Here is a 181,471-nt window from a genome sequence, read left to right on the forward strand (position 1 = left end):
TGGTAAAGGTACCACCTGTATAGTCATCTTCTGTTAATTCATTGCTTCTAGCTTTTTCAGCTAGTTCTTTTACTTCCGTTGATATCTCTTTTAACCCTTTACTATCAGCAAGCTTTACAACTGGTACCACAAGGCCTTCCTCCAGTGCAACCGCTACCCCAACATTGGCATAATTCCTTAGTATTATTTCATCATTTTCGATAGAGCTATTGAGATATGGAAATTCTATTAAAGCCCTTGCCACAATTTTTACTAATAAATCTGTGTAAGTAACCTTTTGCTCATTTGACAATTGCTCTTTAAGCTCTTTTAAGTTAGTTACATCTGCCTTGAGATTATAAGTAACTGCTGGTGCCGTAGTCCAGCTTTGATGCATTCTATTGGCAATAACTTTTCTCATTTGATTCATAGCCACTCTTTTTTCTTCCTGTTTGCCAAAGGCTATGGTGCTTTGTTCTTTTACAAAGTTATAAACATCTGCCTTCATAATTCTTGTGTCTTTATGGATTTCTGTTAAGTCTACTTGCAATTCTTCCGCAGTTTTAACAGCCATTGGAGATGCCTTTACTTTTTTTGTTGAAGCTTCCATATGGGCTAAAACATCTCTTTCTACGATTCTACCTTTAGGACCAGTTCCAGTTATGATGGATAAGTCTAAACCGTTGTCTCTAGCTATTTTTTTTGCCAAAGGAGATGCTTTTATATCACCTGTGCTTACAACTGCAGTGCTTTTTTCTACAACTGCCTCATTTTTAGTATTTTCTTCATTGTCCTCTATGTCTTCTCCTAGATAATTGCTGATATCCTCGTTTTCTTCCCCGATAATAGCTACATTTTTTTTCACTTCACAGACTTGACCTTCTTGCACGAAAATCTTTCTTAAAACTCCACCAACAGTACTATTTACTTCATTGCTGATTTTGTCTGTAGAAACCTCGAAAAGTGCTTCGCCCTTCTCTACATAATCTCCTTCCTTTTTTAACCAATTAGTAATAGTTCCCTCTACCATAGTTAATCCTAACTTAGGCATTTGTATTAAAGTAGCCATATGATCCCTCCTTTTTCATACATGCTTAGTGATTCCCTTTTTCTTAGCTGCTGACCATTATTCTACATACCTAATAATGATGGTAGGAAGGTTGATATGAATGGTATGTAAGTAATTAAAAGCAAAGCTATTATGGAAACAACAACAAATGGAATCACCGCCCTGGATATTCTGCTTAAGCTAATTTTTGCAATGCCACAGGCGACATACAGGTTAACACCTACTGGAGGAGTAAATTGCCCTATGGCTAAGTTCACTGTCATAATGATGCCGAAATGAAGTAAATCTACTCCTATTACATTAAGGATTGGTATAAATATTGGTAATAAAATATAGTAGGCGCTAATTGCGTCAATAAAGCAGCCGGCTATTAATAAAATGATGTTCATGATAATCAAAATGATAAATTTGTTTGTAGTCATAGCCATCATCGACTGAGCAATTCCAGTAGCAATCCCTTGGGTTGTAACAATCCATGCGAAAACAGAGGCAGAGGATACGATTAACATAACTACCGCTGAACTGATGGATGCGTCCACCATTAGTTTGCCTAAATCCCTTATCTTTAGTTCCTTGTATATAAAAATCCCAACGAATAAGCCATAAAATACTGCTACACCTGCAGCTTCTGTAGGAGTAAAGATGCCTCCATAGATTCCACCTAGTATGATGACTGGTGTCATAATTCCCCATAGGGCTTCTCTAAATGACTTCCATAGCTCCGCTGGTGTGGCAACCTTAACATTCTTAAACTCATAATTTTTAGAAACAATTAGGCTTGCAACAATCAAAGATAAACCAAACAACAAGCCAGGAACAATTCCCGCAATAAATAGCTTTCCTATTGATACTTCAGCAACAACTCCATAGACAACAAATGCAATACTAGGAGGAATAATAATACCAATCGCCCCAGCTGAGGCTACCAATGCTGAAGCCATTCCTTTTTCATAGCCCGCATCATCCATTGCTGGAATCAAAATAGAGCCTAATGCCGCAACTGTTGCTGGTCCTGAACCTGAAATAGCCGCAAAAAAACAGGATGTGATAACGGATACAATTGCTAACCCACCCCTTAGATGACCTACAGCCTTATTTGCAAAGTCTATAAGTCTCTTGGAAATACCAGCTCGCTCCATAATCATCCCCGCCAGAATAAAAAACGGAATAGCCAATAGCGTAAACTTTGCTGTAGCTGAATACATGGTAAAGGAGTATATTGACAATGGTACATCAAATACAATTAAACTAATAATAGAAGATAAACCAAGTGCTACAGCAATGGGGATATTCATCAATAATAGTACAAAAAAGGACCCAAATAATGTTAACACTGAAAAACCCATTTATTCATCCCCCTTTTGCTTAAATGCTTCTATGCCGCCTACTAAAAAACCCAGCATACATAATGCCGCACCTATTGGGATAGCAGATCCAAAGATCCATTGTGGTAAGCCCAATGCAGGTGACATTTGTCCATATCGCGCCTGTGATTTTGTCATCAGATAGCCATAATATGCTAATAATCCAAATAATCCTGATGATATAATTCCTGTTAATAGACTCAATATTCTTTGGTTTGCTTCTGAAAGTCTATCAAATATAATCGTTAGCCCTAGATGTCCCCCTTTTCTTGCAGCTAAAGCAGCAGCAATAAATGTGTTAAATACAAAGAGGCCAATGGTTAATTCCTCAGTAAATGAAAAGGAAGCTTTAAAAACATTTCTGGATAGTACATTACCAAAATTGATGGTTGCCATTACTATTAAACTAGAAATCAATAGCCATTTGGCAATTTTCTCAATCCAATCATAAATCCTAATCATTTTGCTCACCACCTTTATTACAGTGACCTGCTATGCAGGCCACTGTGTGTTTTGTAATAAATCTTATCTAAACATATCCATTAATTCTTTACCAATAATCTCTTCATGTGCTTCATAAACAGGTATTACTTTTTGTCTAAATGCTTCGATTTGTTCATCTGTAAGCTCAGTTACTGTCATTCCTTGATCAATTAAGAATTGAAGGTTTGCAGCTTCTGCTTCTCTGTTTAATTGTACTTGGTATGCACTAGCTTCTTCAGCAGCTTCTGAAAAAATCGTTTGCAATTCTGGGCTCATTGAATCAAACTTAGCTTTGTTCATACCTAAAATCAATGCATCATAGGAATAGTTCCATAAAGATATTTGATCTTGTACTTCATACAGGTTACTGGAAACAATAATCGCTAAAGGATTTTCTTGTCCATCAATGGCTCCTTGTTGTAATGCAGTAAATACCTCTGCAAAGTTCATTACTGTAGGATCGGCTCCTAATGCTCTATATAGGTCTGTATACATTTGCATTGCAGGAATTCTGATTTTCATTCCCGCCATATCTTCTGGAGAGGCAATAGCTCTTCTACTATTGGTTACTTGTCTAAAACCGTTTTCTCCAAAAGCTAAAGGCTCAATTCCTTTTTCTCTAGTCAAATCTTTTATTGCTTGACCAGGTGCACCATTTAGAGCTGCGTCTACCATTTCGTTGTTTGGTAGAATCCAAGGCATTGAGATAACTGAATACTTAGGATCTAAAACAGAATAAATAATTGTGGAGTGATAGGATAAATCGGTTACACCATTTTGTAACTGCTCAATCCCTCCTGGTTGATTACCATTAGATAGTTGCTCATTTGGAAAAATATTAATGGTAACTTGACCGTCAGTTCTTTCACTTACTAACTCTGCAAATCTTTCAGCACCCTTGTACCAAGGTGATGTGTCAGCAGTGGTTACACTCATTCTTAAGGTCATTGCATCAAATTGACTACCTTGCTCTGCTGGCGCCTCTCCTGCATCTCCCCCCGCTGGAGCCTCTGGACTACTGGAACATCCTGCCATCAGTGAAACTACTAACATACAAACTAGTAATAACGTGATTCTCTTTTTCATACATTCTCCTCCTCTTAAATTGAATTTAAAGTTACCTTGATTTAAGCATAGGTTAACTTTATTAAAAGAAATTATAACATTTCTTTTATACCTTTGACAATTTCTTCTGTTTTAGGCCGATAAGCCTCTTCCAATGTTGGACTAAATGGTACAGGGGTATACTTGGCCCCTACCCTCACAATAGGTGCATCTAAATAATCTAGTCCCTCTTCAGCAACAATAGCAGCTATTTCTGCTCCAACTCCTCCGATTTTTACTGCTTCATGAGCAATCAATAATCTCTTTGTTTTTGCAACAGAATTTAAGATTGTCTCTTTATCGATAGGAGATATCGTCCTCAGGTCGATAATTTCTGCGTTGATTCCTTCTTTGGCTAATTCATCAGCTGCTTCAAAAGCATTTTGCATCATAATGGAATAGGATACAATGGTTACATCCTTACCTTCCTTCGCTACTTTGGCCTTACCTATTGGCACTAGTATTTCCTCATCCTCAGGTACTTCTCCTTCTTGTCTAAACAGATCCTTATTTTCAAAATAAATAATAGGATTATCATCTCTGATAGCTGCTTTTAATAACCCTTTTGCATCATAAGCATTAGACGGCGCTACCACTTTTATGCCAGGAATGTGTAAAAACCAAGCTTCTATACTTTGTGAGTGTTGGGCTGCTGCCGACCGCACTAATCCGTCTGGTGCCCTTATAACCATAGGTACAGTGGCCTGGCCTCCAAACATATATCTAATTTTAGCCATCTGATTAAATATTTCATCCATACATACACCCATAAAATCTGCAAAATGCATATCCGCAACAGGACGCATGCCTGCTAATGCAGCTCCTATAGCTGCCCCTATAATTGCTGTTTCCGAAATAGGAGTGTCTCTTACTCTATCAAAACCAAATTCTTGAGGTAAGCCTTTGAATTGTCCAAAGATTCCTCCCTGTCTAGCAATATCTTCCCCTAAAATAAAAACATTTTCATCCCTTCTCATTTCTTCCTGCATCGCTTCTAAAGTTGCTTGTGAAAATGTAATTTTTCTCATCCTACTCACCCCCTAAACGTATAAATCAGTGTATAGTTCTTCAACACCAGGAAACGGACTGTTTTTAGCAAAGTCAATAGCTTTCTCAATCTCAAATTTTATTTCTTCTCTTATTTCTTCAAGATCACTTTCCGTCATATCTCCAGAGGATAAAACCTTATCCTCAAATCGTTTAATTGGATCATTGCTGTCAAATCGTTCTTTAACCTCTTCCTTTGTTCTATACATTTCTGGGTCTCCCACAAAATGCCCTTTGATTCGATAGGTTTTTGCCTCAAGCAATGTAGGTCCTTCACCCCTTCTAGCCCTTTCTACTGCTGTTTTAGCAGCTTCATACACTTCAAAAACATCATTTCCGTCTACAATCACTCCTGGAATTCCATAGCCTACTGCTCGATCAGCGATGTCTTTTACTGAAGTTTGTGTTAAATATGGAGTAGTTGATGCCCATTCGTTATTTTCACATACAAAAATTACTGGTAATTTCCATACTGCCGCCATGTTTAATGCCTCATGGAATGTCCCCCTATTTGAAGCTCCATCACCAAAGAATACTACAGCAATATTATCGGTACCTTTCATTTGCTCTGCTAGAGCACCTCCAACAGCTAAAGTATAGCCGCCTCCCACAACGCCATTCGCTCCCAGCATGCCTACACTAAAGTCTGCTATATGCATCGAACCGCCCTTACCTTTGCAATAGCCAGTTTTTTTGCCAAACAGCTCCGCCATCATTCTGTCAAGCTGTGCCCCTTTGGCAATGGTATGTCCATGACCTCTATGGGTGCTTTGGATATAATCCTTATGGGTTAGATTTTGGCATACAGCTGTAGCAATGGCTTCTTCTCCAATGTATAGATGGACAAACCCAGGGATTTCTCCCTTTAAGGACATTTCATCAATTGTTTCTTCAAAGTAGCGAATGCTTACCATTGTCTTGTAAAAATCCTTTAGCAATGCTTTATCATACATAGCTGGCACCTCCTGAAATTTTTTATTTTTAGTTATATAAATATACTTGCTATATCTTGGCAGCAAATTTCGATCCAATCATTTTCATCTTCTTCAATCCCACGTTTAAAAATCACAATGTCAAGATTTCGCTTTTAAATGTTTGAATTTCAATAAAATATATCTATCCATCCATGAAGCTTAAACCACCAAAAACCTTTCCTGTAAAATATTACTACTTTCTTAATACCTTATTTGTTATATGCTTAATTGATATTTTCCCATTTTGTTATATAATGTGTTCCTACTCACATTTAAAATCTTAGACGCTTTTGAAACATTGCCTTTGCAGTACATTAATGTTTCAGTAATTAACTCCTTTTCCATTTCCTCTAAAGACATTAATTTTATCTTTTCTTGAAATCCTTCATGTTCTACTTCTTGACTATGCTTCTGCTTAATAGCTTCGGGAAGATCTTCAATAGTAATATGTTCTTCATCACAGATATTCATTGATCTCTCCAAGACATTCTCTAGTTCCCTTACATTGCCTTTCCAACAGTTGCCTTCCAATGCCTTTAACGCTCCTTCATTAATACCTTTTATTGCTTTACCAATTCTTTTATTAACCTTCCTGATAAGATGCAGGGTAATCTCCTTTATATCCTCTGGTCTTTCTCTTAAAGGAGGGATGTGAATGGTTAATACATTAAGCCTATAATATATATCCCACCTGAATTCGTCATTTTTACAAGCCTCATAAAGATTTTTGTTGGTGGCGGCGATAATCCTAACGTCCACACTAAAAAGATTATCTCCTCCTACCCTCACTATTTTTCTATCTTGTAATACCCTTAAAAGTTTTGCTTGTACACTTATAGGCATATCTCCAATTTCATCTAAAAAGATGGTTCCCCCATTTGCTAATTCAAATTTACCTGGTCTTCCCCCCTTGATGCCGCCAGTAAAGGCTCCAGAAGCATATCCAAATAACTCGATCTCAATTAATTCTTTTGGCATCGCAGCACAATTGATAGCAATAAATGGTCCATTCCTTCTAGCACTTCGATTATGGATAGCTTGGGCAAACAATTCTTTGCCCGTCCCACTTTCACCAAGGATTAATGTATTGGAAGAACTTTGAGCAGCTTTCTTTGCTGTTTTTATGCTTTGTCTTAGCTTACTGCTTTTACCAGCTATGTCATCAAAGGTGAAATTTGCCTTTGCCCCCACCATAGAATTTACCATTTTTTTTACATATTTTATTTCTTTGAATATATCTATTACACCGATTAACTCTCCGTCTTCATCCCAGATAGGTATAGCTGTTTTAAGCAGATGGTATCTACCTCCCTTAAAGTTCTCTAAAACATATTCACGATCTGTATAACCTTTTCCAGTATCTAGTACTTCTAAAATAATCGGCTTAAAGGGAACTAACTCTCCAACATGTTTTCCTATGCTTTCTTCTTTGTTGATACCCAGTATTCTGCTTCCTTTGTCATTTATATAGGTTAAGATTCCATTCTTATCGATGGTCAGAAAACCTTCAGTAATATTCTCAACGATAGCATTTTGGTATTTTGTCTGCTCTTGAATTTTTAAGGTTTTGATATGGTTCTTTATTTGATTTTCTATACCCTTTGCGGATGCAATGACCATCCCCAAGGCTTTTGTATTGAACTCTTTTGTGTATGTACTGAGGCATATTGCTCCCTTAATCTCTTCTTCGATCATAATAGGTGCAGCATAGCATGACCAGCTTTTATGACTAGGCTTTTGATGCTCATCACCACATACCTGCGCCGGGGATTTTTGTTTAATAGCAAGATTAATGGCTGACCTTCCATCCAAGCTTTCCTTCAACATTGCTCCTTTTACAAAATTTAAATCTTCTTTTGATTTTTGTAAAATGTATTCTCCCCCAACAATTTCTAACACAGTACCCTTTTTATCTGTTAAAATAATAACGAAATTTCTTTCTCCCATGAAGGATAATAAGTAATTCATAAAAATTTTAGCATTTTCTATTAAAACAAAGTTGTCTACTACTACTTCATCAAATATTTCCTTGGACATTATACAGTTATTGGTAATTTCCTCCTTAAACTTTAAGGGTTGTACCTTTTCTTTATCAATCATGTTAGCCTCCAATAATTTTTTTTAATTTAAACCATATTTTTCTCATATCAAATTTTAAAAACGTTTTCATCTATGCCAATAATTAAGTATTGATCGATAAAACAGCGTACAAATAACTAATTTTGAATTGTGGTCATGTTAAAAACTACTGTTAATTTTAATAAAATCATGCTGCTAGAAAGCACTAGAGTTTGTCAGATTCTTTGCTATTCTCATGATCTATAATTATTTCTTAGAATAAAATTAAAAGTTTTATGTATATTGTACAGATTTTTAGCACAACTATTTTTAAATATTGAAAATTTTTTGAATGTTCTTTTATTGTACTATTATATAACAATCTTTTTTAGAAGTCTACGAAATTTGGAATATTGTGTTAAAATTTTGCAATATTATGCTAAAAATATGGAATATTGTGTAAAGTTTTCGAGATGCTCTGTTGCAAAAAAACAAGCTAAGGAGTGCTCCTTAGCTTGTTAATCGTTAACCCATGTTTCCTTTTATATTTAAGTTTTACCTTTAACCTCTCATTACTAGACTAGACTACCAACAACATACTGTGTGGATAGAAACTTCTACATATACATTCTCATAGGCATATGTCCCTAAATTTTAATAGGATAAGAGCTGGATTTGCAACCCACGGTTTTGAGGAAAACCGTAGACCTTGTCTAGTAAAATTTATCTTTACAAAGGTTATGTGTATAGTAACAGTATTAATAGGATTGTTCTTTTGACTTATTTGATTACCTTTAAAGCTTCTATAGCATTATAGGAGCTTCTGACAAAAGGACCGCTGGCTACATATTTAAAACCCTTCTCCATTGCAGCCTTCTTATAGTAGTTAAATTTTTCTGGTGTTATATATTCAACCACTTCTATATGCTTTTTTGTTGGCTGGAGGTATTGACCCAGTGTTAATATATCGCAATTGATTTCTACTAAATCCTCCATTGCCTTTAAAATTTCTTCTTCTCTTTCACCTAATCCTAACATTAGTCCTGTTTTACTAATAATTTGTCCATCAATATTTTTCACAGTCTGTAAAAGATTTAGTGATCTTTCATAATTAGCTTCAGGTCTGACTTTATGATATAAGGAAGGAACTGTTTCTAAGTTATGATTGATAATTTCAGGCTTAGCCTTAATAATTTTTGTCAATGCCTTATGATTTCCATTAAAATCCGGGATTAGTACCTCTATTGTAATCCCTTTATTATAGCTCCTGATTTCATTAATAGTATTAACAAAATGCTCCGCTCCTCCGTCCTGTAAATCATCCCTTGTAACTGAGGTAATCACTACATGCTTTAATCCTAATTTTTTTACTGCTGCAGCAACGTTTTGAGGTTCCTTTTCATCTAATATCTCTGGTGCTTCTTTGGAAACAGCACAAAACCTGCAATTTCTTGTGCATGTTTTTCCTAAAATCATAAAAGTTGCAGTTTTGTTTTCAAAGCATTCTCCTATATTAGGACAATCTGCTCCTTCACATACTGTATGAAGGGATAAGGACTTTAGCATGTGATCCATTCTATGAAGGCTTTCTTGGTTTGGCACTCTTTTTGTTAACCATGATGGCTTATCATTAATCATATGTTTAAATCAACTCCTCTAATTTTCACTTTTTCTTCTATTTCTTCAAAATTTTATATATTCTTGCAGCTACTTTTATATGGAGCTAAGCTTTTCTTTTCAAAGCTTTACTCCTTTTCTTCTATGGGCTTATCTATAAAGCCTTTGCTCTATAGCTCTATAGATAAACCCACAGCTAAAGCCATGGGTTCATCTCTATATATATTAAGAGGGGGGGGATTGCCTTTTTACCATATCAATACAACTTTCACAGACATTATGAACTGCCTCAAAACAGCTTCTACTCCTGTGCAGATTATCCATGAATAGCTGTTATTGTCTTATTTATGGTTACTTCTTCTATTCTAGCTCAAAATAACACTATATATAGGAATAACGATTAGACTTATTAATGTGCTGATGCTTGCTATAACAGTTGCATATTTATAATCTGCATCATATGCTTGAGCTACAATTGCTATCAATGTCATTACTGGCATGGCTGCTTCCATGATAAAAACTCTTTTCATTAAAAGTGGGATTGAAAGATCCTTTACAAATATATACACTAAAAGTGGCGATACTATATATCTGCCTATCATGATGGCTGCCACAGATAAATCAAACTCAATATCTTTTAGATTTACTGAATAAATTACAATACCAATAAATAACAAGGATAATGGCGTAGTCAGCTGTCCTATATATGAAAATGTGTCAAAAACAAATTTTGGTGTTGAAATATTTAAAAGAATAACACTCATCCCTATAAAATATGCTATCAACGGAGGTGAAAAAATTCTTTTTACATTATCCCAACCTAAAAGCTTTCTTATACCCTTTTCTTTATCTTGCCTAATACTGTATACAATCACTGTCCAAAACATAATTGTATTTCCCATATAAAATAGTAACACATAAGGGAGGCTTTGCTGGCCAAACACGGAAATATTTACAGGAAGGCCTATAAATAATGTATTTCCCATGGCAAACATGCTGGCAAATAAACCTATTCTTTCAGTTTTTATTTTTAATAATTTTCCTACCAACATGCCGATCATGAAGGATAGGATCATTGTAATTATTGAAATTGCTAATCCTAGCCCAGATTCCATCAACATATCTTTGCTATAGGTTTTTATTAGATTTGAATATACTAACGCTGGTAGAGAAACATTTATTACTATTTTGGAAAATAATCGAGATACCTCTTGATTAAACATTCCTATATGGGTTAGAGCATAGCCTATTAGAATAATAAATAGTATGCTCAGTGCACTATGTAGGCCATCTGCTGCAATCACTAATGTTCCTCCTTTGTACAGGTGTTACTAATGTAAATAAGTCTTCTTTCATACCCTTCAATGCCATAATACCGGTTAAATCAATCTTTGATATCTTTTGAAATAAACTATTTACTTACGGTTTTAGAAATAAAAAGTTTTAATATTTAATTATATTTCTACCATTTATAATATTTCGTTTTTTTGCCGTTTTTTCCCTATAATAACATCTCTGAGTTTACATTATACTCTTTCTTCTTTTCCAAAAATTTTGGGCCAACAGCTCCATCAATGACCCTTGTGACCTGCTGGCTGTCCCTTTAATGTAGTTAGGTCTTATAATAGTATCTTCTTTAGCTTTAGGCTATATTAAAAGCTACTGTTGATTCTAAATGAAATCATGATGCTAGGAAGCACTAGGGTGTGTCTTCCATTCTACCTTTTCTACAATTCCTTAGGTTGGAAAAAGGAAAAACCGCTTTTTTCATCGTATTCTCTTGCCAATTTCATATCTTTTATTTCAGTAATCACGACTTCCATTGTAGCCAGGATAATATTTCCTTCTTCTAAAATGTGACAGCCGTAAACCTTCATATCACTATCACTTATTGTTCCATGAAGATGTATTTGAAATTTATCGTCTTCACTTTTAGCTACAATACCTTGTCCATTTAAAAATTCAAATATTCCAGTTTTTAATACGGGTTCGCTATAAACCATGTTAAAATAGTTCCCTTCAAATGGCAGTGCATATATAAATGCTGCTTCTTTTAAACTTCCTACGCATGTGGTAATGATCCCATTGTCAATGTCTCTTTTGCGACAAATTTCTTCAATAGATTTTACTAAATCACTACCAGGTAATAATCTTGCCATAATCACTCTGCCTTGAGTACCTTCAGCATCAATAAACATAGTTAACCCTCCATATTTCAAGTGATTTATTTTTAGTGATAAACATTGTATTGATTCTACTATTGGAAACCCTTATCTAATACCAAGGAAATTCGGTAACCATAAAGAAAGTTGCGGTATAAATGTAATCATTAATAAAACGATAATACTTGCCACAATAAAAGGCAGTACCTTTTTAGATATTTCCTGTAATGAAAGCTTTGAAATGTTACAAGCAACATATAGGTTGATTCCTACAGGTGGCGTTGCCAACCCTATTGCTAGGTTTACCGTCATGAACACGCCAAATACTACAGGATCTATCCCTAGCGTTCTTATAACTGGTAATAAAATAGGTACTAGAATATAGTAAGCTGAAATAGCATCGATGAAACAACCTGCTATAATGAAAATTACATTCATAATAAGTAATATTCCTATAGTGCTGCTGGTTAATCCCATCAAAGCATTCGCCATGTCAGTAGCAATCCTACCGGTAGTCAGCAACCACGCAAATACACTGGCATTGGCTATAATAAATAGTACTGTTGCAGAAGATATAGATGCTTTAACAAGTAATTCACCTAAATCTTTTATTTTGATTTCTTTATAAATAAACAGTCCTACAAATAAACCATAAACAACAGCAACACCCGCTGCTTCAGTAGGTGTGACAAAACCGCCATAGATTCCACCAAGAATAATAACTGGCGATAGAATTCCCCAAAACGCATCTTTAAAGGCCATAAATATTTCTTTTGTTGTGGCTTTTGGATAAGTTATTAGATTTTCATTATTTCTCATAACATAATAACTTGCAAGAATTAATGCAATTCCCATCAATAGGCCAGGAATAATACCTGCCACAAATAATCTACCAATGGAAACCTCCGCTAAAACGCCATAAACTACAAAGGCAATACTTGGAGGAATAACAATTCCAATTCCCCCGGCTGAAGCAATCAGTGCGGAGGACATACCTTTATCATATCCGGCATTCACCATTGCAGGTATAAGGATGGCTCCAAGAGCTGCAACTGTGGCTGGACCAGAACCTGAAATTGCTGCAAAAAAACAAGCAACAATTACTGTAACTATTGCTAATCCACCTCTGAAATGTCCTACTAAAACGTTAGCAAATTTAATCAGTCGTTTTGATATTCCTGCATATTCCATAATAATCCCTGCTAGAATAAAGAATGGAATCGCCAATAACGTAAACTTACCAATGGAAGCATACATAATTTGAGGAAACATGGAAAGAGGAAAATCAAATATTATTAGAGAAAGAATTGTAGATAGTCCCAGCGATATAGCAATGGGAATATTTAATAACAATAATCCAGTAAATATACCAAATAATACTAATGCCATCTTTATTTTCCCCCTTCCTTAAAAGCAATATAACTACTTTGTATAGCACGTATGATAATAAATAAAGCCCCAATAGGAATAGCACTACTTGGAATCCATGATGGAATACCTAGTACAGGAGTTGCTTGTGAAAATCTCATTTGAGTTCTAACCATTTCCATTCCATATTTATATAGAATTGCCATCAGGACAGTAGTAGCCAATGCTCCTAATATTCCAACATACCTTTGCATTTTTTCAGGCAGTAAGTCTGTCAACACACTTAACCCCAAATGGGCGCCATGTTTATAAGCTACGGCAGCAGCTAATATGCTGTTCCAAACAAATATGATAATTACAACTTCCTCTGTAAATGACCAAGAAGCTCGCAAGAAATATCTAGACAATACATTGCCAAAGTTTATAATAACCATGATGGCTAAGCTCACACCCAAAAAATATTCCTCGATTTTATTCAAAAACTTCAATGAGTTCCTCCCCCTTTCGATCATTAGCATATATTTATACTGTCAGCATTTATTGTTTATAGATCAGAACTAGATAAAAATAATGTTTTGTTGTTATCTATAACCTCAAATTTATTTTTTTAATTACCTAGACTGTTGAAACCAACAGCCTAGGTGAAAAATAGCCTACTTTTCGTAACCGAATGCTTCTAGTAATTCTAATCCAATGATACTTTCAAAAGCATCATAGATTGGTTGTACCGCTTCTCTAAATACAGCAATTTCTTCTGCTGTCATTTCATAAATTTCCATGTATTCATTTAAATATTCTAGGTTTTCTGCATTGATCTCTCTAGCTCTTTGCTTCTGGAAATCCATTGCTTCAGTAGCAGCCTCTTGGAAGATTACTTTGTCTTCATCACTTAATGAATTCCATACATTCTCACTTACAGTCATCATTAATGTATCATAAGAATAATTCCACATTGTCATATATTTTTGAACCTCTTCTAATCTAGCTGAGGTTATAACATCTAATGGATTTTCTTGTCCATCAATGGTTCCCATTTGTAGGGATGTAAATACTTCTGAGAAGTTCATAGCAGTTGGGTCAGCTCCTAATTCGCTGAATAAATCAACATACATTCTGATCCCTGGTACTCTTAATTTTAAGTTGTTCATATCTGCAGGCGTTGTGATTGGTCTTACATTGTTTGTTACTTGTCTAAAGCCTGATTCCCCTAATGCTAATGGAACAACACCTTTATCCCTTGCTAAATCAAACAGCATTTCTTTACCTGGACCTGATAAGGCAGCGTCAGCTTCATCATAGGAAGGAATCAACCAAGGCATGTTTACAACTGTAAATTTAGGATCTATTCCTGTCCAAATAATAGTTGAGTGAATATCTAAATCGGTAACACCTGATTGTACCATTTCAATACCTCTTACAGTATCTCCACCTGATAATTGCTCATTTGGATAAACATCAACAAGATATCTGCCATTTGTTCTCTCTTCTAATAATTCACCAAATAATGTTGCACCCTCATACCAGCTTGAATTTTCTGATACTGTGATACTCATTCTTAAGGTTTGCGGTCTTGCACTTTCATTTCCTTCTCCACCTGAAGCAGGTGCTTGCTGCGAACAACCTACTGCAGCCATTAAAATCATTAGTACTGCAACAATTAAAGCTATCTTTTTCTTAACCATAAATTCTCCTCCTCATATTTTGAATGGTTTTATATTTAATCCCTTTAAGGAATTAAAACAATTTTGTTGCCAATGCCGGCTTTCAACAATTCAATCGCATCTTCAAATTTTGCAAGAGGCATTGTATGGGTTATCACAGGATTTATATTTAATAGTCCTTCTTCAAGCATATTTTCCATCCTGATCCAAGTCTGAAACATTTCTCTCCCATGTATTCCTATTATTTTAGCCTCTTTAAAAACCACATCAGGGCCTAAATCTAAAGAAATCGGGGCTGAAGGTAAACCGATAAGAGCCACCTCTCCGCCTTTTCGTAAATATTTAAACCCTTGGTTGATTGCTTGTGTGCTTCCTGATGCATCTATAAATCCATCAACGCCAACACCATTGGTAATCTCCATAACCTCATTTACAACATCTATATCCTTGGGATTGATAGCTATATTGGCTCCAATCTCCTTTGATAGCTTTAGTCGTTCTTCCATCACATCTATAGCGATAATACATGAAGCACCCATTGCTTTGGCTGAAGCAATGGCAAATAAGCCTATTGGACCACATCCTATAACAGCAATTTTCTTTCCTGATACTTCAATATCCAAAGTTGATCTTATTGCAGTGCCTAAAGGTTCTAATACAGCACCTATTTCTGGACTAATGGTATTAGGGATTTTTCGGGCACAAATGGCTGGGATCTTTGTATATTCAGCAAAACATCCATCTGTATGCACACCAAAAATCTGCAAATTACCACAAATGTGTTGTTGACCATTATTGCATTGATAACATTTCCCACATGGAATGTGGGTTTCTCCTGCTACATAGTCCCCAGGATTAAGGTCATTTACTTGAGACCCCACTTCTACAATTTCTCCACTAAACTCATGCCCCATAACCACCGGCATATGAATACCAGCATTTTCTGCCCATGTGTTCCAGTCATAAATATGCAAATCTGTTCCACAAATTGCAGTGGCCTTCACCCTCACAAGTACGTCTTTTGGACCTAGCTGTGGTATTTCAATTTCTTCCAATTGAGCTCCTATTCCAGGACTTTTTTTTACTACAGCCAACATCTTCTTTTTCATACTTTATGACCCCCTATAGTTTTCTAATCAAGCATTATGCCTCCATCCACATCAGTAATTTCACCAGTTATATGCTTTGCCATATCAGAAGCTAGAAATAGTGCAACATTGGCAACATCTTCTGGGTCCGCAAATCTCCTTAGAGGTATAGTATTAAGAAAGTTTTCTCTTTTTTCACCAGTAAAATCATCAAGCATTGGTGTGTTGGTTGGCCCAGGACAGATGGCATTTGCATTAATTCCATAGGGGCCTCCTTCTCTGGCTAATCCTTTTGTCATCCCTATAACACCAGCTTTAGAAGCAGCGTATAATGTGTTTCCAAATATACCGCCGCCTCTTTTTCCAGCAACAGAAGCAATATTAATAATTTTCCCATACTTTCTAGCGATCATTTGTGGGAAAACAGCACTACATGTGTTGAATACACCTTTAAGATTTATATTAATCATACGGTCCCAATCCTTTTCGCTAGAATCTACAAAACGTTTAGTGTCAACGATTCCAGCATTGTTGATAAGAACATCAATTTTGCCATATTCTGCTGTTATTTCATCAATGGTCTTTTTTGTTTCTTCAGCGTTAGATACATCTAGCTTATAGACCTTGGCATCAAATCCTTCTTTTGTAATTTCATCCTGGACCTTCTCAGCTAGTTCTTTATTTATATCCATTATGATAACCTTTGCCTTAGCACGAGCAAAGCTTAAAGCAATGGCTCTCCCTATACCTTGACTTCCGCCTGTAATTACCACTACCTTATCCTTAAAGTCCATATCTATATACCTCCAAATTATTGATCTGATTTTTCTTAAAATCATTTCTTTTACACTATGAATGGCACCTGATCCTATTGATCGTCAGCTGCAGTGATATATTCTCCTACCTTGGTCACTTGCAATATCTCAAATATATCTTGTTTCCTTTTCTGTGGTATGTACATAATCCCATCCTATATCAGGTTGCCCCTCTGCCGCTTGTACTAATTTGTTAGCTATTCTATCTAAAATAGCAATTATCATGCCAAGTATTATTCCTAGAAAAAATGTGGTTTTATGAGGTTCTTCAATGTTCTGTTAGATTTCATTCTGCAAATAATCGTATTCTTAATATCGTAAGTGCCAAAAAAATAAACACTTTTTATATTGAATCCTCTTCAAGTAGTTGATCTTTTCACTTTACACAGATAATGCACAATTTTTGAGCATTGCTCATTTTTTGTACATCTGCTACAAGCTACTAAGTTGAAATTTCTTTTTTATTTTTGGCTATGTTAAAGATAAGTGTTGATATTATATAAATAAAAACATGACGAGATACTGAGTGATTGTCACTCTGAGAATAGCAAAGAGTCTTAGATCCTTCGGTTCTCTCAGGATGACAAATCCCAAGAATTAACAGAATGCTAAAATCAGCAATAATGTTTAACAGAGCCTTATTTTTATATTTCGATATAGAGTATATTTCTTTCACAGTTTTTACTGTTATAATGGATCTTGCTTAGATAGACTTTCTAATTTTTCAAATAATGCCTCTTGTTCTAGAATTTTATAGTCAAAATGAAATGAAGCAGCAAAATGCTTGATAACATGCTTCATTACTATTTCCATATCCTGATAACAATCTAACTCTTTTTGGAGAGAAGTCACGCCTCTATCTGTAAAGCCGCATGGATTGATCCATTGGAAGTGTTCTAAATTTGTATTGACATTGAAAGCAAATCCATGCATAGTTACCCATCGCTTTACACTGCAGCCTAGAGCAGTAATTTTATCATTTCCAATCCAAATCCCTGGATGCCCTTGACTTCTATTGCTCAGAAGCTTATACTCTTCCTGAAGCAATTGTATAAATACTTCCTCTAATCTTCTGACATATTCTCTGACATCCTTACCGAAATAATTTAAGTTTATAATAGGATAACCAACAATTTGTCCAGGGCCATGATATGTTACGTCTCCACCTCTGCTGCTTTGATGAATATCAACCCCTTGATCCGCAAGAAACTCTTTGTTCACTAGGATATTGTTATTGTTTTTTCCGTTTACCCCTATCGTTATTACAGGAGGGTGTTCCAAAAGTAATAAAATATCCTCTATTACTCCCTGTTGATTAAATTCATTAATTTTCAACTGTAAATCAAGAGCTGTCTGATATTCAACTACTCCAAGTTTCACAACATTGAGCTTCATAGAAGTCCCCCTCCAATAACACTAAACTTTTAAAATTCTGGTAATTTCTCCTTCAGGTTGCACTCTATACATTCTGCTTCTTAATTTCTACCTTCATATTTTTTTCATATACTTTAGCTATAGCACTATGGTCCTCATCAATTTTACCTTCTGCTTCCATTTGATCCATATAATTTAAAATCATTTTTGACATAGGTATTTCAACACCTAATTCTTCCGCCAATTGAATTGCATTTTGAAGATCTTTCTGATGCACTGCAATTCGTGCACTTGCTTCAAAATTTCTATTAATTATTTTTGGTGCCTTAGCATTTAGTACTTCACTTCCTGCAAATCCACCCTTTATAGCATTAAAAAGCGCTTCAGGATCCAATCCTGCTTTTGCGGCAAAGGCAAAGCTTTCACCGATAGCTCCAATATTGCATCCAACAATCATGTTATTGGCAAGCTTTGCAATACTACCGCAACCTGTTGCACCCATATAAGTTACTGAACTTCCTAAACAAAGAAGTAAAGGTTTAATTTCATCAAATATTTCTCTGTCCCCCCCACACATAAGGGCAAGGGTTGCTGCAATGGCTCCTGCTTCTCCTCCGCTGACTGGCGAATCAATAAGTCTGATCTCATACTCCTTTGCCTTTTCATACATTTCTCTAATCACATTAGGGGCTGTTGAACTTAAATCTACAATAATAGTACCTTTTCTTCCTGTATCAATAATCTGCTGTATACTTGATTTTACTAGATTATTAGTGGGAAGACAAAGGAAAATAATGTCACATGAGCTACAGACTTTTTCTGCATGATTTACAGCTATTCCACCTATTTCCTCAAACATAGTTCTTTTTTCTTCAGATATATCGAAGCCCATAACAGACTGCTTGCCTTTTTTTAACATATTAACTGCCATAGGCAGTCCCATGACTCCTAGACCTAAAAATCCGATGTTTTTCAAGTGTTGTATAACTCCTCTCTAATGGGGAATTTTGAAGGAACAATTTTCATAGTTCCTTATCTATTTCAGCAATAGTGTCAAGTGTTCATTAACTTAATGGTGGCTATGCACAAATTAATCCATATGTGAACCACCATTAATATCGATTTCTTCACCTGTAATATAGGAAGACTCTTCTGATGCTAAAAAGGCAACTGCTGCTGCAACTTCTTCAGTTTCACCAGGCCTTCCCATAGGTATTGCGTCAATAATGGTTTCTACCAAATCTTCAGGCATAGATTTCCATATTTCAGTATTGATAAGCCCTGGTGCCACTGAATTAACCGTTATTCCATCCTGTGCAACTTCACGAGCTAAGTTTTTAGAAAAGCCAAGGACAGCAGCTTTTGAGGCTGCATAATGTGCTCCACCAAATATGCCGCCGCCTCGTTTGCCTGCAACGGATGAGATGTTGACAATTCTTCCATATTTTTGTTTCTTCATAGTTTTTAATACAGCTTGTGAACACAAAAATAATCCAAACATATTTACATTAAACATCTTGGTCATATCCTCAAGGGTCATATCTTCAACTGTGATTTTTTGCGAAATACCTGCGTTATTTACTAAAATATCTATTCTACCAAATGTTTTGAGGGTTATTTCTACCATGGATTCTATTGAGCTTCTGTTGGTGACATCTAACTCTATACCTATAGCTTTTCCACCAGCATCGTTAATTGTCTTTGCCACGTTATGCACACCTTCTAAACTTACATCTGCGATTATAACCGTTGCTCCTTGTTTCGCAAGTGTTGTTGCTATTGCATAGCCGATTCCTTTTGGGGAACCACTACCTGTAATGATAGCAACTCTATTTGTAAAATCCATCATGATCCAATCCCCCTTGCTTTCATTTATCATTAATAGCCTATTTTTCCCTTCAAACTCCTAGAGTTGATTTAATTAGGCATATGGATTGCTCTTTTATCTACAGCCAATGCTGCTTCTCTAACAGCTTCTCCTACTGTAGGATGTGCATGAATTGTAGCAATTACTTCATCAATAGTAGCCTCTAATCCTATTGCTAGAGCACCTTCTGTTATCAAGTCAGTTGCTCTTGGTCCTAGCATGTGAACACCTAGTATTTCTTTGTACTCTTTACCTGCAATAATTTTAACGATTCCTTCCTCGCCACCCATAATAAGTGCCTTGCCATTTGCCATTAATGGGAATTTACCAACTACATAGTCTATCCCTTGTTCCTTTGCCTGTTCTTCCGTTAAACCTACAGAGGCAAATTCAGGATTGGTATATACGCAAGAGGGATTTGTTTTAATGTCAAATGTACTTTCATGTCCCAATGCATTTTCTGCTGCAATCTCACCCTGGGCAGATGCAACATGAGCTAACATAATTGGTTCTGTGCAATCGCCAACGGCATAAATTCCTTGTATATTTGTTTCCATTTTGTCATTGGTAATGACCCTTCCTCTTTCACTTTTGATCCCTGCTGCGTCCAATCCAATAGCATCTGTATTAATTTTTCTTCCAACAGAGATCAACACTTTTTCACCGCCAATGATTTTGCTTGTCTGATCCTTCATCTCCACTGTGATTTTGGCTTCTGTTCCATCATCTTTTATAGCTACAACCTTAGCTTCTGTGTAAACATCTACACCCTTTTTGGCTAGTATTGAACGTAGAATTTTTGCAAGCTCTTTATCCATCATTGGTAATATTTCATCTTGCATTTCAATAATCGTTACCTTACAGCCCAAAGTGCTGTACAGAGTTGCAATCTCAACACCAATTACACCACCACCAACAATAACCATTGATTTGGGAACCTCCTGCAGCTCTAAGGCACCCGTGCTGTCAATACATTGCTTTGCTTCTATTCCAGGGATGGGAGGCATTAAAGGTACTGAGCCAGTAGCGATGATAAACTTATCTGCCTTTAGTGTTTCAACATCACCCTTTGTTGTCTTCACTTGAATTGTATCCTTACTAACAAATGATGCTAATCCTGGAATGATCTTTACCTTATTTACTGCCAGCAGCCCTTCTACGCCGCCTACTAGTTGCTCTGTTATAGCCTTTTTTCTCTCCTGTGCTTTTCCAAAATCAAGCTTTACATCTGTTATCACACCATATTCTGCACCGTTTTTAGCTTCCTCATATATTTCTGCTGTATGGAGTAAGGCCTTTGTAGGAATACACCCAACGTTTAAGCAGGTACCACCTAAATACTTTTTTTCTATTAATGTAACTTCTCCACCTAGTTGAGCAGCTCTTATGGCGGCCACATAACCTCCTGGACCTCCACCGATTACAACAATCTTTTTTTTATCATTATTCATTATAAAATATCCTCCTTAACAGAAAACAAGATTCTCTTTTTAGAAAGACTATAGCTAAAAAAGCCGTTATTCCCTCTTGTATGCCCTTTTTTAAAAAATCTGTCTAGAAATAACGGCTTATTTTTATTTTGACGGTAGTCTTCTTTTATTCTATAGATACATTTGGTCTGGGTCCTCTAAGTAGCCCTTAATCATTTTAAGCAACTCTGCTGCCAATGCTCCATCTGCTATCCGATGATCAAAGGATAAACTAAGTGTCATCATGGAAGCAGGAACAATCTCATCATTTTCATTTACAATTGGTTTTTTTACAATCCGTCCAACACCTAAAATAGCACTTTCAGGCAAATTAATGATTGGCGTAAATGCATCTACATCATAATTTCCAAGATTGCTGATGGTAAATGTTCCTCCTGTCAATTCATCTCCTAAAAGATTGTTTTCTTTTGCTCTGGCTGCCAGATCCTTTACTTCTTTGCTTATGGCTTTAAAGCCTTTACGATCAGCATCCTTTACAACTGGAACAATTAATCCTTCTTCTAAGGCAACTGCTACACCAATATTAATTTTATCGTGGATAATAATATGATCCTCTTCGATAGAAGTATTCATCATAGGTATATTTCTAAGGGCAGTTGCAATCATTTTTACTAGAATATCTGTATAGCTTAACCTCACCTCTGTATTTTTCTCGTTCAACTTACTTCTAAGGGCAATTGTTTTATCCACATTCACCTCAGTGGTTATTGTAACATGAGGAGCATTATGCTTACTTTCAGTCATTCTCTTTCCAATAACCTTACGCATGTTCGTTAATGGTTTGATAATATCTGCATCTTCCTTAGGTATATAAGCTGGTGCTTCAGATGCCTCTGGAATCTCCTGTGTTTGACTTTCCACTACATTTTCTTCATATGCTAAAACATCCTTTTGCACAATTCTGCCACCGTGTCCAGTGCCTGTAATTTTAGCTAAATCTATTCCCTTCTTTGATGCGATTTTTTTTGCTAAAGGTGAGGCCTTAATCCGACCTCCTTTCGGCTTTTCTTGTATTTGAGGAATAATCTCTTCCTTTTCTTCCACATTAGACGTCGCTTCCTCTTTAGGAGTATCAGTATCTATGGTAATTTCTTCATCTGCTGTTCCTACAATAGCTACCAAACCTTGAACAGGGATTTCCTCTCCTTCTTGTGCACAAATAACACGCAGTACACCGTCTACTTCACTTTCAATTTCACTGTTTAATTTATCTGTAGTGATCTGTACAATAGGATCGCCTTTTTTTACAGTATCACCTTCCTGTTTTAACCATGCCCCAATCACACCTTCTGTCATTGTCAAGCCTAATTGAGGCATTCTAATCTCTGTTGCCATATCATTATTCCTCCTCTTATAACTTGAAATTAACTGCTTTTTTCACCGCTTTAACAATGTCATTTGGATTTGGGAAAAAGGCATCTTCTAAAGGCGGGCTAAATGGTGGAACCACGTTCAACCCCGCCACACGCTCCACAGGAGAATCCAGCTCATCAAATAGTTCTTCCATAATTTGAGAAGAGATCTCTCCTGCAAAACCACTCCTCTTGTTACCCTCCTGTACTACGACTACATTATGGGTTTTAGAAACGGATTTTTTAATGGTTTCCCAATCTAAAGGCACTAGGGAACGAAGGTCAATAACCTCTACATCTATGCCATCCTTTTCAAGTTCTTTTGCCGCTTCTAGTGCGAAAAACACCTGCCTTGACCATGTGATAATTGTTACATCCTTACCCTCACGCTTGACATCTGCTTCCCCTATAGGAATTATATGTTCCCCTTCAGGAATTTCGCCCTTCGCAGCGTAAAGTAGCTTATGCTCTAAGAAAATTACAGGGTCTTCATCTCGAATAGAAGCTTTCAACAGTCCCTTTGCATCCGCTGCTGTTGAAGGTGCTACAACCTTTAATCCTGGTATATTTGTAAAAAGTGTTTCTAAACACTGAGAATGTTGGCCTGCGTTACGTCTTCCAGCTCCCATTGGTGCTCTGACTACCATTGGTATATTCACTTGTCCACCTGTCATATAACGCATTTTAGCTGCTTGGTTCATAACAGGATCCATTGCTACTCCTATAAAATCTACATACATCAATTCAACTACAGGACGTACCCCACGCATTGCTGCGCCTACCGCCATTCCTGTGAAGCCTGATTCACATATAGGTGTTTCTATTACTCTGTTAGGGCCAAATTCGTCTAAAAAGCCCAGTGTAATACCAAAGGGGTTACCCATTTTCCCCAAATCTTCCCCTACAACAATAACATTTTCATCTCTTTGCATTTCTTCATGTAATGCTTCTCTAATTGCTTTGCTGGTACTTAATGTTCTCACCGAATAACACTCCTTTCGTTATCTGATGCATATACATCCAATGTAACTTCACTAGCATCTGGATATGGGGATTCAGTTGCAAATTCAGTAGCTGCTTCTATTTCTTTGTCCATAGCTTCTTCAATTGCATCTAATTCCTCAGCTTCCATTCCCAATGTAAGTAAGTGGGTTCTAAAGCGATCGATAGGATCCTTCTTTTTCCACTCTTCAGTTACTTCTTTAGAACGATACTCTGCAGGGTCACCCTCATAATGACCTCGCATACGATAGGTTTTACACTCTACAATAGAAGGACCATTGCCTTCACGTGCATATTCAACAGCTTCTTTCACCGCTTCATAAACTGCTAAAACATCGTTTCCATCCACCGTTTTTCCAGGTATATCATAAGCCTTGGCACGTACAGCAATATTATCTGTATTTGTTACCGTGTTAATGTCAACAGAAACACCATATCCATTGTTTTCACAAAGATATACCACTGGAAGCTTCCAAGCTGCTGCCATATTAATAGACTCATGGAAGGTTCCATGGTTTGATGCAGAATCACCAAAGAAAGCTAATGTAACCTCATCAGTATTTCTAATTTTTGATGTTAATCCTGACCCTGTTGCGATTGGTATTCCTGCACCTACAATGCCGTTTGCACCTAATATCCCTAAACTAATATCTGCAACATGCATAGAACCGCCTTTACCTCGGCAATATCCTGTGACTTTTCCAAACAACTCCGCCATCATTTTGTCAGTTTTTGCTCCTTTTGCAATACAATGTCCATGACCACGATGGGTTGATGCAATGAAATCCCTTTTTTCTAATGCTTTTGAAGCACCAACCGCAGCAGCTTCTTGACCAATGCAAGTATGAATATTTCCTGCAAGCATGCCTTTCATAAAACATTCTGTTAATTTGGTTTCAAATTTCCTGATCCTCAACATATCTTCATACATATGAAGAAGCATTTCCTTTGAATATTCTTTTTTACTCAAAGTAAACTCACACCTTTCTAATAAGATTTGTTATAATTATTTTTCTTTAATTATAAACCATTGGAAAATCAATAAATTAAGTGATTGTATTTTATGTCTTCATTTTGTTTGTTTTGATATTTTAATCACATATAGTAAGTTTAAAGCAATTATCATGCCAATCAAACTTAAATCAAACAAAAAAAGTGGATTTAAAATCCACTTTGCAACTTTTTTTATAGAAATTCAATCACTTTAGCAATTCAGGTGTATTCAATTTTTTTAAAATTTAGAGGTTTTTACAGTGTGCTTTTTTTAGTTATTATACTTTTCTTGCAAATAAAATAGATTTTTCTGCTCAAATATTGAGCATATCGTCAGCCTGCCTGCTATTTCAAGCCTTTTCCCTTTATGCTCAAAATTTAAACACTGTTAGTATTTTTAGCAATCACAAAACATATCACTGAAAATGCTATTGTGAACCTACAAATCATTTTTTATCTAAATGGTCAATCTATATTTTTCCATCTTATTATATAGTGTATTTCTGCTGACACTCAATACCTTGGAAGCCTTTGAAATATTCCCTTTACAATGTATCAGTATTTTTTCTATTAGTTTACGTTCCATTTCCTCCAAGGACATGATCTCAAAGAAATCTTCATTATTATCCACTATCATGCTCTGTTCAGAGATAATGTTTTCTGGCAGCTGTTGGATATCTATTTCATTTCCTTCACAGACATTAATGGCTCTTTCTAAAATGTTTTCAAGCTCTCGAACATTGCCCTTCCAAGAATTACTTTTAAGTACATTTAATGCGCTTTCAGTAATTCCAGTTACCACTTTCTCCAATCTCTTATTTATTTTTTTAATAAGATGTAGTGTTATGACTTCGATATCTTCCTTTCTTTTCCTGAGGGGTGGTACATTGATTGTTAAAACATTTAATCGATAGTAGATATCCCATCTAAATTCATTTGCCTTACAAGCCTCTTGTAAATTTTTATTGGTAGCAGCAATTATACGAACATCTACTTTAAAAACATTATCTCCCCCAACTCTAACTACTTTTCGATCCTGCAGCACCCTCAACAATTTTGCCTGTACACTTATAGGCATATCTCCAATTTCATCTAAAAAGATTGTCCCACCATTTGCCAGTTCAAATTTCCCTGGCCGTCCTCCTTTTATCCCGCCAGTAAATGCACCGGCAGCATATCCGAATAATTCGCTTTCAATTAATTCTTTTGGCATTGCAGCACAATTTATAGCGATAAAAGGTCCATTTCGTCGAGAACTGTGGTTATGTATAGCTTGGGCAAACAATTCTTTCCCAGTTCCACTTTCTCCTAGGATCAATGTGTTGGATGAGCTTTGAGCAGCATTTTTTGCAATCGCGATACTCTCCTGTATTTTACTGCTGTCACCAACAATATCATCAAAAGTAAAGCTTGCCTTGGCTCCTAGCATACTGTTAACCATCTTTTTTACATACTTTATTTCCTTAAATATATCAATCACACCTATTAATTCACCGTTCTCGTCTCTAATAGGATTTGCAGTTTTTAATAAATGGAATTTTTCACCCTTATAGTTTTCTAAAACATACTCCCTGTCAGTGTAGCCTTTTCCAGTAGATAAAACCTCTAGAATAATTGGTTTAAAGGGAACTAGATCTCCTATATGTCTGCCTATGCTTTCTACCTTATTGACACCAAGTATTTTACTACCCTTTTCATTTAAATAAGTTACAACTCCTTTATTATCAATCATTAAAAAGCCTTCAGAAATATTTTCTACAATCGCACTTTGATACTTCATTTGCTCCTGAATCTTTAAGGTTTTAAGATGATTTTTTATTTGATTCTCAATACCCTTTGCAGATGCGATGATCATCCCTAAAGCTTTTGCATTAGGTTCTTTTGTATATGCACTTAAACACAAAGTTCCCATCAATTCTTCTTCTATCATAATAGGTGCAGCATAACAGGACCAGTTTTTATGACTAGGTTCCTGATGCTCATCACCACAGACCTGTGATGGGGATTTATGCTTGATAGCAAGATTAATGGCTGATTTTTCGTCTAGACTTTCGTTAAGTATTGCTCCTTTTAGAAAGTTCAAATCTTTTTTGGATCTTTGTAATATATATTCCCCGCCAACTATTTCTAATACGTTAGCATTTTTATCTGTTAATATAATCGTAAAATTTTTTTCTTGCATAAAAGATAATAAATAATCCATAAACACTTTAGCATTTTCAATCAGAATAGAGTTGTTAGCTATTATTCTCTCAAATAGTTCTTTTGGTAACACATTCCTGTCCTTAGCCATGCTTCCAGTTTTTAAGAACTCCATACTTTCTTTATTAATCATGTTAGCCTCCCATAGATCACTTTATTTTAAAACATAGTTTTCCTTAAATGATTTTTTGCATTCCATTATACTGCTTACCATGAAAACTATGCTTTCCTACTATTAGTTTCTTAGAGACGTTTTCATTAATTCATTTTATCAAACATTTCTTCAGTAAATCACCATAATTATATATTAGGATAAAATTAATAGCATTATGTATATTGTATAAATTTTCAGCATGATTCTTTGTAATGCTTAAAATTTTTTAGTTGTTACTTATTGTACTATTATACAACAATTTTATTGGTAAGTCTATAGACCCTAGAATAACGTGACCAAAAAAGAAAACAAGCTTAAGGAATTAATCCTCAGCTTGTGAATTGTCTACCTATTTTTTCTCCCATATTTACTTTTGTTTCTATACCTTGGTTTGTGTTTTCTATGATGTCCTCATCTATCTTTAAAACGCCCTTTTGTAGAAACAAAATCACAGTGGAACCTCCAAATTTAAAGTAGCCTTTTTCTTCACCTTTTTCCACTCTCCTTTTGGGTGAATAAGTTTGAATAATGGTACCTACACAGGTGGCGCCTACCTCCATCATAAGAATTTTTTCAAAATGATCTGATTGAAAGAAAGTAATTTCTCTTTTGTTTTGACAGTAGATTGTTGCTTTTTTTCTTAATGCTATAGGATTAACCGAATAATAGTCTCCTTCGATTTTTATAGATTCTTCAGGAATACCTCCATCAGGAAAATGAAAACGGTGATAGTCTGAAGGATTTAATCTTACAATCAAGCAAGTTCCTCCAGCATATTGTTGTGCCAGTTCCTTGTTCTGTATTAGTTCCTCTAAAGAGTATTCCTGGCCCTTTACTTGAATAAGCTTTTTTATATCAATATTTTCATAGGCAAGCATCCTGCCATCAGCAGGGGAAATAAAAACCTCTTTTGCTTCACATATGGGTCTAGCGTGCTTTTTTAGTTTCCTAATAAAGAATTCATTAAAATTCTTATATTGAGATAAGTCCTCTATCTCTGCCTCTGCCATATCGATTTCAAGCTGCTTCACAAAGGAAGCTATTTTCCTTTTGCTGTTAGGTAAATCCTGTAGTCTCCCATAAAAGCTAGAAAAAAGCTTCTTTTTTAATATGCTTTCCAAAATACTGTTGCCTATCCGTGTTTCATACATCCACCTTAAAAACACATCCCCAGCCACAGTTTCCTTTTTCTTTTTTCCTGTTTTTCTATCTATATAATAAATCTCCATCATCTCATCCTCTGTGGTTATATTCTCAATACTATTATACCAACAAAGAGACTTCATGAATAGTAATATTTCTAGATCTTTCTGCTGCCTGGCTTTATAGCAGGCATTTTACCTTCCTTACACAGGGGGCATTCTTCTGCTTCATAGGAAATAACCTCTGTGGTTAAAGCCGCCTTGAGCTTTGTACCAAAATCAATAGTACCATTGCTTCGGTCTACTAATACTGCTACACCTATCACCTCTGCACCTTGCCCTTTGACGACCTCTATAACCTCTTTCACAGATCCCCCTGTAGTTACAACATCCTCTGCCACCAAAACTCTAGCGCCAACAGGAATAGAGAAGCCTCTCCTTAGAGTCATCTTACCGTCCTCTCTTTCTGCAAATACGTTTTTTGCCCCTAACTGTCTTGCAACTTCATAGGCAAAAATAATACCTCCCACAGCCGGTCCTACAACAACATCTATAGCATCCTGTTGGAATTCTTCCGCCAACCCTTTTGCAATTTCCTCAGTATACTCTGGATACTGTAGTATCTGTGCACATTGCATGTACTGATTACTGTGACGTCCAGAGGTCAACAAAAAGTGTCCATTTAATAAAACCCCTGATTTTTCTAAGATCTCTATTACTCTTTCTTTCTTCATCATCTTAAGCTCCTCCTTGTTTTATATCATTAAACTCCCTTGAATTTCCTTAATATCCTTTATCTTATACTGGCTCATATACTTTTCTATTCCTTCTAATATATCTGTTGTAGCTGTTGGGTTCATAAAGTTTGCTGTGCCCACTGCTACAGCTGTAGCCCCCGCCAGCATGAATTCAACTGCATCTTCACCTGTCATAATACCACCCATTCCTATAATAGGTACCTTAACAGCCTGTGCCACTTGGTAGACCATCCTCACAGCTACTGGCTTAATGGCTGGACCTGAAAGCCCTCCTACTACATTGGCTAATATCGGCTTTCTTTTGTGTATATCAATGGCCATTCCCGTCAGGGTATTTATTAAGGATAAGGCATCAGCACCTCCATCTACTGCTGCCTTCGCTATTTCTACAATATCTGTTACATTAGGACTTAGCTTTACAATAAGGGGCTGTTTTGTATATTTTTTTACTTCTCTAGTAACATATTCCGCCATATCTCTATTTGTACCGAAGGAAACGCCCCCTTCCTTGACATTTGGACAGGAGATGTTTAATTCGATCATATCTACATCTTCCTTAGATAATCTTTCTGCCACAGCGCAGTATTCCTCTACTGTTTTACCAGCAATATTAACAATAATCTTTGTATCATATCCTCTGAGAAAAGGAATATCCTTTTTAATAAATTCCTCTACACCAGGATTTTGCAGTCCAACACTATTTAACATCCCGCCATGGGTCTCTGCCACCCTTGGAGTGGGATTTCCTTTCCACGCTACACTTGAAACGCCCTTTACTACCACCGCCCCTAGACGGTTTAGATCTACAAAATCCCCATATTCTTTTCCGCTGCCAAAGGTTCCCGAGGCTGTCATAATGGGATTTTCTAATTCTATTCCTCCAATATTCACCTTCAAGCTTGGTCGCATCATTCCCACATCACCTCATCCCTTGAAAAAACTGGACCATCCTTGCATACCCTCTTATATTCCCAGTCTTCATCTCCAGTTTCTGCTGCTTTACAGGTACATACAAGACAGGCGCCTATACCGCAGGCCATTCTTTCTTCTAAGGATAATTCAGCATCAATATTATGGTTCTTTGCCCATTCACTGACTGCCTTCAGCATCGGCTTTGGTCCACAGCTATAAATCATGTCTCCTTCTTGGTTTTGGAGCTTTAATAATTCTAATACATTCCCTTTATGTCCCTCAGAACCATCCTCTGTAGCTAGATATACATTATCAGCATATTTTTTAAAATCTTCTACTAGAAAGGGGTTGCAGCGAAATCCTAAGTAGACATCAGTAGCTCCTTCAAGCTGCTTTACCAGCTCCAGCAACGGCGGAACCCCAACTCCGCCACCAATGACGATGTTTTTTCCTGTCCCCTTCTCTACTGTAAACCCATTCCCTAATGGCCCTAGCACATGAATCTCTTGATTTTCCTTCATCATCGACAATTTTTTTGTTCCCTTTCCTAAAACAGCGTAAATCAACCTTAAAACCTGTTCTTTAGCGTTTATTTCACAGATGCTTATAGGTCTTGGCAGTAGATGCTTTCCATCCTCTAAATATAAATTTACAAATTTCCCGGGAAATCCTTCTAAAGAAAGCTCCTTCGACAATATAATCATCTCATAAATTCCTGGAGCAATTTCGTGATTTGTTGTTATTCTAGCTTTTAGATTTTTTTTCATGCTGTACCTCCTAAATCTATGACATCTAACCCCTCAATGGTAATGTTGCTTTCCATAATCTCCAGCATGGCTTTTAGTGTATCTAGAGAGGTCAAGACATTTACAGAAGCCTCCATAGCTGTCCTCCTTATTCTAAAACCATCTCGTTTTGCATCATGGCCTTTGGTAGGGGTATTGACCACTAGCTCTACTCTGCCGCTTCTAATAACATCTAATACATTTGGAACCCCTTCACTTATTTTTCTGATCTCTCCTGCAGGTATCTCATGCTCTTTTAAGTAAGCTGCTGTTCCTCCTGTGGCAATAAATTGATAGCCCTTTTTATGCAGTCGCATCCCTAGTTCTACAAATTCTTCTTTATCATAATCCTTCAAGGTGGCTAGTATTTTTCCTTCTCTTTGTGGAAGTTTCATTCCCCCAGCTATAAAGCCCTTGTACATAGCTTCTGGAAGGGTTTTAGCTACCCCTAATACTTCTCCAGTAGATTTCATTTCTGGTCCTAAACTCATTTCTACCATTGGCAGTTTTTCTGTAGAAAAAACAGGCACCTTGACGGCAACTATTTCTCCCTCAGGATATATCCCTGTACCATAACCTAAATCCTTCAACTGATCTCCTAACATCATTCTTGTAGCCAATGCAACCATCGGCACCCCCGTTACTTTACTTATAAAGGGTACTGTTCTGCTGGATCGTGGATTTACTTCAATAACGTACAATTCACCCTCAAATTCAACAAACTGTATGTTGATCATTCCCTTTACTTTTAAGGCTAATGCAATGTCTTTAGTATATTCAACAATTTTTTCCTTCATTTCTTGGGATACCTTTTGACTAGGATAAATAGATATGCTGTCACCAGAGTGTACCCCTGCTCTTTCTAAGTGCTCCATGATACCTGGAATCAATATTTCCTCTCCATCAGAAATAGCGTCGACTTCTATCTCTTTTCCTGTAAGATATCTATCAATTAACACAGGATTTTTCTTATCTCTAATAAAAGCTTCCTTTAAATATCTTTTTAATTCTTTTTCATCATAGGTAATCTCCATACCTTGACCCCCCAGTACATAGGAGGGTCTCACTAATACTGGATATCCTATTGCATTGGCTTCTCTAATTCCTTCTTCTATCGTCATTACTGTTTTCCCCTGTGGTCTTGGTATGTTTAATCTTTCCATCAATGCATCAAACTTTTCTCTGTCTTCGGCAGTATCTATTTCTTCTGGCTTTGTGCCTAAAATGGGTATGTCCATCTGTCTAAAAAATTTCGCCAGCTTGATGGCGGTTTGCCCTCCAAACTGTAAAATGACGCCATCAGGATTTTCTTTTTCTACAATATTTAAAACATCCTCCTCAGTCAGTGGTTCAAAATATAGCTTGTCAGATATATTAAAGTCAGTGCTTACGGTTTCTGGATTGTTGTTTACAATGATGGTTTCAATCCCTGCTGCTTGCAAAGCTAAAACACTGTGGACAGAGCAGTAGTCAAACTCAATCCCTTGTCCTATTCTGATGGGTCCAGAGCCGATCACCATGACTTTTCTTTTATTGGTAATTTCTACTTCGTCCGTCTCATCATAGGTGGAATAATAATAGGGAGATACAGCTTCAAATTCTCCACCGCAGGTGTCCACCATTTTATAGGTAGCTACTATGTTCCATTGTTTTCGAAGATTGTATATTTTCTCTGGACTACATCCCATCAAATCTCCTATTCCCTTATCAGAAAATCCCTTTTTCTTTAATTTTTTCAACCATTCCTTTGTCAGCTTCTCTATAGGGGTTTGCTTTAAGTTCTCTTCCTCCATGACGATACCCTTTATTTTTTCTACAAAGAAGCTGTCTATTCCTGTTATTTCACAGACTTTTTCCATGCGATAGTTTTTTCTTAGGATTTCTGCAACATCGAATATTCTTTCATCATCCGGCATTTGCACCTTCTTTTTCAGTTCTTCAAGGGTTTTAATTTGTGGAATTTTTCTCTCCAATGTATATTGTCCTATTTCTAGAGACCGTATTCCCTTTAACAGGGCTGCTTCGAAGTTATTGCCTATAGCCATAATCTCTCCCGTTGCCATCATTTTTGTTCCCAAAGCTCTATTTGCCTGATGAAATTTATCAAAGGGCCATTTAGGGATTTTTACCACTACATAATCCAGTGTTGGTTCAAAGCAGGCGTAGGTTTTCTCCGTGACTGCATTTCTTATTTCATCTAATCCATAGCCTAAGGCAACTTTTGCAGCGACGGCTGCTATAGGATATCCCGTTACCTTTGAAGCTAAAGCTGAAGAACGACTTACCCTCGGATTAATTTCTATCACGGCATACTGAAAGCTGTTGGGGTCTAAAGCGAACTGCACATTACAGCCTCCCTCTATCTCAATAGCATTAATAATATTGATGGAAGCAGTCCTTAGCATTTGATACTCTTTATCCGAAAGGGTTTGAGAGGGAGCTACAACAATACTATCTCCCGTATGCACACCCACAGGATCAATGTTTTCCATATTGCATACTGTAATACAGTTGCCATATTGATCCCGCATTACTTCGTACTCAATTTCCTTCCAGCCTTTAATACTCTTTTCTAATAATACCTGTCCCACTCTACTCATCTGTAGTCCTTGTCCTAAGATTTCTCTTAGCTCTAGCTCGTCATTAGCAATGCCGCCCCCTGTACCTCCTAGGGTATAAGCTGGTCTTACAATAACTGGGTAATCTACTCGATTGGCAAACTGAAAGCCATCCTCCAGGTTTGTGATAATTTCACTTTCTACAATAGGCTGTTGGAGATCTTCCATCAGCTGCTTAAAAAGTTCTCTATCTTCTCCCTTAATAATGGCTTCTACAGATGTACCAATGATTCTTACATTGTATTTTTCTAATATCCCTTTATCATGAAGCTCTACCGCAAGATTTAATCCTGTTTGACCTCCCATACCCGCCAAAAGGCTATCTGGTCTTTCTTTTGCAATGACCTTTTCCAAAAATTCAATAGTCAGTGGCTCAATATAGATTTTATCTGCCATTTCTTTATCTGTCATAATGGTAGCAGGATTACTATTGATCAAAACCACTTCAATTCCTTCTTCTTTTAATGCTCTACAGGCTTGTGTCCCTGCATAGTCAAATTCAGCTGCCTGTCCAATAATAATCGGTCCTGAACCAATCACCAATACTTTTTTTATTGAATAATCTCTTGGCATTTGTATCCTCCTTCCAATAGCTCCATAAATCTGTCAAATATATAAGCGGTGTCCTGAGGGCCTGGTGATGCTTCAGGGTGAAACTGCACACTAAAGATGGGTAACTCCTTATGCTGCATTCCCTCTACAGTATCATCATTTAGGTTAACATGGGTTATGTCAACATTCTCTGGCAGACTTTCCTTTTTCACTACATAGCCGTGGTTTTGAGAGGTGATAAACACTTTTTTCTTCATAAGGTCCTTTACAGGATGATTACAGCCTCGATGTCCAAACTTTAACCTTTCTGTATCTCCCCCTAAGCTATGTGCTAAAAGCTGATGTCCTAAACAAATTCCTAGAATAGGCTTTTTTCCTATCAATTGTTTAATGGTCTCGATTGCCTCTGCTAAAACTTTAGGGTCTCCAGGACCATTAGATAGAAAGACGCCATCAGGATTTACCTTTAATATATCTTTAGCCTTTACATGGGCTGGAAAAATCGTCATGCTGCAGTTTCTTTTACGAAAGGATCTTAAAATATTTTCTTTAATTCCATAGTCAATAATAGCTATATGCTTTCCAGTTCCTTCTATAATATAAGGATGTTTTGTAGTAACTCTTTGGACTGCATCATGGTTATGGAAGGCTGCCATTTTTCTTTTCATTTCTTCTTGGGATGGTTCCTCTACAACAATGATTCCCTTCATGGTTCCATGATTTCTAAGGATTTTCGTTAAGGCTCTAGTGTCAATCCCTCCAAAACCCATAATCTTCATTTCCTTTAGATATCCTTCTAAATCCATTTCGCATCTCCAATTGCTTGGATGAGAAGCCTTCTCTCTTACAATAAGCGCCTTTACCTTTGGGGAGGATGATTCTATATCTTCAAGGTTAATCCCATAGTTTCCTATTAAAGGATAGGTCATTACAACCATTTGCCCATAATAAGAGGGGTCTGTCAATATCTCCTGATAACCCGTCATCCCTGTATTGAATACCACTTCTCCTACTGTCTCTTGGATATGTCCAAAGGCTTTACCTTCAAAGATACTGCCATTTTCTAAGACTAATTTTGCTTTCATATCCCTTCATCCCCCTTCTCTTTTATCCTAAAATATCTGCTGTAGGTCCTCTTTCATATCTAATACTGCTGCTCTAGCTGCTAATGCGAATTCCTTTTCTTTGTATTGATTTTTATATAGGTCTTTTTGGTGAGCTGCAATAATCCCTCTTGAAGAGTTAATGATGGCCCCTAACCCGTCTTTGTTAAAGTAATTTTTTAAATCCTTTGCAGTGGCTCCTTGTGCTCCATATCCTGGTACCAAGAAATAAGTTTTTGGCATAATCCTTCGAAGCTCTGCTGCCTGCTGAGGATGAGTTGCACCTACCACTGCTCCTATTGCGCTATAGCCTCTCTCCCCCACTAAATCTTTTCCCCAGGTATCTACCATTTTCCCTATTCTTTCATAAAGCTTTTTACCTTCTATCTCTAAATCCTGTATTTCTCCACTATTGGGATTGGAGGTTTTCACTAAAATAAATAGGCCCTTGCTATAGTTTTTACAATGCCCTAGATAAGGCTCGATGGAATCAGAGCCTAGGTAAGGATTTAAGGTTATTGTGTCCTCCTGATAAATAGTATAGCTTTTTTCTTCTATCTTTACTTCGCCAATATGCCCATCAGCATAAGCCTCAGCTGTGGAGGCAATATCGCTTCTTTTGATATCTCCAATAATAATTAGTCCTTTTTTCTTTGCATACTGAATGGTATCAATATAGGCTTGTATTCCCTCTGCTCCATATTGCTCATACATTGCTATCTGTGGCTTTACCGCCGGCACTAGATCATGTACCGCATCAATAATTTCTTGGTTAAATCTTAGAAAAGCTCCTGAAGCTGCCTTTGGAGTTTTGCCATAGGCTTCATATGCTTCCTTTTTTATATGCTCAGGTACAAAACTCAATCTAGGGTCTAATCCTACAACTGTTGGATTCTGTAATGCTTCAATTTTATCAATCAATGAATCAATCATTTCCCTAACCTCCTGAATATTTCAAAGTTTTTTATCACTATTTTAAAATTTCAGCCGCATTTCAAACATCTATACTAACTCCCCATTATCTAAAACAATCTTCCCTTCTACAATGGTATACTTCACTTTACCCCTTACGCTTTTTCCATGGAAAGGACTATTTTTCCCTTTGGACACAAAGGCTTTTACATTAATATTGTAGGAGTCTTTTGGGTCTATGATGGTGATATCTGCTGTTTTTCCTAGTTTCAATTCTCCTTTATCTAAGCCTAAAAGCTTAGCAGGATTGGTACTCATCTTTTCCATCATCTGTAGAGGCGTTAGAACACCCTTTTCTACCAGCTCTGTGATAGTAAGAGGAACTGCTGTTTCCAATCCTACGATACCAAAGGCTGCTTTTTCATAAGGAAGCTTTTTATCCTTCTCATGATGAGGCGCATGATCTGTTGCTATAATTTCTATTGTTCCATCCTTTAAGGCTTCTTTGATTTTTTCTATATCTTGATAGGTTCTTAGGGGTGGATTCATTTTGGTATTTGTGTTTTCTTTGGTTACCGCTTCCTCTGTTAAAATAAAGTGATGGGGGCATACCTCCGCTGTTACCTGATTCCCTGTTTTTTTAGCATCTCGAAGTATTTCTACTGCCCCTTTTGTACTGACATGACAGAGATGCAGCTTTACATTTAGGTTTCTAGCCAAAAAGATATCTCTGGCAGTGATGATATCCTCTGCATCTGATGATATCCCTTTTATTCCTAGCTCCTTCGAGCGTTTTCCTTTATTCATAGCACCATTATCTGCTAAGAAATGATCTTCGCAATGGGAGAAAACTGGTATCTTCAATTGTGCCGCCAGATTTAGAGCTTCCTTCATCAGTGCAGCATTTAGGACTGTTTTCCCATCCTCACTGATACCACATACTCCTGCCTCCAGCATTTCTTCAATAGCTGCTAATTCCTTTCCTTCCTGTCCTTTAGTAATGGCTCCTATTGGTAAAACATTGACACTTGCTTCTTTTTTAGCTTTATTCATGATATAGGTTACTCTTTCTTTGTTATCGATGGCGGGTTTGGTATTAGGCATACAGCATATAGTGGTAAATCCTCCCCTTGCAGCACTTTGACTGCCTGTTGCTATGGTTTCCTTTTCTTCAAATCCAGGTTCTCTTAAATGCACATGGATATCGATTAATCCTGGTACAACCCAGTGATCTGTGGCATCTATTACTCGATCTGCTTTTGCATCTATATTTTTTTCGATAGCAATAATTTTTTTATTTTCTATGAGTAGATCTAATATTTCATCTGTATTGGATATGGGGTCTATAATTCTGCCACCTTTGATTAATAACTTCATTTTCTCACTCCTTTTTATCTTGATAGCTCTATCACATTGCTTCATACTCTCTATAGTGTGTGTTATTCTTCTTTATTTAAAAACAAAAAGGACAATAAAAAGATTATTATCTAAATAACATAACCTTTTATTGTCCTTGTTTTTTTCATATTTATAGATACGTTAAGCACTTCAAATACATTGACCAACATACTTGTCATTTCACGTCATCCTTTCTGGCCTCTCCGGACCAACTTAAAGGTTTTATAACTATGCATTTTAATGTATGTTATCATAAGTTCCTTCCTGTTGTCAATGATTATATTTCATATCTTTATTCATTTCCTATAGATACCCAAGCTCAGAAATTAAATTATACATTTTTCTAATTTACAAATAGTGGCAATGCACAATTTGGCTATGCACAGGTCTACGGTTTCGCCCCTAGCTCAAAACCACAGCTAGGGACTGCAAATGTAGCTCTTTAGCATATCCAAATTGAAGTATAAAACTGTAGGTTTTCCAGAAACTACATCGTATAATTATATCTTTCAAATTAGATATCTATAATAGTAACCTTTTAAGATTCTCTTTAGAAATCAAAGCCTTTTCTATAGGGCGAACCTCTACTATAAAGGAGGTGTCTATTTCTTGTAAAAGTTCAAAATAATAAAGAAAATCTGTTTTCCCCTCCCCAATCACCTGATGATCCTGAGTACCATTATGGTCATGGATATGGCAGTTTCTTATATAAGCTAAATTTTCCTTGAAAAAGCTTTGGTTATCCTCTTGTCCAAAAGAATGCCCTATATCCCATGTTAGATAGAGATTCCCTTGAGGTAGTAATTCCTTTAAAACATTTCTTATATCTTCATTAAAATTTCCTACATTTTCCACACATGGCATGATTTTACCTGCTGCATGATCCCTTAACTCTATCAAGGCTTCCTTGAATAAGGTAGTAAATTCCTCAGCATATATCTCCTGAAGATATATCTTTTTATCTGTCTGGGTAAAACAAACAGATGCTCCTGGGTGAAAGGTTATTCTTTTTCCTCCAATTTCTCCACCGAAATCAATACATTCCTTTAGTCGTTCTAATCCAGCTCTTCTTACAACAGGATGCAGGTGATATAGGGGAATGTCCTCCGGGGCATGAAAGCTTAGTGCAATCCCTTCTCCCTCTACTTTTTGTTTTATTTCTTTCCTTTGCTGCTGATTGTACCTTTCAGGAAAGAAGGCTGGGACGTTTAGATTGACTTCAATAGCGGAGAATCCATGCTTCACTGCAAAATCAATTGCAGATATAAAGTCTTTTTCGCCTAGTGTAGCTGCATAACCAACTCTGTCTAGTATTTTTTTGCCATCCATACAAATCACTCCTAATAATCATTGCAGAGGGAGTATAAACTCCCTCTTGAAAAAATCTTAGATTTAACTTTTCTACATCCTGCCTTTAACCTAAGATGCTTTTTAGCTTCTCACACACTGCATCTCCCACTTCAGAGGTTTTAGCATTTCCCTTCAAATCAGGTGTAAGGGTTTTTCCCTCCACCAATACCTCAGTGATGGCTTTGATAATGGCTTCTGTATCAGAATCCTCTAAAAGAAAGTCCAGCATCATCTTGGCAGTCCATATCATAGCCATTGGATTGGCAATGCCTTTATCCTTGATATCTGGGGCAGAACCATGTACTGGTTCAAACATTGACGGATATTCTTTTTCTATGTTTAAGTTTCCGCTGGCGGCAAATCCAAGACCTCCCTGTAGGGCAGCCCCTAGATCCGTAATGATATCTCCAAATAGGTTAGAAGCCACCAACACATCATATGCCTCTGGTTTTTGAATAAAATACATGCTTACTGCATCCACATGGGTAGTCTCTGTGGTGATCTCTTCATAGTTTCCTGCAACTTCTTGAAAAATCTTATCCCAAAATACCATACTGTAGTTTAACGCATTGGATTTTGTAACATTGGTTACCTTATTAAATTTATTTCGCTTTTGAGCTAACTTGAAGGCGTAATCCATAATCTTCTCAGTATTTTTTCTTGTAAAAACCGAGGTTTGTATGGCGGTTTCCTCTGGTCTATCGGGGAAACGGATTCCCCCTACTCCGGAGTATTCCCCTTCAACATTTTCTCGTATCACTACGAAATCAATATCTTCAGGCTTTTTATCCTTCAGGGGACATGGAGCCCCGGGTAATAGCTTTACAGGTCTTAGATTGATGGATTGATTAAATCCCTGTCTTATTTTTATAAGAAGTCCATGTAGGGAGATATGATCTGGTACAGAAGGGTCACCTACTGCTCCTAGCAGGATGGCATCAAACTTTTCTAAAGTCTTTAGTCCATCCTCCTCCATCATGTTTCCTGTTTTTAAATAATATTCACATCCCCATGGGAAAAATTCATAATCAAAGCCAATATTTCCTTTATATGCTGCAAAAGCATCTAAAACCTTTATTCCTTCAGCTGTTACTTCATTTCCTATGCCGTCTCCTGGAATCACGGCGATTTTAAATCTTTTCATTCTTTGTCATCCCCCTATTTTAAAGCTTTACAAAATTGATTTTTATGATACCGTCTATATTACCGATTAGATTCAAGGTTTCCTTAGCTACCTCTGAATCCACTGTTAAAAACATCATAGCTTCTTTGGCTTTAAAGTTCCTACTAACCTGCATGGTTGCAATATTTACCTTGCTTGCCCCTAACAATGTACCCATCTGCCCAATCATCCCTGGTTTGTCATGATTATTTGCCACCAGCATATAAGGCATTGGTATTACATCAAATTCGAAGCCATTTACTTCTACTATCCTAGCATCCTTTTTAGCAAATATCGTACCTGCTACGGTGAAGGTTTTATCCTTTGTTACAATATTTACTCTGATTTTATTCATATAGTTTCCGTTTACTGTTTCTTTACTCTCTACCACGCTTATTCCTCTGTTTTTTGCAATTAAACTTGCATTTACATAGTTTACTCTTTCCTTCAAAATGGGTTCAAAAACTCCCTTTAGAATGGCTAAGGTAATCACAGAGGTTTCCATTTCTGCTACCGCCCCACTATAAATTACTTCTATTTTTTGGATGGCGTCTCTTTCCAACTGATGATACAGCTTTCCTAAAACTTCTCCCAGCTCCAAATAAGATTGTAGGGATTCTAGCTCGTGGTGATGTAGGGTTGGAAGATTTACTGCATTGGGTACCATTTCTCCCTTTAGTGCACTAACGACTTCATGGGCAATTGTAACCCCTACATTGTCCTGTGCTTCTACTGTATCTGCACCTAAATGCGGTGTGATAATAACATTGTCAATATCCAATAATGGTGAAGTTGTATTAGGTTCATCCACTAAAACATCTATTCCAGCACTAGCTACTATTCCTTCCTTCATAGCCTTTACCAATGCATCCTCGCAGATGATGCCACCTCTTGCACAATTTACAACTCTTACACCCTTTTTCGCCAGCTTAAACTCTTTTTCTCCAATCATACCAAAGGTTTCTTCTGTCTTAGGAGTATGAATAGATATAAAATCAGATTCCTTAACTAAATCTTCAAGTTTTTCCTTTTTCTCTACACCAAATTTTTTAAAGCGCTCCTCTGTGATATAAGGATCATAAGCAACTACCTTCATACCAAAGGATTGCATTCTTGTGGCTACCAAAGAACCTATTCTACCTAATCCTACAATTCCTAGGGTTTTTCCCTGTAGTTCTACACCCTTGAAGCCACTGCGATCCCAATTTCTATTTTTGATAAAGCCGTTGGCTTGAGGAATGTTTCTGCAGGATGCAATCAATAAACCAATAGAATGCTCTGCAGCAGAAACTGTATTGGCTTCAGGAGTATTTACTACAATAATGCCTCTTTTTGTAGCTCCCTCCATTTCAATATTGTCTACTCCATTTCCTGCTCTACCCACCACCTTTAAGTTTGTGGCATGCTGATAAAATTCTTCATTTACCTTTGTAACGCTTCTTACCACAATAGCATCATAATTTTTGATGACATCCAATAATCTTTCTCTTTCAACACATAGCTGAAAGTCTACATCTACTTCCATTCCAGAATTTTTTAAAGCTTCAATGCCCTTATCTGCTATTTTTTCTGTTACCAATACCTTCATTTGCTTTTCCTCCCTTTTCTACATTACTCCGCTAATGTAATAAATTATTTGAATAATAAAAAGCTCTCGTCTTTGGCATAATGCCAAGGACGAGAGCTATACTCACGTGGTGCCACCTTGTTTTGTCATGATCCATGACCTCTAAGGATATAACGGTATTTAACCGGAACGGGTTCATCCCCGTCTGCTCCAGAGTAGATTCAACAGCTTCCAGTGCCAATTTCCACCAACCATTGGCTCTCTATGACCTTCCTGCTGTTTACTATTTTCCTTCATAGCATTTTAAAATATGTAGTGATATATATTTAATCTATATCCTACTACGGCTAATATCCTTTGTCAAGAATTTTTTTAATTTTTATTTTTTTCCTCTTCTCTGCCATGCATGAAGCAGTAATGCCAATCCAATAACGCCATAAGCCACAAATACTCTAAAGAATTCTCCGATTTGACTGTCGTTCATTAAATTTTGTCCCGCCATAGGAGAAATGATAAATAACATATGGAACATGAATGTTCCCATTAATGCCTGTCTGTAGGTAGCCTTTGTAACAGAAGCTCCTCCAATCAATAGAGATGCTACAGCAAAAAGTCCCACCTGTTCATGACTTCCATAGGTATTTAAAGTACCAATGTTTTGCAAGAATATGATTTGTCCCCACGCAGCTAGTACAGTGGAAATAATAATAGCAATAATTCTTGTTCTATCAACATTAATTCCCGCCACTTGAGCGATATGCATATTCTGTCCTACTGTCCGCATTTCTTGACCTAATTTTGTTTTTAGGAAAAAGGTTAGGGTCAAGCATAAAAGCACTATAACCACAAGTGTGAATACAGGTACAGTTAATCCGGGGTAAGGTCTAATTTTTATAATATCATCCATAGCATATCGTACTCCCGCAAGGTCTACGCTATTTCTAAGCCCCATTCCAGTGGATAAAAGCAATCCCTCTTTTTTGAACGGAATAATCGTTCCTGCAAATAAGAGAAAAATAAGCTGGTACAGACCATTAGAGAAAAAGCCTAGAATCATGCTGGTAATCATTTCTTTTCCTTTTGCTTTATTCAAAACTCTACCTACTAAGTAACCAAATACAATGGCTACAGGAGTAGAGACCAAAATAGCTATGAGAAGTCCACCTGCCCCTTCTAAAGAATAATTGGTAATGAAAATTAGAGCCATTTGACCTGCCATAGCACCTAAAACAATCCCAAAATTTAGGCCCATTCCAGCAATAACTGGTATGATCAAAGAAATAACTAAAAATGAGTTTCTTCCAAGTCTTATAATTACTTCATTTAATACAAAAATAAATGGTAATTCAGAGAGGTAATAACCTACTGCACATAAAACAATAAATACAATTGGTACAATAAATCCCATTATGCGTTCTACATTCGTTTGTTTCTTCACTTTTATTTCTTCTATTTGCAAATGATTGTCCATTATGCTAGGTCACCTCCTGTTTCTCTCGTTAAGGCATAAAGAATAATACCATTTTGAACAATAGCTCGAATAACCTCTGACATGCTTCCATCAGCTAATATATTGATAACAGGAAGTGATACAACTAATAGTGCTTGAAACAAAAAGGTTCCTATAATAACATGGGAAATAGCAACTTTTTTAATAGAGGCGCCTCCAATTAATATAGCTGCAACTGCAGGAAATGCAGCCATTAAGGGTGCATTATATAACTGTAAGAATCCAAAGGATTGGCTATAAACAATAATCCCGATGGCAGCTAATACTGTTGATAGTACAATCCCTAAAATCCTTTGTTGATTTACATTAATACCTGTAGCTGTTGCAAATTTTTCATTAGCACCAGCAGCATTCATAATGGCTCCACTTTTTGTTTTTCCAAACACCCATACCGCAATACAGCATAATGCAAAGAATGCCAATAAACCTGTTGGTATTTGAACACCCGCAACATTAAAGCTTAAAAAACCATTTAAGACTTTATCTATAGTTGACTCGAGAGAGATGGTCACCCTCAATCCACTACCACCAACAGCCCATATTAGTTCTGGGCTTCTAAAGGGTGCTAACAACCAAAATATACACATTCCAGATACAACAGAAAAGCCTACATAGGTTCCTACTGTCATTTCCTGCCCTTTAATGCGATTTAACATTTGTCCATAAAAATATCCAACGATTGCAGCTATAGGAATTGCTACTACTAATGCAGTAAAAAAACCTGTAAAGCCACCTAATTTAAATTCTATACTAACTAAGGCTCCTATCAATCCACATACAATACCTATTGGTAGTGCAAAGTTAAGCCCTACACCAGCTTGAATAGCAGGTACCAGAGCCAACACTAGTATTCCATTCATTCCAACACGAGTGAGAATATCTCCTATAAGACCAGGAACTGGAATAGCTAGCACAGCTGCCATAACGCATAGAATAAATAAAAATGCTCCTATAATAAGTCTAGGATATCCTACCTTATCTACGAAGTTTTTTAAGCCTTCCATACTATGATACCTCCTCTTTGACATATTCCCCTGCCATCATCAAGCCATAATTAACATCACTATCATTAGGTGAAAGCACACCTTCCAGTTTCCCTTCAAAAATAATGGCAATGCGATCAGAAACAGAACGCAGCTCTGCTAATTCACTAGAAGTAATGATGACTGTCATCCCTAATTCTCGATTTAGCTTTACTAACAAATCAAGTACTATTTTCTTTGCTCCAACGTCAATCCCTCTAGTGGGCTCTGATACCAAGATAATATCTGGATCTAAAGTCAATGCCCTAGCAATACATACCTTTTGTTGATTTCCTCCGCTTAGCCTACGGGTTAATTGCTTTGGTCCCGTACATCGAATATCCAATTCTTTTATCATATTTAAAGCATGCTCTTTTACCTCTTTATTGTTCATTATTTTAAAACTAGCTATATTTTTAATAAACTTTTCTTTTATTTGAAGTGCTGAAATAGCAATATTATGTTCTATCGAATCATCCAATAACAGGCCTACACCTCTTCTATCCTCTGTTACAAAAGCCACTCCAGAATCCAGCACTTTTTTGGGTTGATTTAGTGGTAAAGGAGTGCCGTCCCTTAATATTTCTCCTCTTGTAGGATATAGTCCCATGATTCCGTTGGCTACGCCAATCTTTCCTTGGCCTCCTAGACCGCCGATGCCTAAAATTTCACCTCTACGTACCTTTAGATTTAATCCCTTTACCATTTCTCCAGGCATATCTACATAAAGATTTTTTAATTCTAAAATATAATCCTTCTCTTCATCCTCTTGCTTCATATCTTTGGCAGTATTAGTATTCTCTATTTTTCTGCCCACCATTAACTCGGCAATTTTGTGAACATCAGCATCCTTTGTTATTAGACTGCTAACAACCTCTCCATCCCTTAACACCGTAATATTATCAGTTATTTCTATGATCTCATCTAGCCTATGGGAAATAAATAAAATAGCAATCCCAAGATCAGCTAGCTTTCTAACTACCTTTAAGAATTTATCCGCCTCTGCTTCAGCCAAAACAGCAGTGGGTTCATCAAATACTAATATCTTTAAGTTTTCTTTATCAATTTCTCTAGCTATCTCAACAAACTGCATATATCCTATGGGTAGCCCCGCTACTGGTAACCATTCATCAATAGACATCCCTAACTTATCAAGGGCTTGTCGACTATCCTCACCCATTTTTTTAAAATTTAATGTCTTCATCTTAGGTCCTAATATACGACTAAATAAATTATCTTTAGTAATCTCTCTATTCAACTTAATATTCTCTGCAATACTAAACCCAGGAATCAACATAAACTCCTGATGTACCATACCAATTCCCAGCTCCATGGATTCCTTAGGAGTTTTAGGGTTCGCAACATTCCCATCAATAATGATATCTCCTTCAAAGCCTCCAGTACTGTGAATGACTTCCATACCAAATAAGATATTCATCAAGGTAGATTTTCCTGCACCATTCTCCCCAACTAAACCATGGATTTCACCAGCTTTGATATTAATATTAACGTTTTTTAGTACTCTATTACCAGAGTATTCTTTACTTACATTTTTTATTTGTAATAAGTAGTCTGTCCCCAAAGTGTTTCCCTCCTTTGACGGTGGATGTCGTAAATATTGAGGTTGCCAATTGGCAACCTCAATACCATTCATCTTATTATTTTGTATTAATTATAGACTTTTCTTAGAATATTTCTAATCCAGCAACAAACATCAAGAAGTTTGGTAGACCATCTAATGATTCAACCTGTACTTCTGTACCAGTTACTTCAGCTAAAACTTGGGCCATTTTTGCTTCGTCAAATTTATCAACTTGCCCTTGTGCATAAAGTACGCCGTATTCTACACCAGCTTCAACCATCGCCATACTTGCAGGTACTGCCCAGCTAGCCATTCTTCCAGTGTTGTCACCCTCTGCAACCTTAGCTCTAATTTGTGCTAACATAAAATCAACATCCCCAGCTTTATCAGCAGGAATTTCGATTCCGAAAGCTCCAGGATATGCATGGTATGGACTTGGACAACATTGCTCTGTATAAATAGCACCTTCATTCATAATAGAACGAATCATTGGTTCCATCATAGCACAGTTAGTTCCAAAGAAAACCGTGTCTTTTCCTAAAGCTGCAACTTGTCTTGGAATATCTTCTAAAATGAATTGTTGTGTTCCAGGTATACCTGCATCACCAGTTGGATCTGGAGCATCTACTTCTACAAAGTTCATTCCTAACTCTGCAGCAGTATTTTTCATAATATCTCTACGTTGAGATAAAAGCTCATAAGACATATGTCTTGGGAAGGAATAATGAACAAATGTTTCTGCACCCATTTTTTGAGCATCTTCTACAATACTTCTACCACGGGTTAATTGGTCAACATCTAAAACAATATCAGCACGAGCTGTTATTAGATCTGGATCTTCATGTGGGTTTCCAACTATAAATGCAATATCATCTCTAGTTTCTTTGATTCTATCAATTGCTGCCGCAGTTCCTGGAACCGCTTGAACTACGATGATAGCTTTAACCTCTGGATCTGCTGCTAAAGCAACGATTTGAGCGATAGTAGTTTCTTGTTCCTGCATAAATCTGTCAGGATATGTAACGTGTCTGATTACATCTGCCCCATATTTTGCTACCATTTTCTCTGCAGCACGGAATTCCTCTTCATTTTGAGAAACAGTTGAAGTTGCTAAACCGATTTTAAAACCTAAGCCCGCATCTGCTTCTTCTGCATCACTACCTGTATCTGCTGGTGCATCATTTGATCCACAACCAACTAAACTAAATACTAATAAAGCAATCATCAACAAAGCTAATAGCTTTTTAAACACAAAAACTCCCCCTTAATAAAAGTTATTATCAGTTTATCTTGTTATTTGTTACAATACTCTGTTCTTTTTTCACTCCTCTCTATTTTGTCTTTATAAGTTTAAATAACCTAAAACTTTTAGTAAATACTGCTTTAAGCTATTAAAAACTACCATTTCCAATAAAACAAAAGAGGTCGAGGTTTTATTTCTAGAAAACACATTACATATATTGTAAAAATTGTATAATTTTTCACTTGAATCGAAAAAATATACACAGAAAACTCTACTGAATGATATACATCGCTAGAAATAAACCTTTGTCTGTTTTTCTGCGTTATTCGTTTGATATATGGATTATTTTTATAAATTTTTATGTAAATTTATAAACCTTTCCCTACATCAAAATGTGCCAAATAACACACCTGTGTATTATTTGACACCGACCTTTTGTTTATAGTTTAACTTATAGAAGCAAAAAAATCAATAAAAAATTTTGAAAACTTAAAATTTTTTACTATCTAAATATACAACCTTCCGCTACAGCTTCTGCTGCTTTTATACCATCTACTGCTGCTGAAATAATCCCTCCTGCGTAACCAGCTCCTTCTCCAGTAGGATACAAGCCTTTAATATTGCTTTCATAGCCTTTATCCCTTTGTATCCGAATAGGGGAGGAACTTCTTGTTTCAATTGCTGTCATAACAGCATCCCCCAACTGAAATCCGTGGAGCTTACTATCAAGGGCTACAATAGCCTCCTTCATAGCCGCTGCTACAAACCCAGGAAGACATTGTCTTAAATCCGTTGGAGTAACTCCAGGCATATAAGAGGGATGCACCTTTCCTAGCTGCAGCGAAGGCTGGTCCTTTAAAAAATCCTTCACCAGCTGCACTGGTGCCCAATAATTCCCTCCACCTAGTACAAAGGCTTTTTCCTCCCATTTTCTTTGAAAGTGCATTCCTGCCAAAGGATAATGACTTTCAAAATCTTTAAGGTCTACACCTACCAGCAAGGCGCTGTTGGCATTTTCTTTATCTCTAGCATACTCACTCATGCCATTGGTAACAACTCTACCCTCTTCTGAAGCAGCCGCTACCACCTGGCCCCCGGGACACATGCAAAAAGTATAGACAGAGGCACCATTTTTGCAATGATAAGCCATTTTGTAGTCTGCAGCCCCCAGCTTAGGATTCTTTGCGTATTCACCATATTGAGCAATATCTATCAGACTTTGCGGATGCTCAATCCTTACGCCAATAGAAAAGGGTTTTTGATGAATTTCTACTTGGTTTTTATGCAGCATTTCAAATGTATCTCTTGCACTATGTCCAATAGCCAATATTACTTTATCTGTCTCAATAGTATCCTTCTCATTAACAATAACTCCCTTTACAGAGCCCTTATGTATCATAATATCTGTTACTTTTTTGTCAAACAATACTTTCCCGCCAAGGCTAATAATCTCTTTCCTAATATTTTTTACTACATCTCTTAGAATATCTGTGCCGATATGAGGCTTACTGCTATACATGATTTCTGGCGGTCCTCCAGCCTTCACCAATTCCTCCAGTATCTTTCTGCATCGAATATCCTTTATCTGCGTGGTCAGCTTGCCATCAGAAAAAGTACCGGCTCCCCCTTCACCAAATTGAACATTGGATTCTGTGTTTAGCTGTCCCTTTTCCCAAAACACATGGATATCCTTTGCTCTATGATCTACATCTTTGCCTCTTTCCAGCAAAATAGGTCCGTATCCCATTTGTGCCAGTATCAAGCCTGCAAATAATCCTGCTGGGCCTGTGCCTATAATAACTGGTGGAGCTTGCAGCTTATGGGTACCCTTCTTCACATACTTATATTCCATATCCGGCGTTAAAGAAATTTTCTTATCCTTGATCCTTTTCAACACCTTATCTTGATTTTTCACTTCTACATCAACAGTATATACAAAGGCAACCCTATCTTTTCTTCTTGCATCAATAGATTTTTTATAAATACTGTAGTCCCCTAAGTCCTCTTCTCTAATCCTTAGCTTCTTTAATATTGTATTTTTAAGCTCAGATTCCGATTGATTAATTGCTAGTTTGATATCTGGAACACGTATCATGCGGTTATACTCCCTTCAATATCCTTTATAATAAAGTAGCAGCTTCTCCTGCAATATATCCAGAGGACCATGCCCATTGTAGGTTAAATCCTCCGCAGTCTCCATCAATATCTACGATTTCACCAGCAAAATACAATCCTGGAATTAATTTTGATTCCATTGTTTTTGCATCAATATCTTCTACGTCCAGGCCACCAGCTGTTGTTTGCGCATTTCTCCAGGATTGAGTATCCACAATCTCTATTCTCCACTGCTTTAATTGGTCAACAATCTTTTCTATTTCATCAATAGATATTGTCTCACACTTTTTTTGTGGATTTTTTATACCAGCTTCTTTTAAAACAACAGGTATGAGTCTTTTATTTAGCAATCCAATAAAACTAAAATCCAATGCCTTCTGAGGCTGATAGCCTAATCGTATCTGCAGCATTTCCAGTAGCTCCTCCCACTGTAGGTGAGGGAACATATCCAGCTGAATATAGAGCTTTTTCTTATTCTTTAATCCTTCAGCCGCCTTACGACTGAGCTGTAATATTGGTGGTCCCGAAATGCCATAATCAGTAAATAGGATTTCTCCTGCTTCCTTTCGAAGAATGCTCTCTTCACCTATGATGGCCGCCTCACCAATAAATTTTACCCCTTTTAATGCCTTTAGAAAAGGTGCTTTGAGCTTTAGCTGTACTAAGGCAGGAATGGTTTCTATCACTCTATGGCCTAAGGACTTAGCTAATAGATAGCCATTTCCGTCAGAACCCAATTGAGGGCTGGCCTTTCCCCCTGTGGTTAGAATCACCTTGTCTCCCTCGATGGTCTGTTTATCTTTTAATATAAGCTTAAAGCCTTTGTCTTTGGCTTGTATACTGACGACTTCAGAATTGCATTGCTCCTTAATGTCTAATTCTTCAATTTCATACCTTAAGACATCTAACACACTGGCGGCCTGATCTGACATTGGAAAAACCTTTCCACCCTCTTCTATTTTATGAGCTATACCTAAATACTCAAAAAAGCTTATTGTTTGTTCTACATCAAAGGATTGTAGAATTCCCTGTGCAAATCGTACATTTTCTCCATGAAAAAATTTAAGGTCCATATTTATATTGGTAAAATTACATCTGCCGTTTCCTGTGGCTAGAATCTTTTTGCCTACTCTATCTAGTTTCTCTATAATAGTAACCTTTGCACCGTTTCTTCCAGCTGCAATAGCAGCCGTCAATCCTGCCGCTCCTCCACCTATCACTAACACATGAAGATTTTTGATCATCTTTTGTAGCCCCTTTTCTATTTCTTTATGTTATTATTCTATCATTTTTTATAAAATTTAATAGCTTAGCAACAAAAAACAGGAGAAAAATTCCTATTCTCATTATAATAAAAATCTTTCTCCAGCTAATCATTTAATTTTATTGTATGCTTAATCTAGTCCTATACCTTGTTTTTTTAATGAATTCCTTCATATGAGGTCTCTAGCTTTCTTAATTAGAGGTTCATTATCTCTCTTATTGCATAAATAAGTATATAAATCACTAAAATAATGCTAATTGCTATGATCACTTTACTGAGCCAAGCGATGCTAAAAGTAATCATTATCGCCTTAAGCAAGAATATCACTGATAAAGTCAACATAACTATGCCAGTAAAGCGATACTCCGCTTTGGTTTTCATTCTTTTTCTCTCTTCTGGTTTTGCTAACATATAAAAAGTAGTAGGTATGGGACCTTTTTCTTGAAATAAAAATACTGAATATATAAACAAACCTATGGCAGCAACAGCTATGAATACCGCCAAAAATATTTCCATTTATATTCTCCTCCCCTCATATGTCAGTTCCACTACATTTTGGGTAATGTTTTCTAACACATTAGGCCACCAGTCAACCTTGCCTGATTCAATTCCATTTCGTAAAATAACTATATTGTTTTGTGGAGATACATAGAGAAACTGGCCATGTTTCCCAGCAGCAAAGTAATCATATGCCCCCTGCTTCTTCTCAATGGAGTACCACATATATTGATATCCTGCACCTGTATTCTCTAAAAATGTGTTTTTATATTCTTGTTCTTCAAGTGGAAATTCTGCTATTGTAGATTTATATATCCAATCTTCGCTAATAATATCTTCACCATTCCATTTGCCCATATGTAAAAGCATACTTCCAATCTTAGCAAAATCTATGCTGCAAAAATTTAACCCACTCTCCATCTTTTCAAACTCATTCTTATGACTATCAAGGCTCCATGAGGCATCATACTCTGATCCGATTTTTTTCCACAATTTTTCTTCTAAGAAGCTGGATACCCTCTGACCTGTACTTCTCTCCAGAATAATGCCTAACAAAAGAGGATGATAATTATTGTAAAGAAAATTTCCTTGATACTCTTTATCAATTCTTATATGGTCCATTGCTAATTCTCTTAGATTTGGCATGTAATATGTCTTGGCATCGTCACCAAACCACAAAGAACCTTCTTTATACCTTATTTTTGATCTCATCATTAACAAATCTTCTATCGTTATTTCTTCCATGGGAGTATTTTTAAACTCATGTATATATTCTGCAATGGATTGTTTTTCGTTTTTTATAAATCCTTCATCAATTGCAATCCCTATCAGAAGAGATACGATTGATTTAACGGAAGAAAAAGATGTGTTTATTGAATCTCGGCTATATCCATTATAATACTGTTCAAATACTACTTTGTCATTATGGATAACAATAAATGATGTAGTTTTTGTATTTTCTAAAAAAATATTTAGTTTTTCTTTTCTGTCTTCGCCGTTGTATCTATAGTGAACTACTTCCTCTCCTAGGCCATCCATTATTTCACTCTCATAATAATATGGTTCTATGCTGGATTGTATAATTTTCTCAGGGAATATTTTATAATCATTTACATCAGAATCTCTATACCTTAGTATCCTATACATGTATTCAGGAGAGTATCTTACTATGGAAAACATTAAAATAGCAACAATTATTCCACCTAAAAAAATAGATAAATATGTTATATTCTTTTTCAAATGACCTACTCCTCACTAATTTTGTATTTCAGCTTCAAAATGAACTGCTTTTATCTCGGCTAGTCTCGGGAATACTCTAATGATTGATGTCCCAGCATTATTTATTATTGAAAAGTGATAATTGAATATTATCTGATTGCATTAGTTTATCTTTCATTGGCTTTGAATAGCTGCTAGAAAGATTATATTTAGCTTTCAGTTCATTTACCATCACATACAGTTTATCCTTATATTCCTTGCTTGCACCACCTGTTTTGTATAGCGTTTGCAATGGTTCATGTAAATTTGGAAATTCCCGTTTTATAAAATCTAAGAATACTACCCTTGTTTTTCCTCTCAAATAAAGCGTTCCTGGTAGAACATAATCCACCTGACACTCTCTTGCATGAGAATACAAAGAATTTACATTATCTCGATCATCTGTAAGATAGGGGATAATAGGCATAAAATGCAGTCCCGTGGAAGCATTTGTTTTTGCGAACTCTTTTAACATTCTAAATCTTTTTACAGATTCCACGCCATTTGGCTCTAACTTTCTGCGAATGTCTTCATTCATACATGTAATTGTTGCAGCAACATTGACATAGGTGATGTTGGCAAGCTCTGCAATTAAATCATAATCCCTCAAAATCAAATCTGATTTTGTAGAAATTATACAGGGGGTTTTATATTTTATCATCAATCGCAAAATATCAGGCATCAATTTGTATTGTGCTTCTATAATCTGATAGCTGTCTGTTACACCCCCAATATTGACGACTTCTCTTTCCCAAGAAGAACTGCTTAGTTGTTTTTCCAATTCCTCTATAATATTAATCTTTACATATATATCACTAAAATATTGCTGGGAATCTAAATACTGATGTGAATACATGGCATAACAATATTTACACCCATGCTCACAACCACGATATATATTCAAATCCCATGAAAATGGTATTTTTCTCTTTAACTTCTTAAGGGCTATCGAACATTGCATTTCTCTATAATTTGCCATTGCTTAACCTCTCTCTTATAAATGATTCATATATTTTTTTTTTATTTTCTAATGCTTATTTTAGATATTTTAATCACCTTTTTTGCGCACCTTGCCTTCCCTAGGATGGCAAATAATCATTTTTCTGCACATAATTCATTAACTACGTTATTATAATTATAACAAAAATTTACAGAAACACTATGAGAAAGCTTCAATTTTTTCCTAATTTTTACACATATTTTTTCAACTATTTAGTAATATAATAAACTCATTGCATCAAAAAAAAATGCATACAATTTTTCATGTAATTTTTGAGCCTATTTACATTATTCATTATATTTATCGTTGAAATTAAAAAAAATAACTACTGGCAAAATGAGTAGTTATTTTAAAAGTAAAATCTTATGTAATTTTTAGTTTTGCACCTCTGAAATGAACCCGTTGATATGCAGTTGAGATTTTGTTTTTAATTTTCACAAAAATATTTCATACTGGTTTTTTTAAGCTCTTCACTACTAAACAGCAGTTCATAGTTTTTTACTTCTATTGTTTTAGAAAGCTTATCTGCTATTTGATAGCAGTCCTCTTTACTACCTCCGTGTACCATGGTAAATAGATTATAGGGCCAGGCTGGATAGGTGGGTCTTTCATAGCAGTGGGTTACCTCTGAAAAAGCCGCCATCTGTGTTCCTATGTCTTTTGTCTTATGAGCCTCAACCTCCCATACCACCATAGCATTGGCGGTAAAGCCTGCTTTTCTATGCCTTAGTACTGCTCCAAATCTTCTTATGATACCTGCTTCTAGATACATTTGGATTTTTTCTAAAAGCTCTTCTTCTTTGATATTTATTTTTTCTGCTATCTCTTTATAGGGTTCAGGTGAATCAGGTAAATCCTCCTGCAGTTCTTTGATGATTTTTTTATCTAGGTCTGTTATCTCCACTACGTCACCTCTTTCCACAGCTTTCATCTTTCATATACTGGTTTTATATACTTGTCTCTGCTGCTTCTTTTTTGGAGCTTTCGAGATTGAACTGAACATTAATTTTAAAGAAATCTACTGCTGGTAGATTCAACATCTTTTCTACTGGTGATTCTCTCTTTATATCCTGCAAGGTTTTCTCTAGATATTCTTCTGATGGTCCGATTAAGGTAAACCACATATTATACTGATGATCTCGTATATAGTTATGGGTTACTCCTGGGATAGCATTGATTCTATCGGCAGTCTCCTGTAGGTTTTCCTCTGCTACCTGTAAAGCACATAAGGTACTATGGTAGCCTAATTTCCTAGAGTCAAAAACCCCTCCTATTCTCCGAATAATTCCAGTTTCTTTTAAATGCTTTACTCTATCCATTACTTCTTGTTCTGAGATTCCCAGTTTATCACCTATCTCTTTGTAGGGTCTACTATCAATGGGGAAGTCTTTTTGTATATGGGTTAGTATTCTTCTATCTAGGATGTCCATACCGCTTCTACTCCCTCTCTTCCATGATATAAGCACCAGGGCTCCTCAGCCATATAATCCCCATCATGATAGTAAGCGGCTCTGGCTCTACAGCCGCCGCAGCTTTTTTTGTATCTGCAGCTGCCGCAGCCACCGCTGTAATCCATCCTTCTCAAAGTTTTAAACACCTCGTTGTTTTTCCAAATTTCACTGAAGGGCGTTTCTCTTATATTGCCTATCTCCATATCCAGGTATGCACATGGCTGAACCCTTCCCTTTGGTCCTATGATACAATAGGAGGTTCCTGCCAAACAGCCCCTTTGAAATCGCAGGTCCATCCCCATTTCCTTTGCTATCCGCATGAACTGAGGAGCACAGGTGGGTTTCAGCTCTATAGAAGTCTCCTGCTGTTTTTTCATAATTCGCTGCAGTACCTCTTCATACTCTTGTGCTCTTAAGGATCCCTTTTCTATGGTGGAAGCCCTTCCAGTAGGAACTAAAAAGAAAATATGATGCGCCACCGCACCAAGTTGTACTGCTTTATCCGTCAAAGCCTCCAGTTCCTGTTGGTTCCAGTCCATCACAGTTGTATGTATTTGAAACGGCAGGCCTGCGTCTTTACAATTTTTCATTCCTTCAATTGCTCCCTGCCAAGCTCCTTTATAGCATCTTAGGCTATCGTGTTTGTCAGGGTCTAAACTATCCAGACTAATGCCTATTCCCATCACACCTAGATGTTTAAGTTTTTTTGCTACGTCCTTTGTGATAAATGTGCCATTGGTACCAAATACTGGTCTTAGTCCTAGGTCCTTGGCATAGGCCGCCAGTTCAAAGATATCCTGCCTCATAAAGGGCTCACCACCACTAAAAATCATTATTTTAAATCCTGCTTTAGCGATTTCCCTTAATAGATCTTTTCCTTCTTCTGTGCTTAACTCCTCCTCCACCTTTGCTCCTGCATCTCGATAGCAATGCTTACAAAGCATATTACATTGATTGGTGGTATTCCAAGATATGATCATACAGCATTCCTCCTCATGCCGATTTCCTCCTCTGTGAGATAGCAGGCAGGATCTGACTGCCAAAAGTCTCCTGTGACAGCCTCTGCCCTGCCGCGAAAGTTTCCATTGCATAGGTTTAGCCAGCTGCAGTTACTGCATCTTCCCTTTAATAGAGGCTTTCTATTTTTCAGTCCACCCAGTATAGGATGAGTAGTATCCTGCCATATTTCTCCGAAGCTTCTTTTCATAACATTGCCAAGGGTATGATTTTGTGTAAACTGATCTGGATGCACATTCCCCTGACTATCTACATTGGCAAAGGCCATACCGGAGCGATTGCCCCCGTTCCTCTCCATCAGCCGGTATATTTCCTCTGCTCTTTTAGGGTTGGTTTTCCTGAGCTTTAGATACATGTATATGCCATCAGCGTGATTATCGACTGTTAGGATTTCTTTATCTAATCCTCTATGATGAAAATCTAAGGTTTTTTCCATAATCAAGTCTAGGGCTTTTCTAGACTCTTCATGAGAAATATCCTCCTCCATCATCTGCTGCCCTCTGCCACAATATACTAAGTGATAAAAACAGATTCTATCAATATGTAAATCCTCTACCAGTTTAAATATTTCGCTTAGTTCCTTGTAGTTGTGGCGATTGATGGTAAATCTCAGACCTACCCTTTGCCCTGCTGCTACACAGTTTTCTATACCCTGCACAGCCAAATCAAATGCTCCTTTTTTCCCTCTGAATCTATCATTGGTTTCTTTTAGTCCATCCAAACTAATCCCAACGTAGCCTATGCCAATTTTTCGTAGGTTTTCTGCTATTTTACGGGTGATCAACGTACCATTGGTTGAAATCGTTGGACGAATGTTATTGTTCACTGCATCCTGGGCCAACATAAAAAAATCCTCCCGCATTAAAGGCTCTCCCCCTGAAAAGAGCAACACTGGCACCTTGAATCTGCCTAAGTCCTCAATGAAGCTTTTGCCTTCTTCATAGGTCAATTCCCCTTCATAGTTTTTAGCCTCTGAATCCATATAGCAATGAATACATTTTAGATTGCAGCTTCTTGTAGTATTCCATGCTACAACAGGCCCATAACCTTCACTGGTACCATGGACAGTGTGTTTACTGCTTTTTCTATATCGTAAAGAATCACCAAAATTATCCGTTCCTAGTAGAAGCTTTGTTACACTAATCATAAAAATAACCCTCCTGTATATACAATTCTGTTTTATAATATACCCTATACCTTTAGTATATTATGCTTCTCCTGGTTAATTTAGGCAAAAAAAAAGACACTATATCGTAAATAGTATCCTATTAGCATACTTTAGCTATGAGCTGGTTCCTTGGAATGATGCTTTCTTAATGCCTTCGCCTGTGAATAAGAATAAATCAATAACCCAAGCCATATGAAGCCAAAGCTGAAAAAATGCACTTTAGTAAATGCTTCTTTGTAGACAAAAACTCCTAAAAATAAGCTGATGGTAGGTGCAATATATTGAGCAAAGCCCATCATGGATAAAGGCACTCTTTTTGCTGCTTCACTAAACATCAATAGGGGTGTAGCCGTTGCAACTCCCGCTAAAGTAAGAATCAACAAGGTAGTAGTAGGTATCACTGTTAATGCACCTGTTCCATTAAACTCTTTAAACAAAACATAGCCTAAAGCTATGGGCATTAGCATAATGGTTTCAAGCATAAGTCCTGTAATAGAATCCACTTGAACAAGCTTTTTCAGTAATCCATAGAGACCGAAGCTTACAGCTAAGGTTAATGCAATCCAAGGAATCTCACCATACTGTAGAGTAATAATCAATACTCCTACTGCTGCTAAGGCTATCGCCGTGATCTGCCATGCATTTAGCTTCTCTTTCAATACTACCATAGCTAAGGTAACCACCACTAAGGGATTAATATAGTATCCCATACTGGCCTCCACCAGATAATTAGAGTTAACCGCCCAAATGTATAAGAACCAATTGATGGATATGGTAATAGCGCATAAAGTCACCAATACAACATTCTTTTTATTACCGAAAACCTCTTTGATGCTGGCTAATCTTTTTTTATAAAGTAAGACAAAGAATAAAAAAACACAGGACCATAAAATCCTATGGGCCAGAATCTCATCTGCAGGAATTGCCTGCAGCAGCTTCCAATACAGCGGTAGAAAACCCCAAATTATGAATGCCCCTACCACTAAAAGAACACCAATAAATCTTCTATTTTCCGCCGTTTCATTTTTTCCCATGGCAGCATTGCCCTCCTACCCATTCTTATATTTATCTCATTATACTCCTATCATTTTGATTTTGAAAGAGAAAAATAAATATAGAGACAAATTATTTAAAAAAATAATTTGTCTCTATTGTAATCACCTATAGGAAATCCTTCATATACTTTTCTGCCTCGGCTGGTTTCCATTGTCTATCTACTAGAGAAGGTCCTTCAGCTAAGTAAGGTATTTGGTCGATATAGGTTGGCTTTTCTTTTTTATAAATAACCCCTAATGGTATTCCTTCCTCCCATTCTAACGCCTTTTGAAATGCAGCTATTTTATCTGTGGGGTCATAGCTTTCATCTAAATAATATACATTGTCTTTATACCATTTAAAGGTATTTACCTGATTAAAGATGACACAAGGCTGTAAAATATCTACCAAGGCATAGCCCTTATGATTGATAGCCTCCTTCATGATGGAAATAAGATGTTTTTTATTTCCCGAAAAGCTTCTAGCTACAAAGCTGCAGTCTAAACTCACTGCCAAAGCCAGTGGACTAAGCTGCTGTATTCTAACACCATCAAGCTGCATACTTGTTTTCTGCCCTTCAGCGGTAGTGGGAGACCCTTGTCCTTTTGTCAGCCCATATACTTGATTATCATGAACAAAATGAGTAATATCTACGTTTCTTCTTATGCCATGCATAAGATGATTGCCGCCTTCTCCATAGCTGTCTCCATCTCCAGAATGAATAATTACCTTGAGATCTTTATTAGCAATTTTAATACCACTGGCAGGAGGTACTGCCCTACCATGGAGACCATTGAAGCCATTGGTATTGATATAATGAGGTAGTTTCGCTGCCTGCCCTATTCCTGATGCCACTACAACCTGATGAGGCTTAAGCTCCAGCTCTGCTAATGCTTCCTTTATGGCTGGTAAGATGCTGTAGTTACCACAACCAGGGCACCAAGCCATTTCATCCTTGGAATCATACATTTTTATATCCAGCATCTATAGCACCTCCTCTTTCACTCTTTTATAGATTTCATATCCACTCATTTGTCTACCATCATATTTTAGTATACTTTTCTGGCAGGGAATTCCCGTCTCTTGACGGATAAGCTTTGCCAGTTGTCCAGTATAGTTTTGTTCCACATTTATTATTTGGGCAGCGTTTCCACTGTATTTTTCTAAGAGCTTTGTTGGCAATGGGTATAGGTCACCAAATACCAAGGCACCCACATCAATGTTTTCCTTCTGCAGGATTTCTACTGCCTCATTTAATGGCCCATTCATAGAGCCCCAGCCCAACAATAAAATTTCAGGTTTTTCTACACCAAAATAATTTGGCTCTATTAATTCTTCCTTAAGAGCTTCCATTCTTTTCATCCGCTTATTCACCATTTGGATTCTAACCTCTGCAGATTCTGTAATATGTCCTTCTTCATTATGCTCATCACTATCTACTAGAACAACTTGCCCTTCGTGCTTGCCAGGGATAATCCTTGGGGATAATCCATCCTCTGTCAGGCGATATCGTTTATATGCTCCGTCCTGCAATGCCTCTTCCCCTGCTATGTGTCTATCAATAGATATATTACTAAAATCAAAGGGCTGAATGGTTTCTGTTGCATCTGATAGATACTGGTCTCCCAATATGACCACCAGCATCTGATACTTATCTGCTATATTCAAGGCTCGAACAGTCTGATAGAAGGCATCCTCAGCGTTTCTTACAGCAAGCACCATTCTAGGAATCTCTCCATGAGAAGCAGTTAATACAAAGCTCAAATCTCCTTGCTCTGTTCTGGTAGGAAATCCAGTAGCAGGTCCAGGTCTCTGGATATTTGCCACTACCAAAGGTGTTTCCATGATCCCTGCTAATCCCAATGCTTCCACCATCAAGGAGAATCCCCCGCCGGAGGTGCCCGTCATGGCTCTTGTGCCAGCATAGGAGGCCCCTATTGCCATATTGATAGCTGCTATTTCGTCCTCCACCTGCTCCACGACAATATTGGCATCCTCTTGCTTTCCTGATAAGTAGGTCATAATACTGGTGCCTGGTGTCATAGGATAGCCTGAGTAAAAGCTTACGCCCCCGGCTAATGCTCCTAAGGCGATGGCTTGATTGCTATTGATATAGATATGTTGATCTTCTGGTGCTTTATCTAGATGATACTTTATGTCTGTAAGGCTATATCCCTTCTCTAAAGCCTGCAAATTTCGTCTGCTTAGCTCCTGGTTAAATTTTTCTTCAAATACCTCCTCTGCTTTATTAATGTCTAATCCAAAGAGCCTCAACACTACCCCCAAAGCTATAGAACCAAAAACCTTTGTATTGCCTATGTCTTTTGCTATTTCCTTTAGTGGCAGGCTCATGCCTCTTTTGTCATCTACCTCTATCCCTGCATCACAAAGAATGACCCCTTCCTCCTGTAGTTTTTCTTTATGGAGATCAATCGTGTTTTTGTCCAGTGCCACGATTACGTCTAATGCAGGATGATGAGAGGTAATGGTTTCTGTGCCAAATCGAATTTGGATAAAATTATGGCCTCCTCGAATCCTTGACATATAATCCTTATTGGAAAAAACATAATATCCTTGTCTTTTTAATATTTTTTCCAATAAAGCTGCTAAGGTATCCATTCCCTGTCCAGCTTCACCGCCAATTAGAATATTGTACTTCAACTTTCAACACCTCCAATAATCTATGTGTAATTTTATTATGCTTAAAGGCTATATATGACCTTTTCATTCTTTCAGTCATGATTTTTTTCCTTGAAGCTTGTTTAAATAAATACCCATCTCTTTTATTTATAACCATATAATACAACTGTATTTATCCATAGAAAAAACCCTTATAAAAAGGGTTTTCTCTAACTAATTATTATTTTCCCATTGGGTTTTTAAAGGAACACGGTACCGCTACCATGCATTTACCGCATACGTCTGTCACACCTAAGTCACCTGACAGCTTGTCATTGTATAAGCACATTTCATAGCATTTGTGTCGATCGTAGCCTTCTACCTGTAAGGCTCCATTAACACAGCCGGATACACATAGCTTGCATACTCCTTTTGCTTTGTATAGACAGAATTCTTTTTCTGTTACTTCAGTGGGAGGAATTTCTAAATTGGTTACGATACTCCCAACCCTGCCACAGCATCCTTTCTCTGTGATTAACATATTGTTTAATCCAAACTTGCCTAGCCCAGCTATATAGGCAACATGCCTATGGGACCATTCACTAATCAATAAATCCTCATCAAAATTATGGGTAGCAGGAATGATGGTGGATTCAAAATCCATCTCCTGTATCTTTTCATGTAAATAGGTATTTAAATCAAAAATCAGTTGATTGGTTTCTATATAGGCCACACCCCATGTTCTTGAGCTTTCTTTGCCTTCTATATTGCTTTCAACTACCTCTTCCTCAAAAGGGAGAAAATAGGTGATCACGGTTTTAGCATCCTCTAAAAAATCCGTCGGCAATCCATGGGAAGGGGTCACAACCTCCTTTAGTTGATAAAAGCTTTCATTTTTTGCATCTGCATAGGCGATGATAGGCTCTAACCATCTTGTTTCTGTATTCTTTGTATCTGGATATCCTTTTACAAAATCCTTAATATACTTTTCAACTGTTTCCCTCATCTACGTTCCTCCTAATGCTGTGATTTAAATTGCTCTTATCTTTACTATAACATATATTCACAAATCTTGATAAACTGAACCTTATTTTATCAGCACATCAACAATGAATAAACCATTAAGATGTCCGACGAACTTATCTCAATTACCGTAAAGGCAGGAAACCTCGGCTTTGTTGTCGAATATTATTTATGAAACATATCTCAGTTATAGAACAAATGGAACTTTTTTACGTCTATTAAGAATACATAGAAAGCTGGAGGGGGAAATAAGATTGAAAAAAAGAATGATATGCGTTTTAGGTGTTTTTATTGTTTGTGCTGTTATGCTTTTCATAAGCAACATTCCTGCCTATGGGGAGCCAGAATCCTTGCAGGAGGATTCCTATACTATGGACCCGTTAGGTATTGATGAAAATGTAGAGGAAATAGAGGAAGGAGAATTTCGGGCTGCATGGGTTACTACTGTCTATAATCTAGATTGGCCCTCTAAGAAGGGATTATCAAAAGAAGAGCAGCAAAAGGAATTTACCACCCTTTTGGACCAATTGCAGGAGGTTGGCTTAAACGCAGTGATTGTACAGGTGAAACCAACAGCAGACAGCTTTTACCCCTCTGAATATGGTCCTTGGTCTGAGTATTTAACTGGGATACAGGGTAAAGACCCGGCTTATGATCCATTGGCCTTTATGATTGAAGCAACTCATCAGCGCAATATGGAATTTCATGCTTGGTTTAATCCTTTTAGAGTTAGTGTGCAGGGAGATATAAATGCTTTAGCCAAAACCCACCCAGCTAGAATCAATCCCACTTGGGTTGTTCCTTATAGAGGACAGTTATATTATAATCCTGGTATGCCAGAGGTAAGAAGCTTTGTTAGAGATAGTATTATGGAGGTTGTTGAGAAATATCCTGTTGATGGTGTTCATTTAGATGATTATTTTTATCCCTATCCTGCAAAAGACTTGGATTTTCCTGATGATGCTTTATATAAGATTTCTAAAAGATATCCCATGGAAACCAAGGAGGAATGGAGAAGAAGTAATGTCAATGAATTCATCCAAGACCTATATACCTCAATCAAAAATGAAAATATGCAGGTAAAGTTTGGTGTAAGTCCCTTTGCCATATGGAGAAACCAGTCTGATGATCCATTAGGTTCTGCTACAAGAGGCGGGGTTACCAGCTATGATGGTCTTTATGCTGACACAAAGCTTTGGGTGGAGGAAGGATGGTTAGATTATATTGCCCCACAGATCTACTGGTATTTTGGCTATGGACCTGCTGCCTATGAGATAGTTTTACATTGGTGGTCAAATTTAGTCCAAGATAGAGACATCCATCTATATGTGGGCCATGCCGCCTATAAAGCACAGCCAGAAGAAACACCTTGGGGGAATCCCTATGAAATATTGAATCAAATTGACTATAATCGTAACGCGGGAAATGCACAGGGAAGCATATTCTTCAGAGCACAGTCTATTGTAAGTAATCCTCTAAACCTAGGTCATCTTTTGAAAACTACTGTTTACAAAGATGCCGTTTCAGTTCCAGAAATGCCTTGGCTTCAAAGGCCAGAGGAACTGTTGGAAGAAGTCATGGAATACTAGCTATAAAATACTTGAAAACCCTCTTCATAAGCAATTGTGAAGAGGGTTTTTTCTGCTTTTTCACATGCTAATGGCTAGTTTACTACACACTTCTACTTTTCAGGAATACTATATTATTATAATTAGACATCTTATCAACAAACTCTTTTTTCATGATTTATTTCGTAGATAGATACTTCAATGTAAGGACTAGTGTAAAAATATGCAAAGCTACTGTGGATTTTAGAAAAAAATTTGATATAGGGGGTTATTACAAGGACTCTAACACTTTAATTTTTGATATCCCAACCATTGCTATCACTGGTAGTTCTGGGAAAACTACTACTAGGGCAATTATATTCTCAATTTTAGAAACAAAATGGAAGGTTCTTAAAACAGTTGATAATAAAAATTTACCATTCCAAAATAAGCAAACACTTAAAAGCTACGATTCTTCCTATCAAGCTGTTTTATTAGAGTTTGGTATGGGGAGACCAGGAGTAGGGAAAAACCATTGTAATGTGATACAGCCTAACATCTCCATAATCACAAATATAGGAACAGCTCATTATGGGAATTTTGGGAATAGTGTTGAATCAACAGCAAAAAATAAGTCTTACCTGATAAAATATATGCATCCCAGGGGGACACTTCTTCTAAACAATGACGATGAAAATTCAAAATTATTAGAGACAAAGACCTTTGCCGGAAAAATTATTACCATAGGAATTCGTAATAAAGCTGATTATCAGGCAAGTAATATACGATTTGTAGACCAGGGGGTATGTTTTCAAGTTGCACTAGATAGACAAAGTATAGAATTTTTCATCCCTGCATATGGGTTGCATAATGTGTATAACGCTTTAGTTGCAATTGCCGTTTGCCACCATCTTAAATTTTCACCTATTGAAATCCAACTAGGTTTAAAGCGATACCAACCTCCAATAAAAAGACTTAATTTTTATCACTTATCCAATGCATCTATGCTAATTGATGATACGGTTAATGCCAATCCTGAGTCTGTAAAGACTGCCATTGATGTTCTGATTGAAAGAGGAGAAGAAAAAAAGAAAATCGTAGTCTTGGGCAGCATGTTAGAATTAGGCGAATATGAAGTGGCAGGACATATAGATGTAGGAGGATATCTAGCAAAAAATGATATAGACCTTATTTATACATTCGGGAAAGCTGCAAAAAGCATAATGGAGGGAGCTATAAAGGCAGGATTTCCTACTGATAGAATCCAGCATTTTAGCCATCGTGTAGAATTACACGCAGCTATTAAGCAATCTTTGGAGAAGAATAGTATAATCTTAGTGAAGGGTTCTAGTAAAATGAAGATGGATCAGACTGCCAAGTATATTAGGGATCGTTTCCTGTATTCTGTTTATGTGGATAGTACCGTTAATCAAGATTCTATCTATTTAAATAATTCTACCTTGCAACAGATGAATATAGCTTCTCCTTATATTACCTTTCATTTTGGTGCTTTTGCTAAAAACTTTCCCATACAAATCGATCCTAGCTTGAAAAATGGAGTTATACGATTACCAAAACAACTTAGTGATGATCTTGAAATCCCTGCAGTACCTTGCGAATATTATATGGATGATCATCATCTGCACTCAGGACCCGTTATAGGCTTGCTAGTATTACCTAGATACTATAATGATCCTCCACAACAGCTCCTTCGATTTGCCGATTATGATGGTATTAAAGGTCTTGTATTTCTTTGCAAACAATCTGATATCAACATTGATACTAGAAGGATTGAGGGCTACTACTATACCCCCGAAACGGAAGATTTTGTAGCAGGAACATTCCCGTACCCCTCCGCCTTCTTCAATCGTACTCGACTAAAGAAAAGAATTTACCGGCACTTGCAGCAGCATATCGGTGATACCGTCTTTAATTATCCCTATGGCAACACTGATAAATGGAGTTTTTATAAACAAATGTCTGAGAAATCTAAAATAATTAAACATCTACCCAACACAGTACAATATGTAAATATTAAGTCTTTGATAAAAATGCTGCGTACTTATCCAGCTATATATATGAAACCTACTACACTTGCCGGTGGAAATGGGATTCTTTATGTAAAAAAATTAAAAAAAGGTTTTCTATTATCTACGCCTTCAGGTAGTAAACAGCGTATTCATACAAAAAATGCTTTAGCTGAACAAGTAAGTATGCGGTTAGTTAAAAATAAAAAATACATTGTGCAGCAGGCTATTCCCTATGAATATAAAGGAAAGAAAATAGATTTCCGTGTGTACATTCAAAAGGATGAAACAAAGAATTGGAAATTCTCGGGTATGGAAACAAAAATTGCCAAATCAGGAAGCATTATTTCTAATTCAAAAAATCGAGAAGCAGTTATACCTGGTGAAGAAGCCCTCATGAAAATCTATGGATTAAGTGAAAAAGAGACAGTAAAAAAGATTATAGAAATTACTAAACTATGTATTAAAGTTTTAAATATTTTAGAAAAAGGAAGTCATATTGGAGATGCTGCCATTGACTTAATTATAGATGGTAATGGTGAAATGTGGATACTTGAGGTTCAATTGAATTATGCTGCTGAGATTAAAGCTTTTAGGCTGGATGACGAGCAAGCTGTATTACCAAATATCTTGCCCACACCATTGAAATATGCTAAATCTTTAACTGGTTTCTAAACAAATTGTACCTTTTTAGCTGCTCTGCCAAATGCTTAAGCATTTCTAAATACACCCTCCTTATGGCAGCACTGAAAACAACCTGCTAGAGAAAGTTGTACACTGAAAAATTTTAATAAGATAAATGTTTAACAGGCAAAGCCTTGGGTAAGTATATCTTAGAAGTAGTTAAAAAACAATTTAACAATGAAAATCACAAAGGAGGATCTATTATGAAAGACTATACTAAATTAAATGAGTACCTATCTAATCTAGCTGTATTAAATGTGAAGCTGCACAATCTCCATTGGAATGTGGTAGGTAAACAATTTATACAAGTTCATGAGTTTACTGAGTCAATGTACAATGATTTCTTTGAAAAGTATGATGATGTAGCTGAGCTTATGAAGACCAGAGATGAACAGCCTTTAGCAAAGATGGCGGATTATCTAAAAAATACTTCTATTAAAGAATTAGATAAAGATAAATTCACCAGTACTGAGGTGCTTGAAATAGTTCAGGATGATTTAAACAAAATGAAGGACTTAGCTACAGAAATCAGAACCGCAGCTGACGAAGCTGGTGATTTTGGAATAGTAGCAGAGTTTGAAGATCATATTGCTGGTTATAGTAAAAACCTATGGTTCATAAAATCAATGCTTGCATAGAACAAGTTAGTATCGTTATAAAATAAGAAATAGACTATTTTTCTAAGGGTTAGCTCCTGTATTCCAAGGAGTTAGCCCTTTTAAATTTGAATTCATACATAGCATTGATTTTATATTTTTTTGTATTAATAATATGATCACGAATTTATAGTATATTTTAGCAATACCTATATTAAAAAGGTCTTTTCACTTCTGTGTAGAATAATTAAAGTATCTGTAAACCTATTTAATATCTTTATACATTAAGGAGTGTCACCATGAAAAAACATGAAGTTTTCACAATAATTTTAATGATTATCCTGCTGATTACCACCTTTAATCAAGGCTCTACTATTCATGAGCTTAGAAACACCATTAATCACCAGAGCCATCAAATTTCCGCCTTGCAAAATGGTGTTCAAGGTATTTATGGATCAGTAAACAACTCTCTGTCTAATTGGGAGAGAGAAAATCGATGGTTGCATAGCAGTAAAAATATTATAAGTTCTATATCTAATGATGGAAATGATATGGAAGTAATTGTAAGCTGGCAGTTTAATGAATTGAGAAATGATGAAGAAGTATATTTAATGGTGGGAGAAAAAATAAACACCTCTGAATATAAATGGGAAAAAATAAAAGTAGATACCGATAACCAGCTTCATTTTGACAAAACCTTGACACTACCTTTACGAGGCGACTATAAATTTGATACTATAGCTGAAAATACTGAAGGCAGCAGGCTGGCTGAGCTTGGAACCGTTGAATTATATCGTTCCCTTAAGGAGAGATTTCAAGTCCATGGTAACATTCATGCCCGACCAGATAATAAAGCACAGATATTCGTAGATTTATTTGTTGAGGGATTTAAGTACTTCTATCATCAAAATGAATTATCCGATAGCTTTATTTCCAAACTTGAAATAGAATCTGTTTTTGTTGAAGTGTATCTAGATGGTCAATTGGTTAAGAATTTTGATCTTTTAGAAGAAACTGCAGAAAAAGGTCATAGAGAATTAGAGAAACAGATGGCAGGCTATCCTACAGATTTCATGCACATATATCAGAATTTAGAAGTAGAAGAATTGCCTTCAGGGACCCTTAGTGCTATTGTTAAAATTACTGATGGGTTAGGGGAAATCTATGAACTTCCCCTTCGTTAATTTAGAGACTCCTTTTAACTCAAACCTGTATTGAAAATAAATATTTATGTTATATATATTCAAGGAATGGATATATTGCTAATAATTTATGTATATATGTCCATTCCTTTATCATGGTATTTCAATGGTATTTCAATGGTATTTCTCCTCTATTTTTTCTAGTCTATACTTATACTGGTATTCATCTATTTTGCCTGATTCAAACAAGTTATTTATTTTAATGAATGGTCTTATTGACACAAACTCTTCTCTGTCAAGTTCAATGACTTCCTTACATTTAGGGCATATTATTCTAATGATTTTATCTATTTTCCCTAATGGAAGAACCCCTAGAGGCTTATAAAATGTTGTATCTATGATATAGTAATCATTATTATTACAGTTCTCACACTTAGGGTTTATCCTCTTTAGAAGCCATTCTTCTGTGTTAGGCTTAAACATCTGATGCCATTTTATTTTTCCAATTACTTCTGTATCTCTTTTCATCTTTCCTTTGAATCCGCCTAGACTTATAAACCACATAACTACACCTCTTAAAATTTTTCTCTTAATATGAAAATAATAAATTAACATTTAGAAACGAGAAAGACATTCAAATCATTGACTAATCTCCAAAAAATCTTCATAAAGCATCGCATAGGCTCTCATAAAGTCTGCTATCTTGCTTATTTCCTCCATTACAGACTGTTGTAATTCACTTGTATCATCACTCTGTATAAGTTGTTCTTGGTGCTCTAATGCTTTCTCGGCGGAAAAAGTCAGTTGCTCTACCACCTCACGTGCTTCATCAGAAAAAAAATGAGTACTTTCATCCTTTAATTTTTCTATAACGACATGTATTTCTCTTGCAGTTTTAATCAATTCTTCTTCATCCTCTACCGTCAGTATAGGAGAAGCAACACTATATAAGGCCATTATATCCTGAAATGTCTCCTCATACATAACAACATGATTTTCTATGGCAGAAATCTCTTCTTCATTAGTACAACCTATTAGGCCAACGATTATTATCACTATCATTAATATTAGTAAAACGAGTTTTTTCATCTTATTGCCTCCTAGTTTCAATACCTATAACTGTGGCATTTTTCAGTTATTATGCCAACTAATTAACTGTATCTCTATTTTTCTGTAAACAAACATGCCTACGGTGCCTATCCCTATCTCTTATATTTGTATTAATATTTTTTGATAGGTTTGACATAAAAATAACATAATTATCAACTTTTTACAATAACTACTCGGGAAAAGTCTAAAATAATAGATGAATTGTTGTTTTTGAAATAGAAAAGCATCTCTTTAATGAGATGCTAAGTTATTCTACGTATTATACCAATCTTGTCATCAGTTCTAAGCTATAGCTTCTCGTCCCTCTTTATTCGCCTTCTAGTATTACTCCCTATACTGGTCTTATACTAGACTTCTACAGAATAGCTTTTGTCCTATTTTTTCCTGTCCTGTCATCTGTAGAGATATCTCTAATTGTTGCTTTTATTTTCTATTGCTAATAACTTCTCTTTTGCTGTTTTTGACATCTTTTCTAATAATCCTTGTCTTTTCTCTATACCCTCCTGGATCTTGTTTCTTTTTTTCTTCTCTTTATCTATATCTACCCAAGAGATTTTTTTGTTGCGATAATACAAATCCAAATCCACTAATCGCTTTCCGCTCTCATCAAACTCTAGACCAATTAATATTTCCTTAAGTTCCTGAGGTTTATAGAGGGTAAATAAACGAACTTGATAAGCTAACACAGTAAAAAGGCTTAATGCGTGATCCCTAGTCCAAACCTCTTCTAATACCATCCCCGCCTCCAAATGGTAAAGCACATGAATCAAGCGCTCATAATGCTTATCATAATTACCTTGAACATCATAAATATTCACTCGTACCTCATACCATTTCCTATCCTCTAGGCTTTGGGTGATGTATAGTATCCCTTCATTCCTAAGTTTCTTAAAGACTTGAGAGGAGGCTTGATGTAGAAGTAATGGAGGCTCTAATAAATCCTTTTTACCTAGTGGTTCAGATAATTGCCGATGGGTCAAAAACAAAATGGTATCTCCCTGTTCTCCTTCATTGACAGCTTCTTCTAAAGACAAGTCTTTTCCATTATATAGCTCCAGCAGTTGCTCCGCCACTATAGTCTCCTTCCCAGCAATACGCATTACCATAGAGGAGGGTCCCATCTCCACCCTCTCTACCAATTGAGACACGTGGCTGTTAATAATAGTGGCTAAACAAATAGAGGCCGGCTGATTAATAAGGATGATTGTTTTAGCATCCTTGATTTCTGTTTTTATAGGATGGGGATCTGTGATGAAGATTAGACTGCTATCCTCTGATGCCTCCTCCATCCCTGGATAAAAATCCACTTCCCTGCCGTTAAGATTCTCTTTTAAAAAATCCTCTAACTGCTCTATCCCATAAGTTCTAAGAAAAATCAACCGAGGACCCATCCTTAAAAAAAGCATTTCCCTCTCCTCCTAAAGGCCAATTCCCCTTTTCTCCATTTTTCTAAATTGATTGGTGGCAAAAGGGTAAGGCAGAATATATACTTGTTTTGTGGTTAAATCGATGATATTAATCCCCATCAGCCCATTTAGCTTAACTTGGTTTTTATCAGTGGAGCTATCGGGTTCAAAACTATGACCAAATAAGTAATAATCTCCAGCTAGAGTTTTATCTATATGATAATGATTGATATATAATGAAACCCCCTCTACCATTATATTGCCTTCCTCCATCACTATGCCTTTTTCTGTTATCTCTCTTACCACTTCAGAGTTATCATGATTTCCTAGGGTATAATAAATTTCTTTTGCCTCCACCGATTCCAGTTGAGGAAGAAATTTCCCCAGAGCACTTGAATAATCATCTACTGCCTCTGGTAATACCTCCAGCTTAATATTGTCCACTAAGTCACCAGTATGAATAATATAATCTGGCTGCAGCTTCTTAATTAAACGAACAATATATTCATAAATCTCCTCTGGTGTATCACTGATGTGTAAAAGAAGAGGACCCTTTGCCTCTAGAAGCTGTCGAGGTAGATAGGGTTTATCCATTAACAGCCCTATCCAAGTCTTGATTTTTTCCTGTATCCTCATAAGCATCTCATTTCCTTTCCTGCTTCGTCTCCCTCTATCGATAGCTCGATTATCATTTCGACAATTACCATGTTTTTTCCTTCTCCACAGACAAAGGGACAGGAACTTGTTTAAAGAAAGTTACCCTGCCCCTTGTCTTTTATTTGAATTTCCGATAACTCAATTTCTATCCTCCTTTAACCCAAGGATTTTAGGATACAGTCTTTTATCTGCAAAGCTTCTAATTGCTCTTGGAGATTAAAAACTGAAAAGTTTTTTGTATTTAAGAGCTTTGCTATTTTATCCATATGTTCTAATTCCCTTCTTGCTATTACACTGTTTTCTTTTCCCATCATGCCCCAACAATCCCAAGGAAGAGGTTCCAGCTTATTGAGGCATAGAAGATCACGAATCATATTATCTCTAACAAACCACATTCCATTTAAATGTTCTTCTTCAGTGCCATAATTTTCTGGATCATGTCCATTTTCCCTGCAATTGACCCAAGCCTCTCCTCCTGTCATAAAATCTTCACCTTTTACATCATAGGGATTGTAATGTAGCTTCAGTAAACCTTCAAACAGTTGAATCGGCAGCATTTCCTTTTTTAGGTGAATTTGACTCATCCATATATCTACCATAATCCAGCGTTCTTCAGATCTATTCCAATACTCACAAACCCAATGATCAAAGTTTTTCTTGTGGAAAGGGTCAAAAAAAGATGCAAATCCTGATCTCAATCGAGCAGGTATCTTATGATACCTTAAAATAGAACAAAGCATAAGAGATAGATCTCTACAATTGCCAAGCAAAGCCTTCTGGGAATCTCTTGAATTCTTCAAACTGGAATCATCTCTTTTTACTACTTCTCTCAATTTTTCTTCAATACTCCTTAGTCTGCTATCATTTAAATACTCTTGTTGAACTGTCACTAGCTGCATATTCACCCATAAATCAATTAACATAAACTTGTGTATGCTTTCACAAAGCTGAGGTATGTCAGTAGGAAAATCATCAAGCAAATGCTGGTATGCTCCTGGAGATGAAGTGAGTCCTTGTTCATAATAAAACGCTACACAACTATCCAATTTCATCTTATATCCTCCTCAACATAAATAATATTTCAAATTTGCATATTATTATATCAGGAGTAATATGACAGCAGTATGTCATGTTTGATCATCTTTATGCTTTTATTCTAACCTTTCCATCAGCTTTAAACTGTAGCCTATGCTTTCTATTTCTGGACGATTTAGTATAGCTCCCTCCGCTGGTCTAATATTTAGCTTTAAAACAATTGCTTTTTGTCCTATTCCTTGATAAAACTGGATACGATTCATTGTTACTGATACCTCCAATAAATCTGACATGGCTTCTGCTGTTGCTTCATGCCCTATTGCTGATATATAGCCATATTCCTTAATCAACTCTTTTGCTTCATCAATGGTGATATCCGAAATCCTATATACTCCATTGGTGGTAACGACGGTACCGTTAAATAACGCTACTGGCTGTTTTTTTGATTTTGCTCCATTGTTTGTACTCATATTTTCTCCTCCAAATATTTCACGATGTCCTTTGCCTTTGGAGGGCAGCCCATGATGTTATTAGAAAATTCTTTGGTGCACAGGCCAATTCCCAGTCCTTCCAAGCTTTCCTTCTGAAAAGCCTGACCAATGTAGATTTTTTCCTTCAGTCTCCCTAGCTTTCCTTTATCCTCTAACCTTTGTAGCGCATGAATAAGACTTCCATAGCAGGCTGAGCAGGCATCCTTTTGAACCACATGTTTGGCTAGTCTACTGACCTTATTAGAATCCTTTATCCCTATGGTATTCTTATTTTCTTTACCATACTCTGTGATGATGGCATTAGCTACATCGGTGGAGCCTACCCCTAGTTCTGCAGCTATGTTGATATAATCTACATCCTCTATGCTATATCCCATCAGCTCTGCTACATAGCTGTCTATCAGTACTGGATCCTTGCCGATAATAATACGTTCCATTTCTACTGGGGTCCCTCCCTCTTCAAAGGTTAAATCCCCCATCATACCATCTACGATGGTTAGATCCTGTTTTAATGCTTTATTTAAGTAAGCGATTGGCTTATGAAGGCCTATTGTATGGTATCTTCTCTTTTCATTATCGGGAATACATCCCTTCATATTTTTTAGAGCACAGGTCATTCTTGTTTGACAATGCCCCTTTAGTACTGGGAGGTTGATAAGAAAATCTACTTCATGGACAGAGGCACATACCTCCAAGGTTAACTCCTTGATTTTTATGGTTTTTGTTTTATCCTTCTTTAAATCTAGCAGAGGTACATTATACTTTTTTGAGATTTCTTCATAGCCGCATACCTTAAAGGCTTTTGTAGTGCTATCTCCGATCCAGGAGCTTTCCATAATGGTGATATTGCTATAGCCTTGTTCCTGTAGATATTCAATAACTCCCTCTACGATTTCGGGGGAGGTAGTGGCTCCACTGGAGGCTTTTTTTGATACCACCAGGTTGGGCTTTAACCCAATGGAGGCATCTTTTTTTAATCCTTTTTCCATCTTTAGCTCTGCTAATAGCTCCTTTACCATTTTTTTTGCATCTTTTCCATAGTTCACAGCAATTTCATTCTTTTGCATGTTATCAAACCTTTCTATTGATGCTTTATCCCTTGATTACCCCTAGAGGTGTCAGTTTTACCAATGGTTTTACTAAATCCTTCTGATTTGCCATGACCTCCTCTATATCCTTATAGGCCATAGGGGCTTCTGAATAGTCTCCTCGCCAGCCTTTAAATAAAATTCCCTCCATTGCTTTATTGGCGGCTTCCTCCGTAATGATTTGATTTGCTTTTTTTCTGCTTACTGCCCTCCCAGCACCATGACTGCAGGACTGAAAGCTCTCTGGGTTTCCTAAGCCTGCTACGATATAAGAAGGTGTCCCCATAGATCCTGGTATAATCCCTAGCTCTCCCTTTCTTGCGCTGGTGGCACCCTTTCTGTGGAGCACAACTTGTTTTTGAAAATGCTTTTCCATAGCTGCATAATTATGATGGATATCGATTTGCTGCAGAATCTCCTGAGATTTTGTTTCCTCTGCAAAAGCGTCATAAAAAGCATCAGCAATAGCTTGGCGGTTTGCCCTAGCAAATGCTAGACAAAACTCCATGGCGGCAAAGTATTCCCTTCCCTCCGGGGAATCAATAGACAAGGATGCTAAATCATACTTTGGGGGTACGATGTTATATTTTACATTTAGTTTTTTTGCTAAAGTATTGTAGTAATTGGCTACCTTTAATCCAAGGTTTCTACTGCCGGAGTGCACCATCAACCAGATAAATCCATCACTCCCCATTTCTATACTACAAAAATGATTTCCGCCCCCTAAGGTTCCTAGCTGTTTTCTAGCTGAGGTTAATTCCTGTTTAATAATCCTACTATCAGGTATTTTTTTAAAGCCCTGCCAGTTTTGGGGTTTTTTATGGCGTTTAAAGCCCATTGGAACCCTTTGACTTGTTTTATTTAATATTTCCTCAGTTGATTTCCTATTGAGTTCTTGTTTATCTGTCTTTATCGCTACAACTCCACAGCCTATATCTACCCCTACTGCATTGGGAATAATCATTTCCTCTGTAGCTAGGACACCTCCTATCGGCATCCCATAGCCTTCATGAGCATCCGCCATTAAAGCTATGTGGCTATAGGCAAAGGTCAGCTTAGACAAATTAATTGCTTGCTGTATAGCTCCTTCGTCGATTTCTGTAGCCCATATCTTTATTGGTATCCCTTCCGATTCCATAATCCTCATTTTCTTCATCTCCTACATTTATTTATGTCTAGGAAATTATAGTTTTCATTTCCTAGACATAGGCAGTGCAGAGGGAGTTCCCCTCGCCGGTTGAAGGGGTGCTCAGGCAAGGTCTTTTCTTCATTAGAGGATTTTAACTGATGAGCCTCTCATCCTTCTCAAGAATTGTTATTAAGCCCTTGCTTTTCTAGAGTCCTAAATCATCTGATATTTCCTGCATGGCCTTTAAAGAAAGCTCTGCGAATTCAGAAAAGGGTATGCCTATTTTTTCAATGGATGCCATAGCCTGCCGGTCTGCCCCTGCTGCAAATTTTAATTCCTTCATTCTTTTTGATATGGATTTTACTTTTACGCTGCTTAGTTTTTTATCAGGATATACAAGGGTAATTGCAGTAATAAATCCAGTAATAGGGTCTGCAGCATAGATAGCTCTATCCATCGTGCTTTCTATTTTCACTCCAGTCTCCTTGTTATGGGCGCATATGGCATGATACATGGATTCATCTCCAATACCTGCTTCTTTTAAAATTTCCACAGTTTTAGGACCATGAAGATGATTTTCCCCATTTTTGTAGTCAACTAAATCTGCATCTAGATCATGGAGCAGTCCTGCCATTGCCCATTGTTCTTCCTGACTGGGTTCTAACCTTTTAGCAAGGGCTCTCATCACTGCTTCTACAGCATAAGAATGTTTTGTAAGATGCTCTGTTTTTAGATGTTTTTCTAATAATTCTAGGGCTTTTTCTCTTTCTCTCATGTTTTTTCTCTCCTTTGTTTGTGAATCTCCAGCTTCATGAACAGTATAATTGCTTTCATGAAATTCATGAAGACTGGATTAATAAGTATTTTTAAAGTTATCTAGTTTTAGCATAGCATGTTTTCTCTAAAAACAACAAGCTTAAAATGGCTGTTTTTATATGAATGAAATTTAATCTCCTCTAGCTACTTCTTTGTCTGTGTTTCTAATAAGAATATCACATTTTAGACATAAAATCATGGAAAAATGTCGTTATAAAACAAATGAATGAGGGATTAAGATGTAAGTTTTGTAAAAAATTCTAAAGACTTTCTCCCATCAATACCTTCCTGTATAATAAAGTTAAAGTATGATGTTTAAGGGGATGAGATTTTGAGAGCAGCCATAAGAAAAGAAAAAAGGAGAAACAGAAGACGAAGAACACTATCTATTATCCTTTGGATGTCTATCGTTGTAACCGTTTTCGGTTATTTTTATAGAGATAATATGATAAAACATATTACCAGCTTTGCTGAGAATATCGTATCCACCTTTTCTGATGGTGGCCAGTACAGTACTGCTAATATCCTTATAGGAAATCAAGAGATTGATGGAAAGCTGATGATAGAGCAGGATGAGATTTATATGGATATTGCCTTGGTGAAGAAATACATCCTTCCAGATGTAGAATTTGCAAGAAAAGATAGCAGTATCTATATAGACATTCCTCAGGATTATTATAGCTTTACTGAGAAGTCATTAGATGCATATATGAAGTCTGGAAATATTCGATTAAATTTTTTACTAAGACTTGTGGAGGATGTCTATTATATACCTCTACAATCATTAGTAAAGGTAATGGGCTTTGAAGTAAACTATTATGAGGATCGGGATCTTGTTGTGGTTAATAGTCCTTATGATGCTTATCACTTAGGAAGGACTGTAAAATCTGCTAGCTTGGTGGACAAGCCAGGAATGCTTAGAAAGGAAATCGTAGAAATCGAACCGGAGGTAATGATAAGGGTTTATGAGGAAGAGGGTAATTATTATAGAGTGGTAGCAGGAGAAGGGTATTTAGGCTATATCGAGAAAACCTCTGTGAATCTTTTAGGGGATAGTAAGGTTTCCACCTCATATTCCAATTTTTTTGCACCTCTCCCCGAGAAGTGGCAGCCTGATGAGACAGTTGGTCTTGTATGGGATTATGTCCATTTAAGAACAAAGGACAGAAGGGATGAGGAAAAAATCAATGCTGTAGATATTGTATCTCCAACCTGGTTTGATTTAATAAAAGCCGATGGTACAGTATTAAATAAAGGAGTCCTTGAGTATGTTCAAGATGCTCATGAAAAGGGCTATAAGGTCTGGGGACTTGTTACCAATAGCTTTGATCCTGATTTGACCCATGAATTTTTAGGAGATATAGAGGCCCAGGAAAATTTTATTCGTCAAATGATTATGTATAGTAGTATTTATCAACTCGATGGTATCAATATCGATTTTGAAAATATTTATTATAAAGATCAAACTGCTTTAACTGAGTTTGTCCAACTGCTGACAGACAAGCTGCATCAGCAAAATCTTGTTGTATCTATTGATGTAACCATACCTTCCACCAGTCCTAATTGGTCAATGGTTTATGATCGACAAAAACTTGCACCTATTGTAGATTATATTGCAGTAATGACCTATGATGAGCATTGGGGATCCAGTCCAAGAAGCGGCTCTGTTGCCTCTATTGGATGGGTAGAAAGAGGTATTCAGCGTAGTCTTGATTATATTCCTCCTGAGAAGCTTTTATTGGGTCTCCCATTTTACACAAGGCTTTGGCAGGAGGAAAAACAGCCAGATGGCAGCATCAAGGTTTCTTCTAGGGCTTATGGTATGGAAGCTATAGCTTCTATTCTTGAGAAAAATGATGCTGAGCTCCATTGGGATGAAACTGCAGGTCAGTATTATGCAGAGTACCAACAGGAAGGTAGCACCTATAGGGTGTGGCTGGAGGATAAAAGATCCCTTGCTTTAAAAGCCTCCATCATAGAAAAGTATAATCTAGCTGGCTTTGCTGCCTGGAGAAAGGATTTTGAGAAAGAAGATATATGGTCTACACTAGAAGATATCGTGAAAAATAGTAAAAGCTATTATGATCTTGTTTTTGATTAATTATTTTCCTCTATTTAGTCAAAAAAGCTTAGCTGTTGCATTTCCTCTTGGGAGAAGTTTGAGACTGATAGACCGATCAGTCTCAAATCCTCCTCTAAAACAATATCTTCTAGGATGTCACATGCTAAAGTATAGATTGCTTGCTGAGATTGGAAATAGTGATGTATACTCTTACTTCTAGTATGGCTTGAGAAGTCACTTAGTTTGTATTTTATGGTAATGGTTTTTGCTGATATATTTCTTCTTTCCAAAGATCTTCCTATATCCTTTGAAAAAGCTAGTAAAATGTCTTTAAGATAATTCTTATCCCTTGTATCCTGCTGCAGCGTTGTTTCTCTCCCAATGGATTTTGCTTCTCTTCCCACCTGCACCTCTCGGTGGTCTACACCGCGAATCATCTGATAAATCTCCGTCCCCATCTTACCTAAAAAATGAATTAGGTATTCCTCTGGCAAACTCATTAAATCCTCTATAGTGTCTATGCCAATGCTATTCAATTTGTCAGCTGATTTTTTACCAATACCATATACCTTCTTTATGGATAAGGGTTTTAAGATATCTGGTACCATGTCCTTTGTTATAGTTTTAATGCCATTAGGCTTGTTCCAATCGGAAGCAAGTTTTGCTAAAAACTTATTATAGGAAATCCCTATTGAAAGGGTTAGTCCTGTCTGAAGCAATACTTCTTTTTTTATAAAGCTTGCTATCTTTATTGGTTCCTGTGAAGTGTGGGTTATATCGAGATAAGCCTCATCTATAGATAAGGGCTCTACTAAATCCGTGATGCTATAGAAAATACTAAATACCTTTCGGGATACTTCTTTATAGCGTTCATATCTTACAGGTAAATAAACAGCATCGGGGCACCTTTGTTTTGCCATAAAGATAGGCATAGCAGAATGAATCCCATAGCTTCTAGCTTCATAGGAACATGTAGCCACTATCCCTCGATGGCTGTTTCCCCCCACAACCACCGGTTTGCCTTTAAGTTTTGGATAATCCTGTTGTTCTACTGCTGCAAAGAAAGCATCCATGTCTACATGAATGATTTTTTTCTCCATGAAGCATTTCTCCCTAGTATATTGCCTTTTTTGTGTAATTTTCTTTACTATCTCTACTAAAAGTATATCAGATTCTTACATTTATTTTTGAAAAAAATCTCTTGTTCTATTGATTAAAACCAGAGATTTTTTCTAAGCTTTATTTAGATGGTGTTGGTAAGAACGGATACATTTCTCCCGCCATACTTTGGATCGGCATTGTTTGAATCCATACCTTTCCTGGCCCAGTCAAAGTGGTTAAAAACATTCCTTCCCCACCAAATAGCATATTACGGAATCCTTTAATCATCTCAATATTCATGTCTACTGTTGCCTCATACATACCTACTGATCCGGTTTCTACTTTGATTGATTGTCCAGCTGCTAGATCCATTTCATAAGCCTCGCCGTCAATTTCTACAAAAGCTAAACCTGTACCCTTTAACTCTTGCATAACAAAGCCTTCTCCCCCAAAGAAACCTGACCCTAATCGTCTTTGAAAGGCTATCTCAAGATCTACTCCTTCTGTTGCACAGAGAAAGGCTCTTTTTTGACAAATAATAGATCTCTTGCTGACATCTACTGGTATGATATGTCCTGGGAAGGTATGTCCAAAGGCAATTCTATCTCCATCCTGTTGAGCTGTAAAGAAATTCATAAATCCACTTTCACCCATCACTTTTCTTTTTAAAAAACCTCCAACGCCTCCATCCATACTGGTTTTCATTTCTACTGTTGCATCCATCCACTTCATGGCACCTGCTTGGCATTTTATAACCTCTCCTCTACTTAAGGTCATTTCTACCAAAGGCATGGTGCTACCAATGATTTTATAATTCATAATTTTTTCTCCCTTCTATGTAATAGTTTATTTTATTCCTCACTCTTATAAATTATTTTATAAACTCCTCTGATTTATTTATTTTTTTATGCATAGCTCCTTTTTTCTCTTAAGATATGTTCTATAATGGTTATAAGAATCCTTTATTTCCCATAACAAAAAATACATTCAGTATATTAAGGAATGTACTTTTATCTATTTAAGCTTTTCTAATTTTCTCTTCAATTCTTCAATCTCCTTCTGGATTTTGCATCGTTCTTCTTCTCGTTCTTCAATAAATTCCTGTGTTTCTCCAAGTGCCTGCAGTGTATCACCAAAAACAGAAATCCAATTTCCAATGACGGAAACCTTGCCTCCATCATCCACAGCCTTTGATGTTAATATTGCCAATAAAGCAACGATCAGAGGTAAACTCTTTATACTGTTGGAATCAAAACCACTCATAATCAGGCCTCCTCTACTTATTAATATATTTTATGAAGCATAAGAATAAATGGTGTTTTAAAGCCTTATCCACTTTAGAGAAGGATAAAAATAAATGATATTCCTTGCATAATCCTGAGCTTCTTTACATTATATAATAATGATTTATCTTTTGAAATTGACATCATTCACATTAAGGAGTATATTGAAATTACAGAGTAAGTTTTCCATTTATTGCTTTAATAGAATAAAGTTGGTGTCTTTTAAAAAGAATTCATTTAATAGGAGGTATTTTCTTGAAAAAGTTCATTGTATTTCTTATGATTTTTGTCCTAATCCTGATACAGCCCTTAGCTGGTTTTGCAGAATCACCTTCTGTAGCTACCGAAACCTCTAATGAAGCTTCAATTGAGGTGTTAAGTAATGATCTTGAAGGATTGATAAAGAATATTATAAAAGAAATGCTGCAGATGGAAAAGGAAGATGGACAAATTACAAAGGTAATTGACGAGATCAACCAATCTGTAGTTGCTATCATTGGTAATAACAAGACCTATAGACAACAGGATCATGTTTATACCAAAATGCCTAGCAATCTTCAGCATGGCTCTGGTGTAATCATCTCTTCTGATGGCAAAATCATTACCAATAACCACGTAGTAAAAGATATGGAAGAAATTTATGTGGTGATGTATGATGGTAAAGCTTATCAGGCTCAGCTTTTGTATCGAGATGAAGAGATCGACCTAGCACTTATTAAAATTAATCGCAGTAATGTAAAGCCGGTAAAATTAGAAGCCCCAGACAATGTTAAGGTTGGTAATACTGTCATTGCTATTGGTACCCCTCTATATTTTGGATATCGAAATAGTGCTAGCAGAGGGATTATCAGTGGCCTCAATCGCCCTGTGGATGAAACCTATACTTATCTTCAGACAGATGCTTCCGTCAATCCTGGCAATAGTGGTGGACCTCTGGTAAATATGGACGGAAAGCTGGTTGGTATTAATACCTTAGGTTATGTCTATTATTCTGGTATGAACTTTGCAATTCCCGTTGAAAATGTTTCTTATTTTTTAGATCATTATCATCAGTTTGGACGAATTAGAAGGTGCTATACCGGAATACAGTTTGAAGAAAACTGGGCTGCCATGTTGGGGATCCCAACAAATCAAGGGCTTAGGGTTGTTACTCTCCGACAGGATGCAGTAGTTGCCTCCAGTCAAGTACAGGAGGGTGACATGCTGGAGGCTATTGATGGTATAAAAACCTCCTCCATCGCTGCTTATAATGAAGCGTTAAAACAGTATCTTCCCGGTAATCAAGTAACCTTAACCTTCTCAAGAAATAATAAACCTTTTGATATTAACGTAACCTTAAAAGATCGTCCGTAAAATAATATGATGGGAATGGAGATGAATCAATTGAAACAAAGAAAACGATTTATTACTATTTTTCTATGTTTAATGATTTTCATAGCATCGGTCCCCTCCTATGTCTTTGGATTAGAGGATGATGGATCGATTGATTTATATGAGGTGTTTTCCAGTAAAGCAGACAGAATGAAAACGGAGGTTGGCAGTCGTATCTTTAAATGGTCTATGCACCTTCCAGATGACGCCATTGTCTATAAATCCGATAGAGCTAATTATTTTGATATGTATACCGAAAGCTATCAGTCTAATGTTTCTCTTGAGGTTATGAAAAATGAGCAAAAATATACTCTTGAGGATATACTATATAGCAGACAAATGAATACCCGTGACTTTCATTATTATTGGTATTACTCCCAAAAAGAGTTTACCTTTGATATTCAACAGGATGAAAGAGGGGAAAAATATATTCGCATCGTAAAAATGGACCCATTTTATGATTACTATCTTATAGACGATGCAGCAGAAGAGTTCAGCTCCTACATAGAAAACCGTATTTATATTAAAAATGATTATATCTATAATCTAGAGGTTACCATGGAGGGTAGGTATTATCGAGAAAACCCTGAAATGTTTAATAAGTTAACTTCCTCCTTTGTTCTAAGCTATGATGAGAACAGTCCCTATATTAAAGAGCTTTCTGATTCTGTCAGCGAGCCTCGAGCTTATGATAATACTAGCTATGGATGGAGGATTACTGTAAATCCTTATTGGAAAGAAGAAGGTATCTCCAATGCTAGAGTACAGCATTTCACAGCTGTTTATAGTGATGAAGAAATATATGGCACTGATGAAGATATCCTGGAGGAGGAATTAGATTTTAACAACCATCTCCCCTTTAGGGAAGGAATTACCGTCTCTCTAGTAAGCTCTGCCTTACCAACAGAAACTGCTGAGGGGTGGGCTAAAGAAGAAATACAAGACCTACAGCAAAATTATAATGACAAGGTTTATGAAATATTACAGGCGGAAAAAGTACAGCTTGGCGATGCAGAGGGCTATCGGGTAAAAATCAAGTATACAACTATCCCTAAGAACCCTTATGTGGTGGATACCCTATATGTTATAGGCAGAGGCTATAAATATCGCTTAGTTGCTAATATATCTGATAAAAAGTATAATGAGCCCAGAACAAGAGAAGCCTTTGAAACCATGTTGAAATCCTTTAGGTTAACCAATCAGAGAAGCAGCTATTTAGGCAAAATATTAGACCCAACCAGCTTGATTGATTGGACGGAACCTAAAGAAATTAAAACAAAAAGATATAATTATAAGGCAGATTTAACAAAAATCTGGCATACCCATGATAACTTCTATAGTGGCGGCTATGGGTATTATGATTATTATGATAATTATTACTATTATCCAAGTATGGGAAATCAGGAGAGTGTTTCTGCTTACCAAACCGGTAACAACATGGCTTTAATGATGATGGCTGGCTTTGATACAAGAAGCTTTGATGATATCATCAAGGATTATGTGAATATGATATTAGAGAGAGACGAGGTAAGAATAGGATTGGCAGACCTCCAAGTGTCTTCTGCTACAATAGGGCCAGTTAGTATTTATAGAATCATCACAGAATATGATCTTGACGCCATGAATCAATTTGCCCTAACGGATGAAACAAAATCCTATGATTATACTTCCTTGACCAATCAATATACCTATATGGTTAAGCTGGGGAATGATTTATATACACAAACTGTTACCATCCCACTAGCCAATACCACTGACTACACCAAGCGCTCCATGGAAGGGGTATGGAAAAACACATCTATTTTAGGCACCAATTATAGTTCAAGAATCGGCAGCTGGAACAGGCATCATAACAGTGAATTTCTAAATTGATAAATACTGAGAATAGAGGAGAATTATTTCTCCTCTATTTCTATTCCCCTTAAAACTCCTATTAGAAAATAAGCTTATGCTGCTTGTGTATAAATATAGGGAATTAAGCTAATAATTACAGAAAATTTTATTATTATTTATTAGGAGGAATATTTCATGTCAGTAAAAAATGCAATGACAGCTGATTTTTTAAGATCTGCCTATGGCGGAGAAAGCATGGCCCATATGCGTTATCTTATATGGGGTGATGTAGCTGATAAGGAAGGGATGCCCAATATAGGACGTTTATTTAGAGCTATTGCCTATGCTGAATATGCCCATGCGGACAACCATTTCAGAGAGCTGAAGGATCAAAAAGGCGATTTCACTGTGCCTGCTGGTGCAGTTTTTGGTGTTGGTAACACTGTGGAAAATCTACAAGGAGGCATCGATGGAGAACTCCATGAGATAGAGCAGATGTACCCAGTTTATCTAGAAACCGCTCGCTTTCAAAAAGAAAAAGGTGCGGAAAGAGCATTTCATTATGCTTTAGAGGCAGAAAAGGTCCATGCCACCCTCTTTCAAAAGGCTCAGGATATAGCAAGACAGGGGAAGGATATGGATATAGGTGATGTCCACGTTTGTGATATCTGCGGCCATACAACCACAGAAGGTCTTCCAGAGCAATGTCCTATATGTGGTGCAAAGAAGACAGCCTATAAAGCATTTAAAGCTTAAGTAAATTATTTTTTTTGAATAAGTATCCCTACTATATCAATACTAAAAGATAGTAGGGATGCTTTTATTATTTCCTAAAGGATTTGAGTTTTTTCGTAAAATACTTTATAGTGGATAATAAAGTTATTAAAGAACCAAGTATGCTATCAAAGAGGTGACGTTGATGAATATTGATCTACTAGAATGGCTAGGTTATTTAGCCTCTATTTTGGTTTTGATTTCTCTATTAATGAGTTCCATCGTAAAGCTGAGATGGATCAATTTATTAGGCTCTTTCCTGTTTGCCACCTATGGTTTTTTAATAGGGGCTTTACCGGTTGGTCTTGTAAACTCCTGTATTGTCTTTATCAACATCTATTACTTAACAAAGGTTTACACTTCAAAGAAGGATTATTTTAAAATCCTAGAGATTGATGCTGATTCTAAATATCTACACTACTTTCAAGATTTTTATAAAGATGAAATTCATAAATATTTTTCTCAATCCGTCTTTTCACTAAAGAAAGATCATGTAGGTTTTTATATTCTTAGAAATCTTGTACCTGCTGGTTTGTTCATAGCCTCCAAATATGATGAAAAAACCCTTAAAATAGAGCTGGATTTTGTCATTCCAGAGTATAGGGACTTTAAGATAGGACAATATGTTTATGAAGAACAGAAGGAATACTTTTTACAGAGAGGCTATCAACGGTTTCTTAGTCACTCCTGTAATAAAGAACATACTCGTTATTTAGAAAAAATGGGTTTCCATCAAAAAGAGGAAAACAACATTAAAATTTTCGAAAAAATAATTACCCCTATTGAATAGAGGTAATTATTTTCTTTTTTGATTGACTTAGCTCTTTTATACAATGATTTTTCATTTATTATAATGATAAAAACTATATTGTAAATAATATAGCTAGCCATCATTTTATTTATGCTCCAATTATTTTTACTAAAACTCGTTTTCTTCGTTTCCCATCAAACTCACCATAAAAGATTTGCTCCCATGGGCCAAAATCTAGTTTTCCTTCTGTAATAGCCACCACTACCTCTCTGCCCATGATAGTTCTTTTTAAATGGGCATCTGCATTATCCTCATAGGTATTGTGGGCATACTGACTATGAGGTTTTTCGGGAGCCAACCTTTCCAAAAATTTTTCAAAATCCTGATGTAATCCTCCTTCATCGTCATTGATAAAAACACTAGAGGTGATATGCATAGCATTACATAGTAATAAACCCTCCTTGATGCCACTCTCCCTCAGACATTCTCGTATTTCTGGAGTGATATTAATCAATTCCCTCCTTTGGGTGGTATTGAACCACAGCTCTTTGCGATAAGATTTCATTGTTTTTCCCTCCTCTTGTCATTTTTACCCATTATTATAATACCTTTTTGCCATTTTTAATAGGGTTAAAGCATTTTTTCAAGACTTCCTTCTGTTTTCTATGGTATGGTGTAAATAATGGAAAACTAATTTTGTCGTATTGTTGTAACATATTTTGTTGCTTTTAGTCTATATTAAAGAATCATACTTGCTGGCCAGCAAAATTAAAGGGGCAGATCCTATTGGAAAAAGATTTTACATTATTATATCAAAAATATAAAGAACCGATTTTTTCTTATATTTATTATCTTTCAACAAATCACACAGAGGCGGAGGAGATTTGTCAGGATGTGTTTTTGAAGGTATATTTGAATATAGATAAATTTGAAGGGCGTTCTAGTTTTAAAACTTGGATTTATCGTATCGCAAAGAATACCTTTCTAGAGTTTAAAAGGAAAAGCAAGAGAGAAGTATTGACCTGTGACACTAACCTATTAGAGAGAGAAAATCATGACGCAACAGTTGTGCCTGAAAGCTATCTTCTCCATAGAGAAAAACATCGTTTGATTCAAGAAACCTTAAATAGAATGAGTGAAAAATATAAAAGCTTTATTATTTTAAGAGAGCTTCAAAACCTATCCTATCAGGAAATTAGCGAAATCACTGATGTGAAGGTGAACACTGTCAAGGTAAATATCTATCGCGCACGAAGCGAATTTCAAAAAATTTATAAGGAATTGGAGGGATAGCACATGCCTTGTCCACATAAAAAACAATTGCAAAATTATTTAGAGGAAAAGCTTTCCTCAGAGGAAATGAAGCATATGGAAGAACATATTGATATATGCATTGATTGTCAGAAAAGACTTGATCAGATGTTGGATACTTCTCTACAGCTCCAGCAAACCTCTGTGGAAGTTGATGATGAGGTATTGGTAGAGAAAATCAAAGCTCACCGTAAGGGTATCCGAAGAATATATGCCTATGGTACCTTAGGATTTTTGATAGGTTTATTTTCTCTCAAGTATACCTCTGATAGCTTTATTATTACCAAAGCCATTATGGCCTTGCCTTATAAGCTGGCAGAGTTTATGCTGGGGATCTTTTTCTCAGGAAACAGGCTGAATCAATGGGATTTAATGTATCGTCACTTTGTAAGAGGCATGGGATATTTCCCCCATCATCCTATACTAGGTCTTATAGTGGAGGTAGTCACCCCGGCATTGATCGCTATGTTTATAGGTATCATGCTAGGCTATCTAACCAGTGATAAAAGAGTTTTTCAAAGGAAAAGAATTATTCGCTTTATTATCTCTGGTATGATTGTTTTTACCCTTTGGTTTGCTGCTATTTATGGTATTTATAACCATACATTAAATAAAATTGATGGCCTAGAGGATATCAAGTCTGTCATCATCTATGAAAAACAAGAATATAGCACTAGTTGGATACTAAAAATTGACCAGCACAATCTTTATGAAGAAAAGCATCTTAGGGTTATTTCAGGGCTTTCTGAGACTACGCCGTCAGACGCTCATGCTCCTATGAATTATCAGGAAGGGCTGGAGTTATTGCTGCAATTTAAGGGCGGCGGCGAAATCATTGCCCATGTCGATCTAGAAACTGGTACCATGTTTATGCAAAACCGTCGTCATTATCAGTTATCAGAGAAAACACTATCACTCTTGACAGAGATTGCATGGAGGGAAAGAGATGAGAATTAAAATAGATAAAATGATTGCTCTATGTGGAAGTGCCCTATTGGGATACTATTTAGGTCTGTCTATACTTGGTGGAACTATGTGGAGACTGCTACAATGGACCCTGCCGCCTATTAATGACCGACATTTACCAAGATTTTATACAGGAATTATGGGTGCTGTTATAGCGGCTTCGATAGGCTATTTAATTTATACTAAATTTATTGAAAAGTGTTCTATTAAAAAATGTAGAAAACAATATACTATAGGGATAGTGGCTTTGTTGCTATTACCTATGATCACTATGGTCAGCTTTCGTATCCAGGCGGTGAATTATGTAAAACAAGCTGAAGCCACTACCCCCACTAGATTGAATCTTCAGTTTGAAAATCCAAGGGTGAGTTTTGTAATTAGTGAAAGTCATGGGGGTGCATCTGCCACTGCCTATGGTAAAAGCATAAGAGTTGAGAATCAAACAACCTTGCTAGAAGAATTTGGAGAGACTCTTCAGCAACTAGAATTAGTAGAAGTGGTAGACCCTTCACAGTATAGTCGTGAGGAGCATAGGGGCACCATGTGGATAAACTACAGTCCTAAAGGGAGTTGGTATTCTAAAATATTAACCTGGCATGGCGATTATTTTGTAGAATCTATAGCAGGCCAGCAATGGGTCCTCTATAAAGGAACTGCATTAGAAGCACTTCTAAAAGATTTAGATTCACAGTTGAAGGACTTAAACACCTATACTTCTGCAGAAATGCTTCATACCACTTTTATTGATGGAAAAGCAAATCATGTGGAGAGTGTTCCTATTGATAATTTAGAATTTATTAAAAATAGTATTCAAAAGCATAATAGAATTACTCCTGATGATGATATAGTTTCCAGCTTTGAAGTTATTCTAAAGGATCATCAATGGATCACTAAGGCTGATGTAAACTTTTATGGCTTTTCCCTTAAAAATCATCTTCATGATACCAGTTCTTTTGAAGTAGATTTTATGCTTGAGAATGTCCTCCTGTATGATGATGTCTTAAAGATTGCTTGGTTTGAAGGAGAGTATTATGAGGTAGATTTATCTCCTCTTATAAATTAGCTTAACCATTCTTTCCATATACATGGGGATGCTTTACTTGCCATATGACAGGTAAACCATCCCCATTTTTCTTCTTTTTACTTTCCAGACTCCCCCAAGGATAAGTATTTGTGTTTCATAAAAATATCTGAGTGCTATAATTGGTGACATTCTATTGCATCACAGCTCAACTTCTATCAACGATAAAGACTTTTTGCAAGAAATGGTAATTATTTAAGTTTGTTTATTAACTAACATTTTTTGTTATTTGTAGGGAATTTCATTTACCCACCAAGGTATTTCATGTTATAATAATATGTATAATTATTAACTAATTAAAAAATATCTTTTAGCAAGTACATGACTAATCCAAGGGAGAGAAAATCATGAACCTTCAATATTTAAGAGCTTTCTATGTTACAGTTAAGCTAAACAGTATTTCTAAGGCTGCAAAAGAGCTTCATTTAACCCAGCCAGGGCTTAGTATGCAGATTCAATCTCTTGAAAAAGAGCTGGCCGTCACTCTACTCATCAGAAGTAACAAAGGAGTAGAGCTTACGCAAGCAGGAACAGTAGTTTTTGACTATGCTAATACCATCCTCTCTATGCAGGGTAATATTGAGCGTGACCTTGAAAATCTTAAAACCAATAAAAAGGATTTATTAATAGGCTCCTGTAAAGCTGTAGGTGAGTATGCCCTTCCCTGTAGTATATATATATATAAGCAGAGCCATGAATGTGTCGACATCAACTATCATATAACCAACTCAGAGGAGGTTATGAATAACCTCTGTGATAGGACAATCAATGTAGGGATCGTCCACAACTATACAGAAAGAGAAGGTATAACCCTTGAAAGAATCACTTCTGACAGATTGATCCTTGTTACCACCCTACCTGTGTTGAAGAATAAGATTACGCTGGATGAGCTTAAGATGCTGCCATTAATATTTAGAGAAATGGGTTCTGGAACAAGGGCAACCATCCAACAGTATTTAAAACCCCATAATGTAGAAATGAAGGATTTAAACATTATTTATGAATTGAATTCTATGGAAGCTATAAAAACCTCTGTTCTATCAGGTAAAGGTATTTCCTTTATTCCCGAACTAACAATTAAGAGAGAACTAAAGGATGAAGTGCTGAGAGAAATAGAGATTGAAAATGTCAATATGATCAGTACCTTTTACATAGCATATCGAGAAGATTATAAATTTGCCAGCTTCGAAAGTGATTTTGTTGATTTTATAATGTCCTCTAATCGTGGATTTTGTTAAAATAATAAGAGGTTGACACAAAACAAAAAATTCTGTGTCAATCTCTTATTGTTTTCTGCTTGGTAAGTTGATGCTTCTCACTGTTTATAAAATGTACTTAAATAATATTTTGCTGCCTATCCAGGCTCCCACAAACATAAAGGCAGCAAAAATCCAGCCATGTAATGAAAATGATGGAATTGCACTAAAATACGCTCCAATATTACATCCAAAGCTCAATCTCGCACCATAACCCATAAGGATTCCACCAGTTAAGGCAAAAAAGAATTGCTTTCTATTTTTGATCCTTTTCCATTTGAATTCATTGGCCCATAAAACCGCTAATAAGGCTCCCACAATAACTGCAATGTTAATCACAGTGTAGTTATTATTTAAAAAGGTTTCCCCTTCATTTAATCCATTGTCATATACACTAAAGTAATACCAGTTTGCAGAATCATATCCCAGCTTTTCTAGCCCTAATGCTCCCCAATATACAAATCCAGAGGTGATCTTCCATAAGGAATCAGTAGTACACAAAAGAATAACATTTAATACTGCCAGTATAATGCCGCCTACCCAATAGGGCCATGGTTTTTTGAAAATTTCATCATACAGCTTCATGTTTTTCCTCCTTCTTTTTTGGGTTATCTGGCCTTCTCAATATAAATCTCCCATTCTCCTTCTGCAATCTCAATGTAATCAATATGATGCCCATGTTTTTCTGCCCATTCAACTACATTAGCAATAGAACAATTATGATCAGTATGCATAATTAAAATATCACCAATCTCCATTTTTTCCAACTGCTTTAATGCCTTCAGTAAAGGTATTGGACATGCTTCATGTAAACAATCTAATTTGTACTCTTCCATAATCATCCTCCTACATAGTCGCCATAATACTATTCTTTTTATCGTACCAATCAACAATATAGTACAAGACACAAAGCAATAATAATTGTAAAATCAGAGAAGGGAAAAATCCTAAATAATCAGGCAGATATATAGTTGGAGCTTCAGATATTAAGATCCTATCCCAAAAGGAGAAATGTTTCGCTCCAAGAGTGCTGCCAATAACAAAGCCCATCAGTACCACTAACTGCATTATATAACCTTCTCCAATCCTTACCAGTGTGCCAGATGCACATCCTCCAGCTACTACCATTCCTGTCCCAAATAAAATTGCTCCTAAAGCCGTATGAATTCCAACAGGTTGTAACCTTCCTGGAATCTCTGTTAGTAGATATTCAGGATTTAAGGCCACCGCTCTATATTGTATGATAAAGAAGCCAACGGTTGAAATAATAAAAGCTATAAGAATTGCCTTTAATAGAGAGGTGCTTCCCACCATGATAGGATCTCTAAAGCTAGCAGCAAAGCAGAATCTGGAACGCTGCATGGTAACTCCTAATAAAATACCAATAATCCAAAAACCACTTAAATGAAGATGATAATTAGTGAGCATAAGGTATATGATAAGTGCTATAGTAGTTGCCAAAACAGCATAAGGAGTTTGCCTTTTTTTCTTTTTATGTTTTATTTCTTTTTGTCTTTTTAAAGCCTGTATCTTACTGGATGTCATTCAATCACTCCTTTGTAAGCTATCCTACCAGTAAATATAACGATACTATTCTCTTATTATAATTAATAATACTTATTAATTATATCACAATAAAGTAGCAATCACTGTGTATTCCTTCTTAGATATTTATGACTAACTAAATTTGATAAAATTATATCATCTTTAACTGATGCCGTCATCACAATGATTTTCAGATTGTTCAGAGTATTTGTTTCTTATAAAAGCTATACTTTACCTTTTAAAAATAATTCTATTTAAGACCCTTGGTTTTCTAGCTTTTATAAAAAATAGAAAATTTCTTCTATGATTTTAGTGCAAACAAATTCTTATGATGTATAACTAACCATTATGCTCAATTCCCCCAATAAAATCCATCTATTCTATGAAGTTTAGTAAGCAACAAAAATATTGCTTGACAATTCCTGAGAAAAACAGTATTATAATAGTGCGCTAGTTTGTTAGTGCACTATTATAATGTGGAGGTGAATCTATTGGACTTTGATCATGGAAAACCTATATATCTACAAATTATTGATTATATAAAGAAGCAAATCATTACCGATAAATTAAAAATAGGTGAAAAGGTTCCATCTCAAAGAGAGCTTGCACAGCAGTTAAAGGTTAATCCTAATACTGTCCAGCGGGCTTATCGAGAGATGGAAGGTATGGGTTTAACTGAGACCATTCGAGGTCAAGGTACCTTTATTGTTGAAAGAAGGGAGTTGTTGAGGGAGTTGCAACAGGAAATGGCAAACGCCTTATTAGTAAGCTTTATCATCGAAATGCAGTCTCTAGGTTATGATGACCAGGAAATCTTAGGACTGGTAGAAAAGTATCAGAAGGATTTGAAGGAGGAAATGAAATGATAGAATTGAAAGCTGTAACAAAAACCTTTGGAAGTACTACTGCATTAGATAGCATTTCTACTACAATTCCAGAAGGTAAAATTATCGGTGTATTAGGCCCTAATGGTTCAGGAAAATCTACTTTACTTAAAATGCTTGTAGGACTTAATAAACCTAATTATGGTACTATCCTTATTGATGGTAAAAAACCTAGCATGGATACAAAAAACTTTATTTCCTATTTGCCAGAAATAGATTATTTATATCCCTGGATGACTATACAACAGGCAGCAGATTTCGTTAAGAGCTTCTACGAGGACTGGGATGAGAATAAATATAATGAATTAATGAAATTTCTAGAGCTGCAGCCTTCTATGGTAATTAAAAAGATCTCTAGGGGTATGCGGGCTAAGGCTAAGCTATTACTTTCCTTCTCTAGAAATGCTAAGCTTATTCTTCTAGATGAACCTCTTTCTGGTATTGATGTTTTGACCAGAGATAAAATTATTGAAACCATTATCCATGACTATAGAGCAGGAGATCAAACCATTCTTATCACTACTCATGAGATTCGAGAAGTAGAAGGAATTTTAGACGAAGTAATCTTTATTCGGCAAGGGCAAGTTGCTCTTGAAGGCAATGTAGAAGAGCTAAGATGCCAGCGTCAAGCATCTCTTGTAGAAATAATGAAGGAGGTATATTCTCATGAAACCATCTAATGGTAGTATCCTTTTCTCTATATATAAAAAGGATCTATTATCTGTCAAGCTTGAAAGCCTATTGGTTTTAGCTGCTGTTTTTTTAGGATATCTATATTTTAGCTATAAAATTTTGACTGGATGGCCTGCTCCTACCATCCTCGGTATAACCAGCACAATCTTCTTTATTGTTATGTTTGTGATTTTTGTAGGCACCTTCACCTCTGTTAGCCGTGAATGGAGTAACAATACTATCTACTTAATAATGTCTTTACCAATTGGTGGCAAGATGATTTTCCTTTCAAAGCTTTTAGCTGTTATGACTCAACTGATTGTTTTAGGTGGCGCCACTATATTGATAGGCTCATTGTTATCTTCATTTTTTTTAGGGATTGATATTATAACAGAGGCTTTTGGTTTTCTTTCCAGTTATCAACTATTGCAGGTGTTAATCAAAGGAGTAATTCTCTTATTCTTTGGCATCATACAAATCATTCTAATAGCTTTTTTTAGCAGTATGATAGGAAAACTTTTTAAGAGATTTTCCTGGTTTATTACTGTGATCACTTTTATTTTTACCAATATAATAATCGGAAGAATTAATGGTTTCTTACTAAATTCATTTTTTAATAATGAGAGATATGCACATTTAAATGAAATTACAGTGCATAATCACCATTTGTTTATGGAAAGTCTACCATTTAATGAATTCTTCCTATTGCAGTTAGCTCTACTCCTACTGTTTTCTACTGGACTATTCTTCTTAACATCCGCGATTTATGATAAAAAGGTAGAGTTGTAAAATATTCAATAAGGAGCTGATATAGTCCCATCAGCTCCTTTCATCATTTTTAAATAATCTTGCCATCAATGTTCATATAATCTATCAATAGTATCCTATGATTACCCCATCCCCTATTAGTGTCACTCAATAATCCTATCCTTGATACAAAACTTATCTATAATCCGAGAATATATCTCTACTGTATTTACTAGATCTTCTATAGCAATTCTTTCGGCTTCTGTATGCGCCAAGGAAAGATCTCCTGGTCCCACAACGACTGTAGGTATTTTTAAATAGGTGGAAAGCAGTGCTGCGTCTGTCCATCCAAAACCTGTTGTTAAATGGGGTTCCTTTTTTATTACTTCTTTTAAGGATTCTCGTACTACAGAAACGATGGGTTCATTCATAGAGGTTATCAGTGGAGGGTGGTTTAACCTTAGTACACTTTCCGGCGTTCTTCTTATTTTTGCATCAAAGGTAGGATCTTCTTTTTTTAACAAATCTATAATATCTTGGTATTCCTGCATAACGGTTTCTACTGTTTCCCCTGGAACATATCTTCTGTCAATTCTTATAATACAGCAATCCGCTACTGTACTTTGACCCGTCCCTCCTTGTATTGTTCCAAAATTCATCAGAGACTCTCCCATAAACTCATTGTGTCTTTCCTTCAGCTTTGGATAAAGCACTTCTTTTACTTTTTGCATAAAAACCATAGCTTTTTCTATAGCATTTACACCTCTCTCAGGGGTTCCACTATGAGCAGCTCTTCCTTTTACAAAAATATCAAACCATTCCAGCCCTCTATGTCCTACCACATATTCATAATTTGTAGGCTCGGCTACAATAGCTGCATCCGTTTTTAAGTCCAATTTTACAATATGCTCTGTTCCTTCACTCTTACCTTCTTCTCCGATTACACCTGTAAAAATAATATCTCCATCAGGAACAATTTTTGCTCTTTTTAATGCTAACATGCTCATTAGTATACAGGCTACTGCTCCCTTCATATCAACAGTTCCTCTACCCCAAATATATCCGTCCTTCACTTCAGCGGCTAAAGGAGGTATTTTCATATTATCAGGAGGTACTGTATCTAAGTGCCCATTAAACATTATAGAATTTCCTGTTCCGTTTCCTCTTAGATAAGCAATAACATTTTTTCTATCTTCTGTTATAGGCTGAAATTCTACTTCTATATCATTGTCCTCACAAAAGTTATATATAAACTCTGCAACATCTTTTTCTCTTGTCTTTATATGTTCATGGCTTGGTATTCTTACTAATTGTTGTGTAAGCTCTACTAATTCATTAACCTTATAATGATTCTTTACAACAAAGATAATAAAACCTCCTTTTTCATTTTTCCTACCCTATTATTATGTATATGAAACAATGTAAATATATAAAAATACGTAATATAATTTTTTATATATTATAAATAATGTGCCATGAAAAGAAGAATCCTTTTTCGTTAAAGAATTCTCAGATAAATTTAACTTTTATTTGGGGTTTTAAGGATATTTTATACCGATTTTTTAGTTTTATCCTCCTGCTACTGGCGGCATAATATGAATAGTTTGACCGTTCTCTAGTACAGTATCAAAATAATCCATAGTTTTAATGTTTTTTCCGTTAATGAGTATTTTGTAACGGGGTGCTAAGCCTTTACCTTCTTGGTTAAGTACTTCTTTTTTAAATTTCTCTCCATGTAACTCAGATATTTTTTTTAATAAGTCATGAATCGTAGCATTTTTATCTAGTTTTATGACAAAACTATTGCATCCTATGATCCCTATCAGGTTCCCCATTACCCTTACTGTCACCCGCATCATGCCCTTTTCCTACTTATACATTTTTCCTTTACTTCAATTCTTTTCATGGCAAATTTTGTCTCGATTTATCATCTGCTTAAATCGAGGTGCGCCCCCTTTTCATTTTTTTTAATGGCTCCTTTACCTCTTCTTTATGCAATAAAATCATGTTTTGTTTTCTATTATTCATTTATATGAAAATGGACCAAGCCTTATGATAATTTACTGCATAAAAAAATAACGGATAAAGCTCCGTTATTTTTTTAATCGTCTTCAGTATTTTAGTACTTTTCATTCATTTTTTCTAGTGTTTGTATCATTTTTAGTAATGCCTCATTCATTGGTGTCTCTATACCATGCTTTTTCCCTAGCTCACATATAGTTCCTGCAAACATCTCTACCTCTGTTTTCCTACCGGCTTCTATATCCTGCAGCATGGAGGTTTTCCCATCAGGAGCCAACTTATTTAGAATATCCCGAAAGCTATCAAGATCTTCATCCTTCAGATTGGTTCTTTCTTTTTTAGATAAGGCGATAACCTCTTTCATGGTGGCCATCATCAATTCATTAGCTTCCTTAACCTCTTGAAAAACTTTATAAGGAGCCTTTAAAACTGCCGATGTTTGATTTATTCCTACATTGACCATAAATTTCCACCATAGTGCCCTCATGATATCCTCAGGGATATTGTAGGAAATACCAGCCTTTTCAAAAAGCTGTTTTACCCCCTCTACCCTATCAGAATAGGTTTTGTTTACCTTCTCCCCAAAATGTATGACCCCCATTGTACTGCATTGGATTTCAGCTGCTGTCCTTACAGCATCAATCCCTACACATATTCCATACATTACTTTTTCCATACCATATTCTTCTCCTAGTATTTCTTCACTAGAAATGCCATTCATTAAAGATAAGATAATGGTTTCTGGTCCAACATGATTTTTTATATCCTTTATTGTTTGTGGGAGGTGGTGATGCTTCACTGCTACTATAATTAAATCTGCTGCTTCGGTTTTCTCCTTGGGATCAACACAGTTAAAATAATAGGTTTTACCGTTTATCTTTAATCCTTCTTTACTATATTTTGCTGCCCGAGCTTCATTGGCAATTACCTTGAAATTGTCTGGGTTGATTTCAAGTAATTTGCTACCATAAATAGCGCCGATAGCTCCAAGTCCAACAATAGCTATTTTTTTGATTTCCTTCATAAAGCATGTCTCCTATCCTTTATATTTTTATTCATAATTTAATTGATAAAAAATATGTATTTTTCCTTATTATATAAGTTCTATAACATAGAAAAAATCCCTTTATCTTTTCAGCATTAATTATTTATTAAGATTTATTATTAGATTTTTGAAGCTTGCATAATTACTGTGGATGAGGACAGGATAATAGATGAAAAATAACATTTTGGAGGAATGATTATGGAGATATGGAAGGCAAAGATAATAGAATCCATAAGAGAAATTGAAAGAGCAAGAGAAGATAGTGAAATCAATGATGAAAAATATCAAGTGTTAGGAGCAATTATTACTGAGTTGCAGGGTATTATTGAAGACTAATAGCGGAGAAAAATTTCTCCGCTATTTTTATGGGGAATGGGGGAATGAATTAGCTTTTTATCTGCTTTGCTTCTGTTTTCCATATTTCTTCAGCGTACTGCTTTATTGTTCTATCACTACTGAATTTTCCAGCATTAGCAAGGTTCATCCAACACTTCTTGGCCCAGCTGATTCTATCTTGATAGGCTATATCAATTCTTTGTTGTGCCTCTCTATATTCCTGAAAATCCCTTAGAAGGAAGTAATGATCTGGATGATGCCAATCAGTTCCCTCTAATAGAGCACTAAATAATTCTTGAAACATACCAGTTCCACCATCATCAAAAGTGCCATTGATTAATGTATCTACTGCTCTCTTCAGCCCTGGAACCCTTTCATAGTATTTCTTTGGATTGTAGCTATCTTTTATGGCTTCTAGTTCTTCTACTCTAGCACCAAATATGAAATTATTTTCTTCTCCTGCCTCTTGGACAATCTCTACATTTGCTCCATCATATGTTCCTAGGGTAGGTGTTCCATTCAGCATAAACTTCATATTGCCTGTGCCTGAAGCTTCTTTACCAGCGGTGGATATCTGTTGAGATACATCTGCAGCTGGAAACAGTTTTTCGCCATAGGATACGTTGTAGTTTGTTACAAAGACAACCTTAATCTTATCATTAACATCCTGATCATTATTAACCAACTTAGCTATTTCATTAATGTATTTTATGATGGCCTTTGCTCTTACATATCCAGGGGCGGCCTTAGCACCAAAGATATAGGTTCGAGGAAGAATATCCAGTGATGGATTTTCCTTTAAACGATAATACAAATCTACAATATAAAAAGCATTTAACAGCTGTCTTTTATACTCATGTAACCTTTTAATCTGAATATCAAAGATGGAGTCAGGATTGATCCTTACATCTTCTTTTTCAAGGATATAAGCTGCTAGCTGACTTTTCTTTAATGTTTTTATTTCTAAGAATCTTTTTAAAATAGCTTCATCCTCTATATGCTTTTCCAGTTCCTTTATTTTATTAGAGTCAGAAATCCATTCATCTGTTCCCACTAATTCTGTAATCAGTTGTGTCAATTCTTTATTGCATAAAGCTATCCATCTTCTAAAGGTAATTCCATTGGTCTTATTTTGAAATTTATTGGGATATAACTTATACCAATCCTTTAACTCCTGATTTTTAAGGATTTCTGTATGGAGCTCTGCCACACCATTGATGGTATGGCTTCCATAGATGGCCAACCATGCCATATGGATTCTATCCTCAGATATGATTTGCATTTCTTTGATGGTTTCCTCAGCACATTTTTTTTCCTTCAATTCTCCAAGAAATTGTTGATGTATTTTCACGATGATTTCATAGACCTTAGGTAGAAGTTCTTTATATAACTGCACATCCCACTTTTCTAAAGCCTCCGCCATAATGGTATGATTGGTATAGGCAAAGGTTTCTTGCGTAATCCTCCAAGCCTTTTCCCAATTTACTCCTTCTTTAATCAATAGCCTCATTAGCTCTGGTATTGCCACAACTGGGTGAGTATCATTTAATTGAACAGCATGGTATTTAGGAAAGGCTTCTAAATCCTCTCCAGCTCTTTTTTTATACTTTCTTATCATATCCTGTAGGGAAGCTGAAACAAAAAAGTATTGCTGTTTGAGTCTGAGAATTTTTCCTGCTTTTTTCGAATCATTAGGATAAAGCACCCTGGATATGTCTTCTGCTCGATTTTTTGCCTTCACTGCTTCATCGTATTGTTGCTCATTAAATAAATGAAAATCAAAATCCTCTAAGGCTTCTGCCTCCCATAGTCTTAATGTATTAATATTTTTTGTTTCATACCCAATAATGGGTGTATCATACGGTACTGCCCTTACCTTTCCATCAGCAAATTCTATCATGACAGTATCTTCAACCCGTCTTATGGACCAAGGATCACCGTGTTTTAACCATTGATCTCCTTCCTCCACCTGAAACCCATCTATAAATTTTTGTTTGAAAATCCCATAGCGATAACGAAGACCATGCCCAGTCACCGGTAGGTTCATGGTGGCACAGGAGTCTAAAAAGCAAGCTGCAAGCCTCCCTAGGCCCCCATTGCCTAAACCAGCATCCTCTTCTATTTCTTCCATCAAATTGATATCAATGTCTAGGTCCTTTAGAGATTCTTCTATCTCTTTATGGATACCTAGGTTTAACAAATTGTTTCCTAGCGCCCTTCCCATTAAAAATTCTGCTGAAAGATAATAAGCCTGTTTTCCTTTTTTATAGGTTTCCTCTGTTTCACTCCAGTCCTCAATGATTTGTTCCATTATGGCTTTGGAAACAGCATAATATTTTTCATGTTTATTGGATTTCTCCAGAGTTTTTCCAAACTCTATTTTGAGATTTCTAATGAAACTGTCTTTGAATTTTCTTCTATCAAACATCTAGGTACCTACCTTCCATAGAGTTTAGTTATTGTGTAAATTTTCTTGGCTAATTCTTCAGTAAGCTGCTCTTTTTTTACCCTCCATAGCCAATTGCCTCCAATGGTGGAGGGAATGTTCATCCTAGCTTCACTCCCCAGACCTAGAAAATCCTGCATTTGTGCTATGGCTAGATTTCCTACTGAGCTCCAAGCGCCTCTTATAAAGCCCCAATGATAGCCATCTTCCTCCGTTAGTTTTAAATATCTAAGAGCAAAATCAACATCTGCCTTTTTCCCATTTAAAAACCATCCATTGGCGGTATCATTGTCATGAGTTCCTGTATAAACAACACAATTTTTATCGTAGTTATGGGGCAAATAATCACTCTCTTCCCGGGTATCAAAGGCGAATTGTAATACCTTCATTCCAGGGTAGCCTGTTTTTTCTCTTAGGGTAATCACTTCGGGTGTCAAGTAGCCTAGATCCTCTGCTATAATATTTACATTGCCCAGTTTTTCCTTAATAGCATCAAATAGCTTAATACCCGGTCCCTTTACCCATCGACCATTAACAGCAGTTTTTTCTCCATAGGGGACAGACCAGTAGGATTCTAGTCCCCTGAAATGGTCGATTCTTATAATATCATACAGCTTAATACATCCTTTAATTCTTTCTATCCACCAGTCAAATCCTCTTGCTTCTAGTAAGTCCCATCGATATATTGGGTTCCCCCATAATTGTCCGGTATTAGAAAATGCATCTGGAGGACATCCTGCAACCTCAAGAGGTCTCTTGTCTTCATCTAAAAGAAAGATTTCACTGTTTCCCCATGTATCAACACTATCCTCTGCCACATAGATGGGTATATCTCCTATGATTTTTATGTTTTTATCATTAGCATATTGCTTTAACTTTGACCATTGGGTAAAAAACAAGAATTGTAAAAAAATCCAATAATTTATTTCTTCCCTTAATTTTTCCTTATAATAATTCATGGCGTTTTTTTCACGCAGCTTTATAGCTTCCGGCCATTCCTGCCATGATATCAATTCAAATTCAAATTTTAATGCCATGTAGAGACCATAGTCTTCTAACCACAGTAAGTTTTCTTTCCTAAATATCACAAGATCTTCTTGATACTTTTCCTTTCCTCTATGAAAAGCAATTTTTAAAACGGGTAATTTATTTTTAAAAATCTTTTCATAATCTACCTTTTCAGAATCACTGCCAAAATCTAAATCTCCAAAATCTGATTTCTCTAGGAGTCCCTCTTCAACCAAAAAATCAAGGTCAATAAAATAAGGATTTCCTGCAAAATTTGAGAAGGATTGATAGGGAGAATCCCCGAAACCAGTAGCTCCGATGGGTAATAACTGCCAGTATTTTTGTCCTGCTTCTTCCAAAAAGTCTACAAATCTATAAGCCTCTTCTCCAAAGGTACCAATACCATAAGGACTAGGCAGAGACGTAATATGCATTAAAATGCCGCTGCTTCTTTTCATGTTCTCTTCCCCTTTTTAATAATTCTAGTCTCACTATGAAACCTCTACTATTTTCTTAGTCATATTTCCTTGTATATCTAAGATTTCAAAGCTTATTTTTTTTAGTTTATCATTGCCCTTATTGATAATAGTAATTTGGAAATCATTCTTTATCTTTTCTATTTCAATCAACACTTCCTTATACTGTCTATTTTTATACTCCTTTGTAGTACCATCGTCATCGTAATAAACATAGGTAGCCTTGCTATCAACAAATGCAATCGCCTCTAATTCATCATGACATAGCTCCTCCACACTGCTGCCATGCTTTCCTAAAAGTACTATATGATTTTTTCTAATAAAAATTGGTGTCTCCTGCATATCTGCTTCTAGATAAGCATTTCCTTTTTTATAGATCTGGTAGCTTCTGTTCTTATAGTCCACTGCCTTCCAAAGCAGCATCTCCTCTGGAATCCATACGTATCTACCTCCAGCATTTTCTTCATAGATAGGTGTGATCATTAAGGCATCTCCAACCAAAAGCTGATCCTCTACTCTTCTGGATCTTTCATCATCATAGTGAAAGGCAAGGGGAGCCATATATACATCCCTATTGAGAAGAGCCCTCATAAACTCGGAATAAATATAGGGTATAAGAGCATATCTAAGCCTTATGATGTTTCTAAGAATATGTAAAGTTCCCTCATCAAAGGCAAAGGGCTCCTGTCTCCTAGTACCCATGGCAGAGTGATTTCTAAATAATGGCGTAAATAAGCTGAATTGCATCCATCTTATCATTAGTTGAGGATTAACATCTCCGCCAAAGCCGCCGGTGTCTGCACCACTATAAAGAAATCCGCACATATTTAAAGAACTCATCATTTTTACATTTAATAAAAGATGCTCCCACCAAGAATGATTATCACCAGTCCATATTCCCCCATAGCGATGGGCTCCTATGTAGGAGGCTCTAGAAAACATAAGGAATCTCTTATCTGGCTGTATTTCCTCAAAGGCTTCTGCCGCCGCCCTAGTCATGTTATAACCATATAAATTATGAAGCTTATCATGATTAACCAGTTTTCCCTCTGACTTATGGTAAAAATCCTGATAATCTTTCAAATTGTTTAATAATCCTACGAAAGCATCTCTAAGCTCAAAATAGCTATATATATCTAGATTTTGGTTTTGTGCCTCCTTGGCTTTTTCTACTGCTTTATGTAATTCCTTGTTGGTGTAGAAAATAGCTGGCTCATTCATATCATTCCAAAAACCTTCTATACCCCAATCAATCAATCCTTTGTATTTTAATCCAAACCATCTTCTGGCCTCAGGATTTAAAAAATCTGGAAAATGAACTCTGCCAGGCCATACAGCAGCTACAAAAGCTTCGCCTTTTTCATCCACACAAAAATAATTTTTCTCTATGCCTTCCTCATATACATCATAGCCCTTCTCAATTTTTACTCCTGCATCAATAATAGGTACTAATCTAAAGCCTTTGTCTTTTATCTTTTTCACAAAGCCTTCAAAATTTGGAAAGCTTGCATCATCAACAGTGAAATCCTTGAATTTTTCCATATAATCTATATCTAAGTAAACAGCATCACAGGGTATGTCATAATATAAAAAGCTATCTACAATTTTTTCAACTTCTTCAGCATTCATATAGCTCCATCTACTCTGTTGGTAGCCAAAGGCCCATTTGGGAGGACAATAGCTTTCCCCAATCAGACTTAAAAACTGTTGCACGATTTCCCTTAGCGAAGTCCCTTTTAATATATATAAATCAAAATCCTTACCTTCAACAGTTATATCCAAAAACTCCGAATGGGTAAATCCAATATCAAAGGTAACTTTACTGGGATAATCAATAAATACTCCAAATTTTTCTTCTCCATCTACTACAAAGAAATTATGTGCCCCATATAAGGACTTCTTATCAGGAGTATGATTGGGATCGTCAGTACAGTAGGATACATAAACCCCACCTCGCTTATTCATCCCTTTTTGATTTTCTCCCAGTCCCCATATGATATCCTGGGGAGTCATCCTGTAGCTAAGTCGAAAGCCTTCTGTTTCTTCTATTTGAAAATATTCTATATTTTCTTTATCACATTCTCTTCCCTTTTGAAGAACAGCATCTGTTTCAAAAGGATTGCCTATTCTATACTTCATAATTAACCTACTGATTTCATATGTTTTCATAATACATCACCCTTTTGTGGATTTTCTAGTTATTTTATGGAACCATCTGTAACCCCTTTAATAATGTGTTTTTGTGCAAAGAAGTAAAATAATATAATAGGGATTATCCCTAAGACCAATCCCGCTAAAGCTAGATGCCACCTTCTAGAATACTGTCCAAAGAAATAAAACATTCTTAATGGAATAGTATGCCATTGTGGTTTATTGATTACCAATTGAGGTAATAGAAAGTCATTCCAAATCCACATTGCATTTAGAATTGCTACCGTCACGTTTATAGGCTTTAATAATGGAAATATAATATGCCAAAACACTTGAAATTTATTGCACCCATCGATTATTGCTGCTTCCTCTAGCTCTACAGGTATACTCTTAATAAATCCATGATATAAAATAATCGATAGACTAGAGCCAAACCCGAGGTACATAAATATCAATCCATAGGGATTTAAAAAACCTAGCCTACCCATAATAAATATAAGGGGCAGCATAACTGATTGGAAGGGTACCAGCATAGCAGCTGCAAAGAGAAAAAAGAAAAATGTACTAAGTTTCGTCTTTGTCCTTACCAGCATCCACGCCGCCATTGAGGCAAAAATAATAATAACGATTGTACTGCTAACAGTAATAAATAATGAATTGCCAAAGGCACGAATAAAATTTAATTCATGGAAGGCCTCTACATAGTTGGTACTGCTAAAATGTTCTCCAAAAGGAAGATTGACAACATTCGTAAATATTCCTTTTTGGGTTTTAAGAGAATTTGTTAAAACGATATAAAAAGGAGATAGAAATAGTACTGCAATAAGGATACTTACTAAGCCTAATTTAAACTCACTTTTCTTTTTGGGATTTTTATGAGGTTTTATCTCTTTGGGAAAAGAAGGATTACCAGCTTTAGCTCTCATTTTAGTTTCCATTACATTTCTACCTCCTTTTTCTTGCTATAATAAATTTGTGTTAAGGTAATTGCTGCCACTGAGATTAGGAAAACAACCGCCTTCGCTTGGGCCAAGCCAAAATTGTTAAAAGTAAAGGCAGTATTGTAGATGTTCATTGCCAGCATTTGTGTAGAGTTATAGGGATTCCCTGCTGTTAGAGAAAGATTTTGATCATACAGCTTAAAGGAGTTGGATAAGGTTAAAAAGATGCCTACTGTAAAGGCTGGTGCCACTAAGGGAATCGTTATATGTGAGAGGGTTTGCAATCTATTTGCACCATCAATTTCTGCCGCTTCATACATTGATTTAGGTATGTTTTGTATGGCAGCAATATAAATAACCATCATATATCCCGCCATCTGCCACGACATCAGGATTACCAATCCCCAAAATCCTGTAGTGGTGGTTGCCAGCCAGCCTTGTAGAAAGGTAATACCCCATCTTACTCCTAAGGAATGAAATGCTCTTGTGAAAATAAACTGCCAAATAAATCCTAGAATAAGTCCTCCAATTAAATTGGGCATAAAAAATATACTCCGAAGAAAATTGCTAATTTTTAATCCTCTTGTTACCAATAGTGCTAAACCAAATCCCATAGCATTAATAGTGATAACGGATACAAAGGCAAATTTAACGGTGAATTCAAATGCATTTAAAAAACCTTGATCTTTAGTAAATATATTTATATAGTTCTTTAATCCTATCCAATCTGCATTGTTATTGATGCCATTCCAGTTGGTAAAGGAAAAATAGATTCCCATCAATATCGGTATAATAACCACCACAACAAAAGACAGCAGAATAGGTCCTACGAAAAAGGTAAAAGATAATTTGGAATTTTTCATGTTGACCTCCCCTATATAAACAGGGGGAGGAATACCCTCCCCGTTTGTCTTCTACTACCTACCTCATATCCACCCATTGGGCTTTAGCGTCAGAGATTACTTCATCCCATGTAAAGGAACCATCATAGTATTTTTGAATGTTGCTTCCTAAAATCTCCATTCCCCAACCTGTAGGATAGCCCATAAATACCCATGGCGTTGTATTTCCTGCTTCAGCATATCTTTTAACTGCTCTACCTAAGGAGTCTTGTGGCTCTAAGTTTTCAAACCCTTTTAATGGTGGTATAAAATAGAATTCATTGACTATAAAATCTTTTCCTGTATCAGAAGTATATAACCAGTTTAAGAAATCCTTAGCTGCTTCCTTTTCTGCATCTCCTGCATTCTTGTTCACTGACCAATGCATAGGAACTCCAACAGGAATTGCATTTTCTTTTGCTCCAACTACTGGCATAGGTAATATATCTAGGTTATCTGCTACTGCTGGGTCTACACCCCTTACCCCACCATAAATCCAGTTGCCCTGTTGGATAATAGCAACACGTTCAATAGCTATACCTTCTTCAACCTGTGTAGTATAATCTACGTTGTTTAGATTTCTCTTAGCATTGGCGCTAGAAGAGTAATCAGCTTGTAGATCTATCAATTGCTTTAATTGGTCTGCATATTTAAATTCAATACTTTTAGCACTATAGGCATCAATTGAACTATCAAACTCTTGACCTAAGAAAGCATTAGAGGTATGCAGTCCTGTTACCCAGGTTTCTCTTGCAGCATACTCGAAAACTGCTTCTAATAAAGGATATTGCTCCTTTAGCTCTCCTGCCTTTATTTTAGCATCTAATGTTTTTACTGCATCTTCTAAGCTGGCAAAATCTACAACCTTAGATCCATCAATTCCTGCCGCTTCAAAGATTCCCTTATTGTAAATTAGCCCATAGCCTTCTATGTTAAAAGGAAGAGCATAAACCTTACCATCTACAGTTACTCCAGATAACATGCCATCCAAAGCTAAATCTACCCATGGTTGATCTGATAAATCTTCAAGTTTGCTCATCCAGTCTTCCACGTCTTGAGGTCCGCCTATATTGAAAATTGTAGGTTCATTTCCTGATTGGAAAATAGCTCTTAAAGCTGCTCCATAATCGTCTCCTCCTCCTACTGTTTGAATATTAATTTTTACATTTGGATTCTCAGCCTCATAAGCCCTTGCAGCTTCATCTAATTCCTTTACGATTTCCACTTTAAATTGGAATACATCTACTTCTACTTGTTCCTGACCTTCTTCTCCACCTGCAGCTCCCTGTTGATTTGATGAGCATGCTGCCAATAACAATGTGGAAAGGACCAACATTACAGCTATACTTAGTACTAGTTTTCTTTTTAACTTCATAACATTTCTCCCCCTTGAGTTTGTTTTATAAAGCAATACTAACCTTACTTTTAGCCATGTATCCTCATGTCTACTGTCAAACAACTTCTCTTAAGCATCTTTGGTATTCAGTCTTTCAAACTGAACTTCATACTATGTAGCCCCCACCTCCTTACTGAAATAATCATACTTGTATTCCCTTTAATCGGTTCTTTTAGGATCACCTAACTGATAAAGAACCGATAAAGCTTACAACAAATAACTATCCTCTCTATTAAATCCCCGGAAATGTGAATTTACTTAATAGCATTCAGCTTCTTTTTCCTCATACTTTTCTTCACTAATCACACTTAAACATGATTCTCTTTTTAATAACTCAGTTTTTAGCACTACATGTTGATGCTTCTTTTTCTTTTTTATAAAATCGAATAAGATTTCTACACTTTTCCGTCCCATTTCCTCACCCGGCTGTTTTACTGTAGTAATAGAAGGATGAAAAAACTCCGAAAAATCTATTCCATCAAATCCAATAATAGATATATCTTGAGGAATCCTCAAGCCTCTGCTGAGTATTGCCTTTGCAGCTCCAATCGCCATAATATCAGAGGTAGCAAATACCGCCGTTATATCCTGCTGTTTGTCTAATAGCCTATCCATAGCTGTGAAAGCTGAGGTGAATGTATATTCTCCAATTTCTAAGCATTCTTCCTTGTACTGGATTTTATTTACCTCTAGGGCTTTTTTATATCCTTTGATCCTTAGAGTTCCTATACTTCGATCTTCTTCCCCAGTTGCAATCATTCCAATTCTCTCATGCCCTAAACTACATAGATAATCCACTGCTTCAAAGGCAGCCCTTTCATTTTCGATAATAACACTAGAAAAAATTTCTTTGTTAACGTTTTCCACAATATTGGTTGAAGCAAGAACAATAGGGGTGCCTAGATCTACTAGCTGTTCTTCATCTATGTTGTCATAATCACCACCGAGACAAATCAAGCCCCTTAGCTTCTTTTCTTTAATCAATTCAATTGCTTCTCCGATATCATTAACATCCTCATTACAATCGCTATCGTTATAATGAATAATCATCGAATATCCTTCTTCGTGTATCTTTTCTTCAATCGACTGTAGGATTTGAGAAAAAAATGGATTATAAATACCCTTTACCAAAACCCCTATGTTTTTAGAATTGTTTCTCTTTAGGTTTCTAGCACTGTTATTAGGTATGTAGTTATGCTCCTGAATAATCCTCAATATTTTTTCCTTTGTATCCTCTTTTACATCTGGATGATTGTTTAGGACCCGTGATACAGTACTGACACCTACCCCTGCCATTTGAGCAATATCCTTTATATTTACATTCTTCATATGCAGCCACCCCTTCGGTAACGTTTCCGGTAACGTTTCCAGTTCTTGAGTTTATTATATCAGATTTCTAATTTTTTTGAAACCACTTTTAATAAAATTTTTATACTTTTTTGAAAAATAGAAAAACTATTCTTGTATTTTATCTCAAGAATAGTTTCTTATTTCTTTTTTTACTAGATTATTCACATTAGATTATTCAAAAAATAACCCCTGAATTATTTCAAAATTCAGAGGTTTTGTTTATCCATAGTCTATAGCTTTGTGGAGGATAGTATGGTTTTCTATAAACTTTTCTTCTTAATACTTAAACCTAGCAATGCTTTTTTGCATTTCATCTGCCAATGCCGCTAAAGCTTCACTTGAACTAGCTATTTCCTCCATAGCTGCTGTTTGCTCCTCTACTGATGCTGAAGCTTCCTCTGTTCCTGCTGCATTTTCTTGCGATATCGCTGATAGGTTTTGAATGACTCCAATAATTTCTCCTTTTTTATTTTCCATTGTTTCCCCCGATTGGTTAATGGCCACTATCACTTCTTTCATTTTTTCAATGGCATTGTCAATTCCTTGGAATTTAGCATTAGTTGTTGCTACACTTTCTGTTTGTGATGCTACTGTTTTACTCATCTCCTCCATTGTTTTAACAGCATCCTCTGTTTTATCTGTTAGTTCCTGTATTATACCAGCGATTTCTTCAGTAAATGCATTGGATTGCTCTGCCAGCTTTCTTATTTCCTCTGCAACTACTGCAAATCCCTTACCAGCTTCTCCTGCCCTAGCTGCCTCGATGGCTGCATTTAAAGCCAATAAGTTTGTTTGCTCAGCGATACTTCTAATCATTTCACTTGCATTTTCTATTTTTTCTGCACTTTCATTGGTATTCACAATAATTTTATATACTTCCTTTGCTGATTGACTATTGCTATTTGTCTTCTCTACTAAATCCTTTAGGACTTCAAAGCCTTCATCCTTTAACTTCGTTACTTCGTTGGTAGAGATATTTAAGTCTTTTATATACTTTTGTTCTTTTTCAATCAATTCACCTATTTGGCTAATATGAGCTACTCCTTTTTCTGTATCTTCTGCCTGCTCACCTGCGCCTTTAGCAATTTCTTCAATGGTTTTAGCTACTTCATCCGCTGCCATAGCCGACTGTTGACTGGTTATGGTTAAGGCTTCTGAAGAAGAGGCTACTTGCTGGGAAGTGTCTGCTATTTGCTTTATAAACTCCCTCAGATTATCGGTAATTGTCTGGAATGCTAGTGCTAAGGATCCTATCTCATCTTTTCTTTTAATAAATGTATTTGGAACATCTTCAGTAATGTTTAGACTAGCTATCTTTTCTGAGTGCTTTATTGTGGAAATAATTGGTTTTGTGATTGAATTTCCAATTAAGTAACATAGAACAATAGCTACTAGAAGGATGATAGATGCTACAAGAATGATTTGCCTTTGTAGTGCTGGAATTGCCGCCAACACTTCCTCCTCATTAGCTGTAATCACCAATGTCCACTGAGTTCCTTCTACAGGGGCATATCCTACATAAAGATTATTATTTTGATATTGGTATCCTCCTACTCCGCTCTTCTCTTCTAGTATCTGGTGAAACTGCTGCGCCATGGATTGTAACCCAGGATCATCTTGTACCATTTCTATTGGGTTCCATTGCTCCATTACCCTTTCTCTATTTTCGTGAGCAATCACTGTTCCATCTTGATTAATCATATAGGCGTATCCCATTTCACCAAAGCCCATATCGTCAGTAATATTGCTCATAACATTTCCATCTCTACGTCCTACTAAAACACCTTCTATTCTACCATCCTTATGTATTGGCGTTGCATACATAATTACCGCTTGGTTAGTTACTCTGCTAATCAATAAATCCGATACATTTGCTTCCCCTTCAAAGGCTCTTCTTACATACTCCCTATCACCTAACTCTGCTGTTGTTCCATCCTGATAATAAGCGATACCGTCGGGATAAACCACTGCTAAAGCAAGGAAATTTACTCTTTGCAGCTGTCGTAGATGTCCTTGTAATGCTGGCTGCTGTATTTCCCAATCCATGCTTTGAATCTCTGATCTTCTTGCCAGCATTTCTATTGTTGCTATTTGAGTTTCAATACGACTTTCTGCTAATCGTGCTCCTTCATAGGCTAACAATTCCACGGCTGTTTTTGCCTCTTCAGTAGCTACGTCACTAACTGTCCTTAGGGAAATAAAACCAAATACAACAGATATGACTAAAATTAAAATAGAAAAATAAATAATCAACTTTGTCTTTATACTCTTCATTCCATCCCCTCCAATACCGTATTTTATCTTTACATTTTCCATGCAATATAAAGAGTCCTATAATGTATATATTTCATATAGTTACATTATATGTAAAATTTTCGAATATTTCAACATTTATTTACATTGTTTGATAATAGGGCTATAGCCACACGCCTCAGTTTTTGTCAGCTTTTGACACTTCTTTTATCCTAAGAAGACAGCCTATTCACCCATCTCATCTTACTCTGTGAAGGGGATCATTTTTTTAAATGCTGTTGGTAGGGGATATAATTTCAGTTGATTTTTGTTTACCCACTTTATTTCTGGGTAATCTATTTCTTTTTCCTCCTCTAGCTTCATTTCATAAAGTAGCATATGCCATTTTATATGAGTAAAAACATGGTTTTTTTTCAGAAGATAATTAATGTTAGAAACCTTTATAGCATAGGTTTCTAATAGCTCTAGCTCAATACTCCTCCCTGCCTTTAGATCCTTCTCTTGCTCAATCCCCGGCAATCCCCAAAGGTCACCCAAAAGTCCTTCCTTGGGACGTTTCGTAATGAGGATCTTGTCCTTCTTATATATCAAAGCCATCTCCATTACTCTTTCTTTTTGTTTAGGCTTTTTTTGTTTTACTGGTACTTTTTCCTGCACTCCTAATGCCCTTGCTTTGCATAGCTGAAGTAAGGGGCAGGCAAGACATTTAGGAAAATTCGGTGTGCAGATAAGGGCTCCTAATTCCATTAATCCTTGATTAAAAAAAGAAGGGTTTCTGTGGGACACCACCTTTTCCCCAATTTGCTGCATATGTTTTTGTGTCCTCATGAGGGTGATATCTTCTTGCAAATGAAAAACTCTAGAAAACACCCTCATCACATTTCCATCTACTGCTGGAACTGGTTGTTGGAAGGCGATACTAGCAATGGCTCCAGCTGTGTAGGGTCCGATTCCTGGCAAAGCTAAAATAGCCTCGTATCTCTCTGGAATTCTTCCATCATGTTGGTCCATAATGATTTTAGCTGCTAGATGGATTCGTCTACCTCTACTATAATAGCCTAATCCCTCCCATGCTTTTAACACCACTTCTTCCTCAGCCTCTGCTAAATCTTTGATGGTTGGAAATTTCTGAATAAACCTATGATAATAATCTATTACAGTATCTACCCTAGTTTGCTGTAGCATTACTTCAGAAATCCAGATATAATAGGGATTTTTCGTCTCCCTCCAAGGCAGCTTCCTGTGATTTTTTTCATACCATTCTATAAGGCTCTGTTGTAGCTTAAAGGTTGTTGATGGGTTTAAAGCTTCTTTTATGGGTTGTTTTTGCTTTGTCATGATTATCTCCTTGTGATAGCTTCTCTGTTAGTTGACTTTAACTATACCTAGCTATGATTTTGCTTATGGCAGATGCTGGCTAATATGTTCCATTATCCAACCCAAATCCTTTATATAATAAGGTCTAAGCAAATTTTATAGGTTGGCTATTTGCCAATCTATCTCTTCACTTCCTATACTCTTTAAAAACCTATTGGTTTTAGAAAAAGGCCGGCTTCCGAAAAATCCCCGATTTGCAGAAAATGGACTTGGATGTGGCGCCTTGATAATAAGATGCTGTGGCGAACTAATAAGATTTTCCTTCTCTTGAGCATTTTTTCCCCACAGTAGAAATACCATAGGCTTTTCCCTTTCATTCAATAGCTCTATCACTCTATCCGTTAAAGCTTCCCATCCTATGCCCTTATGAGAATTGGCCTCCCCTTTCCTCACAGTTAATACAGTATTCAGCAGCAGCACTCCCTGCTTTGCCCATGCCTCAAGATAGCCATTATTAGGTATATAGCATCCTATATCCGTCTGGAGCTCTTTAAATATATTCTGGAGGGATGGTGGAGACTTGACTCCTGGCTTTACAGAAAAGCTTAATCCATGGGCCTGTCCCGGTCCATGATATGGGTCCTGTCCAAGGATGACAACCTTTGTGTTATGAAAAGAGGTGAAATGAAGGGCATTATATATATCATATTTATCAGGATAAATCACTTTTGAATTATATTCTTGGATGAGAAATTGTCTTAGCTTTAGGTAATAGGGCTTTTCAAGCTCTTGCTCCAGCAAAGGAGCCCAATCATTCTTTAAAATAGTCATCAATACCATCCTCCTGAAAAATTTTTTATAGCTATATTTTTTATAGCTATATCATATGAAAATTATAACATAATAATTTTACTTCATTAAATTTTTAAAAAAACGATAAAAGCCACAATCTAAAACACATCAACACCTCTACCAATGATAATGACGTATTTTCTGCTTTAGATAAAATGTAGAGGGACGGAGAACCGTCCCCCGTCCTTTTTGTCCTTTTGGGAACTGTCCCCCGTCCCTTTGTTTATTTTATATCCTTCATATCTTTTAAAAACTTTTGCTGCGGCAGCTTGGGTACATTTTTAAAGGGATTTCTCCATTCCATAAGACATGCATAATCCCGTGATTTATTGTCCTCTACATAATTTGCAAGAATTTTTACTGGTCGTCTGCCACATTTAAACATAAAGCTGATGACAGGATCTGATATCTCTCCATCAATTACCTTTTCTATGTATTCCTCAGGAGATAAGTCCTTGGCATACTTATGATAATTTGGCATTCGCCCACAGCCCAATAATCTATCTAAGTCTAGCTTTACTACTAGATAATATGCGCTTTGTACCATCACACGACCAATATTATAATGTCTAAAATCTCGATGAACATTGATATCCACTACATATAGGGTTTCTCCTTTTGGTTGGTGACTTCCTTTAACATAACCTTCATTGGTGATTTCATCCCAGGTATGGGGCTCATCTGGATCATAATTGATAATCATGGTGGTCAGCACGCCAACAACCTTTTTATCCATTTCTACACATAGACAGCCTAATGGAAATGCATCCACATGGGAGCTTAGTTGTTCCTCCTCCCATAAAAGCTCTTGGGGAAAAGGTGGAGGGTAAGAGAGCCTTTCCATCTCTATAATTGCATCAAAATCCTTTTTTGTATAATTTCGTATGGTTATTGATTTTGGTTTTTTGTCATATAATACAAAAGTTTCTAGTCGAAACATATTTTTCCTCCTTAAAATATTGAAATTTGCACAGTATAGATATATATGATACCATGGTTGCAAGTATAGCAATAAAAAGGGGTGTGTTTTATGCGTCTAAGAATATCAGCAGTACAGTATAATATGAAGAAAATAGCTAGCTTTGAAGAATTCGCACAACAGGTTAAGGGTTATGCTTATTATGCCAAGGACTGGAATTCTCGCTTTATTGTTTTTCCTGAATTCTTAACCATTCAATTGCTTTCCTTCATGGAAGAAACAGATCCTTACAAAAGCATTAGGCTTTTGCCTAGTTACACAGAAAAATACATTGAATTATTTTCTAGTCTGGCAAAGGAGCTGGACCTATATATTGTAGGGGGCACCCATATTATTGAAGTAGAAGGTAATATTTATAATTGTGCATATTTATTTTACCCTGATGGTAGCTTTGTTAAACAACCGAAGATTCATTTGACAACAGAGGAAAAATATAGCTGGAAAATCACCCCTGGTGATGATGTAAAGGTATTTGATACTGAGGCAGGCAAGGTTGCCTTGATTGTATGCTATGACATGGAGTTCCCTGAAACAGCTAGACGTGCCACGGATTTAGGGGCCAACATTCTTTTCTGCCCCTCCAGCACTGATGATAGACAGGGTTTTTATCGAGTACGCTACTGTTGTCAAGCACGGGCTGTAGAAAATCAAGTCTATGTAGTCCATACTGGAGGAACCGGCTGGATGCCTGAGGTTCGTTATATGCAGAGTCATTATGGGGTAGCTGCCATCCTGGCTCCCTGTGACAGCTATTTCCCTCCTAAAGGAATCGTAGCTGAAGGTGACCCTTCAGAAGAGATGGTGGTAACGGGAGAGATAGATTTATTAAAGCTGGTTGAAACCAGAGACAGTGGAGATGTTACTACCCAAAGAGATAGACGTGATGATTTGTATGCTAAGTGGAGAGAAAGTAAATAAGAGAAAAAAGGAGTGGTCATTTTTACCAACGGGTTCAGTTGAGAGGTTCAAGCGAAGAAAATGCATCAAGAATTGCAATAAAAAATGTACTGTTAGATGTTAAATAACAGTACATTTTTTATTATGTTTTTACCTTAGTTTTTGCTACTAAACCGATGCATTTCTATGTCGTATAAAAAAGATGATGTGCCATTAATCAGGCGGTCAAAGACCGCCCCTACACATTGACAATATGCAATTGTATCGACCAATAACTGGCGACCACAGGTCGCCCCTACAATATATGATACCACACAACAGATAGGGGCACCACGCACCATGTAGGGGCGACCTGCGGTCGCCCGAATATGTAATATATTACGCATGATCCATCAAGTGCGTCATAATAGCTGTCTTAATTGTACCATAAATTTACAAAGATACTATGAAACAAAGCTAGTTTTTCTTTCTTTTTTACATTTATTTTTACATCAGTTTTTGCGACTATTTTTGTTATGTAATAAATTTATTACATCTAAGAAAGCATATGCAAATCCTAATGTAATTTTAGGCTTAATTTATGTTTATAGTTGCATAGAGTGTTCAAATTTAAAGAAATAACCACTCGCAATATGAGTGGTTATTTTAATTGTAAAATGCAATGTAATTTTTAGTTTTGTACCTCTGAAGTGAACCCGTTACATTTTTAGACCGCTCCTTTTTATTTGCATTATCCAATTAGGGTCTATGCCCCTCCTGATTCTTCCCGAATGTTTGGACTTACTGAAACCATGTCACTTTATCTCTATAGGAAGGATAGCATCCTGCAGCTCTGCTGTATAGATAACCTTTCCTATTGTTAATTGTAAATCCTCCCCTTGACCTTCAAAGGTGATGATCCTTGAGTAGGTAATAGTACCATCTAATTTTTTATCATAATCCAACGGAGTTGTTTCTATAAACCTAAGATTTTTATCCTTCCCAGACAAGGACACATCCAATAGCGACATACTCTCTTCTGTTTCAACTGTTATATGGGTATTGCCATTTATAACTTCAATATTTTCTATTTTTATTTCTCGGTTATCATATTCTATGCTATAGGGTAACCCTTTGTCGGCTAAATCTATTGTCATATTAGGTCGTCGAACCACTGATAAGCCTTGCAGCTGAATCTCTAGCTTCTGTATATCCTGTGGCAGCGGGTCAAAGGAAAAGCTAAAGGTATAACCCTTCATATCTGTCCTCATACCAGCCCCTTGATTTCCTATCTCCTTGCCATCTGCCAAAAGCTTTATGTTCATCCTGGCAATTCTGGTTTGATCTCCTGAAATCTGTTCTCTCACCAGTTCTAACAGATTGTTAATACTTCCCTCAATTAAAGTTTGAGTAGGAGTAGCTGTTATTTTCTCAAAGTTAACCTCTATCTCTTCAATTTCTATTGTCTTTTTAATTTTTTGTTTTATAGTGTGTCCCATGGCTTTGCTTCTATTTAAAACAAAGGGGATTGTTCCTTCTTGATATAGGCCATTGCTCCTTATGCTAAATTTAAAGGTAAGCCTTCTCTCCCATATCCTAGGAGTTTCGAAATTTGCCCTATAAATCATTTCTTCTTGATGATCATTCTCCACATATTCTCCCATACCACTTCTCATTCTGTAACTTCTAAAAAACCCTTTAAATTCTACTAAAGGACTATGCTGGCCCATGATTTTATTAGGATCCTTTATCTTATAAAATGCTATCATTTGATTATCGTCCACCATGATGGCATCTAGCGTTACCTCTACACCATTTTCAAAGGTATAGGATTTTCCAATCTCCTGTCCCTTACCCATCTGATTTAAATCCTTTAAACTGTCGGACATAACTCCATCGTACCCAACAATTCTTTTGCTATAATAGGCGAAGGTATCAAAGTGGTAGCCCACAAAGACAAAAAGCACTAGTACCGCTGCTATAAATCTACTGTTCCATATGCATCTAGACCTAGGTTTCTGATGTCTTAATGCTCCCCTTAATCTTTCCTCCATCTCTTCTGGAGCCTCTATCCTATCATAGTCTCTTTTCTTTTCCTGTAGCATTTTTTCTATGTCCATCATTTTACACCACCTCCTAATGCTGCCTTCAATTTCTCAATGCCATTAAAAATTCTGGATTTTACCGTTCCTAAAGGAGTGTTTGTGAGTCTTGCAATGGTTTCATAATCATAATCCATATAATACCTAAGCCTGATGGCCTCCTGTTGATTTGGATTTAATTTCTTTAAGGCTTTTTCTAAATCAATGGCATCCTCACGATTTTGAATCATATCCTTCTCGTCCAGGACTTCCTTTTCCTCTAGATATATTAGCTTTTTTCTTTTTCTCAATAGGTCTTTACATCTATTTACTAATATGGTTTTACTCCAGCTGTCAAAGGCTTCTTCCTTTTTTAAAGTTTTTATTTTTTTATAAAGTATAACAATTGTATCCTCTAAGGCATCCAAAGTATCCTCTTGGTTTTGCATATAAACATAGGCTAACTTATAATATTCTTGTTTTTTATTCATAATTAGCTGCAGCAACGCTTCTTTGTCTCCTACTTTGGATTTTTTCACCAGTTCTATTGTCTCCACCTGCCCAAACCTCCTTTACTATCTATAAGAGTGTTTATGTAAGAAAAAAGTTCATTTCATTTATCCGTCTTAATTTCCTCTTAGTTTACTGACAAAAACCACCTTCACTATTTAAGAAAGTGGCTTTTGCCAACAACCTATATAAATTTATAGATACTATTCTTTATCCTTGTTGAGTGATTAAGAGGAAGCAATAATTTTCTCTGCTATTTTTTCAATGGTGGTGCATTCGTCCATGCTTTTTTTTCGGAGAATTTGATAGGCCTCATCCTCTGACAGTTTTCTTTTTTTCATAAGAATTCCTTTTGCTTTATCTACTTTTTTACGGGCAGATAAAGTCTTTTCTAGTTTTTTAACCTTTGCCTCTAATACAGTAATTCTCTTTAGGTTTGCTAAAGAGAATTCAAGAATTTGGTGTAAATGAGCAGCATTTACTGGTTTTGTAATATAAGCAAAAACATTCATATTTCCTAAGACTTCATAAAATCCCTTATCTGGACTTCCTGTAATAAAAAGTACCGTAGATAGGCCATCATCCTCAATAATTCTTGCTAATTCGTACGCATTAATTCCCCATATATTTACATCAATCAACACTATATGTGGCAGTATTTTACGTGCAATTCTTAGAGCCCCAGCTCCATCGGTAGCTTCATATATTCTATAGCCTTTTTGAGTTAATAAATTGCAAATTTGCTTTCGAGATGTGGATCCGCTATCGGCTACCACGATACGATAATTGTCCATACTACCACCTCAATTCCGATACAATGTTTGATATTTATTATACTCTTTTTTTTAAAAAAAGAGTACCCCATTAAGGTACTCTTTTTTTAAAAAGCTTTTTGGGTTCTCTACTTAGAATTTCCTTAAATATCTGTCTAACTCCCATTGTGTCACATAGCTGGCGTATTCTTTCCATTCAACCAAGGCTGCATCTGTAAATTTCTCAAAGAGATGTGTTCCTAATGCTTCTTTGATTACTTCATCCTTTTGTAATTCTTCTACTGCTTCATATAAATTACCCGGTAATCCAACAATACCTTTTTCCTTCATTTCCTCTTCACTCATATGATAAACATTACTGTTTACTGCAGGTGGCGGTGTCATTTTATTTTTTATACCATCTAATCCAGCCTTCAGTATTGCTGCTAATGCTAGATATGGGTTAGCGGATGGATCTGGGTTTCTTAATTCAATTCTAGTGGAGCTTCCTCTTTTTGCAGGTATTCTTATTAATGGACTTCTATTACTGGCAGACCAAGCAATCAACACCGGTGCTTCGTATCCTGGAACAAGTCTTTTATAGGAGTTTACAGTTGGATTTGTTAAAGCAGCAAATGCTTTAGCATGCTTTAATACTCCTCCTAAATAGTAATAAGCTGTTTCAGAGAACTTCAAAGGATCACTTTCGTCATAAAATGCGTTTTTCCCATCTAATGTTGCTAAAGACATATTTACATGCATTCCTGAACCGTTGATGCCGAATTTAGGCTTTGGCATGAAGGTTGCGTGCAAGCCATGTCTCTGTGCAATAATTCTTACTACCATTTTAAAGGTCATGATATTGTCAGCTGTTTTCAATGCATCTGCATATTGAAAATCTATTTCATGCTGTCCTTCTGCCACTTCGTGGTGGGAAGCTTCTATATTAAAGCCCATTTGCTTTAATGTAGCCACCATATCTATTCTAGCATTTCCCCCTAAATCTACAGGTGCCAAATCAAAGTATCCTGCATTATCATGGGTTTCTAGTGTAGGCTCCCCTTTTTCATTAGTATTAAATAAAAAGAATTCACATTCTGGACCTACATTCATAATGAAGCCCATTTCTTCTGCTTCCTTGAGTACTTTTTTAAGAGCATTTCTTGGACATCCATCAAAGGGAGTGCCGTCAGGTCTGTAGACATCACATACCAATCTGGCTTCCTTGACTGGACCACTCCAGGGAAAGACTGTAAAGGTTGATAGATCTGGCCGAAGATACATATCAGATTCTTCAATTCTTACAAATCCTTCTATGGAAGAACCATCAAACATGATTTCGTTATCTAATGCTTTTTCTAATTCCTCAATGGTTATAGATACATTCTTCATTACTCCTAAAATATCAGTGAATTGTAAATGAATAAACTCTACTCCTAATTCCTCAGCTTGCTTTAAAATGTCTTCCTTACTGTAATTTTTCTTCATCTTAATGACCTCCTTTAATATTTTAAAATTATTCCTAAAGTGAAACAAAAAAATAAAAAAAGCGACCACAACAGAAGGAATAAAAAATTCCTTTTTGATGCGGACGCCTTTGCCCGAAAATTAATATTTTTTTATATGCTAAAGATTATATGCTATATTTACCTAGAATGCAACCCTAAATTTGAAATTTTTTTAATTTTTTTTCAATAATCTCTTTTACTAGCTGTGGATTGGCTTTTCCCTTTGTAGCCTTCATGGTTTGCCCCATAATATATCCCAAAGCCTGCCCTTTACCCTTATGAAAGTCCTCCACTGCCTGTGGATTTACCTTTAATATTTCCTCTGCTATTTTTTCTAATTCCTCAGTATTGCTAATCTGACTTAATCCTTTTTCCTCCACCAGTTCCTCTGGTGTCTTTCCTGTTGAGACGATTTCATCAAATATTTCCCTACCAGCAGTACGGCTAATCACACCTTTTCCTATAAGCTCTATCAATTTCGCCAGATTGGAAGCCTTTATTGGTATTCCTTTTTCTTCTACATCTATATCCTTTAACACTCTTAGCAGGTCTATTGTTATCCAGTTAGCAGCTTCTACAGCCTCTGTTCCATAGGAAAGAACTTCTTCAAAGTAATCCACTAATTCTTTTTCACCAATAAGGATATCTACCTGTTTTTCTTTTAGGCTATAGCTCTCCATGATTCTTTTCTTTCTTTCCGCTGGAAGCTCTGGCAAGTTTTTGACTGCTTTTTCTATGAAATCTCTTTCAATAAAAATCGGCTTTAAATCAGGCTCTGGAAAATAGCGATAATCATGAGATTCTTCCTTAGAACGCATAGGAATGGTTTTCCCTTTAGCAGCATCCCATTTTCTTGTTTCCTGTTGGATTTTATATTCTTCCTTATACTGGTATAACTCCCTCTGTCTTTTTTCTTCTTTTTGTAATGCCTTTAATACTTCTTTAAAGGAGTTAAGATTTTTAATCTCCACCCTTGTATTCAGTTGGTCTGAACCTACCTCTCTAATAGAGATATTGGCATCACATCTCAAGGACCCCTGTTCCATTCTACAATCAGAAACCTCTCCATACTTCAGTATTCCTCTTAAAGCCTTTAGGAAAACTACTGCTTCCTCAGGAGATCTTAAATCCGGTTCTGTAACAATTTCTATCAAAGGCACTCCAGTTCTATTATAATCCACCAAACTGATAGGTTCATCTTCTAAATGGATGAGTTTACCAGCGTCCTCCTCCATGTGTATTCTTGTGATATTGATTCTTTTACTTTTTCCATCTAAATCTATATCTACATATCCCTTGCTGCAAATAGGTAGATCAAACTGAGAAATTTGATAGGCCTTAGGAAGATCTGGATAAAAATAGTTTTTTCTATCAAACTTGTTTACTGTATTTATGGTGCAATTCAAAGCCTTACCAGCCTTGACAGCAAGAGAAACAGCTTCTTCGTTTAAAACCGGCAGCGTACCGGGCATTCCAGTACAAATAGGACATGTGTTTTCATTAGGGGATTTTCCAAATGTGGTGGAGCAGGTGCAAAATATTTTAGATTTTGTCTCTAGCTCAACATGTATTTCTAAACCTATTATCGTTTCAAAAGCCATCACTACACCTCCTTTAGGGCTGGAATTGTAGTATCAATCTCCAGCTGCTGCTCTAAATGATAGGCAGCCTTTAACAGTTGATTTTCTTGATAGGGCTTTCCTATCAGCTGTAACCCAATAGGCAGCTTTGTGTTGCTAAACCCACAAGGTATAGATATCGCCGGTAAGCCTGCAATATTGATACTGACGGTATAGATATCCGCCAAATACATTTCTAAGGGGTCCTCCATTTTTTCTCCAATACCAAATGGTAGTATTGGTGAAGTGGGGCTCAGTATTACATCATAGTTTTCAAATGCCTTAGAAAAGCTATCCTTGATCTTTCTGCGAAGCATCATGGCCTTATTGTAATAGGCATCATAGTATCCTGAGGATAAAACATAGGTCCCCATCATAATCCTACGTTTCACCTCTTTCCCAAAGGCTTCCGTACGACTATTTACCATCAGTTCGTTAATTCCCTCAAATATCTCAGAACGATATCCATAACGAACACCATCATATCTAGCTAGATTTGCACTGGCTTCTGCAGAGGAAATAATATAATAGGCTGAGAGGGCGGTATCCATGATGGGTAAAGAAAATTCCTCTAGCTCTGCCCCCATCTCTTCTAAGAGTTTCATTGATTTGTCTATAGCTTTTGCTATTTCTCCATGTAAACCTTTTTGAAAAAACTCCTTGGGCACCCCTACTTTCAATCCTTTTATATTACCTTTAATTTCTTCTAAATAATTTTCAGCACTTCTTTCCTTATAACTAGTGGCATCCATAGAATCTGGTCCTTGTATTGCCTGCAGGCTTAAGGCACAATCCTCCACAGTTTTTGTTAAGGGTCCTATTTGGTCTAAGGAAGAAGCAAAAGCAATCAATCCGTATCTGGATACCAATCCATAGGTTGGTTTCAGTCCAACCACTCCGCAAAAGGAGGCCGGCTGCCTTATAGATCCCCCCGTATCAGAACCAATGGCTAAAGGTGCAAAGCCTGCCGCCACCGCTGCTGCAGAGCCTCCAGAAGATCCTCCCGGTACCTTTCCTGTATCCCAAGGATTTTTTGTAGTGGCAAAAGCAGAGTTTTCAGTGGAAGAACCCATGGCAAACTCATCCATGTTGGTTTTCCCAATAATAATAGCACCTGCTTCCTTCAGTTTTTTTATCAGGGTTGCATCATACGGGGGTATAAAATCCTCCAGCATTTTTGATCCACAGGTGGTTCTTAATCCCTTGGTGCAGATGTTATCCTTCACTGCAACTGGGATGCCCTCCAAAAGTCCTGCAGTTTCCTTCTTTTGTATCTTCTCAGCTACGTCCTTTGCCTGCAGTAGAGCATCCTCTTCATTTAGGTGGATAAAAGCTTGGATGCCTTTATCTAATTCTTTGATCCTCTCTAAGTAAGCCTTTGTTATTTCTGTAGGAGAGAATTTTCCTTCCCTGTAGCCTTGTTGTATATCTTGTATTTTAAATCCTGCTATTTCCATGTTATCCCTCCTATTCTACAATCTTTGGAAGCTCTATATAGCCTTCCCTCATGCCCTTTACATTTTGAAATAATGCTTCCTTCTCTTCAAAGTATTTCTCTTCATCCTTTCTCAAGGTGGATGTAGGTTTTTCCAATTGACCCTTTTCTATTTCTGTGTAATCTTCCTTGTTGATATTTTCGAAATGAGCCAGGATACTGTCAAATTCTTTGGCAAAGACAGCTGCCTCCTCTTCCTGAAATTTTAATTTAGCTAGTTTAGCAATGTATTGAATCTCTTCAATGGTTACCTTCATTCTCAATCCCTCCTATGGTATCATTCTGTTCATGTCCCTTGGTAATAAAGTAGCAGCCCTTATGTTCTCTAACTCCAACAGCTTCATAGTAAGTCTCTCCAGTCCTATAGCAAAACCGCCATGGGGAGGCATTCCATATCGAAAGCTGTCTAAGTAAAACCCGAAATCTTCAGGATTTAGTTGAAATCTAATCATATTATCCCTCAGCATTTCATAGTCATGTATTCTTTGACCTCCAGTAGTGATCTCTAATCCTTTGTAAATCAAGTCAAAGCTTCTGGTAGCTCCCTCACACTGCTGGTCTGGCATGGTGTATACTGGTCTTTTGGATGCTGGATACTTTGTAAGAAACACAAAATCGCTTTTATATTCCTCTTGGATATATTGAGAGAATAAGATTTCTCCTTCTGCATCGATATTACCAGCTGGAGACTTTTTGTCGTACTCTTCTAGTAGAATTCTCTGTGCTTCAGCTAATGGGATTTTAGGTATTTCTTTTATTTCTGGCAAGGTAATGCCATACATCTCCAGTTCCTTTCCACAGGTTTCCTTCAAGTGTTGAATAAGGTCCTTTAGAAAGCCTGTTTCCAGTTCCATCAAATCATTTTCATCCTTTATGAAGGCAGTTTCAATATCTAAGCTGACATATTCATTTAGATGCCGCCATGTATTATGCAGCTCGGCTCTATAGGCATGCCCCACTTCAAATACTGATTCAAATCCCGCCCCTGCCATCATTTGCTTGTAAAACTGAGGACTTTGTGCTAAAAAGGCTCTCCGGTCAAAATAGTTGACTGTAAACATCTCTGAGCCTCCCTCAGTTCCTGAGGCAATAATCTTTGGGGTATGTATTTCATGAAACCCCTCTCCTTTGAAATACTGCTTAAAGGCCGCCACAATTTCCTCCTGCACTTTAAAAACTGCTCTTCTATCCGGCCTCCTTAAGCTAATATAGCGATAATCCAGCTCTGTCTCCAAGGTAGCCTTGACTTTTTTTTCATTGATACTGAAGGGTAATAAATCATAATAGGTTTTCCCTATAATTTCTATTTCCTTCACTTGTATTTCTATGCCCCCAGGAGCTTTTTCATTTTTTACCGGTACGCCCTTTACTTCTACAGACATTTCCAGTTTTAGTTGACTCAGAATTTCTTCTTCCTCCATCACCAGCTGTACAACCCCTGTCTTATCTCTTAGGAAAACAAAGGCAAATTTACCAAAGCTTTTAATTTTATGAATCCATCCTCTTAACAAAACTAAACTATCCATTCCTTCAACTAGTTCATCTACCAATATCCTTTTCATCTTTGCCACTCCTTTTCTTAAAAATTGAAAATAAAAAAGAAAAATAAAAAAACCCTTCATCTCCTATACAAGGGACGAAAGGTTATCTCGCGGTACCACCCAAATTAACTAATAAATTAGTTCAGCTCCATCAACACGGAATAAATCATTGTTTACTCGATGCTGTCCAAGGGTTAACGGTTTGGTGCCGTCTAAGTCTACTTTCCCAATGGGATTTCGGTTAGAAACTCAAAGATGTTTTTCAATATGGTCTTCATATTGGTCTCTCACCATCACCAACTCGCTTTAACTATCACACATATCTACTCTTCTTATCATCGTCTTTGTAATTTTAATTTTCGCAATTATTGTTAAATTTATTATTGAAACATATTATATTTTTTATACATAAAGCTGTCAAGTCTTTTTTTGTAATTTTTTTATTTTTATATAAAAATAATCCCCAGCTCTATGCTGGGGATTATTTCATTATTACTATTTTTCTGCAGCTCTTATAACTACATTATTTTCTACTTGGATAACCACTATACTTCCCACTCCAAGCTTAGATAAATCAACATCCCTTTTTACATTGAATTCTCTATCCTCATTATTGATTCGCAGTGTAATGGTAGGATTAGTACCCGTGTATTTTGAGATTAGCCTTCCTTCATATCTAGTTATTTTATTCACTGCCTTTATCTCAGAAATAACACCTTCCTTTACCTTCACATCCACCTTCATCCCTACTTCTATATCTCTCCATTCTTTTTTGATTCCATTGATTTCTATAACAGCATCTTGATGTACCTCATATAAAGCTTCCCTATTGTTATGTTGCAGAGTTATTTCTCTTCTTCGATAATCTATGGTTTTCACCACTGCTTCTCTAATAATGCTTTCTCTTTCACCAATACTTTTTCCTGTTATCTCTATCACTGTATTTTCCTTATTCAGCTTTAAATAAACCTCATCCTTTACCCTTAGATCCTCAAACTTACTAGTTTTTTCATCTAATTCTATTTTTGCATCCTTATCTACTAATAAGTATAGATAAGCAGTCCCTTCTTCTATCATAATCCTTCTGTTATTTACATCTATCCTTTCTATTGTAGCACTATAGCCTTTGCTGATGATCTCTTGATCTTCCTCTTGGTCTTTATCTTCTTCTACTATTATCCCATCTAGAAATCTTTTTTGTATCCCTGGAGGTAGACCTCCTTTTTTTGCTAAACCCGGTGGCACAAAAGCTGCTGCTGCAGATAAACTAAAGCTCAATACCATCAGTAATACCAACATACTTGCTAGTTTTCTTTTCATTAATTATAACCTCCTTGATATGTTCTATCATAGTATTACGTAAATAATGGTATTTTTTGGGTAGGTCTTTGAAAAAAATAGCAGACTAGTCACCAATGGACTACTCTGCTATTCTCTTATGCTGTATTTAAATCTTTCTTTTTGAGTATTTCTCTATAAGCTGGAGAGCTTATCTTGTAAATCATTTTTACATATTCATTCCAACGGTCTAATATCTTTTTAGCTTTTTTGCTATTGGTATAACCATAATGCTTTTTAATTAAATCCTTTAAAATACTTATATCCTCATTATCAGCTAATGCTTGTATATCTACTCTCTCTTGATTAACCTTATTTATTAAATCATTTTTTTCACCTAAGACATAAGCAATACCGCCACTCATTCCAGCAGCAAAGTTCTTACCAGTTTTTCCTAAAATCACTACAATTCCATCGGTCATATACTGGCATCCATGGTTCCCAATTCCCTCCACAACTGCTGTAGCACCACTGTTTCTTACAGCAAACCTTTCTCCAGCAATACCAGAAATATATGCTTCTCCTGAGGTAGCTCCATAAAGCAGTGTATTACCAGCTATAACATTTTCACTAGCATCTAGGGTGCTGTCCTTTGGTGGGGTTACAATGATTTTACCACCGGATAATCCTTTTCCTAGATAATCATTTGCATCCCCTTCAAGATGCAGCGTTAAACCATTTGCTGCAAAGGCTCCAAAGCTTTGGCCTGCTGAGCCTTCGAATTTGAATTGTATGGTATCCTCCGTTAATCCCTTTTCCCCATATTGTTTTGCAATCATTCCACTTAGCATAGTGCCCACTGCACGATCAGTATTATATATGGGGAAGGTGCTTTTTATAGAAACACGCTTTGTTATAGCTTCCTTTGCAGCTACTATTAGATGCTTATCCAACACATTGTCCGTTGGATGATGCTGCTTCATGGTACATCTACCCTCAATTCTCGAAGGAAGCTCAGGTCTATAAATAATGGTGCTGAGATCTAAGTCTTTTGCTTTGTGGTTTTGTAGCTCTTTAATCTCAAGCATATCTACTCTACCTATCATTTCCTCCATTTTTTTAAAGCCTAGCTCCGCCATAATTTCTCTTACCTCTTGGGCTACAAAGGTAAAATAGTTAATAATATCCTCTGGTTTTCCTTTAAACTTCTGTCTCAGCCTAGGATCTTGTGTAGCTATGCCTACTGGACATTGATTTAAATGACATTTTCTACACATAATACATCCACTGGCAATTAAAGCAGCTGTAGAAAAACCATACTCTTCAGCTCCCAAGAAGGCAGCTACTACCACATCTCTTCCTGTTGTCATCTTTCCATCCACCTGCAGGGTAACACGGCTTCTTAGATTGTTTAATAGCAATGTTTGTTGGGTTTCTGCCAGCCCTAGCTCCCAAGGGATGCCTGCATACTTCATGGAGCTGATAGGTGCTGCACCTGTTCCACCATCGCCGCCACTAATAAGGACAGTATCGGCATAGCCTTTTACTACTCCAGCGGCAATGGTCCCTATCCCAGCCTCTGCTACAAGCTTCACGCTAATGGCAGCATCTTCATTAGCATTCTTCAGATCGAAAATAAGCTGTGCTAAATCCTCTATGGAATAGATATCGTGATGAGGCGGAGGAGAAATCAGGTCAATTCCTGGTAAGGAATGACGTACAGTAGCAATTTCTTCTGTTACCTTATTTCCTGGTAAGTGCCCTCCTTCTCCTGGCTTTGCACCTTGCCCCATCTTGATTTGAATTTCTTCACAGTTGACAAGATAATCTGTTGTAACCCCAAACCTTCCTGAAGCTATTTGTTTTACTGCACTTTTTCGGACATTGCCATTGATATCAGAGTAATATCTTCTAGCATCCTCGCCGCCTTCTCCACTATTACTTTTCCCTCCCAATCTGTTCATAGCTATTGCCATTGTTTCATGAGATTCTCTGCTAATAGATCCAAAGGAAATAGCGCCAGTAGTAAATCTTTTTAAGATTTCTTCAAGGGGCTCAACCTCATTAATACTAATAGCTGCTCTATTTTTAAATTTTAATAGACTTCGAATATTTGTAAACCGTTCTCCATCTCCGTTTATATCTTCAACAAAAGCTCTATAGGCACTTTCATTTTTTGTTCTACATGCTCTTTGAAGGGTTTCCATTCTTTTAGGAGTAATAATATGCTGTTCTCCTCCCTCTCTCCAAAAGAACTCTCCCCCTGGATCTAATTTCTCTTTAATAGTTTGAAACCCATTATTACCACAGGTATGACGCATTACCACTTCTTTTGCTATAATATCCAATCCTATACCTGATAATCTACAGGGGGTACCTGTAAAATATTCTTCAATTATTTTTCCCTGTATTCCCAAAACTTCAAAAATTTGTGCACCATGGTAGCTTTGCAGGGTGGAAATCCCCATCTTCGAAATTATTTTTAATAACCCATGTTTAATAGCATCACAATAATTGTTATAGGCTTCCTCTACCTCTATGTCTTGAAGGTTTTTTCCTTCCTTTACCATATGCCAAATAGACTCAAAGGCCATGTAAGGATTAATAGCTTTTGCACCATATCCTACTAATAAAGCCATATGCATGACATCTCTTGCATCTCCACATTCCATAATAATATCTACTTGCGTTCTCATTTTCTCCCTAATCAAGTAATGATGCAATGCGCCCAAGGCCAATAGACTTGGAATAGGTGCATTGTACCAGTCAATGTTTCTATCACTTAAAATTAAAATGTTATATCCTTGTTTGATGTTTTCTACTGCCCGTTTGCAAAGATAATCCAAAGCTTCCTTAAGACCATTTTCCCCTTTATCAATTTCAAAGGTGATAGGTAAGGTAACTGCTTTAAAATCTTCATTATGCATATGTCTAAGCTTTTCTAAATCACGATTTTTTAAGACAGGCTGCTCTAGTTGGATAAAAGGCTTTTTCCTTTTTATTTCTACCTCATCCAATAATTGTCCATATCTGCCAATAAACTGAATCAAGGACATGACTGATTTTTCTCTAATAGGATCAATAGGTGGATTGGTAACCTGGGCAAATTTTTGTTTAAAATAATTAAATAATAATTGCGGACGATCAGATAATACAGCGATTGGTATATCTGCTCCCATAGCACTTATTGGTTCTTCTTTTTCCTTTACCATATTGGCAAGGATGTGATTCAGTTCCTCCTGTGTATAGCCAAAGACCCTTTGATTTCTAATCAATATGTCTTTATTCATTCTTCTAAGCTCTCCATAATCCTCAAAATCATCTAGGCTCATTTTATTTTCAGAAATCCAAGCAGCATAATCCTCCTTTGCCACAATGGGTCTTTTAATCTCTTCATCAGTAGAAATTTTTCCTTCTTTAATATCCAACATAATCATTTCACTAGGCTTTAAGCTGCCCTTTTTTAATATGTTATCCGGCCTCACCTCTATAACTCCAGTTTCTGACGCCATGATAAATAAATCGTCCTTTGTTATTAGATAGCGAGCTGGACGTAATCCATTTCTATCTAAGGTTGCTCCAATTTTTTTGCCATCAGTAAATATAATAGTTGCTGGCCCGTCCCATGACTCCATCATTCTAGCGTGATACTGATAAAACCCTCTTTTTTGAGGGTCCATGCCCATGTCTGCCTGCCACGCCTCTGGTATCAATAGCATCATGACATGCTCTAAAGGGTGACCATTTGCTACAAATAACTCAAATATATTATCTAAGCTGGAGGAATCACTTCCTCCCTCTTCAATTACCGGTAAGATTTTTTTAAAGTTATCCCCAAAAACCTTTGACTCCATTACCCCTTCCCTTGCCTTCATCCAGTTGACATTACCTCTTATGGTATTTATTTCACCATTATGGGCAATATAGCGGAAGGGATGTGCAAGCTTCCAGGAGGGAAATGTATTGGTGCTATATCTTTCATGAACAATAGCAAGAGCAGTTTTAAAGGATTTCTCCTTTAAGTCCACATAAAAATCTGATAGCTTATATCCTAATATTTGTCCCTTATAGACAAGGGTTTCTGTTGACAAACTACATATATAAAATGCATCCGTATACGGCCTATTCATATCATGGATTGCATTCTGTATACACTTTCGAATAATAAGCAACTTTTTTTCAAAGACATCCATCGACTGATTGTCTCTAGCAATAAAAACTTGACATACAACAGGTCTAGTTGCTCTAGCAGAATTTCCACATTCCTTTTCATCTACTGGTACTTCTCTCCATCCGATTAATCTTTGTTTTTCCTGCCTTACTATTCTTTCAAATACGCCTTCACAAAACAATCGGGCATTTGGTTCCCTTGGTAAAAACAGCATACCTACAGCATATTCCCCAGGCTCTGGTAGAACTATCTCCATTTTCTCTGTTTCCTTCTTTAAAAAATCATGAGGAATTTGTACAAGTATTCCGGCTCCATCTCCAGTGCTAGCGTCTGCTCCCACAGCACCACGATGCTTTAGCTTCCTCAAAATCTCCAAGCCCTGCTGAAGAATGTAATGAGATTTCTGTCCTTTGACATTGGCTATAAATCCCACACCACAATTTTCTTTTTCCATACTGGGGTCATAAAGCCCCTGCCTTTGAGGAAATCCATGCTGGTCCGACATCTAACAATCACTCCCTTTTTTTCTTTCACAATAATAAATGAAATTAAAGTTTTAAATTTTTCTTTTTTTTGAATCTTTTAAATTTTTCTCTTTTATGTTTTAACTGATATTTTATCACGTCTTTATGTAGTAATCAATAGTTATTTGAATTGTATATAAATTTTTTTAATTGAATGATTTATTGTTAACGTTTTCATAAAACATGTACTATAGATTTATTCCTTCAATATCTAAGTTTTATTGACTAAAGAAAAAAAGTGCATTATTTGCACTTTTTTGTCCTTTTTTCTCTTATCTATTATTGTCTTTCTTTTTACCAGGATGTTGTTCAAATACTGGATGGTTTTTTTCTGCTTCCTCTGTATCTTTTTTATTTTCCTTCTCACTGGGATGCTGTTCAAATACTGGGTGTTTCTTTTCTACTTCGCCTACATCTTTTTTATCTTCCTTCTCACTGGGATGCTGTTCAAATACTGGATGGCTTTTTTCTACTCCCCCTGTATCCTTTTTATTTTCCTTTTCTCCAGGATGCTGGTCAAACACTGGATGGTTTTTTTCTACTCCCCCTGTATCCTTTTTATTTTCCTTTTCTCCAGGATGCTGGTCAAACACTGGATGAGCTTTCTTTAGTTGTATTAACTCCTTTATCTTCATGTCTTGAATACCTCTTGAGGATATTTCCTCCTCACTATATTCTTTAGTCTCTTTATATATGTTTAATTTGCCTACAGAAATATTATCCTCTATAGCTTTTTGTAAAGTCTCTTTACTGGCTTGCATTGTGATAACTTGTATTTCTTCCCCTGCTATAGATGCCTCTGATTCTGCAGTATCCTTTATTTTTTCAATAATTCTCTCTAAGTCTAAAGCCTCAGGAGCATCTTGTCTTAACAGCACCGAAGTTACTAGAATATAGTTTTCTTCCTCCTCCACCATATATCCCTTTTCTTTAGCCTCCCTTAGCACTATTTTAAAGGCTTCCTTCAAAGACTTCTTCTTTAAAGCTTGTAGAGGGAAGGTTTTTGCTTCTTCATTAAGAGGATGAGCCTTTAATACCTGATTTTTATGATTAATTTCCAGTTGCAGGCTAGGATTAATATCAATGGTGATTAAAGCCATCGATTGATTTATTGTGCTCCAATATTGAAACCCATAGGCAGAGGTTAAGATAAGCAAGAGAATAGCAGCTGCTGCTAGGTAAAAAGTAGAAAGGAAGCTTTTCTTATCATTAATGATTTCTTTTTTGTGAAACTCAATCTCCATTCCCTCCTGAGCGTATTGCCTTTTTTCTATTTCATGAAAGCTGCACTCAGTCGTCATCACCATCATACTGTTATTTCTTATCTCCATGATGCATCCTTTATATTTCACCCTTCTCCCCCCTCTCTGCATGAATGATATAACGTTTTAATGTATCTAAATCACTATCTAGTATCAATATTACTGCAATAATAAATTTTCTATTTCCTTGAATAACTTTTTTGGTTGTATGTAAATCCTCCACCAATTCCTTTATAGGTAAGTGCTTTCTTTGAATAAATTTTTCTCTAAGATTTTCTTGTTGGTATACATATTTCCCTATTTTGATTGAGGTGTTTCGAGTATTTTTATGTTTAGGGGCATCTTTGACTAAGTCATCTAGGGAGACCCCAAAGGATTTCATTTTTTCTACTAATGCTGCCATATCCATTTTTAATTCCATTTGGTTTTCAAAGCTGTCTATAGCCAACCCAGTAGTTTCATAACCATCATCTCCTTCAACAGGAAGCTGAACTGTCGAGGCTTTCTTTGATTCTCTTCTAAATTCATCAATCACTCTATTTCTAATCACTACTGCTGCAAAGGTTAAAAATTTACCTTTGGTTTCATCATACTTATCTATAGACTCATTAAATGCCATAAGGCCAATACTAAAAACATCATCATTTTCTATCTCTATATACCTACCTAGCTGATTACTAATGATCTTTGTGATAAAAGGAATGTATTCTTGTATTAGTTTTTCTCTTTCTTGTAATTCTCCCTGTTGAATGCCTATTACTCTATCTTCAACCTTTCTTTTCTTTTTGAAAAGATTGAGAAGTTTTGTCACTACGATCCCTCCTCATCATAATTATACGATATTGGTCGGTTTTTTGGGTTACTTAAAAAAGAATATACTTAAGTATATTCCATTAATAAAATTAAAGGTAGATGACTATAGTTCTACCTTTATCAGCTCCTTCACAAACTGTACATCCGCCGCTGCAAATGCGTAATTACCTAGGCTCTTGGATTTTACCCATTTATAGGTGTCGTGATCCTTTAATTGGATGCTGCCCTTTAGGATTTCTGCATAATATGCTAATAGCTTTATGGTAATATCTTCATAAGCATAAATGTTTTCTCCGAAATATTCATTTACCTTAATATCTATATTCATTTCCTCTTTTAATTCTCTTTTCAAACATTTTTCTGGTGTTTCCCCTACTTCTATTTTGCCTCCTGGGAATTCCCATAGACCGCCTCTTTTTTGGCCTTCTTTCCTCTTGGCAATTAGTATTCTTCCCTCTTGGTCCACAATGATAGCTGCTGCTACTTCTATCATAAGCTACTCCTCTCTGCTATTGAAACTTGTCTCTACTGTTCCTCTAATGCCATTTCCACTGCTGCTTTTGCATGTAGTAGAGTAGAATTAAATAAAAAAGTATCCTCTTTTTCATTAACTAATAATGGCAGCTCTGTACAGCCTAAAATAATCCCTTCTATACCCTTCATCATTAGATTTTCTATAATCCTTTTTAATCTTCTCCGAGAAATCTCATTAATAATCCCAACTGCCAACTCATTGAAGATAATGTGCTGCAGGACCTCCCTATCATATTCAGAAGGAATAATCGTTTCAATGTCAAACTTCTTTTTCAATCTTTCTTTATAAAAATTTTCCTCCATGGTTGCCTTGGTTCCTAGCAATCCCACCTTTCTAATACCTCTCCTCGAAATTTCTTTGGCTGTTGGATCAATGATATGGAGAAAAGGTATCTTGCTATTTTTTTCTACATCTTCAGCAATTATATGTATAGTATTGGAAGCTATTACTAATAACTCTGCTCCAGCATTCTCTAGTTTTTTCATTATACCTATGATTCTTTCTGCCACCTTGTCCCACTCTCCACCGCGTTGGAGTTTTTCTATCTCATAAAAATCTACTGAATACATTATAATTTTACAGGAGTGCAAGCCTCCTAATTTTACTTTTGTTATTTCATTCATTAATCTATAATACTCTAATGAAGATTTCCAGGTGACTCCACCAATAATCCCAATTGTTTTCATCCTTCAATTCCCCTTTTTATTAAAATATCCAAAAAATGGTTCAGGCTTTATAGTTCTATTCTATCATATAAGATATTTTAATAGTTAGAAAAATAAAATATAATTATAATAGCTCTTCTATTGTATTTTCTTCACTAAATGGCAACTTTAAACCTTAGTATGTTATATTTCTTGGTTTTTGTATAAACATCTATCCTTGCAACAGAATAGAAAAACACATGATAGCTTGTTGGCAGCCTATCATGTGTTCTACAATTCTTTATTTATCTCTATATGCTCTAATAAAAACCTCTAAGTAATCTTCTTTCGTCATAGGACGAGGATTGCTTTCAGTTGAAATGTTTTTTGCAGACATTTCTGCCAGGATATCAAAATCCTTTTCCTCCACTCCTAAACTTTTAAAGGAAGGTAGTTTTACATCGTTGGCTAATTGTTTCACCATTTCTACTGCCTTTTGGGCTCCTTCCTCCACATTACTATAGCTTGCCCCCATAGCCTTTGCTACATTGGCATATCTTTCTTGGCAGTATTCCATATTATACTCCATCACATACGGTAAAAGAATGGCATTGCAAGCGCCATGAGGTGCATCATAAACACTTCCCAAGGACTCTGCCATACAATGGACTGAAGCTACATCTGCATGACTAAAAGCCATCCCTGCCAATAGGCTTCCCATTAGCATTCCCGCTCTAGCTTCTATATCCTCTCCTTGAAAAACAGCGGTTTTTAAATATTTGCTTATTAATTCTATAGCATAAAGCGCTACAGCATCACTAATGGGCTCTGCCACCTTTACAGTATAGCCTTCGATGGCATGGGTTAAAGCATCTACCCCAGTTGCTGCAGTAACCTGTGGAGGCATACTGATGGTCATCTCAGGGTCCACCAAAGCAATTTTAGGGGCGATTAAAGGGCTTTTCACTGTCATCTTATAGTTATTTTTTGTGTCTGTAATGACGGAAGAAAAGGTCACCTCACTACCGCTGCCAGCCGTGGTGGGTATGGCTATCAAAGGTATGGTTGGCTTCGTTACAGCAGTTTTTCCTTCGAAGCTTTTAATTTTGTCTCCATCATGACTAACCAAAACAGCAATGGATTTAGCGCAATCTATAGGGCTTCCTCCTCCTACTGCTATCAAACCTTCTGCTCCAAAGCATTGAGCAACAGCTGCCCCCTTTTCCACATTATAGTCCTTTGGATTCGCTTCCACACCTTGAAAAATTTCATATTTTATAGCATATTGCTTTAGAGAAGCTACTGTTTTTTCAATAAGCCCTGCCTTTACTATTCCTTCATCTGTAACAATCATAACCTTATTAACCTTTAATTTTTTTAGTTCCTCCCCTAGTTGATGTACAGAGCCTATACCATATTCAATTCTAGTGGGTAATTCAAAGCTAAAAGCCTGCATTAAGTTGTCCATTTTTTTCCTCCTTTAAATAAGCATTTCTATATATTAAGTATTCAGCAAATCTTCTTTTTTTCCTTCCATTTACTCTATAGATTCTCAGCATTTTTATATATTTCTTTTATCTCATCTGTAGAAATTAATGTTGATAATACATACGCAATAATAATAATGCCAGGAATATTAACTAATAGCCTAGTTATTGCAAATCCTGCTCCCAATGAGGTCATTTCGAATAGAAACATAGGTATCTTCGTAGTAGACCAAGCGCCAATAAAAATAAGGACATTCGTAAATTTTACCCCTTTTTTCATAAAAACAGCTGCTACAGGAAAAGCGCCATAAAGGGGGCCAGCCGCTGCCGAGCCTATTAATATGGCAAGGATGATTCCCTTCACCCCTGAGTCTTCTCCCATATATTTCATCATTATTTCTCTAGGTATCCATATATCTAAAAGCCCTAAAAGGATAAATATAGGTGGAATGATAACAATCATTTCCATAAAACTATACCCTACCACACCCATTGCCCTTATCCCAAAGCTTTGATTAACAATAGTAATAATTACAGTAACGATTACAGTGATAAGAAAAAATCTATACCTCTTTAATAGTTTCATATTCCTCCCACCACCTTACCTATGATATAAGCCACAAGAAAAGAAAAGAAAAATGCCATGATATTTCTTGCTACAGTAAGTTTTTTGCCAAAATATTTTATCTCTACAGGAGCAGTTACTACACCCACCATCATTAGAGTAGAGATAAATGCCCCTATCTGCATATAGCCTGCTCCACTTTTCAAAAGAAGTGCTGCAGTAGGAAAAGCTACAAACCCGGGAATAAGTGTGACAGCTCCTACTATAGCAGATAGTATTACCCCTAACCATCCAGATTTTTCTCCCACTATACTAGATATAAATTCAGGGTTTACTAAGGAAAGCAAAATTCCCACCAGCATAATTACCCCTAAAAACTCTGGTAAAATATTTTCGAAGGCTTTCCATGCTTTCTTTAATGCCATTCTAGTTTTCTTTGAATCTTTATAATAAGAAATAAGCAATAAAAATATTGTAATAACATGCAATAAATATTTTGACACTAGTTACCACCTCTTAAGTTTCCTTATAATTATATGTTTATATTTTAATGATACTTCTGTAATAATGTCAATAAAGCTATTAAAATATTTTCAAATTATGCCTTCTTTCTAAAAAATATGTTATTATTATATAATAATGGAAAAAAAGTGGTGGCTTTTCTATGATGGATTTCCTAAAGGAATTGAAGGAAAAGAAAATACTGACCCAAAAAGATGTTGACAGCTTTAAAAGCTACATTGATAAAAAATATGGGTCCCTAGAAGATGAAAAAAAAGAAGCTATTCTAAGAGACTCCATTGCTCATGTGGTAAATAGAGATTTGGCTGAGCTGAAGATGGAGAATGAGGAGGGATTAGTTCACTTTTTTGTGGAAAAAATTCTTCTAGAGAATAAAGAAGACCTTTATGCCGATAGGTTTTTTGAAGCGGTTATTGCTGATAGAACCCCTTGTGATGTTTTTTATCAAAACCTTAGGAAGTGGATTAATGATAGAATTCAAAATCCTCTGCCACAGGACTTGTTGCATAAGTATTATGAAGATAATTTTAATAAAAATACAAGTCTAGCAGATAGTCCTCCATTAACTGAAAAAAACAGTTTTGCTCCTCTGTGGACTATTTGGATTGGCTTAGCCATTATTACCTTATCCCTGTTTTTCACTTTTAGTAGTGCTCCTTCTCAACCCACAACTATAGCACCCATGGAAAAAAGTATCGATACACCTTCGCTGCCAGCCTATGTTTTACTGCGGCATAAGATACCCAACAGAAATATTCCTGATTATTTGCATTATCATGCTATAGACCAAGAAGGACTTAAAGAATATTTAACCTCAAGAAACTCTCTTTTGAGAAATGAACCTTATTTTTCTCAAATTATGGATACCGCTAAGGAATTTGATTTGCACCCACTGCTTCTATTTGCTATCGTTGGACATGAGCAAGCCTTTGTCCCAGAGGATCATCCCTATAGCACCATGATGGTAAATAACCCTTTTAATGTCTATGGCAGCTGGGAACGATATAATACTACTCTAAAGCATTCCGCAGAGATAGCTTCTAGAACCATTTATACCAGTTTGTCTGATCTGCCACCCTATATGGACCCATTCTTCTGGATAAACCGTCGATATGCCGAAGATCCTAACTGGTGGAAAGGTGTAAGAAGTATTTTTTGGACCCTTCATAATTAAAGATAAGGCTTAACAAATCGACATTTTGTTTTGTCAATTTGTTAAGCCTTACCCTTATTTTTCTTATTCAGCTTCTTCTGGTTCCTTTTCTTTAGAAACTTTTATCTCTTCAATTTTCTCCTTTAACTGCTGGATATTCCTTTGGGCTGATAAAACCTTGTCGCATAATTCTGCTACTGGAGATTCCGGATTTTCCTTGTCACTTTTAAATATCGCTTTCCCAATTTCTGTATAGAGTTTTTCTATCTGCTTTTCTTCTTCAGTTATTTTAGCGTTTAACTTTGTTACTTCTGCTACTTCCTTTGCTTTGTTGGCAGTTGCCTCTGCTGCGGAACCAATTTTTTTCCCTAAATTATTAAAAAAAGTCATAACCTTTTCTCCTTAAGCTTTATTTCTATTTTTTTACTTCGATAGTTATACTAAGGGCTTTGTTGTCAGGAGCATACATTGTACTAATTAAGGTGTGCTCATCCAGGCTTGCAAAATAGCCTAGACCCATATCTCCAGAAAACTCTGTAACATCATTGGTAAAGCCTGCATCCTTTAATTCTACTACATATTTCTTATAATCTTCTTCTTCAACCTCTTCTAATATAATCATGCAAGATGCATTTGAATTTATTACTGAGATTATGTTGCCTTTATTAAAGATGGGTATACTATCTGCTGCTCCACCGTCGGGCCATTTACTACTGCCAAAACTAATCTCTTCACCATCCTCTCCCTTTATTGCTATCCCTCCGTCTTTGATATCTATATCTATGTCTACATCATCACCAGCAACTTTTTCTAAAACACTCTCTGTTACCTTTTCTGCTATTTTCTCATTAAGATTTTTCTTAACACTGCAGCCTCCTAAAGACAGTACCACAAGAGCACTTAGTAAAATAGCAATTATTCTCTTTCCCATAATTAACATCTCTCTTTCCTTTTTTTAACAAACCTTGCTAGGGGTGACAGATTTGTTTATCTGTCTTTACCCCTAGTTTTTCAATGGTTATTGAGTTTTAGTTAGATACTCTCTACTTCAATAGTCTAAACTTACCTATAATAGGCAGCTCCTTAACCTTCCCATTAAATCCATTAATAAGTCCTATAATACCTAACACTAATACAAATATGGAGAATAAAGGCAGGATTAGCCATCCGATAATAGGTATCATGCCTAAAACAAAGCTTCCAGCAAGACCTAAAATCAGCAATAATAATCCTTGATTTGCATGATATCTTCCAAATTTGGAGTCAGGGCAGGCTAATAATGGTAAAAAGAAGATGATATAGGCAAGCCCTGCCATGGTTTTGTTCTTTTGAATATCTTCTTGGTCAAATGATGTGATTGTACTACTCTCTACTGTGTGACTGTTATTTTTCGGATCTGTCATTGTTAAAACCTCCTTATTTTTTTTGATAGAGCTTTATAAAAGAATCTCCAATTTTCATACCTGGGAATAAAGCCATGAGTATTCAAACTGTAGATCTTTTTGAAGCTTTGGTATAGTGAAAAACTATCTTTACTAAATTGTATATATTTTCATCACAAAGGTAATCACCCCTAGGATGATTTTAGGCAAAAAAATAATCATCCTAGGGATGATTTTGGGGTGACTGGTCCAAGAAACCTTTGCAAATAAGTATATATAATAAAATTCTATATTAAAGTGTATAAAGAAAAAAATATTTATAAATAAATGGCCCAGCTTGATAAATTGACTTTTCTTTGCCAATTTATCAAACCTACCCCCTTCTTTTACTATGCATCTAGTATTTTCTGATAAACAACACTGTCCAACCATTTGTCAAACTTTTTTCCAACTTCTTTGTAATGGGCACATTTCACATAACCATTTCTTTCAAATAGCTTTATGCTTTTCTGGTTAGTTGCACATATAGTGGCGGTTAAAACGTGGAAGCTTTTTATCTTGGCAAATGCTTCGATTTCCCTTAAGGCCATGCTGCCCACACCTCTTCCTACCAAATTAGGGCTGAGATACACTGATACTTCTCCAGTGGTATCATAGGCTTCTCGTCTCTTGTGCTGTCCTAATATAACATAGCCAATAATATCTTCACCCTCCATAATAACTAAGGTTTGATATTTTGGATCCTCAAATAAAACTATATCCCTCATCTCTCCCTGGGTTAAAGCCTTTACATGAAAAGTTGCTGTAGTATTTAGAACATAATGATTATAGATTTCCAGTAGTTTTGGGATATCCTCTTCTGTTGCTGTTTTAAATGTATAACCTAACAATCTTTTTCCTCCTATCAAATGGTTCCTTTATAAATCAAAGCTTACTAAAGCCTCTATTATATCGTCGCTTAAATCTATAGGAAAGATTTCAAAAATCCTTCTTTCTCTAGAAGATAGCTGTATATATGCTCGTTTATTTGGATAAATAATAACTCTTGTTATATATCTAGCTTTATCCACATCCTTTTCTCCTTTTCTTATTTGTGGATACTGGCTGCTCTCTTCGTAATAAAAGTCTAAGTAAAAATAGGGTGTTTCCATCTGCTTCATTTTTGAATAGTTGAGCTCCCTTATATATCGGAGATTCTCTAGAACTGATCCCTCCATCTCTTCTATCAAGCTATAGATAATTGCCTCTTCCTCTATAGAATAATCTACCTCCTGCCGGTATCCTAACATGCCCCTTCTATTGGACTCCTGTATCTGATCCATCTCATATACATTGATTGTTTTAGGGGCAGCAACCTCCTGCAGAGCAACCACTTGGCTAGGGGTGTACATCTGGTGAATATTGGGGAGCGCTATTACTACAGAAAAAACAAAATAGGCGACTTTTTTAAGCTTTGCAAGGGTTGTTTTTCTACCTTGCTCTTCTTTTTCTTCTCCCTCTTCTTCTTTTCCTATTCTTTCAATAATGCTGATTATGAACAGCAGGACAAAGAAGGTCAGTAACCCCCAATAGCTCCAAAACAGATCGTACAAAGGTGAAACAAAAACTATATAGCCAGATGCTAAGCCCAAGCATAAAGCAAAGATTTTAAAGCTTAAAAACGTCATCTCTCTAAAGGAGATAAGTCTTGTTTTACTCTCCCTTATCAAGATAATACAGGGTTTTACCAAAAATCCACTAATAAAGGTAATACTAAAGAATGTATAGAAAAACCACCCATAGCTTTCTGTCAGAAAGGTTATAAAGGCTAATGTACCCATCAGCCAAGTTATACCAGTTATTACTTCCTCAAAGGTAAGTTTATGATTTTCCTCTCCCTTATTATTTATCTCTGCATCCTTCATAAGGTCCTCCTTTTTGATAAAAAAAGCACCTGCCACTACAGCCGATGCAATCTTTTACCTTATTTATGGTATTTCTACATACTGTGTTCTATTTCCACAACGTTGTAGAAATCTCTCCAAATCTTTATAGGTTATGGTTACACTGGCAGTATTGACATTAGGATGTAGAGTAACTTTTTCATTAGAAGCTAAATCTTTATCAATCAGCACCTCTACTTCCTTGTTTTTATCATTGATTAGCCCCATTGGAGATACAGCTCCTGGCTCTAACCCTAAACAGCGTTCCAATCTTTCATCAGAGGCAAAACTTAATCTAGTGCTGCCAATTTGTCTAGCAATCAGCTTGGTATTGGCTTTTTTAGAACTGTCCACCAGTACTAGGTAATGCTTATCTCCCTTAGAATTTCTTAGAAATAGGTTTTTAAAGTGCATCACCTCTATTCGTTGCTCTAATTCTTCAATAGCAGCTATGGTAGCAACTGGGGGGTGGGTATATTGAACATATGGTATCTCCAATTCCTCTAAAACTCCATATGCCTTTATTTCTTTTTCTTTCATTTCTTTAGCTCCCTTCTATGTCACCTATGCCATTATCTTTATACTCTTTTATTACTTGAAAAATATATAAAGAAAATGCTGGCTTTCTCTGTAAATTAGTATAGCATTTTTCTGTTATTTTCTCAATATACTTACACAACATTAGATTTTACTATCCCTCTTCTAGTATCGCCGCTAAAGTAGGGGCTATACTTTTGTGATTCTTAACTAATGAAATGAACTTTTCTACCTCTTGACGAAACTCCGTTGCTTTGCTCCACATCACAGGATGTTCACCGTTTGAGTAAAATACTATTTTCCAATCCTTTGTTTGTTTTGCTGTATGAATAACTTTTTCTTCTATAGCTTCAATCAAGCTATCTTTAATACTAGCAGTAAACAATATTGGTGATACTATTTCACTTAAATTTCCTTTATTTAGTCTTTCATTCTTTCTAGCATTGATTAGCAATATCTCATTATCCTGCCTGATAATTTCTTCCCAATCCTCTCCATGGGCAAGCTTCCAAAAGATTGACTCCTCTAATATTTTTTTCTCTCTATCCTCTATAATTCTACCTACATCTTCAACGCTTAAATATATTCCTGGGATGCTGTCAGCAACCACTCCTAAAACCTTATTGGGTTCTAGGATAGCTATATTTAAAGCAATGATACCTCCACCACTTGTACCTATACAATAATATACTTCTGTATCAAGATGTTTTAATAGTGATACTATCATTTCTGCATTTGCCCACCAAAAATCTCTCGGTAATTCCTTCATCCTATCAGATCTACCATACCCAAGATAATCAGGACAGATCACTCTAAATTTTTGTGAAAAATGCTCTATCTCACTCTTGTGGGCCGCAGAAGAGGATGTGTTCCCTGGTAGTAGGATTAGAGCTTCTCCACTGCCTTGATCTTCAAAATATATATTTTTTCCTTGAAATTTAAAATATGGCATTGCTTTATCTCCCCTTTATTATTTTGATTGATCGGCCTTCTACAACACCATTGCGGGAAAATCATACACAATATTTCTTTGATTTTTCTACTAATTATTATTTCTACACATCCTTAGAAATACCTTTAAAATATAAGAGGACTCCTCCTCTAACAAAAATAACCATAAAAAGTCCCACTATTAGATTTTTTCTAATAGTGGGCAATAGTTGAAAAATATTTTTTTAAAAGGGAGAAAACCCTTGCTGACTCCACCAATCCTCTTTATAAATATTATATTGCTTCGTAAACTCCTCTAAGTGTACTCGTTCCCATTTCAAAAGAACTTCATAAAGCTCCTTTGCTACTTCTATTTCTGTATTCTCTTTAGCTTTCTCATAAAAATCAATGGAAGCTTGCTCTAGCTGCATCCCTATACCAAATACTGACATAGCTAGGTTGGCATATTGGGCCTCCTCTTTTTTCCATTGATAAAGGTTTGGTGAAGGTGGATTCGATATAAATGCTAATCTCATGTCATCCTTTCCACCGGTTTTAATGCTATCAAACAATAATCTTAAATAATCTGCATGCTTTAACTCTTCTTCTGCTAATTCTAGAAAAGCCTCTTTGCTCTCCTTTGAGTGTGCTTGTTTAGCAGCCATTTGGTAAAATTGGAAACCCTCTACTTCATTGAGGATTGCTTGTTTTATGATATCCAATTCTTTATCCAACATCTTATTCCCTCCAATAACGTTTTTGTAATTATCTACATAAATACCCTTATGTCCCTAGACATTAAACATCTATTCCTCTAAAGTTTTTTGAATTATTATTTGATATAATAGTAAAATATTGTTAAACTTAAGCTATAGCATATAGGAGAAGCTAAAATTAACTTAACTATTTCAGATAAAATCTCAGGAGGGATGGAAATGATTAATACAGTCAAAATAACGGAAGCTATTCATTTTATTGGTGTGAATGACAGAGAAACCTATTTATTTGAAAATCTATGGCCTTTGGATAAAGGTGTCTCTTACAATTCTTATCTCATCAATGACGAAAAAGTAGCTGTCATTGATACCGTAAAGAATACTAAAATGGATGCTTTTATAGAAAAGATTGAAAGCATTATTGGAGGTAGAACTGTAGATTACTTGATTATTAATCATATGGAGCCCGATCATTCCGGCGCCATAAAAGCTGTAAAGGAGAAATATCCTGATGTAATGATTGTTGGCAACAAGAAAACCTTTGAGTTCCTTGAAAATTTTTATGGTAAAATGAAAAATTATTACATCATCGATGACGGAGACATCTTGGACTTGGGTCAGCATAAGCTTCAGTTTTATTTGACTCCCATGGTTCATTGGCCTGAAACCATGATGACCTTTGAAACCACAAAAAAAGTACTTTTTTCTGGTGATGCCTTTGGAGGCTTTGGTACATTAGATGGCGGGGTCTTTGATGATGAAGTAAACCTAGAGTTTTATACAAATGAAATTAGGCGATATTATTCCAATATCGTAGGTAAATATGGTGCTATGGTCCAAAAAGCTTTAAAGAAGCTGAAGGATGCTGATATCGACACCAAGGTAGTGGCTCCCACTCATGGTCCTGTATGGAGATCAAATCCCTCCTGTATTATTGATTACTATGATAGGTGGTCTAGGTCTGCTACAGAGGAGGGTGTGGTGATTGTTTATGGCTCCATGTACGGTAATACACAGAAAATGGCTGATTTTATTGCCAGAAAACTAGCGGAGAAGGGAATAAAAAATATCAGAATTTATGATGCCTCTAAAACCCATGTTTCCTACATCATCAGTGATATCTGGAGGTTTAAAGGGGTTATTCTAGGAAGCTGTGCCTATAACACCGGCTTGTTCCCTGCCATGGAAACAGTTCTACATAAAATAGAAAACTCTCAACTTAAAAACAGGTATCTTGGGATTTTTGGTACTGCTTCCTGGAGCGGTGGCGGTGTTTCTAATCTAAACCAATTTGCTGAAAGAATTAAATGGGAAAAACTTGGGGAATCTGTGGAGGCTAAGTCTTCTCCTAAGGAAGAAGAGTTTGAAAAGTGCCAGGTCATAGCAGAAGAAATGGCTATAAAACTAATAGAAGAAAGAGTGGATCAACCACCCTTATGTGAATAATCGTATCAAAGGATTGAGGAAGATGATCATTGCACCTACTTCCTCAATCCTTTATTATTAGTTTATTTAATTTGCATGCTTAATATCTAAAGATGGCTAAATACAAAGTATTTTCTGGCATCTCTTCTCTTTCTATCACGTATACCTTGCCACCATTTGTAAAGGTATGAATAGCAGCAAAATTTAATAGCTCTTGACTATTGTCTATCTCTTCAGGATGTAGTTCCACGCTATTATTTTCTTTATCATAGCATCCCCATACCTCTTTACCTTTGGTTACTAGTAGTGCTTCAATCTTCTGATTGTAGGCAGCAGAAACAATCTCATGAATATCATTAGATGATTTCCCTGTGCCAAGGAGGTTGTTGTACTTTGCTATTGCTTCCATTTCTTCTTTTTTAAAGTAGGGCTCTATAATACTCCACCCTTTCTTTTGTAATTCCTTGTTAGAAAATTCTTCAGGATTACCAATAATACCTTCATCCAATAGGTTTGGCAGCTTATTTGCCTCCTTATAAATAGGGAATAGGTATTGTACTCCTGCTAGAATTAAAGGTATATTCTCATTTATCAGCTGCTTAGATAATCCAGCATCTATCTCCTGACAATATCTTAGGATATTTACCTTTTCATCCTCCATGCCAAAGCCTTGTCCATGAAAAACAGCAGATCTTTTACCATCAATATTACTTGGGGTTTTGGTAGAAAATTGTATTTGCTTTTCCACCACATCATATTGCAGGGTCTCATGGATACTAGTTGGGACATTCTCTAGCTTTATTTCTCTCACATCATCTCTAGTACAATGCAGCAATCTCAAATCGTTTTGGCTAATGGCTAGAATATAAAATTGTCCGTTTCTTTGAAAAACAGGGAAAAGCGGCTGGATATATAATTCATCCGTTACAAAAGCCCTGCTTGCAAAGTCTACAGGCATGCTATAGTATTGAAAGTCTTCCTCTGTTGCAAAGATTGCAATCCCTTTGCTTTCGTTGTTCCAAAACTTTGTATCCTCTATTAATTTTTCTATAGAGCCTGTATATTTCTTTAATTGAGACTTTTTAACCCCCTGCTTAAGCAGCTGTGATTCCCCTTCCTTCAGTAAATTCTTAAGCTTAATTTTTCCTTGCTGAGGGTCTTTTTCTTGGAACCCAGTAGATAAATATAAGGAAAGATTCTTGTCCTTTCCCTTACTTAATAGCTGATCCAATGTTTCTCTAGTAAACAAATAAATTCCCCCTTATCCTATATTTTTTCATAAAATCTTCTAATGTCATACATTATTTCTCTATTATTTAGTAACCTACCCTGGATTTTTAATAGATAAACAAAAACTATTTTAATCCCCACTACTAAATTGTGAATATATGAGAAAGAAAAGATTTTTAGGGTATATTATATAAAAGCTATTATATTGTAAATGGAAAGAAAGGAGAAATATTTGTGGAAAAGCGAACAGACGTTATCACTATGAAGGGAAATCCTCTGACTCTTGTAGGTAAAGAAATAAAAGTTGGAGATAAGGCACCGGATTTTTCCGTTGTGACAAAGGAATTGAAGTCTTATTCTTTAAATGATCTTGGCAGCGGTGTAAAGCTCATCAGTGTTGTACCCTCTATTGATACTGGAGTATGTGACCTACAAACCATGCATTTTAATGATGAAGCTGCTAAACTGAAGGAGGTAACTATTGTAACCATTAGTATGGACTTGCCTTTTGCCCTTGATCGTTATTGTGCTGCAAAGGCTGTAGAACAGTTGAAAACTTTATCGGATCATAGAAATGCTTCCTTTGGTGAAAATTATGGTTTTCTTATTGAGGAATTAAGACTGCTGACTAGAGGTGTGGTGATTCTTGATAAAGACAACATCGTCCGTTATGTAGAATATGTACCAGAGGTTACCAATCAACCAGATTATAATCAGGCATTGGAGGAAGTAAAAAAGCTTCTCTAGGCCCAACTGAACCAACTGGTATCTTCTTTGCATTCAAAAACCGGTCCTTCAACATATGTTGTGATGACCGGTTTTTCAGTACCTTCAATTTGTGAAAGCTTATTTATAGTCTAGGTTTTCTTAAGCTATTTTTAGTAAGTTAAATGGTAGAAAAAGCCAATATGATTTTTTCTAAGTATTTTTCCCCTCTCTCTAAAATTGCAGAGCTTAAGTTGGTGTGGTTAATCCCATCAGGTTCATATTGCGCTTCAAAACAAATGCCATCATATTTACTTCCTATTTTATCATATTTTAATTTTTCGTTATTAGGGTAGTTATAGCTATAAATGACTATACTGGGATAGGTTGTACTAATGGTCATTTTTCTTCCACTAACTTCATCCATCATTTCAACCTGATTGTCACCCTTTTCTACCAGCCATGGATGATCATATCCATTTGCTAATAATAGCTGTGGATCGTCTGCTTCAATATCCTGTCCTATCAATTTAAGCTCCCTAAAATCCATAGGGGTGTCTTCTACATCTATGATTCTTCCTGTGGGAATCATATTTTTATTTAGTTCTATAAACTTATGGCTATTGATTTTCAGCTGTTGCTCTGTCACCTTTCTGTTATAATTGCCGGATAAATTAAAATAAGCATGGTTAGTTAGGTTGCATAGGGTGGTCTCATCGGTATCTGCTAGATATTCAATCGACAACTGATTATCCTCTGTCAGGGTGTATGTAACCTCTACCTCTAGATTTCCAGGATAGTTTTCCTCCATCCCTCTACTATTATAGGAAAATTTAGCTATAGTTTTACCTTTTTCTTCTGCTAGATTATACTGCCATACCTTATGGCTAAATCCTTTTTCTCCGCCATGACCGTGATTCTCTTGAAAGTTTTTCTTTAACTGATAGGTCTTACCCTTTAAATAAAATCTCCCATCACCAATACGCCCTGAGGTTCTTCCTAGGGTAGCGCCAAAATAAGGAGGATTTTCCATATAGTCCTGCAGATTGTCAAAGGTTAAAACAACATTTTCTATAACACCGTTTCTATCCGGCACTAATAATTCCACTATGGTTGCTCCGTAGTTTAGCAGTTTTACCTCCATATTGTTTTTGTTTTTTAGGCTTATCAATACTACTTCCTTATCTTCTATACTGAAGCCTTTACTTATTGAATACATGCTATCACCTTCCTTGTCAATCTCTTACCTTTGAAATCCGTTGGGATTGTTTTTATGCCAATTCCATGCAGAGGCGATAATATCCTCTATTTTTGTAAATTTTGGTTTCCATCCTAATTGATCCTTAGCCTTTTTACTGGAGGCAATAAGCTTTGATGGATCTCCTGTTCTTCTTTCCCCTATGACTGCTGGTATAGGATGTCCTGTAACCCTTCTAGCTGCTTCTATCATTTCCTTTACAGAGAACCCTTCTCCGTTTCCTAGGTTATAGATATCACTTTTTCCGCCTTCTTTCAATTTTTCTAATGCTAATATATGAGCATCTACTAAATCTACTACATGGATATAATCTCTAATACAGGTACCATCATGGGTGTCATAATCTTCGCCAAAAACTGTGATATGATCTCTCTTGTTTAAAGGAACCTGCAAAATCAATGGAATTAGATGGGTTTCTGGTTGGTGATCCTCTCCGATTATCCCGTTTTCTTGAGCTCCAGCTACGTTAAAATATCTAAGGGAAATAAATTTTATACCATAAGCTTCATCTGCCCACTTCATCATTTTCTCAACCGCCAGTTTTGTCTCTCCATAGGGATTGGTGGGTTCTGTTTTGTCTGCTTCTAAAATAGGCATGGTTTCAGGCTCCCCATAGGTTGCTGCTGTAGAAGAAAAAACAATTTTATCTACCCGATGCTTATTCATTACTTCTAGTAGAACCTGGGAACCATATACATTATTATTGTAATAAGCTAAGGGCTCCTTTACACTGACTCCTACTAAAGAATTTGCTGCAAAATGTATGACGGCATCTATAGTATTTTCCATAAATACTTTGTCTAAAAATCTTTGATCACGGATATCTCCTTGGTAAAATTTTGCCTCCTTATGAAGTGCATCCTGATGCCCTGTTTGCAGATTATCTACAACAATTACTTCTTCCTTTCTATTAATCAAAGCATAAACACAATGAGAACCAATGTAACCTGCTCCTCCGCACACTAAAACTGCCATCATGCTGCCTCCTTCTCTATCTTTTTTTCTTTATTTTTTTAAAACAACCACACAAAAGAGTTAGAAGAAGCTTTACAGATAAGCTCTACTAACTCCTCTAAATAGTTGCATAGTATAAGAAATCCCTCATTTACAAAGCAAGATAACGGAAAATTCCTAAAAAGTGTAAAACACTGCCCCCCAACACAAACAAGTGCCAGATGGCGTGATTATAAGGTATTTTTTTAATGGCATAAAATATAGTGCCTATAGTATAGGCCAGCCCTCCCGCCAAAAGCCATATAAAAAAACCTGATGGCATTGACTGAAGCATAGGTTTAATAGCCACAACCACAATCCAACCCATTGCAATGTATAATAATAACGATATAGCCTTATATTTATCAAAGCTGTTAAAGGTAAATATTTTAAATAGTATACCAATGATGGCTATTCCCCACACAGTAGCTAGTATACCAATCCTCCAATAGCCTTCCATAGCCATTAATGCCACTGGAGTGTAGGTGCCTGCAATAAATAAAAATATGGAAGAATGATCAAATGCTCTAAAAATCTTTTTAATCTTTTCTTTTTGAAAGCTATGGTAAAGTGTTGATGAACTATACAGCACTATCGAACAAAAGCCATAGATACTAAACCCTACAATGGCAATAGCACTTCTTTGCCAAATAGCATACACCAATAGAATGGTTAAAATTACAATGCTGAAAACAATACCTACCCCATGAGTAATGCAGTTTGCTAGTTCCTCTCCAAAGGAATATTTTCTATTTGATACGTCTTTTATTGTATTTTGATTGTTTGTAGAATTCATGAAAATCCTCCCTTATGATTTTTCCAACATAATCCTATTTATTATCTTATTCCACTTAGATTATTTTTCTCCTTCTATAGAAACATTATTTGTAAAATATTGCTTTTTATATATTTATATTCATTTTGGCGCAATTAATTTATTGTATCATAAAATAGCCAGAATTCCCCTTTTATGTCTAGTGAAAGCAGAAAAATCTTTTATGAGTTCAAGGTTCTTCTACTTTTATGCTTAATGTCTACTTTCTATTCAGGTCTAATTTTCACTACAAAAAGCTCTGCTGGTTCATCAGTGAGATTAGCAAGCTCACTGGGTACATCGTAAGGAACGTGGATTATCTCCCCTTTTGAAAAAGTTTTAGCATCTAAATCTAATGCCTTCAAAGTAATCGTCCCCTTTACCACGATCATATAAACAATAGCATCGGTATTATGTTTTGGGAATTGCTTCCCTGCCTTTAGTATTACATGATTTAGTATTAGGTTTTCATCAGTAATAATATTTTCAAATAAGTCTTCTTCTGTTATTGTGTATCTAAAAGTTTTCATTCCTTTCCACCCCTTGATTTCTTTATTATGTACATATATATTGTATTATACCACAGATATCCTTTAACCATTTCAAAAAAGGCTTAAAAAAAAAACCATGCAAAGCATGGCTTTTTTTGTGATTTACTTAAAGATTTTCACTCTTTCTTCTAGTGGTTGAAACTCTTTATCCCCAGCGTCAACAACGGGCTTTCCAAAGGGCATTTGTGCAGCTAATTTCCAATTATTGGGTATATTCCACTGTTTTTGCACTGCTTCATCGATAAGAGGATTATAGTGTTGTAGGGAAGCACCAAATCCTTCGATTTCTAATGCTGTCCATATCACATACTGCAGCATACCAGAGGATTGTTGAGACCAAATTGGGAAATTATCCTTATAAAGTGCAAACTGCTCTTGCAGTCCTGTTACTATCTTTTGATCTTCAAAAAATAAAATAGATCCATATCCACTGCGGAAACTATCAATTTTTTCTTCTGTCTTTGGAAAGCTGGCTGGAGGAACTACCTCTCTTAAAGCTTCCTTTGTAATATCCCATAGCTTGTTATGTTCCTCTCCTAATAGCACTACTACTCTTCCACTTTGAGAGTTAAAAGCAGAAGGCGTATGCAATACTGCATGATTCACCACTTCCTGAATCCTTTCATCAGATACAACAAATTCCTTGCCAATACCATATATAGATCTGCGATCCTTCACAGATGCATAAAAATCTTTATTCATACTTTCCCTCCTCTAAATCTTGGTTTTTATAAAGATATTCTCTCCATTGATTTTATTATTATTCTTAAGTATCCTTGATTGTATTATGAGTGATACCCATATCTTTATCTTTTTAATCTATCTATCTAAAAGGTTTTTTATCGTAAAAAATCAAAGGTCCGTCTAGCAAACCTTTGATTCTAATGATTTTTTTGTTATACTATTTCTTAAGTTTTCTTACCTTTGGTCATCCTAATTTCCGCTAAATCATAGATATTTGTTTGTGTTGCTGTTTCTCTTTGATTATAGATTTCACTTAAGTAGTTTTGCTTGTTTTTTAGTAGACTCACCAGTTGACTCTCAGTTAAAGGAGGGCTTATATAATAACCTTGAAAATAATCAATCCCAAGTTCTTTTACGTAGATGAGTATTTCTTCACTGCTTACAAATTCTGCTACTGTTTTTATACCTAGCTCCTTTGTTAGATTTACAATAGATTTTACAATTGCCTGAGCATATTTATCTGTTATTATGTTTTTTATGAGACTGCCATCGATTTTTAAGTAATTGATGTTCAATTTTAGCAAGCTGTAATAATTTGAATACCCTGCCCCAAAATCATCAATGGCTACTTCACTTCCTAATTTAGTGATATCATTAATAAAATTAGATACCATTGTATAATTGGTGACACTTTCTGATTCAGTTAATTCAAAGCTTATCTTATCTCGTATTTTAACTTCTTCTTTAAGCTTATCTAGTATAAAGCTTTTGGTTTCTTCGTTTATAATATCTTCAAAGGATAGATTGATGGATATCCTGCAATGATGGTCTTTGATAAAATCAACAGCTTTATTTATTACAATTTTTGTCAGCTGATTATATACTTTTATCTCTTTGGAAACATGAATAAATTCATTTGGCATATATAAACTACCATCTTCCTTCTTAATCCTCATAAGAGCTTCAACCTCTACGATCTCTCCCGTTACACTGGATATGATGGGCTGATAATATAAGATCACCTGATTATTTTTAATTGCATGTTTCAGCTCTTTTAGCCAAAATACAGCCTTATTGTTTTCATGGTCTTCTATGGAAGGATCATATGTTGTGATTATAGACTTTTTTGATTTAGCTGTTGTTAAAGCTACCCCTGCATTTCTCACCAGCTCTTTATTTCCAAATTCTGAAGTGGAAGTACCCACAGAAACATTATAATATATTTCTCTGCCTTCAAAAATATTGGCTGTCTGCGTTAACTCATTGGCAATTCTAATAGATAATGCTTCATAGTCTAACCGGCTATATTTGCAGGTGATTAGTAGTGCATACTCATCGATTTGTATCTTATATAATCTAAAGGAAGGGTTTATTTCGTATTTTGATAAAATCTGAGCTATCGTAAAGGAAACAAAGTCTGCTGCCTCAACGCCATAGCAATTATGTATTTGTCTGAAGCCATCTACATTAAAAACCATTAAATAATAGCTTTCATCCTCCTTGATATCCTTCATTAACCTAAGTTTATTAGGTAGTTTTGTTATAGGGTCTTCATAAGTACTGAGATCTCCTTCAAACAACCTATGGTTTTCTATTTTTTCTGCAATACTTTTTACATCCTTTGCGAACCCATCTCTATCAAATGGCTCTATCATTAGTTTCGATATACCTAGATTTGTTATTTCAATAATAGAAGCAGTATCCAATTCTTTTGCTATGATATACACTTCTAGGTCACATCTCAGGGCTTTTAAGTTGGCAACAAACTCCATATAGCTATTTTTTTCTTTTAATGGGACACATAAAATAAGTAGATTGATTGTGTCCTTATACTCATAAAAGATTTTTTCTCCGTCCTTTAGATTGTTAGTAAGCCAAGTTTTTTCGTAGTTCTTTAATAAAATATTGCTGATTTCCCGTCTTAGAACAATCGAAGAAGCTATCAATAAAATGTTTGTCCTTCTATCAATAGTGTCAATGTTTTTTCTCACGATTTCGCCTCCTGCTCTAGTCAATTTCGCAGTATACTAATGTTTTATTCAAAAACTCTAATTTTCCTTTTTTAGTTGATGCTATTTCTCCTATGGTTAATGCACCCACAACCTCATTCGGCGTTTTATTAGACACATTTTGCAATTCAGTATGCAAATCTTCTTCTAGAAAAAGGGCTCTCGACACACAATCAAATAAAAAGCTGTTGGATTTCCTATTATCTATGCATAGTTTATTAGAGCTTTCTAATAAACTAGATTTATCTCCTTTTAATATGTAAGCATTACTATTATTAGGGATATCTGACACGCAGAGAATTTTTTTATCATCTACGATTGCCAAAGGATCTCTAACAATGAAGCTATCTTCAGATTCTATTCCTAATGGAAATCCCTTTATGATATCAAAGAAATTATCTTTAGTTAGCTGTTGACCTATTTTGTCATATATTACCTCCTGGTAAAAATCTAACCCATTCCTCCAGTTTATTTCCTCAAGAATATTTTCATTGGCAGCAGTTATGACATGAGGCCCCTCCATGATTTCCCAGCCATGCTCTGTGTAAATCTCTACCTCTTTATTAAATAATACAACTACGGCAGAATCTTGACATAGCTTACCATTGCAAAACACTGATGGTTTTTGCTCTAATTTTATTGAGCCTGTCCCACCTCCAAAATATTTTACTGTATCTGTATAATTGGTAAATAGAAGTTTTAAGAACTTATTTATATAAGGGGATAATCCATCTAATAACACTAAAGAACTGATGTCTTTATTTTGTAGTGCTGGTAGCACTACAGCTTCTGAGTTAAGGGGAAATATCTGAGCAAACACAACATTATAGATATTCTTTATAACAAAGCCCTTTTCGTAGGATGTATCTTGATAGATTACCCCTGGAAAGATTCCACCCATATAATCTACATCCTGCTGATTTAAAAAAGAAAACAGATTTGAAATTTCTTCCTCAGATGTTTCTTCCCCAATAAACAATAATAGCTTAGCTTCCTCTATTTTTGTGAATCCACTCTGCAACTCCTCCAAAGAACTATAATACATAGCGTCCCTCCTATTGTATCAGAAATAGATCATTAGACCATTAAATAAATTTTCAAAATATTTTTAATAATATTCACTTTCAATAAATAAACCTTATTATAAGAATTCAACATGACAAGGTGGGACACCTTTAAATATCTCCTCTTATTTTTCTACATATTTCGACAAGTATTTTTTCTTCATTATCTCTTTCAAAGCACAAAAAAGAATAGCTCTCGCTATTCTTCTTGTCTATAGAATTTGTTTCTATTGATTTTCTGCTGAATTGGTCTGCATATAACTATATCTTTATAATAGAACAAAGCCTAATAAGAGACCAGCAATTAAACCAGCATTGCCTAAATGATCGTGCATAGAGTTTGCCTGTGGAATGAGTTCATCATTGACAATATAAATCATAGCTCCTGCGGCGAATGCAAGAGAGCCCCCTACAAATACTGGAGATATGCTGAAAAAAATCAATCCTATAGCAGCTCCTAGAGGCGTCATTAAACCTGCCACCAGCGTGAATAAAAAGATTTTCAAGGAAGAAAGACCCCCTGCTTTTAATGGACCTGCCATGGCTAAACCCTCTGGAATATTATGAAGAGCAATTGCCACAGCGATAAAAAGACCTAATTCTGGACTAGCTTCCAATCCTGCCCCTATGGCTAACCCCTCTGGTAGATTATGTAATGCAATGCCAAAAAGAATAAGATATCCTGTTCTTAGCATCGGATTACTTGTCTCCTTAAATCTTTCTGGATTCTCTATCACTAAATCATCACTTTCCGACAGATGGGAGTGAGGCAGTACCTTGTCTAATAAATACATCATCCCTGCTCCAAGAATAAATCCAATTAAAGTACTTGTCATAGAACCTAGATCAACTGCTTCTGGCATCAACTCAAAAACAGAAATAGCCAGCATAATACCTCCAGCAAAGCCTAATAAGGTTGCTAAAACCTTTTCACTGGGCTTACCAAAAATAATTAAAATAATTACGCCTAATGAGGTAGAAATACCTGCTAAAAAACTATAAAGTAAACTCTCCATAGAATCCTCCTTTGCTTACAATTTTCCCATCTTTTCCTACAGGCTATATTTACCCAAACCATTCCCTCTTTAACAGTAAAAATATAAGTAGTCAAGCAATATTCTTCCAAACTATCCCCTTATTATAACATCCTCAATGTATGTTTACAAAAAACCTTAGGAGGATTATAGAATTTCTCCTATTATCCTCCTAAGGTTAAAATGCTTTATATTATTTCTCTAATGTTTCTTTTATCAGTAAATACCTATTGTTTTATTCTATATTCAAGGCTATCGCTAAAATAATCTTAATGCTCACATATTTGCTTTAATATAATTTTGTATTTCTTCTACTGTTCTTAGTTTAAATACACCTTCTGCATTCTCTATTGGAATCTACAAGGAGCTTTTCTATAAATACTTACTTCCTATTTTCCTCTTCAAATTTCTGCATGAAACTCACTAAAGCCTTAACTCCCTCTAATGGCATTGCATTGTATATACTGGCCCTCATACCTCCAACAGTTCTGTGGCCTTTAAGGTTTTCAAATCCTTCTGCTTTAGCTTCCTTTACAAACTTTGCATCTAGCTCCTGCGAATCCGTTACAAAGGTTACATTCATCAAAGAACGATCCTTCTTTACCACTGTACCTTTAAACATCCTGCTTTTATCAAGGAAATCATAGACTATACCAGCCTTTTCCTGATTTATCTTTTTCATAGCTTCCAAGCCGCCTATATCCTTAATCCATTTAAATACCTTGCCGCATATATAGATACCATAGGCTGGAGGTGTATTATAGAGGGATTGATTATCTGCATGAATCTTGTATCGCAGCATAGTTGGAGTTCCTGACAACACATCCTCTGTAATCAGATCCTCACGGATGATAACAACAACTACTCCTGCCGGTCCCACATTTTTCTGAACTCCAGCAAAAATTAATCCATATTTCTCTACACCCACTGGCTCTGACAAAATATCTGATGACATATCTGCTACTAGTATTTTATCCCCTATTTCCGGGATCTGATTATACTTGGTTCCATAGACGGTGTTGTTATGGCAAATGTAAACATAATCTGCATCGTCAGAGATTTTCAAATCCTTTACTTCTGGTATATAGGAAAAGGTTCTATCCTCAGAGGAAGCGATGATATTTACTTCTCCATACATCCTTGCTTCAGCTATTGCTCTTTTGGTCCATTGCCCTGTGTTGACATAATCAGCTACCCTGTTTTTCATCAAATTCATGGGAATCATTGCAAATTGCTGAGATGCTCCCCCCTGTAGGAACAGTACCTTATAATTATTAGGAATACCCATTAATTCTCTTAAGGTTTTCTCAGCATTCTCAATAATTTCTTCAAAAACCTTAGAGCGATGACTCATCTCCATTACAGACATACCCGTTCCTTTATAATCCAACATTTCTTCTGCAGCTTCCCTTAAAACCGATTCCGGTAGTATCGCTGGTCCTGCAGAAAAATTATATGCTCTTGCCATTTGATAAAGTTCCTCCCTTTAATTGCTACAGTAAAATTTCTTTATTTGAATTCTTCTGCCAGCTTGGTAAAGGCATCAATAGAATTCTCAATCATTTCAAATTGTACACAATAAGAAATTCTAAAGAATCCAGGGCATCCAAAGCCGCTTCCTGGTACTAATAATAAATTATATTTCAATGCTCTCTTAACAAACTCTATATCATCCTCTATCAGAGCTTTAGGGAAAAGATAAAATGCTCCCTGTGGCTTTATACACTGAAATCCAAGGTCTGACAAGTGATCATATAGAAAATCCCTTCTCTTTTTATAGGCCTCTACATCCACCTTTGCCTCTAGCGCATCTCCCACTACTTTTTGGAACAATCCTGGGGCATTAACAAAACCCAAAGTACGATTACAGAAGGTTAAGGCATTAATCAGTACATCTACCTTTTCTATTTTGCTACTAACAGCAATATAACCAATTCTTTCACCTGCTAAGCCTAGAGATTTACTAAAGGAATTGACAATAATCCCATTTTTGAAAATAGAAAGGATGCTTGGCACCTCAACATGGTCATAGACAATTTCTCCATAAGGCTCATCAGAGATGACAAATATGCTTGTATTATATTCCTTTTCTTTCCTTTCAATAATTTCTGCCATAGTCTTTAGCTTTTCCTGCCGATAGATAACGCCAGTAGGATTGTTGGGATTGTTGATAATAACTGCCTTTGTTTTTGATGTGATAGCAGCCTCAAAAGCCTTTATATCTGGCTCTAGGGTGGACAAATCCGGCGGAACAATAACGGCCTTTCCTCCATGGTTATCTGCGTAAAAGCCATATTCCACAAAATATGGTGCAAAGACAATGACTTCTTCTCCTGGATTAAGAAGAGATTTTAGCACGACGTTTAAGCCTCCGGCAGCACCAACAGTCATAACTACATGCTGCTGTGTCAGTTCAATACCACTCTTTTTTTCTAAAGACTTGGCTATCTTTTCTCTAACGTCTGGGAAGCCTGCATTATTCATATATCTATGTAATCCTTTTTCGTCACTTAATACATATTTTTTTAAAGATTCAGTTACCTCTTCAGGTGGTTCTGCATAGGGGTTCCCTAAACTAAAATCATAAACCTTATCTGCACCATACTTTGCTGTAAGCTTGGCTCCTTCTTCAAACATTGCTCTTATCCAAGAGGACCTGCTTAAATTGCTTACTATTTTTTCTGACAACATATATCTTCTCCTCCATTCTTTATTGTATATATTCTATTAGTCTTATTGTAATATAAATTTTCCTTTAATGCTATTATTTATCCTTCTGGTTTTAGGTTTTTTATAGATTTAGATAAATATCTTAAATCTCAATTTCATACTGAGTAAACTCATCTTTCTACATTTTAGTGAAAATTATAGCATATACTGTTACATCAACACCTTTCTATTTCTGATATTTTTTTAACAAACACATTTTGTTTTTCATAGGAGGTGGCAAATATGCTAGAGAGTACACCTTTAACATTAAATTCTTCTTGAAAGTTATGTTTGTTAATACGTTAATATTTTTTTAATGTATTCGAAATCTAACTTAAAGGGGGAATATAAATGTTTAAAAAATTAACAAATATCTCAGTGAAATTGGTTCAAAAATATTTGCCTGATCCTTTTATCTTTGCTGTCATATTGACATTTATTGTTTTTTTACTAGGAATGGGCTTAACCAATCAAACTCCACTTAGCATGTTGAATCATTGGAACAGTGGTTTTTGGAATTTATTAGCTTTTTCAATGCAAATGGCTTTGGTGTTAGTAACGGGCCATACTTTAGCAAATGCACCTGTGATTAAAAAAACCTTAAAAAGAGTTGCCAGTATATCCAAGACCCCAGCTCAAGCTATCATGTTGGTTAGCTTTTCTTCTGCTGTGGCCTGTTGGATTAATTGGGGATTTGGTCTTGTTGTAGGGGCGTTACTTGCTAGAGAAATCGCAAAACAGGTAAAAAATGTAGATTATAGGCTTCTTATTGCCAGTGCGTATTCAGGATTTTTAGTGTGGCATGCTGGTCTATCAGCATCTATTCAATTAACTGTTGCCAGCGTTGGTCATCCAAACAATTTTGCTGAACAGATAACTGGTAATGTCATTCCCACAGCTGTAACTATCTTTTCTCCAACCAATTTAGTTATATCAGTTTTTTTAATCTGTACTTTGCCATTAGTTAATAAAGCCATGTTGCCTAAAAGCCTAGAGGAAACGGTAGTAGTGGATCCTGCAAAATTAGAGGATGAGAAGCCTACCAGCTATGAAGTAAAAACCTTTTCCGATAAGCTTGAAAACAGTAAACTCATATCTATGCTCATAGGTGCTATGGGGGTCGTGGTTATTATTTATCACTTTGCTACAAAAGGTTTTAATCTAGATTTGAATATTGTTAACTTCATTTTCTTATTTTCTGGGATTATTCTCCATGGAACACCTAGAAGGTTTGTAGATGCAGCTGCTAATGCTGTTAAAGGATGTTCTGGGATTTTGATACAGTTTCCTTTTTATGCTGGAATCATGGGAATGATGGTAGGGATTAACGCCGAAGGTATCTCTTTAGCAGGTAGTATATCTAATTGGTTTGTAGGCATCTCTAATGAAACTACCTTCCCATTGTTTACCTTCCTAAGTGCTGGTATCGTTAACTTCTTCGTTCCTTCTGGAGGCGGTCAGTGGGCAGTCCAAGGTCCTATCATGATGCCAGCTAGTATAGAATTGGGTGTAGATGTAGCCAAAACTGCAACTGCAATAGCATGGGGAGATGCTTGGACCAATATGATTCAACCTTTCTGGGCATTGCCAGCCTTAGGTATTGCTGGTTTAGGTGCTAGAGATATTATGGGCTTCTGTTTAGTTGACCTTATTTATTCAGGATGTATCATCGCTCTGGGTCTTCTGTTGCTTTAGTTATAAAGAGTTTTGGTCCCATTTAAACTAAAGATAAATATACCCCGTTTGTTTGGCATAATACTTTCCAATTACACAAGCGGGGTATTTCCTTGAATTCATCTTTATTTTTTATCAATATCTTTTTTAATTTGACAATACTGTTGTCAATCTGTTATTTATAACTTCAAATGTCATAAAAAAGTATTAAAATAACCTATTTTTATAATTTAAAATGTCTTAATTAAGATAAATTATAACTATAAATGTCCTAATCTTAATACGCAGAATTTTCGCGCTTGTTATCACGCTACTCCACCGTTACGGATTTTGCTAAATTTTTTGGCTTATCTACGTCACACCCTCTTGCTACAGCGATAAAATATGCAAACAATTGTAGTGGCACAGCACTCAATACTGGAGTTAGCTCATCCATAGTATCAGGAATATATAATACTACATCTGCAGTTTTTTCTATTTCTTTATTGCCTTCCTTAGCCACTGCTACGACATAAGCTCCTCTGGCACGTACCTCCTGTATGTTGGAAAGCATTTTTTCATAAAGGCGGTCTTGAGTAGCTAGGGCTACTACTAAGGTTCCATCTTCTATCAAGGCAATGGTCCCATGCTTTAGTTCTCCTGCTGCAATAGCAAAGGAATTGATATAGGAAATCTCCTTCAGCTTTAGAGAGCCTTCATGGGCTACATTCACATCTACTCCTCTACCCATAAAAAAGACACTTTCGTTATTAAACTGTGCATCTGCTAGATGTTGAATTCTATCGATATCCCCGAGGATTCTTTCTATCTTTTCTGGTAAGATTTTTAGTTCTCCAATTACCTTTTGATAGTATTCATCACAAATAACATCTGTTGTTTTGGCCATATGCAACGCAATTAGATACATAGCAATCAATTGAGTAGTGTAAGCCTTGGTAGAAGCTACAGCGATTTCTGGGCCTGCCCAAGTGTAAAATACATCATGAGACTCTCTAGCTACAGAGCTTCCTACTACATTTACTACTGATAGAATCCTAGCACCCTTTCTTTTGGCTTCTCTTAAGGCAGCTAATGTATCTAAAGTCTCACCTGATTGACTGATAGCGATAAACAAAGTGTTCTCATCCACAAATGGATCACGATATCTAAATTCAGATGAAATATCCACCTCTACTGGTATTTTAGCAAATTTTTCAATAAGATATCTGCCAACTAATCCGGCATGGTATGCAGTACCGCAGGCTACAATATAAATTTTGTTGATATGGGTTAAATCCTCTTTCGTCAGCTCAATACCATCCAGTACGATATGATCTTCTTTATCTAATCTTCTCATTAATGTCTCTGATACACCCTTAGGCTGTTCATTGATTTCCTTGATCATAAAATGCTGATATCCCTCTTTTTCTGCTGCCTCCGCATCCCAGGTAACATGAAAAACATCTCTATTCATTTCTTGACCAAGCTCGTTATAGATTTTCACTTCATCTTTGGTTAATAAAACAACCTCATCATTCTCGATCAAATGCATTTTTTTTGTATATTTTAAAAGGGCTGGAATATCAGATGCAATAAAATTTTCTCCTTCTCCTAAACCAACAATAAGGGGACTGTCTTTTCGCACAGCCACAATTTTTTCTGGTTCTTCTTTGCAAATTACACCTATGGCATAAGCCCCCTCCATTTTGGATATAGCCTTATATACTGCTTGCAATAAATCTCCATCATAGTATTGATCAATGAGATGGGCGATTACCTCTGTATCAGTTTCTGATTTGAAGGTGATTCCCTTTTCTTGGATTAACCATTCCTTGATTTTCATGTAGTTTTCTATGATGCCGTTATGGATGACGGCTATATTTCCTGCCACACTGGTATGGGGATGTGCATTCCTATCCGACGGTTCTCCGTGAGTTGCCCATCTCGTATGCCCAATGCCTACAAAACTTGTTAGGGTCTCTTGGTTCACATGCTTTGCTAAAACACTTAACCTTCCTTTATATTTTCTAACATGTATCTCTCCTTGATGATGAACTGCTATTCCCGCTGAATCGTATCCTCTGTATTCCAATTTTTCTAATCCTTCTATTAAAATAGGGACTGCTTTCTTATCTCCTATATATCCAACAATTCCACACATAGTATTTTCTCCCTTCAAGATCAATTGTTTTGTTCTTTTCTATATTCTATACATAAAGGCACTAAAATATCATTTCCTTCTTTGAGGATAAACTTAGAAATGAACAAGGCTCTGTACTCCATAAAGTAATGAGTGGAATGCTTTAGTGAAGTACATGCAACAATTAATAGGATCTGTGGCAGATTTTCATAAAATGTAAAAACCTATTTATATTCTATAGACTCTATAACAAAGCTGCTGCTGCTTCATCTGCAATTACAACAACATCGGGATGCAGTTGCAGTACTGATGCAGGTAGTTTAGGGGTAATCTTCCCTTTAACCATCTTATATATGGCTTCGGCTTTATTTTTGCCGCTTGCCAAAAGAAGTATTTTTTTTGAGCTCAGTATGGTTTTTACTCCCATACTAATGGCTTGATCTGGCACTTCATCTATTGAATCAAAAAACCTAGCATTTGCTTTTATTGTATCTAGGTCCAGATTTACTAGATGCGTTGATGCCTCAAACTTTACATCTGGCTCATTAAAGCCTATATGCCCGTTCTGTCCAATCCCTAGCAATTGAAGATCGATGCCTCCAGCTTCCTTGATACTTTTTTCATATCTTTGGCATTCTGCATCTACATCTACTGCTTTCCCATTGGGTATATAAATGTTTTCTTTGACTATGTCTATATCATTAAAAAAATGTTGGTTCATAAAATAATGATAGCTTTGCTGGTCTTGGACATCCAATCCATAATACTCATCAAGATTAAAGGTTACTACCTCTGAAAAGTTTATCATGCCTTCTTTGTGCATATTAATTAGCTCCCTATAAGTTCCAATTGGGGTAGAGCCTGTTGCTAATCCTAAGATACTTTTAGGTTTCAAAATAATTTGACTAGCTAATATGTGCGCTGCTTTTTTACTTAGGGCATCATAATCCTTTACTACCTGTAACTGCATTTTATCCTCTCCTCATCTGATATACTTGATGCTCGTTTCGCCATGAATCCTTCTTATTGTTTACGATATTTTTGTATTTATAATCAGTATGCCTTAATAAAATATTATTGCTAAGTCCATACTCTACCATTGCGTATATTTTAAAAACACCTTTTATTTAGTACAGAGCCAGAGACAATAGCAAACTAAGCCTCCAAAATATAATCAAAAAATATTTTGCAGACCTTCACCAAGACCATTTTGTTTTACTAATCACTTAGTAGGTTTGTAGGTCCATTATCGGTGGTGAATACACCGCAGGGCATCCGCCGAACATTCGATAAACCCTGTCCCTCGTCAACTTAGACTTTCATTTAAAGTCTAAGTTCAGGCGCTTTTTTATTTAGTTTTTAATAATGGTCCCCATCAGCATTCCCCCTTTTAAATTTTTATTTGGGGCTGGCTTCACTACTAACCCCAAAAGATGTTAGCTTAACTTTGATTCTATAAGTCTTGCTAATTCTGAAGCCAATTTGTTTAGCTGTTCTTGGTCTTTACCCTCCAACATTACCCTCACTAAAGGTTCTGTCCCTGAGGGTCGAATTAATACTCTTCCTTCACCCGCCAGCTTGTCTTCTATCTTATTGATTTCCGACATAATTGCTTCATCCTTTAGATAGGCTTCCTTGTTTTCATTTTTCACCTTTGCATTTACTAATACTTGCGGATACGAGGTCATCATGGCTGCAAGCTCAGATAGTTTTTTCTTCTCTTCCTTTACAGTAGCAATTAACTGCAGAGCTGTCAAAAGACCATCTCCTGTAGTATTATAATCTAAGAAAATAATATGACCTGATTGCTCTCCCCCGAGGGAATATCCTTTATCAATCATTTCCTCCAATACATATCTGTCCCCCACCTTTGTCTTTACTACATGACAATTTTCTTCCTTCATAGCAATATCCAAGCCTATATTGCTCATAACAGTAGTCACAATCGTATCTTTTTTAAGCTTATTATGTTTCTTTAGATGAACACCACATATATTCATTATATGATCTCCATCGACAATTTGATACTTTTCATCTACAGCAATTAATCGATCTGCATCCCCATCAAAGGCAACACCAAGATCTGCTTGTGTTTTTTGTACTAGCTCCTGCAGAGCTTCCGGATGGGTTGATCCACAATGATCATTGATATTAATCCCATTAGGTGTATCATAAATCATATGCACCTCAGCTCCAAGTTCCTTTAACAGCTGAGGAGCTACCTGGTAAGCAGCACCATTAGCACCATCTACAGCGATTTTTAACCCATTAAAGTCACATTGAATAGTGGTCTTTAAATAATCCATATATTTTCTATCAGCCTCTTCCAAGATGGTATATCTTCCTATAGCACTACCTTCTGGTCGGATATCTACAGTTTTGTTCTGAAGTATATAATCCTCAATCTCTTCTTCAGTTTCATCTGGCAATTTATATCCTTGATGATTAAAAAACTTGATACCATTGTATTCTGCAGGATTATGAGATGCTGATATCACTACGCCACAATCAGCCTTTAAAGACCTTGTTAGATAAGCTACTGCTGGGGTAGGTAGTATGCCTAGACTTACTACATCGATGCCCATCGACAAAAATCCAGCTGTCATTGCTGATTCTAAGAGATCCCCAGAAATCCTAGTATCCTTTCCTATGACAACCTTCCCTTGTATTTTTCCTTTTAAGAGTACATATGCTCCTATTCTTCCCAATTGATAAGCTAATTCTGGTGTCAGTTCATTATTCGCAATTCCTCTCACACCATCTGTGCCAAATAGTTTCCCCATCAATTAAACTCCCTTCCATATAGACTATTCTTTATTTTATCATATCTATAGTTTATGCACAATAAAGGAAAAAAACCATGAAAAAAGAAGGATAGCAAAGTATCCTTCTTTAAATAGCATTGTGTGATTCTTATGCTTTTGTAGATTCTTCTACTTCCACTGAGGTTAGAATTTTATATCCTTGGTAAGCTAGTATGATTGCTAGTATGAATAACAATACTGGGAATAATACTAAAATCCAGTTTCCAGCAGCTAAGTTAGATTGAATTAAGAATACTAATGCCAGCAGAGTTACAGCAAACATAAATACTGTAGGGATAACAAACATCTTATGATTTTTACCGGTTTTCTTTAACCATACAGCTACTGCCATTAATGCTAATGCTGCTAGTAATTGGTTAGCTGAACCGAATACCGGCCATATTCTTGACCAGCTTGTTACTGCTAATGCACCTCCAAGTACAACTGTCAGTGCTGTAGCTACATACATATTTGCAAATGGATGGTTAGAAGTTTTTCCTCCCTCACTTACAAACTCTTGCAGGATGAATCTTCCTAATCTTGTTCCAGTATCTAAGCTTGTTAAAGCAAAGGCTGATACCGCTAAAGCTACGAAGGATTTACCTACTGTGAAAGGAATGCCAAAGCTAGTCATAAAAGTACCTATACCATCAGAAAATACATTTACAGGACCACCATCTGCTAATAAAGCAGTTAGCTTGTCTGCGCCAACATAAGCAGCTGTGATAATAGCTACTGTTGCTAATACCCCTTCTATTAACATACTACCATAACCAATAAGCTTTGCGTCACTTTCTTTATCTAACTGCTTTGTTGTTGTTCCTGATCCGACTAAGGAGTGGAATCCAGAGATAGCTCCACAGGCAACAGTTACAAACAGCATTGGGAATAACCATTGTCCACCAACATTAAAGCTAGTAACAGGTGCTAATTGGATAGCTGGTCTTGCAATCAATAGACCTAGTACTGCCCCAGCCATCATTGCATATAATAAGAAAGAGTTTAGATAATCTCTAGGCTGTAATAAAATCCATACAGGTGTAACAGATGCTATAAAAATATAGCCTAATAGAATTGTAATCCATACATTCCTGCTTAATACTAATGGGAACATATTTCCTAGTGCTATACAGATAAACAATAGAATAACCCCGATTACACTACCTATTCCTAAGGATACACCTCTTCTATGAACACCGAAGCCGAATCCAATCGCTAGGATAATAAATAAAACAGATGCCATTGCCGCTTCTGGTACACTTACAAAAGTGTTTGCAACAATGTTTGTAAAAGCAGCTATAACCAATAATAGGGTTAACCAAGCAAAAGCACCAAATAGCTTTTTACCTGTTTTTCCCATGTTGATCTCTATAACTTCTCCGATAGACTTACCATCATGTCTTACAGAAGCAAATAAGGAACCATAGTCCTGTACCCCTCCAAAGAAAATACTACCAACAATGATCCAAAGTAATACTGGCACCCAACCAAAGATGGCTGCAGCAATAGGTCCACTGATTGGTCCTGCTCCTGCAATCGATGCAAAGTGATGACCTAAAAGTACTGGTGCTTTTGCAGGTACATAGTCTACTCCGTCTCCTTTAGTATGGGCAGGTGTTTTTCTTGTGTCATCTACTCCCCATTGTTTTGCCAGCCATGCGCCATAGGTCACATACGCAATTAAAAAACATACGATTGAAATAAGTATTAATACTAATGAGTTCATGATATTCCTCCTTTTTTAAATTAATTTTACTTAGTTTTTACGAAATTTCGTAAAACTTCTTTACCTCCTTTCCTCTTCTATTGGTTAACACTTCTCCTTTTTTGAGGTCAACCACAATTAGTCGGATATATACCCAGCCCTTAAAGCCAAAGGCGAAGCTTCGCAAGTAATTATACTTTTGAATCATTTTCTTAAGATGCTCTTCTATACCATTCTCTACGACTACAATCCCAGTTATAATGGTGGACATATGCTCACTATGGGGCTTGACATAGTCTTCTGTAGCACTTTTTAAATGATCTTTTATTTGTAATAGAGTTGCTTCATCAAGCCTAGAAATACATTTGATAAAGATATTTTCGTTGCTTTCATAGGCATAGATAGTGAACTTCTTACTAGCAAAATACCTTTCGTTTCTAACAAAGGATTTTGCAAACATTTCAAAATCTATGTTTTTATATTTATAAGCTTTTTCTATATCAAAATATCTGGATAATTTTTGTTCTATACCCTCTAAATATTTTTCTGTATTCATCCCTTCACCCTTTACTCATTAAGTTTGAAAACGTATTCTTCCTGTTAATTTATTTTACAAATTTTTAAAGCCTTCATGATAAAAAAATCCCAAGATGTATGAATCATTGATTAAAATGTATAAATTTACGTTTTACGTGTTATATTGTTATTTTTCATTGTACATTTCATCAAAAAATTCTGATAATTGTTTTTATTAATGAATTAAGGGTAATTATATCAAAAAAAGAAAGGATGGTAAAGATGTCAATTACTTTTGATTCCTGTAAAATTTTGCAAGTTCTTATAACATTAGAGCGTAGGGGCCATGAGTTCTATTTGGAGGCTGCACATGCTATGAAGGATAATGAGGCAAAGAATATGTTTTTCAAGCTGGCGCAGGATGAGCTTGAGCATGAAAGGGTATACAAAGAACTTATGGCTAAGCTTCCTGAAACAAAACAATGCAGTATTGCTGCGGAGGAAGCGGACTTCTTAGAGCTTTTATTATCTACTAACTTTTTTATTAACGATCATCAGCAGGTAGATAAAATGAAAAAAATGTGGTCAAAAAGAGAAGCTTTATTGATTGCAGAGAAGCTGGAGCGAGATACTATACTATTTTTAACAGAGTTAGCTGCACTAGACCCAGAATTAGCTGAAGAGAATGTAATAAAGGCAGCTCTAAAGGAGGAACGAAGACATCTAAGTATGATTTTACAAAGAATTATGGATGCCAATGTCCCAGGTCTAATGTTGTAGCCATAAAAATCACCCCTTTTTTATTGAAGGGGTGATTTTTATTTTTCACTCATCTTTATCATTATGTGAATTCTAATGTCTAGATTTTTTAGGTATATTATCCTCTTACTACCGCGGCTCCTCTTTCAAGAGCTTCTTTGTTTAATGGGATAAGATGCTCTTTTGTAGCTCCATAAACCTTTTTAAAAGCTTCTACCACTGCATCTACAGATACTATTTTAGTAAGCTCAAGATAAGCTCCCAGCATTACCATATTTGCAACTCTTGCATTGCCTATCTCATTAGCAATTTCATTAGCTGGAATATAATAAGCCTCTACATCATCTCTATCCGCTTTTTTCTCAATCAAAGAGCTATTGATTAATGCCTTGCCACCAGCTCTAAGGTTTTTTTCAAATTTTAGTAGCGAGGGTAGGTTCATTACGATAATGGCTGTAGCATCTTCTGTAATGATAGGTGACCCTATTAGATTGTCAGAAACAATAACTGAACAATTGGCTGTTCCTCCACGCATCTCAGGTCCATAGGAGGGTAACCAAGATACTTGTTTATCTTCAATCATCCCTGAGTAGGTTAGAAGCTGCCCCATAGACATAACTCCTTGACCACCAAATCCTGCCATAATAATCTTTTCTGTTGCCATATTATTTTCCCTCCTCTGGTGTACGGAAGTTTCCTAATGGGTAGTAAGGAATCATGTTTTCTTCCAACCACTTTAATGAATCTACTGGTGTTATACCCCAGTTTGTAGGACAAGTAGATAATACTTCAACGATACCAAAACCTTTGCCTTCTAATTGTATTTCAAAGGCTTTTTTGATAGCCTTTTTCGCCTTTCTTATATGAGGTACATCGTGTACGGATACCCTCTCTACAAATACAGCGCCATCAATAGTAGCCATCATTTCAGATATTTTTAACGGCATACCAGTTATAGCTTGATCTCTTCCATCCTGAGAAGTTGTAGTTCTCTGTCCGATCAAGGTAGTTGGTGCCATCTGTCCACCTGTCATACCATAAATAGCATTATTGACAAAAATGGTAGTGAATTTTTCGCTTCTATGGGCTGCATGAATAATTTCTGCTGTTCCGATGGAGGCCAAGTCTCCATCTCCTTGGTAGGTAAAGACTACATGCTCTGGCAGTACTCTTTTGATGCCAGTAGCTACAGCCGGTGCTCTACCATGGGATGCTTCATGCATATCACAATTAAAGTAGTCATAGGCTAACACGGAGCAACCTACTGGTGCAACCCCCACAGTTTTTCCTACCACACCTAATTCTTCCAATACTTCTCCAACCAATCTATGGATAACACCATGGGTACATCCTGGACAATAATGAAATTGTTTATCTGTTAAACCTTGTGTTTTTTCAAATACAACTGCCATTATTTTGCACCCCCTAAAATTTCCTTTATTTTGGCTATAATAGCTTCAGGTGTAGGAATCATTCCTCCAGCTCTTCCATAAAATTCTACAGGAAGTCTTCCTTCTATAGCGATTTTTATGTCGTCAATCATTTGTCCCATACTCATCTCCACGCTTAATAAGGCTTTTGTAGTAGCTGGGATTTCTTTGAAGGCTTTATATGGGAATGGCCATAGGGTAATGGGTCTGATTAATCCTACTTTGATTCCTTCTTTTTCAAGTGCATCTACAGCATTTTTAGCAATTCTTGCTGTTGTACCATAGGCAACCAATACTACCTCTGCATCTTCTATCTTGTACTTCTCATACCTTACTTCATTTGCTTCCATTTCTTTATATTTTTTATCCAGCTTGATATTGTGATACTCTAATTCTTGAGGATCTAGTGCAAGTGAATTAATAATATTTGGCTTTCGCTTTCCATTGGTTCCTGTTGTTGCCCAATCCTTTGGAGGTAATTCTCGCTTTGTAGCAGGCTCCTTGAACTCTACAGGCTCCATCATTTGTCCAATCATTCCATCTGCTAAAACCATCACGGGATTTCTATAATAATCAGCAGCATCAAAGGCTTCAGCAACTAATTCTACTGCCTCTTGAAGGCTGGCAGGTGCATATACCAACAATCTGTAATCACCATTCCCACCACCTCTTGTTGATTGGAAATAGTCGGCCTGTGATGGTTGAATGCCGCCTAATCCAGGGCCCCCTCTACTGATATTTACAATAACACATGGTAGCTCAGCTCCTGCGATATAGGTAATACCTTCTTGTTTTAAGGCAATTCCTGGTGATGAAGATGAAGTCATAACCCTTGCCCCTGTTCCTGCTGCACCATATACCATATTGATGGCTGCTACCTCTGATTCTGCCTGTACATATACTCCGTCTACCTTCGGCATCTCCTTTGACATAAACTCTGGCAGCTCATTTTGTGGAGTAATTGGATATCCGAAGAAATATCTGCATCCTGCTTTAATAGCAGCTGCTCCTATTGCCTCGTTTCCCTTCATTAATATTCTAGCCATTTTATTCCCTCCTCACAGTTTATGATCTATTTCTCTCTCTCAACTTCGATTACTAAATCTGGACAAATAGTTGCACAGTTGGCACAGCCAATACATTTGTCCATTTCATCTACAGTTGCTGGATGGTAGCCTTTTACATTGATTCTTTTCTTATCCATTTTAACAATATCTACGGGACAAACAGTTGTACATAGCTCACAGCCTTTACAGCGTTCTTCAGTAAATCTTACTTTTCCCTTTGCCTTTGCCATTGTCAAACCTCCTAAACTATTCAATATGTTTACATCCAATTTTCTCTCATCATCATTTTGATGGGTAAGATTGTACCCTCTAGGTTATTAGGAAGCTTCTCAGCTACCTCCTGAAGAGCACAAATATATTTGATAGGAATCTTTAGAGCTTTTCCCACTTCTGTACAAAGCTCCTGTCCCTTTAAAACCTCTTCCACCGTCGTATAGTTTAATAAATGGGTGTTGTTGATTAATCCTGTTACCTTGGCTCCTGAAGTGGTTTCAATCGCCTTGATGTGCTGTATCACACCTTCTATGTTTGATGTCTCAGCTCGATTAGCATTCACTACACAAAACATATCATAATCCCTTGGATCCCAATACTCTTTGTATCGAGCCAAAGCTCTAGCTCCTACAGAATCTCCCCCTACATCCAATACTACAGCATAGCTTTTATCCTGTAGTGGCCCTAAGACATCTCCTGTGACTGCTGGTAGATCTGATCCTGACCCTTTGATATAGCTGGCTATTACCTTCACACCATATTCTTTTAATGTGTTTTCTTTTTCTCTGCTTCGGAAATATGGATTCACTATATCTAAATCAGCCAATGCAACCTTTTTATCCTCTTTGGCTAGACAGATAGCATAATTTACTGCAAATTCTGTTTTACCACTTCCATAATGACCAATGATTATTCTGATTCTATGATCTGTTAGCATAAACATCACCTTTTTCACTCTATATGTGGCTGCCAAAAATCTATAAATAAATCTGCCCTCTATCGTATTCCACTATTACTTTAGAGTATTGTATCTCCGCCACTAAGGGTTAGTGCCAGAGTTTTTACTGATATCTCTGTGCTTCTTCTTCTTTCCTTAGGACCCTTAAAGCCCCTTCTGTTAGTGCAATCATTTCATCTTCACCAGGATATACTAATACTTCACTGATAAAGGATACCTTTTCTTGAATCCAGCCTGTAAACATTTTATCGTAGGCAATACCACCAGTTAAGATAATAGCATCTACTTTGCCTTTTAGCACAGCTGCAGCAGCTCCTATTTCCTTGGCTACCTGATAGGCCATTCCTCGATAAATGATTTCTGCCTTTTCATCTCCAGCCTCTATCATCTTTACTACTTCTCTACCATCATTTGTACCAAGATAAGCCACTAAGCCTCCTTGCCCAACTAGCTTTTTCTTAATCTCATCGTGGCTATATTTTCCAGAGAAGCATAGCTTTGCAAAATCTCCAGCTGGTAAACCTCCTGACCTTTCAGGTGAAAAAGGACCTTCTCCATCCAATGCATTGTTTACATCAACTACCTTGCCTTTTTCATGAGCTCCAACAGATACGCCACCACCTAAGTGGGCTACGATAAAGTTAAATTCTGTATAGCTTCCTCCTTGATCCTTTGCAGCTCGTCTAGCTACTGCTTTTTGGTTTAGGGCATGAAAAATACTTTTCCTTTCCAACTCTGGCATTCCTGAAATCCTTGCGATATCATTCATTTCATCTACCACCACGGGGTCTACGATAAAGGGAGGAATGTTTAGCTGTGATGCAATTTCATAGGCTAATACTCCCCCAAGATTTGATGCATGCTGACCCAATACACCTTTTTTCAAGTCCTCCAACATTTTCCCATCTACTTCATAGGTACCTCCTGCAATAGGCTTCAATAATCCCCCTCGACCTACTACAGCAGCAAGTTTTTGGATGTTTATCCCTTTTTCATTGAGGGTTTCCAGGATAACATTTTTTCTGAACTCATATTGATCAAATATCGTTTCATATTTATTTATTTCTTCAGTTGAATGCCTTAATACCTCTTCAAACACTGGTTTCTCATTATCAAAAATGGCTATTTTTGTTGATGTTGATCCAGGATTGATGGCTAATATTCTGTAAACTTCACTCACTTTCATTTCCACCTTTCACTAGAATAATTTTGCCGCACATAAAACCCCTAATGCTATAGAATATAGCTTGGATTCCTCACTGTCGGCTCTTGATGTCAATACAATAGGTGCCTTAGCGCCTATAATAATACCGGCATTTTTGGCTCCTGCAAAATATACCATGGATTTGTATAGTACATTTCCTGCTTCAATATCTGGCGCCAGTAGTATATCAGCATATCCTGCCACAGGATGGTCAATCCCTTTAATCTTTGCTGCCTCTACTGATACTGCGTTATCTAAGGCAAACGGCCCTCCTACTAAACATCCCTTAAGCTCTCCTTTTTCATTCATTTCTTGTAGGGCTGCTGCATCCATGGTATCGGGCATTTTAGGATTTGCTTTTTCCTTTGCACAGATTACTGCAACCTTAGGTTCTTCAATGTCTAAAGCATGTGCTACTTGAACAACATTTTCAGTAATTTGCTTTTTTGCCTGTAAGTCTGGAGCTATGTTCATAGCAGCGTCAGAAACAAAGAAGAGTCTATCATAGCCGTTCACATCAAATACGGATACATGACTTAAAACATTTCCAGTTCTCAATCCTATTTCTCCATCCAATACTGCTTTAAGGATAATAGAGGTATCCACTAAGCCCTTCATTACCATATGGGCTTTACCACTGGAAACTAACTCAACTGCCTTTCTGGAAGCCGCTGTCATATCCTTGATGTCAATTACTTCAAATTGGTTTAAATCGATATTTTTCTCAGCTGCAATAGCTGCAATCTTTTCTTGATTCCCTACTAATATTGCATCGGCGATGCCTTCTTTTTTCGCTTCATTTACTGCCATTAGTACTTCTACATCCTCGGCACAGGCAACAGATACGATCTTAGGTCCTCTTTCTCTAGCTATTGTCATAACCTCTGCAAAGTTCCTAATCATTGATATTCACCTCTTCTTCATAGATTTTAAATCTCTCATTCCCTGTAGTTACTCGAAGTACACCCTCATTCAAGGCCTTCATTTCATCTTCACCAGGGTGTATCATTACAGGTGCGATAAAGCTTACGCTTTCTGCAATGGTCTTTGTTACATAGTTGGAATAGGCTATGCCTCCTGTCAAAACTACAGCATCTACTTTACCATCCAGCACTGTTGCCATTGCACCTATTTCTTTTGCTATTTGATAGCACATAGCATCATAAACTAGCTTTGCCTTTTCATCCCCTGTTTCTATTCTTTCTTCTACCTCTATAGCATTGTTTGTTCTTAAGTAACCGGTTAAGCCGCCTTTTCCTCTTAGCTTCCCTTTGATTTCAGCATGAGTGTATTTTCCTGAAAAGCATAGCTTTGCTAAGTCTCCTATAGGCACACCGCCTGCTCTTTCTGGTGAAAAAGGTCCCATTTCATTGGCATTATTATAGTCCACTAACTTACCCTTTTTCACAGGAGCTACTGAGATGCCACCCCCCAGATGAGCTACTACCAAATTCACTTCCTGAAATTCTTTGTTTAAATCAGCCGCTACTCTATGGCCAACTGCCTTTATGTTCAACGCATGGCCCAGGGAGCGTCTTTGTATTTCAGGTATGCCAGAAACCCTCGCAACATTCTCAAATTCATCTACCGCAACAGGATCTACGATATATGCCTCTATTCCTTCTGCATCTGCTATAGCCTTTGCAATAATACCCCCTAGGTTGGAAGCGTGCTCTCCTTGAAAGCCTAGGTTCAAATCCTTTATCATTGCTTCCGTAACCTTATAGGTTCCTCCCGGCATTGGACGTAACAACCCTCCTCTGCCTACTACAGCCTTAATCTCTGCTGTTTTAATATCAATCTCATTTAGCCACTGTAAGATGATTTGTTTTCTTAATTCATACTGCTCTGTTATCTTATTAAATTTTTCTAGCTCCTGTGGAGAATGATTTAGCTTTGCTTCATAAACGCTTTCTTCCTCTTTAAATAATCCAACCTTTGTGGAGGTAGATCCAGGATTGATAACTAATACGTATTCTCTCAATGCTTATCACCCCGTATTTTTTTATACTTATTATTATCTGTTTAACTGCAAAAGCTATGCCAGTTTAAATGATTTCGACATGTTTTTTTCGGAGTTGAAATTGCAACCATTCTATTTTTCTTCAGGCCTCATACTTCTTTTATGCGTAAAGCAAGCCTCCAGCGTGCAATTTTTTGCATGAAAAAAATTGCACGAATGTGTGCAATTTTTTTCATTTTATTTCTATGTGATATTTCTCCATTTTATAATATAGATTTCTTACAGATATTTCTAAAGCCTTTGCCGCCATTGTTCTATTGCCGTGATATTTATTTAGAGCTTCCATTATATGATTTTTTTCCACCTGCTCTACTACAGCCTTTAAGCTTTGGTTTCCACTAGCACTTTCTTCTACCTTATTGATACTGTTTCTCTCCGAAAAGTCATTAGCCCTATCAATGAATTTTGGTAAGTGTTCCTCCTGGATAATTTTTTGATTATATTTCATATTTATAAAGGCTCTTCCTATATAGTTTTGTAACTCTCTTATGTTCCCAGGCCAGTCATAGGCTAGTAATCCTTCTAAGGCTTCTTTTGTTATGTCCTCTACATTTCTTCCATACTCTTGATTATATTTACTGATCAAATGCAGCACTAGAGGATGTAGGTCCTTCTTTCTTTTTCTCAAGGGTGGTATGATAATAGGAATTACATTCAATCGATAGTATAAATCCTCTCTAAACCTGCCTTCTTTTACAGCATTCTCCAAATCTACATTGGTGGCAGCAATGATTCTTACATTGATGCTTATGGCTTTCGTACTCCCAACTCTAACTATTTCTCTTTCTTGTATTACCCTCAACAGCTTCGCCTGTGTGCTAATAGGGATTTCTGATATTTCATCCAGAAAAATTGTTCCTCCATGGGCTTCTTCAAATAAACCTCTTTTGCCGCCTTTTGTAGCACCTGTGAAGGCTCCCTCTATATAACCAAATAGTTCACTTTCTAATAAACTTTCATTAATAGCAGCACAGTTTACCCTTACAAATTGATTATATCTTCTCTGGGATAAATTATGAATTGCGTGGGCAAATAATTCTTTTCCCGTCCCACTCTCTCCTCTCAAAAGCACCGTAGCTGGTGTAACTGCTGCTTGCTTTGCTTTTTCTAGAGCTGCCAGCATCCCTTCATCCTCTGCAATGATATCCTCGAAAAGGTATTTTGCCTCTAGATTCCTTATGATTTGTTTTGCCGTCATTAATTCATCCGTTAGGTTTTTTATTTCTGTCAAGTCGTGTAGTACCCCAACACTTCCCTTTAACTCACCATCCACAATGATAGGTGCTGCATGAACCAACACTTCCTTCTTTTGAGGTCCTAGCTTCAGCCTTGCATTTTTTACTGGTTTTTTTGTTTTCAATACTTGTAAATGAATACTATCCCCCTCTGCTATATCTGCTGTAACAGACTGGCCAATGATATCCTTTTCTGTAAGTCCAGTAACTCTTGTATAGGCAGGATTGATTAACACACCAATCCCTTTTTCATTGCATACTGAGATAGCATCCTGGGTTGAATGAAAAATTCCCTCTAAAAGACTCTGCATCTCCTTTAGCTTATAGATTTGATGGGTTAAATCCATCACTTCACTTATATCTCTAAAGATTGCTACAGCTCCAATTACTTTTCCGTCTTCATCCTTTACTGGCATTCGACTAGTTATAATCGTCGTATTTCCTAGTGGTTGTTTTTGGTTTAATTCTGATTCTCCTGTTTTTAATATATAAGGTAAACGGGTGCTGTTAACTACCTCCTTTACCGACATTCCTAGTACCTGTTTTTCTAGGAAACCTGTGATCCTTTCTGCCGACCGATTAAAGAGAGTAATTCTACCTTGATCATCTATAGCGATTACGCCATCATTGGTGCTTTTTAAAATAACATCTAGTTCCTGCCTTTTCATGAAATACACCTTCCTTATTAGGCACAGCTTGGGTTAGTGATTACGTCTCATTATCTATAGATACAACTTTTACATTAACAGATTGTGGTATCAACTGAATCTGCTTAGCTCTTCTTTCCACTAAGAAGGGCATCTCCACCACAGGCTCTATGGTGTATTGATTCTGCTCTAAGCCTTCCATGTTGATGACAATATTTATTGCCGCTGCCTCCACAGTATCTAATAGCGTTTCCGTTGCTGATATCCTTACCTGAAGCACTGCTGGTATTTCGCTTTTATCCACTTCAACTCCTGCTGCCACATTTCTAAATTCTATATCCTCCCTCGCTATCTCGAAGTTTCTCTCTACTATAGGATCTACCTCTATACTCAGTGTAACCTCAGGGGTGTCGATGACTGTTATACCCTCTGGCAAGTCTAGTGCTATCCTTCTACTTATATTTTCATCAATGTTATCAATGACTATCGTTTCGGTATTGATGTATTCTATGAGATTAACAATCTCCTGCTGTCCTCTTATATTAATAGTAGTTGGTTCAACAGAAATACTGCTTATTTCATAGCCTGCTGCTGGCATTGTTTCTACTACTGGGTTAACACTTACTGTTTTCAGTTGATCTATAGGTATATTTATATTGACATAAGCTGTTTGCAAACTAACATTTGGTATTTCTTCTCCTCGACTGTTTATTGGTTTTAAAGGATATCGAGTGTTAATGTTTTCAAACTCCTCCGAAAGCTTTATGTTGGCTTGTACTACTTCCACTGCATTTACTAAGCTTTCTGGCCCCTCCACCCAAACAGCTGTAGGCTGATAATCCAGTTCTCCTAAGACATAACCTCTACGGGGGGTTCCTTCGATGTTGACATTTACAGGTTTTTGTCTGCTGATGATTTCTTCTAATTCAATTCTAATAAGCTTAGGATTGAAATCAACCTCAACTTCTCCAGGTACTGAAACCTCTAGCGGAATGTTATTAACCCCCGGTCGGTACCCAAGTATATCCGCCTTAACTTCTATTTGACCTCTTGCTATTCTATGAACTTCATCTCTTCTTCCTGTTATTCGAACTCTGATGGTTTCATCAGCTTCTCCTTTTATTACAAATCCAGCTTGTCTCATTTCCTCTATGTTAATAAATTCAACAGGGACATTTTGTTCATCTCTTGTGATCCTAGGATTTATTTCACTCATAACATAGATCCATATAGTTAAGGCAAAAAAAATAGAAATTATTTTGGGGGTTAAATTACTACGATTGAATTTATTCATTTTTTATGCCTCCATTTCATTTTTAAGAATTGCCATTGTTTGTTTTCAGTAGCTTTAAAACTATTGGTAAGTATTGATCTTAAGGTTGTGGTGTCTAAAAATCTTGTTAACTTTCCATTTTCGGCAATAGAAATAGCGCCCGTTTCTTCTGATACAATCACAACAATAGAGTCCGATCTTTCTGTCACACCAATAGCAGCCCTATGCCTTGTTCCTAAATCTTTGCTGAGATGATTGTTTTCCGTTAGAGGCAAAAAGCAGCCTGCAGCAAGGACTATATTTTTTCTAACAACAACAGCGCCATCATGCAATGGTGTGTTAGGCATAAAAATATTTATTAGTAGTCCAGTAGATATCCTGCCATTGATAGGGGTTCCTGTTTCCACCACTTCATTTAAACCTGTGTCCTTTTCCACCACCATAAGAGCTCCTATTTTTTGTCGCGATAAAGAAGCAGCAGCCTCCACGATTTCATTAATCATCATACTAATTTCTTCATGCTCGATATCAATAATAGATTTAGTAAGAAACTTGGTTCTTCCGATATATTCAAGAGCCCTTCTTAGCTCAGGTTGAAATACAATTAGTAAAGCTATTAATCCTACTGTCATGGTATTTCTTAAAATCCAATTTATAGCATGCAATTGCAGCCAATCACTAAGCTGTGTTGCCAGTAGAAGCACAACAATTCCTTTAATTAATTGTTCTGCCCTAGTTTCTCTAATCAGCATGTATAGTTTATAAAATACAAAAGCTACAATAACCATGTCTACTAAATCTGTCATTCTAACATTTCTCATAATCTCTATTAAATTCTGCATGTAAAACACCTCTTATGGATTCTTCAATTTTTCTATAATATTACAATATACTAGATAATAACCTATATTTCCATATGAAAAAGGAAAAACCCTTCTATTTCTCTAAAGGAAATTATATTTTCTATAAATTTTTTCATGTGGTTATTTTTATTTTAGTACTCTTTTATTATAGAGCTTTTGTAGATTTTTTTAAATAGCCATTATAAAATGAGACTTTATTCATAGGGAGTTTTTACTCCCATTGAATTGCAGCCGGATTTACTTGGAGGATGTAGTTCTTGATCTCTGGCTTTTGGAAGCGGGAGTCTTAGCAGTATACTGAAGGATAAATATAAGAACTATCTAAAGGTAGTCCTTATACTCAGTATAGTCAAAAAAGCAGGTTTCTAGCTATAATACTGTAGAAATTATTAATAAGAAACATAATTTAAATAAATTGAGATAAACTAATGATAAGATTATTAGGAAAGGAAGAGGTCTATGGGAAAAAAAGTAAACAGCAAGCGAAAAAATATAATCATTGATGATAAAATTCCCACGAAAGATCAGTTGATAGTGGATTATATAAAGGATCAACTGGAGGAAAAAATGCAGGCAAGTGCTATGGATATCAACGTATTTTGTAAAGACGGCTATGTTCATATGTCTGGTATGGTGGATGTTTTAGCTGAAAAAAAATTTGCTGAAAAGGTTGCTCTTCGGATACCTGGTGTAAGAAAAATTGAAAATAAGATCACTATTGCAATGGATAGTAATTTTAACGATAAGCATATAGAGAAGGAAGTATTAGACAAGCTACAGGATAGCTTTTCTGAACCACCGGGTATAGGTGCAAAGGTTGAAAGAGGTGTTGTCAACCTTATGGGTCATGTAAACACCTTAAAAAGTTGCCACGATGCAATGGATCTGGCATCGAAGGTGAGGGGGGTGAAGGATGTTGTAAACAATATCAATATAGATACCTATGGAAAATATACAGATGAGGCTATTAGAAATAAAATTCTTCAAGAATACAGTAAGTCTCCATTGGATTATAGAGATATAACCCGAAGAGTTTCAAAGGGAGAGGTTACATTATCCGGAGCTTTAGATAACTACCAAGATATTGAGTTAGCGAAGGAGATAGCAACAGGTATTGAGGGTGTAGTAAAAATACGTAACCATATACGAATTAGAGAACAATAAAATTTATCTATGACATTGGATTCATTAGGAAGGTAGTTTTTCTTCCTTTTTTTCTTTTTTTGTCATATTTATTCAATTTTTTTTAATATTATCACCTTTTTCTACTAAATAATTTCATCGTATTTCCGCAATAAATAGACAATAGCGTCGCTAATTGACCCTTGTAAATATTTATGAATAATCTTTGTATATTTATTAAAAAAATACTTGCATATTTATACGTTATTGCTTATAATTATATTTATAAGAATGAATGATTATGGAGGGATTCAAGATGAATAAAGAAAAGGTTGTATTAGCATATTCTGGAGGGCTAGATACATCAGTTATCTTAAAATGGTTAGAAAATACTTATCAATATGAAGTCATTGCTGTCTGTGTTAATGTTGGTCAAGAAGATGACTTTCCTGCTATAAAGAAAAAAGCATTATCTACTGGTGCAATAAAAGCATATGTATTAGATGTTAAGGAAGAATTTGTTACTGATTATATTTTCCCTACTCTTAAAGCAGGGGCAGTATACGAGGATGACTACTTATTAGGAACTTCCTTCGCTCGACCGCTAATTGCGAAAAAACTAGTAGAAATCGCTGAAGCAGAAGGTGCTGTAGCAATTGCTCATGGAGCTACTGGAAAAGGTAATGATCAGGTTCGTTTTGAAGCTACTATTAAAGCCTTAAATCCTTATCTGAAAATTATTGCACCTTGGCGTATATGGGATTTAAAGTCAAGAGAAGATTGTATTGATTATGCTGCCAAAAACAATATTCCTATCCCAGTAACAAAAAAAGATATCTACAGCCGTGATAGCAACATTTGGCACATGAGTCATGAGGGTGGCAATCTAGAGGATACCTGGAATCAACATGAAACCAATATTTATAAAATGTGTGTGGCACCAGAGGATGCTCCTAATACTCCAGGCTATGTAGAAATTCAATTTGAAGCTGGCGTACCTGTAGCAGTGGATGGCGTAAAATATAATCCAGTGGATATGATTGAAAAGCTAAACACAATCGCTGGGGCTCATGGTGTTGGAATTATTGATATCGTAGAAAATCGACTTGTTGGCATGAAATCCCGTGGGGTATATGAAACTCCTGGTGGTACATTATTATTCCAAGCTCATAAATCTCTAGAAAAATTAACTTTAGATAGAGCAACCATGAACTTTAAAAAAGGTATTTCTGAAAAGTACGCTCAGTTAGTATATGATGGTCTTTGGTTTACACCATTAAAAGAAGCATTAGATCAATTTGTTGATAGTACTCAGCAATATGTGACAGGATCTGTAAAATTAAAGTTATTTAAAGGAACCTGTACATCTGTTGCTTCTACATCACAATACTCTCTATATAACGAAGAATTTGTTACCTTTGGAGAAGATGATGTATATAACCAAAAAGATGCTGAAGGTTTTATTAACCTATTTGCTCTTCCTTTAAAAATACGCTCTATTATGAAGTTTGAGCAAGAAAACAAACATAAAAGTGATAAACAAGTAATATAGCGTATGAAATATCATTGCAAAGATAATGCTTTTCAACTGTTTGGGAGGGGAAATGTTTTCCCCTCCCATTTATTTGACTTCTTCAGCTTTTTTCATGTTCTTTCTTACCTCTTCAAGGTATTTTTCATCTATTACTCTTTCAAAACTCCTAAGTCCCGCCAATCTAAAACCGTGCTTATCTGCTAATCTATTGATCTCATCAACTTTCTCTATATGTATTTCCCTACCTAAGCTAAAATTTTCATGCTTTTTCTCTAGTGCCAGTATCATGGTTTCAGCCATACATGCATAGGCTAATCTAGGTGGAAAACCAAAATTAAAGTTAAATTCTACCTCTTTGGGTACTTCAATCACGCCTCCCTCAATCACCAAAACATCTTTTCTTTTCTCCTGTACCCTTTTTGATACATCTCTTGGTCTTGCAACATCACAAATAATAGCACCCGATTTAATATATTCTGGATAGATTACTTCATCGATGCTGCTGGTTACAGTTATAACTGCATCTGCTTCAGCTACTCCTTCTTTAATATCTATTGTATAATCAATATGTACCTTTGGATATTTAGCATTTAATGTTGTCTTTAGCTCCTGCAATTTCCTTAGATTTCTTCCTATCAATGTGACTTTTTTTCCATTTCTACAAACTAACTCTGCAGATACCTTGCCTATAGACCCATTAGCTCCTATAACTGCCACTTGGCTTTCTTCTATACTTCTTCCTAATAATCTTGAAGCTTCCTTGATGGCTTCATATGCTGCTGCAACTGTGTAGGTGTTTCCTGTAGTAACAGCTATATTTGAGTTGTTTGCTATTGTAATTCCAGCATCTCCAACAACTGAGGTATATGCTCCTAAGCCCATTATTTTAGCTCCTAGTTTTTCAGCAATTCTTCCTGCCTCAATGACCTTATTCAGTACCTGCTTTGTTTCCAAAGTCATCATCATTTTTGTTGTCATAGGAACGCCTATAAACCAACCTTCTGCTTCATTGTATTGACTTGTGACATTAGTAATATGTGAAACCTGTGAAGGGGAAATGTTACTGGCTATTTTTTCTACTAAAAATTTTGGTAAAATTTTTAGTGATTTATATTTTCTGTATATATCATCAATCCCTATGGGATGAATGACGAAGGCAAATTTCTCCATTGGTTTATCTCCTTAAAATAGATTGAAATATATTTTTGAAATTATTCATTACTAACTCCGTTACGCCTTTGTATTTATTTAGAATAGTATTTAATGATTTAACAAAATAATCAATTTCGTCGTAGGTTATGGTTAAAGGTGGTTCAATTCTTATGACATTTGGATTATTTAAAGTATAAGCAGTAATAATTCTATGTTGATTTAATAGTTCAGTTGCTATTAGTCCTCCTGTATATTCTTCTAAAGTATCTGCTGCATTGCCCTTTACAAGCTTATTGAAAAATCTATTATCCTTTATGGTTTCAAACTCTAAACCTATCATTAAACCTTTGCCTCTTACTTCCTTTAATAGGGGATACATAACTCTTAAAGATTCAAGCTTATTAATAAAATACTCCCCTTTTGCTTTAGCTTCTACATCCAAGTTATACTGGTCTATATATTCAATAGTAGCGATCCCTGCCGCTGATGCCCATGTATTTCCACCAAAGGTAGATGTATGCAATAAGCATTTTTCCATACTGCCATAGCTTTTGCTCCATACTTCCTCTGTTGTAATGTAAGCTCCAATAGGCATAATACCTCCTCCTAAGGACTTTGCCATACATAATATATCTGGAGCTATCATTTCCTCATCACAGGCAAACCAATATCCAGTTCTTCCAAAACCTGTTTGAACCTCATCAGCTATCAATAATACACCCTGCTCCTTACACAATCTCTCAACGCCTTTAAGGTACCCTTTGGGCGGAACAATAATGCCCCCCTCTCCCTGTATAGGTTCTACAATAAAGGCTGCTATATCATCATATTTTTCTAAGACACCCTTCAATGATTGTAAATCACCATAAGGCACTTCTTCAGATAGAGGTACTAATGGCTGAAAATACTTTTTATATTTATCTCTACCTGTCACAGATAATGCTCCCATTGATTTTCCATGAAAAGAGCCTGTACAGTAAAGGATTCTAGACTTTCCTGTAGCAATTTTTGCTAGCTTTAATGCACCTTCTACAGCTTCAGCTCCACTATTGCAGAAGAAAGTATATATTAAGTTTTCAGGAGTTATTGCTTCTAAATTTTTTGCTAATACTGTCGTTATTGGATTTATTGCCGTTTGCAATAGATTTGGCAGCTCTTTTATTTTTTCCATTTTATTGATGACATGCTGATTATTATGGCCTATGTTTAAAGCTCCATAAGCTCCTAAAAAATCTATATATTCTTGTCCTTCCTCATCCCATACTTTAGTGTTCTGTGCTTTTACAAAGTTTTTACTCAAACCCAACAAACTTAAAAGATTTGCAAGCTGTGGATTGATATAGGATTTATAATGAAGATGAGCCTTTTTGGCATCTAGTAGCAATGCTTCTTCAAGCTTAAGAATATTTTTATTTTTCTTATAAAGATATTTTTCCATGATTATCACCCCATCTTGTGCTTTTTCACTAATTACATAAACTGCTTTCTTATATAAGATTTTCCATAAGTAGTCTTCCTTATACTTAAAATCATCAGGTAAAAGACGACAAAAAAAGACAATGATTTTTACAAATCATTGTCTTTTTCTATTTTGTGGTGCGGGTGGAGGGACTTGAACCCCCACGGTCGCCCGCTAGATCCTAAGTCTAGTGCGTCTGCCAATTCCGCCACACCCGCGTGTAATTATATGGTGGTGGGAGAAGGATTCGAACCTTCGAAGTCGTCGACAACAGATTTACAGTCTGCCCCCTTTGGCCACTCGGGAACCCCACCAGTTTTAAATGGAGCTGGTGATGGGACTCGAACCCGCAACCTGCTGATTACAAATCAGCTGCTCTGCCAATTGAGCTACACCAGCATGCTATTGTCTTGGCTTCTCAGCCTTTGTCTTTCTCACATTATTTAAATGGCGACCTGGAAGGGACTCGAACCCTCGACCTCCAGCGTGACAGGCTGGCATTCTAACCAACTGAACTACCAGGCCGCTTT

At 36.2% G+C, this 181,471-nt stretch carries 160 protein-coding genes, 4 tRNA genes and 2 other annotated features (1 of these 166 running past the window's edge); of the genes, 25 read left to right on the forward strand and 139 right to left on the reverse strand.

Translation table 11 applies throughout. The annotated features are described in order from the left end of the window. From BMX10_RS06435 to BMX10_RS06690, 51 genes are all read right to left on the reverse strand, one after another. On the reverse strand, positions 1-1,048 hold the 5' portion of the coding sequence (locus BMX10_RS06435; RefSeq protein ID WP_090441146.1) for a dihydrolipoamide acetyltransferase family protein. 245 nt of this gene lie to the left of the window's left edge; 1,048 of the gene's 1,293 nt are visible here — the first part of the coding sequence; the start codon lies at positions 1,046-1,048; the stop codon falls past the left edge of the window. Positions 1,049-1,110: 62 nt separating this feature from the next. After that, a complete protein-coding gene (locus tag BMX10_RS06440; RefSeq protein ID WP_090441149.1) occupies positions 1,111-2,394 on the reverse strand; it encodes a TRAP transporter large permease in 1,284 nt (427 codons plus the stop codon). Then, positions 2,395-2,874 (reverse strand): TRAP transporter small permease, encoded by a 480-nt coding sequence (locus tag BMX10_RS06445; protein WP_090441152.1) that lies wholly within the window; start codon positions 2,872-2,874, stop codon positions 2,395-2,397. A 63-nt stretch (positions 2,875-2,937) separates the two neighbouring features. Further along, positions 2,938-3,981 carry a DctP family TRAP transporter solute-binding subunit gene (locus BMX10_RS06450; protein WP_208976118.1) on the reverse strand — a complete coding sequence of 348 codons (1,044 nt, stop codon included), beginning with the start codon at positions 3,979-3,981 and terminating at the stop codon, positions 2,938-2,940. Positions 3,982-4,052: 71 nt separating this feature from the next. Continuing rightward, positions 4,053-5,027, reverse strand: a complete 975-nt coding sequence (locus BMX10_RS06455) for an alpha-ketoacid dehydrogenase subunit beta (protein WP_090441155.1) — start codon at positions 5,025-5,027, stop codon at positions 4,053-4,055. 12 nt (positions 5,028-5,039) lie between these two features. Continuing rightward, positions 5,040-5,999: a thiamine pyrophosphate-dependent dehydrogenase E1 component subunit alpha gene (locus tag BMX10_RS06460; protein WP_090441158.1), complete on the reverse strand. Its 960-nt coding sequence runs from the start codon at positions 5,997-5,999 to the stop codon at positions 5,040-5,042. A 237-nt stretch (positions 6,000-6,236) separates the two neighbouring features. Next, entirely contained in the window at positions 6,237-8,120 is a 1,884-nt protein-coding gene (locus BMX10_RS06465; RefSeq protein ID WP_090441161.1) for a sigma-54 interaction domain-containing protein, read from the reverse strand. 738 nt (positions 8,121-8,858) lie between these two features. Beyond that, complete coding sequence (gene lipA / locus BMX10_RS06470) at positions 8,859-9,716, reverse strand: lipoyl synthase (RefSeq protein WP_090441164.1); 858 nt, start codon at positions 9,714-9,716, stop codon at positions 8,859-8,861. Positions 9,717-10,060: 344 nt separating this feature from the next. Then, positions 10,061-10,999: an AEC family transporter gene (locus tag BMX10_RS06480; protein ID WP_090441169.1), complete on the reverse strand. Its 939-nt coding sequence runs from the start codon at positions 10,997-10,999 to the stop codon at positions 10,061-10,063. A 423-nt stretch (positions 11,000-11,422) separates the two neighbouring features. Continuing rightward, a complete protein-coding gene (locus BMX10_RS06485) occupies positions 11,423-11,893 on the reverse strand; it encodes a PPC domain-containing DNA-binding protein (RefSeq protein WP_090441172.1) in 471 nt (156 codons plus the stop codon). Positions 11,894-11,965: 72 nt separating this feature from the next. Beyond that, a complete protein-coding gene (locus BMX10_RS06490) occupies positions 11,966-13,246 on the reverse strand; it encodes a TRAP transporter large permease (protein WP_090441175.1) in 1,281 nt (426 codons plus the stop codon). Between the two features lie 2 nt (positions 13,247-13,248). Continuing rightward, positions 13,249-13,713 (reverse strand): TRAP transporter small permease, encoded by a 465-nt coding sequence (locus BMX10_RS06495; protein WP_170834716.1) that lies wholly within the window; start codon positions 13,711-13,713, stop codon positions 13,249-13,251. Between the two features lie 165 nt (positions 13,714-13,878). Then, the gene (locus BMX10_RS06500) at positions 13,879-14,907 is read right to left on the reverse strand and encodes a DctP family TRAP transporter solute-binding subunit (RefSeq protein WP_090441180.1); all 1,029 of its coding nucleotides are present in this window, start codon (positions 14,905-14,907) and stop codon (positions 13,879-13,881) included. Positions 14,908-14,951: 44 nt separating this feature from the next. After that, positions 14,952-15,995: an L-threonine 3-dehydrogenase gene (tdh, locus tag BMX10_RS06505; RefSeq protein ID WP_090441183.1), complete on the reverse strand. Its 1,044-nt coding sequence runs from the start codon at positions 15,993-15,995 to the stop codon at positions 14,952-14,954. Between the two features lie 23 nt (positions 15,996-16,018). Further along, positions 16,019-16,768 carry an SDR family NAD(P)-dependent oxidoreductase gene (locus tag BMX10_RS06510; protein ID WP_170834717.1) on the reverse strand — a complete coding sequence of 250 codons (750 nt, stop codon included), beginning with the start codon at positions 16,766-16,768 and terminating at the stop codon, positions 16,019-16,021. A 708-nt stretch (positions 16,769-17,476) separates the two neighbouring features. Beyond that, positions 17,477-18,184, reverse strand: coding sequence for a lipoyl(octanoyl) transferase LipB (gene lipB / locus BMX10_RS06515; RefSeq protein ID WP_090441189.1), 708 nt, complete (start codon positions 18,182-18,184; stop codon positions 17,477-17,479). Between the two features lie 64 nt (positions 18,185-18,248). Further along, complete coding sequence (locus BMX10_RS06520) at positions 18,249-19,139, reverse strand: prephenate dehydrogenase/arogenate dehydrogenase family protein (protein WP_090441192.1); 891 nt, start codon at positions 19,137-19,139, stop codon at positions 18,249-18,251. Between the two features lie 114 nt (positions 19,140-19,253). Further along, entirely contained in the window at positions 19,254-20,042 is a 789-nt protein-coding gene (locus tag BMX10_RS06525; RefSeq protein ID WP_330387826.1) for an SDR family NAD(P)-dependent oxidoreductase, read from the reverse strand. Between the two features lie 38 nt (positions 20,043-20,080). Beyond that, a complete protein-coding gene (gene lpdA / locus BMX10_RS06530; protein ID WP_090441198.1) occupies positions 20,081-21,481 on the reverse strand; it encodes a dihydrolipoyl dehydrogenase in 1,401 nt (466 codons plus the stop codon). Between the two features lie 150 nt (positions 21,482-21,631). Beyond that, entirely contained in the window at positions 21,632-22,855 is a 1,224-nt protein-coding gene (locus BMX10_RS06535) for a dihydrolipoamide acetyltransferase family protein (protein WP_090441202.1), read from the reverse strand. Between the two features lie 16 nt (positions 22,856-22,871). Continuing rightward, the gene (locus BMX10_RS06540) at positions 22,872-23,855 is read right to left on the reverse strand and encodes an alpha-ketoacid dehydrogenase subunit beta (protein WP_090441205.1); all 984 of its coding nucleotides are present in this window, start codon (positions 23,853-23,855) and stop codon (positions 22,872-22,874) included. Further along, a complete protein-coding gene (locus BMX10_RS06545; RefSeq protein WP_330387828.1) occupies positions 23,852-24,844 on the reverse strand; it encodes a thiamine pyrophosphate-dependent dehydrogenase E1 component subunit alpha in 993 nt (330 codons plus the stop codon). Before BMX10_RS06545 ends, BMX10_RS06540 begins: the two co-directional genes overlap by 4 nt. 480 nt (positions 24,845-25,324) lie before the next feature. Continuing rightward, entirely contained in the window at positions 25,325-27,202 is a 1,878-nt protein-coding gene (locus BMX10_RS06550; RefSeq protein WP_090441208.1) for a sigma-54 interaction domain-containing protein, read from the reverse strand. A gap of 350 nt (positions 27,203-27,552) precedes the next feature. Then, positions 27,553-28,452, reverse strand: a complete 900-nt coding sequence (locus BMX10_RS06555; RefSeq protein ID WP_330387829.1) for a phosphatidylserine decarboxylase — start codon at positions 28,450-28,452, stop codon at positions 27,553-27,555. Positions 28,453-28,523: 71 nt separating this feature from the next. Then, the gene (gene pyrE / locus BMX10_RS06560; RefSeq protein WP_208976119.1) at positions 28,524-29,102 is read right to left on the reverse strand and encodes an orotate phosphoribosyltransferase; all 579 of its coding nucleotides are present in this window, start codon (positions 29,100-29,102) and stop codon (positions 28,524-28,526) included. A gap of 18 nt (positions 29,103-29,120) precedes the next feature. Then, positions 29,121-30,035, reverse strand: a complete 915-nt coding sequence (locus tag BMX10_RS06565) for a dihydroorotate dehydrogenase (RefSeq protein ID WP_090441213.1) — start codon at positions 30,033-30,035, stop codon at positions 29,121-29,123. Beyond that, on the reverse strand, positions 30,032-30,802 hold the full coding sequence (locus BMX10_RS06570) for a dihydroorotate dehydrogenase electron transfer subunit (RefSeq protein WP_090441216.1): 771 nt from the start codon (positions 30,800-30,802) through the stop codon (positions 30,032-30,034). Before BMX10_RS06570 ends, BMX10_RS06565 begins: the two co-directional genes overlap by 4 nt. Further along, positions 30,799-34,011, reverse strand: coding sequence for a carbamoyl-phosphate synthase large subunit (carB, locus tag BMX10_RS06575; protein ID WP_090441221.1), 3,213 nt, complete (start codon positions 34,009-34,011; stop codon positions 30,799-30,801). The genes BMX10_RS06570 and carB overlap by 4 nt, the downstream gene beginning before the upstream one ends. Continuing rightward, entirely contained in the window at positions 33,990-35,075 is a 1,086-nt protein-coding gene (carA, locus tag BMX10_RS06580; RefSeq protein ID WP_090441224.1) for a glutamine-hydrolyzing carbamoyl-phosphate synthase small subunit, read from the reverse strand. Before carA ends, carB begins: the two co-directional genes overlap by 22 nt. Positions 35,076-35,102: 27 nt before the next feature. Then, positions 35,103-36,026, reverse strand: a complete 924-nt coding sequence (gene pyrF / locus BMX10_RS06585; protein ID WP_090441227.1) for an orotidine-5'-phosphate decarboxylase — start codon at positions 36,024-36,026, stop codon at positions 35,103-35,105. 69 nt (positions 36,027-36,095) lie between these two features. After that, positions 36,096-37,382, reverse strand: coding sequence for a dihydroorotase (locus tag BMX10_RS06590; RefSeq protein WP_090441229.1), 1,287 nt, complete (start codon positions 37,380-37,382; stop codon positions 36,096-36,098). Positions 37,383-37,925: 543 nt separating this feature from the next. Beyond that, positions 37,926-38,732 carry a sugar phosphate isomerase/epimerase family protein gene (locus BMX10_RS06595; RefSeq protein WP_090441232.1) on the reverse strand — a complete coding sequence of 269 codons (807 nt, stop codon included), beginning with the start codon at positions 38,730-38,732 and terminating at the stop codon, positions 37,926-37,928. Between the two features lie 85 nt (positions 38,733-38,817). After that, on the reverse strand, positions 38,818-39,897 hold the full coding sequence (locus tag BMX10_RS06600) for a tartrate dehydrogenase (protein WP_090441236.1): 1,080 nt from the start codon (positions 39,895-39,897) through the stop codon (positions 38,818-38,820). Positions 39,898-39,916: 19 nt separating this feature from the next. Then, positions 39,917-41,503, reverse strand: a complete 1,587-nt coding sequence (serA, locus tag BMX10_RS06605; RefSeq protein WP_090441239.1) for a phosphoglycerate dehydrogenase — start codon at positions 41,501-41,503, stop codon at positions 39,917-39,919. Between the two features lie 82 nt (positions 41,504-41,585). Next, positions 41,586-41,788: a binding site (T-box leader), on the reverse strand. Positions 41,789-41,861: 73 nt separating this feature from the next. After that, positions 41,862-42,953, reverse strand: a complete 1,092-nt coding sequence (locus tag BMX10_RS06610) for an ABC transporter permease subunit (protein ID WP_090441241.1) — start codon at positions 42,951-42,953, stop codon at positions 41,862-41,864. Beyond that, the gene (locus BMX10_RS06615; RefSeq protein ID WP_090441245.1) at positions 42,953-43,996 is read right to left on the reverse strand and encodes an ABC transporter permease subunit; all 1,044 of its coding nucleotides are present in this window, start codon (positions 43,994-43,996) and stop codon (positions 42,953-42,955) included. The genes BMX10_RS06610 and BMX10_RS06615 overlap by 1 nt, the downstream gene beginning before the upstream one ends. Before the next feature lies 1 nt (position 43,997). Then, entirely contained in the window at positions 43,998-45,596 is a 1,599-nt protein-coding gene (locus tag BMX10_RS06620; RefSeq protein ID WP_208976120.1) for a sugar ABC transporter ATP-binding protein, read from the reverse strand. Between the two features lie 103 nt (positions 45,597-45,699). After that, positions 45,700-46,848: a DUF3798 domain-containing protein gene (locus tag BMX10_RS06625; RefSeq protein WP_090441251.1), complete on the reverse strand. Its 1,149-nt coding sequence runs from the start codon at positions 46,846-46,848 to the stop codon at positions 45,700-45,702. Between the two features lie 493 nt (positions 46,849-47,341). Then, positions 47,342-48,934 carry an NAD(P)/FAD-dependent oxidoreductase gene (locus BMX10_RS06630; protein WP_090441254.1) on the reverse strand — a complete coding sequence of 531 codons (1,593 nt, stop codon included), beginning with the start codon at positions 48,932-48,934 and terminating at the stop codon, positions 47,342-47,344. Between the two features lie 25 nt (positions 48,935-48,959). Further along, complete coding sequence (locus BMX10_RS06635; protein WP_090441257.1) at positions 48,960-50,198, reverse strand: BaiN/RdsA family NAD(P)/FAD-dependent oxidoreductase; 1,239 nt, start codon at positions 50,196-50,198, stop codon at positions 48,960-48,962. A 215-nt stretch (positions 50,199-50,413) separates the two neighbouring features. Next, positions 50,414-50,734 carry a DUF3784 domain-containing protein gene (locus BMX10_RS06640; protein WP_090441260.1) on the reverse strand — a complete coding sequence of 107 codons (321 nt, stop codon included), beginning with the start codon at positions 50,732-50,734 and terminating at the stop codon, positions 50,414-50,416. Next, positions 50,735-51,955 (reverse strand): serine hydrolase domain-containing protein, encoded by a 1,221-nt coding sequence (locus BMX10_RS06645; protein WP_090441263.1) that lies wholly within the window; start codon positions 51,953-51,955, stop codon positions 50,735-50,737. It lies immediately after the preceding gene. Between the two features lie 97 nt (positions 51,956-52,052). Then, a complete protein-coding gene (locus tag BMX10_RS06650) occupies positions 52,053-52,952 on the reverse strand; it encodes an SPL family radical SAM protein (protein WP_090441266.1) in 900 nt (299 codons plus the stop codon). A 448-nt stretch (positions 52,953-53,400) separates the two neighbouring features. Next, entirely contained in the window at positions 53,401-53,895 is a 495-nt protein-coding gene (gene ahbB, locus BMX10_RS06655) for a siroheme decarboxylase subunit beta (protein ID WP_244272655.1), read from the reverse strand. A 25-nt stretch (positions 53,896-53,920) separates the two neighbouring features. Beyond that, a complete protein-coding gene (gene ahbA, locus BMX10_RS06660; protein WP_090441272.1) occupies positions 53,921-54,403 on the reverse strand; it encodes a siroheme decarboxylase subunit alpha in 483 nt (160 codons plus the stop codon). Further along, complete coding sequence (gene nirJ2 / locus BMX10_RS06665) at positions 54,391-55,404, reverse strand: putative heme d1 biosynthesis radical SAM protein NirJ2 (RefSeq protein ID WP_090441276.1); 1,014 nt, start codon at positions 55,402-55,404, stop codon at positions 54,391-54,393. Before nirJ2 ends, ahbA begins: the two co-directional genes overlap by 13 nt. Beyond that, the gene (gene nirJ1 / locus BMX10_RS06670; RefSeq protein WP_090441279.1) at positions 55,401-56,588 is read right to left on the reverse strand and encodes a putative heme d1 biosynthesis radical SAM protein NirJ1; all 1,188 of its coding nucleotides are present in this window, start codon (positions 56,586-56,588) and stop codon (positions 55,401-55,403) included. Before nirJ1 ends, nirJ2 begins: the two co-directional genes overlap by 4 nt. A 131-nt stretch (positions 56,589-56,719) precedes the next feature. After that, complete coding sequence (gene rarD, locus BMX10_RS06675) at positions 56,720-57,643, reverse strand: EamA family transporter RarD (RefSeq protein WP_090441282.1); 924 nt, start codon at positions 57,641-57,643, stop codon at positions 56,720-56,722. A 127-nt stretch (positions 57,644-57,770) separates the two neighbouring features. Next, on the reverse strand, positions 57,771-58,628 hold the full coding sequence (locus BMX10_RS06680) for a 2-oxoacid:ferredoxin oxidoreductase subunit beta (RefSeq protein WP_090441285.1): 858 nt from the start codon (positions 58,626-58,628) through the stop codon (positions 57,771-57,773). Beyond that, positions 58,629-60,305, reverse strand: a complete 1,677-nt coding sequence (locus tag BMX10_RS06685; RefSeq protein WP_090441288.1) for a 2-oxoacid:acceptor oxidoreductase subunit alpha — start codon at positions 60,303-60,305, stop codon at positions 58,629-58,631. Positions 60,306-60,504: 199 nt separating this feature from the next. Next, on the reverse strand, positions 60,505-61,269 hold the full coding sequence (locus BMX10_RS06690; protein WP_090441290.1) for an epoxyqueuosine reductase: 765 nt from the start codon (positions 61,267-61,269) through the stop codon (positions 60,505-60,507). 271 nt (positions 61,270-61,540) lie between these two features. Here BMX10_RS06690 and BMX10_RS06695 point away from each other — a divergent pair, with 271 nt between their 5' ends. The 4 genes from BMX10_RS06695 (at position 61,541) to BMX10_RS06710 (ending at position 67,324) form a co-directional block, all read left to right on the forward strand. After that, positions 61,541-62,875 (forward strand): glycoside hydrolase family 10-like protein, encoded by a 1,335-nt coding sequence (locus BMX10_RS06695; protein WP_244272656.1) that lies wholly within the window; start codon positions 61,541-61,543, stop codon positions 62,873-62,875. A 215-nt stretch (positions 62,876-63,090) separates the two neighbouring features. Beyond that, a complete protein-coding gene (locus BMX10_RS06700; protein ID WP_170834718.1) occupies positions 63,091-65,535 on the forward strand; it encodes a YheC/YheD family protein in 2,445 nt (814 codons plus the stop codon). Positions 65,536-65,747: 212 nt separating this feature from the next. Further along, positions 65,748-66,182, forward strand: a complete 435-nt coding sequence (locus BMX10_RS06705; RefSeq protein WP_090441295.1) for a Dps family protein — start codon at positions 65,748-65,750, stop codon at positions 66,180-66,182. A 257-nt stretch (positions 66,183-66,439) separates the two neighbouring features. Next, complete coding sequence (locus BMX10_RS06710; protein WP_090441300.1) at positions 66,440-67,324, forward strand: hypothetical protein; 885 nt, start codon at positions 66,440-66,442, stop codon at positions 67,322-67,324. A 132-nt stretch (positions 67,325-67,456) separates the two neighbouring features. Here the strand turns inward: BMX10_RS06710 and BMX10_RS06715 are convergent, their stop codons facing one another. The 9 genes from BMX10_RS06715 to BMX10_RS06755 all read right to left on the reverse strand — a co-directional run bounded on the left by BMX10_RS06715 (position 67,457) and on the right by BMX10_RS06755 (position 74,973). Further along, positions 67,457-67,810, reverse strand: coding sequence for a hypothetical protein (locus BMX10_RS06715; RefSeq protein ID WP_139176391.1), 354 nt, complete (start codon positions 67,808-67,810; stop codon positions 67,457-67,459). A 111-nt stretch (positions 67,811-67,921) separates the two neighbouring features. After that, entirely contained in the window at positions 67,922-68,371 is a 450-nt protein-coding gene (locus tag BMX10_RS06720) for a hypothetical protein (protein ID WP_090441306.1), read from the reverse strand. Between the two features lie 431 nt (positions 68,372-68,802). Further along, positions 68,803-69,798: a hypothetical protein gene (locus BMX10_RS06725; RefSeq protein WP_090441308.1), complete on the reverse strand. Its 996-nt coding sequence runs from the start codon at positions 69,796-69,798 to the stop codon at positions 68,803-68,805. Positions 69,799-69,810: 12 nt separating this feature from the next. Further along, positions 69,811-70,434, reverse strand: coding sequence for a metallophosphoesterase (locus tag BMX10_RS06730; protein WP_170834719.1), 624 nt, complete (start codon positions 70,432-70,434; stop codon positions 69,811-69,813). 176 nt (positions 70,435-70,610) lie between these two features. Continuing rightward, positions 70,611-71,507 carry a transglutaminase-like domain-containing protein gene (locus BMX10_RS06735; RefSeq protein ID WP_090441314.1) on the reverse strand — a complete coding sequence of 299 codons (897 nt, stop codon included), beginning with the start codon at positions 71,505-71,507 and terminating at the stop codon, positions 70,611-70,613. A gap of 99 nt (positions 71,508-71,606) precedes the next feature. Then, a complete protein-coding gene (locus BMX10_RS06740) occupies positions 71,607-71,960 on the reverse strand; it encodes a YddF family protein (protein ID WP_090441318.1) in 354 nt (117 codons plus the stop codon). Next, a complete protein-coding gene (locus BMX10_RS06745; RefSeq protein WP_090441321.1) occupies positions 71,957-73,048 on the reverse strand; it encodes a DUF362 domain-containing protein in 1,092 nt (363 codons plus the stop codon). Before BMX10_RS06745 ends, BMX10_RS06740 begins: the two co-directional genes overlap by 4 nt. Positions 73,049-73,073: 25 nt before the next feature. Then, the gene (locus tag BMX10_RS06750; RefSeq protein WP_090441324.1) at positions 73,074-74,216 is read right to left on the reverse strand and encodes an RtcB family protein; all 1,143 of its coding nucleotides are present in this window, start codon (positions 74,214-74,216) and stop codon (positions 73,074-73,076) included. 187 nt (positions 74,217-74,403) lie between these two features. Then, the gene (locus tag BMX10_RS06755) at positions 74,404-74,973 is read right to left on the reverse strand and encodes an HD domain-containing protein (protein ID WP_090441327.1); all 570 of its coding nucleotides are present in this window, start codon (positions 74,971-74,973) and stop codon (positions 74,404-74,406) included. Positions 74,974-75,345: 372 nt separating this feature from the next. Here BMX10_RS06755 and BMX10_RS06760 point away from each other — a divergent pair, with 372 nt between their 5' ends. Continuing rightward, positions 75,346-77,115 carry a glycosyl hydrolase family 18 protein gene (locus BMX10_RS06760; protein WP_090441330.1) on the forward strand — a complete coding sequence of 590 codons (1,770 nt, stop codon included), beginning with the start codon at positions 75,346-75,348 and terminating at the stop codon, positions 77,113-77,115. Between the two features lie 14 nt (positions 77,116-77,129). Here the strand turns inward: BMX10_RS06760 and BMX10_RS06765 are convergent, their stop codons facing one another. From BMX10_RS06765 to BMX10_RS06775, 3 genes are all read right to left on the reverse strand, one after another. After that, a complete protein-coding gene (locus BMX10_RS06765) occupies positions 77,130-78,176 on the reverse strand; it encodes a DNA polymerase IV (protein ID WP_090441334.1) in 1,047 nt (348 codons plus the stop codon). A 139-nt stretch (positions 78,177-78,315) separates the two neighbouring features. Beyond that, positions 78,316-78,996 carry a TIGR00266 family protein gene (locus BMX10_RS06770; RefSeq protein ID WP_090441336.1) on the reverse strand — a complete coding sequence of 227 codons (681 nt, stop codon included), beginning with the start codon at positions 78,994-78,996 and terminating at the stop codon, positions 78,316-78,318. A gap of 195 nt (positions 78,997-79,191) precedes the next feature. Next, positions 79,192-79,440 carry a hypothetical protein gene (locus BMX10_RS06775; RefSeq protein WP_090441339.1) on the reverse strand — a complete coding sequence of 83 codons (249 nt, stop codon included), beginning with the start codon at positions 79,438-79,440 and terminating at the stop codon, positions 79,192-79,194. 275 nt (positions 79,441-79,715) lie between these two features. On the opposite strand from BMX10_RS06775, the gene BMX10_RS06780 reads away from it, so the two are divergent. From BMX10_RS06780 to BMX10_RS06795, 4 genes are all read left to right on the forward strand, one after another. Next, on the forward strand, positions 79,716-80,813 hold the full coding sequence (locus BMX10_RS06780; protein WP_090441342.1) for a S1C family serine protease: 1,098 nt from the start codon (positions 79,716-79,718) through the stop codon (positions 80,811-80,813). 30 nt (positions 80,814-80,843) lie between these two features. Further along, positions 80,844-82,703, forward strand: a complete 1,860-nt coding sequence (locus BMX10_RS06785; RefSeq protein ID WP_090441344.1) for a hypothetical protein — start codon at positions 80,844-80,846, stop codon at positions 82,701-82,703. Positions 82,704-82,859: 156 nt separating this feature from the next. Beyond that, positions 82,860-83,420, forward strand: coding sequence for a rubrerythrin family protein (locus BMX10_RS06790; protein ID WP_090441347.1), 561 nt, complete (start codon positions 82,860-82,862; stop codon positions 83,418-83,420). A gap of 163 nt (positions 83,421-83,583) precedes the next feature. After that, positions 83,584-84,228 (forward strand): GNAT family N-acetyltransferase, encoded by a 645-nt coding sequence (locus tag BMX10_RS06795; RefSeq protein ID WP_090441350.1) that lies wholly within the window; start codon positions 83,584-83,586, stop codon positions 84,226-84,228. Positions 84,229-84,337: 109 nt separating this feature from the next. Here BMX10_RS06795 and BMX10_RS06800 read toward each other — a convergent pair whose 3' ends face one another. Beyond that, a complete protein-coding gene (locus BMX10_RS06800) occupies positions 84,338-84,754 on the reverse strand; it encodes a secondary thiamine-phosphate synthase enzyme YjbQ (protein WP_090441354.1) in 417 nt (138 codons plus the stop codon). 221 nt (positions 84,755-84,975) lie between these two features. Here BMX10_RS06800 and BMX10_RS06805 point away from each other — a divergent pair, with 221 nt between their 5' ends. The 4 genes from BMX10_RS06805 to BMX10_RS06820 all read left to right on the forward strand — a co-directional run bounded on the left by BMX10_RS06805 (position 84,976) and on the right by BMX10_RS06820 (position 88,785). Continuing rightward, positions 84,976-85,482: an RNA polymerase sigma factor gene (locus tag BMX10_RS06805; protein WP_090441357.1), complete on the forward strand. Its 507-nt coding sequence runs from the start codon at positions 84,976-84,978 to the stop codon at positions 85,480-85,482. A 3-nt stretch (positions 85,483-85,485) separates the two neighbouring features. Further along, positions 85,486-86,457, forward strand: a complete 972-nt coding sequence (locus BMX10_RS06810) for an anti-sigma factor family protein (protein WP_090441361.1) — start codon at positions 85,486-85,488, stop codon at positions 86,455-86,457. Next, the gene (locus BMX10_RS06815; protein WP_090441365.1) at positions 86,447-87,529 is read left to right on the forward strand and encodes a hypothetical protein; all 1,083 of its coding nucleotides are present in this window, start codon (positions 86,447-86,449) and stop codon (positions 87,527-87,529) included. The genes BMX10_RS06810 and BMX10_RS06815 overlap by 11 nt, the downstream gene beginning before the upstream one ends. 365 nt (positions 87,530-87,894) lie before the next feature. Further along, positions 87,895-88,785, forward strand: a complete 891-nt coding sequence (locus BMX10_RS06820; RefSeq protein WP_090441368.1) for a LysR family transcriptional regulator — start codon at positions 87,895-87,897, stop codon at positions 88,783-88,785. An 84-nt stretch (positions 88,786-88,869) separates the two neighbouring features. On the opposite strand, the gene BMX10_RS06825 is transcribed toward BMX10_RS06820, so the two are convergent. Genes BMX10_RS06825 through BMX10_RS06835 form a run of 3 tightly spaced genes read right to left on the reverse strand, consistent with a single transcriptional unit; the run spans position 88,870 to position 90,348 of the window. Continuing rightward, a complete protein-coding gene (locus tag BMX10_RS06825; RefSeq protein ID WP_280140759.1) occupies positions 88,870-89,415 on the reverse strand; it encodes a YeeE/YedE family protein in 546 nt (181 codons plus the stop codon). Continuing rightward, positions 89,412-89,639 (reverse strand): sulfurtransferase TusA family protein, encoded by a 228-nt coding sequence (locus tag BMX10_RS06830; protein ID WP_090441374.1) that lies wholly within the window; start codon positions 89,637-89,639, stop codon positions 89,412-89,414. Before BMX10_RS06830 ends, BMX10_RS06825 begins: the two co-directional genes overlap by 4 nt. A gap of 10 nt (positions 89,640-89,649) precedes the next feature. Beyond that, positions 89,650-90,348, reverse strand: a complete 699-nt coding sequence (locus BMX10_RS06835) for a YeeE/YedE thiosulfate transporter family protein (RefSeq protein WP_090441377.1) — start codon at positions 90,346-90,348, stop codon at positions 89,650-89,652. 482 nt (positions 90,349-90,830) lie between these two features. Between BMX10_RS06835 and BMX10_RS06840 the strand changes: the two genes are divergently transcribed. Genes BMX10_RS06840 through BMX10_RS06850 form a run of 3 tightly spaced genes read left to right on the forward strand, consistent with a single transcriptional unit; the run spans position 90,831 to position 92,693 of the window. Continuing rightward, entirely contained in the window at positions 90,831-91,214 is a 384-nt protein-coding gene (locus BMX10_RS06840; protein ID WP_334292657.1) for a GntR family transcriptional regulator, read from the forward strand. Continuing rightward, entirely contained in the window at positions 91,211-91,912 is a 702-nt protein-coding gene (locus BMX10_RS06845) for an ABC transporter ATP-binding protein (protein WP_090441383.1), read from the forward strand. Before BMX10_RS06840 ends, BMX10_RS06845 begins: the two co-directional genes overlap by 4 nt. Further along, positions 91,899-92,693, forward strand: a complete 795-nt coding sequence (locus BMX10_RS06850) for a hypothetical protein (RefSeq protein ID WP_090441386.1) — start codon at positions 91,899-91,901, stop codon at positions 92,691-92,693. Before BMX10_RS06845 ends, BMX10_RS06850 begins: the two co-directional genes overlap by 14 nt. Positions 92,694-92,815: 122 nt before the next feature. Here the strand turns inward: BMX10_RS06850 and BMX10_RS06855 are convergent, their stop codons facing one another. The 3 genes from BMX10_RS06855 to BMX10_RS06865 form a co-directional block, all read right to left on the reverse strand. Beyond that, a complete protein-coding gene (locus BMX10_RS06855) occupies positions 92,816-94,021 on the reverse strand; it encodes a M20 family metallopeptidase (RefSeq protein ID WP_330387839.1) in 1,206 nt (401 codons plus the stop codon). A gap of 198 nt (positions 94,022-94,219) precedes the next feature. Then, positions 94,220-94,510: a MoaD/ThiS family protein gene (locus BMX10_RS06860; RefSeq protein ID WP_090441392.1), complete on the reverse strand. Its 291-nt coding sequence runs from the start codon at positions 94,508-94,510 to the stop codon at positions 94,220-94,222. Between the two features lie 260 nt (positions 94,511-94,770). Then, positions 94,771-95,697, reverse strand: a complete 927-nt coding sequence (locus BMX10_RS06865) for a ketopantoate reductase family protein (protein ID WP_090441395.1) — start codon at positions 95,695-95,697, stop codon at positions 94,771-94,773. 219 nt (positions 95,698-95,916) lie between these two features. On the opposite strand from BMX10_RS06865, the gene BMX10_RS17975 reads away from it, so the two are divergent. Continuing rightward, positions 95,917-96,054, forward strand: coding sequence for a hypothetical protein (locus BMX10_RS17975; protein WP_170834721.1), 138 nt, complete (start codon positions 95,917-95,919; stop codon positions 96,052-96,054). Positions 96,055-96,103: 49 nt separating this feature from the next. Here the strand turns inward: BMX10_RS17975 and BMX10_RS06870 are convergent, their stop codons facing one another. The 11 genes from BMX10_RS06870 to BMX10_RS06920 form a co-directional block, all read right to left on the reverse strand. Next, on the reverse strand, positions 96,104-98,482 hold the full coding sequence (locus BMX10_RS06870) for a glycogen/starch/alpha-glucan phosphorylase (RefSeq protein ID WP_090441401.1): 2,379 nt from the start codon (positions 98,480-98,482) through the stop codon (positions 96,104-96,106). 8 nt (positions 98,483-98,490) lie between these two features. Then, complete coding sequence (malQ, locus tag BMX10_RS06875) at positions 98,491-99,966, reverse strand: 4-alpha-glucanotransferase (protein WP_090441404.1); 1,476 nt, start codon at positions 99,964-99,966, stop codon at positions 98,491-98,493. Positions 99,967-99,999: 33 nt separating this feature from the next. Further along, positions 100,000-102,153, reverse strand: a complete 2,154-nt coding sequence (locus tag BMX10_RS06880; RefSeq protein WP_090441407.1) for a TIM-barrel domain-containing protein — start codon at positions 102,151-102,153, stop codon at positions 100,000-100,002. 29 nt (positions 102,154-102,182) lie between these two features. Then, positions 102,183-103,073 (reverse strand): carbohydrate ABC transporter permease, encoded by an 891-nt coding sequence (locus BMX10_RS06885; RefSeq protein ID WP_244272657.1) that lies wholly within the window; start codon positions 103,071-103,073, stop codon positions 102,183-102,185. Further along, positions 103,073-103,939, reverse strand: a complete 867-nt coding sequence (locus BMX10_RS06890; protein WP_090441410.1) for a carbohydrate ABC transporter permease — start codon at positions 103,937-103,939, stop codon at positions 103,073-103,075. The genes BMX10_RS06885 and BMX10_RS06890 overlap by 1 nt, the downstream gene beginning before the upstream one ends. 58 nt (positions 103,940-103,997) lie before the next feature. Further along, positions 103,998-105,332, reverse strand: coding sequence for an ABC transporter substrate-binding protein (locus BMX10_RS06895; RefSeq protein WP_090441413.1), 1,335 nt, complete (start codon positions 105,330-105,332; stop codon positions 103,998-104,000). A 279-nt stretch (positions 105,333-105,611) separates the two neighbouring features. Then, positions 105,612-106,682, reverse strand: coding sequence for a LacI family DNA-binding transcriptional regulator (locus BMX10_RS06900; RefSeq protein WP_090441415.1), 1,071 nt, complete (start codon positions 106,680-106,682; stop codon positions 105,612-105,614). Positions 106,683-106,979: 297 nt separating this feature from the next. After that, on the reverse strand, positions 106,980-108,977 hold the full coding sequence (locus BMX10_RS06905) for a methyl-accepting chemotaxis protein (protein WP_090441418.1): 1,998 nt from the start codon (positions 108,975-108,977) through the stop codon (positions 106,980-106,982). 222 nt (positions 108,978-109,199) lie between these two features. Next, positions 109,200-110,294, reverse strand: a complete 1,095-nt coding sequence (gene mutY / locus BMX10_RS06910) for an A/G-specific adenine glycosylase (protein WP_090441421.1) — start codon at positions 110,292-110,294, stop codon at positions 109,200-109,202. Between the two features lie 135 nt (positions 110,295-110,429). Next, complete coding sequence (locus BMX10_RS06915; RefSeq protein WP_090441423.1) at positions 110,430-111,104, reverse strand: uracil-DNA glycosylase; 675 nt, start codon at positions 111,102-111,104, stop codon at positions 110,430-110,432. Positions 111,105-111,348: 244 nt separating this feature from the next. After that, complete coding sequence (locus BMX10_RS06920; RefSeq protein WP_090441425.1) at positions 111,349-112,065, reverse strand: GNAT family N-acetyltransferase; 717 nt, start codon at positions 112,063-112,065, stop codon at positions 111,349-111,351. A 90-nt stretch (positions 112,066-112,155) separates the two neighbouring features. Here BMX10_RS06920 and BMX10_RS06925 point away from each other — a divergent pair, with 90 nt between their 5' ends. Beyond that, entirely contained in the window at positions 112,156-113,022 is an 867-nt protein-coding gene (locus BMX10_RS06925) for a carbon-nitrogen hydrolase family protein (RefSeq protein WP_090441430.1), read from the forward strand. 773 nt (positions 113,023-113,795) lie between these two features. On the opposite strand, the gene BMX10_RS06930 is transcribed toward BMX10_RS06925, so the two are convergent. The 17 genes from BMX10_RS06930 to BMX10_RS07010 form a co-directional block, all read right to left on the reverse strand. Beyond that, positions 113,796-115,103 (reverse strand): DUF4179 domain-containing protein, encoded by a 1,308-nt coding sequence (locus tag BMX10_RS06930; protein WP_090441433.1) that lies wholly within the window; start codon positions 115,101-115,103, stop codon positions 113,796-113,798. After that, positions 115,100-115,618 (reverse strand): sigma-70 family RNA polymerase sigma factor, encoded by a 519-nt coding sequence (locus BMX10_RS06935; protein ID WP_090441436.1) that lies wholly within the window; start codon positions 115,616-115,618, stop codon positions 115,100-115,102. The genes BMX10_RS06930 and BMX10_RS06935 overlap by 4 nt, the downstream gene beginning before the upstream one ends. Positions 115,619-115,798: 180 nt before the next feature. Beyond that, entirely contained in the window at positions 115,799-116,365 is a 567-nt protein-coding gene (locus BMX10_RS06940; RefSeq protein WP_090441439.1) for an ANTAR domain-containing response regulator, read from the reverse strand. 111 nt (positions 116,366-116,476) lie between these two features. Further along, a complete protein-coding gene (glnA, locus tag BMX10_RS06945) occupies positions 116,477-117,811 on the reverse strand; it encodes a type I glutamate--ammonia ligase (RefSeq protein ID WP_090441443.1) in 1,335 nt (444 codons plus the stop codon). A 175-nt stretch (positions 117,812-117,986) separates the two neighbouring features. Continuing rightward, positions 117,987-119,432, reverse strand: a complete 1,446-nt coding sequence (gene gatB / locus BMX10_RS06950) for an Asp-tRNA(Asn)/Glu-tRNA(Gln) amidotransferase subunit GatB (protein WP_090441446.1) — start codon at positions 119,430-119,432, stop codon at positions 117,987-117,989. A gap of 2 nt (positions 119,433-119,434) precedes the next feature. Then, positions 119,435-120,907, reverse strand: coding sequence for an Asp-tRNA(Asn)/Glu-tRNA(Gln) amidotransferase subunit GatA (gatA, locus tag BMX10_RS06955; protein ID WP_090441449.1), 1,473 nt, complete (start codon positions 120,905-120,907; stop codon positions 119,435-119,437). A 10-nt stretch (positions 120,908-120,917) separates the two neighbouring features. Next, the gene (gene gatC / locus BMX10_RS06960; protein ID WP_090441452.1) at positions 120,918-121,202 is read right to left on the reverse strand and encodes an Asp-tRNA(Asn)/Glu-tRNA(Gln) amidotransferase subunit GatC; all 285 of its coding nucleotides are present in this window, start codon (positions 121,200-121,202) and stop codon (positions 120,918-120,920) included. A gap of 12 nt (positions 121,203-121,214) precedes the next feature. After that, positions 121,215-122,507, reverse strand: a complete 1,293-nt coding sequence (gene aspS / locus BMX10_RS06965) for an aspartate--tRNA(Asn) ligase (protein ID WP_090441454.1) — start codon at positions 122,505-122,507, stop codon at positions 121,215-121,217. Between the two features lie 67 nt (positions 122,508-122,574). After that, positions 122,575-122,834 (reverse strand) — a binding site (T-box leader). Between the two features lie 147 nt (positions 122,835-122,981). Further along, the gene (locus BMX10_RS06970) at positions 122,982-123,806 is read right to left on the reverse strand and encodes a hypothetical protein (protein ID WP_090441457.1); all 825 of its coding nucleotides are present in this window, start codon (positions 123,804-123,806) and stop codon (positions 122,982-122,984) included. Between the two features lie 116 nt (positions 123,807-123,922). Then, positions 123,923-128,440 (reverse strand): glutamate synthase large subunit, encoded by a 4,518-nt coding sequence (gene gltB / locus BMX10_RS06975; protein WP_090441460.1) that lies wholly within the window; start codon positions 128,438-128,440, stop codon positions 123,923-123,925. Between the two features lie 291 nt (positions 128,441-128,731). Beyond that, entirely contained in the window at positions 128,732-129,811 is a 1,080-nt protein-coding gene (locus BMX10_RS06980) for an anti-sigma factor domain-containing protein (RefSeq protein WP_170834722.1), read from the reverse strand. After that, a complete protein-coding gene (sigI, locus tag BMX10_RS06985) occupies positions 129,801-130,532 on the reverse strand; it encodes an RNA polymerase sigma-I factor (protein WP_090441466.1) in 732 nt (243 codons plus the stop codon). Before sigI ends, BMX10_RS06980 begins: the two co-directional genes overlap by 11 nt. Positions 130,533-130,637: 105 nt before the next feature. Next, the gene (gene mutT / locus BMX10_RS06990; protein ID WP_090441469.1) at positions 130,638-131,027 is read right to left on the reverse strand and encodes an 8-oxo-dGTP diphosphatase MutT; all 390 of its coding nucleotides are present in this window, start codon (positions 131,025-131,027) and stop codon (positions 130,638-130,640) included. 32 nt (positions 131,028-131,059) lie between these two features. Further along, entirely contained in the window at positions 131,060-131,755 is a 696-nt protein-coding gene (locus BMX10_RS06995) for an aspartate/glutamate racemase family protein (RefSeq protein ID WP_090441472.1), read from the reverse strand. A gap of 259 nt (positions 131,756-132,014) precedes the next feature. Then, positions 132,015-133,181, reverse strand: coding sequence for an iron-containing alcohol dehydrogenase (locus BMX10_RS07000; protein ID WP_090441475.1), 1,167 nt, complete (start codon positions 133,179-133,181; stop codon positions 132,015-132,017). Positions 133,182-133,255: 74 nt separating this feature from the next. After that, positions 133,256-133,786 carry a permease gene (locus BMX10_RS07005; protein ID WP_090441478.1) on the reverse strand — a complete coding sequence of 177 codons (531 nt, stop codon included), beginning with the start codon at positions 133,784-133,786 and terminating at the stop codon, positions 133,256-133,258. Further along, positions 133,783-134,268 (reverse strand): permease, encoded by a 486-nt coding sequence (locus BMX10_RS07010; protein WP_090441481.1) that lies wholly within the window; start codon positions 134,266-134,268, stop codon positions 133,783-133,785. Before BMX10_RS07010 ends, BMX10_RS07005 begins: the two co-directional genes overlap by 4 nt. 161 nt (positions 134,269-134,429) lie before the next feature. Between BMX10_RS07010 and BMX10_RS07015 the strand changes: the two genes are divergently transcribed. Further along, positions 134,430-135,461, forward strand: a complete 1,032-nt coding sequence (locus BMX10_RS07015) for a hypothetical protein (protein ID WP_090441484.1) — start codon at positions 134,430-134,432, stop codon at positions 135,459-135,461. A gap of 63 nt (positions 135,462-135,524) precedes the next feature. On the opposite strand, the gene BMX10_RS07020 is transcribed toward BMX10_RS07015, so the two are convergent. The 8 genes from BMX10_RS07020 to BMX10_RS07060 all read right to left on the reverse strand — a co-directional run bounded on the left by BMX10_RS07020 (position 135,525) and on the right by BMX10_RS07060 (position 140,948). Further along, positions 135,525-135,830, reverse strand: a complete 306-nt coding sequence (locus BMX10_RS07020; protein ID WP_090441487.1) for a hypothetical protein — start codon at positions 135,828-135,830, stop codon at positions 135,525-135,527. A 25-nt stretch (positions 135,831-135,855) separates the two neighbouring features. Next, on the reverse strand, positions 135,856-136,371 hold the full coding sequence (locus tag BMX10_RS07025; RefSeq protein WP_090441490.1) for a DUF6591 domain-containing protein: 516 nt from the start codon (positions 136,369-136,371) through the stop codon (positions 135,856-135,858). 112 nt (positions 136,372-136,483) lie between these two features. Continuing rightward, complete coding sequence (locus BMX10_RS07030) at positions 136,484-136,843, reverse strand: DUF4870 domain-containing protein (protein WP_090441493.1); 360 nt, start codon at positions 136,841-136,843, stop codon at positions 136,484-136,486. A gap of 368 nt (positions 136,844-137,211) precedes the next feature. Continuing rightward, the gene (locus tag BMX10_RS07040; protein WP_090441500.1) at positions 137,212-137,712 is read right to left on the reverse strand and encodes a GNAT family N-acetyltransferase; all 501 of its coding nucleotides are present in this window, start codon (positions 137,710-137,712) and stop codon (positions 137,212-137,214) included. Positions 137,713-137,739: 27 nt separating this feature from the next. Beyond that, positions 137,740-138,726, reverse strand: a complete 987-nt coding sequence (locus BMX10_RS07045; RefSeq protein WP_090441503.1) for a hypothetical protein — start codon at positions 138,724-138,726, stop codon at positions 137,740-137,742. 63 nt (positions 138,727-138,789) lie between these two features. After that, positions 138,790-139,284, reverse strand: a complete 495-nt coding sequence (locus BMX10_RS07050; RefSeq protein ID WP_090441506.1) for a prolyl-tRNA synthetase associated domain-containing protein — start codon at positions 139,282-139,284, stop codon at positions 138,790-138,792. A 151-nt stretch (positions 139,285-139,435) separates the two neighbouring features. Beyond that, complete coding sequence (locus tag BMX10_RS07055; protein WP_090441509.1) at positions 139,436-140,233, reverse strand: alpha/beta fold hydrolase; 798 nt, start codon at positions 140,231-140,233, stop codon at positions 139,436-139,438. Positions 140,234-140,456: 223 nt separating this feature from the next. Beyond that, positions 140,457-140,948: a ferritin family protein gene (locus BMX10_RS07060; protein WP_090441512.1), complete on the reverse strand. Its 492-nt coding sequence runs from the start codon at positions 140,946-140,948 to the stop codon at positions 140,457-140,459. Positions 140,949-141,146: 198 nt separating this feature from the next. On the opposite strand from BMX10_RS07060, the gene BMX10_RS07065 reads away from it, so the two are divergent. After that, positions 141,147-142,373: an FprA family A-type flavoprotein gene (locus BMX10_RS07065; protein WP_090441515.1), complete on the forward strand. Its 1,227-nt coding sequence runs from the start codon at positions 141,147-141,149 to the stop codon at positions 142,371-142,373. A 79-nt stretch (positions 142,374-142,452) separates the two neighbouring features. On the opposite strand, the gene BMX10_RS07070 is transcribed toward BMX10_RS07065, so the two are convergent. Continuing rightward, a complete protein-coding gene (locus BMX10_RS07070) occupies positions 142,453-143,601 on the reverse strand; it encodes a baeRF7 domain-containing protein (RefSeq protein ID WP_090441518.1) in 1,149 nt (382 codons plus the stop codon). Positions 143,602-143,816: 215 nt separating this feature from the next. Here BMX10_RS07070 and tpx point away from each other — a divergent pair, with 215 nt between their 5' ends. Then, entirely contained in the window at positions 143,817-144,329 is a 513-nt protein-coding gene (gene tpx / locus BMX10_RS07075) for a thiol peroxidase (RefSeq protein ID WP_090441521.1), read from the forward strand. 139 nt (positions 144,330-144,468) lie between these two features. Here the strand turns inward: tpx and BMX10_RS07080 are convergent, their stop codons facing one another. From BMX10_RS07080 to BMX10_RS07125, 10 genes are all read right to left on the reverse strand, one after another. Further along, a complete protein-coding gene (locus BMX10_RS07080; protein ID WP_090441525.1) occupies positions 144,469-145,506 on the reverse strand; it encodes an aldose epimerase family protein in 1,038 nt (345 codons plus the stop codon). 24 nt (positions 145,507-145,530) lie between these two features. Then, positions 145,531-146,520, reverse strand: coding sequence for a UDP-glucose 4-epimerase GalE (gene galE / locus BMX10_RS07085; RefSeq protein ID WP_090441528.1), 990 nt, complete (start codon positions 146,518-146,520; stop codon positions 145,531-145,533). A 130-nt stretch (positions 146,521-146,650) separates the two neighbouring features. Then, positions 146,651-147,334: a PAQR family membrane homeostasis protein TrhA gene (gene trhA / locus BMX10_RS07090; RefSeq protein ID WP_090441531.1), complete on the reverse strand. Its 684-nt coding sequence runs from the start codon at positions 147,332-147,334 to the stop codon at positions 146,651-146,653. A gap of 245 nt (positions 147,335-147,579) precedes the next feature. Next, positions 147,580-147,882 (reverse strand): cupin domain-containing protein, encoded by a 303-nt coding sequence (locus BMX10_RS07095; protein WP_090441535.1) that lies wholly within the window; start codon positions 147,880-147,882, stop codon positions 147,580-147,582. A 123-nt stretch (positions 147,883-148,005) separates the two neighbouring features. Then, positions 148,006-148,605, reverse strand: coding sequence for a nitroreductase family protein (locus tag BMX10_RS07100; RefSeq protein ID WP_090441538.1), 600 nt, complete (start codon positions 148,603-148,605; stop codon positions 148,006-148,008). Between the two features lie 206 nt (positions 148,606-148,811). Beyond that, the gene (locus BMX10_RS07105) at positions 148,812-150,578 is read right to left on the reverse strand and encodes an EAL domain-containing protein (protein ID WP_090441541.1); all 1,767 of its coding nucleotides are present in this window, start codon (positions 150,576-150,578) and stop codon (positions 148,812-148,814) included. Positions 150,579-150,594: 16 nt separating this feature from the next. Next, a complete protein-coding gene (locus BMX10_RS07110; RefSeq protein ID WP_090441544.1) occupies positions 150,595-151,641 on the reverse strand; it encodes an FIST signal transduction protein in 1,047 nt (348 codons plus the stop codon). 288 nt (positions 151,642-151,929) lie between these two features. Further along, positions 151,930-152,676, reverse strand: coding sequence for a ZIP family metal transporter (locus tag BMX10_RS07115; protein WP_090441547.1), 747 nt, complete (start codon positions 152,674-152,676; stop codon positions 151,930-151,932). 400 nt (positions 152,677-153,076) lie between these two features. Beyond that, positions 153,077-154,162, reverse strand: a complete 1,086-nt coding sequence (serC, locus tag BMX10_RS07120; RefSeq protein WP_090441550.1) for a 3-phosphoserine/phosphohydroxythreonine transaminase — start codon at positions 154,160-154,162, stop codon at positions 153,077-153,079. A gap of 41 nt (positions 154,163-154,203) precedes the next feature. Continuing rightward, positions 154,204-155,385, reverse strand: coding sequence for a pyridoxal phosphate-dependent aminotransferase (locus BMX10_RS07125; protein WP_090441553.1), 1,182 nt, complete (start codon positions 155,383-155,385; stop codon positions 154,204-154,206). Positions 155,386-155,754: 369 nt separating this feature from the next. On the opposite strand from BMX10_RS07125, the gene BMX10_RS07130 reads away from it, so the two are divergent. After that, on the forward strand, positions 155,755-157,098 hold the full coding sequence (locus BMX10_RS07130; RefSeq protein WP_090441558.1) for a short-chain fatty acid transporter: 1,344 nt from the start codon (positions 155,755-155,757) through the stop codon (positions 157,096-157,098). Positions 157,099-157,387: 289 nt separating this feature from the next. On the opposite strand, the gene glmS is transcribed toward BMX10_RS07130, so the two are convergent. The 5 genes from glmS to BMX10_RS07155 form a co-directional block, all read right to left on the reverse strand. Next, the gene (gene glmS / locus BMX10_RS07135) at positions 157,388-159,217 is read right to left on the reverse strand and encodes a glutamine--fructose-6-phosphate transaminase (isomerizing) (RefSeq protein ID WP_090441561.1); all 1,830 of its coding nucleotides are present in this window, start codon (positions 159,215-159,217) and stop codon (positions 157,388-157,390) included. 223 nt (positions 159,218-159,440) lie between these two features. Continuing rightward, positions 159,441-160,166 (reverse strand): glucosamine-6-phosphate deaminase, encoded by a 726-nt coding sequence (gene nagB, locus BMX10_RS07140; RefSeq protein ID WP_090441564.1) that lies wholly within the window; start codon positions 160,164-160,166, stop codon positions 159,441-159,443. Between the two features lie 466 nt (positions 160,167-160,632). After that, positions 160,633-161,979: a phosphoglucosamine mutase gene (glmM, locus tag BMX10_RS07145; RefSeq protein ID WP_090441567.1), complete on the reverse strand. Its 1,347-nt coding sequence runs from the start codon at positions 161,977-161,979 to the stop codon at positions 160,633-160,635. Between the two features lie 130 nt (positions 161,980-162,109). After that, positions 162,110-163,726 (reverse strand): carbon starvation CstA family protein, encoded by a 1,617-nt coding sequence (locus BMX10_RS07150; RefSeq protein WP_090441569.1) that lies wholly within the window; start codon positions 163,724-163,726, stop codon positions 162,110-162,112. 37 nt (positions 163,727-163,763) lie between these two features. Then, positions 163,764-164,261, reverse strand: a complete 498-nt coding sequence (locus BMX10_RS07155; RefSeq protein WP_090441573.1) for a DUF8052 family protein — start codon at positions 164,259-164,261, stop codon at positions 163,764-163,766. Between the two features lie 242 nt (positions 164,262-164,503). On the opposite strand from BMX10_RS07155, the gene BMX10_RS07160 reads away from it, so the two are divergent. Beyond that, positions 164,504-165,001: a ferritin-like domain-containing protein gene (locus BMX10_RS07160; protein WP_170834723.1), complete on the forward strand. Its 498-nt coding sequence runs from the start codon at positions 164,504-164,506 to the stop codon at positions 164,999-165,001. A 97-nt stretch (positions 165,002-165,098) separates the two neighbouring features. On the opposite strand, the gene BMX10_RS07165 is transcribed toward BMX10_RS07160, so the two are convergent. From BMX10_RS07165 to cdaA, 11 genes are all read right to left on the reverse strand, one after another. Beyond that, a complete protein-coding gene (locus BMX10_RS07165) occupies positions 165,099-165,644 on the reverse strand; it encodes a 2-oxoacid:acceptor oxidoreductase family protein (protein WP_090441579.1) in 546 nt (181 codons plus the stop codon). A gap of 1 nt (position 165,645) precedes the next feature. After that, on the reverse strand, positions 165,646-166,392 hold the full coding sequence (locus tag BMX10_RS07170; protein WP_090441582.1) for a thiamine pyrophosphate-dependent enzyme: 747 nt from the start codon (positions 166,390-166,392) through the stop codon (positions 165,646-165,648). Continuing rightward, on the reverse strand, positions 166,392-167,456 hold the full coding sequence (locus BMX10_RS07175) for a 3-methyl-2-oxobutanoate dehydrogenase subunit VorB (RefSeq protein WP_090441585.1): 1,065 nt from the start codon (positions 167,454-167,456) through the stop codon (positions 166,392-166,394). The genes BMX10_RS07170 and BMX10_RS07175 overlap by 1 nt, the downstream gene beginning before the upstream one ends. A gap of 26 nt (positions 167,457-167,482) precedes the next feature. Continuing rightward, positions 167,483-167,707, reverse strand: a complete 225-nt coding sequence (locus tag BMX10_RS07180; protein ID WP_090441588.1) for a 4Fe-4S dicluster domain-containing protein — start codon at positions 167,705-167,707, stop codon at positions 167,483-167,485. Positions 167,708-167,736: 29 nt separating this feature from the next. Then, positions 167,737-168,408: a nucleotide-binding protein gene (locus BMX10_RS07185; RefSeq protein ID WP_090441591.1), complete on the reverse strand. Its 672-nt coding sequence runs from the start codon at positions 168,406-168,408 to the stop codon at positions 167,737-167,739. Between the two features lie 124 nt (positions 168,409-168,532). Continuing rightward, on the reverse strand, positions 168,533-169,609 hold the full coding sequence (gene buk / locus BMX10_RS07190; RefSeq protein ID WP_090441594.1) for a butyrate kinase: 1,077 nt from the start codon (positions 169,607-169,609) through the stop codon (positions 168,533-168,535). 18 nt (positions 169,610-169,627) lie between these two features. Continuing rightward, entirely contained in the window at positions 169,628-170,536 is a 909-nt protein-coding gene (gene ptb / locus BMX10_RS07195) for a phosphate butyryltransferase (RefSeq protein ID WP_090441598.1), read from the reverse strand. Beyond that, on the reverse strand, positions 170,529-171,617 hold the full coding sequence (buk, locus tag BMX10_RS07200) for a butyrate kinase (protein WP_090441601.1): 1,089 nt from the start codon (positions 171,615-171,617) through the stop codon (positions 170,529-170,531). The genes ptb and buk (BMX10_RS07200) overlap by 8 nt, the downstream gene beginning before the upstream one ends. Positions 171,618-171,828: 211 nt before the next feature. Beyond that, positions 171,829-173,559: a sigma-54 interaction domain-containing protein gene (locus tag BMX10_RS07205; RefSeq protein ID WP_090441604.1), complete on the reverse strand. Its 1,731-nt coding sequence runs from the start codon at positions 173,557-173,559 to the stop codon at positions 171,829-171,831. Positions 173,560-173,599: 40 nt separating this feature from the next. Beyond that, on the reverse strand, positions 173,600-174,832 hold the full coding sequence (locus BMX10_RS07210) for a CdaR family protein (protein ID WP_090441607.1): 1,233 nt from the start codon (positions 174,830-174,832) through the stop codon (positions 173,600-173,602). After that, on the reverse strand, positions 174,829-175,653 hold the full coding sequence (cdaA, locus tag BMX10_RS07215) for a diadenylate cyclase CdaA (protein WP_090441610.1): 825 nt from the start codon (positions 175,651-175,653) through the stop codon (positions 174,829-174,831). The genes BMX10_RS07210 and cdaA overlap by 4 nt, the downstream gene beginning before the upstream one ends. A gap of 480 nt (positions 175,654-176,133) precedes the next feature. Here cdaA and BMX10_RS07220 point away from each other — a divergent pair, with 480 nt between their 5' ends. Next, a complete protein-coding gene (locus tag BMX10_RS07220; protein WP_090441612.1) occupies positions 176,134-176,838 on the forward strand; it encodes a BON domain-containing protein in 705 nt (234 codons plus the stop codon). A gap of 274 nt (positions 176,839-177,112) precedes the next feature. Beyond that, the gene (locus BMX10_RS07225) at positions 177,113-178,348 is read left to right on the forward strand and encodes an argininosuccinate synthase (protein ID WP_090441615.1); all 1,236 of its coding nucleotides are present in this window, start codon (positions 177,113-177,115) and stop codon (positions 178,346-178,348) included. Positions 178,349-178,417: 69 nt separating this feature from the next. Here the strand turns inward: BMX10_RS07225 and BMX10_RS07230 are convergent, their stop codons facing one another. From BMX10_RS07230 to BMX10_RS07255, 6 genes are all read right to left on the reverse strand, one after another. Further along, positions 178,418-179,500, reverse strand: coding sequence for a 3-hydroxyacyl-CoA dehydrogenase NAD-binding domain-containing protein (locus tag BMX10_RS07230; protein ID WP_090441617.1), 1,083 nt, complete (start codon positions 179,498-179,500; stop codon positions 178,418-178,420). Between the two features lie 4 nt (positions 179,501-179,504). Next, on the reverse strand, positions 179,505-180,920 hold the full coding sequence (locus BMX10_RS07235; RefSeq protein ID WP_090441619.1) for an aspartate aminotransferase family protein: 1,416 nt from the start codon (positions 180,918-180,920) through the stop codon (positions 179,505-179,507). 156 nt (positions 180,921-181,076) lie between these two features. Next, positions 181,077-181,159, reverse strand: a tRNA-Leu gene (locus tag BMX10_RS07240). 11 nt (positions 181,160-181,170) lie between these two features. Continuing rightward, positions 181,171-181,255, reverse strand: a tRNA-Tyr gene (locus tag BMX10_RS07245). Between the two features lie 9 nt (positions 181,256-181,264). Then, a tRNA-Thr gene (locus BMX10_RS07250) sits at positions 181,265-181,340 on the reverse strand. Between the two features lie 49 nt (positions 181,341-181,389). Further along, a tRNA-Asp gene (locus tag BMX10_RS07255) sits at positions 181,390-181,466 on the reverse strand. Between the last annotated feature and the right edge of the window lie 5 nt (positions 181,467-181,471).

Origin of the sequence: Natronincola peptidivorans (genome assembly GCF_900111615.1) — a bacterium.
GTDB classification, from domain to species: domain Bacteria; phylum Bacillota; class Clostridia; order Peptostreptococcales; family Natronincolaceae; genus Natronincola_A; species Natronincola_A peptidivorans.

Bases quoted from the DNA above. Each gene is read 5' to 3' on its own strand.
- BMX10_RS06440 (WP_090441149.1), bottom strand. From the start codon at position 2,394: ATGGGTTTTTCAGTGTTAACATTATTTGGGTCCTTTTTTGTACTATTA.
- BMX10_RS06445 (WP_090441152.1), bottom strand. From the start codon at position 2,874: ATGATTAGGATTTATGATTGGATTGAGAAAATTGCCAAATGGCTATTG.
- BMX10_RS06450 (WP_208976118.1), bottom strand. From the start codon at position 3,981: ATGAAAAAGAGAATCACGTTATTACTAGTTTGTATGTTAGTAGTTTCA.
- BMX10_RS06455 (WP_090441155.1), bottom strand. From the start codon at position 5,027: ATGAGAAAAATTACATTTTCACAAGCAACTTTAGAAGCGATGCAGGAA.
- BMX10_RS06460 (WP_090441158.1), bottom strand. From the start codon at position 5,999: ATGTATGATAAAGCATTGCTAAAGGATTTTTACAAGACAATGGTAAGC.
- BMX10_RS06465 (WP_090441161.1), bottom strand. From the start codon at position 8,120: ATGATTGATAAAGAAAAGGTACAACCCTTAAAGTTTAAGGAGGAAATT.
- lipA (WP_090441164.1), bottom strand. From the start codon at position 9,716: ATGATTAATGATAAGCCATCATGGTTAACAAAAAGAGTGCCAAACCAA.
- BMX10_RS06485 (WP_090441172.1), bottom strand. From the start codon at position 11,893: ATGTTTATTGATGCTGAAGGTACTCAAGGCAGAGTGATTATGGCAAGA.
- BMX10_RS06490 (WP_090441175.1), bottom strand. From the start codon at position 13,246: ATGGCATTAGTATTATTTGGTATATTTACTGGATTATTGTTATTAAAT.
- BMX10_RS06500 (WP_090441180.1), bottom strand. From the start codon at position 14,907: ATGGTTAAGAAAAAGATAGCTTTAATTGTTGCAGTACTAATGATTTTA.
- tdh (WP_090441183.1), bottom strand. From the start codon at position 15,995: ATGAAAAAGAAGATGTTGGCTGTAGTAAAAAAAAGTCCTGGAATAGGA.
- BMX10_RS06510 (WP_170834717.1), bottom strand. From the start codon at position 16,768: ATGGACTTTAAGGATAAGGTAGTGGTAATTACAGGCGGAAGTCAAGGT.
- lipB (WP_090441189.1), bottom strand. From the start codon at position 18,184: ATGAAGCTCAATGTTGTGAAACTTGGAGTAGTTGAATATCAGACAGCT.
- BMX10_RS06525 (WP_330387826.1), bottom strand. From the start codon at position 20,042: ATGATAAATGAAAGCAAGGGGGATTGGATCATGATGGATTTTACAAAT.
- lpdA (WP_090441198.1), bottom strand. From the start codon at position 21,481: ATGAATAATGATAAAAAAAAGATTGTTGTAATCGGTGGAGGTCCAGGA.
- BMX10_RS06535 (WP_090441202.1), bottom strand. From the start codon at position 22,855: ATGGCAACAGAGATTAGAATGCCTCAATTAGGCTTGACAATGACAGAA.
- BMX10_RS06550 (WP_090441208.1), bottom strand. From the start codon at position 27,202: ATGATTAATAAAGAAAGTATGGAGTTCTTAAAAACTGGAAGCATGGCT.
- BMX10_RS06555 (WP_330387829.1), bottom strand. From the start codon at position 28,452: ATGGAGATTTATTATATAGATAGAAAAACAGGAAAAAAGAAAAAGGAA.
- pyrE (WP_208976119.1), bottom strand. From the start codon at position 29,102: ATGATGAAGAAAGAAAGAGTAATAGAGATCTTAGAAAAATCAGGGGTT.
- BMX10_RS06565 (WP_090441213.1), bottom strand. From the start codon at position 30,035: ATGATGCGACCAAGCTTGAAGGTGAATATTGGAGGAATAGAATTAGAA.
- BMX10_RS06570 (WP_090441216.1), bottom strand. From the start codon at position 30,802: ATGAAAAAAAATCTAAAAGCTAGAATAACAACAAATCACGAAATTGCT.
- carB (WP_090441221.1), bottom strand. From the start codon at position 34,011: ATGCCAAGAGATTATTCAATAAAAAAAGTATTGGTGATTGGTTCAGGA.
- carA (WP_090441224.1), bottom strand. From the start codon at position 35,075: ATGAAAGCAAAATTAGTCTTAGAAAATGGCAGTATCTTTGAAGGTAAA.
- pyrF (WP_090441227.1), bottom strand. From the start codon at position 36,026: ATGATTGATTCATTGATTGATAAAATTGAAGCATTACAGAATCCAACA.
- BMX10_RS06590 (WP_090441229.1), bottom strand. From the start codon at position 37,382: ATGAAGTTATTAATCAAAGGTGGCAGAATTATAGACCCCATATCCAAT.
- BMX10_RS06595 (WP_090441232.1), bottom strand. From the start codon at position 38,732: ATGGATGGCAAAAAAATACTAGACAGAGTTGGTTATGCAGCTACACTA.
- BMX10_RS06600 (WP_090441236.1), bottom strand. From the start codon at position 39,897: ATGAAAAGATTTAAAATCGCCGTGATTCCAGGAGACGGCATAGGAAAT.
- serA (WP_090441239.1), bottom strand. From the start codon at position 41,503: ATGAAGGTATTGGTAACAGAAAAAATAGCAGATAAGGGCATTGAAGCT.
- BMX10_RS06610 (WP_090441241.1), bottom strand. From the start codon at position 42,953: ATGGACAATCATTTGCAAATAGAAGAAATAAAAGTGAAGAAACAAACG.
- BMX10_RS06615 (WP_090441245.1), bottom strand. From the start codon at position 43,996: ATGGAAGGCTTAAAAAACTTCGTAGATAAGGTAGGATATCCTAGACTT.
- BMX10_RS06630 (WP_090441254.1), bottom strand. From the start codon at position 48,934: ATGATACGTGTTCCAGATATCAAACTAGCAATTAATCAATCGGAATCT.
- BMX10_RS06635 (WP_090441257.1), bottom strand. From the start codon at position 50,198: ATGATCAAAAATCTTCATGTGTTAGTGATAGGTGGAGGAGCGGCAGGA.
- BMX10_RS06640 (WP_090441260.1), bottom strand. From the start codon at position 50,734: ATGGAAATATTTTTGGCGGTATTCATAGCTGTTGCTGCCATAGGTTTG.
- BMX10_RS06650 (WP_090441266.1), bottom strand. From the start codon at position 52,952: ATGGCAAATTATAGAGAAATGCAATGTTCGATAGCCCTTAAGAAGTTA.
- ahbA (WP_090441272.1), bottom strand. From the start codon at position 54,403: ATGGACATCCTAGATAGAAGAATACTAACCCATATACAAAAAGACTTC.
- nirJ2 (WP_090441276.1), bottom strand. From the start codon at position 55,404: ATGATCATATCTTGGAATACCACCAATCAATGTAATATGCTTTGTAAG.
- nirJ1 (WP_090441279.1), bottom strand. From the start codon at position 56,588: ATGATTAGTGTAACAAAGCTTCTACTAGGAACGGATAATTTTGGTGAT.
- rarD (WP_090441282.1), bottom strand. From the start codon at position 57,643: ATGGGAAAAAATGAAACGGCGGAAAATAGAAGATTTATTGGTGTTCTT.
- BMX10_RS06680 (WP_090441285.1), bottom strand. From the start codon at position 58,628: ATGCTGGATATAAAAATGTATGATTCCAAGGATGAAATGGCTTGGTGC.
- BMX10_RS06690 (WP_090441290.1), bottom strand. From the start codon at position 61,269: ATGAGGGAAACAGTTGAAAAGTATATTAAGGATTTTGTAAAAGGATAT.
- BMX10_RS06705 (WP_090441295.1), top strand. From the start codon at position 65,748: ATGAAAGACTATACTAAATTAAATGAGTACCTATCTAATCTAGCTGTA.
- BMX10_RS06710 (WP_090441300.1), top strand. From the start codon at position 66,440: ATGAAAAAACATGAAGTTTTCACAATAATTTTAATGATTATCCTGCTG.
- BMX10_RS06715 (WP_139176391.1), bottom strand. From the start codon at position 67,810: ATGAAAAGAGATACAGAAGTAATTGGAAAAATAAAATGGCATCAGATG.
- BMX10_RS06720 (WP_090441306.1), bottom strand. From the start codon at position 68,371: ATGAAAAAACTCGTTTTACTAATATTAATGATAGTGATAATAATCGTT.
- BMX10_RS06725 (WP_090441308.1), bottom strand. From the start codon at position 69,798: ATGCTTTTTTTAAGGATGGGTCCTCGGTTGATTTTTCTTAGAACTTAT.
- BMX10_RS06730 (WP_170834719.1), bottom strand. From the start codon at position 70,434: ATGAGGATACAGGAAAAAATCAAGACTTGGATAGGGCTGTTAATGGAT.
- BMX10_RS06735 (WP_090441314.1), bottom strand. From the start codon at position 71,507: ATGAAATTGGATAGTTGTGTAGCGTTTTATTATGAACAAGGACTCACT.
- BMX10_RS06740 (WP_090441318.1), bottom strand. From the start codon at position 71,960: ATGAGTACAAACAATGGAGCAAAATCAAAAAAACAGCCAGTAGCGTTA.
- BMX10_RS06745 (WP_090441321.1), bottom strand. From the start codon at position 73,048: ATGCAAAAGAATGAAATTGCTGTGAACTATGGAAAAGATGCAAAAAAA.
- BMX10_RS06750 (WP_090441324.1), bottom strand. From the start codon at position 74,216: ATGAGGATTATGGAATCGGAAGGGATACCAATAAAGATATGGGCTACA.
- BMX10_RS06755 (WP_090441327.1), bottom strand. From the start codon at position 74,973: ATGAGAGAAAGAGAAAAAGCCCTAGAATTATTAGAAAAACATCTAAAA.
- BMX10_RS06765 (WP_090441334.1), bottom strand. From the start codon at position 78,176: ATGGAGAAAAAAATCATTCATGTAGACATGGATGCTTTCTTTGCAGCA.
- BMX10_RS06770 (WP_090441336.1), bottom strand. From the start codon at position 78,996: ATGAATTATAAAATCATTGGTAGCACCATGCCTTTGGTAGAAATGACC.
- BMX10_RS06775 (WP_090441339.1), bottom strand. From the start codon at position 79,440: ATGAGTGGTTTTGATTCCAACAGTATAAAGAGTTTACCTCTGATCGTT.
- BMX10_RS06790 (WP_090441347.1), top strand. From the start codon at position 82,860: ATGTCAGTAAAAAATGCAATGACAGCTGATTTTTTAAGATCTGCCTAT.
- BMX10_RS06795 (WP_090441350.1), top strand. From the start codon at position 83,584: ATGAATATTGATCTACTAGAATGGCTAGGTTATTTAGCCTCTATTTTG.
- BMX10_RS06800 (WP_090441354.1), bottom strand. From the start codon at position 84,754: ATGAAATCTTATCGCAAAGAGCTGTGGTTCAATACCACCCAAAGGAGG.
- BMX10_RS06810 (WP_090441361.1), top strand. From the start codon at position 85,486: ATGCCTTGTCCACATAAAAAACAATTGCAAAATTATTTAGAGGAAAAG.
- BMX10_RS06815 (WP_090441365.1), top strand. From the start codon at position 86,447: ATGAGAATTAAAATAGATAAAATGATTGCTCTATGTGGAAGTGCCCTA.
- BMX10_RS06820 (WP_090441368.1), top strand. From the start codon at position 87,895: ATGAACCTTCAATATTTAAGAGCTTTCTATGTTACAGTTAAGCTAAAC.
- BMX10_RS06830 (WP_090441374.1), bottom strand. From the start codon at position 89,639: ATGGAAGAGTACAAATTAGATTGTTTACATGAAGCATGTCCAATACCT.
- BMX10_RS06835 (WP_090441377.1), bottom strand. From the start codon at position 90,348: ATGACATCCAGTAAGATACAGGCTTTAAAAAGACAAAAAGAAATAAAA.
- BMX10_RS06845 (WP_090441383.1), top strand. From the start codon at position 91,211: ATGATAGAATTGAAAGCTGTAACAAAAACCTTTGGAAGTACTACTGCA.
- BMX10_RS06850 (WP_090441386.1), top strand. From the start codon at position 91,899: ATGAAACCATCTAATGGTAGTATCCTTTTCTCTATATATAAAAAGGAT.
- BMX10_RS06860 (WP_090441392.1), bottom strand. From the start codon at position 94,510: ATGATGCGGGTGACAGTAAGGGTAATGGGGAACCTGATAGGGATCATA.
- BMX10_RS06865 (WP_090441395.1), bottom strand. From the start codon at position 95,697: ATGAAGGAAATCAAAAAAATAGCTATTGTTGGACTTGGAGCTATCGGC.
- BMX10_RS17975 (WP_170834721.1), top strand. From the start codon at position 95,917: ATGGAGATATGGAAGGCAAAGATAATAGAATCCATAAGAGAAATTGAA.
- BMX10_RS06870 (WP_090441401.1), bottom strand. From the start codon at position 98,482: ATGTTTGATAGAAGAAAATTCAAAGACAGTTTCATTAGAAATCTCAAA.
- malQ (WP_090441404.1), bottom strand. From the start codon at position 99,966: ATGAAAAGAAGCAGCGGCATTTTAATGCATATTACGTCTCTGCCTAGT.
- BMX10_RS06880 (WP_090441407.1), bottom strand. From the start codon at position 102,153: ATGAAAACATATGAAATCAGTAGGTTAATTATGAAGTATAGAATAGGC.
- BMX10_RS06885 (WP_244272657.1), bottom strand. From the start codon at position 103,073: ATGGAAACTAAAATGAGAGCTAAAGCTGGTAATCCTTCTTTTCCCAAA.
- BMX10_RS06890 (WP_090441410.1), bottom strand. From the start codon at position 103,939: ATGAAAAATTCCAAATTATCTTTTACCTTTTTCGTAGGACCTATTCTG.
- BMX10_RS06895 (WP_090441413.1), bottom strand. From the start codon at position 105,332: ATGAAGTTAAAAAGAAAACTAGTACTAAGTATAGCTGTAATGTTGGTC.
- BMX10_RS06900 (WP_090441415.1), bottom strand. From the start codon at position 106,682: ATGAAGAATGTAAATATAAAGGATATTGCTCAAATGGCAGGGGTAGGT.
- BMX10_RS06905 (WP_090441418.1), bottom strand. From the start codon at position 108,977: ATGAAGAGTATAAAGACAAAGTTGATTATTTATTTTTCTATTTTAATT.
- mutY (WP_090441421.1), bottom strand. From the start codon at position 110,294: ATGACAAAGCAAAAACAACCCATAAAAGAAGCTTTAAACCCATCAACA.
- BMX10_RS06915 (WP_090441423.1), bottom strand. From the start codon at position 111,104: ATGACTATTTTAAAGAATGATTGGGCTCCTTTGCTGGAGCAAGAGCTT.
- BMX10_RS06920 (WP_090441425.1), bottom strand. From the start codon at position 112,065: ATGTTTCGACTAGAAACTTTTGTATTATATGACAAAAAACCAAAATCA.
- BMX10_RS06925 (WP_090441430.1), top strand. From the start codon at position 112,156: ATGCGTCTAAGAATATCAGCAGTACAGTATAATATGAAGAAAATAGCT.
- BMX10_RS06930 (WP_090441433.1), bottom strand. From the start codon at position 115,103: ATGATGGACATAGAAAAAATGCTACAGGAAAAGAAAAGAGACTATGAT.
- BMX10_RS06940 (WP_090441439.1), bottom strand. From the start codon at position 116,365: ATGGACAATTATCGTATCGTGGTAGCCGATAGCGGATCCACATCTCGA.
- glnA (WP_090441443.1), bottom strand. From the start codon at position 117,811: ATGAAGAAAAATTACAGTAAGGAAGACATTTTAAAGCAAGCTGAGGAA.
- gatB (WP_090441446.1), bottom strand. From the start codon at position 119,432: ATGGCTTTTGAAACGATAATAGGTTTAGAAATACATGTTGAGCTAGAG.
- gatA (WP_090441449.1), bottom strand. From the start codon at position 120,907: ATGGAAATAGCAGGATTTAAAATACAAGATATACAACAAGGCTACAGG.
- gatC (WP_090441452.1), bottom strand. From the start codon at position 121,202: ATGAAGGTAACCATTGAAGAGATTCAATACATTGCTAAACTAGCTAAA.
- aspS (WP_090441454.1), bottom strand. From the start codon at position 122,507: ATGAAAAGGATATTGGTAGATGAACTAGTTGAAGGAATGGATAGTTTA.
- BMX10_RS06970 (WP_090441457.1), bottom strand. From the start codon at position 123,806: ATGAAAAGAAAACTAGCAAGTATGTTGGTATTACTGATGGTATTGAGC.
- gltB (WP_090441460.1), bottom strand. From the start codon at position 128,440: ATGTCGGACCAGCATGGATTTCCTCAAAGGCAGGGGCTTTATGACCCC.
- mutT (WP_090441469.1), bottom strand. From the start codon at position 131,027: ATGATAGAAGTAGCAGCAGCTATCATTGTGGACCAAGAGGGAAGAATA.
- BMX10_RS06995 (WP_090441472.1), bottom strand. From the start codon at position 131,755: ATGAAAACAATTGGGATTATTGGTGGAGTCACCTGGAAATCTTCATTA.
- BMX10_RS07000 (WP_090441475.1), bottom strand. From the start codon at position 133,181: ATGGACAACTTAATGCAGGCTTTTAGCTTTGAATTACCCACTAGAATT.
- BMX10_RS07005 (WP_090441478.1), bottom strand. From the start codon at position 133,786: ATGAAACTATTAAAGAGGTATAGATTTTTTCTTATCACTGTAATCGTT.
- BMX10_RS07015 (WP_090441484.1), top strand. From the start codon at position 134,430: ATGATGGATTTCCTAAAGGAATTGAAGGAAAAGAAAATACTGACCCAA.
- BMX10_RS07020 (WP_090441487.1), bottom strand. From the start codon at position 135,830: ATGACTTTTTTTAATAATTTAGGGAAAAAAATTGGTTCCGCAGCAGAG.
- BMX10_RS07025 (WP_090441490.1), bottom strand. From the start codon at position 136,371: ATGGGAAAGAGAATAATTGCTATTTTACTAAGTGCTCTTGTGGTACTG.
- BMX10_RS07030 (WP_090441493.1), bottom strand. From the start codon at position 136,843: ATGACAGATCCGAAAAATAACAGTCACACAGTAGAGAGTAGTACAATC.
- BMX10_RS07045 (WP_090441503.1), bottom strand. From the start codon at position 138,726: ATGAAGGATGCAGAGATAAATAATAAGGGAGAGGAAAATCATAAACTT.
- BMX10_RS07050 (WP_090441506.1), bottom strand. From the start codon at position 139,284: ATGAAAGAAAAAGAAATAAAGGCATATGGAGTTTTAGAGGAATTGGAG.
- BMX10_RS07055 (WP_090441509.1), bottom strand. From the start codon at position 140,233: ATGCCATATTTTAAATTTCAAGGAAAAAATATATATTTTGAAGATCAA.
- BMX10_RS07060 (WP_090441512.1), bottom strand. From the start codon at position 140,948: ATGTTGGATAAAGAATTGGATATCATAAAACAAGCAATCCTCAATGAA.
- BMX10_RS07065 (WP_090441515.1), top strand. From the start codon at position 141,147: ATGATTAATACAGTCAAAATAACGGAAGCTATTCATTTTATTGGTGTG.
- BMX10_RS07080 (WP_090441525.1), bottom strand. From the start codon at position 145,506: ATGTATTCAATAAGTAAAGGCTTCAGTATAGAAGATAAGGAAGTAGTA.
- galE (WP_090441528.1), bottom strand. From the start codon at position 146,520: ATGGCAGTTTTAGTGTGCGGAGGAGCAGGTTACATTGGTTCTCATTGT.
- trhA (WP_090441531.1), bottom strand. From the start codon at position 147,334: ATGAATTCTACAAACAATCAAAATACAATAAAAGACGTATCAAATAGA.
- BMX10_RS07095 (WP_090441535.1), bottom strand. From the start codon at position 147,882: ATGAAAACTTTTAGATACACAATAACAGAAGAAGACTTATTTGAAAAT.
- BMX10_RS07100 (WP_090441538.1), bottom strand. From the start codon at position 148,605: ATGAATAAAGATTTTTATGCATCTGTGAAGGATCGCAGATCTATATAT.
- BMX10_RS07110 (WP_090441544.1), bottom strand. From the start codon at position 151,641: ATGTATTATAGTTCTTTGGAGGAGTTGCAGAGTGGATTCACAAAAATA.
- BMX10_RS07115 (WP_090441547.1), bottom strand. From the start codon at position 152,676: ATGGAGAGTTTACTTTATAGTTTTTTAGCAGGTATTTCTACCTCATTA.
- serC (WP_090441550.1), bottom strand. From the start codon at position 154,162: ATGGCAAGAGCATATAATTTTTCTGCAGGACCAGCGATACTACCGGAA.
- BMX10_RS07125 (WP_090441553.1), bottom strand. From the start codon at position 155,385: ATGTTGTCAGAAAAAATAGTAAGCAATTTAAGCAGGTCCTCTTGGATA.
- BMX10_RS07130 (WP_090441558.1), top strand. From the start codon at position 155,755: ATGTTTAAAAAATTAACAAATATCTCAGTGAAATTGGTTCAAAAATAT.
- glmS (WP_090441561.1), bottom strand. From the start codon at position 159,217: ATGTGTGGAATTGTTGGATATATAGGAGATAAGAAAGCAGTCCCTATT.
- nagB (WP_090441564.1), bottom strand. From the start codon at position 160,166: ATGCAGTTACAGGTAGTAAAGGATTATGATGCCCTAAGTAAAAAAGCA.
- glmM (WP_090441567.1), bottom strand. From the start codon at position 161,979: ATGGGGAAACTATTTGGCACAGATGGTGTGAGAGGAATTGCGAATAAT.
- BMX10_RS07150 (WP_090441569.1), bottom strand. From the start codon at position 163,726: ATGAACTCATTAGTATTAATACTTATTTCAATCGTATGTTTTTTAATT.
- BMX10_RS07155 (WP_090441573.1), bottom strand. From the start codon at position 164,261: ATGAATACAGAAAAATATTTAGAGGGTATAGAACAAAAATTATCCAGA.
- BMX10_RS07160 (WP_170834723.1), top strand. From the start codon at position 164,504: ATGTCAATTACTTTTGATTCCTGTAAAATTTTGCAAGTTCTTATAACA.
- BMX10_RS07165 (WP_090441579.1), bottom strand. From the start codon at position 165,644: ATGGCAACAGAAAAGATTATTATGGCAGGATTTGGTGGTCAAGGAGTT.
- BMX10_RS07170 (WP_090441582.1), bottom strand. From the start codon at position 166,392: ATGGCAGTTGTATTTGAAAAAACACAAGGTTTAACAGATAAACAATTT.
- BMX10_RS07175 (WP_090441585.1), bottom strand. From the start codon at position 167,456: ATGGCTAGAATATTAATGAAGGGAAACGAGGCAATAGGAGCAGCTGCT.
- BMX10_RS07180 (WP_090441588.1), bottom strand. From the start codon at position 167,707: ATGGCAAAGGCAAAGGGAAAAGTAAGATTTACTGAAGAACGCTGTAAA.
- BMX10_RS07185 (WP_090441591.1), bottom strand. From the start codon at position 168,408: ATGCTAACAGATCATAGAATCAGAATAATCATTGGTCATTATGGAAGT.
- ptb (WP_090441598.1), bottom strand. From the start codon at position 170,536: ATGATTAGGAACTTTGCAGAGGTTATGACAATAGCTAGAGAAAGAGGA.
- BMX10_RS07205 (WP_090441604.1), bottom strand. From the start codon at position 173,559: ATGAAAAGGCAGGAACTAGATGTTATTTTAAAAAGCACCAATGATGGC.
- BMX10_RS07210 (WP_090441607.1), bottom strand. From the start codon at position 174,832: ATGAATAAATTCAATCGTAGTAATTTAACCCCCAAAATAATTTCTATT.
- cdaA (WP_090441610.1), bottom strand. From the start codon at position 175,653: ATGCAGAATTTAATAGAGATTATGAGAAATGTTAGAATGACAGATTTA.
- BMX10_RS07220 (WP_090441612.1), top strand. From the start codon at position 176,134: ATGGGAAAAAAAGTAAACAGCAAGCGAAAAAATATAATCATTGATGAT.
- BMX10_RS07225 (WP_090441615.1), top strand. From the start codon at position 177,113: ATGAATAAAGAAAAGGTTGTATTAGCATATTCTGGAGGGCTAGATACA.
- BMX10_RS07230 (WP_090441617.1), bottom strand. From the start codon at position 179,500: ATGGAGAAATTTGCCTTCGTCATTCATCCCATAGGGATTGATGATATA.
- BMX10_RS07235 (WP_090441619.1), bottom strand. From the start codon at position 180,920: ATGGAAAAATATCTTTATAAGAAAAATAAAAATATTCTTAAGCTTGAA.